This window comes from Chryseobacterium lathyri, assembly GCF_030812195.1.
GTDB lineage: Bacteria > Bacteroidota > Bacteroidia > Flavobacteriales > Weeksellaceae > Chryseobacterium > Chryseobacterium lathyri_A.
Genome location: NZ_JAUSSF010000001.1, coordinates 1,095,758 through 1,326,443, shown reverse-complemented (window position 1 = coordinate 1,326,443; position 230,686 = coordinate 1,095,758). Strand labels below are relative to the sequence as shown.

Sequence of the window (230,686 nt, the reverse complement as noted above, 5' to 3'; positions counted from 1 at the left end):
ATCTTTATTGCATCGGCTATCGCTTATGATTTCCTTAAAAAAGGGAAAGAAGAAGAGGTACATGGTAAAACCACTTCCAGCAAAGAAGTGCTTGCTTCAAAGTAATATCAACTACAATAAATAAGTAAAGGCCGTTTCTTTCGAAATGGCCTTTTTTGTTCTGAACTTTAGGTTGTATAACCCGGTTTTCGGTTTCAAAATTTAATATTTAAAATTCAAGGTTTAAATTTAAATTTGTGTGGGCCATATCTGAAATCTGATGTCTGACATCAAAAATCTTGATTCTTGGTTCTTGGCTCTTCCTTAAATTCACAATTTAGAACCATTATATTTCAGATTTCATTAATTTTGCACCACTATGGAAAAATCAAGGAAAAAAGCAGCCATCGGCTTTATATTTATCACTCTGCTTATTGACATTACTGGATGGGGAATCATTATTCCCGTAGTTCCTAAATTAATTGAGGAACTGATCCATGCCGATATCAGTGAAGCAGCAAAATATGGTGGCTGGCTTGGTTTTGCTTATGCATTTACTCAGTTTATTTTTTCACCTGTTGTAGGAAACCTAAGTGATAAATATGGACGGAGGCCTATTATCCTGATTTCCCTCTTTGGATTTGCAGTAGATTATATTTTTCTTGCCCTCGCGCCAACAATATGGTGGCTCTTCGTCGGCAGGATTATTGCCGGAATTACGGGAGCCAGTGTAACAACGGCCAGTGCCTATATTGCTGATATTTCTACAGATGAAGACAGGGCTAAGAACTTTGGCCTTATCGGGGCTGCATTTGGTCTAGGATTTATCATTGGACCTGTATTGGGAGGAGTTTTGGGACATTATGGAGCCAGAGTGCCTTTCTATGCTGCAGCTGGTTTATGCCTTTTAAATTTCCTTTACGGTTATTTCGTTCTTCCTGAAAGTTTAGATAAAGATAAAAGAAGAGAATTCGACTGGAAACGTGCCAATCCTATCGGTTCATTTAAGTTTTTAGGGAAGCACCCGGAAATTTCGGGATTGATATTTGCCCTTATCCTAATTTATATTGCGGGACATGCGGTACAGAGTAACTGGAGCTTTTTTACCATGTATAAATTTAGCTGGACGGAAAGGATGGTCGGAATCTCATTAGGTGTGGTAGGGCTTTTAGTTGGCCTTGTTCAGGGGGTTCTGATACGCTGGACTACTCCGAGACTGGGTGAGCAGAAAAGTATTTATTACGGATTGGCTCTGTATGCATTAGGGATGCTGTTGTTTGCTTTTGCTACAGAAGGCTGGATGATGTTTGCATTTTTGGTTCCTTATTGTTTAGGGGGAATCTGTGGACCGGCATTGCAGTCAGTAATTACGAAAAGTGTTCCTTCCAATGAGCAGGGAGAGCTTCAGGGAGCATTGACCAGCTTAATGAGCGCTACTTCCATTATAGGGCCGCCATTGATGACCAATCTGTTTTACTTCTTTACCCATGATGAAGCGCCGTTTGAATTTTCAGGGGCACCATTCTTCCTGGCATTTATTTTAATGGCGATAAGTGTAGTGATGACTTACTATGCTTTTAAGAAGAACAATAAAAAGCTGATTGAAAAATTGTAATCAGAAGGAGCATTAAAATTGAAATTATTTTAATTAAATAGCTCTTATAGACCATATTCTCAATATAAACCAGATGATTTATAGATTGGACTGAAAAAAGTACAGTAAAAAAGAGCTGGATGATTTTTTATAGAACCGCTTCAGTACTTAAAATACCGGAACTTGTATTACTTTCAACTTGTGAAAAATAACTTGCAGCCCAGCAAAAAAATCAACAGTTAATCAAAACATCCTTACCCTCAAAGTATTGAATCCCATAGTTTTAATTTTACAAAATCTTAAAATTTGTTTAAAATTTTAGTTTCCTGTAAATAAATGTATAAACTTTCGTAATTTTACTGCATGGAATTAAGCATTGGAGAAATGGCATTGATCGCGGTGGCGATTGTTGTATTATTCGGTCCGGATAAACTTCCTCAGATAGCGCGTGACTTAGGCTCAGGCGTTAGAAAGATGCGTGGCGCAGTGGAAGACATTAAAACTGAGATCATGAAGGAAACCGATAATCCTGTTTCTGAAATCAAACGCGAAATTGAGAAGGTAAAAGATGCGGCAAAAGACTTCAATCCCATGAAGAATATTGAAAAAGATATTGTGACCGGACCCTCCGCTACTAATGACCCACCAAAACTTAAGCCTGCCGATGACGAAACCTACGAAGGGCCTGTAAGCAGATAATTCATGGAAGAGATCATTCAGGAAGATAAAAAGGTTTTTTTATACCTTAATAATTTGGGGGATACTTCCTTCGACCAGTTTTGGATGCTCATTTCCAGTACATGGATCTGGGTACCGCTTTACATCATATTTCTTTACTTTTTATACAAGAACTATAAGCTAAAATCCTTAGTTTTTATTCTTATATTCATTGCACTTGGAGCTACGGTTTCTGATCAGCTGGCAAGTGTCTTCAAATATGGAGTGGCCAGGCTTCGGCCCTGTCATGATCCCAGTTTAGAACATTATATGAGGATCGTGAAGTGTGGTGGACAGTACGGGTTTTATTCTGCCCACGCTTCCAATACCTTCTTTTTGGCAGCTTATTTAAGTATTTTATTGAAAAAGAAGCTCAATTGGTTTCCATATGCTATATTTGTATGGGCTGTGGTAGTTTCTTACAGCCGGATATATTTAGGAGTGCATTTCCCAATAGATATTTTGGTGGGGGCGTTTGTTGGATCTTTATTGGGAGTGATATTTGGAGTGCTCGCCAAAAAAGTCATCAACAAACAAAATATAGCTTCATGAAAAAATCTTTATTACTGATAGCATTCATATGCTCTTCATTCAGTCTTTACGCACAGGATAAAAATAAAGCCGAAGAATGCTTTAAAAAAGCCGATTATAAATGTGCAGAGGAACAATACAGTAAATTAGCAGAAAAAGAACAGATCCAGAAATTTCAGTCCGAATATTACAATAACCTCGGGACAGCCCAAAGACGGTTGGGGAAGCCTGCATTAGCTTTGAAATCTTATGAATCTGCTTTAAAGGCAAATCCTTTATCAGCTCCTGTATATGCCAATCTTGCATCACTGAATAGCCAGAAAGGAAATAAGACTAAAGCACTGGAATATATTTCCACCGGTCTCAAAATCGATGCTGAAAACCCTGAATTTTACCTTACCCGTTCCAAGATCTATGACAGTCAGGGGAAAAAAGACCTTGCCCTGAATGATCTTAAACAGATCCTGACTTTTGCACCGGATAACATTTTTGCCAAAACGGGACTAGCCAACCTGAAGAAAAATAACGGTGATCTGGATGGCGCCTTAAAAGACTATAATCAGTTGATCTCTGAAAAACCGGAATCATTATTGTATAACGGCAGGGCAGATGTTTATTTCAAAATGAAAAAATCTAAAGAAGCTCTTACAGACGTTAATAAAGCCATTTCCATAGATCCGAAATTTTCTCATTCCTATGTAACCAAAGCATTAGTCCTATTTGATACGGCAAAGCCTAAAGAAGCCTGTGAAAATCTGGATAAAGCAGTAAGTTTAGGCTATGAAAAAGCGATTTTGACAGATTATTATACTAAATGTGTAAAAAAATAAATCTTACATAAAGACAATCCTTCCGGGCGCGGCATGAAATGCCGCGCCCGGAAGGATTGTATCAGACAGAATAAGCCACGATGATAATGCATTTCCTCATTTTAATTTTTCAAATCAATAAACAATATAGATGTTAAACATTGTTCTTATAGAGCCCGAAATACCCAATAATACGGGTAACATCGGGCGGTTATGTGTGGGTACGGAAAGTAAACTGCACCTGGTTCATCCGTTTGGATTTGTAATTAATGATAAGAATCTGAAAAGATCCGGTTTAGATTACTGGGTGCATCTTGATGTTACTGAATATGCAAATTTTGAAGAGTGGATGAAGAATATTCCAGATCCATCCCGTGTTTTTTTAATGAGTTCACATGCTGAAAAATCATACTTGGAAAATAATTTTCAGGATGGTGACTGGTTGGTTTTCGGTAAGGAAAGTGTGGGGCTGAATAAAGAAGTCTTAGAGCATTTCGAAAATCATTTGACAATTCCTATGTCGAAACTGATCCGAAGTTTCAATATCGCCAATTCTGTTGCTTTTGTAATTGGTGAAGCTAAAAGGCAGATCAATTTGCAGGTTAAATAAGGCTGCATTATTTTTTTAAATACAGAATTTAATCATTATGATACGGTTTTCCCTGTAAGATCTGATCAGCACGGTAAAGCTGTTCTACAATGAACAAACGGATCATCTGGTGGGTAAAGGTCATTTTTGATAAAGAAATTTTTTCATTGGCCCGGCTATATATATCCTCTGAGAAACCATAGGCACCTCCGATAAGAATATGAACTTTTTTTACCGAAGAATTCATCCATGCATCAATTTTCTGCGCGAATTCACGGCTGGTGAACTGCTTGCCTTTCTCGTCAAGAAGTACAACAAGGTCATTTTTGTCAATGTAATTTAAGAAAAGCTTAGATTCTTCCTTCTTTAAAAGTTCTGGTGAGAGGTTTTTCGCATTTTTTACATCCGTAATTTCAATGATTTCAAAATTCCAGTGTTTAGGAAGACGCGTAAGATAATAACTGATCAGGGAAGTGATCTCCTTGTCATCTGTTTTACCGATACAAAGTAAGCTGATTCGCATGTATAGAGGGTTTCAAAGGACAAAGATACCATTTTTTAATGCTAAAAAAGAAAAGGCTAACCTTAGAGTATTTTAAGGTTCAGCCTTAATTATTAAATCTTTGAATTTTTTCAATCTTTCAATTAATTGTTTATTTCCTGTCCTTTAAATTTATTCCTTTACTCGACAGCGTTAATCCGGCAGCTTAATACCTAAAATCTGTACTGAAATCTTCATTAGACAGATTGACAACTTTCAGGACATCTATTACTTTTCAAATACTATTTTCTTTCTGGAGATGATGGGAGAATAGTTATTCTGTACAATTGATGCAAACCAATCAATTTAAGCTTTATAACAGGATAAAGAAAATGTTTATATTTGTATATAAGACTTATTTGAAACAGCAGTTGTTTCACTCCTAATGGGATAACCGAAGCTGTTATATTAAGAGAAATGCACCAAATAGATGAGTATAAAGGTTCCTAGATTTATCTTGAAAATTCAAGAGTTTTTTGACGGTATACATATTCCTGTTCTGGGAATATCGCTCTGGCAGATGTTCCAGATCTATATTTCCGGGATTTTCAAAGGCAATATCGGAAGAAAGGCGGCAGCCATTTCCTGGAGCTTCACCATCAGTTTATTTCCTTTCCTGCTCTTCCTGCTTTCCGTTTTGCCATATATGCCGCATTATGATAAGCTGCAGTTTTATATTTTTGAAGTTCTGATGCATAACGTTTTTCCTTCGAATATGGAAGGTGATGTAAGAGGATATATTGAAACCAATATTATTCCGAATATGAAAGGCATCAGTAATCTTACCATTGTTTTGGCATTGGTTTTTGCTACCAACGGAACCTTTTCGCTTATCAATGGATTCAACGAAAATTCAGATGAAAAGCTAACTGATGTAAAAGAGTTTATCCTTTCTTTTTTTATTACAATAGGCTTTATTACTATTGTCTTCCTGTCACTTTTCGGTGTATATTATGTAGAGGTTGTAATGAAACTCTTTACGCCTGCTTATGATATTTCCTGGCTTGTGAATAACCTTTCCAAAATCATCGGATTTGTATCTTTTCCGCTGTTTTATTTTATTCTTCTGACGCTTTTCTACTGGCTGGGAACGGTAAAGATTGCCAGATTCAGACAGGCGGTACCGGGAGCTATTTTAACAACGGTTCTGTTTGTCCTCACTACTTTTATCTTCGCGATCTATGTGAAAGATATTGCAAGATACAACGTCCTTTACGGATCCATCGGGAGTATGATCCTGCTGATGGTTTGGGTGAATGTGAATGTGTATCTTCTGTTGTTCGGAAATGAACTTAATATGGCCCTTAGAAAACTCAGGATCGAAAAGCTGTTGTCTGATGAGATCAAAAGAGAGGCAGCTCACTATCACGCACAGGTGACCGAGCCTAATCTGGAAAGCGATGAAGAGCACAAAAGAAAGCTGGAAGAGGAAAAAGATTAATTTTCCACAGCATTCATATCTTTTTTGGAACTCATACTTAGTATCACAAACCCTAAAATTGCTGCTAAGAAAGAAGCGATCAGGATAGCAAATTTAGCTTCATCCTGAATTGGAATATCATCCTTGAAGGAAAGAAGCGCAATAAAAATGGACATGGTGAAGCCTATTCCGGCCAGTAAACCAACACCGGCCATCTGTAGCCAGGTACTGTTTTGAGGCAGTTCGCTGAGCTTTAATTTAATGGCGATGAAAGAAAACACGTTGATCCCGATTAGTTTCCCCAAAATCAGCCCACATATAATTCCCAATCCTAATGTACTTGTCACTCCTGTTACCATTTCACTAGTAAAAGCAATGTTGGTATTCGTTAAAGCAAATATAGGCATGATCAGAAAACTTACCGGAAAGTGAAGCTGGTGCTCCAGCTTTTCAAGAGGGGAGATTTTTACGTCAGATACATTCGTAGGAATGGAAAAAGCAAGCAGAACCCCGGCTATCGTCGCATGAATCCCGGAATGATGCAGGAAATACCATAAAAATAATCCTGGAATAATATAAAAAATAATACGGGTAACTTTCAAAAAGTTTAAAAGAAACAGCAGTGCTGCCGTTCCAAAGGAGAGTAGGAGATAGGCCCAGTGGATTTGTTCAGTATAAAAAATAGCGATCACCAGAATCGCACCCAGATCATCCACAATAGCCAGTGCCGCAAGGAATATTTTAATAGAGTTGGGGATCTTTTTTCCCAGCATTGCAATGATAGCCAGTGAAAAAGCAATATCCGTGGCCATAGGAATTCCCCAGCCGTTGCCATATTCTGTTCCGGAATTAAAGAATGTGTAGATTGCTGCAGGAACCAGCATTCCTCCCACTGCTGCAAAAATAGGCAATGAGGCATTTTTAAAGGAAGAAAGCTCGCCTTCCACCATTTCCCGTTTGATCTCGAGCCCTACAAGTAAAAAGAAAACGGCCATCAGTCCGTCATTGATCCATATGCTCACCGGATAGGTAAGGTGAAAAAGGTGAGTGCCTACTTCTTGGTCCAGAAAATTCTGAAAACCTTCACCTGCAGACGAATTAGCGATTAATAATGAGACAACCACACAGAAAATAAGTATAATTCCTGATGACTGATTGCTGCTAAAAAATTTTTTAAAATATAAAGATAAATTCATGTCTATGATTGTAAACGTCTCACTCTTGAAACTCCGTCAATGCCTTTAAGTTTTCTAAACGTTTCTTCCAGCTGGCTTTTGTTTTTAACTTCAAGATTAATGCTGCCCGTAAAAACGCCGTTATTGGATTCTATGGACATACTTTTCATATCCATACCCATGCTTCCACTGATCACCGTTGTAATATCGTTGATCATTCCCATTCTGTCAAGACCTTCGATTTCGATCTTAACCCTGTTTTTAAAGCTTTCCGCATTCACCCATTTGGCAGGGATGACACGGTAATCGTACTGGGCTCTCAGGTTGATGGCATTCGGACAATTGTCGCTATGAACTTTGATACCGTCAGAAATGGTGATAAATCCAAAAATTTTATCGCCCGGAATTACAGTACAGCATTTTGCATAAGTATAATTCAGTTTTTCTTCGTCTTTCCCGAAAACGATCATATCAAGATTCTGTTCTTTAGGCTCTTCAAAATGAGTATTCTTTGCCGGAGATTTTCTGAATCTTGAAAGTAAATTATTGAATACGTTTTTACTTTCAATATATTTCCTCAAGCTGCTGACATCCAATTCATTGCTTTGGAATTTAAGGAAAAGTTCCTGGGAAGACTTCAGATTAAAAAACTTCTGAAGTTTGTTCACCTCTTCATCATTAAAGTTGATCTTAGCATGGCGAAGCTTTCTTTGAAGAATTTCTTTTCCATCTTCCACAAGCTGGTTTTTTTGGGAATTCAGGTAGCTTTTGATCTTGGATTTGGCTTTGGATGTCACTACGAATTCCAGCCAGTCCGACTTAGGCTTCTGGTTCTGCGAAGATAAAATATCTATCTGGTCACCATTCTGAAGAACATAAGAAATAGGAACCAGTTTCCCGTTGATCTTTGCTCCAAGACATTTCATTCCAAGATCGGAGTGAACGGCAAAAGCAAAATCTAAAGCTGTAGCATTTGTGGGAAGGATCTTGATTTCCCCTTTGGGAGTAAAGACAAATACTTCCTTAGAATATAAATTAAGCTTGATATTATCTAAAAGTTCAGAGGTGGAAAGGTTTTGCTGCTGTTCAAGAATATCACGGATTTCAGTAACCCATCGTTCAAAATTCCGGTCATCAGAACTCTGTTTGTAGCCTTCTTTGTATTTGTAATGTGCGGCAACGCCTTTTTCAGCGATTTCGTCCATTCTTTCCGAACGGATCTGTACTTCGATCCACTTTCTGTCCGGTCCCAGAACCGTTAAATGGAGACTTTCGTACCCTGTAGAACGCGGCTGCGTGATCCAGTCCCTCATTCTTGAAGGGTTGCTGTGGTAAACATCCGTTACGATAGAATAGATCTTCCAAGCCAGAAATTTTTCGTTTTTTGCATCCGACTTATAAATGATCCTGATCGCATAGTTATCAAATACCTCTTCAAAAGAAACTCCCTGTTTAAGCATTTTCCTGTAAATAGAAGAGATAGCTTTTGCACGGCCTTTGATCGTGAAATTTAAACCTTCTTCTTTTAATCTTTCCGAAGCTTCTTTCTTAAATTCCTCAATATATCTTTCACGGCTTTCTTTCGCCAGTTCCAGTTTTTCTGTGATCTCATTATAGACCTCAGGATTGTTATATTTCAAGGAAAGATCTTCCAGCTCCGATTTGATATTATACAGCCCGAGACGGTGAGCCATAGGTGCATAGATATAAACGGTTTCCGAAGCAATCTTTTTCTGCTTGTCCGGAGCCATGCTTTCCAGTGTCCGCATATTGTGAAGACGGTCAGCAATCTTGATGAGAATAACCCTGAAATCTTCAGACAGCGTCAATAACAGTTTTCTGTAATTTTCAGACTGTACGGAAATGTTCTGGTGATTCATTATGGAGATCTTTGTGAGTCCGTTCACAATATTGGCGATCTTCTCTCCAAAAATCTTTTTAAGATCCTCATAGGTATAATCTGAATCTTCTATAACGTCATGCAGCAGGGCGCAGGCAATGGAAGTGGCTCCCAAACCGATCTCTGTTGCTACAATTTTAGCAACAGCAATAGGATGATAGATGTATGGTTCGCCGGATTTTCTCCTTTGATCTTTATGGGCATCCAATGCAATATCAAATGCCTTCCGGATGAGCTTGTTATTTTCCTCGTCCAGAGTTCGGTATGTATTTGAAATCAGATCCTTATACCGGGCAAGGATCTCTTTATTTTCCTGTTCTAAATCGTAACTCATTTGTGCTAATGCCTATATTTAAACGAAAATACGAAATTTTTTAAACTTTTCCACCATAAAAAATCCGCAGAATACTCTACGGATTTCCGGTTATTAGATTTTATGTTTTCTGTCAGAATTTAACTTCTGAATCCATGCCGCTGCTTGATGCCTTTATTCTCACATCGGGGCTGTTATGGATCTCGGCTCTGTTTCTGGCATCAATAAATCGTTTAATGTGATCATAATGTGCCTCTCCAATACCCATATTCTCGAATAAATAGGTCTTCAGTACTGAATTTTGGCTGAAAATATTCCGGGCGCCATCAGTTTGGTTATTATCTTTTACCGCAACACTCGCGAGATACTGAGAGGTATCAGAGCCGTTATGAAGATATACAATGTAATCTGAATTTTCAAATCCTGAATTTTCCAGATCGGCTTCAAGCTTTTTGTAATCGCTGTGATGTGCAAATAATCCAGCTAATATATTTGACATAAGCAATAGTTTTTAAATTGTACTTAAAGATAATAAATATTTTTCAATATTTTTGTTATTAATTTATTAAAATTCTATATTTATTATTTTATCTATAATATAATGTTAAAATATTTGAAAATGTCTATTGAACAGGTGTTTGATTTTAATAGGATCTAAATAAAAAAATATTGTTGATAACCGTTCATGGGTAAGATAAAAAAAAACGGACCGAAGCCCGTTTCTATTGAATAATGTTTTAAATTCTTTCGTTTTTAATTTCTTCTACAATTTCAGGATTCAACAGAGTAGAAATATCTCCGAAATTACTGAAATCTCCTTCTGCAATTTTTCTCAAAATTCTACGCATAATTTTCCCGGAACGTGTTTTCGGTAGTCCTGAAACGAACTGGATCTTATCAAGTTTGGCAATTGGTCCTATCTGGTCCGAGATAAGCTGATTGATTTCCTTCTTAAGGTTTTCCTTATCACGGCCTTCCCCGGTTTCTTTTAAGATCACGAAGCCGTATAAAGCATTTCCTTTGATGTCATGAGGATAGCCAACAATCGCAGATTCTGCAACGGCAGGATGTTCATTGATGCTGTCTTCAATAGGAGCAGTTCCTAAATTATGTCCTGAAACAATGATCACATCATCTACACGGCCGGTAATTCTGTAATATCCGACTTCGTCTCTCAGTGCACCGTCACCTGTGAAATATTTTCCAGGAAAAGCGCTGAAATAGGTTTCTTTATATCTTTGGTGGTCGCCCCAGATTGTTCTTGCGATTCCAGGCCACGGAAAACGGATGCAGAGATTTCCTGTCACCTGGTTGCCTGTAATTTCATTACGCTTATCATCCATTAAGACAGGCTGAATTCCCGGTAATGGAAGTGTAGCATAAGTGGGTTTGGTTGGGGTAACGAATGGAAGCGGGGAAATCATAATGCCTCCTGTTTCCGTCTGCCACCAGGTATCAACCACCGGACACTTTTTCTTCCCGACATGATCATTGAACCAGTGCCATGCTTCTTCATTGATGGGCTCACCTACGGAACCTATTACCTTCAAGGTGCTCAGGTCATGCTTGTCTACCCATTCCGAGCTTTCTTTGGCTAACGAACGGATGGCGGTAGGAGCAGTGTAGAATTGGGTGACCTTATGCTTTTCAATCACTTCCCAGAAACGGTCCGGCTGAGGGTAAGTAGGTACACCTTCGAAAATTACTGTGGTTGCTCCGTTAAGAAGCGGCCCGTACAAAATGTAAGAATGTCCTGTGATCCACCCGATATCTGCTGTACACCAATAGATATCATTCTCTTTATAATTAAATACATTTTTAAACGTATAGGCGGTGTACACCATGTAGCCGGCGGAAGTATGAAGCATTCCTTTCGGTTTTCCGGTAGAACCTGAGGTATACAGGATAAAAAGGGGATCTTCAGCATCCATGATAACAGTCACAAAATCAGCGGAGGCTTTTTCATACAGATCAGCCATCCAGTGATCTCTGCCTTCTTTCATTTTGATCTCATTGTTTGTTCTTTTTACAACCAGAACGGATTCTACACTAGGTGTTTTTTCCAGCGCTTCGTCTACAATGCTTTTAAGGTCCAAAACTTTGTTTCCTCTGTAGCTGCCATCAGAAGTGATGATCATTTTAGCATTACAGTCGTTAACTCTTGAAGCTACGGCAGAGGCAGAAAATCCAGCAAAGATAACAGAATGCACGGCTCCCAATTTGGCACAGGCCAGCATGGTAACTGCTAATTCTGGGATCATTGGAAGATAGATACAGACTCTGTCGCCTTTTTCAATGCCCATTTCGCGCAGAACATTGGCTGTTTTATTCACGCGGTTGTACAGTTCATTGTAAGAAATATGCTGTGCTTCTTCTTTAGGGTCATTGGGTTCCCAGATGATCGCAGTTTTTTCTCCTCTTACAGCAAGATGTCTGTCTATACAGTTTTTGGTGATATTTAATTTGGCATTCTTGAACCATGTAATTTTAGCTTCGTTCATATCATACTTAACCACCTTGCTCCATCTTTGGTACCAGACAAAATTTTGATCAGCTATCTTGTCCCAGAATTTTTTAGGATTTTTAATAGACTTTTTGTACTCTTCAAAATAGTGTGGCAGATCTTCAATTAAGTAATTTCTCATATCCCTTCGTTTTTTGAAATTTGAATTTTATTAATATTAAATATATGTTTAATTTATGGCTTAAGCCCTATAGTCATTGATTTTTTCCTGAATTTCCTCAATGATTTTTTCATCATCTATCGTAGATGGAATCTGGAAATCTTTTCCATCCAATAATGTTCTGATCAGTTTTCTTAAGATCTTTCCGGAACGTGTTTTGGGTAAACGTTTGACAACCATTGCATTCTTTAAAAAAGCTACGGCACCAATCTTCTCGCGAACCATTCTGATAATGTCTTTTTCAATTTCTGCTTCTGTAATGGGCGTACCGTTTTTTAAAACAACCGTGGCGAAAGGAATCTGGCCTTTCAGCTCATCATCGATGCCTACGACAGCGCACTCGGCAACATCAGGATGTGACGAAACAATTTCTTCCATTTCTGATGTGGAAAGCCTGTGTCCGGCGACATTAATGACGTCATCCACTCTTCCTGTGATGAAGATATAACCGTCTTCATCCTGAATGGCTCCGTCTCCGGAGAAATAATATCCGTTGTATTGAGATAAATAGCTGCTTTGAAAACGCTCATTGTCATTCCATATTCCCAACAGGGCACCCGGTGGAAGCGGAAGTCTGATGATTAAGTAGCCTTCCTGATGAGCGTCAAGTTCATATCCATTTTCATCAAAGATCTTAATGTCATATCCAGGAATAGGTTTTCCGGCTGCGGCTCTTTTGATTTTATACTGATCATCAAAGGTCATTAAGCCCAGCATAGGCCAGCCGGATTCTGTCTGCCACCAATGATCAATAGCGGGAACTCCGATATGTTCTGCAAACCAGTCTAAGGTAGCTACATCACATCGTTCACCTGCTAAGAACTGTTTTTTGAAGTGAGTCAGATTGTATTTTTTAACCAGCTCTCCGTTCGGGTCTTCTTTTTTAATGGCTCTGATGGCTGTAGGGGCTGTAAACATCGTGGAAACTTTATATTCCGAAATGATTCTCCAGAATGTACCTGCATCGGGTGTCATGATAGGTTTCCCTTCAAAGATGATGGTTGTGTTCCGGTTGATAAGCGGCCCGTATACGCTAAAACTGTGGCCTACTGCCCATCCGAAATCAGATGCGGCCCAGTATGTTTCTCCCGGGTCAACACCATATACATATTTCATTGAAAATTTCAAGGCTGTTGCATACCCTCCGGTATCTCTTACAATTCCTTTTGGTTTTCCTGTAGTGCCTGATGTGTAAAGCAAGTAGAGAGGGTGGGTAGATTCCACTGAAATACAATCTACGGGCTCTGATTTTTGAACCAGTTCTTCGTAATCAATAAGTCCCTCGAACATTTCATGCTGGTTATCTACCAGTTTTCTGTTGTAAACAATGATGTTGTCTACTTTATCCTGTGCCAGTTCAATAGCCTTTTCCACGAGCGGCAAATAAGGAATTCTTCTGGCTATTTCTATACCGGCTGTGGCTGTTATTAAGGCTTTGGGTTTACAGTCATCTATTCTTACCACCAGCTCATGCGGGGCAAAACCTCCGAAAACTACATTGTGAATCACCCCGATTCTTGCACAGGCCAGCATGGCAAAAAGAGTCTGCGGGATCATCGGCATGTAAATAACGGCTGTATCGCCTTTTTTTAAGCCCAATGAAGCAAGCCCTCCTGCGAATTTTGAGATTTCTTCTTTAGCCTGATTGAATGTATAGGTTTTCTTCTGACCGGTAACGGGAGAGTCGTAAATAATAGCGGTTTGGTCTCCAAAGCCATCTTCAATATGCTTATCAATACACAAATAGCATATATTGAGTTTTCCGTCAGCATACCACTGCGGATAATTATTTTTATCCTGGGAAAGAATCTGTTCCGGAAATTCAAACCATTGTATTTCTTTGGCCTGCTCTTTCCAGAAGTTTTCCTTGTCTTCTATGCTTTGTTTAAACAGATTATCTGCGTCCATATTAATTTTTGTGTTTCATGTTTTTTGCTTTCATTGCAAAGTGTAAAGCGATGAAGCGATTCGCTTTGCTTGCAACACCGGGTGCCTTATATCTGAAATTTTGTGTCTTGACTCCTTTAATCTATCCAAACATTTCCTCAATCTGCTGCATCAGTTTTTTAATAGAATAAGGTTTCGTTACATAGGCATCAACTCCCATTTCCATCCCTTTTTCGATATCTTTCGGGTTGTTCTTGGCACTCAGAAATATAACTTTTGTGTCTTTCATTCTTTCATCTTCTTTAATGGCTTCCAGAGTGCTGTATCCATCCAGGTTGGGCATCATGATATCCAGAAGGATAACATCGGGAACCATTGTTTTCAGGAAATCTAAGACTTCCATTCCGTCTCTTGCAATATAAACGTCATAGCCGTTTTTCTTAAAGCTGTATTCCAGCGACATGAGTATTTTGTGTTCGTCATCGGCAATAATGATCTTTCTCATACATGGTTATTGGTTGGGTTCAACTTCATTTTTTGTTATGCTGTAAGGAATGCTTATCGTAAAAGTTACGCCCAGACCGCTGTTTTCTGCTTTTATTGTTCCGCTGTGCGCCTGTACAATTTTTTTTGAAATAGCCAGTCCGAGTCCGCTTCCTGTAGGTTTTAAAATATTCTGGTTCTTTGACTGATAAAATTTGTCGAAAACCATTTCCAGATCCTCTTCAGGAATATGCCTTCCTGTATTGAAAATGGTAATAATCACGTGATCTTCTTTTTCAGACAGTTTGGTTTGTATGGTTCCCTGGTCATCAGTAAATTTTAAAGCGTTTCCGAAGATATTCTGGAAAAGCTGAATCATCTTTGCTTCATCATGTTCAAATACGGTCTGATTCAGAAGATTGACTTCGCTTAAATGGATGTTTTTCTGCTGTATCAGATGAAGTAACGGGTTTAAAGCTTTTTTATATGTTTCAAGGATATTGTTTTCTTTAATGTTTAAAGCAATTTCACCGTGCTCCAGTTTGTCGAGGTAAAGAATATCGTTGATGATCTCGCTGAGCCTGTCGGATTCTGTGATAATATTATTCAGGAATTCCTGTTTGATATCGAACGGAATATCATCATCGTCCGCTAAAATTTCTCCCGCAGAACGAATGGCGGTGATAGGAGTTCTTAATTCATGGGCGACGGAATCCAGGAAGTCGTCTTTCTGACGGTCTTTAACGATTAGATTTTCATTGGCTGTTCTTAAATCATCAGAAAGCTTTTGTAGTTCTTCAGATTGCTCGGTAAGTTTTTTATTAAGGATAATGTTTTCTTTAGATTCTTCTAAGATGTTTAAAACTTCCTTTAAAGATATTTTATCTTCTTTCGTTACCCCTTCAATTAAAATTTTTGCCGATGCAGTTCCGATTCTTCCTGCCAGAAGGTTTTCTGAGAATTTAATAAACCTTGAGTCTGCCGTTTCTGTTTTGGAATCAATATTATATTTTAAATTGAAGATCCTTAAAGCCTGCTCCGTTTTATTTTTACCTAAAAACCTTTCCAGAATGTTTTTAATATCTGAAACATAGGCTGTTCCGCGCCAAACGAAAGCATTTTCATGATTTAAGATATGTTTGTCGATATCCACATATAATTCTGCAAAATTTCTTTCCCGGTAATTTCCTTTAACGCTTACGGAAATGATAGTAAAGAGGGCTGTATTCGTGAAAACAGACCAGAAAAATATCTGGGAGATTCTGCTTAAAAAAGGAATATTAAAAAATGTGAACGCATCATACATTTCACGGATGATCCCTTTGAGTTCCTGGTTGTACGAGAAATAATACTGCGGAATGATCAGTCCGAAGTAGCAGATCGCCAATCCTGCCAGAAGTCCTGCTACTGCACCTTTATAACTTCCTCTTCTCCAGAATATCGCTCCGAAAAAAGAAGGAGCCAATTGAGCAATTACAACAAAGGAAATCAGACCTACAGAATCGAGTGATGTTTTCAGAATAAAATACTTATAGAAAACAAAAGCCATAATGATCAGGGCAAAGATGCTGAACTTTCTGATATTGGTAATATTTCTTGTATTCTGAACCTCGTTGTCGGATTTGAATTTCCCCAACAAACCATAAGGAATGATGAGGTTGTTGGAAAGCATGATGGATAACGTAATGGCTGAAATGATGATCATGGAAATACATGAACTCAGGCCGCCGAGGAATACAAAAACCGTAATTAAAGTATTATCAAAATGTTGGGGAATCAGAATAGAGTAGAACTCAGGGTTTACATGCTGTCCATCGAAAATAAGTCTTCCTCCCCATGCGATAGGGAAAATAAATACGGTGAATATTAATAAGTAAAGAGGAAAAAACCAGATCGCTGTTTTGATGTGTTTTTCCTGTCTGTTCTCGATAATCGCGGTGTGAAACTGTCTTGGAAGAATGCAGATGGCTGTGGCGGAAATCATGCATAAGACCATCCAGTTTATGGCACCTTCAATACCGTTGAAAGTATTTTTTTCTTTAAAATCCTCAAATTGACTCGCTTTCTCATAGATATCTGAAAATCCGTCAAATACAAAGTAAATAACAAATATGCCCAGGATGATGATAAAGAAAAGCTTTAAAAAGCTTTCCAGGGCAATTGCGGAAATAATTCCGAGACGTTTTTCTGAGGCATCCACATATCGGGTTCCGTAATAGGAGGAAAACAAGGCTATTAATATAACCACAAACGTTGCGTTGTCAGTCAGTATATTGTTGGACATTGAAGTTTTGGTCACCAAATGGAAGGTTTCAGAAATAGCTTTGATCTGAAGTCCGATATAGGGAACGATGGCCAGCAGGCAGACGATCGTAATAATCGCACTGAAGCTTCTGCTGTTCCCATATCGTAAAGAAATAAAATCGGCAAGGCTGCTGATTTTGTTAACTCTGGAAATTCTTACAATCCTTGTATTGATGTAGATCCATGCAGGAATAATCATAATAGGGCCAATGTAAATGGGCAGATAATTCAGGCCGCTTGTTGCTGCTACACCAATGCTTCCGTAGTACGTCCAGGCCGTGCAGTATACTGCAAGGGACAATGCGTAAATATAAGGATTGTTGACCCATCTTTTGCTTCTCTTCTTCTCTGCCAGGTGGGCAACTAAGAACAAAAGGGCTAGGTAGACTAAAACAACAACAAATAACGCAAAACTACTCATCATACCTTTTTACAATTATAAAAGAAATAATGATGGAGATCATCCAGACAACGAACATATAAATCAGAATCATCGGATAGCCGAAGACATCTTTTTCACTGTTGAAAAGCAGTGAAATAGGAATGCTGAAAGCCATCATCAGTCCGATGCTCAGGATAATCAGTTTTTGTTCGTGTCTTTTTTTCATAAAATGATGATTGATAAAAGATAATTGATGAGTAACCTATCGCTCATCAATTATCATCTATCTTTTATAAAATTAAATCTTATCGTCCGAATATTCTCCTATCAGCGAATAGTATCCGAAAATAGCCATTCCGCCCGAAATGATCGGCATCAGCACAAATAAGATGATGATCCCGAATACCAGATCTTCCTGCTTTCCCGAAGTGATCTTTGGAATTCCTAAAACCGTAGTTCCGAAATATCCCACCACCAGAGCTACTGCAATCCAGAGTATGCCTAATATTTTCTTTAGTCCGTTCATTTTAGTAGTTTTAAAATTAGTAAAAAATTAAGTGATTAGGTACTTAATCGTGAATATTATTATTCTTATTTTTAAGATAAAACAATCCGATGACTAAACAGACTCCCGCGACCCCAATCGGGTACCAAAGTCCCTCCAGATACCAGGTGGCATGTCCCGCATCTTTCCCCTGAGTTACAAGGTAAGTTGCGACAGCCGGAAGAAGCCCTCCAAATACTCCGTTTCCAATATGATAGGGTAATGACATCGAGGTGTATCGGATTCTTACCGGGAACATTTCAACAAGGAAAGCAGCAATCGGGCCGTAAACCATAGTTACAAAAATTACCTGAATGAAAACCAGAAATACCAGATACCATCTTGTATCATTGTTCAGTGTAATCGACTTTGTGACTTTTGGCTCTTCCGCTTTTCCGTCTTTCATAACAGGACCGGCCGCAGACCAGTGTACAATGCTGTCTTTTTTAATGAAAGTTCCGTCTGTATATGTAGTTTCTTTGTGAAATGTAATTAAGCTGTCCGATGCAATATCTTTATGGATTGCAGCGCTTCTTGTCTCCTTGATCCCATCACTTGCAATGGTTTTAGCTTCAATATTTACACTTTTATACATGCTGTCGTAAATAGGTCTGTAGGCTAAAATGGCAACCAGCATACCTGCCATCATGATTGCTTTTCGTCCGATTTTATCTGAGAGCCAACCGAAAAAGACAAAGAAAGGTGTTCCCATTAATAAGGCAGTTGCCATTAAATAATCAACCTGCATTGAGTCTATATTCATTACTTTCTGAAGGAAGCTCATGGCGTAGAATTGCCCGGTATACCAGATTACTCCCTGTCCCATGGCAGCACCAAACAAAGCCAGTAAAACAAATTTGAAATTGAATTTATTCCCGAAACTTTCTTTTAATGGATTTTTGGATGTTTTTCCTTCACTTTTGGCCTTTGCAAAAAGCGGGGATTCTTTCATATTTTTTCTGATGAAATAAGATACTCCTACCATTAAAATTGAAATCCAGAACGGAACCCTCCATCCCCAGGAATCGAATTCTGCTGCAGATAACGAGTTTTTAGTGATTAAGATGACAATTAATGAAATAAAAAGTCCTGCGGTGGCTGTAGTTTGAATCCACGAGGTCCAGTAGCCCCTTCTGTGAGGCTGTGCGTATTCTGCAACATAGGTTGCCGCTCCTCCGTATTCTCCTCCTAATGCTAAACCTTGTAAAAGCCTTAAGATTAAAACTAAAACCGGTGCCATGAATCCGATGGTTTCGTATCCGGGAATACAGCCGATCAGGAAAGTAGAGAATCCCATAATCAGCAGCGTTACAAGAAAGGTGTATTTTCTTCCGATAATATCACCCAGTCTCCCGAAGAATAAAGCTCCGAAAGGTCTTACCACAAACCCGGCCGCAAAAGTAGCCAGTGTAGATAAAAATGCAGCGGTAGGATTGTCGGCAGGAAAAAATTTAGTCGCTAAAACGACTGCTAAACTTCCAAAAATATAAAAGTCATACCATTCTATCAGAGTACCGAGTGATGAGGCAGTGATCACGCTCCAGATGGTGCGGTTCTTCTGCCGGTCGGTCATATTCTCGTAGTTTTCGTGGTGATTTTCGCTCATGTTGATTGGTTTTGATGTTAATGGATTAAGATATTAAATTCATACGTGTTTAAAGATAAATTTGAAACTGTACAATGAATTCGCCTTTTGAGGAAGGGCTTTCCGTAGGATTGGTGTAAACCGGTCTTGTAGAGTATTGTGTAGTAATTTTTGCATGGTGTCCATCTATGAACCAGTTGGCACCTACGTCAAATTGAGACGAAGACTTGTCGAATGCTTCAAAGTTTTTATGTGTATACGCCGCGAAAGGCTGTATTCTGATTTTTGGTTTTTCTGACTGATTCGGAAGAAGTAAGCCTGCCTGAGCATATACCACATTCCCTGTTCCGATCATCGGCTGTAGATTTCCGGGACCTGCAATGGCTCTGTCTCCTGCAAAATTAGGATCATTGGCTGCAATGTTCATCGTTCCCAGATTTCTTATGTAGTTAGGTCCGAAATTGTAGTTATAATATCCTGCATAGGCAGAAACGGCCATTTTGTGTTTTGCATTTCCCAAAGGAATGTCTGCAAAGGCATCCACTGCCAAAAGTGTGATGTCGTGTTTTTCAATATTGGAATTGACCGATGTTCTTGTCCCGTCAGCCTGATGGTAAAAACCTGCGCCTACATTAAAGACTTTCTTTGTTCCCAGATAGGAGCCCACCTTGAAAGGAAGCGTGTTGGATTCTTCATCCAGGAATTGATATTCCACATATCCGGCTTTTGAAAAGCTTGGGTTTCCATTGTTATCTACGGCTGCAGCTCTTGAAGGATCTGTAACGTTCACCGGAACCAGGTCGGTTGCAAAAGGTTTGTTTAAGCTGAAACGGTACTCCAGTTTTCCGTATTTTCCTTTTGCGAACATTCCCAGCTGTCTTGCAAACTGATCTGAATTATCTATTAACGGCCATGAGAAAATAGGGGAGTCTATGGTAAGGAAATTCAGGGTCGAGGCCATGGTCATACGGGAAAGTCCCATGTAGTAATGGAGCCCTGCTCCTAAAGATAAACTGAATTTTCCTGCTTCTCCAGGTAAAATCACTGCATATTCATTCCATGCGTCATGAAAAAATAACTGTGGCTTCTTTCCATTTCCGTACCCCCCTGTTCCTGTAGTGCCTGTAGCTCCGCCATTAATGAATGTCTGGTTGTTGATCCCGAAATGGGCCAGGATCATATATCTTTTAGAAATCTGTGCATATACTAAAGCACGCAATCTTCTGTTTCCGAGACTCCAGGAGTTGTCGGCGGCTTCATTGGCTACCATGCTTCCTGGGTTCATTTGAGTATTTCTGAGCCAGAACTGGTCCCATAAAATAAATCTAATGTACTTATCTCCTTCCGGATTGAGGTTTAATTTTAACCCGCCTCCGTAATCAGGAGAACCCTGTGAATATAAAGAACTGCTTATTAAGGCTAATCCAATAAATGAAAGTAATTTCTTCATAAATTATCAATTTTTGGCGTTGTTTTTTGTGAAAGCCAAATTGTAATTAATAATTTATTTACAAAAATTTAATATATATTATTGGTAAGTATATAGTTTTAATGTAATACTCTGGTTTTTAGAATTAAGTTTCGGAAATCTTATGTCTTGAATCTTGGTTCTACTTCTTAAACCGCTCCCATTTAATCAGCATATACTTATCCGCAAACTGAGTGATAATGAGTCCGGAATTTTTGATATTTTCTTCCTTGGCAATATATTCAAGTAATTCATTTTGTTTTAGAATTTTATAGACCGGATGGAATTCAGAATGAGGTGGTCTTGTGACGTTGTATTTCTTAATCCAGGAGCTTATGGTGACATGGGAAACACCGATAATCCGTTCTATTTCACGAAAGCTTAACCCTTCGAGATAAAGCTGCAAAGCTTTGGTGACGTAATAGTCGTCAATCTGTTTCCCTATTTTTTTTACAGTGAAATAATACTTGCAGTTTTTGCAGAGAAAACGCTGTTTTTCATTAATGATCCCACTTTTTACAAGCATATTTCCACCGCATTTCGGACACTTATTTTCCATAGCTATAGGTTTTTAGCAAATATATAATAATTTAGCAAAGTTATAATTTTTTATAAAGATAAAATTACCTGTATATTTTATTTAAACAAAAAAAATATCTTTTTAATTTGGTTTTTAAAGTTATTATGCTTTAAATTTGCCAAAAAATTCAGATAAATAAATGGAAATAGAAATTTCCTCATGCGAACATCTAATGTATGTGAGTGAAATACAGCAGGAAATGTATGATTCTGCACAGCGTAGAGGAACGGGTATCGCAAAACGTTCCATCGAATACTTAACGAAAAAGATTTCAGAAGGCAATGCTGTGGTTGCTACTGAAAACGGCAAATGGGTGGGGTTCTGTTACATTGAGACCTGGTCACACGGTCAGTTTGTAGCAAACTCGGGACTTATTGTATCTCCAAACTACAGGAACAGAGGAGTGGCCACTTTGATCAAGAATAGAGTTTTCCAATTATCTAGAGAGAAATATCCGAATGCCAAAGTGTTTGGGTTGACCACAGGACTTGCCGTCATGAAAATCAACAGTGATCTGGGCTATAAACCGGTGATCTATTCTGAGCTTACTCAGGATGAAGAGTTTTGGAACGGTTGTAGGAACTGTGTGAACTATGAAATTTTAATGAAAAAGGAACGTAAGAACTGTCTGTGTACAGCGATGCTTTTCGTTCCTGAAAATAATAATAAAGTGAACGGGACTGAAATTCAGCAGTCCGAAATTGATTGTTACAATGGAGAAAAAGAAAGTCGTCTTAGCATTTAGCGGAGGTTTGGATACCTCTTACTGTGCCAAATATCTTAGTGAAACACTGGGGTATGAAGTATATGCAGTTACTGTAAATACCGGAGGTTTTTCTAAAGAAGAAGAAAAAGAACTGGAGAAAAAAGCCTTCAATCTGGGGGTGAAAGAATACAGGTGCGTTGATGCTCAGGAAGATTACTATAATTCCTGTGTAAAATATCTGATCTTTGGAAATGTGCTGAAAAATAATACCTATCCACTGTCTGTGAGTGCTGAACGAACCGTTCAGGCGCAGGAAATTGCAAAATATGCCATGGAAACCGGTGCAGATGCTATTGCCCACGGAAGTACGGGAGCCGGAAATGATCAGGTCCGTTTCGACTTGATTTTCCAGGTGATGTGTCCGGAAGTAGAGATTATCACACCGATCCGCGATATGAGCTTGTCCCGTGAAGAAGAAATTGAATTCCTGAAAAGCCATGGCTATGAGATGGAATTCAGTAAAGCTCAGTATTCTGTAAATAAAGGACTTTGGGGAACTTCGGTAGGAGGAAAGGAAACGCTGACATCAAGAAATTACCTTCCTGAAGAAGCTTTCCCATCACAAATTAAAGAAACTCAGCCTTCAGAACTGGAAATTGAGTTTAAAAATGGAGAGGTTGTAGCTGTAAATGGAGAAAATTTTGAACACTCCGTGTATGCTATTCAGAAAATTGAAGAACTGGCTTCTGCTTACGGAATTGGCCGTGACATCCACGTTGGAGATACAATCGTTGGGATCAAAGGAAGAGTAGGATTTGAAGCAGCTGCGGCATCCGTGATCATCAAAGCCCATCATTTATTGGAGAAACATACGCTTTCAAAATATCAGCAGATGATGAAATCCCAGCTTTCCGACTGGTATGGGAACTGGCTTCATGAAGCACTTTTCCTAGATCCTGTGATGAGAAATATCGAGTCTTTCTTAACGGATTCTCAGGAAACGGTCAGCGGGAAAGTATTTGTAACCCTTCATCCATACAGGTTTGTTTTAAACGGAATTGAATCCAAGCACGATCTGATGTCTGATAAATTCGGAAGTTACGGTGAGGCTAACAGAGCCTGGACAGGAGAAGATGTAAAAGGATATACAAAGATTGTAAGCAATTCTTTAAATATATATCACCAGATTAATTCAAAATAGAGTTCCGGCGGAGTAATTTAATCAGAGATAGGATCGAGTCCTGTCAATCAAAAAAATTAAAATGAAAAAAGTAGGAATTGTAGGCGCTAATGGCTACACAGGAAGCGAATTGGTCCGTGTGCTAGCTTTTCATCCCAATGTGACATTGAGTTTTTTACATAGCCGTTCCAATTCGGGGACAAAAATTTCAGATTTGTACCCGGATTTAACGGCGGTCTGTGAACAGGTTTTAACAGACCAACCGGAAGAGGTGGATATCTTATTTCTGTGCCTTCCCCACAAGGAAAGTCAGAATTGGCTGAATCAAAATCCTGTTAATGATGAGACTCTGGTAATTGATCTTGGAAATGATTTCCGTCTGGATGGAAATTTTGGAAACAGAAATTTTATCTACGGGCTTCCTGAAATTAATAAAAAAAATCTGTCAGGAGCAAAAAGTATTGCCAATCCGGGATGCTTTGCAACGGCCATTCAGCTGGCTCTTCTTCCATTGGCAGAAAAGGGTCTGTTAAATGAAGTGTATACGACCGGAATTACAGGTTCAACAGGTGCGGGGCAGTCTTTACAGGCAACAACACATTTTACCTGGAGGAACGATAATATTTCGGCATACAAAACCCTGACACATCAGCATGTAGATGAGGTTTTACAGCAGTTAGTTTCATTGAATCATAAAGATGTCAATTTGAATTTTGTTCCATGGAGAGGAGATTTTGCAAGAGGAATTTTTACAAGTTCAACAGTAAAAACTGATTTAATTTTTTCAAATATCTGTCAATTGTATCAGGATTTTTATGAAAATGAGCCTTTTGTAAAGGTAAGCGAGCATGCAATTGATTTAAAGCAGGTTGTCAATACCAATCGCTGTGTGATTCATATAGAAAAGAGTGGAAATGTGGCAGTTATTCATTCAGCGATTGACAATTTGTTAAAAGGGGCCTCCGGGCAGGCGGTACAGAACATGAATATCGCTATGGGATGGGAAGAAAATCTTGGACTGAATCTAAAGCCTATAGCATTTTAAAGTGAATGATTAATAAAGTGAATAGTCAATAAGTCAATTGTGAATTTAAGCCCGACAGCTCGAACCTCGCAACAATCATTCATCATTTATCAATTATTATTTATAACAAGACATGAATTTATTCAACGTATATCCATTATTCAACATAAATCCGGTAAAAGCTAAGGGCTCTTTTCTTTGGGATGACAAAGGAGAAAAATATCTTGACTTTTATGGTGGTCACGCCGTGATTTCCATCGGACACAATCATCCGCATTATCAAAATAAATTAAAGCAGCAGCTGGAGAAAATTTCATTCTATTCAAATTCTGTTCAGAACGAATTACAGACTGAACTGGCTGAAAAACTGGGAACGCTTTCAGGATATGAGAATTATAACCTTTTTCTGTGCAATTCAGGGGCTGAAGCCAATGAAAATGCATTGAAGCTGGCCTCTTTCCATAACGGAAAAAGCAAAGTGCTTTATTTCTCAGGATCATTCCACGGCAGAACTTCTGCGGCGGTTTCTGTGACAGATAATCCAAAGATTGTTGCCCCTGTCAATTTTTCTGAAAGATTCATCAAATCTGAATGGAATGATATCAAACAGCTTGAAGAGATTTTTGAAACACAGGGAAATGAAATTTCATCTGTTATTATTGAAGGAATTCAGGGGGTAGGCGGAATTATGATTCCAACAGTAGAATTTTTATCCAAAATTAAGGATCTGTGTGAAAAATATGATGCAGCACTGATTCTTGATGAAGTTCAGTCGGGATACGGAAGAAGCGGATATTTCTTTGCTCATCAGGAGTTTGGAATAGAGCCGGATATGATCACTACTGCAAAAGGGATGGGGAATGGCTTTCCAATTGGAGGTGTTTTGATTCATCCAAAATTTCAGGCAACCAATGGTTTGCTGGGAACAACTTTCGGCGGAAATCACTTAGCCTGTGCAGCGGCAATTGCTGTTCTGGATGTTATGAAGGATGAAGATCTCATGGCAAATGCTCAGAAAATGGGTAATTATATTGAAAACGAATTGAAAGGCTTTCCACATATCAAGTCCATCCGAAGGAAAGGATTGATGATTGGAGTAGAACTGGATCAGGACTGTTCAGAAGTGCGGAAAAGTTTATTGTACGATCATCACATTTTTACAGGAAATTCCAATGATAAAAGTGTATTGAGGATCCTTCCGGCACTTAATATCGGACAAGAAGAGACAGATCTTTTTGTCAGTGCCTTAAAAGTGGTTTTAGATAAGATTTAAATCACAAATAGGATTGAGATTATACAATTCAATTAACAAGAAAAAAATCATCAAATGAAAAAATTCACCTCTGTAAGCGATGTAGAAAACTTACAGGAAATCATAAAAAAAGCTTTACAAATTAAAGAAAATCCTCATTCCGAAACAGAAAAAGGAAAGGGGAAAACCATAGGACTTGTATTTTTAAATTCAAGTTTAAGAACCCGTTTAAGCAGCCAGATCGCAGCCCAGAATTTGGGATTGAATGTTCTGACTTTAAATGCAGCCCAGGAAGCCTGGAACCTTGAATTTGCAGACGGAGCCGTAATGAATGGCGATACTGTTGAACATATCAAAGATGCTATTGAAGTATTAAACCAATACTGTGACATAATTGCAGTACGTTGTTTTGCAGGAATGAAATCTAAAGAAGACGATGTTAATGAAAGTATCCTGAGCCAGTTTGAGCAGCATGCAAAAGTACCCGTGGTTTCTCTGGAATCAGCAACACGACATCCGCTGCAAAGTCTGGCAGACTGTATTACCATTACAGAAAACTGGAAGGAAGAACGTAAGCCGAAAGTAGTTCTGACCTGGGCACCACATATCAAACCTATTGCTCAGGCCGTTGGAAATTCTTTTGCAGAATGGATACAGGAAATGGATGTTGATTTCGTGATCGCTAATCCTAAAGGCTATGATTTGGATAAGAACTTTACAAAAGATGTGAAAGTTATCCATAATCAGGATGAAGCTTTACAAGATGCAGATTTTATCTATGTAAAAAACTGGTCCTCTTTTGATGAATACGCAGCCATGCCGGAAGTGAAAGACAACTGGATGCTGACTGGAGAAAAACTGGAAAATACCAATCAGGCAAAAGTAATGCACTGTCTTCCTGTCCGTCGTAATGTAGAACTGAGTGATGAAGTGATGGACGGAGATAACTCAATCATCTATCAGCAGGCCAAAAACCGGATTTTTTCTGCCCAGGCGGTTTTTTCAGAGATTCTGGATGAATTGAATTCTAAATAACGGAAATCAGCCCTCGTCAAGGATAAGAGGTAAGAATTTTCAAAAATGATTACAATGAAAGAAAAACTATACATCATAAAAATCGGCGGTAATTTAATTGATGATGAGGAATTATTGAACGAATTTTTGGAACAGTTTTCTGAAATTAAGGAAAAGAAAATTTTGGTTCACGGTGGCGGAAAACTGGCAACCACTCTGGCTGATAAATTAGGCGTTGAACAAAAAATGATCAACGGGCGGAGAATCACGGATAAAGATACGCTGGATATTGTGGCAATGGTGTATGCAGGAAGTATCAATAAAAATATAGTGGCAAAACTTCAGCAGAAAAAATGCAGGGCAATCGGTTTTTCCGGAGCTGATGCGAATTTGATTAAAGCCAAAAAAAGAGAACATGCAGAAATAGATTTCGGATTTGTAGGAGATATTGAGAAGAAAAGTGTAAACAGGAAACTGATCTCAAAATTGATTAAACTTAAACTTGTCCCTGTTTTTTCAGCGATTACCCATGATAAAAAAGGAAATCTTTTTAATACAAACGCAGATACGATTGCTTCGGTAATTGCTCAGGCTTTATCTTCAAAATATGATGTGGAATTATTGTATTGTTTTGATAAAGAGGGAGTTTTAGAAAATATTGAAGATCCCGGATCCGTTATAAAAAGTGTATCCGCAGAAGAATTTTCTGTATTAAAAGAAGCAGGGAAACTGCACAAAGGAATTTTGCCGAAACTTGAAAATGCTCTCGGAGCAGTAAAAAATAATGTAAACAAGGTATTCTTAATTAAAGAAAACCGATTAAAAAAACATATAGAAAGCCATCATGGAGGAACTGAAATCTGTTTATAGTAAAGAAGAGCTGCTGACTCAGGCAGTGGAATTGCTTAAAAAACTGATTGCAATTCCTTCGTTCAGCAAAGATGAATACAATACGTCTGTAGAAATTGAGAATTTTTTTAAGGAACATCATATTCCTGCAAAACGATTTAAAAACAATATCTGGGCAGTCAATAAAAATTTTGACACATTGAAGCCGTCCATTCTGCTGAATACGCATCACGACACCGTAAAGCCGAATAAAGCGTACACATTAGACCCTTTTCTCCCGGTTGAGCAGGACGGAAAACTATACGGATTGGGGAGTAATGATGCCGGAGCTTCTCTGGTTTCCATGGTCCAGGTTTTTTTACATTTTTATGAGAAAGAAGATTTAAAATATAATTTAGTTATTGCTTTGACGGCTGAGGAGGAGATTTCAGGATTTGATGGAATTGAGGCCTTATTTCCACAGCTTCCGAACATAGAGCTCGCCATTGTAGGAGAACCCACGCAGATGAATCTGGCGATCGCGGAAAAAGGACTTTTGGTCATAGACGGGGAAATGAAAGGAACTCCTTCTCACGCTGCTCATCCGAATGACGATAACTCCATTGTAAAATGTATGGAAGATCTCCGGAATATTCTGAATTTTAAATTTCCTAAGGTTTCAGATTATTTAGGTGAAGTTAAGGTTACATTGTCAGGTATTCATGCCGGTGTTCAGCATAATGTAGTTCCGGAAGCCTGCACATTCACCCTGGATGTAAGGGTTACCGATGAATATTCCAATAAGGAAGCTTTTGAAATCATTCAGTCACAGATGAAATCTTCATTAGCAGCCAGATCTTTCAGGTTAAATTCCTCAAAAATCGAAATGGATCATCCTTTTGTTCAGGCAGGTCTGGAAATTGGAAGGACAACTTATGGCTCGCCAACATCGTCTGACCAGGCAATTATTCCGTGCACATCCGTAAAAGTAGGTCCCGGTGACAGCAGGCGTTCCCACACGGCGGATGAATACATCTATATAAAAGAGATTGAAGAAGGAATTGAGGTCTATATCAGGATCTTGGAAAAAGTTTTATAAAGATATCAGATTCCAGACACCAGATTTTCAACAGTCTGATATCTGATGTCTGAAATCTATTAATCTAAAAATAATGTTTTAACCAGGCTCAGCAGGCAATAAAGCTTAGTTTTTAATAAAGATTTATGCAAAAAAGAAAATTAAAGACAAAGGCTTTTGAATGTGGAGATGTTTTTTTATAGTTTAATTAATAAGGATGCTCTGCTGGGCAGGTTGAAACGAATTGAATATTGTAAAAAATAGAATATGAAAAAAATATGGCAGAAGGACGACCTGGCCACCAATATACTTGTCAACAAATTTACAGTCGGGAAAGATCTTGACTTTGACGAACGTTTAGCAAAATATGATGTTAAAGGTTCCATGGCACATTGTCAGATGTTGGCAGAAACCGGAATTATCTCCGGTGAAGAATCAGAACAGATGCTTTCTGTTTTGGCAGATATTTTAAAAGATGTCGAGAACGGAACATTTGAGATTGATAAAGAAGCGGAAGATATCCATTCTCAGGTTGAAGCGATATTAATTGAAAAATTAGGCGATACCGGAAAGAAGATCCATACGGCAAGATCACGGAATGATCAGGTTTTACTGGATATCAAACTTTATCTGCTGGATGAGATTCGTGACATAACAGCTCTGACTGATAGATTTTTTCAAATTTTAATCAAATTAGCTGATCAGCATAAAAATATACTGCTTCCGGGCTATACCCACCTTCAGATTGCAATGCCGTCTTCATTTGGATTGTGGTTTGGAGCGTATGCTGAAGCATTATTAGATGATGTTGAACTGTTGTTTTCGGTGAAGAATATCATCAATAAGAATCCTTTAGGCTCAGCAGCAGGATACGGTTCCTCTTTTCCTATTGATCGTGAAAGTACAACCTACAACTTAGGTTTTCAGTCGATGAACTATAATTCTGTGTACGCACAGATGACCCGCGGGAAATCGGAAAAAATGCTGTCGATGGCAATGGCTACTTTAGCTGGAACACTTGGGAAGTTTGCTTATGATGTCTGTTTGTATTTAAACCAGAACTTTGATTTTATAAGCTTTCCAAAAGAATTTACCACCGGAAGCAGCATCATGCCTCACAAAAAGAATCCGGATATTTTCGAACTGGTTCGTGCGCGATGCAACAGAATTCAGTCTTTACCGAATGAGTTAATATTATTAACAAACAATCTGCCGTCAGGCTATCACAGAGATGTACAGCTGACTAAAGAAATCCTTTTCCCGGCTATTGATTCGCTGAAAGAATGTCTGGAAATTTTAAGTTATACCCTTCCGAATATTCAGGTGAAAGATGGAATTCTGGAAGATGAGAAGTATAAATACCTTTTCAGTGTGGAGAAGATCAATGAAGAAGTGAAAAAGGGAAGCTCATTCCGTGATGCTTATGTAAAAATAGGGCAGGAGATTGAAAATAATGAATTTGAGTTTAAGGCTAAAAATCTTGATCATAGTCATCAGGGAAGTATAGGGAATCTTTGTCTGGATAAAATAGAATATCAGTTCAACAAGCTGAAGAATAAATTATTGGGTTAGCGTATCAACCATTAATGATATATAAACTTTTAACTGCAGTTAAGAAAAATCAAAAGATAATGTAAGCCTGTAATCTTACTTTTACCTTGAGATCTCTATTTTATCTTAACCGGAAAGCTGTCTTAATGGTTTGCTTTACCCAATTGAGAAACAGTAAATGATATTGGAGATTACCTTAATAAATTTTATTCCAGATCAATTTTAAATTTAGTGGATTTTTTCACCTCGTGAAGCACGATAGAGCTGTGATACTGCCCGATATTGGGAATGTTTGAGATCACATTCACTGCGAAATCATTATACGAATTAATATCCTTTGCAATGATCTTAAGCATATAATCATATTCGCCGGAAAGACTGATGATCTCCTGGACTTCATCATATTTCATAATGTTTTTCTCAAAGGTTTCCAGTACTTTCTGGGATTGCTCCTTAAGACGGACATTACAGTAGACCACAATATTCAGGCCCAGCTTTTCACGGTTTAGAAGACCAACATATTTTTCAATGATGCCCTGTTTTTCCAGCTGTTTGATACGTTCATAAGTAGGAGTAAACGTAAGACCGATCTTTTCTGAAATTTCTTTAACAGATAAAGTAGAGTCTTCCTGAATAATGCTGAGGATCATTTTGTCTTTTAAATCCATAGAATAGTTTGAGTTTTAACAAAAATATCAATTATAAATGAAAGTAAGGGAAGATTAAAGAGGTTTTAATTTATTTGAAACTTTGGTTTTGTAGATTCGTGAAATTTTTGTATCTTTGCACCTAATGAATAAAAGAGTGTTTATATCATTAGATTTACCGGGCGAAAGCGCCCTTTACGATATTTATTATTATTAGCGAAGATCTTGTCTTCGCTTTTTTTATGCTCAAAAATTAAGAATTATGTTTACGATTACAGAACTAAGCACAGAGAGAATCAACAGTATACTGACCGAAGCATTGGCTTTTGCCAACGGGAAAACTGCAAAAATTGAAGGAGAAATTTTCTGCTCAAACCTTTTTTTCGAAGACAGCACAAGAACAAAGACAAGTTTTGATATTGCAGAAAGAAAACTTGGTCTACAGGTAATACCTTTTGATGCTTCCCACAGTTCTGTAAATAAAGGGGAGAGTCTTTATGATACCGTAAAAACCATTGAAAGCCTGGGTGTAAATCTGGTGGTGATCAGAGATAAAAAAGACAGGTATTTTGAAGAGCTAAAAAACATCAATATTCCGGTAATCAACGGAGGAGACGGAACAGGAAACCATCCTTCCCAATGCATGTTGGACCTGATGACGATTTTTCAGGAATTCGGAAAATTCGAAGGTCTGAAAATAGGAATCGTAGGAGATGTGAAACATAGCCGTGTAGCGAATTCCAATGCAGAAGCACTGAGAAGATTAGGAGCTAAAGTATATTTCTCCGGGCCTGAAGACTGGTTTGATGAAGGTGCTTTGATTAATGGAACTTATTTGCCGGTTGACCAGTTAATCGCTGAGGTAGATGTGCTAATGTTATTAAGAATCCAGCACGAAAGACATGATGCAAAAATGAGTTACTCCGCTTCCGAATACCACAGAAAATATGGTCTTACGAAAGAAAGAGAAAAAGCAATGAAAGAGGGCGCCATCATTATGCACCCCGCTCCCATTAACAGAGGTGTTGAAATTGATACAGACCTTGTAGAATGTGAACGTTCAAGAATTTTTAGACAGATGCAGAATGGTGTATTCGCAAGAATGGCGATTTTGAAAGAAACCCTGGAAAAAGAAGGATATACCTTTAAGGAATTGTAAAAGGTAAAATACTTTATACAACCGACATTATACAAATAAGTTATACAGAATAAAATAGAATAAAGAGATAAATAAAATGAAGAAAAAATTAATACTGGAGTCCGGTGAAGTGTTTCATGGAGAAGGTTTCGGAGCAGAATTGGAAACTGCCGGAGAAGTAGTTTTCAATACCGGAATGACAGGGTATCAGGAGTTGATCTCCGATCCGTCATACTGCGGTCAGATTGTTTGCATGACCTATCCGCTTATCGGAAATTATGGTATTAACCGTGATGATTATGAAAGTATCGAGCCGGCTATTAAAGGGCTTATCATAAAAGAGCTTTGCGATCTTCCTTCCAATTTCCGTACTCAGATCACTTTAGATGAGTTATTTAAAAAGAAAAATCTTTCAGGAATTTCAGGAATAGACACCAGAAGACTAACAAGGATTCTACGTAATTACGGAGTGGTAAAAGGAAAGATTGTAAATGTTGATGCTGACGAAAATGCGGTGGTAGCGGAGCTAAAATCTACAACTTTTCCTACCAACCAGGTAGAAATGGTTTCTACTAAAACTCCTTACGCTAACCCTGGTAGAGGATTTAAAGTAGTGCTGGTGGATTTTGGTTCCAAGTTAGGGATTATCAGAGAGCTGTCTCAAAGAAACTGTGATATCACTGTAGTTTCCCACGACACCACAGCAGAAGAAATTTTGTTAATGGATCCGGATGGAATTATGCTTTCAAACGGTCCTGGCGATCCTGAAGACAACCCTCAGGCATTAGAGATGATCCGTGGATTATTAGGGAAAGTTCCCATCTTCGGAATCTGCTTAGGACATCAGTTAATCGGTTTGGCTTGTGGTGCAAAAACCTTCAAACTGAAGTTCGGACACAGAGGAGGAAACCACCCTGTACTGGATCTTGAAAAAAACAAAGTATCCATCACTTCTCAGAACCACGGCTATGCGGTAGATCAGGAAAGTCTTAAAAGAACAGACTTAATTGAGACCCACATCGCCCTAAACGACAGAACCAATGAAGGTTTGAAACACAAGATCCACCCTTGCTTCTCCGTTCAGTACCACCCGGAAGCAAGCCCAGGCCCAGAAGATGCGAATTATTTGTTTGATGAGTTCATCCATTTAATGTACCAATTTAAAAATGTAACAGTTTAACAATAATTAAATGATCAATTTCGAAAACAATCCTTTAATTGAAAAAACAGTGAAATTCTCTTTAGATATTATTGAGTTTTGCGAATTATTGGAGCAACATAAGAAATTTGTCATTGCTAAACAGTTATTACGTTCAGGAACAAGTATCGGTGCAAATTCTTTTGAAGCGCAGAATCCTTATAGTAAAAAAGATTTTGTGAATAAAATAAAAATTGCAGCCAAAGAACTTGAAGAAACAAAATATTGGTTATATCTGTGTAAACACTCCAAAAATTATCCCTTTGACGATAAGTTGGAAACGCAGATTATAGAAATTGGAAAAATTATTTATAAAATTTTAAGCACAAGTTTATCAAAGGAAAACGGTTTGTAAACATTGTTACACTGTTAGATTGATAAATTGTTACATTTTAAACCTATGAAAAGAAACGATATAAAAACAATTTTAGTAATCGGTTCAGGACCCATCATCATCGGTCAGGCAGCTGAATTTGATTACGCAGGAACGCAGGCTTGCCTGTCTTTGAGAGAAGAAGGCTACAAGGTGATTTTGATTAATTCAAACCCTGCTACCATTATGACAGATGTAGAAATCGCGGATAAAGTATATATCGAGCCGATTTCTCTTCAGTTTGTAAGCCACATCATCAGAAAAGAACGTCCGGATGCCTTGTTACCGACATTGGGAGGTCAGACGGGTCTGAATATGGCGGTAGAACTGGAAAAATCAGGAATTCTTGAAGAATGTAAGGTAGAAGTATTAGGAACTACACTTTCTGCGATCAACAGAGCAGAAGACAGAGACCTTTTCCGTGAACTGATGAGAGAACTGAACGAGCCGGTTCCGGAATCAGACATTGTGACTACAGTAGAAGGAGCGATCCGTTTTGCTGATGAGATCGGTTATCCGGTGATTGTTCGTCCTGCCTTTACGATGGGAGGAACTGGAGGCGGTATCGCCTCTACGGAAGCTGAACTGAAAGAAATTGCAGAATTGGGACTGAAGTATAGTCCTGTTACACAGTGTCTTATCGAAAAATCAATTGCAGGTTTTAAAGAAATTGAATACGAAGTAATGCGTGATGCCAACGACAATGCAATTGTGGTTTGTAACATGGAAAATATAGATCCGGTAGGAGTTCACACGGGAGATTCTATCGTAGTGGCACCTTCCCAGACACTTTCTGACAGAGAGTATCAGTTACTGAGAAACGCTTCCCTAAAGATCATCAGAGCCTTGGGAATTGAAGGAGGATGTAATGTACAGCTGGCTTTAGACCCCCATTCATTCGACTACTATATCATCGAGGTGAATCCTAGGGTTTCCCGTTCATCAGCGCTGGCAAGTAAAGCGACAGGATATCCGATTGCGAAAATTGCAGCAAAAATTGCAGTAGGATTAACGCTTGACGAGATTATGAACCCGGTAACAGGAAAAACATACGCATGTTTTGAACCTGCTCTTGATTATGTAGTAACGAAATTCCCGAGATTCCCGTTCGATAAATTCGAAACAGCGGACAGAAGACTGTCTACACAGATGAAAGCAACCGGGGAAGTAATGGCCATCGGAAGAAATTTCGAAGAATCTTTACAGAAAGCCATCCGTTCCCTTGAAACCGGAATCAGACATTTAGGATTAAAAACAAAACAGGCTGAAGCATTAACGGCTGAAGAAATAGAAAGAAGAATCAGAGTGTGCGACGATGAAAGATTATTCATCATCGGGGATGCTTTAAGAAAAGGATACGACTGGGAACAGATTGTGGAATGGAGCAAAATCGATAAATTCTTCATCTGGAAATTAAAGAAGCTGGTTGATTTCGAAAAAGTGATCGCTGCCAATAAATTTGATAAGGAAACTTTAATTCAGGCTAAGAAATTAGGGTTTGCAGATATGAACATCGCCCACCTTTGGGAAGTGAAGCAGCGCGAAGTTTTCAATTTCAGAAAAGAAAACGGGGTAATGCCGGTTTACAAAATGGTAGATACCTGTGCCGCTGAGTTTGAAAGCGAAACACCATACTTCTACGGAACTTACGAAGAAGAAAACGAAAGTGTTGTTTCCAATAAAGAAAAGATCATCGTTTTAGGTTCAGGGCCTATCAGAATCGGGCAGGGAGTAGAATTTGATTATGCGACGGTTCACTCGGTTTGGGCAATCAAAGAAATGGGGTATGAAGCCATCATCATTAATAACAACCCTGAAACCGTTTCTACAGACTTCTCCATCTCAGATAAATTATACTTTGAGCCATTAACGGAAGAAGATGTAATGAACATCATCGAGCTTGAAAAACCAAAAGGAGTTGTCGTTCAGTTCGGAGGACAGACGGCGATCAACCTTGCAGATAAACTGGCTTCACACGGTGTACAGATCCTTGGAACTTCACTGGAAGATCTTGACAGAGCCGAAAACAGAGACAAATTTGAAAAGGCACTTCAGGAAATGGGAATTCCACAGCCTTTAGGCAAAACATCCACTTCAAAAGAAGAAGCAATAAAAATTGCCAACGAGATCGGCTATCCGGTTTTAGTACGTCCAAGCTACGTATTGGGAGGACGTGCGATGGAAATCGTTTATGCAGAAGCAGAATTGGCGTACTATATGGAGCATGCGGTAGATGCAAGCCCTAAGCACCCTGTTTTGGTCGACAAATACATGGTCGGAAAAGAAATAGAGATCGATGCCATCTGTGACGGCGAAACCGTAGTGATTCCGGGAATCATGGAGCATATCGAAAGAGCTGGAGTACACTCCGGAGACTCAATTGCAGTATATCCTACACAGAATGTTTCACAGCAGGAAATCGATACCCTGGTAGATTATACCCAAAGGTTGGCTAAAGGACTGAATGTGATTGGTTTAATGAATATCCAGTACGTTCTTTTTGAAGGAAATGTATATGTGATCGAAGTGAATCCACGTTCTTCAAGAACAGTTCCTTTCTTATCTAAAATCACAGAAGTTCCGATGGCTAATCTGGCTACAAAAGCAATATTAGGACAGAAACTGAAAGATTTAGGCTATAAAAACGGTCTTGTTCCTGTAAAAGAAGGAGTGTATGTAAAAGTCCCTGTATTTTCTTTCTCAAAGCTGACGAAAGTAGACATCTCTCTGGGACCTGAAATGAAGTCTACAGGAGAAGTAATGGGGAAAGATACCACTCTGGAAAAAGCCCTTTACAAAGGATTGATCGCAGCAGGAAGAAAAGTTCCGATGCATGGATCAATTTTATTCACAGTTGCTGATAAACACAAGCAGGAAGCTGCGGATTTAGCGTCAAGATTCCATGAAGTGGGTTTCAGAATCTGGGCAACGGAAGGAACTGCTAAATTCTTTGAAGAAAAAGGGATTCCTTGTAAAATAGGATACAAAATAGGAGAAGACGATGTGAATCTTATCGACCTGATCCAAAAAGGAAAAGTACAGTATGTAGTGAATACCATGACCAAAGGCAAGCAGGTAGAAAGAGACGGATTCCAGATCAGAAGAATGAGTGTGGAAAACGGCGTACCTTGTCTTACATCCATGGACACGGTAGAAGCTATCCTGAAAGTCATTGAAAGTATGAGTTTCAAAATGGAGACGATGTAATTTCGGAACCAAAAAATATATTCGAACCCCGTGAGTTTTCTTGCGGGGTTTTTGTTTGAAAAAATTAAATATCAGCTGATTATAGAAATTTGTATGAATTAGAAAGATGGTTATAGGTGAAATGTGTACATTGCATATATATGGAATGCTAGCAAAATTCTAAAGAATTGAAGCGTCTGAATATTAATAAATACCCTCCAAATGATAAACATCAAATCTAATTTCTTATGTACTATTTCATGTATTGGAATTCTTTTTTCCTGTGCTTCTGCAAAGCGTATTGCGGTAGAGCCTAATACTGGCGGTATGCTTGAAAAAACAGACTCGCTCTATAAAGAAATCCAAAGACTCGGTTTAGAGTATACCCAAAAAAGTAATGTTCCCGGAGTAGCTGTTGCAGTGATTGAAAATGGAAGAGTTGCATGGATACAATGCATAGGATATGCTGATGTAGCAAGCAAAAAACCAGTAACAAACCAGACGATTTTTAACGTTGGCTCTGTTTCAAAAGTAGTCGCTGCGTGGGGGTTCATGCAATTAACAGAAAAAAAGCTGGTTAAATTGGATGACCCTGTTAATCAATACTTAACCCGTTGGAAACTGCCACAATCCTCATTTGATATTTCAAAAGTTACCCTTAGACGGATTCTAAGCCATACCGCAGGGCTTTCCGTTCATGGATATGGAGGTTCTGAACAGGGAGCTAAACTTTTATCATTAGAAGAATCCCTGTCGGGAAAAACAAAAAGAAACAGGGAAAGTGTAAGCGTTATCATGGAACCCGGAACAAAATGGAAATATTCCGGAGGCGGATACACTCTTGCACAGCTTTTACTTGAAGAAAGAACCAAAGAAAATTTCGCCGAATATATGAAAAAACATGTTTTTAAGCCTTTGGGATTAAATCAGAGTAACTATGAATGGACAGAAGAAATGAAAGCAAATTCCGCCACAGCTTATGATACATTGGGAAAACCTATAAAAAACAGAATATTTACCGAACAGGCTGCTGCAGGATTGCAGACAACAATTTTAGATTTTGCCCGTTTTGCTGAATTATCCATCACAGCTGATCCAAAAGAATTAAATAAAGTTTTAAAACCTGAAACGATACGATTGATGGAACAACGTGTCCAACCAGGCTCCAGTGAAGGAGAAAGCGGTCTCGGATATCGGTTCTTCAATCTTGAAAATCTTCAGACTGTTGGTCACACAGGTGAAAACGACGGTTGGTGCGCTTCTATGTTTTTGCATATGCCCACCAAAAGCGGTCTGGTAATTCTCTGCAATGGCTCTAACTGGAAAGATGATATGAGAAATCCAATGTATGCTGCCTGGGCAAAATCAATTTTAAGAAAACTGGGGAAAGGATAATTTGATATGAGCAAAACTTTTAAGCCGTAATTTTCTTGCGGAGCTGTATCATATAAAAATACTTGTCCGTTTTTCGGTTGCATAAAATCAGGATCCATACTACTTTTGATAAAAAATTAAAATGACAGCAATTCAGAAATTCAGAGAGCTGCATCAGCAGAATGATCCGTTATTGATAGGAAATGTTTGGAATGTCCAGAGCGCCAAGGTTTATGAAAAATTGGGCTATAAAGCAATAGCAACTTCAAGTTCGGCTGTAGCATTCAGCTTGGGATATGAAGACGGCGAGAATATAAGCTTTGATGAATATTTTTATATCATTGAAAGAATTTTAAAATCCATATCAATTCCGTTATCCGTAGACCTGGAAGGTGGATATGGAAAAACTGCTGACGAGATTGTACTAAACATCTCCAGGCTGGCAGAAGCTGGTGTTGTCGGGATCAATATTGAGGATAGTGTCATTATTGACGGTAGAAGAAAATTATTAAGTCCAGACGATTTTTTTAATAAATTAAATGCAGTTATCCAAAAACTAAAAGACCAGAATATTGAAATTTTCATCAATGTCAGGATCGATCCGTTTCTGCTCGGTGTAGACAATGCAACAGAAGAAAGTTTGCAGCGGATGAAGATCATAGAAGAAGTGGGAGCGGACGGGATTTTTGTTCCTTGCATCACTGAAATACAGGATATTGAACGCCTTACCGGTACTGCAAGACTTCCGTTCAGTGTCATGGCTATGCCTGAACTTCCGGATTTTAACACCCTTAAAAGGCTGGGCGTTAAAAGAGTTTCATCCGGAAATTTCTTAAATGGTTATATTTATGGACAATTAGAAACTGCACTAAAAAACATTGGTGAGACCGGGAGTTTTTCCCCAATTTTTTAAACATGATAAAGCTTACAGAAGAGAGAATGTATCAGGCATCTTTAGAGAAAGATTCCTCATTTGAAGGCATTTACTGGATGGCTGTAAAAACTACGGGCATATTCTGCCGTCCAACCTGTACAGCCCGAAAACCTAAAAGAGAAAATGTAGAATTCTTCATTAATACAGAAAAAGCAATAGAAAACGGCTACAGACCGTGTAAAATATGCAGACCGCTTGAAAAGCTGAATGAAACACCCCGGTATATTCAGGAGTTGTTGGATGAACTTCAGCAGAACGAATCATTAAAAATCAAAGATGCAGACCTTCTGAAAAGAAACATTGAACCGGTAACTATCAGGCGCTGGTTCCTGAAAAACCATGGAATAACCTTTCAGGCCTTTCAGAGAGAATTCAGAATGAATAAAGCATTTAAGAAAATAAAAAATGGCGGAAGTATTATGGAGGCAGCACTGGAATCAGGGTATGAAAGTTTGAGTGGCTTTAATGAACGCTTTAAAGATGTAATTGGGACGACACCTAAAAATACAATCCGACAGAAAATTATTGACCTGAAAAGGCTGGAAACACCATTAGGTCCCATGTTCGCCTGTTCATGCGAAGAGGGAATATGCCTGCTTGAATTTACTGACCGGAAAAATATAGACCGACAGTTCAGCCAGCTGTCTAAAGCGATGAATGCAGAAATTGTTCAGGGTGAGAATAAGCACTTCAAGCAACTGGAAGATGAACTTCATGAATATTTCGAGGGAAAAAGGACGACATTTGATGTACCGCTTTTTACAACAGGAACAGACTTTCAGAAAAGAGTCTGGCAGCTTTTAACTGAAATACCCATAGGAGAAACCCGGACATACAAACAGCAATCCGAATTTTTGGGCAATCCTAAAGCCGTACGTGCCGTAGGAACAGCTAACGGAATCAATAAAATTGCGATCATTATTCCCTGTCACAGAGTGATAGGCTCAGATGGCGACCTGGTAGGGTATGCCGGAGGAATTTGGAGAAAACAAAAACTCCTGGAATTGGAAGGAGCTATTCTGTTTTAATAGCTCCGTTAGTTCATTTTATAGTAAGCGTCCGAAAAATACTTACTCGGTTTGATATATACTTTTTTTCTATCAACATCAAAGATCCAGTTGAACCTTTTCAGCATGTCTGCACCCAAATAACTAACCGTTTGTGTTTTATTTTTTCCTCCAAAAAAGCCTGCAGGTACATCCTTCAGAACAGAGTTATTCAGTTTGAAGAACGGGAGGATTCCCTGTTTGGTTACAATACTTTCTCCGGCAGAATTCCTCATGGTTTTTTCCGAAGTCACTTTTAAAAGCTTATCCAGCTCCTTTTCTTCTGCAAAAGCGCTGCTGTAAAGAATAGCTCCGGAATATCCGGACTGCAGCAGAAAATAAGCTTCCTGCTGTTGCTTGCCATCAATGACATTATCTGCGTTGATAAAAAACTGTCCATTCTCATGGAATAGCGTAACACCTTGATAGCCATTTAAATCCGGTTCTTTATCGTAAATTTCAAACCTGTTGTTGTCATAATCTATTTTAAAAGTTTTTCCAGAGAACATTCCCGTTCCAATCTTTCCATCTGCTTCATGGCCGGTCAGCTCATTATTGAAAAAACGGACATTATTTAAATTCATCTTCCCGATCTGTACTGTATTATCATTACTGATATCATCTTTATCAAAAATGATATGATCTGCTTTGTGGTGTCTTTCCGGAGAAATTGACGCATCCTCCATAGCGATCTGGAACATCAGATCCAGAGAGTCCTTTTTATTCACCAGTGTTTTTACAATAATATTATTATGTTTTGTAATTCTGAACGGGATCATCTGCTGTGCATTGATGGTAAAAAAACCTGCAGAAAGCAGTGAGATAATGCTTGATTTTCTGAACATTCTGATGTGATTAGAGGTTAAATTCCGGAATCTTAAAATTACCCATTATCTTTGGAACAGCAAAAACTAAAATCCGATGATTCAAAAATTGCTTAATAGTGGCCTTCATTGGGAGAAAAAAGAATTCAAACGAAATGACTTTCTGAAGGTTTCAGGAAGTACAGACACCGATATTTATTTTGTAGAAAACGGAAGCGTCCGGATCTTTATGATGGACGAAAGTGAGGAAAGAATCATCCGTTTCGGATATACAGGAAATATTATTGTTTCGCTGGATTCCTTTCTGTCAGGGAAACCATCAGATTTTTATATTCAGGCGATAAAAAAATCAACTGTAAAAATAGCCACAAAAAAAGATTTCTATAGTTTCATTCAGTCTGGTGAAGAGAACTTAAAATTTTGGACTGGTATTTTGGAGGATCTTGTCCTGCAGCAGATTGAAAGGGAAAAAGACCTGCTGACCCATTCGCCAAAGGAACGTTTTGAAAGAGTATTGAAAAGAAGCCCAAAACTGTTTCAGGAAGTCCCGAATAAATACATTGCCAACTATCTCAGGATGACTCCGGAAACTTTGTCCAGGCTTAAAAAATCTTGAGCTCAGTCAAGATTTAAGAAAAAAACGATCCCGAAATTTGCTTAAAAATCATCAATGAAAATTCCTGCCTCACAACTACTGGATGAACTGAAAACACTCACTAAGGAACACCTGCAATACACAGAGAACCTACTTCGGCAATCCGATGATAAGCTCAACTCAAGAATGTCAAATGAAAGCTGGAGCGTATTGGAATGCCTGGAGCATCTTAACCGTTACGGGAATTTTTATATTTCGGAAATCAGCCACAGAATTTCTTCCTCAAAAACTTCTCCCACACCTGTTTTTAAGCCAGGAATGCTTGGGAATTATTTTGCACAAAGCATGCTTCCCAAGGAAAAGCTTAACAAAATGAAAACCTTCAAAAATATGAATCCGGTACACAGCCAGCTGGATAAAGAAGTCATAAAAGAATTTATAAAGCAGCAATGTCAATTAATAGAACTGCTGGAAAAAGCAAAAGAGACTGATCTTAATACCGTTAAGATCAGCATCAGTATTTCAAAGCTCATCAGGCTTAAGCTTGGAGACACTTTCCGTTTTGTGGTTTATCATAACCTAAGACATATTCGTCAGGCAGAAAATATTCTTTCAGTGAGCTGAGGTTTTGTGGCAAAGATTCCAAATATTTATTAATTTTAGGTCTATGGAAATCATTTACCGTAAAACAATACAGACTCCGCTTGGAGAAATGGCAGCCTGCGCCGTTGAAGAAGGAATCTGCCTGCTTGAGTTTACCGACCGGAAGAATTTTGAAAAGCAGTTTATCTCCTTATCAAAAGCATTAAAAGCTAATATTGAAGAACGGGATCACAAACATTTCATACAGCTTGAACAAGAATTGGAAGAATACTTTGAAGGGAAAAGACAAGTCTTCAATGTTCCCATTTACATTACCGGAACCGAGTTTCAGGAAAAGGTCTGGCAGCTTCTGCGTGAAATTCCGATGGGAGAGACCAGAACCTACAAACAGCAGTCAGAGTTTTTAGGAAATCCTAAGGCAATACGTGCAGTGGGAACAGCAAACGGGATCAATAAAATTGCCATTCTGATACCCTGTCACCGTGTAATAGGTTCAAATGGTGAGCTGGTAGGCTATGCAGGAGGAATCTGGAGAAAGCAAAAATTATTGGAATTAGAAAAGGCTATTTTATTTTGATTTTTGTAAATTTAGGCAAAAATTTACACGTGAAAAAGTTACTATTTGCACTTTGCATATCAGCTTCGGCTTTAAGTTTTGCTCAGGATTACTCAGTACCGGCAGCAAGTCCGCGTCAGAAGGTTGAACAGCAGTTTTCTATGTCCAAAATCAGCATTGATTATGGAAGACCGGGAGTGAAAGGGCGTAAGATCTTCGGGGAACTGGTTCCTTACGGACAGGTTTGGAGAGCAGGCGCTAACTCATCTACAAAAATCACATTCGGACAGTCTGTTAATTTCGGTGGGAAAATAGTTCCGGCAGGAACATACGGGCTTTTTATCGTTCCTACAGAAAAAGAATGGAAAGTAATATTAAATAAAGATTTCCAGCAGTGGGGCGCTTATACTTATGATCCAAAGCAGGATGTAGTAGATGTAACCGTACCGGTAAACAAACTGGCTGACAAGCAGGAGTGGTTTGAAATCACCTTGAACCCAACTGATGAAAACTCAGGAAATCTTGTTATTAAATGGGATATGGCTCAGGCAGAAGTTGCTTTAAAACCTGCAAAACCAGATGCTGTTATCAAGATTGCAGATAAGCTGAAAGAAATTAAGAAAATAGAATCTGACGCAGCAAAAACAAAAAGCTAAGCAATGAAATTTTCAATTCAGCCCGTTTTAGAAAATCAGGAATACCAATTAATCCCCTTACAGCAAGGGGATTTTGAGTCTTTATATGAAGTTGCTTCCGATCCCAGAGTTTGGGAGCAGCACCCCAATAAAGAGCGATATCAGCGAGAGGTTTTTGAAAGCTTTTTCAGAGGTGCTATAGAAAGCGGAGGAGCTTTTAAAATCGTAGAAAAATCTTCCGGTGATGTTTTAGGCAGTACCCGCTTTTATGATTTTGATGAAAATGAGAACCGTATTTTTATCGGTTATACCTTCTATGGAACAAAGTCGTGGGGAAAAGGGATCAATCCTCAAGTGAAAAAAATGATGCTAGATTATATCTTCCAGTATGTGGATAAAGTACATTTCCATATTGGGAAAGAGAATTTTCGTTCCCAGACGGCTCTGGAAAGAATCGGTGGAAAGAAGATCGCGGAAGAGGAAGTGGCTTATTTTGCAGAGCCTACACGAACCAATTTTGTGTATGAAATGAAAAAAGAAGACCATTCATGAAAAAGTACAGGATCCAGAAATCACCGTTTGTAGTGCCTACCACAGACGGAAAACTGATTGAAGAGCACTGGGGAAATTCTACAGGAAATTCAGATATTTCCATTGCCCATATGGTAGCACCACCGGACTGGAGTGAGCCGCATCAGACTCCGGATTTTGATGAGTTTACCCTGATTATTTCAGGAAAAAAGCAGTTTGAGATAGAGGGAGAAGTGATCATTCTTGAAAAAGGACAGAGTATTTTAATAGAAAAAGGAGCAAGAGTGCGTTACAGCAACCCTTTCCCGGAACCTTGCGAATATATAGCCATCTGCCTTCCGGCGTTTTCTATGGATTTGGTGAACAGGGAAGAGGATTAAATAATGTAACAATTTAACAGTGTAATAATTTACCAATTTCTATTTCCCGGATTAGGTATTGCTACACTGTTAGATTGGTACATTGTTATATTAAAAAGTTATCTCAAAATTTCTTTCAGGAATAGCAGCGTATGGTTCCAGGCTCTCTTGGCCATTACCTCATTGTAATCCGGCGATTTCGGATCGGTAAATGTGTGTTTCGAATGAGCATAAGTGATGATCTGCCAATCTGCATTGCCCTCGTTCATTTCTTTAATTAAATTGTTATAATCTTCCGGGGTTACTCCCTGGTCATCAGCCGGATTTTCAACAAGGATTTTTGCGGAAATTGGTCCATTTTTTCTGGTCTGATCTTTTCCTATACTTCCATGAATGGAAACAACTCCCACAACCGGAAGACTTCCTCTTGCAGATTCCAAGGCTCCCGTTCCGCCGAAACAGTAGCCGATTACAGCAATTTTACCGGCATTTGCCCCGTTTTTCTTCAATTGGTCTAAAGCCAGAGAAATCCGTTTTTGGTAAGCATCATAATTTTGTTTGTAATATCCGGATGTTTTGCTGGCAGAAGCATTATCAGCGGGAATATTTCCTTCACCGTAAATGTCAGCAATAAAGGCGATATAACCCTGTTTCTCAAGCTCGGCAGCCGCTGTTTTGGCTTCATCATCGATACCTTTCCAGGCCGGAAGAATCAGAACACCCGGAAGCTTTTTCCCTGCATTCGAAGTGACCAGCCCGTTGAGTTTCTGAGAACCATCCTGATAGGAAACGGGTTTTAACTTTTGACTAAAAACAGTTCCTGCACTTATCATGCACGCTGTTAATAAGAGATTGCGTATCATATTCTGTAATTTAGTAGATTGTTAAACAATTTTCACTATGAATAGAAAATCTTCAACTAAATTACAGAAAATAACTTATATCGAGGATGTAAATATTATAAAACCAAAGGAGGTCAGAGTTGAATTCCCAGATCTGCCAGCTCTTTTTCCAGATCAGTATCCGGGTTGATTTTTATGGTCATAAATCCCAGTGAATTGGCCATTTCGATATTTTTTGGATTATCATCGATGAAAACAGATTCACTCGCCTTAAGATTATATCTTTCCAGCAGAATATGCCAGATTTTAGGATCCGGTTTGATCAGTTTTTCTGTTCCTGAAACTACGATCTTTCCGTTAAAAAGCTTAAAGAAGTCATAATTTTCAAGCGCATAAGGAAAAGTTTCCTCAGACCAGTTGGTCAGCCCGAACAATTGATAACTTGTATTTCCTAAACGTCTTAAAATCTCTACGTTCTGCGGAATATCACTTTTCAGCATCACGGTCCAGTTATCATAATAAGCTCTGAGCTCCTTTTCCCATTCAGGGAATTTTTTCACCTGTAGCTCGGTACCTTCTGCAAGGCTTCTTCCTCTGTCTTGTTCCTCATTCCATTCCGACTGGGCAATGTTTTCAAGAAAGTATTCCATTTTTTCATCGTCATTGAAATATTCTTTGAAAAAATATCTAGGATTCCAATCCATTAGTACACCTCCAAAATCGAATATTATATTCTTAATTTCCATATTCATTGTTTATTATTGCTGTTATAATATTTACTGTAGATTCCCTCAGATAGCACAGTTCTTTTACTAATTTTAAACCATTTAGGATTAGCTTAAAGCATAGCTCAACTTAATATTTTCAAAAAAGTCAAAATTCTTAACACTTCAAAATCTTCACTCAGGTTTATAAAATTGGTACTGCCCGTTTTCATAATATGCATTGATGTGCTGCAGGCCATTGGTAAGGATAATTTCTTTCGCTCCGATAATGGAGTTGTACCGAGCTGTCTGTTCAAATGTTTTTTCTGTCAGCTTAATTTGTGGCGCCTTGCATTCAATCAGGATAATGGGTTCTGTTTTCTCAGTAACCAGCAGGTCGATTCTTTTGGTAAGGCCGTTCAGAAGGATTTTTTTTTCAGTGATAATTGCTGACCGGGAATAGGCCTTTACGGTAAGATAATAGTGTACCCAGTGCTGCCTCACCCATTCTTCAGGGGTGAGGAGAAGATAAGTTTTACGGATTAAGTCATAAATAAAAAACTTATCTTTGTCTTTCTTGAATTTAAAATCAAAAGTTTCCTGAAAATTCAGTTTTGGAAGTTCCATTAATTAAGATGAAAGAATTAGATTTAATCCTCAAAAATATTAAAAATAAAGAAGTTTTACCTATTTATTTTTTCCACGGAGAAGAACCTTACTTTATTGATGCCGCTGTCAAAGTGCTTGAGCACGACTTTCTGGAGGAAGATGAAAAAGCTTTTAACCAGACCGTCGTATATGGAAAAGATACTTCCTATCAGGAAATCCTTTCCCTGGCAAGACAATTCCCGATGATGGGGGACAAGCAGGTGATCATTGTAAAAGAAGCTCAGGATCTGAAATTTAATGAAGAGGAAAACAGGGTTCTGGAAACCTATGTTGAAAATCCTGTACCGTCTACCGTGTTGGTTTTTGCTCATAAACATAAGAAACTGGACAGCAGAAAAAAAGCCACAAAAGCTTTGGACAAAGCAAAAGCTCTTTTCTTAAGTGAATCGGTGAGAGATACCAATCTTCCGAAATGGATTGCAGACGAATGTACACACCTTAAAATTAAAACAGCTCCGAATATTTCCCATTTGCTTGCAGAATACCTGGGAAACGACCTTTCAAGAATTGCCAACGAGCTGAATAAACTGAAGATCATCCTTAAAGAAGGTGAAATACTGGACGGGACGATCGTGGAAAACCATATCGGGATCAGTAAGGAATACAATGTTTTTGAGCTTCAGAAGGCTTTAGGAACCAAAAATGCTGATGCGGCCTTTAAGATTGCTCATTTTATGGGTAAAAACCCAAAAAACAATCCTTTTGTTATGATGCTTGCAAGTCTTTACAGCTACTTTTCCAATGTGATCATTTACCAGACGATGGCTGGCCAGCCACCACAGGTTATTGCTTCACAGATGGGCGTTAATCCTTATTTTATCAAAGATTATGCAGAAAGTGCAAGATTGTATCCTCTAAAGCATGCGACAAGAGTTATTTCTATTTTAAGAGAGTTTGATATGAAAGGGAAGGGGCTTGGCGCTGTGAATATGGGAGAGGCAGAGCTGATTAAAGAACTGGTGTATAAGATTATCAATGTGGATAAGATTAAAATGAAGGTGTAGTGAGGGCGGTTTTTGATTGGGAGTGTTGGAGTGAAGAATAAAATCTTATAATCAATTCCGAATCTTGCATTCTGAAATGCAAACAATTTATCGACAGTTTACATATTTGATATTGACAAGTATCATTAAAAATACTTTAATAAAACATTTAAAATTACGAAATTAGCAGACTGAATTAAAATCTTTTTGAACAAAGTAAATTTATGGAGCAAAACATTTTAGATTGTGTGATCGTTGGATCTGGACCTTCTGGTTTCACAGCAGCAATATATGCGGCAAGAGCAGACTTAAAACCTGAACTTTATACAGGTTTGGAGCCGGGCGGACAATTAACAACAACTACGGAAGTTGATAACTTTCCAGGATATCCGGCAGGGATTACAGGACCTGAAATGATGATGGATCTACAGAAGCAGGCGGAAAGATTCGACACTAAAGTTCATTATGAAATGATCACTAAAGCTGAATTCTCTAAGGAAAATGGCGGTGTTCACAAATTATATGCAGGAAATAAGGAGATCTTGGCTAAAACAGTGATTATCTCTACAGGAGCTACGGCAAAATACCTTGGTCTGGATGATGAGAAGAAATATGCAGGAGGAGGTGTTTCGGCATGTGCTACATGCGACGGTTTCTTCTACAGAGGAAAAGATGTGGTGGTGGTAGGAGCAGGAGATACGGCAGCTGAGGAAGCTACTTATCTTGCGAAACTTACCAGAAAAGTAACGATGCTTGTAAGAAAAGATGTTTTCAGAGCTTCTAAAGCGATGATCCACAGAGTGGAAAATACTCCGAATATTGAAGTAAAATTCAATCATGAGCTGATTGGTATTGAGGGTGAAAACAGCCTTGTAGAAAGAGCCCTGATCATCAACAACCAAACAAACGAAACCTCTACTGTTGACGTGGAAGGTATCTTTATTGCCATTGGACACAAACCGAATACGGATATCTTCGCAGGACAAATTGATCTTGACGAAAACGGATATATCCTTACTGAAAAAGGATCTACAAGAACGAATCTTCCGGGAGTTTTTGCTGCAGGAGATGTTCAGGATCATATCTACAGACAAGCGATCACCGCTGCAGGAAGCGGATGTATGGCTGCGATGGATGCAGAGAAATATCTTGCTGAATTACATTAATATTCAGTTTTTTACAATACAGAGCGTACCCGGTGGGTGCGCTTTTTTTTATTTCATTTTATCCATTTCTTACCACAAAGTTTTAATTGGTGGGATCACATTCCCCTCCTTTGGAGGGGTGGCGAAAATTCAACGAATTTTTGACGGGGTGGTTTAAAAAGATCTATATCAGCCACAAAAGCTACAAAAGTTTTTTAAACACTTTAGTTATTTTAAGTTAAATGTATTGCGTACAGGAAGTACATTTAAGTTTTTATGAAAATTTTTGATTTTCTGTTTTTGTGATCCAGTCTGGTAAAACTTTTCAAACTAAAGTATTTAAATAATTTAAAGCTTTGTGCCTTTATGATTAAATAATAGAACGAGGTAGCATTAGCTAATTGATTTTGTATTAAGTATTTAAAAAGTAGACTGAATAATATTTTTTAAAAAATAGGTTTATACTCGCCATCACTAGAAGAATGAGTAATTATTTTTGATTAAATTTTTAAATTAATATCATTATGGGAAAACGAAAAAGAAAAATTGGAGGAGAGGAAATATCCCAATTGTCAAAATTTGCAAAAATGCAAAGGTATTTAGATGTTAATAAAGCTCGTAGATGGCTTTCGAAATGGGCAATACTAGTAAATTCTATTTGGTTATTTTTAGTTATGTTGATACTTTATTTAAATAGTAATTACTTATGCTTGTCAGATACAGTACTTGTAACATTGCTTACAACAACTACATATTTTCAGAGAAAATACTTAAATTTAAATTCCAATCAAAAAAAATAATATGCACAACAAAATCATTAAAATAAAACACGTTACAGGAACCTATATCATTGAAATCAAAGATGGAAGGCTTAATGAAATGCAAAGCCAGCTGGACAAATGTCTGAACGATGAACAAGCGGCTATTGTAGTAAAAGGAGAAAATGGAGATCAGTTTGTGTATCCGTCCGATCTTATAAAAAACAGCTTCATTGCCATAGTAGAGAGAGAAGAAGTTAAAGCGCTTTAGAAAATAATTCGCCTGATTTTAAGTCTATTATTAAGCTTCGTTAAAATTTCTCTCGGAAAAGTTTTGCAGAACTGTAAAATCGTTTTATATTTGCACCACTGAAAACAACGGTATAGCCGTTATTCAGGAGAGATGGCAGAGTGGTCGATTGCGATAGTCTTGAAAACTATTGACTGTAACAGGTCCGGGGGTTCGAATCCCTCTCTCTCCGCAAGATGCAAAAACGAAAGTTTTCAAAAAGCATCAAAAAATAAAAAAATCCTGCAAAATCAATGATTTGCAGGATTTTTTTATTTATGGCAATTGCTGTAATTTTCAAAAATACTCGGAAAGTTTGTGGCAATTCTGTGGCGGTTTTTAAATTACTTAAAAATTGCCACAAAAAACAAATTTAAAAGCTGTGAAAATGTGTTTAATTGGTTTATAATGAACATGTTGAATGTATAAACATCTTGATTTGAGGAACTTTTAGTTTGACATTTATAACCTTTAAAATGTTGAATTATGTTAGTAGAACAAAGCTATGGGCTCACTTTCTTTTAAAGAGCTCAAAAAATGAAAAGATCGTTATATTTATGTACGGATAACGGTAGATGGCATTCCTCTCTACTGTGCTGCGATAATCTGGATGATAAGATGGAGTGTAGTTAATGTAGCCAAATTGCTGAAGTTGCTTAAAATACTTGTGATAGCTGGTAATTGTATTAATGCGTGAGTATCTCAGCAGCTTGCTTCTGCTCACTCTGATAAGCCGTTTTTAATAAAATCGATTAAGGTTTCTTTTCTATTACAAATGCCTTCAACTCTGCGATTTTTCCATCTTCGAATCGCCATATATCACAGTAAGGAATTAAAGTGTTCGTAATTTCCGTTCCTTTTCCTCTATTGGATTTAAATTTGCTACATAAGACCGAATTCTTCCGTCGTGTTTTTTTATTATGAACAGAGCTAAAATAAGAAATACTCCTAAAGTAAGAACAAGCGCATTATCAATATATTTAGCATTTAGAGCATAATCTTTTATTACCATTATACCTACTTTATTATTTTCCGGATCTTCCAGCACTGTATAGGCTAAAACATCCCAAAAAAAGTGCAAAGAGACTGCCACCCAGATAGATTTGAAATAAACATATACAATGGCAAAAATATACCCAAAAAACACAATACCAATATACCAGAAATAAGAAGTCTCCTCCATATCAAAACTGCTCCAGTGTACCACAGAAAACAATATTGATGAAATTAAGGCAGAGGTATGAAAGCCAAAATTATTCTTCATTAAAGTATTTAAGACCAATCCTCTGAAATAAAATTCTTCCCAAAAACCTACTACTACACAAGTTGCCATAATCCCAAACAGGGTTTTTCCAAAATTAGGTTTTAATGCCACCCATTCGGACTGGACACCAAATACAATTGAGGCAACCAAAATTCCAACTCCCATCATGACGAAAGCCAATGTTATTCCAATAGCTATATTTTTAAAAAATTTATGCAGATAAAACCCAATGGCCTTCCCGGATAAGTGATTGTATTTTCTATTGAAGATTAATACATAAAAGAATACAGAAATTGGCAATAGAGAAACAATGATATTCCCAACCCATTTACTTATATTATTTCGAGCATAGGTACTGCTACCTGCAATTAAAATAAAGAGTATAAGCATCCCTATTGTTGTAAGTAAAATAACGCCCAGCGTTTTTAATTTTAATTTTATTTTTTCATTTTTAAATTTCATAACTTCTTTTACATGATTGATTCAGGGACGGGAATTATGCTCTGGTCCGGTGAACAGTAAAGTCATTCACCCCAGCAAGAGCTTTTCCAATTTTCATAATATGATCCTGCGAAAACTCAATAAGAGCATCCGTGATTTTTTTAAGCAGTACAATATCACCCAAAGAGTCTTTTGACTTTTCAGAGATCTGTACATTCATAGAAACTGTTGCTATTAAAACAGAAAATAGTATTGTAAAAAAAAATTTCATCATTTGTGTATTTTTAGAGGACTAATTACCCTGATTAAGGTTCCTTATGATCAACTTTGGAATGAACAATATCATAATATACTGAAGGATTAGCTGCATTAGGAATAACCCTGTAGGTAAATATGTTACTATTTAATTCAAGAATTTCTGTAACACGGGTCCAGGCTATGGTACCGTCAGGATTTCTGGCTACCAGAGTTCTTGTTTTTCCGTCTGGGGAAATAGACCAGTCCCCCTGATTCCTTAATACATCATTTAATCCATAGATCGCATATTGTCCTCCTGCTCTGAAATAAGCATATCCTACGAAACCGTTTACTGCCGGATTGTTAAGGTCAACATGGGCTCCGGTGTTATCAAGAGCATCAGTTGTTTTCCAGGCAGTTGAAGCTAGTGTAAGTTGTCCGTTTGCGGGTTCAGCATGGTTTACTCTTTCATGAATAATATCATAAAATATGGAAGGATCGCTTGGATTTGTATGAATTCTATAAGTGAATACTTTTTTATTAAGTTCAAGAATTTCTACATCACGGGTGAAAATTGGTGTTCTGTCAGGGCGAAGTGAAGTAATTGTTCTTGTTTTTCCTTGAGGATCTACAGACCATGTACCTATGGATCTTAATACATCATTCAATCCGTAGATAGCAAAATTTCCATCGCTTTTAAAGTAGGCAAACCCTACAAATCCGGCTACAGCAGGATCGTTTAAGGCTATACTTTTCCCGTCTTTATCTTTCGCGCCTGTAGTAGCCCAAGGGGTAGAAGATAAAATTTGTGACGGAGTAAGTGCAGGATCTACGATAACAAATTCGTCATCATTGTCTGAACAAGCAACAAAACTAGCTGTTAATGCAAATGCAGCAAACAGGTAAAAAACTTTTTTTAATGTAATCATTGTAAATAAATTTATAGGTTAAACTAATTTTTCTTTTGAAAAAGAGCAGGGAAAATGAAAAATTTGGAACCCTGCTCTAAAAAAAACAAACACTAAATGAAATAATAAAATCGATTATTGAGCATCTCCTACACAAAATATCATGAGGGAACCAGCAGCTCCGGCGGGCTGAGATCCTATAATATCGATCTCATCAAACCATACTCCGCCAATATTATAAATAATTGAATATCCTCCATTCGTAGGAGCATTGTTTGCATTAATTGTACCGCCAGTTGATGTTGAAGTAATTGTAAAATAGGTAGTATTGCTTCCTAAAATTGTAGGAGATCCAACTATTACTCCGTTTCTTCTTAATATGTATTGATAGACTTCTCCTCTGTTGGTAGCAGACTGGCTTACTTTAAAGTTTGAAATTGCTCTGTTAAATTTAAACTTTAAGCGAGAGCTTGTCTCTGTTGGACCAACCATAAGTGCGTATGTAGGTCCTCCTGGATTTCCTCCTGCATTGAAAAGATTACTCACAGTCGCAGTAACGGGTAATCCGTTTACCGTCCCACTTACAGAAGTATTATTTTGATATAATCCCCCTATAGTCCAGCCTGTACATGTTTCAGAAACACTCCCTGGAAGAGGAGGACCTACTACAACGTTTCTTGTTAACGTACAAGTTCTTCCTCCAATATTAATGGCAAAGCTGGCAGTCCCTGAAGTAGCAGGAGTTCCTGTTACCGTGTAGGTAAGTGTACCGTTTCCGTTGGCAAAAGTACCTGCAGTTAAGGTTGCTGTAAGTCCTGTAACTCCTGTAGAAGCTACGACCTGACCTCCATGAGTACCTGCGTTACCTCCTGTGTAAGGAATTACAGATGTTACACCAGAAGCGGCTATTCCTCTTGTCAAAGTTCCATTATTAATAGCGCCTGCACAGTTTAATGTTGCCACACTTCCCACAGGAGCAGTGACAGCTCTTGTTAAAGTACAGGTACGGCCGCCGATATTAATGGCAAAATTTGCATTTCCCACTGCGCTTGGTGTTCCTGTAATGGTATAGATAAGGGCTCCGTTCCCTGTGACAAAACTTCCTGCCGCCAATGTTGCAGTAAGCCCTGTTACGCCTGTAGAGGTTACAATCTGTCCGCCGTGCGAACCTCCGTTTCCTCCTGTATATGGAATTGATGAAGTAACAGAATTATTTATTCCTGTGGTTAAAGTACCATTATTGGTGGCACTTGCACAGGTAACTGCTGTAATAGTTCCTGCAGGAGGGGAGGTGACAGCACAGGTAGATACCCATGCAGAGGAGTTCCAAAAATCCATACAGTTGGTCGTGGTATTATAGATCATTAGTCCCGCCGGTTTAGTAGCTGCCGGAATGGCATTTCTTTGGGCAGTTGTGAGTCTCGGAGGTAGAAATCCTTTACTGGTAGCATTTAATTCTAATACTGCATTGGCGTTTGGAGCAGCGGTCCCGATACCCATATTTCCGTTTGGTAGCATTGCAGCAACGGTAGTAAGGGTTTGTCCATCACCATAAGTACCGGTAGCATTTGCCCCCACGTTAAACAGTATACCTCTTTCTGCTCCGGATGCATTAATAGAAGGTGAATATGAATCTATATTAAACCAAAGGTTATCCCAGCTTCCGCTTCCCGATGCAGCTTTTATACCCATTCGGTTACCTACAATATCTAATTTTGCAACGGGTGTATTGGTGCCAATTCCAACACTGTTGTTGGCAGCGTCTACTGAGAATGTATTTCCATCTACTGAGAATGAGTTTACTCTCGTTCCTGTAAAAGCGATGGTCTTGTCTCCCTGATTTACGGTACGGTCACTTTCAAGGGTACCGTTGGTGTTATAAATATTTACCATTGGATTGACAAGAGACGGAGTATTCAGCTTTACCCAAAAACTTCCGTCAAAATAATAATATCCTATATTATCGATATTAATGGCTGTGCCCATTTGTAAACCCTTACTGATGTCATTTACATATATTAATGTAGACACAGGTGTCCCCATCATCGATTGGGCTCGTTGCCTGTCTACTCTGGGAATAAGAAGACCATCCACATTTCTGGAAGTTCCTGTTGCTTCTTTTGCTGTAATATCAAATGTTGCTTTTGGGTTAGTGGTATTAATACCAACTTGGGAAAAAGCAAAAACAGAATTGAGCAGAGAAAATAAAATAATTGCATTTTTTTTCATTTCTTAATTGTTTTTGGAGCTTAGAATTTTATCCTTATGTTTTTAGAATCGTATCTCAATACTTAAAATTGACTAGTATTATTAAAAGTATTTCGATGTCATATTGTGTTTGCAAATTTATCACCAGCAGATTAAATAAAAGCACTACAATAACACAACACGTTTTTAGTCGATTGTAAATCAGTGATTTGCTAACTACGTGAAGTAGAATTGCAGTATTGTAATAATTGAAATACTATCATGAATTTTCGTTAATTATTTTAATTCACGATTTATTTTTTTGATTTTCGTAAATTCGGACAACAAAATATATTGTATGTCTCTTCATCATGTTGTCATAAAATCCTTAATCTTTCTTTTTCTGCTGCAAACCGCCCGGTATAAATCTCAGGATTATTCTTTTTTTCCCGAGACCATACAAAAGACAGCTGAGTACTATAATAAAGGAGAGCATGTAAAAGCAATGGAGTTTAATCTCAATGCCCTGAAGAAATATGAAAAGGCCGGTGATAAAGATGGCATGGTAACTGTCTACACCAATATAGGATTTTTGCTTTTTTCTTATAATAAACTTCAGGAGAGTATTGATTATTTAGATAAAGCCAAAGAGGCAATGGGAGGTAATGATACCCCTCTGTTTTGGGCTAGAATTTACAGTGAATATGCTAAAAATTATACGCGGTTGGGAATGCTTGATAAGTCGAACACTTTTTTTGATAAGGCTATTCAGTATACAGAGGATATCCCCATAGAAAAGCAAAAAAAATATCTTTTATTCTATATTTATACTTGGAAACGGCTCAACTTTCTGAATAAACCGGATTCACTAAAAAGTATTGAGCGAAAGACCCTTATCAATTTACCTAGCGGTATTACCTATACTAAAATAGCTGATAGGTTTATGGAAAATAATATCTGTCTTGATTCAGCAGAATATTATCTCAATAAAGCGACTACTGCTCCGGATAGAAATTTCATATTAATTAAAGGAATTACGTTGTTCAGTTATGGAAATTTGTATGCCATAAAAGGAGATCATGAAAAGACACTTCAGTATTATCTGCAATCCCTGGATGCTTTCAGAAAAGGGGAGTCGAAAACTCTTATCAGGAAAGCTTATGATTCACTTTCAAGTGTTTATAATGCTATGAATAATGAGAAAATGTCTAAGGAATATCTGGAAAAATACAAAGTTTTAAATGATAGTATCAAAAATGAAGAAAAGACTGCCATTAATATTGTTGTAAGTAAACTTTCGGAAGATGAGGTGAAAGAAAAAAGATATGAGAAAAATAAAATGTACCTGATAATTTCTTGTATTATTATTTTATTTGTGATTTCCATTTATTTCATTCGAAGGATTAATCTTTCGAACCAGTTAAAAAAAGACCGTCTTCTTGAAGAACAAACTCTAAAAGTTCTTAAATTAAAAAAGCAAATTGATAGCACTTCTTTTGATAAAGTCATGAAAATGGCGCAGGAAGATAGTCCGTTTTTTCTTTCCTACTTTAAAGAAATATATCCTGAATTTTGTGAAAAATTAATCACTCATAATCCAAATCTAAAAGACAATGATATCAGGTTCTGTGCATATATGAAACTTAATATCAGTAATAAAGAGATTGCTGTTTTTAGAAATTTGACATTTAGAAGTGTTGAAACCACAAAATATCGGCTTAAAAAGAAATTAGGCTTGGAAGTTTCTACAGACCTGAATAAATGGATCAATGAATTATAAAATAAAAAAACAAGGGTGAAATACCCGTCATCAAAACACTTAAGATCAAACTTTCAATAATACTTGATGTAACGTACTGCTATGATCAAGATATACACTTATGATTGTTGCTGTTTTTTTAATTTTCATACTGTGCCTTAGCTTCCATATCCGTTGGCTCTTTTGTCAAATAGATTTTCAAAGACTTGATGGCCTTTTCGGTCTGGTGGGATAATCTATAAGCTTCACTCAAGTAGGATGCCTTGAACCGCTTCGAGCTTGGGACTATAAAGCTTGGAGATAAGATAATTTCTAAAATATTTGCTTGTTTATCCCTGTTTTTCATTTTCCTCAATTTCAGGCAGGTAATCAGGATATGGGTTGAAATTCTCCAGATGGTCTTTATTTGGTGATAAAAAGAAATGAAAAAATAGCAAGTGGCTTGAAGTATATTGTGAGTTCATTTCTCGGCGCTTCGTACATAACCTGAACGGGCCTGGAAATGTTATTGAAAAGAAATGAGTCAGTCCTTTTAATATTTGATTTCCTTATTGTGATTTTGTTTTTTCGGGAATTAATTCTATGTCCTGACAAATCGTTGCAAGGCAAAAATTACTGGAAAGTGTCCAGTATTGATTTGATTTTAGTATAACATCCTCAGAAATAAAAGCCCTCAATATACTGGCTTAGTAGATGTGATTTTGGCTTATAAAAAGTAATACTCATACCCACTTTGAAAATAATTGGTTTAATAATGAAATCGAAGTGTTGTCTTTTCGCATACTACATTTTCGTCGATTGTATCTAATGTGCTTAATTGATTTAATATGAGCGGAGCACAACAAAGCTTCATGAATTTTGATATCATATAGAGCACCCGAGATTTTTTAAAGCAGTACAATACCATCCAAAGAGTCTTTATACTTTTCGGAGGTCTGCACATTCATAGAAACTGTTACAATTAAAACAGAAAATACTTTTGAAAAAAAAATTTCATCATTTGTGTTTTAAATATCCTTTGTTTTAAACAATCTTAAGGAAAAATGTACTGGCTCCAATAATCAGCCAGAAATTAAAACTGCCTGGTAACAATTATTGAATAACCTCTTGGGACATTTCCATTGTTGGTAACATTTATTGTACCTGCTGCCGGCATCGTTAAAGTATAATTATGGCCTGTGCCATCTCCTCCGTCCTGGCAAGGCAACATTGCACTCCATACAGCTTGGGCTGTCGTTCGGTTAGGTTGGGTGAAAGTGACTGTCCCTGCCCCTGCAAGCCCGTCGATTCCCTTGATTGAATAGAGGTTACTAAAACTATTGTTAATGATATAAAATTCTGCAATAGAGACATTATTACATCCGTTATTTAATCTAACTGTAGCTTTATAAACTCCTCCATCAGTTAATCCAGTAACCAATGCAGCGGTAGCATTAGGTTGTACAGCAGCAGTAGCATTATTAATAATTGTTCCATATGTAGCAGTTACTGCTTTATTTAAAACACCATTATTATCTGCATAAACAGGAGTGATAACAGTGGGGCCAGCAGCAACAGGCAGAGATCTTACTCTGGCCGTTCCGTTTACATCAAGCCTGTCTGTAGGTGCGTTTATTCCTACCCCCACATTACCTCCGGTAGTAATAGTCAGCTGTTCTGTTCCGACAGTTCCAAATACCATACGGCCACCGGATTGATTATCCAGATATGCCTTAGCTCCGGATCCAAAGATTCCTGAACCTCTATCGGTACCCAGGTAAATATTTGAGGCCGCCGCCCCAATATGAATATCATTACGGGTGTTGGTTCCTGTATTTGTATTTCTTAAAGAGGTACGCACAAGGCCATCGTTGTTTCCAACAATGGAGACAGCACCTGTAGTGCCTGTAAAAGAAAGGGTATTGGTACCTATTCCTACAGTACGGTTTCCTGTAAGATCACCATTAGCATTATAAATGTTGGTATTTTCCATACTAGACCATACCGGTGTGGCATCTGTTCCTGTATTAACCTGAATTCTTGAATCTGTGGTATTGAAAATTGTAGTTCCAGGAGGTCTGCTGCCTGCAGCTATAGCATCCCTTTGTGCAGTAGTAAGCCTTGGTGGGATAAATCCGGAGGTGGTGCTTACAACATCAAGCTTGCCCTGAGGTGCTTCAGTTCCCATTCCTACATTCCCAAATTCATCAATTGTCATTCTGGGTGCTCCGGAAGTATTGAAATTCAGGTTTGTAAGTGAAGTTACACCACTTCCTTTATAGGTTGCATAGATAGAAGAAGTATACCCACTAAATCCTCCATCATGTCGGGGAATAAAATGTAAGATTCCGATGTTATCACCAGTTACCAATCCTGTGGGTGCTGCTGCTGTACCATTCGCTGCACGGATCTGTAACGAGGATCCTTTGGAATTACCATACCCTGTCATGACAAGGCTGTTAGCTGCTCCGCCTCCCTGATTGTCTACAGTGATATCAACTTTACTCGCCGGGACGGAGGTTCCTACTCCAACAAACCCGTTGTTTCGAACAGCAAAATCATTGACCTGCTGGGCTGCAGTAGGCGCACCGGTTGCAGGATTATCTTTTGCTCCGTCTACGTGGAAACTTTGTTGCGGGTTAGAAGTATTGATCCCTACCTGGGAGAAAACGAGGGATGCACATAACATGGCCGATAAAATAATGACATTTTTTTCCATTTCTTAAATTGTTGATTTGGTTGTTTGATTATATTTAGAATTATATTCCTTCTACTTATAATATTGAAAGCATTACGATACAGCCTGTTTTTATATTGTCAAATATAATAATTTACAACTAAATAAACTTCAATACTTTACATCTTTTTAACATAAGAAATTGGTATTTTTCCCAGCATAAAGCATTATAATCATTATTTTCTTTGGTTTTAATATATTTGAATGTACAAAAAGAGGTGAATTAATTTCAAGCTCTATTTCAGAACTGCTATACAATAAATTAAAGATTATCATCCAAAATTGATCTTTGTAATTTAGTTGATACACTTAAGTATATTACTGCCCATATTTTATGTATACAATGCTGAGCCTGTGGATCATCAGCTCCATATGTCTGCTGACAGGCTTTGTATTGATTAGAAAATTTAAACAATAAATATTGAAAAAATGAAGAAGAATTACAATAGGATCAACTGCTTTAGCTAGAGCTGTGAAAAACCTTTGATTAAGCAATTGCTATTTTAGAAAGTATTTATAAAATTTCAATACTTTTTTTATTCTACGCTTGGTTTTTTGTCTGTTTGTAGCCTTGACGATTTGTTCCAGACAGTGTTCCGGGGAAATTCCTGATAACAATGAATATTCATGACTTATGATTTTAAGGATATCAAGACTATTGGTTAACCGCGAAAAATTTTTAAATCTATCAGGAATCTCAAATCTTTCGTGAAAATTCATTCTATTTAAGTCTACTAGAAAAAAGCGATATTCATTGTTGCTTTTCTTTATTAAAAAATTTCCGGGAGAATTATCAATGAATTCAATTCCCTGTTCATGTAATTGATAGATTAATAAAGTATATCCTTTAACAATTTCCGTCCAGTCTTCAAAGGAATTTTTATTAAGAAATACATCTTCCAATGTAAATGCGTTTTCCAGCTGCTCGCTTATATAATAACTACTTGTTAACCCAATGCAGTCATGAAATTCTACATAAGCAATAGGTTTTGGAGTAAAGAAATTTTTAGCAATCAACAAATGGGCATATTCGAAAGAACGCTTTGCTTTGGATTTCCGGTAATATTTGTAAACATGCCTGTTAATTAAATTATGCTGTTTAAATGATTTAAAATTAAGTGTCATCTTGTTGATGATAATCCACTTCACAATATTTCGGGTTCCAGGTCCTATTAAGTTCCCTTCATTTTGAAAGTTCTTTATAATACGGAGTATATCATCTGCATAATGGGTATAATCTGATGCAACAATAAGATTCATAGTAACATGGGGGGCAGTATTAATATATTCAAATTTAATTCAGTTCACGTGGGCTCAAGATTGGCCTGCAAGTCATTATTGAAGTAATTTTTTTATCAGACCCGGTATTTCATCTGCATTGATCTGGTTGGTATCTACAGAAAAGCTTTTATCATTGTAAGGTTTGTACATATTTTCATTAGTAACCGAAAATAAACCTAATGTTGGCGTTCCCGATGCGCTTGCTAAATGCATTACTCCATTATCAGCAGCGATAAAAATACAGGCGTTGGCAATGAATGAACCCATTTCCCGGATATCGGTGCTATAGAAAGTTGGGATTTTAAAATTTAATTTAGAAATATTTTCCACCGGCAGGAGTTCTACAAAGTTATAATCAGTAAACTCAGATTGCAGATGTATGTAAAAAGAATTCCACCAGTTTTCGGAATAGCATTTATCTCCCGTAGCATTTGTAAACAGACAAATTGTTTTGTTATTGTTATTGAAAATTTGGCTTAGTTTTCTTTTACCGGTTTCAATTTCATCTTTATCTAATTTTATATTTAAATAAGGAATTTCGCTTATGTTTTCTTCAAATCCCAATTGGGTCAGGAATTTTCTCAGATTGTATATTACATTTTTGGCTGAGTGTTGATAATCGGAGTGTTTCAGATGAATTTCCTCATCCCATTCACTGTAAAATTTGTATTTAGCATTGGCCAGCCGAGTGGATAATTTTCCTGATGACGAACCGTGGGTTGAATTGATTACCAAATCGTATTTTTTCCAACGCATCATAAACCAGCCATTTACATATTTAAACAAATTTTTGAAAGGCTTTTTGGGAAGTTGGATAATCCGATCAATATTTTCATAATTTTTAAAAATAGTGGGAGAGATGTTGCCTTTTACAAATAAATCAATCCTGGCATTGGGAAAGGTATTGGTAACCTCCTGTACAATGGGTGTAAGCAATAATATGTTGCCTAATCTATGATTTGGGCGTGATATTAATATTTTTTTTATGTCTGTATTTTGAACATGTATTGTAGAGGAACTTGACTTGCCTATGTTTTTTGTAATGCTATGCATGAATTTTCTTCTGGCAGCGTTGAGTTGTTTAGGTACTTTCATAAATAAAGAAGATATTTTGTTTTAATTTTCGTGTTAAGTTTATACTACAATCTTCACTCTATGTCAATCAAAACAGGGAGGCATACCAATACAGAAGTTGTTAAGTATATTTTAACCTATGTATATTAAATTATAAATTTTTACAAAAATTTATAAACAAAATATAAAAAATTAATATTAATTTGATTGATATAAACTATGCTCTACTTTTGTAAAGTCAATGAGTTTTTATTTTAATAATATTCAGTCATTTATGATATTTTTTTCAGCCAGTTTCTTAATTTTAATTTTCATAAGCAGAAGCATTATAGAACTAGATTATTTGTTTTAGAAGTCAAAGAAAGAAGCCTTTAAAAGATCAATTATGGAAGAAAATCAAAATTTTAATACAGCAGGGCCCGACCCTATAGAGTTAATGAAAAAACTCAAGATCGAAACGGAATCTCTGTACAAGGAATTTCAAAGTCTAAGTTCTGGAATTTCTATTATGAACGAAAAGCTAAAACGAACAGAAAACTTAATTGAGCAAAACTTGAAAGAGCTAAAGGAAAAAGTAGGGAATATCAAGGTAGAAATTTCTCCAGAAGATCTGAAACAGCTTGAAACATACAAAGATTACTTCAATCACTATAAACCTCTTTTATACGTCTCCTTTTTTATTATTATATCGGGGTGGGGGCTAGGAATCTTTAGTGCTCTTTCTGGAGTGAAATGGTATAAGGAGAGTGTTCGCACAAAGCAGGAAATAAGAACTGAAGTTCTGCAGGAAATAAAAGCACAGGGAAATGTGATAATAGAGGGGCAAAAATTACTTGATTATGAAAAGCAGAGTGAGGCATTAGAGGCATGGGAGAAATCAAATCCGAAGGAAAGTAAATCGCTGACCAATTATTTTAAACAATATCAAAAATTGAAGAAAGAGAAGAAATAAAAATGCTCTTTTCAATAATAGATAAGTTTCACTTGTAAAAACTCTCAGTAGTAAAAATGGGTAGTATTCAGAGGAAAATAAATTCATAAAGGAAATGAGGTTCAGCGACTTGCTACCTCTATAAAAATTGAATAGTCATCATAGCTCTGATTATTATCTGGAACATCTGAAGATGTCTCAGACAAAATGGTAGTTTATCACTAAGAAATGTTTTTTATCATTTGCATTTAATTTATATTATGTAAAAAATATTGCTGTAAAGCGACAGATTCTGTCATTATAATGTATCTTTTTGGCCTGAACCGGAAATCTACTCCTAAATCTACCGAACCCTACTATGACAGGTAGTGCCACTTCCGGAAAACTGGTCAGTTAAGCCCATGATACTTTTATATTTTATCCGTAAGCATTTTTCATAGAAAATATTTATAGCAAATAAAATAAATCTTTCAGTACTACGAACAAGTAGTGATTTTATATAAAATGCATTATTCAACTTTACCCCAATAAAAGTTGATCAACTGTTCACAACATTTTAACATCAAAAATCACAGTTATGAATATCGAAAGAACAGATTTCACCAGCCTCTCAGCCGAACAATGGGAAGAAAAAAACAGGCTGACTAATATAGGGTAACGAAGGAATCTCCGGAACCAACTGAATTTTCGGTTCCAACACCTACCCAGTCAGATAACGGACAATAAAAATGAAATTTTATCATGGAAAATATCAAAGGTTGGTGAAAAATAGTTCAATATTTTTCGATTATTTTTGAATTTTTTTCTCGAATAAATATAAAATGATTCAAGTGAATTCAGATAATTCATCTTTTTTCGGATAAATAATCAAAAAATTTTTTTTTCATTTTCTGTTTTATTTTAAATTACTGTAAATCAGTATATTGCTTAAATTGTAAATAGTAATGTACAAAATGACAGCTATGGTTTTTACCTTTTTTTCTTTATGCTTCCTAATGAAGCTTTAGTTTTGCTTCATCAAAATTCGGAATACTGCTGATCATTAAAATTTAGAACAGGATAAAAATTTTTATAAACCTTTATCTGTTCTGAAAATGAAGATTAAATAATACATCCCTTTATTATTTTTTTGTACAGACGGGAAAACTCTAAGGCATACAATAAAAACACGGTTGATGAAAAAACAAACACAAATGATGAGTATGCTGGCAGTTTTCCGATGGGGAGGTTTCCTCCTCATCAGGTCTGTTCAGATAAAAGAGGTGTCCGGTAATGCAGATGATCAATATAAAAATAACCAATGTAGGTATTATAACGCATAAACAGCACATTATGGAAGATTTAAAAAACATTCACATAGGAGATTTTATCAGAAGGAGAGTGATTGAATCCAATCTGGATATGGACAGGATTGTTGGATTTATGAGAGCTACAGAAGAAGAGATCAGGGAAATGTTTACCTGTTCTTCGCTTAGTTCGGACATATTGCTTCGTTGGAGCAAGCTGCTGCGGTATGACTTTTTCAGGTTGTACTCCCAGCATATTATGCTGTATGCCCCTGCCAGCAGAGATATGACAAGTGAAAAAACGCCGAAAGATACTCTTACTTCATTACCTGTTTTCAGAAAGAATATTTATACCCCTGAGATCATTCAGTTTATACTGGAGCTGATAGGGACCGGGAAAAAAACAAAACAGGATGTCATGGCAGACTATAAAATTCCCAAGACGACCTTATATAAATGGCTAACCAAATACAATGGGCAGGTAAGAGCAGGAAAACAATAAACATGGATTGTTAAAAAACTATTCCTGGTAGGAAGGATACTGTTATTCAATATGATACATTCTTAACTTAAGTGTTTTTATGATGCAGGCCCGACAGACTGTTGATGGTATTTTAAAAAATACGGATAACGTAAAAATGATGAAAAAATACCCTACAATACCATTACAGTCTGTCGGTGGGGAGGGTTTCTCCCCATCAGGTCTGCTTATTAAGATGCTGAATACCAGGTGCAATAAGATTATTAACATCATTTTTAATCTTAGTCTTCTGAAAATCAATATTTTATTTTCTTGTAGCTAATAAAAAAACAATGTATTTAAAAATAAAGAACAAGATTGTCAATTATAATTTCCTGGGAAAAACCAGGAAGGAAATCTATAAGGCCATGGGAAGGCTGCCGGATCAAAAAGAAAACAGCTTATGGTGCTATACAGTGGATATTTCCTGGCGGATCAGGAAAACATTGTTACGTATCGAGTTTGAAAATGATGTTGCCAGCCACCTGTCATCAACATGCATATATGAACTCCCTTTAAAAAACAAAAAAGAGACCTGAAAGTATGCCTGACACTTATGTATTGATGGGCGAGATGGCTTTCAGGCAATAACTGAAACAAAACTGAACTAAATAATAGTTGGGCTTACCAACAAATAATAATAACATAATAAAAAACACAGCATTATGAAAAAAAGATTAATGACAGCGGTCATCTCTTTTATTGTACTAAGTGCATATGGGCAGGTTGGGATTAACAATGCCCATCCGGAAGCAACGCTTGATATTCATGCAAAAAATCATTTGGGAGCCGTTACGGGAAATGACGGGATCCTTGTCCCGAGGGTAAACGACCTTACGGCTAACGGTACCAAAGAAGGCCAGCTGGTCTATCTGATCAATACCGGATTTCATTACTGGAACGGTACCGCATGGACACTTATCGGAGGAGATCCTACCAAAGATGCCTGGGTAGATGATGCAGCCGGTACAGCCGTAAAGCTAGGGGCTAATTCTGATGGAAGTGCCAGGGCAACCGGAACTGACTTTACTGTAAAAGACGATGGAAGGGTAGGAATAGGCACGGATACCCCACACGCTTCTGCCGCCCTGGAAATTGTTTCTTCCAACAAAGGCGTTATACTCCCGAAAGTACACCTTCAACATCATATGGATAATGTAACGGTTGCTAATCCCAAGGAAGGAACCCTCGTATATAACACGAATAAAGTAGAGGTAGGAGGACAGCTATTCCTAGATATCGGGTACTGTTTCTGGGATGGTACGAGCTGGAGGTCTTTGCTTACTTCTGGAAGCAACGGAGGAAGCGGTGGGGCAGCTGGAACCTATGTTCTGTATTTGAACAAGGCAATAGATAATTATCCTAACACAGGAAATGGAGCAATGCAAGTGCAAACTCCGATACGAAATTTTACTGACAACGGGATAAAACCTCATACAGGCTATACCTATGATCCTTATACAGGAAGGATAACAGTTCCGGAGAGTGGAGATTATGAAATTAATTTTAATTTTTGTGAAAGCAATCTTGTAACTGGGGGTACTTATGGAATGAGATTATTAGGAGTAACAGATCTTAACGGACAATGGATGGGCAGAATAGTAGACAGGCAGTTTCCGACTTCTGAGACATCAAATCATTATTATACGAGTAGTACCAAAGCAATTGTCCGGAATTTGATTGCAGGGCAATCTTATATGCTAAAAGTTGCTTATCTTACCAGATTTGATCTTCGTAAGGTAGATTATAATACAAATGTTAATACATCAAGCCCTATTTATGGTAATCCTAATGCTACTTACATAGAGATCAGGAAAATACGATAATAAGGAGTTCCGAATATCATGAAATTATGCAGGTCAAAGAGAAATACGATTCTTACAACAAATGATGAACGTAGTTTTTATGCTGCAAAAAAAAATCCTTTGACCTGCTAAATTAAAATTTGTCGGGTAAACTATTACCAATTCAATTACTGACCCTACATGACAGGATAAGCTCTTAGGGACTCAGGATAAGGCTCCCGGATAAATGATTAAAAAAATGAGATATGAGAAATACAAGATCCAACAAGGATTCCATCATCAGTCTTTTAGAAATGACTAAGGAGGAAACGAAGAATATCCTGGGTTGCGGATTCAATTTTTTCCCGTCCCGGTACTGGTCCTATCCGCTGAAGGCAGCAAGATGGGAAAGCTCAAGGGTCCTGTACCTGTATTTTAAAGAGGGCCGGATTTATGAGACATTTATTTACAGATATTACCTGGGTAAGCTGATCAGAAAAAGAACGGATAACATTAAAAGTATCAGCATCGCTTCTATAGAAGATTCAATATAAAGAAAAACGATGAAAAAAAGTAAAAAAGAAACCATCTACGGAATTCCTGATTATAAGCGCATTTATGCTGATATCCTGGAGATGAAGCATCCTGAAAAAAAACAATATTGCCATGAGATTCTTGAAAAAAGACAGATTTCGGCTCTTGATGTGATTCAGATCAACAGGATTATATTTGGCAGGAACAGGGTCAAAAGAACCCACAGGTCCTATGACGAAAATTCCATTGCAAAGATATTGAGATACCAGTATGAAAATGATCTGACGAATGCTGAATTGTCAAGAGAACTGGGAATCAGCCGCAATACCATAGCCAAATGGAAGAAAATTTTTTAAAAGGTTACCGGTTTATGGCTTATACTCCATCATCAGGATAGAAGCTGTTTTCTGATAATACATAGCTCTAAAGCAATTAGCGGAAGTACCTGAAACCTCTGCTGATTCTCCTATCCATCCCCCCTTTTAGATAAACAGAACCGTTTTTACTACATGGCATTACGCTTTGTAGTATATACAGTTATATACTTACCTGAGATAGTACAGAAATGGATGGTGAAAAATTACTCACCTGAAGGGCGGGATAGCATGACCTGGAACGGAATGATAACGTGTTGATCTGTGATGATGTTCAACCTGGAAATCCCGAGTGCCCGGTGATGCTTATTTCCGGGAATCCTGTTTTATAAAGGTATTAGAATCCGGTTAGAAAAAATTATTTTATTAAAACATAGACCTGAATGTTATATTTTTGTACAATCTAATAACTATTTAAACATATATCTGCATGGTAGAGCTATTCAATAATATATATATTTCTCTTCCTATGATATCCTCGCTTACCTGCGGTATGCTCTTTAGCATCGCTTACGGACAGGAGCTGACCAGGGCTGAGCATAAGGCTAAGAAGATACTGATCATTTACTTTGCTTTTATGATTCTCAGTTGGTTTTATGCACAGCTCTATCCCGTATATGAAGATCAGTTGAAATACTTTATCCCAATGGGATGTTTCCTGTTGCAGGCAAGCCAGGTTTTTTTATACCATTTCATATGTATACTGACGCCAGTAAAAGGTGCAAATCTGCATCATATAAAATTTCAATATATTATCCCTCTGCTGCTACTGCTGGTATCAGGAATCTTTATGGGATCTTTTGTCGGAATTCAGCAGCTGTCAGATGATGTTATTTCAACATTTTTTATGCCCTATGTATATGCTTCTGCCTTTTTTTCTGTTTTGATTTATACAATAGCAGGGAGTATACGGATTTACCGGTATAAGAAGAAACTGATCAGAAATTATGGAGTAGAAAAAGGCAGGGTAACGCGCTGGATGGAACTCTGGATGTCATTGCGCGGACTATTTACCATTCTGTCTGTTTTTAACGGAGCCTGGAATATCAATATATTATGGGTCATGATACTTCTTATTCCGGTGCAGCATATAATCATTGTCTATAATATGCTGGCCAGAAACTATATGATACTGTCCTTTAACGAAAACCATACGGTCATGATCTCCGGAGGAGATATTATTTCAATGGCTTCCAGCAATGAAAGATATCAGGCCCATTTAGAGATAAGTACTTCGCCGATTCTCAGTAAGGAAGAACTGGAACAATATTATGAAAAAAGCAAACCTTATCTGAATGCAGCCTTTAAAATGAATGACCTGGTAGAACATTTCGAAACCAACAGAACCTATCTTTCGGGATTTATCAATAAAACATTTGGTGTAAATTTCTCACAATATAATAACCTCTGGCGTCTGAAAGAAGTAGAATACCTCCGGCAAAAGACAGAGAATGAAGATAAAAACCAGGAAGAACTTGCTCTGATGGCAGGATTCAGCAATCCCAGATCCTACTGGCGGGCTAAGAAATCTGCGGAAGAAAATTATAAAAAAGAAGACTATGGAAACTAAGGATTTATTTTTAACGATGTCTTTCTCTTTTGCTGTATTTTCTGCTTTTTTCTGCAGTGTGCTACTCCTGATGAGACTGACTCAAAGCAAGGATACATTTGTAAAAAGGGTTATTATACTTCTTATAGGAGGTTATGGGGTAGAGGTTGTCTATCTGATTACCGTTTTCTTTTTTATCTATAATAAAGAAGCCTTTGTTCAGACCAAGGCCGTTAATTTTTTAACGATGCTGTTACTTCCGGTCATGTTTTATCATCTGGTATTCAAACTGACCAGGCTCCGTACGTCCGAGAAATTCTCATTCTGGCATTATGGGATTCCCTTTATTCTGGCAGCAGTATATGGGATATGGTTTATGATGATCCCAGATCATATCCGGCAGAATACTGATGATAAAACTTTACATTGGTCGACGGGATATGAGGCATTTATTATTTTTGATTACGGACGTTTTTATATCAGGATGGTAATCAGCATTATTTATTTGTATCTGGCGATAAGGAGAATGTACCGGTACAAAAAGGAAATTGTACAGTATTCTTCCAATATTGAGGAAACGTCCCTGAGATGGCTTTACCAGATTTTTGGTGCGCTTTTTCTCATTATTCCGCTTCCTGTGCTGATCTATTTTATCAACATGAAAACTTATTTCAGCTTAGCAGGATTGCTGATCCCGGGGCTACTGATCCTCTTACTGAATGTAACGCTATGTTATCATATCTTCAGGCAGAACTTTATGCTGCTCACGGAAGATATTATAGCAGATAAACTTTCTGAGCAGGAAAAAAAGGTGCGGGAGCCCCTGAGCCATGAGGCTGTTAACCATTATATGACTGAAAATAAACCTTTCCTGAATCCGCATCTTAAAATTACGGAGCTGACAACGGTTTTCGGGACCAACCGTACTTATCTGTCTGCTTTTATCAATACGACCTACGGGCTCAATTTCAGCATGTATATCAACCGGTTCAGGCTGGAAGAGTTTGAACGGTTAAAAAATCTGCCCGAATATGAAAATGCCGAGGAGGAAGAATTGGTATACCTCTCCGGTTTCCGAAGCTATCAGAGTCTTAAAAGGAGTGAGAAAATATTAAGATCACTTAAAAAGACAGCATAATCAGGAGACTATAAACAAAATTGTATAGACTGTTTCAAAATGGAAAAGTCTATTTTTTCTTTATAAATCATCTGATTTTTTATCATCTTTAAATCCATTAAGTAATGGCTTGTTTTTTTTTAATAATCTGTTAATCAGTATTTTGTAAAATGATAAATAAAGATTGCTGATTTGTCAGTAGAGATTTTTACCTTTTTTTCAGCATAAGGAAGCTTACCTTTTTACTTTTGTCATCCCAAACAAGGGTACCGATCCGGATGAATATTATGAATTCTGAAAAGTCATTCGCCACTAACAAATACTTATAATTTTTTTCTTCTTTATCTCAGGTTGGAATTTGTACAAAACTTTGAAAGATAATAGTCCCATGAATTGTTATTCTGAATAACTGTTGAATTAGGATAAGTTTTCACGATCGGTAGTAAAAATAATATATAATTAAAGCAAAAAATAAGATGAAACAAATGATGATAACATGCATACTGTATGTTTTGATACCAATAAATATGTTTAGCCAGATAGGAATAAATACGACCCAGGCCCATGCATCGGCAGCGTTAGAAGTTGCAGGAAACGATAAGGGATTTTTACCCCCGAGAATAGCGCTGAAGGGTACTAATGACAGTGTTACCATTGCCGGCCCGGCCGCCGGTCTTTTAATCTATAATAAATCCATAGCAGGCAACAGTACAAATGCTGTGGTACCCGGATATTACTATTGGAACGGAAGCAGCTGGACCCTGATCGGAGATACCCGGAATACCTGGGGAACTTCCGGAAACAACGGGACCGACCCTAATGTAAACTTTATTGGGACAACAGATAATCAGGATCTGATATTCAAAAGAGAAGGGATCATAGCCGGGAGATTAAGTGGGTTCAGGTATTACAATACCTCTTTCGGAGTAGGTTCATACAAAGGAAATACAGGTCTTCAGGGACGATGGAATACAGCGATAGGATATGAAAGCCTCAAAGGAGAGAATGGAAATATGATTGCCCATGACAATACGGCTGTCGGAAGCCATTCCTTAACTTCAAATTATGATGGGGAAGCTAATACCGCCATTGGATATGAAGCCATGAAATATAATAAAAGTGGGAAATGGAATATAGGAATAGGGTACAGAGGTCTGATAGGAAATAAAACAGGCAGCCATAATATTGCTATTGGTAAAGATGCTTTAGGCAATAACTCAGACGGAATGGAAAATACAGCTGTAGGGTTCCTTTCTCTGACCAATCACGGTATAGGAAAGCAGAATGTTGCATTGGGTGCCTACTCGGGAGGACAACTGTCATTTGGAAATGATAATATCATCATTGGAACTTATTCTGCCAGGAATCAGACTTCTGGATCCAATAACATTGTGATCGGTTCCAATACCGAATTAAAAAGCACCACCGGAGATAATCAGCTCAATATAGGAAACAGTATTTATGGGAATAATGTAAATGCCGGAGCAGGAACCTTTGCCAGTATAGGAATCAATACCAACACACCTGGCAATAGTCTGGAAGTGAAAAGTGAGCAACCCAATACTTCAGGTTTGCGGCTTACCAATTTTAAAGGGATCAGCAGACTGGGAACCAATAACGAAGGGGACCTTGTAGAAATACAGTCTTCTGTAAGAAAAGTGAATACCGGTTATACCATTACCGGATCCGATGAAATTATTTTAGCAGATGCCGCATCTTCGGGTTTAAATCTTACGCTGCCTGCTGCTTCTCAAAAAGGGAGAAAAATTACGGTAAAGAAAACGGAAGCTTCCGGTAACCCGGTTTTGATCCAGTCTTCCAGTCCGATTGACGGGCAGTCTGATATTTCAATTAGCCAGCCTTATTCCGGTATTGTATTGCTGGATGATGGAAATGCTTACTGGGTGGTCGGAAAATTTTAAGGAAAAATAAAAAACACAAACATTATATCTAGTAACCGGTGCATTTCTACAACAGGATAACCCGTTGATTACCTTAAAACCTCCAAAACTTACTTTGGAGGTTTTTTTATACAATAATAATTGCTTCACGGAATACTGTAAAAAACTATCTCTTTTATTCTACAAAATTTATGATAGTATAAATCAACTTTTAATTTGAGTCGTTATATTCATAGGTTCTTTAGAAGGATCTTCTCTGTTTACTATGATGAAGATATTTCTACAAATAATGCCAAACATTACTGGCTTTCGACATGCAATTGAAAATACAATATTGGATTTCTTGAATTTTTATTTGTGCACATAGAGCAATTGATTGTTCCCGATAGCCTTGTCAACAACTATTTGCGAATGAATTTTCGTGGTGTTAAATGAAGGAACTTTTAAATCTTCTTCATTAATGATTAAAGGGATTTCTGTACATCCCAAAATAATTCCTTCCACATCCTCTTCTTCTATCAGTTGATTAATTATTTTTATATATTCTTCTTTTGTTTCTTGCTTGAAAATACCTTTTCCGAGTTCATGGCCTAAGGTATAGTCTATATAATCTCTGATTTTTTTTGATTTGGGAACAACTACATCTATTCCCATATCCTGAAGCCTTTTTTTGTAGAAATCCAGCTCCATTGTGTATTTAGTTCCTAAAAGCCCAACTTTTCTTAGGTTTTGACTTATTATTTTTTCTCCTGTTGCATCAGCAATATGTATCAATTCAACCTGTGGAAAATTCTCTGTTAACTTGTCTACAATAATGTGTGCTGTATTGGCTCCCAGCATAATGATTTCAGCTCCGGCATTAATTAGATTTTGAACAATTTTTGAAAAATATTTTTCGAGTTCTTCCCAATCATATGCTATCAGTAGATTTTCAAAAACATCAAAATCTATGGAGTAAATTATAATTTCTGCAGAATGTAATCCGCCAAGTTTTTGATTTGTATACTCGTTGATGAGTTTATAATAATCAAGAGTAGAAGTCCAACTTATTCCCCCAACCAATCCTATTTTTTTCATTATTATTATTTATTTAATGTTATTCAAATCAAGTGCTCCTTAAGAGACTTGTGAAGCTTTTTCTTTCACTATTTGTTAGATGTCTTTTTTGTTAGTATTTACATTTATTTTACTTAATATTGCCTTGATCATTTTTAAGTACTGTCAACCCAAAACCGGAATAAGTACCTGTGTCAATATTCTACGAATTAAATATTCTTTCTCCAACAATAAAATAATCTATTTAATTTTTCCTTTTCACTTTTTAGTATAAAAGTCATGAAGTAGCACCTGCTACCTTCAAATATATAATCACAAAAATACATGGTCAAGATTGGGGATTTTATTCTGTTGCCTTTTTAATTCCAAATAGTAAAGATAGTTTTTTTTATTCAGGCCACATCTGTGCTAATAACAGATGTAGTATCTAAATCTGATAGCAACAACTCAATTAAAAAGAATTTAGATGTGGTATTTTTATACTTCAATATGCTGCTTTCTAGAATGGGATTTTATACAGTGATTGAGTTGATAAATGTTCATATTTACTTAAAAATAAATAACATTTTGTTTCTATCTTGTTTTTATAATGTAATACTTTCGATTACAAAAAAACTAATGCGGAGACTCTTCATGAATGTATGTGTAATATACGCAGGGTTTTAGTATATCAGCTCAGTAAGGAGTGTGGCAGAAAAACATCAAATATTCCACTCAGGATTTCCTGGGTCAGATTACCACAACAATTGATCAGTAGTACTGAAGTTCTATACAGTCCAAAAGCCAGCCGCTGGCAGACAGAAGCAAAACAACAGTTACGATTTTCACCTAATCAAACTGAATCAGCGGGGAAGAAGTCTGGGAAAAGTATTTCTCAGGACAAAACCATGATTATCTATTTCCAACCGTTACTACAGAGGATGGTGGAAGTTTAGTAGAAGATACTTCGTATTCAGGATAAGGTCAATCAGCAAAGGATTACTGTTGAATAATCTTATTCCAAATTTTAAAAACCAGAGTGGCATAAGGAATTTCAATTTTTGACTTATTGTTTTCTTTTTGCATAATTTGCTCTTGCGTTATTGAGTCCATCACTATGTTTTGCAATCCAAAACCACAAAGAGTAACCAGAACCAATAGACCACAGCCTGTTATCTCAAGGAGACGTAATGCCTGATAACTTGATCTCATATGGCATTAAATTATGGAAAAAGAAAACAATAAGTCAGACACAGTTGAAAAGACTGGATGATGAATTTCTTGGCAATTGGCTGAGCTTAACAAGGATTTTTTTTAAAATCTCATAAATCGATAATTAAAATTTGACTTATTTTGCAGGAAAAATATTATATATTGGACAAAACATTTCTGAAAGAAGAATTGATAAATCCAGAATGTAAAATAATACCCTTTAATTTTCACAATGAATATTTTAGTTATAGAAGATGATCGAAGAGTGGCAGAGCTCATTCAGAGAGGATTGGAAGAACATGATTTTTCTACTGAATTGGCTGTTGATGGACTTTCAGGAAAGACATTAGTTATAAATAAATCTTATGATCTAATTATCACAGATATTCTAATGCCGAAATTAAATGGTATTGATTTCTGCAAACAAATCAGACGGATAAAACCACACATCCCTATTATTATGCTTACAGCTTTAGGGACAACCGATGATAAAGTGGAAGGCTTTGATGCCGGTGCCGATGATTATCTGGTAAAACCCTTTGAAATGAGGGAATTAATTGTTCGTATCCGCGCATTATTAAAACGGGTTCCAAAAAATTCTGAAAAAGATTTTTTCTTGAAATATGCTGATCTTGAAATGGATCTTCAAACCAAAACAGTAAAGAGAGACACTAAAGAGATCAACCTTACTCCCAAAGAGTTTGATCTTTTGACTTATATGGTTCAAAATTCTGAAAAAGTATTGACAAGGACAGAGATTGCTGAAAAAGTATGGAATACTTATTTTGATACGGGAACCAATTTTATCGATGTGTACATTAATTATTTAAGAAAAAAAATTGACAAAGATTTTGAGCCTAAATTAATTCATACCAAGCCCGGAATGGGCTTTATACTGATTGAAAAATGAAAATAAGAACGCAGATTACCTTATTGTTCACACTTATTACAGTTTCAATTTTGTTGCTGTTTGCAGCTATTATTTATTTTTCAGCCAAAGAAAACAGAGAACAGGAGTTCTATACAGTCTTAAAAAAAGAAGCAGAAACGAAAGCCAATCTATTTTTCAAAGCTCAGGTAGATTCCAGGACCTTACAAAATATTTATAAAAATAATCGAATCACTATTAACGAGGTAGAAGTAGCGATTTATAATACATCTTTTCAATTATTATATCACGACGCTGTAAGCATTGATTTTGTAAAAGAAACAAAAGAAATGATTAATACAATTGAAAAAAAAGGAGAAACTCAGTTTTATCAGAAAGATTGGCAGGTAGTGGGACTTAGATATTCCTTTGAAGGGAAAAACTATATTGTAACTGCAGCCGCTTATGATGAATACGGATACAGCAAATTAAACAATCTCCTGAAAAACAGTTTACTGGTACTGTTTCTTTCTATATTATTTATATTCATGGCAGGCTGGATCTTCTCAAAAAAAGTATTCAAGCCTGTAAAAGAAATGACCGATAAAGTCAATAATATTTCAGCTACCAATCTTTACTCACGCTTAAATACGAAAAATAATAAAGACGAAATTTCAGAATTGGGAAACACATTTAATGGAATGCTAGACAGGCTTGAAAATTCTTTCGATGCACAAAAGAATTTTGTTTCCAATATTTCACATGAATTACGAACACCACTTTCTGCAATTATTTCAGAACTCGAACTAGCAATTGATAAAGAGCAGGATAATGAAGCCTATAAAAAAGCCATAAAAAGCTCATTAAATGATGCAAAAAAAATAGTCCGTTTATCCAACAGCCTGTTGGACCTTGCAAAAGCCAGCTATGATCCTTCTGAAATTGCTTTTAAAGTAATCCGTATTGATGAAGTTTTGTTGGACGCAAAACATCAGGTACAACAGGCAAATACAGATTACAAAATTGATTTACACTTTGAACATGATATTGATAATGAAAATCAAATTTCAATAAATGGAAATGAATATTTATTAAAAGTAGCCTTTGCCAATTTGTTTGAAAACGGGTGTAAATTTTCCAGAGATAAAGAATGTATAGCCTATATTTCATTTGATAATAATGAAGTGTTATTACAATTTAAAGATAAAGGAATTGGCATTTCTGCTAATGACCTGCACAACATTTTCACCCCTTTTTACCGTGGTGAAAACAAACAGTTTACTGATGGAAATGGTATCGGATTGTCACTTACAAAAAAAATAGTCCTGTTGCATAAAGGTAAAATTACAGTTGTTTCAAAACCGAATACAGGCACAACATTCAGTGTCGAACTCCCCAATCTGCTATAAATTCTAATGGAATTCTAATAAAATCCAGAAACATCTTTTTCTACTTTTGCCGCAGTAATTCATTAAAACGGAGCGATGCGAAAAAAGTATATTTATTTCCTCCTGTTAAACTTTTTATTTTCGGGTAGTATTTTTTCACAAACCCAAGTTACTTTACAAAAAGCATTACAGGCAGCCAGGGAAAATAACCCTGTTCTAAGAACCGAAAAATTCAATATCGGAATTGCGAAAAGCGATATCACGACTGCAAAACTAAGACCTAATCCTGTCTTGGGAGTAAATTATATCAGTACTATTAGAAAACAGGATTATGCTGAGAATACTGGTTTATTTAATTCAGCAAATACACAAACCAATCTGCAAATAGGAAAGACATTCCAAATAGCGGGCCAGCGCAAGAATGCAATTGACTTTGCCGAAAAAACGGCCGCTGCATCCGAAAAAAATTATAATGAAACTGAAAGAAACCTATATCTTGAAGTTGCCCATAAATGGATAGAAATATGGTCTGCACAAAAAAGGCTGGCTCTAATTCAAACTGCCAAAAGCAATATAGACAGCCTGGTAAACATCAATCAGTATCGTTATGCAAAACAGGTAATCACCCAAATTGATCTATACCGTACCGAATTATTAGGCAAACAGTATACACTTCAAACAAAAACAGCCCAACAGGAAATTATCAATAAACAAAAAGAACTGAAGTTTCTGCTGGGAACAGAAGAAGATGTAAATGCGGACATTTCTGATGATTTTTTATATCAAATACCATCGGATATAGATAGCTTGTTGCAGCAATCATTAAACAACAGAAGTGATATTTTATCGTCCAAATTAGCTATTGAAGCCGCTTCATCCAATATCAGACTGCAAAAATCTTTATCCATCCCAAGTCCCGAACTAGGCGTTGTTTATAATCCACAGAATACAATACCATATGTGGGAGCTTATGCTACTTTTGAACTTCCTTTTTTCTCGCGAAATCAGGGAGAAAGGCAAAAAGCAGTTCTTTTAAAACAACAAGCCGAGCAGCAACTAAATACAATTCATGGCCAGATAGAAACAGAAGTTGCCAATGCTTATGCAAATTATCAACTGCAAAAACAAACTCTCGAAAATTTCAAAAATATAAACATACAGGCACAAACTATTTTAAATAATGTGAAGTATGCTTACCTGCGGGGCGGAACTACGATGATAGATTTTCTGGAAGCACAAAGAAGCTGGCTCGAAACACAGCAACAATATTTTGAGGCTTTAGAACAATATAAACAAAGTAACATTCAATTGCTGTACGCAACAGGATTAATTAATCAATTGGCAAAATAATGAAAAAAAGCATTTATATAATTTCAGCAATGCTATTTCTAACTGCTTGTGGTAGTAAAGAAACTCAACAACCAGAAAAAAGCATAACACCCACTGTAAGTAACGGTGGACAAACGATTACTTTTCCGGATGCCAAAACCTTTACCTTCTTCAAAACAGAAAAAATAGCTTCGGGTAATATTAATGCAGATGTTGCAGCACCTGCACAAATTGTAGCCACAGTTGTTGAGAACAGGATCATCTTATTCAACGATCCTGAACTGAGTGCAAATTATACCGATTTAATGAACCGGAAAGCAAATATTGCGCAGAAGAAAGCCATTATTGCCCAAAAACAAGCTATTGTAGGACAAAAACAAGCGATCATCAGACAAAAACAGGTGGAAATAGAACGATTTCAGGATTTGTTTGCGCATGGTGCAAGTACAGGTAAAGAAGTTGCCGATGCAAGAGTGGATAAAATGGCCGCTGAAAGTGATAAGAATGCTGCCATTGCTGAAAAAGCAGCTGCTGAAACAGATCTGATAACCGAACAGAGCCTTATTCTGGAACAGCAGTCAAAATTAAAAATGGCAGGTTTTGACCCAGATGCCCTGCTTCGTGCAAGCAGAGGGAAAGCCTGGATTATTGCCGATATTCCTGAAAGCCAGGCAGGAAAGATTAAAGAAGGGGGCACTTGTAAAATAGTATTCAATGCCTTTCCGAATGAAAAGTTCACAGGACATATTGAAGATATGGCCGATGTTATAGACAATACGACCCGGATGATAAAACTGAGGATAAGTATAGATAATACAAATAATAAGCTGAAATCTGGGATGTTTGCTAACATTTCATTTGGGGTTAACGAAGGCGATTTTATCAGTATACCCAAAGGCTCTTTGGTCACGGTACAATCCAAAAATTATGTTTTTGTGAAAAAAGGTAATAATGTTTTTGAACGCAGAGAAGTACATGTTGGCAGTCAGGTGGGTGACAAAACTATTGTATATAGTGGTTTAAATAATGGAGATGAAGTAGCTGTGGAAGGTATAATGCAATTAAAGGGACTATCCTTTGGATATTAAAAAAAGAAATCATGTCAATTAAAGAAAAAATTTTAAATGGGGATTTTTCTGATCTTTTATATAGCCGAAATGAGAAAAATTATGTCCATCCATCAAATATTGCAAAAATATTTACTGAAATTCCCTTTGATTATGCTCTACAGGCATTTCAGGCTTTGTCTGCTTCAGACCAGGCTATTGTTTTCACTTATTTGGATAATTTCTTACAGAAAAATATTCTTAAAAGTATATCTCCTAAAGGGCAGGGACGTATTTTAAATGAGCTAAGTTCAGATGACAGGATCATATTCTTTTCATCTTTAAAAAGTTTAGAGCAGACCCATTTCATTAACCTGCTGAATGAAAAAAATAAAGATGACCTGCAAACAGCATTGGGGTATTCCACAAACAGTGTTGCCAGGATCATGAATACTGATGTGGCGACTATCCATCAAGAAATTACTATTGCAGATGCCATTGAACACCTGAAAAATAACCATAAGGATGATGAGACTGCCAATGTAATTTATGTGGTAGCCACTAATAATACATTAATAGATGACATTCCTGTCAGAAGATTAGTCCTGAATAATACAGATAAAAAAATAACCGATATTTTAGATGGCTTCTGTCCCAGTCTGACCATTACAGAAACTAAAGAAGATGCCGTTGAAAAATTCAAGCAATATGACAGAGTTGTTCTGCCTGTGGTAAATGCCGAAAATATATTACTGGGCGTGGTGACAATTGATGATATATTGGATGTTGAAGAGCAAGCCAATACAAGGGAAATTCAAAAGATAGGAGGTGTTGAAGAACTAGATTACCCTTATGTGGAAACTCCCTTTTTTGAGTTATTAAAGAAGCGGGCCAGCTGGCTGGTAATCCTATTCCTGGGAGAAATGCTTACGGCTACGGCAATGGGGTATTTTGATGGAGAAATTGAAAAGGCAGTTGTATTGGCCTTGTTTGTTCCACTCATCATATCAAGCGGTGGAAATAGCGGATCACAGGCTGCTACTCTTATTATTCGCGCTATGGCACTAAAAGAAATTGGACTGAAAGACTGGTGGTATGTGATGAGGAGGGAAATTTTATCCGGACTATCACTAGGTGTTATGCTGGGAACAATAGGATTGATCCGAATAGCAGTATGGCAAAACCTGCATTGGTACGATTACGGACAGCATTGGTTTTTATTGGCTGTAACCATTTTCTTTTCGCTGATTGGAATTGTCATGTGGGGAACTTTTAGCGGTTCTATGATACCCATTGTTTTAAAAAAATGCAAAATAGATCCGGCTACGTCATCCGCTCCATTTGTAGCTACTTTGGTTGATGTGACAGGCTTAGTGATCTATTTTACAATCGCCTCAATTATTCTGAAAGGAACAATACTTTAAACCTCAAAAATTATGATACAAGTACAAATATTTATAGACGCTGACGATTTAAAAGGAACACAATTAGTGTACGAGTTCATTTTGCAATTTTTAATTGTACAAAATATTAAAGGAGCAACCGTATTTCGAGGCAGATTAGGCTATGGTGAAAATCAGCGTCTTAACCGTCCGAACGATTTGTTTAGTTTTGACGAAACACCGATGATGATCACCTTTATTGATGAAGAAAAAAAGGTGAAAGCTGTATTAAGTGAACTTAGAAATCAGTATAAAGGAGGGTTTATTGTTACCCATCAGGTAGAAAAATGGTAAAAAAATGATCAAGAATTTACTCATATTCAGTTTAAGAAACCGTTGGGCGGTAATTGCTGCTAGCATTGTTACAATGGCTATCGGATTTTGGTGTTTTACACAGCTTAAAATAGAAGCCTATCCGGATATTGCAGACACCAATGTCATTGTCATTGCCCAATATGAAGGACGTGCAGCGGAAGAAGTAGAACAGCAGGTTACTATTCCTATCGAAAGAGCTCTGCAAAATACACCTAATGTCTTAGACCGCAGAAGCAGAACTATATTTGGACTGGCAGTTGTACAGCTTACTTTTAAAGATGGGACGGATGATTATTTTGCCCGCCAACAGGTTACTGAACGCCTTGCTGGCGCAGAACTACCTGAAGGCGTTGCACCGGAATTAGCCCCCCTTTCAACAGCAGTAGGCGAAATTTTCCGATACGTAGTGGAAGCCCCACCTACTTATAGCCAGGCACAATTGCGGGATCTACAGGATTGGGTTATAAAGCCTGCGCTATTACAGGTAGATGGAATTGCTGATGTAGCCACATTCGGCGGTCCTTTAAAACAATTTCACATCATTACTTCACCTGAAAAATTAAGAAAATATAGCCTTACTCTGCAAAATGTGATGGATGCTGTTAATGTAAATAACCAAAATACAGGCGGAAATATTATTGAAAGAGGCGGACAAGGTTTTGCTATTCGTGGTTTAGGTGCCATTAAAACTGAGCAGGATATCCAGAATATTGTATTAAAATCAGAAAGTGGTATTCCCGTCTTTGTACGTGATGTCGCTACTGTTGAAGTTACACCGCCACCGCCAAGCGGAGTTTTGGGCTATACGGTAACCAAAGAAAAAAAGGATGTAAACAGCGGTGTAGAAGGTATTGTACTGTTAAGAAGATATGAAAATCCAAGCGAAGTATTAAAGGCATTGAAAGAAAGGATGGCGTTACTTCAGGAAAACGATTTGCCTCAAGGTGTAACTTTACGCCCAATGTACGACAGGAGTTTCCTGATAGACCATTCCCTGGAAACTGTAGCTCATACTTTGTTTGAAGGAATTTCCATTGTTATTATCCTGCTGATTTTCTTTTTGGGAAGCATAAGAAGTGCATTGGTTGTTGCTTTAACTATTCCTTTCTCTTTACTTTTTGCATTTATATTGATGCGGCTTACAGGTATTCCAGCCAATTTACTTTCATTAGGTGCCATAGATTTTGGAATTATTGTAGACGGCGCCTGTGTGATGGCAGAACATCTGATTAGAAAATACCGAACCGCCACACCGGAAGAAAAACGGGAGGGTATTGTAAAAATTACCTTGCAGGCTGCACAGGAAGTCGGAAGGGAGATTTTCTTTTCGGTAACGATTATTATTTTAGCATATATGCCTATTCTCTTGATGACCAGAGTGGAAGGGAAATTGTTTTCGCCAATGGCTTTAACATTAGCTTTTGCAGTGATTGGTTCTATGCTGGCAGCACTTACGTTTATTCCTGTTCTCATTTCTTTCGCCTACCGAAAAAGCCTAGCAGATATAAATAAGCCAATTAAGGAGCATAAAAATTTCGTTTTGGATTTTCTTACAAAAATGTATGGGAAAACACTCGACTTATTCTTAAAATCATATAAGAAAACAACTCTTATTGGGTTTTCCGTTGTGCTTATATTAATTCTTTGTGGTATAAAATTAGGAACAGAGTTTTTACCTACTTTAGATGAAGGTTCTATTTTTTTACGGGGTAATTTCCCGGCAGGTATATCCATCCAGGAAAATGCAAAGTATGCCCCCAAAATAAGAAGTATTGTATCAAAATATCCTCAAATCTCTTATGTAATCACTCAGACAGGACGGAATGACGATGGTACAGATCCATTTCCAGCCAATAGAAATGAAATTCTTGTAGGTCTTAAAGATTATAAACTATGGAGTGATACTATATCCAAAAAGGATTTGGTTGAAAAAATAAAGACCGATTTACAACATCAATTGCCTTCTGTACAATTTTCATCAGGACAGCCTATTATAGATCAGGTAATGGAGATTGTAAATGGCAGTGCCGCTGATCTGGCAATCTCAGTAGTTGGGGATGATTTAAAATTGATGCGACAAAAAGCGGATAGTATTGCTGCGATTGCCAAAAAGATCCAAGGAGCAAAGGGGGTAAATATTGAACAGGAAGGTGCACAGGAACAATTAGCGATCAATGTAAACAGAGAAGCGGCAGCACGTTATGGGATCAATGTTGCCAATATTCAAAATATGATAGAAGCAGCTATTGGCGGAAAATCAATTTCAACACTTTACGATGGAGCCAAAAGATATAATATTGTGGTTCGCTTTTTACCTGAAAGCAGAAACTCTATTGATGCCATCAAAAACCTGTTAGTTTCTGCATCAAACGGAGCTTTAATTCCGATGGACCAGCTGGCGGATATTCACTTTGTAGAGGGACAAACTAATATTTACCGATACGGTAGCAAACGAATGATAACCGTTCGTACTAATATACAAGGACGTGACCAGGGAAGTTTTGTAAAAGAACTTCAATCCAAAGTTGAAAAAAGTGTTCAGGTACCCAAAGGGTATGATATAATTTATGGCGGTCAGTATGAAAATTTAGAACGTGCCGGAAAACAATTATTATTTACAATTCCACTTACACTATTGATGGTTTTCTTATTTCTATTTATGCTATACAGAAATTTGAGATATACTTTAATTACAATGAGTTGTATTTTATTTGCTTTGGGAGGCGGGATTGTAGCCTTGCTTTTAAGAGGGTATTATTTTAATGTCTCAGCTGGAGTTGGTTTTGTGAGCATTTTCGGAATATCCGTAATGGCGGGTGTATTGCTAGTCTCAGCTTTAAATAGAGGCACGCAGAATGCTGTAAACAGCCGGACAGTTGCTCAGGTTTCTAAAGAACAATTGCGGGCACTGCTTTCAATATTGGTAGTAGCTATCATAGGGCTTGTTCCTGCCGCTATTTCATCAGGTATTGGTTCTGATGTGCAGCGTCCACTGTCCACAGTAATCATTGGTGGTTTGACAAGTACTTTGGTTTTTGCACCGATTTTAATTCCACCACTGTATTTATGGTTGGGAAAGAGGGAATGATATGGAAATGTTGTGTCTATATCGTATTTTTTTTACCTCAGGGTATGTTTGTGATAATTTTATAATTTTTATTTTTTACAGGGTTTTTTGAACAGTCAGTTAATTTTGCAATTTAAATAATAGTTGGAGGTTTTTTCTTTTTAAATAATTAATGAAAGATGGATATTTAGCTAAAACTCCTCTGGTGATTCAGCCATAAGTATTCCTTCAGATATATTGTCATTTGATATGCTTCAGCAATTGAATTAGTTGCAGATAACGAAATGGAATTTTCTTTTCGCTGTATCTCTGAGTAAAATATAATTTCTTATCTTGTTTGTCAAATCAGATCTTCATAAATCTTGATCCTCTGTAGGTTAATAATAAATGCGGAGCTGTGGCAAACTCATGGCAACCATCGGATTAAAAGTAATAAATAGCTTATTTTCAGTTATTTCTATTATTAGGTTCGAATCCCTCTCTCCGCAATTTGGGAAACCAAATAAGCTAAAACGCTGTAAACATCAATGTTTACAGCGTTTTTTGTTTTGCGATATATCAGAATCAAATATATACGTAATAAAAGAGCAGATTAATGCAAATATTATCACTAAAAATTGCCTGTCTGCAACAACTTTATTAATATTGTGTTAATATGTCAAAAATTAAATTTTTGGAAGTTTTGGTTTTTCCTAAGGTATACAGAACGTTACTTCTTTTACTCCTTGTTTTTTTTTCTTGTAAAGAATCGCAGAAAACTTCAGACAAAATTAGTATCGGATTTTCACAGGGCTTGGGGAATCATCCTTGGAGGTTGGCAATGAACCATTCTATGGAGATACAGGCATCACTTCATTCCGAAGTAGAGCTTAATATACAGAAAGCAGAAAATTCTGTTAATAAACAGATTCAGGATATACAAAAAATGATTGATCGTAATGTGGATGTGATTATCATCTCACCAATTGATCCCGAATCCTTGGTTTCGTTAGTGGAAAAAGCAGCTGCCAAAAATATTCCGGTTATTTTGCTCGACAGGAAGATCAATTCAGAAAAGTATACGACCTATATCGGTGCTGACAACATGGAAATTGGTAAAGAAGCGGCAAATTATATTCTTTCAGATTCCAAGAATTATAAAAAAGTAATCGAAATTAAGGGGGATGATCATTCTTCTCCCACCATAGAAAGAAGTCTTGGCTTTCAGGAAATCGTCAAAAACAATCCCAACACAGATCTGATAAAAACATTCAGAGGCCTTCCAACAGGCGCTTTCAGAAAAACACTGGATTCCCTGGGAAACCAAAGCCTATATGTTTTTGCCTTTAACGATGAGCTTGCCACTAATGCGTGGCAGGTTGCACGGAATGCCGGTTTGGAAAATCAAATCAAATTTATCGGCGTTGACGGACTGAATACAAAAGACGGAGGAATACAGATGGTTCTGGACGGAAAACTGAACGCCACCTTACTTTATCCGACAGGCGGAGCAGAAGCGATCGAGACAGCAATTAAAATTCATAACGGTATTGCTGTACCGAAACGCATTAAACTCAGTACAACGATTATTGATCGGATGAATGCAGAAATTATGCGCAATCAGTTTGATAAAATTATTGAGCAGCAGGGAGTTATAGAAAATCAGGTACAGGCGATTAAAAAACAGATCGAGCTTTATTCTTCACAAAAAGAATTGTTCCGATGGTCTATAATATTGTTGATATTGATGTTTTGCCTGGTTGCCTATGCTATTTATCTAATTTATGCCATCAAGACAAAAAATAAGCAGCTTACGCTTACCAACGAGAGAATTACCATTCAGAGAAACCAGATTGAAACCATTGCCGATGAGCTGAAAGAGAGCAATGAAGCGAGGGTTAATTTTTTTACAGGATTATCTCACGAATTTAAAACACCTATTACACTTATCCTCAGTTCATTGGAGTCTTTGATGGATTCCGGCAAAACTAAAGGAACTAAACCATCCTATGAATTGGAGCTGATTAATAAAAATTCCAACAGATTGTTGCGGTTGGTCGATAACCTGCTGGATTTTAGAAAAATAGAAAACCAAACTTTTAACCTAAGAGTTTCCAGGACCAATATTTACGATTTTACGTATGCAATTTTCCGCGATTTTGAAAATGAAGCGAAGAAAAGAAATATCAAATTTGAAATTCATTCACAGAATAAAAATCTTGAGCTCTACATTGACAGAAATCTGATGGATAAAGTCTATTTCAACCTTTTGTCCAACGCTTTCAAATTTACACCGGATAATGGAAAGATTGAAATCACGATTCAGGAAAAAGGAAATCAGGCGGTCATCAGTTTCAAAGATAATGGAATAGGAATCCCTGAAAAAGAAATCAGCAACGTTTTTGAAGCTTATTTCAAAGGTTCCAACAACAGAAAAAACAGTTCAGGAATCGGGCTTCATCTTAGCAGACAGTTCATTGAGCTTCATCTTGGAAAGATAGAAGTGAGCTCTTTTCAGGGAACGGAGTTTACCATAAGCCTTTACAAGGGGAACAAGCATTTCAACGAAGACCAAATGGTAAAAGAGCATAGTCTTTCAGATGCTGAAAGTCTTGCAAAAGATGCTGTTTTTACGGGATTGGAAGATGAGACGATTACCCAAAATCAGGGATCTCAGGGCGAACGGTATTCGCTTCTTTTGGTGGAGGATAATTCGGATTTGTCCTTCTTTTTAAGCAAAAAGCTTCAGAATGAGTTTGAAGTTATGGTTTCTGACGGTACAGATGCAATTGATAAAGCTTTGAGTGAAATTCCGGATATTATCGTTTGTGACGTCAATCTTCCTGAAAAAAATGGCTTCGAAATCTGTGAAATTCTAAAAAACGACCTTCGTACATCGCATATTCCAGTCATTCTTCTTACTGCTTTGGATAATAAAGAATCTTACCTGCAAGGCTTGAAATCGGGCGTTGATCTTTATCTCACAAAACCTTTCAGTTACCCGATTCTGATACAGTCGCTGCGTGCGCTGCTTTACAACCGCGAAAAGCTACGCTATTACTATACTAATAATATCGGCAGAATTGTGGACAGCAAGTCGTTCGGAAGCATAGAGCAAACCTTTGTGAACAATCTGAACCAGCTCATCAAAACCAATATCGACAATCCCGATTTTTCCGTGGAAAATCTTGCAGACCTGCTCAATATTTCAAGAATTCAGCTTTACAGAAAAATAAAAGCGATGTTTGATGTGAATGTGAGCGATTATATTAACAATTTCCGTCTGGAACAGGCCAAATCAATGCTTCAAAATCCTGAACTGACGATTTCTGAGATTGCATACAAAACCGGTTTTTCTTCACCGAACTATTTCTCTACTGTTTTTAAAAATAAGTTTGGCGTATCGCCGAATGCTTTTAGAAAGTCTGCAAAGGAGTGATAAAGCATGTACGAAATCAAATGGTCACCTATTTGAATGTAACATTATAATAACAAACTCTGAAGCTATAATCTATATTTGATATCAATTTTTACATCTGATATTTTTACCATATTCAGCAGCAGCAAATCAAACTGCTGCTTTTTTATTACACGTTCTCAACAACGCGCCTTCATTCGGACAATAAACAGCTTTCCGCACGAATTATAATTCCTAAAGTTACTGGCCCCAAAAACCATACACCTTGACCTGTTTTTCGGTTAAAACTTTCATATCATAAATTGTTCTTAGATCTTAAAAACACAAAATACACGTAACATTTTTATAAAACAATGTTACATTTTTATAACCCGATGAAACTTTAATAAAATTATATTTTAATAAATTATTGATTTACAGTTAATTGAAATTAATTAATAAATAATTAACCTTGCCGAAATATTTAGTTACATAATTAGACCTTCGGATTGCCGTCCCAGGATATATTAGCCACAAACAAATAAATATTTTAACAGATGAATAAAATTCTTATGTGGTCTGTCACGGCAGCTTTGGCAGGATTTCTCTTCGGGTTTGATGTGGTTGTGATTTCCGGCGCAGACAAAAAACTGCAGACACTCTGGGGCAGCTCAGATGCATTTCACGGAGCAGTTGTGATGGGAATGGCATTATGGGGTACAGTGATAGGTGCTATTTTCGGCGGAATCCCGACCAATACATTCGGGCGGAAAAAAACACTCTTGATCATTGGTGTCTTATATGCGTTTTCTGCGATAGGAACGGCACTTTCCAATGATCCTTATCTGTTTGCATTTTTCAGGTTTATGGGTGGTTTGGGCGTTGGTGCTTCTACAATTGCTGCACCGGCTTATATTTCAGAGATTGCGCCTGCAAAAGACCGCGGCAGGATGGTGTCCCTGTATCAGTTCAATATTGTTCTGGGGATTTTAATTGCATTTTTATCAAATTATTTACTAAGCGGTATCGGCGACAACGATTGGAGATGGATGCTTGGCGTGCAGGCAATCCCCGCAGCGATCTATACATTATGTGTGCTTACCATTCCAGAAAGCCCGAGATGGCTGGTTTCCCAATCCAGAATAGAAGAAGCAAAAAAAGTGATGAAAATCCTGAGCCCGGACCAGGATTCTGAAACTTTGATCACGCAGATGGAAGATGACCAAGCAGAATCGCCAAAGGAAAATATCTTTATGAAAAAATACCGTTTTCCTTTGATGCTGGCTTTTCTTGTAGCCTTTTTCAATCAGATGTCAGGAATCAACGCATTCCTGTATTATGCACCAAGAATTTTTGGCGAAGCAGGTTTGGGTGAGAAAACGGCACTTCTCAGCAGTATCGGGATCGGTGTTGTGAATATGGTTTTCACTCTGGTTGGGGTAAACCTCATTGATAAAGTCGGGAGAAGAACACTGATGTATTTGGGTTCTGTAGGTTATATCATTTCTTTAGGGCTGGTTTCTATAGCGTTTTATTTCCATTGGTCGGGATTGGCGATTCCAATTTTCCTGTTCCTCTTCATTGCTTCCCACGCTATTGGTCAGGGGACGGTGATTTGGGTATTCATTTCTGAGATTTTCCCGAATCATCTCCGGGCATCGGGACAGGCTTTCGGAAGTTCCACACACTGGCTTCTGGCAGCGATCATTCCATCATTGATTCCTACATTATTTTCCACCATCGGAGCCGGGACCGTGTTTTTGGTCTTTACTGTTGCAATGGTATTCCAGTTATTTTTTGTGATGTTTATGATGCCGGAAACCAAAGGTATATCACTGGAAAAATTAAGCAAAACACTGACGAAATAGATTTAAAGAATCAATATAATCATCGGGAAGAACATCTCTATAAATTGAATAAAGTGTTTTTAAATAATTCAAAATCTCTTATTAAATAATCATAATGAAGAAAATCATATCAACTTTAATCCTCGCTTCTACGTTTTATTCCGTGCTCAATGCACAGTCGGATTCGAAAACGTCTGAAGAGCAACTCTACAGGCCCAACTATCACTTCACCCTTCAAAAAGGCTGGATGAATGATCCGAACGGACTGTTTTATCTCAATGGAACTTATCACTTGTTTTTCCAGTATACGCCGTTTCAAAGTGTGCCGGATTTTGGTAAGATGCATTGGGGACACGCCATCAGTAAAGATCTTATCAAATGGGAAGAACTGGCTCCTGCAATTGCCTATGATGAAAAGGGTGCAATATTCTCAGGAAGTGCTGTTGTGGATAAAGATAATACATCGGGATTTGGCGATGGAAAAAATGTTCCTGTGGTAGCAATTTTTACGTACCATGATATGAAGAAAGAGAAAGCCGGAGAAATTGATACGCAGTCTCAGGCAATCGCTTATTCTTTAGATAACGGAAAAACCTGGACCAAATACAGTAACAATCCTGTATTGAAAAATCCCGGGATAAAAGATTTTAGGGATCCCAAGGTTTTCTGGGATGCCAAAAGAAAACAATGGGTAATGGGATTGGCGGTACAGGACAGACAGCATTTTTATGCCTCAAAAAACCTGAAAGACTGGACTTTTCTTTCAGAATTTGGTAAAGATTTCGGCGGACACGGCGGCGTTTGGGAATGTCCGGATCTTTTCCCGATAAAAGTAGAAGGAACCAATGAAGAAAAATGGGTGCTTATCGTCAATATCAATCCGGGTGGTCCGAACGGAGGTTCTGCTGCACAGTATTTTGTAGGAGATTTTGACGGAAAAACTTTCAAAATGGACGATGTTTTTACAAAGCAGCTTGAAAAAGAAAAAGTGGTCTGGCTGGATTGGGGACGCGATAATTATGCGAGTGTCTCTTTTGATAATGTTCCGGATAACAAAAGAGTAATTATAGGCTGGATGTCAAACTGGGATTATTCACCGGATGTACCAACGGAAAAATGGAGGGGAAGTTCTACTATTCCCCGTGAAGTGGTTTTGAAAAGGTCAAAAGATGGTTACATTTTGAAAAATATTCCTGTTTCCCAGCTCAAAAATTACGATGGGAAGACCGTCAGAAAAGAAATCAGTCTTGTTTCTGATAAAAAACTTATCAGCAAAGGAGAAATAGATCTTTCCAAAGCAGTTATCGATGCTGATCTCAAAAAAATGACCAAAGGAGTTTACACTTTTACTTTGAAAAATTCACTGGGAGAACAGGTAATTTTCGGAATTGATAATAACAGGCAGGAACTTTTTATTGACCGCACCAAATCCGGTAAAACTGATTTTAAGGATAATTTTGCAAACCGGGTTTCAAAGGCGCCATTATCAAAAAGCTACCAAAACGCAACGTTCAAAATTGTACTGGATAAAACTTCCATCGAAATTTTCTTCAATAACGGCGAAAAAGTAATGACCGAAATCTTCTTCCCTAATGAAAACTTTTCGGAGCTGAGCTTATCCACAGATACCAAAGGAAGTACTCTGAACATCAATGCTCATCAGATTAATATCAAATAAAAAACTATATTATGAAGAAATATAAAACAGCCATCGCCTTTTGCCTTCTTCCTTTTTCGTATGTATTTGCGCAGGAAGTAATTAAAGGTAAGGTAGTTTCCTCAAATCAGAAACCGTTGAGCGGGGTTATCGTAACCGTTTCGGAAACAGGAGCCAATACCACAACAGACAGTAGCGGTGCATTCCAGATTAATGACCTGCAAAAAGGAAATACTTTAATTTTCACTTATCCGGATTATTCCACCCGTGAAGTGGTCGTGGATGAAAAGACAATTCTTAACATCGTTTTAGCTGCAGAGAAAATAAAAAGTATAGATGAGGTCATCGTAACCGGATATACTAAGCAAAAAAAAGCGGACATTACCGGTGCGGTTTCCGTAGTGGATATGAAAGACCTGAACAAGCAAACCGAACCGAATCCGATCAAATCTTTGCAGGGAAGAGTAGCAGGTGTTAATATCACAGCCGACGGATCGCCTTCCGGCAGTAACACAAAAGTGCTGATTCGTGGTGTAGGAACGTTAAATAATACAGATCCGCTTTATGTGATCGATGGCGTTCCCACAAAAGCTGGAATGAACGAACTTAATCCAGGTGACATCGAATCGATGCAGGTTCTGAAAGATGCATCTTCTGCAAGTATCTACGGTTCCAGGGCTGCCAATGGTGTTATCATTATCACTACCAAAAAAGGAAAAAAAGGGAAGATGAGAATCGACCTTAATTACTATACGGCGTATTCACAATATACCAAAAAAACAGAGGTTCTGAACGCAAAACAATTCGGACAGGTACTTTGGCAGGCGAACATCAATGACGGACTTAATCCGAATAGCAATAATCTTAGCTACAGTTTTGACTGGGGTGTTCAAAATGGCATTCCAACCTTATACAACAGCAACGTTCCGGAATATCTGGATGCTGCAAAAACCATAAAGTCAGCCGATACCAACTGGTATGATGAAGTTTCGCAGGCGGGTATTGCCAATTCTTTGGATGTTTCTGCTTCGAGCGCTTCGGACAAAGGTTCTTACTTTTTCTCTCTAGGGTATTATAACAATGATGGAATCGTGAAACTCACCAATTTTAAAAGATTGTCAGCCCGTATCAATACCTCCTATAACTTTTTCGACGGAAAGCTGAAAATCGGGGAAAATTTCACGTTCAATAAAACCAATGAGCTGATGGATCCGGGCGTTTTGGACCCTGCATTACGTGCTTTGCCTATCATTCCGGTTCATACTGTAGACGGAATCGGGTGGGGCGGACCAGTTGGCGGAATGAATGACAGACAGAACCCTGTCCGGCTTTTGGAATACAATAAGGACAATGGCTATCAGTACCAAAGATTCTTCGGAAATGTCTATGCCGAATTGCAGCCTGTGAAAAATCTGACCTTAAAGTCCAGCTTCGGAATCGATCTTTCCAATTATTACAAAAGAATGCTGCAAAGAAGCTATGTTTCGGGCTACCTGCAAAATAAAACCAATGCAGTGAACATCGACCAGTCAGACACAGAAAAATGGACTTGGTCTAACACGGCACAATATACCGCAAAAGCAGGAAAACACCATTTTGATGTTTTGGGCGGAATGGAAATGTATCGGGATACGTATAAAAATACCTGGCTGAGAAAAGAAGGATTCCTGATAGAAACACCAGATTATATGTATCCCGATGCGGGAACAGGAGATGCTTTCAACGGCGGAAGCTCCACCCACTACAGCCTGTTGTCCTACTTCGGAAAATTCTCTTATGATTATGACAACCGATACCTTTTCTCTGCAACAATGCGCTATGACGGCTCTTCAAGATTCGGTAAAAATAACCGTTTTGGAACCTTCCCTGCATTCTCGGCAGGATGGAGGATCAATAAAGAACATTTTGCAGAAAATCTGATCCCGTTTTTTTCAGATTTGCGATTAAGGGCAGGTTGGGGGCAGACCGGAAACCAGGAGATCAGCAATTCGGCGGTTTATTCGCTGTATATAGCAAACTATGCAGGAGGAAATCCAACTTGGGCAACATCTTACGGAACGGCTTACGATATTTCCGGTGTCGGTAGCGGATTGCTGCCATCAGGTTTTATTGCAACTCAGACAAAAAATGACGACCTGAGATGGGAAACCACCACACAGACCAATCTTGGTCTGGATTTCGGATTCTTTAATCAGAAACTGACGGGTAGTGTTGATGTTTATAAAAAAGCAACAAAAGATATCCTGGTATTACCACCTTATCTGGGTGTGATCGGAGAAGGAGGAGATCGATGGATCAATGGTGCATCTATGGAGAATAAAGGGATTGAAGTTGTATTGTCCTATCAGAATGAAACCGCAGGAGGCTTCCGCTACGAAGTTTCAGGGAACATCTCGATGAACCGTAACAAAATTACCGAACTTCCGCAATCCGTTATTAACAATTACGGTGGAAACGGAACAACAGATAATATCCTGGGACGCCCCATTAACTCAATGTACGGTTATGTTGCCGATGGACTTTTCAGGACTCAGGCAGAGGTGGATAATTCTGCAATTCAATCCGGTAAAGGCTTGGGAAGGATTCGATATGCGGATCTAAATGGTGACGGAATGATTGATGACAAAGACAGAACGTGGATTGGTAATCCGAATCCGGGATTTATGTATGGCATCAACCTCAACTTTTCATATAAAAACTTTGATCTTTCAACATTCTGGCAAGGCATAGGCGACGTGGATGTCATTAATTCAAAAAAATACCAGACTGACTTCTGGAGTGTGGATGATGTAGGTTCCAATAAAGGAACAAGGCTCCTGAATGCGTGGTCACCACAGAATCCCAATTCGGATATTCCTGCACTTACGACGGTTGACAGCAACGCAGAATCCCGATTCTCATCGTATTATGTGGAAAGTGGAAATTATCTGAAGTTGAGGGTTTTACAGTTGGGCTATACTTTCCCGAAATCTTTAATGGAGCATTATAACATTGTCAATTTCAGGATATATGCAAGTGTTCAGAATCTTTGGACGATAAAATCCAAGAGCTTTACAGGTATAGATCCTGAAACACCGGCATTCGGTTACCCGTTACCGCTGACGTTCAATTTTGGAGTTAATTTTTCCCTTTAATTTTTAAATAATAAAAAAATGAAAAAGAATATACTTTTAACAATAGCTTTTGCCTTTTTGCTTGGAACCACTTCCTGCAACGATTTTTTGGATAATGAGCCGAGAGGTGTCCTGTCGGAAGCTGATGTAGTAACGCCTCAGAATGTGGATGGTTTTGTGGTTGCAGCCTATGCATCCCTTGGAAATGATCATTATGATACCCCTTTCAGCCTTTGGCCTTATGGAAACGTCCGTTCTGATGATGCGTACAAAGGGGGGAGCGGAACCAATGATATCCAGACCTTTCACTTTTTTGAAATTTCAAATAACATCCGTTCGGATTTTGGTGAATTAGACAGATTATGGTATCTCAATTATGTAGGGATCTCCAGATGTAACAAAGCGATTGCCGCACTTAAGCAGCTTTCAGATTCAGAATATCCGAACAAGCAAAAGCGGATTGCCGAGATGAATTTCGTAAGAGGACATTATTACTTTTTACTGAAAACATTGTTTAAATATGTGCCTTATGTGGATGAAAATACACCGATTGAAGATTATCCGAAAATCTCGAACAGGGCAAAGACCGACCAGCAGTTATGGGAAGCTATTGCTTCTAATTTTGAATTCGCAGCTGCTAATCTGCCTACGACACAGTCGGAAGTGGGAAGGCCAAAGAAAAGCGCGGCCTATGCTTATCTTGCTAAAGTCAGGCTATATCAGGCGTATGAGCAGGATGATAACTATACGGTAACGCAGGTAAATCCGGTAACGCTTCAGAAATCTCTTGACGCGGCCAATCAGGTAATCGGAAATTACACACTGGAGTCGGATTTTGGGTATAATTTCCTTCCTGGAACACACGAGAACGGCCCGGAGGCAGTCTTTTCCATTCAATATTCAGATAATGACGGAACACTTTTCGGAAGACTTAATTTCGGAGATATGCTTTCTGTGCCACAAGGTTTGGGATGCTGCGATTTTCATAAGCCAAGCCAGAATTTGGTGAACGCATTCAAAACAACATCACAGGGACTACCGATGTTTGATACTTTTAACGATGCAGATCTGAATTACAACCAGCTGAACAGTTACAAAGTAGATCCTAGATTATATCACACCGTTGCCCTGCCGGGACTGCCTTGGAAATACGAAGAAAACAAAATCTTTCAGGAAAGCTGGAGCAGAAGTCCGGGAACTTATGGGTTTTATTCTTCATTAAAGGAAAATGTGCCTGTAGGATGTGGCTGTACCGTGAATGTAGACCCTTTTTACGGCAATTCAAAAAATAGAATCATCATACGATATTCCGATGTTTTGCTGATGAAAGCCGAAGCGCTGATAGAAATGGGACAATATAACGATGCTTTACCACTCATCAATCAGGTGAGACAGCGTGCTGCCAATAGTACGGTTCTTACAGGAAGTTATACCTCCAACAATCTTATCAGTAAATATGAGCCAGGAGTGAACTGCACTTGGAATCAGGATTTTGCAAGGAAAGCGTTGCGATGGGAAAGAAGAATGGAATTTGCCATGGAAGGAAGCCGTTTCTTTGACCTCGTGAGATGGGGTATTACAGAAGGAACGATGAACAGCTATTATTCTGTTGAGAAAACTAAAAGAACTTTCTATTCCCAGGCTGGATTTGACCACGGAATTGAGGAATACTGTCCGATTCCTTTGGCACAGATCAATTTCAGTCAGGGACTTTATAAGCAAAATAATGGATATTAAAACAATGCACAAATGGGAACTATATTTATAAAAATAAAGTTCACCAACAGAATTTAATAGTATTAATAGAAATTGAAGTATTTTTATTTCTTCAGAGACTATTCTATAATATCAATATCAAAAATCCCAATTAATGTTTATCAATAAGAAAATTAATGTAATAAGTTTTGGAGAAGTACTTTTCGACGTTTTCGGAGAAGAGAAAAAAATCGGGGGTGCTCCTCTCAATCTGGCTCTCAGAACAGCTTCGTATGGCTTTCCGGTAACTATGATCAGTGCCGTAGGAAATGATGAAGATGGCAAAGTAATTCTCAATTATACTCAAAAAAATGCTCTTGAAAATACCGCAATCATTGTTTCTTCGGAATATGAGACAGGAATTGTTCAGGTCTCCTTAAATGAACGTGGTTCAGCAACGTACGAGATTAAATTTCCTTCTGCGTGGGATTTTATTACTGTTGACGAAAAAATAATGGATACCGTAAAGAAGGCCGATGTTTTTTTCTATGGAAGCCTTGCCTGCAGAAATGATGTTTCCCAAAAAACACTTTTCTCCCTATTAGATTCCAATGATAAAATGTTTAAAGTTTTCGATGTGAATCTCAGAAAGCCCTTTTACAATATTCAACTTATCGAAAAGCTTATGAGCAGGGCAGACTTTATCAAATTTAATGATGAGGAAATACTGGAAATTGCTGCCGGAATGAAATTTGAATCCGAGGACCTGGAGTCAAACATCAAATTTATATCAGAAAAAACAAGCACACCAGCAATCTGTGTAACTTTAGGAAAACACGGATCTATACTGCTATGGAATAATCAATTATATAGACACGAAGGCTATCCCGTGAAAGTAGCAGATACAGTAGGTGCAGGAGATTCTTTCTTGGCCAGCCTGATTGCAAAATTGCTTTCAGATCAAAATCCTGATGAAGCTTTAAATTTTGCCAGCGCTGTCGGTGCTTTGGTCGCAAGTTATTCCGGTGCAAACCCTAAGATTGAAAATTCTGAAATAGAGATATTTCTGAAGCAGAACGCTTTTTGATTTATAATTAATCTCCAGTATTCCGATAGCCAAAGAAACTCCCTAAAAAAGGGAGCTTTCTTTTATAATATAGTCTGTTGAATCTAGGATAAATTTATTTGAACATTAAAAAATAAAATGGTGCTAATTGACTTCAATTGGAGCTCTTTAGCTGTTTGTGACTTTTTTTAGACTAAAATTGGTGGACGTGTACGTTTAAAAGTGCACAATGATTCTACTATTTATTATCAACAAAATTAAAAGTGGTTTTTCTCACGAGAATAATTAAAGTTAATATTTCGGATTTGTAATGACCTTTAAAACAAAATAAGTAGGACCTTTGAACAAAATTGATTTTACTGTATGCCTGTATCTTTGTAAAAATAAAATTCAGAGAAAATGGAATTGACAAATTACAAAGGAGCATTACAGAATACCATAGGCTCCGGCTTCAACGCAAAATCAACGACCAAAGATGTCATTAAAGGAATTAATCTTACAGGTAAAATTGCCATCGTAACCGGTGGAGATGGCGGACTTGGACTGGAGATCACCAAAACACTGGCCTTTGCAGGTGCTCAGGTGATTGTACCGGCAAGAGATACTGAGAAGGCAAAGGCTAACCTTGAGGGAATTTCCAATGTCGAAGTGGAACACATGAACCTGACGGAGCCGGCAACGATCATCGCTTTTGCCAAAAAGTTCAATGCTTCCGGAAGCCCACTCCATATGTTGATCAATAACGCAGGGGTGATGTGGACACCGTTTCAGCGCGATGAGCGTGGTTATGAGGGGCAGTTTGCGACCAATCACTTAGGCCACTTTCAACTGACTGCTAATTTGTGGGAAGCTCTGAAAAAAGCAGATGGAGCAAGAGTAGTGAATGTCTCCTCTTCGGCCCACCATACTTCGCCCATTCATTTTGACGATGTCAATTACAATGAAAGAGAATATGACAAGTTTAAAGCATACGGACAATCCAAGACAGCCAACGTACTCTTCACTGTAGAGCTTGACAAAAGAGCGCAGCCATTCGGGGTCCGTTCTTACGCAATTCATCCGGGTCTGATAATGGCGACAAACCTCTCCAGATTTTTGACCTTTGAGGATTTCGTAACAATTGGTGCAGTACATCCGGACGGAACTCCGAACGTTGAGGCCCAAGAGGCGATGAAAAAGATCGAAAAGACAATAGAGGAAGGTGCGGCAACCACGGTTTGGGCAGCAACAAATCCTAAACTTCAGAATATCGGCGGGGTTTATCTTCAGGATGTTGAAGTGGCAGATTATACCGCCAGTAATAAGGATGTAGAAAGTCCGGCGGGAGCGGGAGGTGTGGCCTCATTTGCGGTCGATCCGGAAGCTGCCCGGAAACTTTGGACCCTGAGTGAAGAACTGATAGGAACGAAGTTTGATGTTAAATAATTAATTGGCCAAGGCTCCCGATCGGAGCTTTGGTATTTTTTTAAAATTTGTAATAATGATAACAAAACAGACCAACGAGAACGCCAGCATCGTCTTTACGTGCAGTGGAACCTCGAAGCATAGTACGGAACTGACAGCTGAAGAGCATTCAGTGGTACGCGTCCTGTCAGGAGAGCTAAAGGTGATTCAGTCAGACAAAACCTATGTTTTCGGGGCAGGAGATACGTACCTTCTTCCCCGAAACCGTTTGGCACTCCTAGTAAAATCTGATAAAGACGGTGAGCCTTACAAGGCCATCGTTGTGAAACTTAGCCACAATATTCTAAGGTCATTTTACGAAGCTAATCCAAGTCTAGTCAATTCTGTATCCAAAACGGACCATATCGTAAGGCTGGGGAAAAGTCCTCTTTTTGACAGTTTCTTCGACTCAATGATTCCTTACTTCAACCTTGAATACCAGCTTCCACCGGAACTTTCACAATTAAAGATCAGGGAGGCTGTCACGATCCTGCGAACTGTTAATGGTGATGTAGATTCCATATTATCTGATTTTTCCGAGCCCCATAAGATCAATCTCGTGGAGTTTATGCAGAAGAACTTTATGTTCAACATGCCACTGGAAAAGTTCAGCTACCTTACGGGAAGAAGCCTGACAACCTTCAAACGGGATTTTAAAAAAGCTTTTAATACTACCCCGCAGAAATGGCTCACTCAAAAGCGGCTAGAGCTTGCCAGATTTCAGCTGACCGAGCAAAAAAGGAAACCGATTGACATTTACTTTGAAGTGGGTTTTGAAAATCTGTCTCATTTTTCCTACGCCTTTAAAAAGGAATTTGGCATCACTCCAAGAGAGTTGGCTTCCCACTGATGATATGTTGTTTTTAGCATCAGTTTCATATATCATCATATTTAAAACAGGATTTCATATTGCTGCACCTATTTATAAGAGGCAGTGCATTAATGTTGTTCCTGCAAAAAGGTTAGAAATAGATTTTATTTTAATGACCGTATAAATTACATCAAATTCTCCACAACAATTGCAGAAGCACCACCGCCACCATTGCAAATACTGGCTACTCCATACTTTCCTTTTTCCTGATTCAGAACATTGAGCAGTGTGACAATAATTCTTGCTCCGGACGCCCCGATCGGATGTCCCAATGCAACAGCACCTCCGTATACATTTACTTTGTCTAAATCATAACCTAAAATCATCTGATTGGACAAAATCACGGATGCATACGCTTCGTTAATTTCAAAATAGTCTATTTCGGATAGAGATAGAGAAGCCTTCTTCAAAGCTTTTTCAATGGCAAGTGATGGTGATGTGGTAAACCATTCCGGCGCCTGTGCAGCATCTGCGAAGGATATTATTTTTGCCATTGGCTGAAGATCATATTTTTTCACCGCTTCCTCAGAAGCCAGAATCAAAGCTGCTGCACCGTCGTTAAGATTGCTCGAATTGGCTGCCGTCAAAAAAACATCCTCTTCAAAAACCGGCTTAAGCTGTGAAACTTTTTCAGGAATCAGTTTATAGATATCTTCATCCAGTGTGAATTCAGAAAGTTCTTTTTTACTGCGTATCGGAACACTGATCATCTCATTTTTAAATTTACCTTCAGTGGTTGCCTGCTGAGCTTTTCTGTAAGAGTTTAATGCATATTCGTCAAGCTGCTGTCTTGTATGTCCGTATTTTTTCACGCCCAGCTCCGCCGCGCTTCCCATATGAAAATCATTATAGACATCCCACAGACCGTCTTTAGTCATTCCATCTGTCATTGGTATATCACCCAGTTTTGTTCCTTTTCTGATATAAGAATAGTGAGGTACATTGCTCATACTTTCCATTCCGCCGGTAACAACAATATGATCAGTTTCGGTCAGGATCTGTTGTGCACCTATGATTGTCGCTTTTAGGCCGGATGCACAAACCTTATTAATAGTAGTGGCATCGCTGGTTTCAGGAATATGAGCAAATATGGCTGTCTGTCTTGCAGGAGACTGTCCGACTCCGGCACTGAGAACATTACCCATGTAAACGCTGTCGATAATTTCAGGTGCTAAATTTATACTTAGATATGCATTTTTAATTGTAATGGCACCCAATTCCGTTGCACTGTATCCCGACAGGCTGCCCATTAAACTGCCGATAGGTGTTCTTTTTGCGGCTATGATATAAATGTCTTTCATTGATTATATATTAAATGTTAGATGAGGTAAATATATAAAAAAATATACCAATCGGTATATTTTTTTTAAAAAAGTGAACGCTGTTCAAAAAAAGTTTATATATTTGCATTATAAATTCTTGTATGAGTATCAAAGAAAGAAAACTGAAAGAGAAGGAAGCATTGAGATTGTTGATTCTAAATGGTGCTAAGAAGCTGTTTGTGGAAAAAGGTATCGAATACACTACGATAAGAAATATTGCGGACGAAATTAATTATAGCGTGGGTACTGTTTATGTGTATTTCAAGGATAAAAATGCTATTTTCCACGACTTGCATTCTATTGGTTTTCAAGAACTGGGAAAAGTTTTTAAAGACCTTTTCAAATTAGATGATCCTATGCAAAGGCTTAGAAGAATGGGGTCTGTCTACATGAAATTTGCCATGGAAAATTCTGAAATGTACGATTTAATGTTCAACTTGAAAGCTCCAATGGAATATCTCGAAGAACAGAAAAATAACCTTTGGCCAGAAGGAACTGAAACATTCGGCTACTTAAAAAACACGGTCGAGGAATGCATGAAGCAGGGATATTTTCACGGTCATAATTCTGAAGCATTGTCTTTTATGATCTGGAGTTTGGTACACGGTATGTGCTGTCTGGAAATTCGTCACAGAACGAAAGGAGTTAAATTCAGCAGTCCCGATACCATCCTGGCGGAAGGTTATAATGAGTACTTAAAAATATTAGAAAAACTGTAATTTTTTTTTTGTTGAAAATGAACAATATTCAAAATAAAAACAATGTGTTGGCTACAAGAAATTATTAGTTCTTGTGAGAAAATTTTCAACATACACATTTAAATATATAATAATTATGGACAGAAGATTTTTTATTAAAAACGGATCCATCGCATTTTTGGCGATTTCCGCGCCTTCTGTCTTTTTTAAAAGCATTGATATGGGACTCAATAATGAAAAATTGTACGACGTAATTATCGTAGGTGGCAGCTACGCAGGACTCTCTTCTGCCATGACACTCGGACGTTCTTTGAGAAATGTCTTAATTATTGACAGTGGAAATCCTTGTAATAAACAAACCCCTCATTCGCAAAATTTCTTAACGAGAGACGGCATGCCTCCGGGAGAAATTGCGAAAATAGCTAAAGAAGAGGTTTCTAAATATCCTACCATTGAATTTTACAGTGGATTCGCAGTTAATGGAAACAAAATATCGGAAGGCTTTTTAATCAAGACTTCAGATGGCAAATCATTTAAAAGTAAAAAACTGATTTTTGCTTCGGGAATTTTAGATACCATGCATGATATCAAAGGTTTCGAAGAATGCTGGGGTATATCCGTTATACACTGTCCTTACTGTCACGGATATGAGTTCAGAAACAAAAAAACAGCAATTTTAGCGGATGGTGATCGTTTAATACATTTTACATCATTAATTAAGAACCTGACCGATGATGTTACTTTAATCACGTCAGGTAAAACTGCCGGTGATATAAATGGTATTGCTACGCTTGAGAAAAATGACATAAAAATAATTGAGAAAAAAATTTCGGAAATAGAACACCATAATGGATATGTCAATAAAATCATTTTTTCTGATGGTACAGCAGAGAGTTTTGAAGCAATGTATGCACCGGTTCCATTCCGACAACATTGTAGCATTCCACAGGAACTAGGATGCGAGATGACAGATACCGGTCTGATTAAAATCGATGATTCTCAAAAGACCACTGTGGATAATATTTATGCTGTAGGTGACAACTGTAACCCGTTAAGAGCAGTTTCATTAGCCGTTTCTTCTGGAACGCTTGCGGGAGTTAAAGTTAATTCTGAGTTATCAGCTGAAATGTTTTTATAGATCAACCGATTAACTTTCATTAAACAATTTGATATGATAAATGTCTTTCGGGCTCTCTTCATTCTATTCTCTAATCAATTTCTTTCCTGACTTATTTCCTCCGGAAAGATTTAATTGCCGTCTTTAGATGGAAATCATAAAGTATAATCAAATCTTGCTTTGTTATAGGATCAAAATAATTTCTCCTGCAGATTTCATCGTGGATTTGTGGAGGTTGATGATTTTGATATTGTGGTTGTGTAGTAACTGTATGAATTGTGAGAAAACGTTTTAGATGATTTGAAATTATGAGAGAAGAAAATATAAAAAATCGGGATGCTCTTGAAGCCTAGATTCTAACAAAAATAAAGGAAAGCTAAAAGCTATTTTTTTTACTAAATATATGAACAATGTTCAAAATATAAACAATGTATTTACCAATGAAAAATTTATCATTAATGGTTCTGTTATGCCTCGGGTTTCTTGGGTCTGGTCAAAGCCATCTCGACCGATACATAGAAATCGGTCTCGAAAATAACGAAGTTATCAAACAGAAAAACTTTGACATCAATAAAAGCCTTTATGCCCTGAAGGAAGCACAGTCACTGTTTTCTCCGAATGTCGCTTTTGTCACCAATTACACCGTTGCAGACGGTGGGAGAACTATTGATATTCCGATCGGGGATATGCTGAATCCTGTGTACAGCACGTTAAATCAGATCACGAATTCCAACGCCTTTCCGCAATTGCAGAATCAGTCGGTGCTGATCAATCCAAATAATTTCTATGATGTCAAGCTTCACACGACGATGCCTCTTTTGAATTATGAAATCATCTACAATAAAAAGATCAAGGCTCAACAAATGACTTTACAAAAGATCGAATTGGAAATTTATCAGCGCGAATTGGTCAAAGAAATAAAAATTGCCTATTACAAATATCTGCAGTCGGTGGAAGGTATCAGAATTTATGAAAACGCATTGGCCATTGTCAAAGAAAATCAGAGAGTGAACAAATCGCTTTTTAATAATGACAAAATCAACAGAACGGCGGTTCTCAGAAGTGATAATGAAGTAACGAGAATCGAGGCGAATCTTGAAACGGCAAAAAACACAAGCAAAAACGCAGGATCCTATTTCAATTTTCTTTTAAATCAAAAGCTTGATTCAGAAATCGAAATCGATGAAAATATGGAATTGCCAACTGAATTGATTGCAGAAAATACCAGCAACAGAGAAGAATTGAAACAACTAGGACAGGCGAAAGAGATCAATGAAAATGTTTATCAATTGACAAAGTCCAACTGGTTTCCAAAATTAAGCGGATTTGCAGATCTGGGGTTGCAGGATTTTGATTTTAAAGTTGATAAATCGTCCCGCTACTATTTCGCCGGTCTGAGTCTGGAATGGAACATCTTTTCAGGCAACAAAAACAAATATAAGCTGAAACAGGTTGATGAGGACAGCAAAAAGATCAATTCCCAGATCGACAATGTAAAACAGCAGTTGCTGTTGCAGTTCGAGGTTTCCCAAAACAATTTGAAATCAGCATTGGAACAGTATGAATCGGACAAGAAGCAAAAGGAAACAGCCAAAAAATACAATGGTGATGTTACCAAACTGTACAAAGAAGGAATGGCGATCTACATCGAATTGCTGGATGCCCAAAATCAGGTGGTCAATACTCAGCTGAATGCCAATATTTCCCTCTATAATTCCTGGATTGCTTTTGCAGAGCTGGAGAGAGCTAATGCCACTTTCAATTTTAATAAATAAAATACTAACTATTATGAATAAAACGATCACAATATCATTGCTTTCCCTTTTCCTCATCATGTCCTGCAAAGAAGAGAGAAAAGAAGTCAAACCATTTGAAAATACCGAGGTTATTCCCGTGAAAACCGCATCGGTTGGTTCTTTGGCTCTTGCCGGAAACATCAGCGCATCAGGTTTGGTGACAACAGAAAATGAAACGACCTATTCCTTCAAGATCGGTGGAGTAGTGAGCGGAGTTTTTGTAGAGGAAGGTCAGTTTTTCAGAAAAGGTCAGCTCCTGGCGACCCTAGATGAAACTGAGATCCGCGCTGGACTGAATCAATCTGATCTGAATGTTCAAAAAAATGAACGGGATTACAGACGAGCCACCAATTTATACAAAGACAGTGTGTACACTTTGGAGCAGGTTCAGAACACCAAAACGGGTCTTGACATTGCCCGAAAACAGAAAGACGCGGTTGCTTTCAATGTAAAATATTCAAAAATTTACGCCACTGCCGACGGTTTTGTTGCGCAAAAGGTAGCGAACAAGGGCGAGATTGTTGGTCCTGGCTCTCCGGTTTTATTGATCAATGAAACTTCCCACAACAACAATTATTTATTGAAAGTTGGTTTGACAGATACCGAATGGGCGTCAACAAAGATCGGACAAAAAGCGGTTGTCACGCTGGATGGTTATCCTGATAAACAATTCGATGCCTTCGTGTTCAGGAAATCACAGTCGGCTGATATGGCTCTCGGATCTTTTCAGGTGGAGCTTAAGCTGACGATGAATGACAGCAAACCCGCCGTGGGAATGTTCGGAAAGGCGGAGATCAAAACCGATCATTCAGAAGATTTTATCGTGATCCCATACAATTCTCTTTTAGAAGCAGACGGAAACAAAGCCTTTGTCTATGTTGTTGAAAATAATAAGGTGAAGAAAAGACCGATCACGATTGCCAAATTTGAAAATAGCAAAGTTTTCATTCAGGATGGACTTCAGAAAAGCGATAAAATCGTGATTTCTAACAGTGCGTATCTGAACGAGCAGTCGACCATAAAAATCATTAAATAAGAACTGATGAAAATTACAAATTTTGCCGTAAAAAACTATCAGTTCACGCTGATCATATTCCTTTTGGTGGCTGTTGTCGGAATGTTGACGCTATTTACAATGCCAAGATCCGAAGATCCGTCTACGCATCCGCCACAATACTTGATAACGGTCATCTATCCAGGTACGAGCCCAAAAGATATGGAAGAACAGGTTGTAAAACCGATTGAAAATAAAATCTATGGATTAGAGAATATCGATAAAATTCTGACCACTGTTGAAGATGGTGTCGCTGCGTTTGAAGTTAAATTCAAATATGGCGTTGATGTGGACAACAAATATCAGGAAATCTCGACAGAGGTCAATGCGCTTAAAAACAGTGAATTGCCGAAAGATATTTATCAGATCAAAACAGAAAAAATATCATCCTCCGACGTAAAAATTCTACAGGTGGCATTGGTCTCTGAAAATGCATCTGAGAAAAAAATTCACGACGAAGCCGATAAGTTGAAGTCTAAATTGGAGAAAATTACCAATCTAAAGAATGTTATCTATTCTGGGATTCCGGAGCAGGAGATCAGAGTAGATTTAAAACTGGATAAACTTGCACAGTTAAGAATTCCTCTGAATGTTGTGATGGGAAGTTTACAGAGCGAGGCGGCTGATATTCCGGGGGGAAGCATTGATATGGACACTAAAGTTTTCAATGTAAAAACGAGTGGAAAGTTTAAAAATGAGGAAGATGTTGCCAACACTGTCATCTACAATGCCAATGGAAAAATTGTGTATATGAAAGATGTTGCAGAGGTGGGTTACAAATCTCAAACGGTCGATCATATCACGAGGATCAACGGTCACCGCTGCGTTTTGGTAAGTGCCGGGATGAAGGATAATGTGAATATTACCGATGTTCAGAAAGAATTTGAGCCGATTCTTGAACAATTTACAAAAGATCTTCCTGAAAATATCAAATTGGTTAAAAATTTCGATCAGGCGAATATGGTTTCGCAACGTCTGGGACACTTGGGCTTTGATTTTGGATTGGCTATCATATTAGTTATTATTACGTTATTGCCTTTGGGGACACGCGCTTCAGTAATTGTGATGATCTCGATTCCGTTGTCACTGGCGTTGGGTTTGATCGCCATGAACGCATTAGGATTTTCATTAAACCAGTTAAGTATCGTTGGGTTGGTGGTCGCTTTGGGATTGCTGGTCGATGACAGTATCGTGGTCGTTGAAAATATTGAAAGATGGCTTCGGGAAGGGCATTCCAAAAAAGATGCGGTTCTGAAAGGTACCAAACAGATTGGTTTAGCGGTTGTAGGCTGTACCGCGACATTAATCATTGCGTTTTTACCTTTGGCATTCCTTCCGGATGTTGCAGGAGAATTTATGAGAAGTCTTCCGATGGCGGTGATCACGAGTGTTTTGGCTTCGATGTTGGTGGCGCTTACCCTCGTTCCTTTCCTGGGGAGTAAATTCCTGAAAACCCACGACCATGAAGGCGGAAATATTTTTCTTCAATACCTTCAGAAATTTCTGACCAATAGCTACAAAGGCATTATGCCTAAAGCTCTGAAATATCCTAAAATTACGATCGGAATTTCATTGGCATTGAGTGTTTTGGCATTTGTGTTATTCAGTTTTACAGGATTTAAACTGTTCCCGACCTCTGAAAAGCCGATGTTTCTGATCAATATTAAAATGCCTCTTCAATCCAACATTTCCGAAAGTGACCGTGTGGCGAAGATCGTTGAGTCTGAACTGAAAAAGCACAAGGAAATTACCTATTATACTTCGAATGTAGGCAAGGGAAATCCGCAGATCTATTACAATGTGCATCCGCAGGACAGAAAACCGGATTTTGCCCAGATCTTTGTTCAATTGGATGACGAAGCAAAACCAGCTACAAAAACCGAACTGATCGAAACCCTTAGAGAGAAATTCAAGACAATGCCTTACGCCAAAATAGAGGTTAAAGATTTTGAGCAAGGCTCGCCAATAGAGGCAAATATAGTAGTCCGTCTTTTTGGGGAAGATCCTGCGGTGTTGAGAAAACTCTCTTCACAGGTGGAAAATATTTTAAGGAAACAGGAAGGCACGGTTTACATTAACAATGAGCTGAATACCTACAAAACGGATGTCAAAGTGAAAATCAACAAAGAAAAAGCAAGAACTTTGGGTGTGATGACGAGCGAAGTGGACAAAGTGATCCGTCTTGCCGTTGCCGGACTTCCTGTTGGAGATTATATCGATGACCGTGGAGATGCAAGAACTGTGACTTTAACCTTGCCACGGGGAAAATTCTCCAATCTGGATGCCATGAAGAATTTGTATGTCAACAACGTTCAGGGTGCGCCGATCGCATTAAATCAGATCGCGACAGTTACCTTTGAGACTTCGCCTACGGCAATCAATCATTTCAACAAATCCCGTTTTGCAAAAGTAACTGCAATGTCTGCAAAGGGGTATTATGCCAATGATCTGCTGGTAGACATCATTCCGCAGCTGGACAAGCTAAAGATGCCGGAAGGCTATTCCTACAAACTGGCAGGCGAAAAGGAGTCTGAAGGCGATGCGCTGGGCGGAAATTTTATCTCGGTCATTATTTTGAGCACATTTCTTTTCATTGCGGTCTTGTTGCTACAGTTCAAAACGTTTAAAGGAATCATTATCGTATTGTCAATTATTCCGTTGGGAATTTTAGGTGGTGTTATTTTACTGTTGATTAACGGAAGCCCGATGTCAATGGTTGCTATTATCGGTTTCATTGGACTTTCGGGAATTCAGGTTAAAAATTCTCTGTTATTGGTAGATTTCACGAATCAGCTCAGACTGGAAGGGAAATCGATTGATGAAGCCATTGCCATTGCCGGCGAGACACGTTTTCTTCCGGTAGTTTTAACTTCCATCACAGCGATCTGCGGATTGATCCCGTTAGCGTTGAATTCAAATCCGTTGATTGCACCATTGGCGATTGTACTTATCGGAGGCTTGATAAGCTCAACGATTCTGTCAAGAATTGTGACACCTGTGATGTATAAACTGATTCCTCCAAGTCTGGATATTGAAAAAGAAGAAGAACATTAAAAATTAACGAAATGAAAGAATATATATTGATCACCGGAGCGTCGTCCGGAATAGGCTACCATATGGCCATCCAGCTTGCCGAGAAAGATCAGAACCTGATTTTGGTTGCTAGAAATGAGGAAAAGCTGAAGAAGGTACAGACAGAATTAATGACCCTGTATAATGTTACTGTTCATTACATCGTCAAGGATTTGTCCGTTGCTGATAATGCCCTTGAACTTTACAATGAAATTCAGCAGAAAAATTTATTAGTTTCCGGATTGGTCAACAATGCCGGTGTCGGAACTTATGGAGAATTTATAGAAACTTCTTTGGAGGAGGAACTGAAAATGATCGATTTGAATATTTCCAGTCTTGTGGTGCTTAACAAACTTTTTGCGAAAGATATGGTAGCAAGAAAATCCGGCAGGATCATGAATATTGCTTCGCTGATGGCATTTTTACCGTTTCCATACTATTCTGTCTATTCTGCTACAAAAAGTTTTGTCTTGGCCTTCACAGAAACGCTTGCTGCCGAACTGGAAGGAACAGGTGTCGTGGTTACTGCACTTTGTCCCGGACCGATCGACACAGGATTTTATAACGAAGAAATGCTCAAAGCCAATATGATGAAAACCAATAAGCCGGTTCATCCCGAAGTGGTTGCAGAAGCAGGTGTGAAACTTCTATTATATGGAAAAGGCAAGAAGATCGTTGGTTCTATGAACTGGTTTTTGTCCAATATTCCCAGAGTTATGCCGGATTTTTTGATGATGAAAATTAAAAAAAATCTTGCTAAGCAGGCTTGATCAAAAATTTGCTTAAGGCACTTGCAGGGTATATCTTCAGCAGCGATCAGAAGAATATCGATCGTCTGATCCATTCTCTTTCATTTGGGGGAGGTCGTGCATCAGGAATCGAAAACTATTATGGTGAAAATATGGCTACCAGTCTCTGACTCATGCCAAATTGATTCTTTATTCTCCATCTATCACCACACTGTAGAAAAGATACAGGCTTTGGGGCAGTGGGGAATCTATTAAGATAAAGAGATTATACAATTAAAACAAAAGATATGAAAAACTTACTGATCACAGGAGCTAGACTAAGAGTTTTGTGGCCAATTTTTCTGAGTCTCTCTGATATGAATTCAAGTCTAAGGACATCTTTGTCTTAGGATTTAATCCTGGCGCCGCAAATTTCTTTTCACTGATAGAAATACGGAAAGGCTGAACAATAATATTTCGGATAAACACATTGAACGGTTTATCTTCTATATTTGAGTGACTTCACTTCGTGTAAAGCATTCATCAAGTCAAAATGGTTGACTTGATAGAATCGTCCTATTTGTTCCGCTTTGATGTTGTCTGCCTGCATAATTTTGGATTTCTGCAAGCGAAAATGTGTAATTGAAATAATTATTTATGCAATTTTACTCAATTGCGTAAAGTTTAATACCTGGTAAGAATGTTTTTACATAATTTTCCTTAGAACCTGTTTAAATTTGTATTAAAATATTATTCCTCGCTGATTTTGCAAACCTCGCTGATTTGATTTACGAATAATTATCCACTGAATCTGTAAAATCAGAAGAAAATAAAAAATACAGCATTAAGTTAATTATGCAAAATTATTAGCAATTAAATTTTAATATGACATTAGTAATCTTAATTTATATTATGGTTTTTTTGTATATTCGCAAGTCTTTAGATAGGAAATGATTCTAAATACACAAATTAATAGTCAAGTTTAACATCTCAAATTAAAAAGTAATGAAAAAAAAAATTATTACCTTATCTTCAGTCCTATGTTTTGGTTTGGTTTTTTCACAGATAGGTATTAATACTCCAAATCCTCAACAAATATTTCACGTAGACGGGGCAAAAGATAATCCATCAGGAGGGATACCCTCTTTAGCACAAACTGAAAATGATATGGTTATTGATGCTGCTGGAAATATAGGATTAGGAACTCTATCTCCTACATCGAAATTAGAAATAAACTCAGGAAATGCAGATGTATCAGGACTTAAATTCACAAATCTTACTTCTACATCTCCTGTATCAAGTGGGGCTACCTTAGGGGTAGATGATTCTGGGAATATAGTTACTGTTCAAGGCTCCTCATTTACACCCGCTTTTGGAAGAGAGTTATTGGTTGGTGCAAATATAAACATTACAGCTGGCACAACTAATTACAATGTATTCAGCTTTACTTTACCAACAAGTGGTACATACCTTATAACTTATAGTTTACGAGCACAGGTGATTAATACATCAGGGGAAACAGGTCAAGGGTTTGCAACAGGATTTCTCAGTACTGCTCCTTCTGCAGGAAATGCAGTACCTAATACCGAAATTTTACTTTATGCTGTTAGCGCCGCTCAGGACGGGGGAACGGGAACAGGAACTTTAGTAATAACGATTGCAAACCCTACTACATATTATGTGGGAGTTCGCAGTTCTCTTAGAGATACTCAAATAATTAATAATATAAATGGGAGGTCTTCTGTTAGTTATGTTAAAATAACTCCATAGTATTTTAAATTTTATTCAATTATTTTTCATTCATGGATGGTTTTAGTTTCTAAGACTAAGAGTTCGTTTAGGCACATTCGTAAAATATAGAGAAGTGAGGATTTCCTAAGCATAAAAAGATAAGGAGCCGAGCAATTTTAAAACAAAATTGCTCGGTTTATATTTTCTGGGTATTGATTTTTCAAAGTTGAGATATTTCTTCCTGGAGTGAGAGCGTAGTTTTCCCGATACTTGCTTTATCTGTATCATGATGAGTTTTACGTTGTAAATAATTCTATGCAGCCTGTCCCAGTGCTTTCTGCATCCTTCTTCCGACTTCCAGGAAATGCAGTAAACATTTAAAATACTAAGCTTCTCGCCGCACTTCAAAAGCACGTCATTTTTTATATTATGCTGATAATTAATTCACTGTGTTTATATATAGGCTTTACTCTAACATCAATAGCTTTATCAGGAAATATTTTTTCATTCCATATCTTTATGCCTGTACATATGGATTTTGGTACGTACCGTTGCATTATATACCTTAGGTGGTCTAAATTTTGTATTTATTCTGATACCTTTTTTTGCTAAGATCTTGAACAACTTATCACTAAAACAGAAAGTTATGAAGATTGATGAAAATTTGTTGCTCAGTCATGGAGCAGTTTATGAGGATTATCAGGCAAAAAATCACATTTTTTTTGCAGGTGATACTCCTAAATACTATATGCAAATTACCAAAGGAAGCGTAGAACTTTATGATTATCTTGATTATGGTAAAGAGGTAACTGTCGGTATACTATCAGCAGGAAACAGTCTCGTGGCGTCCTTGCTTTTTACCGATTATCCGTATCCAATGAATGCCATTGCAAAAACGGATTGTACTTTATTGAAATTGGATAAAATGAGTTTACTAACTTTAGTGAAGAGTGATTATAATATTGGATTACGTATGTTTGAAAGGCTGTCTTCCGATCTTTTCTACTATTATAGTATGCAAAGGATTATTGCAGAAAAACAACCCGTTTCAAAAATAAAAGGCCTGCTTGACTACTATAAAGAGTTGAACGGAATTAAGCTGGGCAACGTTTTTCAGGTCCCATTGACCAGACAGGAAATTGCAAATATGATAGGATTGAGGGTAGAAACTGTTGTACGAATAGTGAAGAAAATGGAGCAGAAGCACATGCTGGAGATCAAAGAGCGTAAAATATTTTACTAGGATTCTTATTTATAGTACAAAATTTTTCAGCCCTGAGTCAAAAGCGATGCTGGAACTCTTCACATTGTGTAGTTTTTATACTTTAAAACCTGATTATTAATGTCTTCGGGCGTTAATGAAGATAAATAGGTTAAAAGTGTTGGTAAATAGTTTTCAAAAGTTGGATAAAGCGTCCGGTTTTGTTCGTATTCGGTTATTTTGGCTTCCAATAATGGGATTAAAACGCATTTATATTCTCCGATGTGCAGACGCCTCAGACGGTCTGCTTCATTCGGATTTTTCATGGCAAGAGCAACGCGAATCTCACCGAGTCTTACCAAATGTTCAATTAAGCATACATACCAGCCTCTGATATTATTTTCTTCTACAAGAGCTGCAAGCTCTGGCGTATATAGAGCCGAGTTTGCCTGAAGTCGGTCTTTGTAGATATTTAATAATGGGTTGACAAAAGTGTGCCCGATTTCATGCCCGGTAATAAAAGAGGTAATTGCCGGGTTGTCAAACCCATAATGGCCATAAGCAGCTAAGTTCTGTTCCAAGGGAAGCATCCTGCTGGAGCTGATAACCATAGCTGGAATTTTACCTTTAGGTGACAGAATATTAGGGCCAAAACCTCTGTAATTACCTTCTCCCGGAGTAATGGGCATGCCCGGCGAAATATAAAGCATATAATTTGGAAATACCTGTCCGTACCATCTCTCCATATATTGATAGCCATCTGGCTTTATATCTTTTGCGGCTTCCTGAGTTGCTTTTTTATAAAAGATTCTATTAGCTTTCATAAAACCTGCAACGTCTGCATAGGAGTAAAAGCTCCTTAAGCTATCCGTCAGTTCTTTAAGCATAGGCTTTACTTCAGGATGTTCTTCCACCTGCGGATCAGTTTTAGCTTCTATATCTTTATATAGAGGTCCTTCCTCAGGAAAATCCTTTTGGTTGAGTAAGTGATCTAAAATTGGGCCGTTGTCATGAAGAAGATCCCTGATCTGTCTTAGTAATTCTGCAATACGGAGTATTACAGGTTCGTTTTTGTATTTCTTAAAATGCTGAAATCCAAAATAGACAACCGGCTGGTGAGAGTAATCTGTTGTGTTATTATCAAAAACATAATTTCCAATATGTTCTACAGCCAATTTTTCAGCAAAGAAATAGGTTTCAATATTTGTATTTACCCCAACCTGTACTTTTGGAGATAACCGCTGGGTGTATTGAGCTTTCCCAATTGTGGTAAGACATACTAAAAGAATTAAGGCTATTAAAAATTTTCCCATAAAAATCATTTACACAAAACTACTTTCCTTTCACTGAAATATCCTGTATAATATTGCTGTTTTTTATCATCCTCAATGTAATCCCAAAGAAACGTTTGAATGCAGTATTTAAATGGGCAGCATCGTAAAAGCCCATTAAATAGCAGACGGTTTGTATATCCTCTCCCTGAAGTAGCATCCTTTTTGAATTGTTAAGTCTTTTAATCATAATATAAGACATGGGAGAAATGCCTTTGGCCTTTTTAAACTCACGGGCAAAATGAAATTTGCTCATGAAAAACTTTTTAGAAAGGTCCTCAAGATTTATGGGGACATATGGGATAGTACCTGCAAGTTCATCAATGAAAGAAAAAGAAGGTATTGCCTGTTTTTCTTCCTCTTTTTCACTATAGGCGGTAAGTCTTTTTAAAGCCTTTTGAAAATCCTGCAATCTGTTTTCCCCGCCTAAGGACAAATAATTAAATCCGGTGTATAAAGCCCTGTCGTCTATAACCCGCTGGAGACGCTGTATATTTTTACCATTATTATAATACTTTAATACATCCGGATTTACATAGAAGGTTTTATAACTGTAGGGTGACGTATCGACTGAACTGTTTTTATGAACTTCATCTGCCTGGGTAATACTGACCAGGCCAGACGTAGCGTAATGATCTCCGTCAGGTGTTTGTAGGAGTTCTGTCCCTTTGCATATCAGGGATATGCAGAAATAATCATGAACATGAAACGGGAAGTATTCTGTCTCATCTTCAGAAGAAAACAATTCAATGTTATCTAGAAATTCAAACTTTAAATTTTGAAAAGATTTGCTCATAATTATTTTTGGCAGTGAATAAAGATAAGAGAATCCCGGTAATCCTGACGGCATTGTTTCTTAAATAAATTGATAGTAAGAATCTGGGATCTATAATTTTCACAAATTTATTGATAACTCAACCGCTTTACGGGTTTGAAATTATATCAAAAAAGTTCTTCATAGCGGAAGAGTAATTACTAATCTACGTGCAACGCTCAACAGTTTACTATTCAATTTTCCAGTTCAAAGCTTGATATAGTGTGAAAGGCATCTATTTCTTTATTTTTTTCTCCTTGAAATGTATCATAATTAACTACTAATAATTTCCCTTTATAGATAATAGTTTCACAAGGGTTATCCAGTTTTCCGTCAGAGCCGTCTGCATTGTCATTTTCCCAAAGCAGCGAAATTGTATTGGTATCTAAATTGAGTTGGTGTACGCTGTTATTCTCATAATTGGCAACAAAAATATTAAAATTATCTTTGAGGAAATTATGTATATTGAAAGCCTGAAGGATTACATAACCATCCATTTGGAAAATGGAAAATCACACCATATAAAAAAAAATATCTCGGTTTTTGAAAAATTATTGAGTTCTGAATTTATTCGAATTCATCGTTCCTTTATTATTCAGACAAAAAAACTGACTGCTTATACTAAAAACGAAATTGAAATAAATTCCATAGAAATTCCCATTGGAACCAGCTACAGGGAAAACTGGCTGAATCACTTAGAAACCATTATTCTAAAATAGTAGAACACTGAATCTCATTATTATTTAAAATTCGGTTCTTGCTATTTATATCATTTTCACGTGGCTAAAATCTGGTACGGCAGCTTGCTGTTGTATGTAATTATTAAAAGTTTTTAAGAAGAGATTCAATTAAAATACTAATTTAGCTTATAAACTTTTTCCATGACCCACAATGAACTGATCATCAATTACCTTAACGAAACCAGAAGACGCAGTGTTTTCTTATGGAAAGGACTGCCCGAGGACTTGTATGGCTGGAAACCGGATTCTGAAGCCATGACTGCTATTCAGATGATAAGACATGTTCTGCAGGCTGACTATGGCTGGAATATGATCATCAATAAAGAAGATATGAGCAATTATCAAACACCTTGGGAGGACCGGTCCTACAGCAATGTTGAGGATGAAATTGAATTTGCAGAACCTTATCGCCAAAATTTTTTACAAAGTGTCAGAAAATTCTCGGAAAAAGAGCTTTCCAATACCATCATTATCCACCCTGGAAACGGAGCTGAAAAACTTCTTGGCAATTATCTTCTGAGAATTGCATACCATGAATCTGTACATGCGGGACAGTTTTTATCTTATCTAAGAACAATGGGAGTGGAAAGGCCTTTTATCTGGGATTGAAGGCTTAATAGCTAGAATCCATAATGAACGTTTATTTAGTTTGATACAGGACAGTATAGTGCAGGATTGCCTATGGACCAAGTTTTAATAAAGATGGTGAAACTTAACTTTTCATGTCGTTAACAATATCGTAATCAACAGTAATTTTATTTAAGAAAAAAAAAGTTTACATTTCGGTAAAATTTTATATCTATCTATGGAAATTTCAGGTGTTTTTTTAGCTCTGATACTGGAAGCCATTCTCTCTTACTTTTTATTTAAAAAAGAAAATTCAAAGAAAAATATTTTCTTAATCCTTTATATTGTAACGGTTACTTTAGATATTCTCTGGGAATATTTTATTTTTAATTTGGGGAATAAAAGTACTTTTCTGATAGACCAATATCCTTCTAGTTTCAGACTTCTGAAAGGGCCGTTATTATTTTTAACGGGTAAATATTTACTGCAGCGTACCAACACTTGGAAGCAATACCTCCATTTCCTCCCGTTCTTTATTGTTTTCATTTTTAATATTATTGTTATTTTTATAAGTACAGAATCTCAGAGTTTTCATCAGTTTTATTTATGGATCTTTAAAATTTACCCGGTATATTGGTGTTGTTATTTAATAGCTGCTTTGGCTGAACAGATTAAAAACAGGAATCCGGAAAATAAATTTCAGAAATTGTTTATCAGATTTCTATTCTTTGTTCTTACTTTGGTGATCATATATGTCATATGTGCTTATGGGAAATTGGTGGAAAGGGAATTATTAAGAATTATATATGCATTTTCTTTTTTTATTCAGTTTGCTTTTTTAATACGGTTAAATCAAATAGACAGGCAGTCTTCAATAACTGCCAAAAAGAGTGATGAGCCTTTTGTAATTGAAACTCAGAATATTAAAATAAACTCTAAAAAAGATATAAAATATAAAACGTCTGTTTTGAGCAGGGACTATATTTCAAACACAAATAATCAATTGATTGAGCTCCTGAAAAATAAAAAAATATATATCAAGGAAGATCTGAGCATGGACGATATTTCAAATATGATTCACGTTTCAAAAAATCATTTATCACAATGCATTTCCGAAGGCCTTCAAACTAATTTTTATGATCTGATTAATAAATATAGAATCGAAGAATTTATTGAACAAATCAATCTGAATCCTAACCTGCAGATCAGTGAGCTTTACTATCAATGTGGATTTAGATCCAAGGCCACCTTTTACAAATATTTTAAACAGCAAACCGGTATAACTCCAAACGATTACAGAAAAAAAATTCTTGAAGAAAAAGAAGTATTACAACAAGCTTAATCCCAAACACAAATCTGTTAATAAATAATTAAGATACGGTAATGTACTGGTATTTAATTTGTTAAAGGTTCAATTGTCGGAAATAAGTTCATCTCAATACAGATGAACTTTTAAAAAAGAAAGTAGAAATAGTTTTGCAGCAAATCAACTGTACTGTAAAATGAAAAAACTAACCTCTACTTTAGCTGTTGCTCTTTTCTGTGCTTCCATTCATTCTTTTGCCCAGATTCAGGTAAGTGGGAAAGTGGAAGATTCACAAGGAAGGCTTCCACAGGCAAAAATTTTAACCAACGACAACAAGACCTTTGTTCTTACGGATAATCAGGGAAACTTTACAATTATAATTCCTGAAGGTTCTACATCTATTATTGTGACTTATGAAGGCTATTCTGATAAAAAGATTGACATAGATCTTTCAGCCAACCCAAAAACTGCAGATTTAGGAGTTATTGTATTGGAAAACAGAGAAAAAGTAAAAAGTATTGAAGGCGTAATCATCGCTTCAGCATACAAGCCTTCCCAAGCAAGGGCACTGAATATTAAAAAGAATTCAGAAACTATTTCAGATGTTTTAGCCTCCGATGCTATCGGGAAATTACCTGACAGAAATGCTGCAGAAGCGATTCAAAGATTACCCGCAGTAACGATTGAAAGGGATATGGGAGAAGGAAGATTTGCTGCTGTGAGAGGAACACCTATACAGTGGAGCTCTTCTACACTTAATGGGAATAGAATGCCGAGCGCAAGTGGTGATTATGCTAACAGGGGATTACAGATGGATATTTTCCCTTCAGAGCTTATTCAATATGTAAAATTATCCAAAACGCTTACTCCTGATATGGATGGAGATGCCATTGGTGGAACTATAGATTTCATTACGAAAACAGCCGTGAATAAAGAAACTTTTTCTGTAAATCTGGCGGGCGGATATGTGAATCAGTCGCAATCATCAAGTTACAATGCTTCAGTAGTCTATGGGAATAAGATTACAGATAAGCTGAAATTTATCACATCTGCCGTGATCTGGAACAGAGATACCGGAATTGATAATTTCCAGATGGTTTATGATTTCAACAATAAGAATAAAGGAAAATCTTTTGCGATCAATCAATTGCAGTTACGTGATTATATTGCACAGAGACGAACCTTAGGCTTCAATGGGGCTTTGGATTATCAAATCAATAAAAACAATAAGCTTTACTTTAAGGGTTTATATAGTCAGTATATTGACCGCCAGAATGTTAGAGAATCTTACTTTAATTTTAATACAAAAAATGTTCAGCTGCAGGCCAGACATGCGGATTATATCACTGATCTATATTCTTTTGACCTTGGAGGTGAGCACAAATTATCAGATAAATTAAAGATGGATTGGTCATTGGTAAACTCAAGATCCAGCTTTGAATTCAATTCCCCTAAAAATCTAAGTAAAGATGAAAGAGGTTATCCAATCGTACTGTTCAGACAGGATATGACGTATGGAAATCTTTCCGGTGATGGACTTAAATATTTAGCCATGGATTCACCGGATGGTATCGGAGATGCTTCGGATATTGTATTGCCGCATAATTTAAGTGCATTGGATCCTTCCCGGCTTTATTTGTATCAAACCATTATCAGCAGAAATAAAAACAGTGAAAGAGACTATAGGGCTCAGCTTAATTTTAATTATAAGCTCAATGACAAGATTAATCTAAAGGCAGGAGGAAAATTGATTAATAAAGATAAAAATTTTGCATCAAGCGTTTATGTATGGATGCCCTCAAAACTTTTAGGAATACCCGGATCTGCACCTCTTGTGTATCTTAATCAGCTGCAAACGGAAGATTTTCCCTATAATGGTGGGTTTCTTAATCCTTTGAATAATCCTTTCAACAGTGTTTTAATCAATCAGATTACAAATGGGCAGATTGATCAGGTCTATACCCCGGAATTTATGGCTGCCAATACAATATTAAATATACAGGGAGCCAGTACAGGGAGCAATCTTGCGTCTTCTTACTCTGGAAAAGAGAATGTATATTCGGCTTATGTAATGGGAAATTTCAGATTGACTGATAAATTTACAGTTATTGGAGGAATAAGAAACGAATATAATGTCACGAATTTTAAAGGGAATAGAGTAGTCCAGCAGGGAAATACAGCAAATGCAGAACCTGTTGAAAGAGAAAATAAGTACAATGCTTTTTTACCGATGGTCAATATGAAGTATAACCTGGATGAAAATACGATTTTAAGAGCTTCCTACACCCGGTCATTTGCAAGACCTGATTTCAGCGATCTGAATCCCGGTTTACAGATCAACGATGCCCTCCAAACCATCACAGAAGGGAATGCAGGATTGCAACCAACATATGCCAACAGTTTTGATGTGATGTTCGAAAAATACTTTTCAAATCTTGGGATCATCTCTGTAGGAAGTTTTTATAAAAGACTTAGCAATATTATTTATCAGGATCAGACAACAGAACAGAGAAATGGGCTTACCTATCTTAAAACTTCACCGAATAATCTGGAGCAGGGATGGCTGTTTGGGCTGGAAGCCAATTTCAGTAAACGTTTTACAGAACTTCCTGGCATACTGCAACATTTCGGGCTTGAAGGAAACTATACTTTTGTAGATTCAAAAACTGAAATCCCAGTATATCAGAATGGAAACGCTATAGATAAAATTGAGACTGCGCTGCCAAAACAGGCAAAACATATCTTCAATATAAGTGTTTTTTACGAAACAGATAAATTTATGATAAGGCTCGCCGGAAATTATAAAGGAAAATATCTTAATGCAATCCGTTCTATGGCCGGGCCGGAACACTACCAGTGGTTCGACAAAAATTTCACGCTTGATACTACGGCTTCTTATGCCCTTTCAAAAAGAATAAGACTCTTTATTGAGCTTAATAACCTTTTAAACGAACCCAACAGATTCTATCACGGAGAAGCGGCAAGGACAGAAAGCGTTTCTTATACAGGCTTCCGTGGACAAATGGGTGTTTCATTAAACTTTTAATCTAAATTTTTCAATATGAATAAAACAATACTATCCATGTTCGGATTGTTATCCGTTATGACTATGGCACAGAATAAAAAAGAATTCAGCGGCTATCCGGAAGGTTTAAAAATCAATCAGATTCAGGTGCTGGGAACACATAATAGCTATGCTAGACCTGTAGATCCCAAAGTTATTAAACTGGTCACAGGAATTATGGGTAAATTAAAAAATTCTTTTTTTGATAAGATGACTGCCGAAGAGAAAGCTAAATTTCAGGAATATCACCCCAACGGATTGGATTTTGCCGAAGCTTTAAATTATGATCATCCTGATTTTAATGAGCAGCTTAATGCCGGTTTAAGAAACCTGGAAATAGATGTCTATTACGATCCTACAGGGAACAGGTTCAATAAACCTGCGGCGTATGAAATTCTGAAAAACCAAGGAATAACAGATCTGGCACCTTATTCTGCCGAAGATCTGGATAAACCCGGTTTCAAAGTGATGCATATTGCAGATATTGACTTCAGAACGCACTATACAACTTTTAAAAAAGCGCTTCAGGCATTAAAAGATTGGTCTGATAAAAATCCTAATCATATTCCGGTCTTTATTCAGATTGAAGCTAAGGATTCCGGGATTCCTATTTTCCCCAATGCATCTGAAGTGCTGAAATTTGATGAAAAAGCATTCGATGATCTTGATAAGGAGGTACTTTCTGTCTTGGGAAGAAAAAAGATCATTACTCCTGATGATGTTAAAGGAAAGTATAAAACCTTAAACGAAGCGGTTCTTCATAATAACTGGCCAACAGTAAACAATTCGAAAGGAAAATTTGTATTTGTCCTCTTACCCTCCAGTGCAGGAATCAGTAATAATGAATCACCCTATCTGGCAGGCCATCCAAGTCTGAAAGGCAGGATGATGTTTATAGAATCTGCTCCCGGAAAAGATTATTCTGCTTTTGTACTGTATGATAATGCAATCGTAAGACAAAATGAAATCCAGAAACTGGTAAAAGAAGGATATCTTGTAAGAACCCGCTCGGATATAGAAACATATGAAGCAAAGGTAAATGACAGGACCAGGGAAAAAGCAGCTTTTAGCAGTGGTGCGCAAATAGTTTCCACTGACTTCTTCAAAAAGGGAAACACATATGGAACAGATTATTATGTAACTTTACCCGGTGGAGAAACAGCAAGATGTAATCCCATAAATTCTTCTAAAAATAATAAATAATCTATTAAAATACTAATCTATTAAGAAAGGGGAATGCCTAATTGTATTGATAATTAAAGATTCAGCTAAATTATGATATTACCTGTATATTGGCTTATTAATTGATATTGAATTTTATCCAATTTTTAGTTATTGATGAACAGATCGATCGTAATTTTTATTTTCTTTTTAAATTGTTTTTTCTTTTTAAATGCACAGGAAAGAAAAGATTCGCTTTATTATAAAATAGAAAATTTTTCGGATAAAAGAAAAGTTACCAAATTTATTCATCGTTTTATATTTCGGAGAGAAGCAGATTCAGCATCTGTTAAAACACGAACTGAGAAACTTTTACAAGAGACTCATAAGGGAAAATATATCAGAAATATTCGGATAGAAACAATTGACCCGTTTGGATACGGTTCGAAAGAGAAAAAAGAAAAGACCAAGTGGTATGATTGGTTCACAAATCATCTTCATGCCAATACGAGAAATTCTACCGTTAATAATTATTTACTTTTTCAGAAAGGGGAAGAATATAATGCCCAGAAACTCTATGAATCTGAACGTTTGTTAAGAACAATGCCTTTTATAAACAGGGTGAATATTAGTGTGTCCGACAGTGCTTCCGGCAAAGATTCTATTGATGTTGTGGTAAAAGTTCTCGATTCCTGGAGTCTAAAGCCCAGAATCAGTTATTCAGGAAGCAGAATTGGCTTGGGGGTTACTGAAGAAAATATACTGGGATTAGGACACGAATTGAACCTACTTTACAGAAATGATTCCAAAGAAAAGCAGGATTATCTTTTAGGAAGCTACACTGCATATAACCTTTTAGGTTCTTATATCAACGCTCAGGTTTTGGGGGAACGGGATTTTTTGAAAAATGAAAGGATTAATTTCAATGTCAGAAGAGATTTTTTTTCACCTCTGACGAAATGGGCGGGCGGTTTTACTTTCGAGTATTTCATGCGAAATGTTTCACTTCCGACAGAAACGGGCACCACCTTTCCGGAAGTTCAAATCAAAGTGTACAGCCAGGATTTATGGGGTGGTTATCAAATTCCCGTTTCACCTGATTCAAATGAAAAAATCAACAGTAATATTGCTGTGATAGGAAGATTTCAAAATTATCAATACAAAGACAGTCCCGGAATCAATCAGTATCAATATTTTAGTTCTTACAGCAGTTTTCTGATGTCTGTAGGGTTTATTCACAGAAATTTTTCAGTTCAGAAGAATATCTTTCAATATGATTTGCCGGAAGATATTGCTTATGGTAATTCAATGAATTTTACAGCTGGAGTTTTATCAAGAAGCAATGACGTGAAGCCTTATGTGGGAATTTCTGCATCGTATGGGAATTTTATAAAGATAGGTTATTTCAATTTGAAAGCTCAGTTTGGAAGATTTTTTAATGAAGACAGCCAGAACCGCGAATCTTTTCGTTTGGATGGAACTTATTTTACTAACCTTATGGATTGGAAATTTGCCAAAGCAAGACATTTTTTTTCTCCGACTTTAGCATTAGGAAATCCGCAGCACAATTATTCTTATAAAGACCGGATAAATCTTTCTTCTGCAGATGAATTTCCTGTTTACAATTCAGATTATATAGGAACTAAAAAATTGGTTTTGAGATATCAGCTTCAGCTTTTCATTAATAAAACCTGGAAGAATTTTCATTTCAGCCCTTATCTAACCGCAGCAGCTGGCTGGTTAGGAATGCCCGATGATAAACTACTGAAAACAAAAAGTAACACTAAGATAGGGATTGGTGTTTTGATAAATAACCCATATCTGGTCTTCAATAGAATTCAAATTTCTTTTACTTATTACCCCCGCGTTCCTTTCGATAATAATTCAGTTTTTGATTTTAACAGTAATCGGAATAATATTTTGCCGATGAGCGACCTTGCGACAGAGATTCCTCATTTTGTGAATTTTGGAAATTGATAACCCTAAGTTTTTAGTCCGCAATCAATTGTCGGAAGGAAAAAATCAGGCTCACACATTTCCACCTGCTCCTGTATAATATGAAGGCTCCGGATTATGCTCCCTATCATTCATTGGTATTGGAGCATGCGGATCTCAAGATTCATTACCCGGAATTCATAATTGATGTCCAGCCAGGGACATTTCCGTTAGCAGATGTCAGAGACGTATTACAGGAATGGTTGGCCTTTTTACAATCCTAGATTATTTTTAGGATCAGTTCCCTATATATTCACTGTTATTTAATGAACAGATTGAGTGTTTTTCTGGGTATAATAAGTTTTTGCAATATTTTTTTTAAAAATTGATTTATAAGCATATATGTGTGGTATGTAGGCATAAAATGATTAAAAAAATAAATGTTTTTCGAAATTTTGTAAGTATTTTTGGCAGTATTTAAATGTAAAATAAACCCTAAGTACTCATTCATCTTATGATCTTAATTGTTGATGATAACCAAAGCAATCTCTATTCATTAAAAAAACTGCTGGAATCTAAAGACTTTCAGGTAGATACAGCCAATTCAGGAGAAGAGGCATTGGGCAAAGCAATAAAAAATAATTATGCACTCATTATTCTGGATGTGCAGATGCCTGATATGGATGGATTTGAAGTGGCGGAAACATTAGCAGATTACAGTAAGACAAAGGAAGTTCCCATTATATTTTTATCCGCAGTTAATACCGAAAAGAAATTTATAACCCGCGGATATGCTTCGGGTGGAAAAGATTATGTTACAAAACCTGTAGATCCGGAAATTCTGTTGCTTAAAGTGAAAACCTTCTACAATCTCCAGGAGCAAAATCTTGCCATGAAAAAGACCCAGCAGAGTCTGGAACTGGAAGTTAAAGGAAGACGTGAATCACAGGTGACCATGAAGTCCCAGATTGATCATTTCCAGCTAATGCTCGAATCCCTTCCGCAGATTGCATTTACACTTAATGAAGACGGAAATATAGAATTTGTCAACTGCAAATGGTACCAATATTCAGATACGGATGTAGATTTTCCCGAAGTTCATCCCGATGATCTTAACATCAGAGAAGAATTTGAACGCTGCAGAAAAAAGAATAAAGCGCTTGAGCTGGAGGTCAGAATAAAAAAAGTGGATTCCGGAGACTACAGATACCATCTCTTGCGGATAACCCCTGTGAATGACGGAAAAGTAATTAAAAACTGGGTAGGGACCTTTACAGATATTGATGATCAGAAAAAAGTTGAAAAAGAAAAGGATGAATTCCTGAGTATCGCCAGCCATGAGCTGAAAACACCTTTAACCAGTATAAAAGCTTATGTTCAGCTTTTGGACCGTAAATTAAAACTAGATAAACAAAGCGCTGAAGCAGGCTTCATGAACAAGGTTCAGGATCAGATAGAAAAACTGAACACGCTGATCGCCGACCTTCTTGATATTTCGAAAATAGAAAATGGAAAGCTTAAAATCAACAAAAAACCAACCAGCCTTGAAAATATTATAAGCAATGCGGTTGAAACCATTATTCAGACCCATGACGAAAATAAAGTCAAGATAAAACGGGATGGTATAAGTCCAGATATCCTGATTCCTTTAGATGAAATACGCATAGAGCAGGTTCTCATTAACTTCCTTACCAACGCCATTAAATACTCTCCTCATAATAACCAGATTATAGTCACTACATTTGTAGACGAAGAAAAAAAGGAAGTAAAAGTAAGCGTCACCGATTTCGGAATAGGAATTCCGGACTTTAAGCAAGATGCCGTATTCCACAAATTTTACCGTGTAGAAGAATCTTCACTGCAGTTCCAGGGAATGGGCATCGGGTTGTTTATCTGTTCGGAAATTATCAAACAGCATCACGGTACCATAGGAGTATCCAGTAAAGTAGAAGAAGGTTCTACTTTCTATTTTACTTTACCTTTAAACTAATTCTCATGCCGAAAAAAATAATCAGAAATCTTCAGTTTGGGGTCGGATTATCTTTGCTGATCCTGATTGCAAGTTCAGTTGCATCTTATCTGAGTATTCAAAGACAGATGGACCATCGCGAAAGTCTTTCTCAGAGCAGAAGATCCATAACGGCCGTAAAAGACGTTCTTGTTGCCCTGCTGGATGCCGAAACAGGAAACAGAGGTTACCAGCTTACAGGGAAAGAAAGCTTTCTGGAGCCTTATAACCGAAGTTTAAGCGAATTTTCTAAGGCGATAGAGCGGGCAAAATCTTTAGATATTTCAGATCAGAAACAGCTGCAGCGCTTAAATGATCTGGAAAAAAATGTTAACAGCAATATTGATAATTTAAAGCATTTCGTTCAGAACAGGCGGAACGGTATTATAATGACCCAGCAGCAGATCCTGCTGAGCAAAAGTTACATGGACAAATGCCGCCAGATCGTCCGCGATTTTGTACAGTACGAAGAAAACCAGCTTGAAATTAAAAATAAAGATCTCAACCGGTCATCCAGTACAACCGTCATGTTTATTGTTGTTTCGGCGGTAGCAGCGGTAGTCGTTACTATATTCTTTTATGTAAAGCTAAGGGCAGATTTGATCCGAAGAGACAAATTAGAAAAAGAATTAAGAGCAAAAGATCTTGAAATAAGCAGACGTGTAAGCGCTGTTCAGCAGATTGCAAACAGAGTGGCCAATGGAGATTACAGTCAAAAAGTAGTAGATAATTCACAGGATGATCTTGGAGATCTGGTAGATTCCCTGAATCATATGACCGATTCCCTGAAGAAATCTTTTGATAAGATCAATAAAAGTGACTGGCGCCAGAAAGGCCTTGCTTTACTCAATGAATCTTTGGTAGGCAATAAATCCGTGAAGGAAGTCTCTGATATATCCTTAAACCAGCTTGTAGAATACGGTAAATGCATCAATGGTGCTTTATATCTCTTTGATGAAAGAATGCTTAGAATGAGTGCAGCTTTCGGTCTGGAAAGCACAATGAAAAAAACTTTCGAACCGGGAGAAGGAATGGTGGGTCAGGCTTTTGTCAGTGAACATATGCAGGTGTACAATAACCTTCATGAAGAAGATTTTGTTGTAAGTTTTGCCAGCAGCAGAATAAAAATCAATGGAATCCTGTTACTTCCCATTCATGCAGATGGCCACTGTATCGGTGTGCTTGAATTAGGCTCAACAACAGATTTTGATGAAGAAAGGATAAATTATTTTGCTGAATCTGGCCGCAATATCGGAATTGCTTTAAATGCAGCCAAAGGTCGTGAAAAAGAACAGCAGCTCCTGGAAGAAACCCAGGCTCAGTCAGAAGAATTACAGGTACAACATGCCGAACTGGAAAATCTGAATACCGAATTGGAAGCCCAGACCCAGAAGCTTCAGGCGTCTGAAGAAGAGCTGAAAGTACAGCAGGAAGAGCTGATGCAGGCTAATGCGGAACTGGAAGAGCGCTCAAGAATGCTCGAAGAAAAGAACCACCTGATCGCAGAAAGAAACAGTGAAATCCAGAAAAAAGTAGAAGAACTAGCCTTAAGTACCAAGTACAAATCCGAATTTTTAGCCAACATGTCCCACGAACTGAGGACTCCGCTAAATTCAATTCTTCTTCTCTCAAGGCTAATGGCTGAAAACCCTGATGAAAATCTGAATGAAGATCAGATAGAATCGGCAAAAGTTATTCAGAGTTCAGGAAGCAGCCTTCTGACTCTTATCGATGAGATTTTAGATTTGGCCAAAATAGAATCGGGTAAAATGTCGTTGGAATATCAGGATGTAGCCATAGCTGATGTGGTGAGAGATCTCAAAAACCTCTTTAATCCGGTTGTTCAGGAAAAGAAACTCAAATTTGATATTCAGATAGAGAGTGATGTTGAAAAAACAATTGAAACCGACAGGCTTAGAGTAGATCAGGTGCTACGGAACCTTTTATCGAATGCTTTAAAATTTACATCAGAAGGAAGCATTGATCTGAATATAGCAAAAGACCCTAAAAATAAAGACTTTATTCTTTTCACTGTAAAAGATACCGGAATAGGAATTCCGGAAGAAAAGCAGTCCATTATTTTTGAAGCATTCCAGCAGGCAGACGGTTCTACACGCCGTAGATTTGGAGGGACCGGATTGGGGCTGTCCATAAGCCGTGAAATTGCAAGACTGCTTGGAGGAGAACTAACCCTGAAGAGTAAAGTGAATGAAGGCAGTGAGTTCAGCCTTATAATTCCTGTAAAAGCCACATCTGAAGCGGTTCTGCCAGAAACAGACCTGCATTTGGTAGATATTATCCGCGAAGACGTTGAAGAAATTCAGAATATTTTGGAAGACACAGAGTTGCAGCAGACCTTACCTGTTGAAATATTGCCGATTCCGGAAGCTATAGACGATGATCGGGACGTAATAACTGCACAGGATAAGGTGATTTTAATTGTGGAAGATGATATCCATTTCGCAAAAGCGCTCCTCAAATACGCTCGGATGAACCAATATAAAGGAGTAGTGGTTGTAAGAGGTGATCATGCATTATCTGCAGCTGTTCAGTACCATCCACAGGCGATTTTACTCGATGTTCAGTTACCGGTGAAAGACGGCTGGCAGGTGATGGATGAGCTTAAGTCAAATGTGTCAACCAAACACATTCCCGTCCATATGATGTCCGTGCTGCAGCTTGAGAAAGAAAGTCTAATGAAGGGTGCTATTGATTTCATTAATAAGCCGATGGCTCTTGATAAAATGACTGATGTTTTCAGAAAAATTGAAGAAGCCCTTTTGAAATCTCCGCAAAAGGTTTTAATTGTAGAAAACAATGCTAAACATGCCAGTGCCCTTGCTTACTTCCTGAGTAATTTCAATATTTCCTTATCTGTAGAAAATAATGTTGAAGACAGTGTGAAAGCTTTGACGGCATCCCATGTGGACTGTGTTATTTTAGAAACTTCCAAAGGTAATGAATACCAGATTATTGAATCTATTAAAAGTCATGAAGGACTGGAGAACCTGCCCATCATCATTTTTACAGAACACAGTTTATCCAAATCCGAAGAACTTAAGATCAAGCAGTATGCAGATTCCATTGTTGTAAAAACTGCCCATTCTTATGAAAGGATTTTAGATGAAGTAGGTTTATTCCTGCATTTGGTGGAAGAAAAAAATAACTCTGTGGAAACGGCAAGAAACAAAGTTTTAGGATCGTTAACCGAAGTTTTGAGTGGTAAAAAAATATTGATTACCGATGACGATGTCCGAAATATATTCTCTCTGACAAAAGCCCTGGAAAAATATAAAGTTGAGGTCGTTGTTGCTATGGATGGAAAGCATGCCCTGCAGCAGATTAAAGAGCATAAAGATATAGACGTTATTTTAATGGATATGATGATGCCAGAAATGGATGGCTATGAAACTATAAAAGAGATCAGAAAAATGCCGACCTTTATCAGGCTTCCCATTATCGCCATTACAGCAAAATCTATGATTGGAGATCGTGAAAAATGTATCGAGGCCGGAGCATCAGATTATATCTCGAAACCTGTGGATATTGATCAGTTATTGTCCTTACTGCGTGTCTGGTTATATGAAAGTTAAATGATGAAAAAGAAAATTTTAATTGTGGACGATGATCCACGCAATATATTTGCACTCAAGCTGACCCTGAAATCCCGTGGATATCAGATTGAAAGTTGCATAAGCGCTCAGGTAGCCATTCAGATTTTAAAAGAAAATGAAACAGATATTGTCCTTATGGATATGATGATGCCTGAAATGGACGGTTATGAAGCTATAAAAATGATCAGAAATACACCGGTTATCAGCCGTATTCCTGTAATCGCCGTGACAGCACAGGCAATGCCCGAGGACCGTCAGAAATGTCTCGATGCAGGAGCTCAGGATTATGTATCCAAACCGATTGATGTAGATCAGTTGATTACCGCTATAGAAAAACTTTCATAATGTTAGAGCCCAGCATTGTAAAAGATGAAGAAGTGGAATACCTTATAAAAGATGTTTATGAGATGTATGGCTATGATTTTTCAGAATATAGCAGAGCATCCTTCAAACGCCGGGTAAACCGCATCTGCCTGATTGACAGGTTTACAAGCTTTGCAGAACTGCGTTATACTATTCTCAATGATCCGGAATACCTCAAGCGTTTTGTAGAAGAAATTACGGTGAACGTTACAGAAATGTTCCGTGATCCGCAATTCTTTAAAGCGCTTAGGGAAAAGATATTGCCGCAGCTCGGCACCTATCCGCTGATCAGAATCTGGGTGGCAGGCTGCTCTACCGGTGAAGAAGCTTATTCCATGGCTATATTGCTTAAAGAGGCCAATCTGTACCACAAATCACTGATCTATGGCACGGATCTCAACCCATCCGTTTTGGAAACTGCACGTTCAGGAGTTTTTCCTTTACAGCAGATGAAAACCTATTCGGAAAACTACATCTTATCCGGCGGTAAAAAAGACTTTTCAGATTATTATACTGCGAACTATGACAGTGCAAGATTTGATAAAAGTTTACAGGAAAAGCTCATTTTATCTACTCATAACCTGGTTTCAGACAGTTCTTTTAACAGCTTTCAGCTGATCATCTGCAGAAATGTGCTGATCTATTTTGACAGAGGATTACAGGAGCGTGTTTTTAAACTTTTTGATAACAGCCTTGAAAATTTGGGCTATCTCGCTCTGGGAGCAAAAGAAACCCTTAGATTTTCCAAACTGGACAGGAATTACCATCAGATAGATGACCAGCGCATCTGGAAGAAAGCAGAGCATATATAATACACTGATTATGGAAACAGAAAACGCAAAAACAGAATTAGTGGTGATAGGAGGTTCTGCAGGAAGTTTGCAGGTCATTCTTGAAATGCTTAAAAATTTAAAAGAAGGGCTCAGTTTCCCTATTGTCCTGATATTGCACCGAAAGGCTTATTCAACCAATATCCTGCAGACGCTGCTACAGCAGTTTATTTCCATTGAAGTGGTGGAAATTGATGATAAAACAGAAATTCAGAACAATAAAGTGTATGTAGTTCCTGCAGATTACCATCTTCTTTTTGAGAACAGACATATGATGTCCCTGGATTTTTCAGAGAAAATGAACTATTCGCGGCCATCCATTGATGTGACTTTCAAATCTGCTGCAGAAGTATATGGTAAGAACCTGGTGGGGGTTCTGCTGTCAGGTGCTAATGCCGATGGAGTGGAAGGCCTGGGATTTATCAAAAAACATAAAGGGAAAGTATGGATCCAGGAACCGGAAACAGCTGAGGTAGATTTTATGCCCAGACATGCCTTGCAGGAGGTTGTTTGCGATTTAATCATTAAGCCGAATAATCTGCCAGACCATATCAATCAGCTTTAAATAATAAATAAAACAACCTTAAAAGATTTAAATAGAACAAATATGAGTACAAAGAAAATTTTGATTTTTGATGATGATACGACTATTTTAGAGATCATTACCATCATTTTCGAAGAGAATGGGTATCAGGTCGAAATTTCAGAAACATCTCATGATATTTTGGAAAAAGTTTCCCAGTTTCAGCCGGATGTTATTCTCATGGATAACTGGATTCCAAAAATTGGAGGAGTTCAGGCAACCCAGCTTCTGAAAAGTCACGAAGAATTCAGGTCCATTCCGGTTATTTATGTAACGGCTAACAATGATATCGTAAGACTGGCAGAAGAAGCCCGGGCCGATGATTATGTGGCAAAGCCATTCAATCTGGATGATCTCGAAGAAAAAGTAGCTAAATATTTGCAAAAGTAGGGCAAACTCCTATGATGCCGAAGCCTTTTATATGATAAAAAATCCTTACATTATTTGTAGGGATTTTTCACCTATATAATCTTTCTGAAAGGGCGGCGCCTGATTTTCTCAAAATATCTCATCCTTTCACGGATAAGATCAACACTGCATTTTCCGTTATTGATTTCAGTAATCAGTGCGGATAAAAATAATTTCAATTCAGGATAAGAAAATATTTTATTGGTAAATGTGGTCGCAATGATGGTCTTTTTAGATACAATATTCTGGGTAAAAGTATATTCGCCCTTCAAATCAACGTTTAAGCGAAACTGGTTTGCTATACTCATAGACAAATACCGGTGTATCAGGTCTATATTTTGTAACATGTTTTCCATCCTGGTGTATTTATATAGTATACAATAATATTTATGCCATAGTGTTGTTTTTTTCTTTTTTTAATTGATAAATCAGCAACAATGAAGATGAACATTGGATATTTTAAAATAAATAGTATCTTGTATTCAGAGAAATTGTAGAAGATCCTGAACTGATAAATTATCTGCTTTTAACATGTTAAAAGATATCATTGCCAAAAACCTTACTGTTATTTTTTGTGGAATTAATCCCGGGCTGAAATCTGCTGAAAATGGCCATCATTTTTCCGGAAAGAGCAACCGCTTTTGGAAAGTAATGCATAAAGCCGGATTTACCCCATACCAGATCGAAGCTGAGAACGACAGGGATATTTTAGATTTCGGATATGGGCTCACGACTGCTGTAGAAAGAGCAACCTCCCGCGCTGATGAGCTTTCAAAAGATGAATTCGACAGTTCGCTGGAGCTTTTTAAAGCAAAAATGACAGCATTTCAGCCCAGATATATCGTATTTCTCGGTAAAGCAGCATATCAGGCTTTCTCCAAAAAGAAACAGATCCCCTGGGGTCCGCAATCCGAAGATTTTTGTGGTGCCAGGGTTTGGGTTTTACCGAATACAAGCGGTTTGAACCGTGGATTTACCTTAGATGATCTGGTTGAATCCTATAGCGGTTTTTATAGGGAGATTCAAAATGATCAAATAGAACCGGATCTTCCGCACTAATTTTAAAAATGTATTGACCAGATTTCCTATTTTTGTCAAAATCCTACCATCCATGAAGAATGTCCTGAGCTGGATATTAATTGCATTTCTTACGGTGTCTCTTTTGAATAACTGCTTCAGCAATAGCATTCAGAAGGAGATCAGGGAAAAAGCTTCATTCCTTGCTGAACTGAGGAAATTATATTCTTCCGGAGACCCTTCAAAATGGCCGAAACCGATCCTTGATCCCGAAGCTGTACCTCACTTTTCTGAAATAGGACATCTGCCGGAAATTCAGCTTCCTGCGGATAATCCCTATTCCGAAGATAAAGCACTGTTGGGAAAAACACTTTTCTATGATCCGCGACTTTCCCAATCCAACCAGATTGCATGCGCTTCCTGCCATGATCCTGAACTGGGATGGTGTGATAACCGGACCTTCTCTTTCGGGCACGACAGGCAGCTGGGTACCAGGAATGCAATGAGCATTCTGAATGTAGCTTATGCTAGGTCATTATTCTGGGACGGCCGCGCTGCATCCCTTGAAGAACAATCCGAAATGCCGATTCGTGATGAAAGAGAAATGAATGGACATATTGATCTTGCAGCCGGGAAAATTGCAAAGATCAAGGGCTATGAAATATTATTTGAAAAAGCTTTTGGAGATAAAATGGTTTCAAAGGACAGAATTTCCAAGGCAATAGCCACTTTTGAAAGAACAATAAAGAGCGGAACTTCTAAATTTGATCAGTTTATTGATGGTAAAGCAGATGTTTATTCTGATGATGAACTCATGGGCTTACATCTTTTCCGGACCAAAGCTCAATGTATGAATTGCCACAGCTCCGGCTATTTTTCCAATAACCATTTCGAAAATATAGGAACCTCTTTATTAGGATCAAAAGAAGAAGATCTGGGTAGGTATTTAGTCACTAAAAATCCGGAAGATGCCGGGAAATTCCGAGTGCCGGGATTGCGTGAAGTTTCAAGGACAGGGCCATGGATGCATAACGGCTCTATGACAACCCTCACGGAAGTGATAATGTTTTACAGCAAAGGAAATCCTGAGCATTCTCAAAAACGGTCGACGGTTCATCAGGGAATAACACTGGCTTCTGAAAAATCTGGTTTTGTAAGACTACTGGATCTTACGGATGAGGAAACGCCCCAGCTGGAAGCATTTCTAAGGACCTTATCTACAAAGCCGGAAAGAGTGCTGCCTCCTGCATTACCCAGGTAAAAACTCCTCGCATAATCAGTAATTAATGCTTTAGTGGCTCAGGATGTCAAGCTTTTTTGCTACATTTATATACCCATAATCCTCAATAATGAACCACTTATGAATATTGAACTTTTTTCAAAAAATGCTTTGGTAGGTGCAGCTACCCAGGGAATAGGCGCAGGAATAGCATTGGAGCTGGCCAGATGTGGTGCTAATGTAACTGTGATGGCCCGCAATGAAGCAAAGCTTAAAAAGATGGTGTCTTCATTACCTGTAATCAATTCCGGTCAGAAGCATCAGTATCTGGTGGCCGATTTTTCCAATTTTGAAGAGTACAGAACCATTATTTCCGAATATTTCAGGAACCATTCTATAGATATTCTCGTTAACAATACCAATGGTCCGGAACCGGGAATGGCACTGGATAAGAATGTTGATGATTACCAGAAAGCATTTGACCTGCTTTTTAAAACGGTTTGTGAAACAACCTTACTGGCTTTGCCGCATATGATAAAACAGAAAAACGGACGGATCATCAATGTTTCTTCACTGTCTGTAAAAGAGCCGATCAATAATTTATCCCTTTCTAATTCTATCCGTTCAGCGGTGATTGCCTGGGCAAAGACATTATCCAATGAAGTGGCACAGCATCAGATTACAGTCAACAATATTCTGACAGGATATTTTGATACGGAACGTATTCAGAACCTGATCAGCCACGAGTCACAGCAGACGGGCAAATCCCAAGAGGAAATAAAAAAAGCCAGAGAAAATAAAATCCCGATGAAAAGGCTGGGCAAAACCGAAGAATATGGTCATCTGGCTGCTTTTCTGGCATCAGAATATTCATCTTATCTTACCGGAGCCAGTATTCCTTTGGATGGAGGGCTGAACAATACCTATTAATTCTAAGGAAGATATTCAGATGAATAATTTACTAAAACTCACTGAAAACGTTTATCATTAGGGCATCCTGCTTTTAAATTTCATGGGTTTTTTGTAGTTTCACTTCTTTTAACAAAAATACCACCACAATTTCTTATGAAAAGGAACTTTATCAACCAAAAAGAGTTATCCGACAAATTTTGGAATATCGACTATTCCGGAAAAATACAGAAAATATCTTTTGGAAAAACCGGAACCAAGGGCCGGGAAACGGTTAAAGAATATGCAGACGGAAAAGAGTGCACCCAGGAGTCTGAAAAGCTGATTGCTCAGAAAATCAAAAAAGGCTATACGGAAATTCAGGAAAATGATGAAATTCCACAAAAAGCAGAACTTTCGGATAATGAAAAAGCTGATATTTATTTTTGGGAAGCCATTGAAAAATCCAATAAATATAAAAAAGCCCACTGGAGTGAATATGACATTGATGAGCATATTGAAAGTCTGACCGATTATTTATCCAAATTTGGAAAGGACAGAATGATACTTTTCGAAAAAACGCTTCAGGAAAAACTGAGTGAGCTTTATACCGCTGAAATTGCTGAGCTTTCCATTATCCTTGAATGTGATTTTAAGAATGAAAATGGAACATATGTATTTGATGGTTATCTTTCCGATGACGGATTTATCTATTTCAGATGTTGGCTGCTGTTGAAGGGGAAAGAATTTTTTGAAGAGATAAAGGCGGACATTCAGTCGTTCGTAAGTGGAAAATACAGTTTTAATATCGGAGACTGCTGGGCGGAAGGTCTGCTGTATGTAGCTGATGAAGCATATGCCCAAAATCACGACGATGAAGAATCCATCATAAAAGATACCGTATACGAATTATATCCTGAAAACGATTACGACAGCATGGAACGCAGTATGAACCGGGAACCGAAGGGAGGAGCGGATTTACAGCAAATGTATCCAAAGCTGGTAAAAGAAATCGGCGAGCTAAGAAGCAATTAACTTTAAAGCCTGATAAAGCAATTAATTAATAGCCCAATGAAAAACAAGGTTAAGATTTTGAGAGAAGGGAAGAATATGACCCAGACCGAACTTGCCGAAAAATCCGGCCTTTCATTACGGACGGTTCAGCGTATTGAAGCAGGAACTGTTCCTAAAGGATTTACCCTGAAAGCTATTGCCGGAATTCTGGAAACAGACCCCGAAAACCTGCTCTCTGAAGATGAAGAAGAAAAATCCTCGGTTGACAGAGCGAAATTCATTAATCTTTCTGCCTTGCTGGGGTTTGTCATTCCGTTTGGAGGAGTTATATTCCCTCTGATCTTAACTTATAAAACCAAAGATCCGGTCAATAAAGAACTCGGGAAAAATATAGTAAGCGTTCAGATCATTCTGGTGGCGGTTGTCTCTGTTTTAATGATCATAAGTCCGTTCATCCAAAGATTGTTGTCAGTAAAAATTCCGCTTTTTCTGGTCTTTTTAATTGCTTTTCTCTGTGTCAAACTGTTTGTAATTATCAAAAATGGGATCTGTTTAAATACAAAAAACGATTTATGTATTAAATTGAAAACCAGTTTTTTATAAATGCTGTCGTAAAAATGTCGTAAACTTGTCATATTGTTTTTGCAGGAAAATCAAATGATAATGCTGAATCTTGCAAGAAAAATTGAAGCATGAAAATCTTTAAGAAAATAGCATTATCTATTGCTGTATGTATTGTCCTGTTATTATTCGCAGGTTATTTATATTTTGATAAAAAATTTACCCCGCCGGAAAATAATCTTGCCGTTTCGGGTATTGTACAAAACATAGATATGCGATGGGATTCCGCTGAAGGAAATGCTCATGCGGCAGTTCTTATTCCTGTACAACTCAAAGGTATTGACAGAACATTTTATATGCAGCTGGATTCCGGATCTCCAACGACGCTGTTTTACAAAAAATCGATAGAATCTCTCCGGAAAAAATTTCAGAACCAGCTTCCATCCCATAAACAGGAAAACCAGATTTCAATGCAGTTCAGCATAGGAGCTATGAGTGTAGCGTCTGACAGCTTTGAACTGTTAAATTATGGGAACGCAATAGATTCCGATAATGCCGAGGCAGTTCATATCATTGGAACCATAGGAACAGACCTTTTGGAAAAACGCATTATGATTCTGGATTTTAAAAACACAGTATGCTCGTTCATTGGAAATACAGATGAAAAAGGATTTGAAACCTTTGAATTCAAAAAACGCAAAATATTGTTTCCTTCAGAAGTGGGTAATCAAAAGCTGAAGCTGCTTTATGATTCAGGGACCAGCGGTTACGAGCTCATTACCAACAGGGAAGAATGGGAGAAATACAGAACTGCAAATGGAACGGTCAAAAAAGAAAAAGGAAATTCCTGGGGACACATTTTAACTGTTATTTCTGCACCTGCAGAACAAATAATCAAAATTGGAAACCGCAGCCTTAAGCTTTCGGAGGTCACCTATATAGAAGGAACCTCAAAGATGCAGAACCTTTTAATGAAAACTTCCGGCATGCAGGGAATGATAGGAAATAAGCTTTTCCTGAACCATAAACTGACACTAGACTGTAAAAACAGAAAATTCAGAGTAGAATAATCTTTTGGGTCACTATCTTAATGTTTTCTCTGATTCGAATTCATATTTTTTCCTGATCATGTAATAATTCCCTATCGCGGATTGTCTTACTATGTATTGGAATTACATCATATATGAAAAACTGGTCTTTTAAAAAATGGAACACCGTTTTAGGATGGGTAATTTTCGTCATCGCACTGATTACCTATTTCTCCACCATGGAACATTATCTCAGTTTCTGGGATTGTGGCGAGTACATTTCTTCAGCTGTAAAACTTGAAGTAACGCATGCTCCCGGAGCTGCTTTATTCCAGATTGTGGGTGCTGTGGCAGCCATTTTTGCTTTAGGAAAAGGTGAAAACTATTCTATCGTAATCAATGCAATGTCTGCATTGTTCAGTGCATTGACGATTTTATTTTTATTCTGGACGATTACCCATTTTGTAAGAAGGCTTTTGAACAAAGATTTTGAAGAAATTACAAAACACCAGGAAATTTCCATTCTTTTTGCTGGAGCTGTAGGGGCTTTATGCTTTACTTTTTCAGATACCTTCTGGTTTTCTGCCGTAGAAGGAGAGGTTTATTCCATGGCTTCCATGTTTATAGCCCTTCTTGTGTGGCTGATAACCAAATGGGAAAACGAATATCTGGCAAAAGACAGTGAAAGATGGATCATCCTTATTTTCTTTGTATTGGGACTTTCTGTAGGAGTACACATGATGGGAATGCTTGCAGTACCGGCCGTTTGCCTGGTATATTATGCCAGAAACTACAAATTCACCTGGAAGAATTTTATCTGGGCCAATGTGATCACACTGGGGATCCTGATCATTGTTTTCAAAATTATCTTCCCTTTGATCATGACGATGTTCGGAAGGCTGGAAATATTCTTTGTGAACGGACTTGGGCTTCCTTTCCACTCAGGAACGATAGTAGCCTTTATTCTAATGACAGCAGCTTGTTATTTTATCATTAAATATGCAAGAAGAGCAAAGAAAAATATATATCAGACTGCCGCATTGTCGGTCGTTTTTATGATCATTGGTTTCTCGTGCTGGATGGTTATTCCTATCAGAGCGAATGCCAATCCACCAATGAACCTTAACGATCCTGATACCGCAATCGGTATGCTGGATTATTACAATAGGGAGCAATACGGTGACTGGCCGACTATTTACGGTCAAAACTATACCGCCTTTCTTGATGCAAACGGAATAGAGAAGAATGAAGACGGAAGCTTCAAAACCAAAAAAACCGGCGAGATCTACGAAAAGGATGAAAAAACCGGAACCTACAGAAAAACCGGCGACCGGTTCAATTATACATTCAGTCAGTCTCAGATCAGCTTAATGCCGAGAATGTTTAATGAAGATAAAGATGTGATGGCGAACTACATATCCATGTACGGAGCTCCGGATTTTACCTTCAACTATGCCAATGAAGAGGTGGCAGACAATCCACAGGCCAAGCAGATCTTTGATGAGCTGAGAGTAAAATATGAAGACAAATCCATTACAGCATCAGATTATCTGAAAGTGAAGCCATACAATCTGATCAATGTTCAGAAGCCTTCCCTGGCTCAGAATATGGACTATTTCATTACCTTCCAGAATGGATATTACTTTGTAAGGTATCTGATGTGGAATTTCGTGGGAAGGCAGAACGATCTTGAAGGGAATATGGAAAATACAAAAGGGAACTGGATCTCCGGAATCCCTTTCATCGATAATGCTTTGCTTGGAAACCAGGATAAAATGCCGGCTAAATTCAAGAATGAAAGTACGGTTAAATTCTTCTTTTTACCTTTAATTTTAGGATTGATCGGTTTCTTTTTTCAATTGAACAGAGACTTCGGAAGATTCTATGCACTGCTTTCATTGTTTATTTTAACAAGTGTCGGAATTATTTTCTATACCGGTGTAAAACCTTTTGAACCTAGAGAAAGAGATTATGCGATGGTGGGTTCCTTCTATGCATTTGCGATCTGGATCGGGCTTGGAGCAGGAGCTATTTTATGGTTTATCCAGTCTAAGATAAAATCGAACGGAGCGAATATCGCTTTGGGAGTGGTCTTATTAGGGGTACCTTTTATGATGGGCTTCCAGAACTATAATGTACATGACAGAAGCAAAAAATCAGCGGCGCGCGACTATGCCTATTCATTCCTGAAATCACTGTCTAAAGATGATATTATTTTTATTTACGGAGATAACGACACCTTTCCGGTATGGGCTATCCAGGAAACAGAGCGGTTCCGTGACGATGTAAAAACTGTAAATTTCACCCTGTTGGCGACTCCATGGTATATTGATCAGGTAAAGAGGAAAACATACAATGCAACGAGAATTCCAAGCGAACTGACTCATGAGGACTATAGAGACGGTGTAAACGACCAGATCTATATGATGAAGAAAGAAGACTGGGAAGGAGTTTTCTCTATGCTGAAAGAGCAGGGTGTTCCTGATACAGAGTTTCAGGCATTCAGAAAATACCTTACACAGGATTCGCTGACATTGAAAGAGGCTGTTGATTTTATTAAATTCAAATCTCCTGAAAAGGATGAGCTTCTGAAAATGTATTTCGGAGAAGAAAAATTTGAGAAATATAATATTCTTCCGGTGAACAAATTCATTCTTCCGGTGAACAAAGAAAATGCTTTAAAAGCAGGAATCATCACCCAGGCAGATCTTCCGGATGTTGTGAACCAGATTATGATCACTTATAAAGGAAACACACTTTATAAAAACAACCTGATCATGCTGGATATGCTTGCCAATTTCGACTGGAAACGTCCAATCAACTTCTCATCAGGAGGGATCTACGACAGTGAAAATATCTTTTATCTTGATGAATATCTTCAGTTTGAAGGTTTCAGTTACAAATTAGTTCCTATTCATACAGCTCCTAATGCAGACGGTGATATGGGGAGGGTGGATGTCAATTCCCTTTACAATGTCGTGAAAAACTTCAAATGGGGGAATTTTAAAGACCTGGGTATTCATTATGATGAAGCAGCAACCTCAAACATTATGGGCTACAGAATGACTGCCGGAAGAGCAGCTTCAGCATTGGCATTAAAAGGAGAGAAAGCTAAAGCTCTGGAATTATTGGATCTTGTTTCAAAAGAAATTCCTGCTGAGAAGTTTAATGATCCCAGATCATTGAGCTTTATGGTCACCGGATATATTATTGCAGGACAGGAGAAGAAAGGCCTGCAGCTGGCAGAGCTTCTGAAAAAAGAGATTTTTGAGGAATACGATTACTATCTGAGTCTTTCCCCCAGATTCCAGAGACAGTCAGCCAAGCAGATGAGAGTGAAGCCAATGGAATATTCCCTTGTGGTAGCTGCTGTTACAGATGCTTATAAGAAATTGGGACAGAACGAAAAGGCTTATGCTTATCTGGTGAAATCTATAGAGCCGATCGATAAGAAATTCAATGTTTTCATCAGAGAACTTCAACAGATGGGCAAAGAAAAGGCGATGAAAGAATCTGAAAATGTACAGAAGATCACTCCTTTCTACCAGTATTTATTTGATGTAATGGAACCTTTTGATTCTACCTACTCAAAAGAGAAAGAGGATCAGATTACGAGGGCTATGATCGAAGTAACCCGATAAATGCTTTTGAACAATAGAAAAGTCCGGAACAGCACCGGACTTTTTATTCTCTATATGATTGTTTTTTCTTAATCAATGGGTTCCCATAATTGAATCTTGTTTCCTTCAAGGTCCAGAATATGAAGGAATTTCCCGTAATCATAGGTCTCAATAGTGTCCAGAATCGTAACGTTTTCCTTTTTTAGTTCCTCTGCCAGTGCTTCCAGATTTTCCACTCTGTAATTGATCATGAAATCTTTTTCAGAAGGTTCAAAATATTTTGTGGTTTCCGAAAAAGGAGCCCACTGGGTAAGCCCTTTTTTGGCAGTATCTTCACTGTCGCGCCATTCAAAACTGGTTCCGTAAGGGGTTGTTTCAAGGCCGAGATGAGTTTTATACCAATCGTTCATAGCATTCGGATCTTTCGATTTGAAAAGGATACCTCCAATTCCTGTTACTTTTTTCATGTCTAATTTTTTAGTTGTTAAAATGTTGAGCCTGGCCGGAAAGCTGATTGGTGCTTTTCCATGATTTCAAATATATGTAAAAACTTTTCACCGGAAGATTCTTCTGATTTTAAATTAATTAAGAGGTAACTCATTGATTGAGATATCTAAAAACAATATCTTAGAACGAGAAACAAAATAATAGAGAGAATTTCTTACATTTGAGTTTTAACACATCATTCCTATGAGAAATATAAACGGTGTACTGAATTTTAAATGGTTATTTTTCCTTCCGCTTCTTATGGTGGCCGGATGCTCAAAAGAGGAAAAGAAGCCTGAACCCACTGAAAAGAGTTCTGCCAGCGCTGCGGCAGTCTCAGGATCTGAAAAGGCTGAACCGGGAATTAAAACTAAAAAAGACCCTTCTGACTTTATCCCGGAAGGCTATAAAGTTTTTGAAAAATCCTTCGGAGATTTAAATAAAGATGGAGCAGAGGACTGCATTCTGATCATCAAAAAAGTAGATCCAAGTAACATCATTACGGATGAATCCCGTGGAAAACTTGACCGGAACCGTCGTGGCCTGATCATTCTCTTTAAGAAAAATGATGGCTATGAACTGGCTGCCAAAAATGAAACATGTTTCTCCTCAGAAAACGAAAACGGCGGTGTTTATTATGCACCGGAACTGAGTGTTTATGCTGAAAAGGAAAAATTATATATTCATTATGCTCACGGAAGATATGGTTACTGGACCTACACCTTCAGATACGGACTATCAGATTTTGAACTGATTGGCTATGATGAAAGTTCCAATACCGGCCCGAGGGTAAACAGCACAACCAGTATTAATTTTCTAACCGGAAAGCAACTTGACAAAACAAACGTCAATGAAGGGGCGGAAAGTGACGGCGAAGTATTTGAAGATACCTGGAGAAAAGTAAAAACAACAAAACTGATGACCCTTTCTGAGATCAGAGACTTTGATAAGCTGGAAGTCTCTGATCTTTAGAAAAGCAGAATGGTGTACCAGTTTAATATGTATAGAGAGAAAGGCCGGACAGATACCTATAAAAGTATTATATTGGCCCATTAATAATCAATAATCTCATGAGCTATAATATCCAGCTATTCAGTATTAAAACCAAAGAAAAAGAACAGGCAGCTGATAATGACAGCTTTTTCGATCGTGAAGAAAATCTTGTTCCGTTAACGGAGGAGCAGATCACGAAACTAAAAGAACGCCTTTTAAGATATAAGTATGAACTTGTAAGAGAGGATGATACCGGAATTCATTTCGATCATCCCGACGAAGATTTTGGGATGGCCTTGCTTACTAAAAAAGGACTGTATTTCAATGCAAGCCTGAGCGAAAGTTCTATTTTTGAGGTAGGAATGACTGCTTCTGAATTTACCGATACAGGTGAATTCGCTAAGTACGATCCACAGAACGACGGCTGGGAAGAATTTTAGCTATAGATATATCAGTTGTCAGTATTTAAATTTTATCTTTTGTATAAGCTCTTTATTCAAGACAATTCTCACTGATTTTTTCTAATTTTGGAAGTTGCTGAAAACGCATTGAATCATGATGGACAAATCTTCAATTAATACCTATTTTCATTCCTTATTCGATATTAAAAAAGAGATTGTTGAAAATATTACAGAGACCTTTAACTCCTTCGAGTTAAAAGCAAATGAAGTTTTATTGAATAGAGGTGAAATCAGTACAAAAACATTTTTCCTTGAAAAAGGATATGTCCGTTCTTTTATTCTTAATGAGGATAACGAAGAAATTACAACGAATATTTACGCAGCGCCATGCTTTGTCAATGATTTTCTGTCGTTTTTCAGACAGCAGCCTGCGAAAGAAACCTACCAGACTATTACTGCCTGTTCATTCTGGGAAACAGGTCTGGAAAATGTACAGCATAACTTTCATAATATCCCGGAATTCAGGGAATTCAGCAGGCTTCTTTTTGTTCTTAATTATTACAGCATTCACGACAGGCTGATAGAAATGGCCAGCCAAAAGGCTTCCACACGGTATTTTAATCTGATGAAAAAGCACCCCGATATTTTCAAGTTTGTTCCTCTGAAGATCATTGCGTCCTACCTTGGAATTAAAGACAGCTCATTAAGCCGTATCAGGAGACAACCCAATAAAATATAATTTCTTTTCATTTGTCAAGTGATAGTTCAAAATTTGGGAACCATCTTTGTTAAAAATAAATTTATGAGCAAGAAACATATTGCAGTGCTTGGACTTGGTGGAGTAGGCGGCTATTTCGGATTTAAAATAAACCAGGAAAATGAAGCCTCCAAAAATTATAAAATTAGTTTTGTGGCAAGAGGGGAAACTTACCGGAAAGTAAAAGAAAACGGATTGGTTCTTCTCTCACCCGAACATTCTGTAAACCATACTTTTCCTGATGCTCTTGAGCAGCATATCAGCGATGTAAAAGATCCGGATCTTGTCCTGATCTGTGTAAAAGAATATGATCTTGAAAATATTTGCCGGCAGCTGAAAGAAATTATCAGCAAAGACACGGTATTGCTTCCTATGATGAACGGAGCAGATATATATGAAAGAATAAGAAAAATAATCCCCGGTAATATTATTCTTCCGACCTGTCTGTATGTTGCTTCCCACATCAAAGAAAAAGGGATTGTTGAGCATAAAGGAAAAGCAGGGAAAATGATTGTAGGAAGAGATCCGGAACATTTCTCTGCTGATGTGGATTGGATCGTGGATGTATTGAAAACAAGTAAAATTGACTTTGATTTTAAAGATAATTCAGTAACGGATATATGGACGAAATACATTTTCATTGCCAGTTTTGGCCTGGTAACAGCTAAACATAACTCTTCCATTGGAACGGTATGCAGGGATGAAGGGCAGAGAACTGAAGCTTCAGAAATTATGAAAGAAATAAAAATGATCGCTGACAAAAAAAGAATTGCCCTGGATGAAGATATTATCCAGAAAACATTTGAAAAAGCTGCTACATTTCCTTTCGAAACTCCAACATCTTTACAGCTCGACATCAATTCCGGAAAAGAAAATAATGAACTTGAATTATTGGGAGGCGCCGTTTTGAATTTTGGAAAAGAATTGAGCATACAGACGCCTTTCACACAGAAAATTTATAATGAATTAAAGCCTTGTAAATTGCCGTCAGAGCTTAGCTAAAGGCAATGAGAGAATAAAAGCGGGTTTATTCCCGCTTTTATATTTGTTTCTAATTATCAATTCATTCATCTTAAGAATGGAGGAATTTCTGCCGGCTGAATAAAATATCATCGGTTTCACGGTGTTCAGGATCATCTATACAGCAATCTACCGGGCAGACTGTTTTACATTGTGGTTCCTCATGAAATCCTTTACATTCCGTACATTTTCCGGGAACAATATAATAAACATCATCCGAATAAGCCTGTTGATAAGCCTCCGCATCTGCTTCCGTTCCATCCGGTAAGGTAACTTTACCGGAAAGTTTTGTTTTATCCTGCCATCTCCAGTCAATGGCGCCTTCATAGATTGCTGAATTAGGACATTCAGGTTCGCAGGCACCACAATTGATGCAGTCATCAGTTATTATAATAGCCATATATTATATTTTACAAGATCATTTTAAAAAGGGATTTCTTTCGACTAAAAGCCTGGGAAATCCCTCCGTCTAAACATAACTTAAATGAAAAAAACAATAGGCTGTAAGCATTGACCAGATCAATACTTAGACAGTTTTTTTATGAATTAATTAGGTGCAATTTCTAAAGAAAGTCCATCCATTGCCGCAGTAATCTGTATCTGACAGGCCAGCCTGCTGGACGCAGAAGTCGTAAAAAGTTCAGATAAAAGGGCCTCTTCAATATCTCCTTTTTCAGGAAGTGCTGATGCCTTACTGAGGATGTAGCAGTGGCAGGTGGCACACATTGCCATTCCGCCACACATCGCCTCCATCGGCAGTTCATAAGCTTTACAGATATCTTTAAGGCTGAGTCCCATTTCTAGGGGGCAGATCAGTTGATGGATATTTCCGTCCAGATCCTTCACAGTGATTGTAATTTCTTCCTTCATTATCATTAATCCGTCGTTGATTTACGTGTTATTATATTCTTTTTATCTTTTTTGTTGTTGCAATGCTGATCAGCTTATCAAATTTATCAGAATACAGAGCGGATACCTTAGTTGGATTCTCATGGTCAAATAATGCTGACCTTATAATCGGTACACTGAAAGGAATTGGCCATGCACGCAGGGATTTGGCAACTGTGTCCATCGTATTGATACCTTGCATAGCTTGCAGACCATCTGCCCAGCAAACCAATCCAACCGTTTTATCCGTAAGATAAGGATGATAATGGCTGGCTGTAATTTCAAGCCAGTCCAGGCAGTTTTTCATGACCCCAGGAATACTTCCGTGATAAAGTGGAGCCATCCAGAAATGAACATCTGCCTCTAAAAACAGCTGGGTCATACGTTCCACGGCCAAAGGAATCTTAGTAAGGGTAGTATCAAAAAGTGGAATGCCTGAATCTGCCAATGTAAAGATCTCCGTCTGGAAACCTGATTGTTCCAGCCTTTCCGCAAAATATTGGGAAATACGTCCGGAAGTAGACTCAGATCTTTTTTCTAAAGAACCATTAAATATAAGTGCTTTCATTGTTTTCTAGCTTTTAAAAATTACTTTCGGTAAGCCTATCTCACCATACATCAGACTCTTAACCAAAGGTTTCAGAAGCCCGGCTGCTAATAAATACAGCGATGGATCGTGATCTGCCTTTGCCCTGACAACAACTTTCTGATTTTTATAGGATCTCAGGTCTGCATACATGAGCCGGCGTTTCCAAAGATCCAGCAAAATGGTTTCAGCATCATTTAAATCTGCATAAACGGCATACGGAGATAATTTCTCCATCAGCATCATAAATGCCCATGGCGGGATAATAGCATCCGTAGAGCAGATGATTCCTACAGCTTTCTCGTTGTATACAGAAAAATCTACTGCTGCAATGGATTCTTTAAACTCCTTCTCCTTCACGATCAGCCCCATGAAAAGATGGTCTTTGATGTCCAGTTCCACGATTTCTGTAGTTGGCTTGAAGTCTGAGAGATCAAGAGCTATGATTCCGGAGGCCTCTGCCTTATTGATGAAAATTTTCTGATCCATAATTGATCTTGTAATCAATATTAAAATTAGTTATTTAATTTTTGAAAGAGCTTCTTCATATTTTTTCTCTACAGCTGACCAATTTAAAACAGACCAGAATGAATCAAGATAATCCGCTCTTTTATTCTGGTAAGCTAAATAATAGGCATGTTCCCATACGTCAATCCCAAGAATCGGAAGTCCTCTGTTGGCTGGTTGGATATCCATCATTGGGTTATCCTGATTGGGCGTAGAAGATAGAGCCAGCGAACCATTGAATTTTACGAACAGCCATACCCAGCCTGATCCGAACTGTCCAAGACCTAATTTTTTCATTTCAGCCTTAAGATCTTCAAGGCTGCCAAAAGTAGATTTAATAGCCTCTGCCAGCTTTCCTTCAGGGCTCAATTGAGGCTGTGGAGAGAGGATTTCCCAAAACAATGAGTGGTTAAAATGCCCGCCGCCGTTATTTCTTACTGCAGGGCTGTATTCACTGATCCTTTGTAATATGGAATCCAGGTCGTCAGAGGTTTCTTCCGATGCCTTCAATGCTGCATTCAAGTTATCTACATAAGCCTGATGGTGACGCTGATGATGAATGGTCATTGTTTCTTTATCTATAAATGGTTCCAGTGCATCGTAAGCATAAGGAAGCTGAGGTAGTGTAAATGTGCTCATCGCTTTATTTTTTTAATTAATGTGTTTCAAAGGTAATCATATATTTCAATAAAACAACAATAAGGTTGTTTTATTGAATGTCCGTACTTTACTTTAAACACTTGAATAACATTGATTTAATATCTATAATTAAAGATTATAGAAAATGCCTATATTTGTTGTGAGAAATAAAACAACTTAAATATTGTCAAATGAAAAAACCGGCAGCAGACCGAATCTTGATGTTTTTAAAGATGAGAGGAGAGGCGACATCGCTTTTGATCTCTAAAGAGCTGTCCATAACCAAGGAGGGTGCAAGAAAGCATTTACTGAATCTTGCTGCGGAAGGGCTCATCCGTTCTGTTGCAAAAAGTGAAGGAGTCGGAAGGCCCTCAACCTACTATATTCTTACTGAAAAAGGATTGTCGCAGTTTCCGGATTCCCATGCCGATGTAACTGTACAGATCCTTAGGTCTGTAAAAAATCTTTTGGGAGAAAATGCATTGGATCTGCTGATCAATGACAGAGAAAAGAATACGTACGAACGCTATGAAAAAGCTTTGATAGAGGCAGAATCCTTAGAACATCGGTTGGAAATACTGGTGCAGGTCCGAAGCGAAGAAGGGTATATGGCAGAATGGACAAAAGAAGGCAATGAGTATTTCCTCATAGAAAATCACTGCCCGATATGTGCCGCTGCTACCGAATGTCAAGGATTTTGCCGTGCCGAGCTTTCCAATTTCCGGAACCTGATCGGTAAAGAGTATCAAGTGGAAAGAGTAAACCATATTCTTTCTGGCGGACAGCGGTGTGTGTATAAGATTAGTGAGTGATTTTTAGATAAAAGATAAAAGATTTTGTAGCTAAATTCAATAGGAGCGGGCTTTAGCCCGCTCAAAACAAATATCTCAATCATTTGGCTTTAGCCAAAATCTAAATTAAGAATCCTGTCATAAATAATCAGATCCAATTCTCAATAAGATGAAGCCATAATACTTTTTCCTCCCGGATGATAAAGACCGCTGATGATTTTCTGCGTGTTACTTTAGCTCCGGTTGTCTGGATCTCAATGTACGAAGCCAGTCCATGCCTTTCTGTAGTTTGAACCTCAATATTTTCAATAATGATGCTTCGTTCCGGAAATTTGCCATATGCTTCCGGAAGCCATTCTGAAAATGCAGCTAAAGAGATAGTATCACCGTTGCCGGTGACCATGTTAAAATCTACATCAAATCCGGACATAAGTTTTTTGTAAAGCCCGCTCTGATCTTTTTCTCCACGAAACCATGCTTCAATATCTCTATGAAACTCCTTGATTTCTGTAATGATTTTTTCTGTGTTATTCATAAGCTTAAATGTATAATTGTTGTTGTTAAAACGAATAAAATCTATTCAATATAATTTGCTGTGCTTCAATAGCTTTTTATTAATGAAAACTCCCACGATCTGAACGATTGCAACCATTAAAACAGCCAGAGCAAAAGCTTTCGGGAACCCCAGAAATTCAATTGTACTGAAAAATACAGTTCCGATAATGGTACCACCTGTTACATTCCCGATCTGTATGCTGATACTAATCAATCCTGAAGCCTGCCCTGCCTTTTCTCTGCTTATTAATCCAATAGCTTCACGCATCATCACAGGCATGATAATACCATGGCCCAGTCCGGCCAAAAACAAGCTGATATCCATTCCTATTGAAGGCTTTTCCTGAAGATAAATAAATACTGAAGCCATTGAGAATCCTGAAATCAGGAGTCCCAAGCCCATGTAGATCATCATATGTGAAGAACGTTTTATTCTGGAAATAAGCAATGGCCCAATAAAGAAAGCCAGTCCATAAGGAATAATAGCAAGGCCTGTATCTACAGGGTTCCGGTTCAGAAACTGCTGCAGATAATATGGATAACAGATAAACAGTCCTGATGTGAAATTATAAAAAAAGATAATAAGCAGGCATAAAACAAACGGTTGATTCTGCAAAAGGGTAGGATCTATAAGTACCGGTTTATTTTTACGCATTGACTGGATCTCAAAATTATAAAATAAGATCAGCAGTAAGATTCCTGTTAACAGAATTGCAAAAGTCCACCACGCCCAATGGTATTTCCGTCCGAAAATAATAGGGCATATAAATATTAATAATGAGATGATTAGTAATAATGCACCGGTAACATCAGTTTTCTGTCTCTTTTCTTCCCGGTTATTGTCCATGGTAAAGTGAATACCTATGATACAAAGCAGCGTAACGGGAACATTGACTAAAAATACCGTTTCCCATGAAAATGAAGCCCAGTGAAGGTTAAGAAGAAAACCACCTAACAATTGCCCTGCAACAGAGGCCAGTCCAAAAACAGAGCTGAATATGCTGACTGCTTTAGGCTGCTCGCCGCTGTTGAATAAAACCCTTATAGATGCCAAAACCTGCGGAGCCAGAAAAGAAGCTCCAACTCCCTGAAACATCCGGGAAATAATAAGAAATGTAATGTTAGGAGAAAAAGCACAGGCAAGAGAGGAAAATAAGAAAAGATACAATCCCAGGGTAAATATTTTCTTCCGGCCGTACAGGTCTCCCAAACGTCCTCCAAAAACCACAAGTGCAGCGTAAGTAAGCCCATAAATAGCAACAACCATCTGGAGCTGATAATCGCTGGCATTGAAAGCTTCCTGGATGGACGGCAATGCCATATTGACGATGAAATAGTCCAGAGGCGAAAGAAAAGCTCCTGCAGTAAGATAAGCCAGTGCCTGCCATCGTTTGGGATAGATATTCATAATTTTTTTTGACAAAATTAACCGCTTATTGTACATTTAAAATTGTACTTTTGAAGGAAAAATAAGTACTAAAGCATGAAAATCTTACAGGTTGAACGTATTAATGTAAAGGAAATCAAGCTTTGCGACGGAGGAATAGCTCTCAAAACAAAAGCTTTTCTTTCGCTGATCTATGTTCTGAAGGGTTACGGAACACTCACTTATGACGAACGTACGATTACATTCGGGGAATCGAAGCTTTTTATCATTCCACAACACCAGCTGTACCATTTTGAAAGTACTGATGCCCAATTGATCGTTATAGAATGCCCCATTGAATTCATTGATAAAATAAGACTGGAAGCTGACCGTATAGAAAGCTGCGAGAATCTTTACAAACTGCAATATATCAGTAATAATTACCATGCGAGGGCAGGGTGTGTATTCCGTAATAAGGATGACGAACGTTTTGCTGAAATCCTTATTGTACAAATTGCGCAAGAATATAAGCGTAAAACTGATGACTATCTGATTATCCGTAACTGTATTTCCATCCTGCTGAATCTTATCGCACGGAATATCATTGACAGTGAAACCTCAAATCTGCAGCAAAACAGAACAGCTTTCTCCATCATGAAGATCATCACCTATATTCAGGAGCATGTAAAGGATAAAGAAAAGACCAGGATTCATTCCATAGCAGATCATTTCGGGATTTCAAAGAATTATTTCGGAGAATACTTCAAACAGCATACTGGCATTTCTTACCAGGATTATCTGCTGGATTACCGGTTGAAATTGGTTGAGACCTATTTAAAATACAGCAGTGTCCGGTTAAGCGAAATTGCGTACGAACTTCAGTTCAGTGATGAAAGCCATCTTTCAAAACTTTTCAAGAAGCACAGGAATATGACGCCTAAAGAATACAGAAAGAGTATTTTAAATAAGCCTGATCATTAAAAGTCAGATTATCTTGAAAATTGGTCAGGATCTCTTTTTTAACTTCAAAATTTCTCTTTCCATTTTTTTAATTACCATTCATTTGAAATAATATAAAGTTGACTATATAGTTGACTTTATAATTTATATATTTGCATTCAAACCATCAAGAAATGAATCAGGATTTTATTAAAGAATTAGGATATAAAGCACTGGACAGCAGATTAAAAAGAATAAGCGACCGGATGTCCCATGATGTCAGGAAATTCTATAAAGAGCAGAAAATAGATGTAGAACCTAACTGGTATCTTGTTTTTATGCTGCTTCAAAAAAATAAAGAAATGTCCATTATAGATATTGCAGAGCCTTTAGGATACTCTCATCCTTCAGTAGTCGCTATTGTAAAAAAAATGGCAGATAAAGGCTATCTGGTTATTAAAAAAGACCTTACAGACAAACGGAAACAGATGGTCTCGTTTACAGAAAAAGCAGTTAAAATGCTTCCACAGTTAGAGAAGGTCTGGGACAGCTGTGAGAAAGCTATCTTACAGATTCTTTCCGATGATCTGGCAATTTTTACTTATCTGGACGGTATAGATTCCCGTCTTAAAAACGAATCTTTTCACGAAAGGTTTAAAAACGAATACTTAAAAACAAATATCATATGAAAGCACTTATTTTTATTGCAGCACTTCTTTTCTCCAGCCTGACTGTTTCTGCAGCAGAGACCAAAATTATGATCAGGGCAAAAGCAAGAGATGCCAAATTTATAGGAAGTTCTCTGGGAGGTGCCCATATTATTGTACGGAACAAAGTAAACCGGCAGATCCTGGCAGAAGGGAATACAACAGGAAGCACGGGAAATACAGATCTGATTATGAAAGTAGCTAAAGCAAGGGGAGCTTCCATCACCGACTCCCAGACCGCTGGTTTTCTTGCATCCATAGATATTCATGAACCTACTTTCATCACCATTGAAATGATCTCTCCGCTGAACAATAAACAGGCACAAGCTGCTATCAGTACGGAGCTATGGCTGATTCCCGGAAAACATATTCTGGGTGACGGAATTATTCTAGAAGTTCCCGGATTTATTATTGACATACTGAAACCCAGGACCCACCAGTACATTCCTTTAAATACCATTAAAGGAAAACCTTTTCAGTTTCAGGCCAATATTGTCATGATGTGCGGATGTGTCATTGAAAAAGGTGGTGTCTGGAATTCCGACGAAATTGAAGTAAAAGGAATTCTTAAAAAAGACGGTAAATATATCAAAGAGGTTACCTTATCACTCATATCTACCAACCTGTTTGAAGGAAGTGATATGCTGAATATCCCCGGAAATTACGAACTTACCTTATATGCCTACCACGAGAAATCTGGGAATACAGGAGTAGATAAAGTAAATTATGTAGTTTATGAATAACTGTAGCCTTTAGTACTTCGTCAGTATTTCCATCAGCATTAGGATAGATACCAGTTTTTTAGAAGACTGGTATTCTGGATTCAGCTGTTCCCTTATTTCTCCCAAGGCTTTGCTTAATTTATTACTTACGGTCTTATTGCTGATGCCAAGAGCTTCAGCAGTTTCATCAACAGACATATTTCTTCTGATTCTCATATCATACACGCTTTGCTCCGTCGTGGGAAGCTGAGAAACTACCTCATCAATCATAGATAATAAAGCGGAAATCTCGTTTTCTTCAAGAATTTCGAAATATTCTGTGTCGGATATATTCATTTCTCCGGTAGGATCAAATTCATCAATACTAATCGTAGATGGTATCTTTTTCGAGCTGTTATAATGATCAATAATCCGGTAATGAAGATAACGCAGGAGGTAGCCTTTTGCACTTTCTGTGTCGTCGGTCTGTATAGAGGCCGTATCTTCCAGGATCTTTATCCAGAGATTCTGCAGCAGTTCTTCAGACATCTCTTTGTCTCTCGTCCTCATGAAAACAAAACGGTAAAGACTGTCCCAATACCGCTCATAGAACAGCATGAAAGCAGGACGGTCACCTGATTTTATCTTCTTTAATATCGTATAGTCTGTAAGCATCATATCGTTGTGACAAAATTACCTAAAGGAAAATTAACTTTTTATGAACTTTGGGGATTCTAAGATTAATTATTTCTGAAAGATATCCCCGGAATGTGAATCAAATGTTGAGAAAACAGCAAAATAAGTTAAAATTGTTAACAAGCTGGTCTTAATATGAATACAATATTAAGAACTGCTTGGGGAAGTTTTTCATTTTCACAGTCTTATAGATAGAAGTATCTGTGAATACATGAAATATTTTATGAAAAGCCAAAAAAATAAGAATACTGCAGCTTTTGTTTTTAAGCTCTGGCAAAGAGAAGTTTCTGAAGGGGAAATTTCCGAAAAAGAAAATGAAATTTTAAAACTGTGGAAAATCCGGACAGAAAAAGACCTGGACATAACCCATATGAATGAATCCAAAGAAAGGGTTTTATCTGCACTCGAACTGTATTTTATCAAACCTGCCAAAGAAGCTCCTCATCATTCACTGAAAAAATATGTATACACAGTGGCAGCGGCAATTATACTTCTGCTGTCTTTAGGCGGAATCCTTTATACTGCTTTTTTTAAACCGGATATCTATACTTCAGGCCCGGAAAACCGTAAAGTTTACCTGGCAGACGGTTCCATGGTAACATTGTTGAACGGTGCAGAACTCATAGTAGATAAGTCATTTCCCGCTTCCACAAGAATAGTGAACCTGAAAGGAGATGCCATATTTTCTGTGGCAAAATCAAAAAACCACCCATTTATTGTACATGCGGATGGTTTCAGTACCAAAGTTTTGGGAACTGTTTTTAAAATTTCACAGTCTGGAAAAGATAAATCCGTACAGCTTTATGAAGGAAAAGTTGCTGTTTCCTATGCCGGCGTTCCTGTTTCTTACCTGAAGCCTAACCAGAAGTGGACAAATTTCGGGATAGCCCATACCGCCGCCGTAATTTCACTTGTTACAGAAAAAAAACCAGGAAAACTGAAAACAGAACTGTTGTCATTAAGCTTCAACGATGTGTCCTTTAAAGAAGTGGCAGATGTGATGCAGAATAGTTACAAGATCAGGATCATGTATCCCAAAGAAACTGCAGAAAAAAGGATCACAGCAGATTTCACAGGAGGCTCAGCCGATGAAAATATGGAAGCGCTGGCCTTTATATTGGGACTGGAGGTACATAAAGAAGATCATATATACACCCTGAAATAACCTACCTACATAGAATTAACACTAAAAAAATAAAACTTTTAAAAGAGAAATTGAACATATGAAAAGATTGAAATGCGGTCTTACCGTTGCGGCAGTATTCTTTACAGTAGCAGCTGAAGCTCAGGAACTGGTTCAGAAAGTATCATTTTCAGTGCCGGCAAGCAGACCTCTTATTGAGGTTCTGGAAGATTTTGCCGGAAAAACGGGAATGAGACTGGCCTATTCTAAGGTGGATATTAAAGAGCTGAAGGTAAAAGGCGTAAAATGTGAGAATACTTCTGTTAATAACTGTCTTAAAGATATTACAAACGGGCTTCCGGTGGCATTTCGCCTTCATGGGGATCTTATTTCAATAAAATATGAAGGAACAAGCATTTCTGTAACGGGAGACGGACGGATCAGCGGAAAGATCGTGAATGAAGTAGGGAATCCTGTGGCCGGAGCTGAGGTGACGGTTGCTAAAAAGACTGTACTTACAGATAATAACGGGGATTTCGTGGTAGATCTTCCTTCCGGAATATATACTTTAACCGTAAAAGCTTCAAAATACAGTCCGCTGCGGGTAGAAAAACTTTCAGTCAATACTAATGAAACCAATACGGTCTCATTTGCGATGAAACAGGCTCCGGACAAAATAACGGACATCCGGGAAGTAGTCATTACCGGAACCAGAAAAGCAGATACCCAGGCAGGACTTCTTGCCCAACAGAAAAAAGCAGCCCAGATGAGTGACGGGATCTCAGCTGAGCAAATCTCCAAAACTCCTGACAGTGATGTGGGAGGAACCCTTAAAAGAGTAACAGGAATAACGACCATAGACAACAAATATGTAGTGGTCCGGTCTATGGGAGAACGCTGGAATACAGCAGCTATGGACGGAATCAACCTTCCCAGTACAGAGGCTTACAACCAGAATTTTTCATTTGATATTATTCCTACCGCCATGGTGGAAAGCATTGTAGTCAGCAAAACGGCAACACCGGATATGAATGCCAGCTTTGCAGGAGGCTATGTTGAGGTAAGAACCAAAGATATTCCCAATGAAAATTTTACGACGGTAAGCATGGGAACTTCCTATAATGACCAGTCGGCGTTTAAAGAATTTCTGACCCGCAAACGTGGAAAGTATGATTATTTCGGATATGATGACGGAACAAGAGATTTTCCCAAAGGTCTTGAAGCTACAGACTGGAATAATCCTTTGTTTTTTGAGCAGTCCAAAAGATTTACAAATGATAATTTTTCCACCTTCAGTACGACAGGGGATATGGGATCCAATATACAGGTAGCATTGGGAAGGTCATTTGCACTCAAAAATAATAACAAATGGGGTTTTGCCGGAGCATTTACGGTAAGAAATGAGCAGAATAAGTTAGATATCGATCATACAGGAAGGGGAAACTGGCTGGACACCACAGCACCGTATGACCCTAACTGGCAGGAGAATGGAACAAGCCCGATTGTATTTTACAATTTCAAAAATAAAGGAGCTTCATACAATTATAACTCAACAGTAGCAGGAATGCTTAATTTCGGATTACAGCTCGGGAAAAACAGAATTTCCTTCCGTAATTCCTACACTCATATTTATGATAATACCCTGACAAGAATAACCGGATGGAATGAATACACAGGAGGAAGCGGAATGGCCGCCAATGCTGAAGCATCCTATAATTATTTCTATAACGGAATTATTCCTAATAATAACCCTGCACAGATCAAGGATCTGGACAGACCTTATACCGATAATACCAATTATCCTATTTATCAGACACTTTTGCAGAACAAGCTCGAAGGAAACCACAAAGTTGGAAATGCGGAAATTAACTGGTTTGCAGCAAGGACAGGAGTAAAATCTGATACCAAAGACTATACGCAGTACCTGAGCCAATATGACTTCATTGGAAGTGAGATTCTTGAATATCATAATATATACAATTCGGCATCTAATTTTTACAGGGGATATATCGCCAATAAAGAAACAGACTATAACTATGGAGCTTCCATTAAATGGAATATAGATAAGGGAAATTTTAAAAATGATATTAAAGCCGGTTATGCCGGTGTCATAAAAAATAATACCAATCAACAGGAGAAGTTTTTTTTAAGAGTGGATGAAAACAGGGATGTTCCGAATAATGTAAAAGGCCTTTTAACGATGTATGGTTCTTTGTCCCAGTGGTTTGATGGCTCCAAATATGTTCCGGGAGGAATAGGCTGGCAAACCAGGCCACTGTACAAGGATAACAAATATGAAGGGAAAGTAACCCAAAATGCCTTTTATGTTATGTTTGACAACCGCTGGAAGAATACATTCAGATTAGTTTGGGGTCTTCGTGCAGAATATTTTAAATATGATCTTATCTCTCAACAATTAGACCTTTCGGATAATCAAACGGTTAAAAAAGAGCCCATAGATGATAAACCGTGGCAGTGGATGCCTTCCGTAAATTTCACATACAGCCCTACCAACAAGATCAACATAAGACTTGCCTACAATAAAACGGTAATCCGCCCTCAATTCAATGAGAGAACAGGGCTGCCTTACTTTGATCCGGTAGCAAACGGTTTGATTTATAACACGGAAATGACCTCATCGGTAGTCAAAAACTATGATTTCAAATTTGAGTGGTTTCCCGGATTGGGAGAAATATTTTCCGCCGGACTTTATTACAAGGATATTGACAGACCTATTGAGCGTGAAGGACGTCTTTCGAACGAAGGAAATCTTTTCCTGTATAATGGAAACTCTAAAAATGCAAAGCTGAAAGGGGTAGAAGTGGAAGTCCGGAAAAACCTGGGATTTATTGCTGAAGAATCTTTTTTGGAAAAGCTTTTTGTAAGTGGAAATTTCACCTATAACACGACAAAGATAATTGCCTTCAAAGATCAGTACAAAACAGGAGAGAATGGAGAAACCTATGAAGTGGAAAGACCGCTGTACGGGCAGACTCCTTATGCCTACAATTTAGGAATGACCTATGATGGAGGACGTTTAGGTGCCAGCTTTTTATACAATGCCAAGGGCGATCAGTACATCACGGTAGGGTATGACTATAACGGGGAAGAAATACAGCGCCCATATGCCGTTGCAGATGCTCAGATTTCCTATAAATTCCTGAGAAATAGGAATCTGGAAGTGAAGTTTAATGTCAAAAACCTTTTCAACAGAGTGAAAGAGTTTTATAATAATTTCAATTCCTATTCAGTGCCGAATGGATCCGGAGGAAGCAACATATCTACAGACAGGGAGGCATGGAAGCTTCTGCCGGGAGCCACAGACAAATATGACAAAGATATCGACAAGATTACATTCCGGGCTTATAGCGGAAGGATATTCGGGTTAAGTGTGAATTATACATTCTAAAGACATTATAAAAAACAGAATAAAAGAGCTCATTGATGCAATGTACAGGTTTCGGAATCCTGAATACGACCCGGATCAATACTGATGATGCGCACAGCAGTACCGGATCAGATAAAAACCGGACGTTGCTGTTTTTTTCCGGACAGCAGCGGATAAGCAGGAAACCCCGGCAGGACAGCTCCTCCTGAAATGCAGGGTGAAAATAAAACCAAATCGAAGGAATATAGAGGCGGATATTCCTAAATATTAAAATTTCCGGTTATAAAAATAACATTACTGGATCTACTAAAAATTATAACAATGAAAAAACTAACTTTAATTGCTGTTGCAGCATTATCCCTTACTGCTTGCCAAAATGATCATTTAGCGGATTCTTCTACACCATTCGAAATGCAGTCTGCTTCTGCTGAATATATTACGGCTTCTTCACTTCCGGTAACAACCGTAAGTGGTGACATCACTACAAACACTACATGGAGCGGTGTGGTAGAACTTAACGGTATCGTTACAGTAAAGAATGGTGCTAAATTAACAATCCAGCCAGGAACTTTCATTAAAGCAAAACCAAACACTACGAATACACCTACAGGAGTTCTTGTGATTTCTAAAACCGGTAAAATAGATGCTACCGGTACAGCAACACAGCCTATTATTTTTACAAGTTATAAACTGTTAGACGGAGACGAAAATACAACGGCTGCTCCTGGTGATTTTGGTGGTGTTATTATGTTAGGGGATGCCCCGGCAAACACAGCTGATACTAAGACTATCGAAGGATTAAGTGGTTCTGATTTTTATTACGGAGGTACTAATTCTGCTCACAACGGAGGTATATTGAAATATGTTCGTATTGAATTTGCAGGATTTGATCTTTTAGCTCCAAATTCAGGAAATGAGATCAATGGTCTTACTTTAGGAGCTGTAGGAAACGGAACTACATTAGATCACATCCAGGTATCTTACGGAAAAGATGACTCTTTTGAGTTCTTCGGAGGTACTGTGAATGCATCTAATCTTGTTTCTTTTGCTCCGGATGATGATAACTTTGACTTTGACAACGGATACACGGGAACAATTACTTGTGCACTTGCTTTAGCAGACAACAATTCTACGCACAGTCTTAGTGGTGGTGTTTCTGATACCAACGGTATCGAATTGGATAACAATTCAACGGGTACGGCTACGCCACTTATTACAAATCCTGTGATCAACAATCTTACGATCGTAGGATCACGTACTAATGTGTTGTATACCAACCCTACGCCGCCGCCTTCAGGATCATTATATGAAAATGGTATCCACATCAGAAGAACTGGAAAGCTAACGTTGAATAACACTGTTGTAACAGGATATCCTGTAGGAATCAAAGTAGAAGGTACAGGTTCTGAACTGTCTTCAGCTTCTACTTTAAGCACAATCAAGGTACATGGATTTACAACTTCTGTTACAGGTACAGGAACTGCGGGAATCCCTGCTGCCAACCTACTGGTAGGAAGTACAGCTTCAGCTTGGGGAATGACTCAGCCATTCTTCAATGTAGGACCATGGAACGTGGCACCTAGAAACTGTGGAGACTTCCAGGGAACTTGGACGAAATATAACTTCTCTATTGTAGAATAATTTTAAATGCAGGGAAAGCTTCCATGTCTTTCCCTGCTTTTATTTTTTAAATCTCTAATAATCTGTATTATGAAAAAACTATTTTTATTATCTGTTGCATTGCTTTCACAGGCGGCTGCTGCGCAGTCTCTGGTATGGAGCAATTCTTTTGATACCCCTGCTGATCTTCAGGGATGGACTACCCATGATCTGAACAATAATGGAAACGGATGGGTTCAGGGACAGAATATTTATTTTAACGGGACCAATGCCCTTACTTATGGAACTGCAGGAGTTCTTAGGTATTCAGTAAGTCTGGTTCCAACTGGGAATGTTGCCGGTTTTGCTACTGAAAACGACTGGATTATTTCGCCGCCGATTGATCTGCAGGGAGCAGCAGGAACAATCAGTCTGGCCGCTTATATCGGAAGACAGAGAACAACCCATTTTAATGTTGGGCGTGATCTGTTTATTTATGTGAGCACCCCTCAGAAACCGGTTCCGGAATTGGCTGATTTCCAGGCTATGACCGTGGATGCAGGCGGGAATGATATTCCAAGTCCTTACAGCATCATTGCAGGAACTGTGGCTAACCCTTTTCCTAATGATCTGACTCAGTTTAACGAAAGTATTGTTGATATTTCAGCCTTTGCGGGTAAAAAGATCTATATCGGAATTTGGTCGAACAGAAAACCAAGCGGTAATAATCTGCAGAATATCAATATCGATGAAATGGCGATTTATGCTTCCACGTTCCTGGACACAAAAGAAATAAAGAAGAAAGAAAATTTAACGAAAATCGAAGAAAATCCGGTAAAGGAATTTCTTCAGCTACAATTAAACCCAAGTTTTAAAGAACCTATGACTGTGGTTTCTATTTATAATATGGCCGGGCAGAAAGTACTTTCAGCGCAATACACCAGATCTTTCAATGTAGCATTATTGAAGGCCGGAATGTACATTGCTGAAGTTTCTGACGGAAAAACAACGGAGAAACTGAAATTTATTAAAAAATAATCACACCGTATATCCACTTAGCCCTCAGAGTATTCTGCAGGAATTAACCATGAAAACTTAATCGATCAAAACAGGTTTAAAGCTTTTCCGCAAAACCGTTTGATTATAAACATATCCAACTTAGTTTTTTATAATTATCCTGTTGTCCTGTACTTTCACCGGACAGGACAACATTTCTGAGTTAGATTTTTTAATTTAAAATAATATAAATGAATAAGTTCATTGCACTCGTATTTTTTACATTACTTATTTCCTGTTCAGACAGCAGCATTATGCAGCCGTTTGATAAGTCACAGAAGCCTGCTGAGGTTAACATAAAAGGATATTCCAAACCGGATATTATCCAGCTGAGACTTAACGGAAGCCCTATATCTATCGATGGAAACACTTCTTATACCAATAAAATAGAGACCAGACTTGATTTTGTTCTGGATGAAGGAGAAACAAACAGACTTGGGATCTACAATAATGAAACGGGTACTGAAATTGCCCATTACAATATCACTTACGACAATGTCAGTGATTATAAAACCCTGAATTTTTTCAATCTTCCGGGGATTTTTCTTCAGGCATCTGCTGTTAAACCGCAGATCAATCTGGGAAAAGTAGGTTTTGAATTCATTTTCCCCAATTTAGGAGAATACTCAGGGAGTTCACTGACTAATGTGAAAGGGATTCTGAAAAGAGAAAATGGAGCAGTGCTTGCAGAATTTGCCGATATCGGAAAGAAAAATTTTACTGAGGTAAAGATCTATAATTTTTTCAGCAATACAGCTCCTGTATACCTTGAACTGTATAAGCCGGATAGCAATACCCCGTATACCGGATCTGAAATCATTAAAGTAAAATTAAAGCAGGATATAGGAGCCAATCTTATCATTCTACAGGAAAAAATGGAAAATGGTATTCTCACTGTTAAAGGAGAGGTTGATGTGGCAGATTATCTTTAATGTAAGCCGGTTTTATGAGAAAATATTTTAATTTTCTATTGCTGTTTGCTGCAGCATCTGTCTTGATCTTATCATGCAATCGGAATGATGATGAGGGTGTTCCGCGTTTTCCGGAAGGAAGCAGGGAGTCTGTAAACCAATGGGTGCAGGACAGCATGAAAAGATACTATTACTGGGCAGACCAAATGCCCGCCAAACCGGATTACCATTTACCGGTGAAGGATTTTTTTAAAAGCCTTTTATCCTCACAGGACAGGTTTTCATTTGCTGTAGATAGCAAGGATCCTTCTTCTTATCCGCGTTCTGTCCGGAATATGTATGGCTTTGATTATACAGTCATACAGCTCGCTGATGGCAGTGTTGTAACCACCGTAAAGCTTGTTATGAAAAACTCTCCGGCATTCAATTCCGGTCTGGAAAGAGGGATGATGATCACGAAGATCAACGGTAAAGCAATTACTGCAGCTAATGCAGAAGAATTGACATCATCAATTAAAGATCAGACAGTCATAGAATTAACAGTTGGGAACTGGGAAAATGATACTGTTGTAAATGAAAAGAACATCACAGTCTATTACGGGTATTCCTTTGAACAGCCTCTGGAATCTAAAATATTTGAAAAAAACGGAAAAAAGACAGGATATCTTTACATTTATGATTTTCCGGACGGAATGACCCCTGCCCTGAATCAGAAATTTGCCGCATTCAAAGCAGCCGGAATACAGGAACTTATTATCGATATCCGGTACAATTATGGAGGATCCGTGGCTTCAGCAGCGGCACTTTGCTCATTGATCCCTTCCGGAATTTCTTCATCCTCACCATTTATTATCTACAAGGGAAATAAAAACGGAGGTGAAGTCAAACGGACATTTGCCCAGCAGATCAACTATGATTCTAATGCCCTTGATTTTAATACTCTGCATGTGAATGCTTTGGGATTAAGTAAAGCTTATATTCTTACCTCAACCAGTACGGCATCAGCCTCGGAGATCGTGATCAATAACCTTAAACCCTATATGCAGGTCATTCAGGTGGGAGGTGTGACATTGGGGAAAGATATGGCCGGATTTATGGTGGAAGACAAAAGGAATCCTAAAAAAATATCGTGGCAGCTTCATCCGGTTATTTATAAAGTGTTCAATGCGAATGGGGAAGGAGCTTACGGCAATGGAATTTCTCCACAGATTGCAGCCAGTGAATATGCTTCGCTGCCACTGCTTCCCCTGGGAGATCCGGAAGAAACCTTGATCTCATCCGCGCTGAACAATATTTACTCAAAATCAGCAGGCAAGAATGCTTTGGATAAAAGTGTTAAGATTTTATTTCAGAGTGATACGCCTTCTGCAGCCATCGGAAAGTGACCATTTTTTAATTTTTTAATACATACCAACAGCTATGCAGGGAATAGAACCAAAATTTCACAGCAGCATTACAGACCGTATGGAATATTACCGTGGTCTGTTGAAAAAAGCAGCCGGAGATCCGGATATTCAGCCTTCCGATATGATTTCAAAGGTCTCGGAATTAAGTGAATTGTATGAAGATTATCTGGCTCAAAAAAAACAACTGGAAAGAAGCATAAAAAATTACAGACAGTATCACAATGATCTGCGAAAACAACTGACCTTGCGGGTCCGGGAATTGAAAAGAAAGGTAAAACAGAGGTGATTTTTAACAAAATACTCATTAAAATTGGCACATGTCAACAGTGAATAATAAAACCATTGGCAGAACAATGGTTTTATTTTTGATATTTAAGAATTACTCTATTTATAGAAACAGTATCACTTTCCAGTATTCTGAGCCTTTTTAATCCTTTCCTCAATCACCTTCCAATCATAAAAATGGAAAACCCTGCCATTGCTCATGGCGACAAATACCCCCTTCGGAAAATTGGGTCCTAGATTCACATTCGTTACTTCGGAACCGTCACTTTCACTGGTGGAAACCGGAATTTCAGCAATTCTTCCTTTGGCGGGATCTTCTCTCAGATACACGTTGAAGGTATCCTTCTGCTGGTTGGAAACCAGAATATATCCTGTTTTTTCTGAAGTAGGATAAATAGAGATTCCTTCCACATCAGATTTAAAATCATTTTTTCCAAAGACGAGAAGCTCCTCATTTCCTTTGGCCGGATCTGCATCATACTGATGCACCCCGAACTGCTCATCAGAATAATAAATATAGCCCATTTCATCATCTACAGCGATACTTTCAATCTCTTTCAGTCCGCTGTATTTTCCGAACTTCCGGATGACCTTGCCTGTTATTTTTCCTTCTTTTTCAGAAAGCTTGTACTGCCACAGATACCCATCCGCCGGGCCGGATTTTCTTCCCACAACAGCATGGATTTCTCCTGATGCTGGATTTCGGTACATGGAAATTCCCATCGGATCGCGTTCCGTTTCACCGTCAAATACTGTAAATTTACCTACTTCCTTCAGGTCAGGAAGACTGTAAAGCTTTACTGTATTGGTTTCTCTTTCTGTAACCGCAGCAATATCCGTTTTTTTTTCGTTCAGCATAAAGCCGTATTCAATATCTACATTGTTCGGACGTTTTAATCCTAAGACTTTATTGACGATTTTTCCATTCAGGTCAAAAGCGTACAGTCCGCCGTCAGTATCTTTATCTGTCCCGATAATAATGCTTTTGGAAGCATCCGCAGGATTGATCCAGATGGCAGGATCATCAGTATCGTGAACTACCGTTTCTGTAATAACAGAAGGTTTTATATTTTTTCCTAAATTTTGCGTGCTGCAGCTCACCACAAGAGGTAAAACTGATATCGTTATAATAAATGGTAACTTTTTCATACGTTTAAAAATCAAATTTCAATCCTAAAGTGAATCTCGGCTTGTAATATTCCACCTGTGCAGTTCTGCTTTGGATTCCCTGATAATACCGTAACGGTTGGTTCGTCAGATTATTGGCTTCGGCAAAAACCCTGAGCTGGCTTGTAATTTTATAAGATGCATTTGCATCAAGGAAAACCTGCTTGTCATAATAACGGTCTTCAAATGATTTTCCACCCAGTTCATCAATATAATCGGACGCGTAATTCATAGAAACCCTTGCCGAGAAACGTTTATTTTCCCAAGAAAGAGATCCGTTGAACATATGCGGTGCAGCGCCCGGAAGTCCTACATCTGTTCTTTCCACGCCATCTTCATTTGTGATTCCTTTCGCTTTTGATTTGGTGTACGTATAATTGACATATACTCCAAGACCTTTCCAGAATGCTCCCGGAATAAAGTCGAGCTGACGTTGAAGGGCCACTTCAAAACCGTAAATATCTACATGGTCACCATTGCGCTGCTGTGTAAAGCTCCAGTTATTTTCTCCGGCAGGAATAGGATTGGATTGGCCTGCAAAATCATTCGAAAAATCACCCGATGTATAATTTCTTCTCGAATAGGTATAAATAAAATCCTTAAGGTTCTTAAAAAAAATACCTCCTGAAAGAATACCCACAGATTTAAAGTATTTCTCTGCCATAAAATCAAAATTATAGGCATACGTTGCCTTTAAATCCGGATTTCCCGCCGCAATGGTTTCATCCCCGGAAATAACGTTAAGATAGGGAACCAGTGAATAATAATTCGGGCGTGCCAAAGCTGTTGTAAATGCTGCCCGCAATATAAAATCCTGAACAGGGACATATTTGAAGGATAAATTCGGAAGCACATTAGTGTAGGTATTCGTACGATTGATCTTTCCTGCCAGATCTTCCTCGTCCAGCACATAATTTCCGGTATAGTCAATTTTTGTGGTTTCAATACGGGCTCCTGCAATCATTGAGAAGGTATCACTAAAGTCCTGGTCCCATCTGATGTATCCGGCATAGATATTTTCTTTGGCTGTATAATTACTCGAAAGGAATTCTTCCGGCTTCAGCTCACCTTTAAATAAATTGGAATTAAACAGATCTAGACCACCAATGTATGAAGGATCTACGAAAGTTCCCGGAACATAATTTCCCGGCTGAAAGTTTTGACCGTCAAAATGAACAGTAGGAATAGATAACAGGCTTCCCATGTCATTCAAAGGCTCAAAAGCATAATAATCATTGTTCCGTTCTTTTTCCTTTAAACGAAGACGTAAACCTGTGCGAAGTCTGCCTTTCTGGTTTTCGATCACGGAAAACGGAAAACGGACATTGACCTTCGCCCCAAATTCTTTTTCCTGTGTAAAACTGTTGGAATCTGAAAGGTCACTTAGCTCATAAACTCCTAAATTATCAGCAGAAAGGGGAGTGATCATCGGTCTTTCCGGATCGCTGAGGTCTGAAGAGAAATTCATCTTTCCATTCTCAAACTCTATATAACGCTCATGTGGCTTCTTTTCGCTGGCCGTTGCATAGTTCATGGACCAGTCAAGATCAATCTTCGAACCCAGAAGATGTTCCCCTCTTAAAGCATAGTTCTGTACTTTCTGTCTTTCCAGACGTGTGTTGTCATTATCCGCATCTCCGCCTTTATTCTGTCTTGTGATGCTGCCTTTCCAGCCTGTAATTTCCGTTTCATCATCATTATAGACCGGCTTTATTTTATAGCCTAATGCAAACCTGTTCTCTTTGTCCGTTCTAAAATTGTACATTGCTGAAGCATAGATCTTATTTTTAGAATTGAATTCATAATCCATATTCAGATCAAAACTGTGTCTTATGCGGTGCTCATTATAATAGCGGACTCCCATTTTGCTGATGTAAACAGTCTGTGCGGCATCATCTGCAATGCTCCATGTCGGTTCAATATTATCCGAGCCAAAATTGTTATTGTTATAGGAAAAACTGAAAACAGCCCCCAGCTTTTTATTCAAAAAACGGTTTCCATACACAAAGCCTGCTGTATAATTGCCTTTTTCACGGATGGGATTGTAACCCCCGGCCAGAGTTGCAGAAATTCTCTGCCCGTTAGGTGAAGCCCTCGTGATAAGGTTGACAGAACCACCGATAGCATCAGCATCCATATCCGGGGTCAGGGTTTTATTAACTTCGATCGTGGAGATCATATCTGAAGGAATCAGATCCATCTGAACATTCCTGTTATCACCTTCTGCAGACGGAATTCTGTCTCCATTCAGTGTTACAGAATTTAGATTAGGGGCAAGACCTCTGATGATAAGATTCCTGGCTTCTCCCTGGTCATTCTGTATTGTAATACCGGGAACGCGTTTCAAAGCATCACCGATATTGGCATCAGGAAAACGTCCGATCTGGTCGGATGAGATCACATTGGTGATATTGGCATTGTTTTTCTGCTTATTTAATGCTCTTGCCTGGTTTTTTAGTGTGGCTCCGCTTACAACTACTTCTGCAATTGCTGTTTCTTTTCTTGCAAAAATGATATTCTGTCTTGTATTTTTTTCAGATTCAACTGTTACATTGTATTCGCTGGTTCCATAGCCCAGGTAATCTACTGTCATGGTATAACTTCCTGCAGGAACATTCAGGAAAACAAAATTACCATGATCGTCCGAAGTTGTATAGATATTTCCCGGAGCTAGAGAGATCTTGGCGCCCGGAAGGGATAGTTTGGAATCATCATTGATATTTCCGGAAAGAGTACCGGTTTGTGCATAAAAAAAGATGGATGCACAAAATAAAACAGAGGTAAATATTTTCTTCACTTTATACAGTATATTAGATTTGAACAAAATTAAACGTCTGTTTGGAAATTAACCGGAAATGTAGATTACGATTGTTTTAAGGATTTATGAACAGATACATGAGGACTGCTTTCCCGTAAAGTGATAAAACATCACTGGCAGAATCTTTATATTAAAAAAAGCTGCATCAAAAGTATCAATCCTTTGACACAGCCTTTTTGCTGTTATTTCTTATTTCTGTTCTATTAAAGGAACGTTAGTGATTACTTTCCATTCCCCGTTCTCCCGGACACAGGTTATAAGCGATGAAAATCTGAGAGCCGAACTTTCCAGGGAAACCTGAGCGTACGCAATATTATTTTTCTGTTTCAAAGAATGGTAAAGAATTGTTCTCGGTTTCCCACCAAAAATTTTATCGTGAACCAGTTGAATATACTCTTCTTTAGAAATGATGAAAATTCCAGGTTGGTCAAAAAATCCGTCCTGTATGTTTTGGTAATTTTGATGAAGAGCCTGCTCTAAAAGGCTGATATCACCAGTATCACCACCTTTGATAAAGGTTTCTATAGCTTGCCTGATCTCTTCCATGATTAATTTAAATATTTAAAAATTGAGGTTTCTATTAATTCTGTTTTCTTTGAAATCTGATCAGAGGTAGCAGTGCCTTCCAAAGGAAAATAGCTGATGTCAGTAATTCCCAGATGATTTAAGATGCTGGTTAAATGAATTTCAAGAGGATTCATTCCGCCGGGTAAAGAGTGAACACCGCCCATGACAGAAATGATATGCGCTTTCTTCTCTGAAAGCAGTCCTTTGATGCCATGGTCATAGGTAAACGTTTTCTTAGTCCTGATTACAAGGTCAAAATAAGCTTTCAGCGAAGAGGGAATCCCGTAATTATACATAGGGCAGGTGATCAGTATTTCACTGCTTTTGTAAAGCTCATCAATTAATTTGTCAGATAGTAGCAGATCTTCGGTATAAAGATTTTCATTTGAAAATGCATCGAAAGTCTGCTGGGTAAGGTGAGGTGTCATTTTTCTGGCGGTATCTCTTTCAATAACCGATCCTTCCGGATGTTTCAGGATCCACTGTTTTACAAAATAATCGCCCATACGGCGTGAATAGGAATCTTTAATCCTAAGGCTGCTGTCGATTCGGAGGAGTGTGTTCATACTTTTTTCTTTAAAGACACACCTGACTTTTAAAACGTGACAGAGATGGGTGGAAAGTTGAGAATTGAACCTTAAACTAATTAATTCTTTTCAATTTTTCAGGATCTACAATAGAATAGATTTCCCTGATCAGACCATGCTCATTGATATCCAGAATATGGCAGTTATAAATACGGTCTCCCTGCCAGAAGCACAAAGCAGGCTGATGATTGAAAACATTAAAAGTAAAAGATTTCCCTGAAAGAAACTGCTGTTGCACGTAAGCGAGAAGAGATGCCGTTGCTGGTTTGCCGGTTTCCACAGCTTTGATGACACGGATACGTTTTCCACCATCTGCAGAAAGCCTGATATCATCTATCAGAAGTTCTTCGATCATGGAAATATTTCCTTCACTCAATGCCTTCTGATATCTGTGGAGTATATCGGTATCCGTAGAATTTGCAGTATCGGGAGCGTATTTTATATGTTGCAGCTGCTTTCCTGCACGGCTCAGCAGCTGGCGTGAATTATCAATGGAAATATCCAGGGTTTCAGCAATTTCTTGATGAGAATAATCGAAAGCTTCTTTTAAAATATATACAGCTCTTTCTTTAGCATTCAGTTTTTCTAAAAGTACAAGGAGTGTGTAACGAGCCGTCTGCTCCTTGATCAGTTTATTTTCTGCATTGTCAAAGGATAGGGGTTCCGGAAGCCATTCTCCGTAAATCATTTTTTTACTGTGCCTGTTCTTAAAATTGATTGCATGATTAACTGTACTTTTAATCAGAAAGTTAACCTCGTTTTTGATCCCTGATTTGTCTAAAGAAATATATTTTTCTATCACATCCTGAACAAGATCCTGTGAGTCTTCATAAGACCCTGTGATATTGTAAGCATAGGTAAGCAGCCTGCTGTAATTTTCCTGCATGATATTTCTTTTGAAGACAAACTTAATGAATAAAATGTGACAGCTCTTTTCAAAAATGTTAGATTTTTTAATTAAATGAACTCTCAAAGACGAAATATTTGGAATTTTTTTGGCAATTTGCAGTCCTGAACACCATTGATCATAGAATAGAAGAGTATCTATCTGTCAACTAAACAAATTCCGGATCAAATGACAAGAGCCCTTAAATAGATTCATTAAAAATATGAATGAAGTATTTTCTAAAAAATTAATTGAGCTTGCTGAAAAAGATCTGTCAGTTAGAGAGAAACTGGCTTCTGAGGGTAAGCTTTCCAACGGTTATCATCCGGAGATGGAACAGATTCACAGGCAAAATGCTGAAAGGCTTCAGGAAATCATCGGGAAGATAGGCTTTCCTACGATTTCAAAAGTGGGGGAGAAGGCTAGTGACGCAGCATGGCTTGTTATTCAGCATTCTATTGGTGAGCCTGAATTTATGAAAGAATGCTATAAAATGATGATTGAAAATAAAAACGATATCAATCCTTTAAACATTGCTTATCTACATGACAGGATCCAGGTTTTTCAGAGCAGACCTCAAAAATACGGCACACAGTTGACTGAAGAAAGAGTACCTTATCCGGTGGAAAGTAAAAGACATCTGAATGAAGAACGCCTGAAAGTCAATTTGAAACCTTTTTCCCAAGAAGAGATAGACAGGATTCCCGAAATAGAAAATATTCCTGAACTAGATACAAAAGATGCTGGTTATACGGCTTGGAGAATAAAAGTAGGATGGATATTTGCCCCTTAATGGATTCCTATTTAAAAAAAGTGTTTATTGGATTCAAATATTTTTACAAAGAGCTGAAAAAATATTTTGTCAGTTTTAAAAAACTTTATATATTTGCACCACTGAAAACAACGGTATAACCGTTATTCAGGAGAGATGGCAGAGTGGTCGATTGCGATAGTCTTGAAAACTATTGACTGTAACAGGTCCGGGGGTTCGAATCCCTCTCTCTCCGCAAGTTGGAGAAACAAATAAAATCAAAAGCCTTTAAATCTTAGTGTTTAAGGGCTTTTTTGTTGTTTGGAGTTATCAAAACAGATCAAAGAATTACAAAATGAAAGTGAGTCATTCGGTGAGTCGTTTTCGGATAATATTTTGACTCACCGAATTCTCATTAAACAGCCTGTTCATCGATTGAACATCTTGTAGGTATAAAGGTTCAAAAATAAATTACTAACCTTTAAAATTTAAAGTTATGCAAACCTACAGCTTACTGTTCTATCCAAAAAAAGCAAAGAACAATTCTGAAATGTCCACCATTTATTTGCGAATTACCATTTTCGGTAAAAGAACAGAAATTTCAACCGGACAACAGGTAAAAACTTCACAATGGAGCATAAAATCGGGAAGGGTCACAGGGAATACCCATAAAGCTCAACAATTAAACTCCTTACTGGAAAGTTCACGAGCCAAATTATTTGAATGCTATAATACTCTGCTTAATGAGGGCAGGGAGATAACCTGCGAAAATCTTCGTAATAAATATCTGGGAATTGAAGAAAGAAAAGTTACCCTTATCGAAGTCTTTAAAGATCATAATTTAAAGATGAAAGAATTGATAGGAAAAGAATTTTCCAGAGGAACCTGGGAAAGGTACGAAACTTCTTTACGGCATACCCAAGCATTTATGAAATGGAAATTTAAGATTTCGGATATTGATGTTCGTCATATTAATCCAGGATTTGTTGCAGATTATGAGTTTTATCTGCGAACCGTAAGAGACTGTTCTAATAATTCTGCTGTAAAATACATCAAGAATTTTCAGAAAATAATCAATATCTGCCTTGATAACGAGTGGATGAGTAAAAATCCCTTCACCAATTATAAATCTAAAATAATCAAAGTTGATGTAAGATTTTTAACAGATTTAGAGTTAGAAAGACTCCGAAATAAGAAATTCATTTCTGAACGATTACGAATTGTAAGAGATATCTTCGTATTCTGCTGCTATACGGGTCTAGCTTATATAGATATTAAAAATCTTACCAACTATAAAATAATAAGGGGTATTGATGGAGGACTATGGATAAAAATTAAAAGGACAAAAACAAAAGTCGAAGCCAGTATTCCTATATTAGCTGAAGCTCAAGCAATTTTAGAAAGGTACGAAGGTTATCCAAAATGTATAAATGAAAATACTGTTTTGCCCGTGTTGAGTAATCAAAAAATGAATGAATATTTAAAAGAAATAGGAGATTTATGTGAAATTGATTTTGATATTACTTTTCACACTGCGAGACATACGTTTGCTACTACAATCACCCTTAATAATGGTGTACCATTGGAAACAGTCAGCAAGATGCTTGGGCATACTAATATTAGAATGACACAGCATTATGCTAAAATTCAGGATAAAAAAATTGGTACGGATATGTCCTTGTTGAAAAATATCTTGTGCAAAAATAAAAAAGCAAGATGAAATTTCAAGGATATTACATATTAAACAGATAAGTGAATCTCCTTTTTTATCATTTTTATAAACATTTTTTTTGATTTTTTTTGTTTCATTTCAATAGATCTATCATGTTTTTAAAGGAATAAAATATTCTGCCCAATTTTATAAATAAAGATAATGTTTCATTTTTTAAGTAAGAAAGTATTCATTTAGTTCTGATTTGTCATCTATGATCTAACTTATAATGTTGGATATATTTTTTCATATCTACTTTCAATAAGTAAACTTGTTTTCTGATTTTGATCAAATACTGAAACCGAACATATCCAAGAATTATAATTCTAGTTTCTTAAAAGTTTTATTTACAAAATATAAGTAGAACACAAATAGTAGTGTCTATAAAGGAGAAATTTAGAAATAAATGAATTATTTGAATTTACTTCTGAAAGATATCAGTAAGTATTGACGTTGCAGTTCAGTTAACTGAAAATGTTAAATATTGAGGGGGTTAGCAGTGATTTTCACTTTGCAGCACCAGAAAATTAATTGAATTTTTTATATGACAAGCAAGCTAAATGATAAAGTATCAGGAACTTTCCTTATCTACGGTAGTTTTCAAGCATTGACCTATACTTTACTAATGACTTGTTTTTTTGCTATTATGATTGTTCGGATAAGCAAGGATATTTAAATTGAGTTGAAAGAGAGATATTGATGAAAAGAATTACCTCCAACATTGCTATCAAAGAATAATATTTAAATGTGATGATAATTTAATTTTCTTTCAATTTTTTTTTATTTAAATAATAAATCATATATTTTTTATTTAAAAGTCAAATAAAAGTGAATTATGATGATTATTTATTAATTGATTGTTTTTATATTAGCCTTTATAAAACTAACCCAAATCCATGAAATTATGAAAAATGAAAATTTAATACTCATGAACTGCTACACAAGTAGTGTATGTATCCTTTTCCGATATTAAAAATTACAATACCGATCTAATTATAGGAGAGATTATAGAAATCAGTGAATTGATAGGGAATATCTCTGTCTGTATGGACTGTTTCGTTACCATGGAACAGAGCTTCCCGAGGTTTAAAAAACAAAGGAGAAGCTGAGCTATGCATAAAAACATTAAAATAATCCAATTTTTATTTTAAACAATTAATCTTTTTAAAAAATTATATTATGAACATTCGTGAAATTCTTGAAACAAGGCTTGTCTATCCTACTCCTGATTTGATAAGTCCGTATGCCGAAGCTATACAGAAACACACTGACAAGGAATGGATTGATGGTGAACTTAGAAGTTTGCTTCCCGATGCCGCCCGCGAAAATTATAAACGGGTACGTACTGGTTATATGTCTGCAAGATGGTGGCCTCTTATTCCAACTTATGAAAGATTGATACCATTGGCGCGCCTTATGCTATGGTCTATGTATAATGATGATATCTATGAACAGTGTACGCCCGATGAGGTGCGTAATGCACAAGAATGTACTGTTGCCATTCTAAAAGGAACCCTAAGTGCCAGCGATGCCAATATCCCACTCGGGGCGTTTCTCGAGCAAATGCGGCATGGATTTCTGGAATTTATACCCCATTCGTCTGTCGTTCGCATTGCAGATAAAATAAATATTTATTTCGATGGTGTGGAAATAGAAACTATGTTCAAAAGAGACAAACGATTCCCTACACCAGAAAATCAACGAACGATCCGGGAAAAGACGTTGATGCTTCGCGCCTTTAATGAATCTATGGAAGTGGAAACTGGTGTTACGCTTCCTGATAAAATACATAGGCATCCTGTTATCAGGGAGTTATCTAGGGTTTCCGGTCGTATACCAGGATATTTTAATGATATCCAATCTCTACTTAAAGAGGAGGCTACGGGCGATTTTTATGTTAACCTAGTAAAAGTGTTGGAAAATTTCAAAGGTATAACAAGAGCAGAAGCAATAGATGAAGTGATACGTATTAATAATGAAGACGTAAATGAGTTTTTATACCTGCAAAAAAATCTTCCTGATTTTGGAGTATGGCAGCAGGATGTTGAATATTATGTGCATTGCCTGAGCATGCCTTTCAATGGATGGAAATCTGCAACATTAATAGAATCGGACAGGTATTGGAAAGATGGATATAATGCCCCTGAGGTGTTTGAAGCAGCAGCTAATATTGTTCCAGATGTGCCATGAAGACAACATAGGTGCCATGAACTTCATCGGATTATATGTGATATTTCAAAGTAATACATATATCATTTTTTGAGTCTCCTTTATGAGGAGACTTTTTTACTAACTATGAAAGATACTCACTTTGAAAATGTAGGTTTTTGATTCGTTTTGCAAGTCAAATATAACAACTTCTTTTGTATATTAAGGAATAAATATTAAAGTTTTTTTGAAACTAAATTGGGTTTTATTCAAAATTGTAAGACTTTCTGCTTACAATAAGCTCAATGAAACAAGGTTCGAGAAATTCTTTGACAGTGTATCGCGTATAAAAAAGTAGGTATTCCGATTGTAAGGGATTTTTTTGACTCTAATATTCTACGTTTTAATTTTCCTTTTATTAAATGCATCTGCCATTAAGCGTAAGGATAGCTTTGATAGATCTATATCCCATAGAGCCTCATTTTCATTAACTATCCATAGTGTTCTGTCATTCAGATCAAATTCTTCAACAAAACAATAGTAAAGCATTCTTGGAAGTCTTTTTTCAAATCGTCTTTCATTCGTACACAGATTAAAATAAAGATAAGGAGAATCCGATTTTTTGAACTTCAGAGATAGAATCTGTTCCTCTCCATAAAATTCAGCACCAGATCTCCATCCAATCAAACGCTTTATCCTGCCTTTATTAGATATAACATATTTATCTTTAAAGCCGGGTAATGGCTTCCAGTGTTCATCCGGTAAGTCTCTTAAAGATAAATCGAAAATGGGAGGAGGACTCTTCTTACTAATCCGGGGTTTACCTAGTTTTTCCCAAAGAGAAGTGTTGAATACTTCTTTGGAATTAAGTACCTTCCTTACCTTAGTAGCATACTGTTTATTTCTTTCAGTAAGGATGTTAGTAACAGACTGTAAGTTTAATTTCGAAATATCTAAATCCCATTGTGGATCATTTTTGTTTACGATGACCAGATTTCTGTCTTTAAGATCAAATTTTTCTATAAAACAAAAATAAAGCATTCGGATAATGGCTATATTATAGCTTTTTCCATTACAACTTAACTTAGTATAAAGAAAATATTTTTCACTATCAGACTTTTGTACAAAGAGCGAGATAATATGCTCTTTCCAAAAAGTTTGGCTTACATTCTGTGTCCAGGTGTTTAACCGTTTTACTCTTCCTTTATTGGAAATGGCAAAATATGGCTCAAGATCAGGAAACGGTTTCCAATTTTCTCCGGGAAGATCCTTTAGCGATAAATTCATACAGGCCGGAGGATTGCTTTCATCAATTAGTGGCTGCCCGAGTCTTTTCCACAGACTTGTATTGAGTATCTTTTCCGGTTTGTTTTTTCTCTCCGGTATAAGATCTTTTTTACTAGGTTTATATTCTTTTTTAAACCATAGAAATTTTCCTGCGGTAATATTTTTTTTATTGAGTACTGATAGAATATGAGGAGGGTAAATTCCCAAAGTTTCGCTTGCTGCATAAATATTTTCATAGCTGGCAATAAAATCACCATGAACTGTGTATTGGCTCACGGCCTGCTGATAATTCCCTTTCTTTCCTCTACCGGTACTCAGCGACTTGCTGTGCAGTTTGCTCACTGTTAATTTCTCCAAATTGCTAAAATGTACATTAAACCTATTATTATCCTTAAAAGACATAAGAAATGAATGATCATCCATATTAAATTTTTCAACAAAATGATAATACACCAAGCGCGCTACTGATTTTCCGTATGACCTCCCTTCAATACAAAGGTTACATCTCACACTATAAAAATGAGTTTGTAGATATTTATTAAAATATCTACAAACTTGTAGTTTCATAATTCTATCGAGGAGGTTATGTTCTCCTCCATATGAATTTACAAAACTTCGTTCTAGACTTTTTACCCGTCCATAATTAGAAATAGCATAATTTTCAAAGCCCTCTATTAGCCTCCACTCTTCACTCTGAAGATCTTTCAGAGAAAGATTGGAAAGAACTGTGTTTACATATTTATCTCCTAATTCAGTAGATAATTTCATTCGTCGGAAATTTTATTATAAGTTATTTTGATATAATCCAATAACTAATTTAACACGAAATTTTATAACATCAAAAATATCTCTAGTCGGCACATAGTAGAATGTGATAACATACAGGTGTTGGAGTGTGGAAATATTAGACTTGCGATACAAGAAAGATAAGTTAGACTGAAATGTTTTATGAGGTAATAATATTAAAATCTTTTGTATATCAAACTTTATTAAAAGATTTTATAATTTTGATAAAATACTTTCTATTAAATTCCTTTTGGAAAACACATTTAAAAATGAGAAACTTTTTATTTTTACTCTTTACTGTTTTAAGTCCTACTTATATATCTAGTCAAAATAATTTGTTCGCGAAAGAGAATAGTAATACTAAGAAGAAACTTGAACGCTTTTTAAAACAAAATGATATTCCAGGAATGTCTGTTTCTATTTCTTATGAGGGGAATATCATTTTATCAGAAGGTTTTGGCTATTCGGATATTGATAATAAAATTAAGGTTGATCCTTCTCTCACAAAATTTCGAATAGCCAGCATCTCCAAAATAATTACAGCTCTCACATTAATGAAATTAAATGAACTGGATTCAATAAATATTGATAACAAGCCCTCATTTTATTTAGATAGTATTTCTCGTGAAAAATATAACTTTACAATAAGACAATTATCAGGTCACTTATCCGGGCTAAAAAGAAATCCTTCTGGCGAAAGATGGGACCAATATAATGATTATACTGAACAAAAATTTTATAATAGTTTAAAAAAGGATGATTTAGACTTTGAGCCGGGTACTCAATTTCAGTATAGCAATTATGGTTATAAATTATTAGGATTATTAATTGAAAAAAGATGCGGAAAGACAATTATTCAATGCCAAGAAGAGTATATTATCAACAAAATTGGGATGACAAATACAATTCCAGATTATAATTTGAATAAACCAGAAATTGCCAATTTTTATGTAAATAAAGGAGGAACCATTCAAAAATCCCCTTATATGGATTGTAAATTTAAATATGCTCAAGGTTGTCATCTTTCTACCTCGGAAGATTTAATTAAGCTAGGAAATGTTTTTTTTAAGCCTGATCTAATTTTTAATTCTTATAGACCAGTTCAGATTATGGCAAAACAACAAGTATTGAGCTCAGGTAGTAAAACAGGTTACGGTATTGGAATTATGTCCAATGTAGATTTTTATAATAATAGTTTTTTAGGACACAATGGATTAGAAAATGGAGCTAGAGCAATTCTCAGAATATATCCCAAATATAATTTAATTATTTCCATACTAATTAATAGCCAAGAGCCAAATCTTGAGGACTTAACTACTGAAGTAATATATTCATACATTGAAAGATTAAAAAAAATGCATAATTAATTTATCAAATGAGATTTCATGAATTTCCAAAAATGTGAAAAATAATATAGGATAGCTTGATAAAAATGCAAAGAAAAAATCCCTTAACTTCATGAAAATAGCAAGAAATAGATGGAAAAGTAATCCCATCAATAGATAAATAAAATTAGATATTGGACTTATAATATAGAAAATAAAGGTAAGTTGGAAAAAAATTATAAACCAAGACAAAATCAAATATGTTTTTTTATTTTCACCCGAAAGAGAAATTAGTAGTTTATTACCATATATATTGGTTTTCAATATTTTTTTAAACCTTCGCCGTTTCGCCATTTTTTCGAGGAAATTTTTTGTATTCCATTGGTACTATAGGAAATAACTATATATAGAGAGATAAAATGTAGAATTAAATAATCTTTAACTATAAAGTAACAAAAAAAACAGAACAAATTGAATGGGATTATATGCTCAGATGTGTTTCATCTACTTGATTATCTGTAAAGTATCAATAGATCCGCTACAAAAATGACTTAAATTTATGGTGTAAAGTTTAGAACTCTTATCCATGAATAAACAGCAACAGCAAGTCAAGGCTCGCAAAGATTGGCTTAAAATCTATTTAGAATCGGGGTCTGTAACGAAAACGGCTTTACGCTGTGGAATTGCAAGATCAACACTTCACCGTTGGATAAAAAGGTATAAAAAAGAAGGAGAACAAGGACTGTCAGATAAGTCAAGACGTCCTAAAACCCTCACCAATACTAAGGTTACAAAAGAAACTGAATCTATTATCCTTGATCTAAGAGAGAAAAAAAGATGGGGAACTGCAAGAATCTCAATTCATCTGCTTCGAAAACGAATCATGCTTTCTGCAATGACTGTTTGGAGGGTGCTCTTTAAACACAAAGTTAATCCTATAATCAAAAGGCGTAAAAAATCTGATTACAAAAGATACAGCAAAGAAGTTCCAGGGGATAGAGTTCAGCTGGATGTTACTAAAATCAGAAATAAGGCTTATCAATTTACAGCTATTGATGACTGTACAAGAATGAAAGTTATTAGGATCTACTCTAATAAAAAAGCAGAAAGTACGATACATTTTTTAGGTGAAATTTTGGATACATTCTATTTTCCTATACAGCATATTCAAACCGATTGGGGTACGGAATTTTTTAATTATTCCTTTCAATACGAATTGCATTGAGCATTTTATCAAATACAGACCCATCAAGCCCAGATCCCCTCATTTAAATGGTAAAGTAGAAAGAACCCAACAGACTGACAAATCCGAATTCTGGTCTTACTGCAACATTTTGGGACTCGAATGAAGTAATATTGCCAAGAAATTATACTTACTTAAATTATATAAAACAAAAAAATATTAATTTAGTTTCAAAGCCAAAGAGGGAGTAGGCTCTGCTGGGGAGCAACCTACCAGCAATAGGCTTTTAGATATACGGAAAGGGAGACCCAGACCCAAAAGGTCTCCTATTGTTATAGCACAAAAGATACAAGTCCCTCTCTCTCCGCAAAAGTCCCTGTAGATAATTGTCTACAGGGACTTTTAATTTTAAGGTGCTAATTTAGGTGCTAAATATTTATATATTGTCTATTAAATCATATTACAATTTCCGCCTTTTACTGTCCTTAGATTTTCTATTTAAGAAAAAATTTTACAGACTTCAAAAATTGCTTTTAATTTTGACTTAAAATTATCTTTCAAGCCATTTCTGATGACTAAGTTTTTCTAAAATATCATCTCTGTACAATTCATTGAAAACTTCATTATAAACATCTTTCAGTTTTGATCCTTTGTCATAATGTTTCAGTGCTTCTTTGTAATGAAAGATTGCAGAATCTTTCCTTCCTAATTTTTCAAATATTTCTCCCTTATGAAAGTAAGCCTCTGAAAATTTAAAATGCCCCTTTAGTGATCTGTTATACTGTTTTAAAGCTTCTTGATTAAGGTTTAGTTTTTCCAACAATGTGCCATAATTTACATAAACTATAGACTTTAAATTTATAGTCGCACTATCTGTAGTTTCAAAGAACTTTTCATAATAATGTTTAGATTTATCATAATTACCTAATCCCTGATATGATATTGCAAGAAGATAGCTAATATTCTCTCCTTGTACATCATTTATAATATTAGGAGTTAAGGTATTCAGTCTTTCTAAATCAGTAATCGCTCCTTTATAGTCTTTGAGCTTTTCTAATTTCATCCACCCTCTATAGCCCAAATGTCTTTTGGGATTTAGCATAACAGCATTATCAAGTAATTTAAATCCTTCGTGATATAATCCTCTTTTATTATAGGCGACAGATTGCTCATGATAAGCATCAGAATATTCAGGATTTTGTTTTGTCAAAATTTTAAACATAAACTGCGAAAGCTGAGTTCCCTGTAAATCTTCTGCTAGTGCAAATCTTCTATCCTTATTAAGAAAAAATATGATGAAAATCAACAAAATAATAGTTCCTGTGAATAAAATCAAAAAGAAAGATTTTATTATAATCTTTATCTTAAAATATATCAATGACTTTTCCATTTTCAACTTTGAATGTTATCTGATAATACGAATCAACTTTTTCTCCGTTAACTTTTCCAATTTCCCAATTGTGTAATGGTCGAATGAGTTTTAAGAAGTTTTCTTCTTCCTGATTACTCAATTTAGCATCTCCATATTTTTCATCAATGCAAAAAAATCTGAATCTATCCGTCAAGCCTTGATAGTTAACAATAAATCTTATGACAATCCATCCTTTTTTTATAGTTGTTAATTTGGGCACTTTATTTATAAGAGCCTTTCTAATAGTTTTTCTCTCGCCTTTATATTTTGTACTTGCTTGATAATACTGATACGTGATTATTCCTTTTGTATGAAAATTAGGATTATCTGTCCTACTATTCATTGCAATATTCCCAACGTCATTTGTAAGACTGATGTATAAAAGTATTATAACAGCTATACAAATTAGAAAAGAAATGAGCAGGGCTCTATTTAGCATTTTCATAAATCATTACTTGTTTTTTCAATAAAGACAAACCTAATAAAAAAAGATCATACCACATATAAGCTCATCATTAAAAGAAATTGAGATAAAAGTATCTATGGAAATGATATTTCCTGATCTGCATTTGAAAAAAAAATTAATCTTCAAATCAGCAATCACTTCTTTTCATTACTAAGGTTTTGAGAAAAGTATTTATCAATCTGAAGATAGTAAGATAAACACTTTCAACAAGAAACCATAATTAAATGGTTGGAGTTACTCAATTTAACAAGATAGCAATTCAGAAATTTGAGTATCTTTTATTGTTAATATTTCATCAGAGATTTCTTTTAGATCTTCCAAATAATGGCTAATTATTAAGATTATTTTTTCTGTTTTTAATTTTTGTATTAAATCATAAATGAATTTTCTGTTTGCCTTATCTAACGAAGAAGTTGGCTCATCTAAAATTAAAAATTGCGGATCATGATATAAAGCACGCATCCAGCCAAGTAATTGTTTCTGTCCGCCAGACAAATTTATACCTTCTTCACCTACTAAAGTTAAAAGAGCCTGAGGTAAAGAGTTAATAAAATGATCAAAACCAAGAGAAATTAATTTCCTTAGCTTATGCTCGTCAACTTGTTCTTCAAGAATAATGTTTTCCAAAATATTCCCATTGAAAATTTGTATGTTTTGTGGGACAATGCCGGTCAAACTCCGCCAATTAGTTATAGAAATATCTTTTAAACAGATGTTTTTATTGATAATAATCTCTCCATTTTCAGGGAGATAATTTTTTTGTAATATTTCTGTCAGTGTGGTTTTTCCGCTTCCACTTTCTCCGAGAAGACACGTTATATTTCCCTTTTGAAGAGAAAAAGAGATTTGATTTAAGAGCCTGCTTCTTCCATTAAACCTGAAGTCCATATGGTCAATGTCAATCGATTTAATCTCTGTAATTTCCAGGCCCTCCATTTTTTCTTTTTCTAATGAAGAATATTCAAACATTCTGTCAAAGGCCACTTTGGCTTCCTGTATTGGAATGGTTATCAATGCCAGATTAGTGATTGAAGAGAGCAGTGAACTGGAAATTCCTATAACCGCCATTAATTCTCCGGTTTTAATTTCCCCGTTCAAAACATTATAGGAAGAAAAACCAAGAATGATAATAAGAAAGGAAACCAAAACCATTCCTGAATATAATGCTATGGTTAAGTTAAGTTTTCCAAGCTCAAAAATCTTTGCCTGGAAAAAACCAAATAGAGTTTCATTTCTTTTGATGAACATATGCTGCTTGGAGAAGCCTTTGATAACTTCTATTCCTCTTATACTGTCAATATAATTTGCCTCGTTTATACTATAGGATTGCATAACGTTCCTTTGGGCATCAATAATTTTTTTATTAAAGCTGAAGATGATATAGAAGATTACAGGTGAAATAATGATGCATACCATAGCCAGTTTCCAGGAATAGAAGAAAAGAAAGCCTGTAGATATTAAAATGCCCAGAACATCGACGACAGTATTGGTAATAAGCTGTTTTATGACAGTTTGTATTCTTTGTGTATCATTAAGCCTTGCGACAAAATCACCCACCTTCCTGCTGTCGAAAAACATTTTTGGAAGATAAAGAAGAGAAGAGTAGAAGTTTTTATTAATCCTTTCATTAAATGATTTACTTTGCTTAATAATATAAAGTTCCCTCAACGCCTGAATAATTACCTTCGCAAAAAGGAGAAATCCGAGAAATGAAATACTTAACAATAAAACGGATATTTTTTTCTTTGGTAGGATATCGTCAATTAATTTCTGTGAAAAAATAGACATTGACATACCTAATAGTGAGAAAATAAGGCCTAGAAAAATAATGGTATAAATGGCCTCTTGGTCTTCTTTGATAAGATTTTTGAGCCATTTTTTTTTCTCTGTATCGGTTTGTTCTTTTTTTTGAAACTGTGTATTAGGCTTTAGAGTAAGGCAGGTTTTAGACTGCCATACTTCTTCCAGATATTCCCTTGTCCAGTATTCTAAACCTTTTGCAGGATCTCCGATAAGAAATTGATGATTTTCAGAAAGATTGTAGTAATAGCATATAACATAATGTTCAAATTTTTGATCTATAATAGTATGTAAAATAACAGGTTCTCCATGTTCAATAAGAGCATCTACATCGGCTTCACATCCTTCTGCCTCAAAACCTATAGAATTAGCACATTGATGCAATCCTAAAAGTGTAGTTCCTGTTTTGCCTGTTCCGCTTTTTTCACGGAGAGTTTCTAATGAAATATGGCCCCCATAATACTGGACCAGGGATTGTAAACATCCAACTCCGCAATCGGTTAAATCCTTTTGGAGAGAGAATGTTTTTTTTATGTGTCTATTTTCTTTCATCAGGATTGGTTATGATTTTTTCTAGTTTTATGGCTCCCGAATTTCTTCTTATAAGATGGTTGTTTTTGTCGTATACTAAAAAATAAGGGACACTGTTCATCGCTAGTTTTTGGTAAAGTGTAGCCATTTCATCGTGACACCAAAATATATTATTATAGTTATTCAGGTTATATTTTTCTGCAAATTCTTTGATCTCATTTAATGGTTCACTGGCAACCCAAATCCACTGTATGTTTTTATAAATGTGATAATTTTTAGACAGCTCATCTGCTTCTGCCTGACAAAAATGACAGCCGGGATTGAAATATATTATGACTTTAGTCTGTCCGCTGGCCAAATTGTATTGGTTGAAAGAATTCCCATCAATAGTTGTAAGACTAAATGCCGGAACATTCTTCAATGCATCTATTTTTTCTTTCTTTTTCTGAAAGTTTAAAAATAAATATGCCATTATCCCAATCAGCAGAATTGGAAAAATAACAGCTGATATTTTTAAAAGTTTATTGTTTTTCATACATTAATACTGAGCGTTTAGGATAAAAAATGAAACCACACCCATCCAGAAGAGCAGGCCAATCCCATAAGTGACTGTTGTTAAACCTAAAGATTTTGGAAAACTGATTTTTTGATCTGAAAGCTCCCAAATTCCCCAGGCGAGAATTCCCCAATAGAATAACTCAAATAGATTAACTAATTGTAAAGGATAAGCCAACCATTTCTCAGTTGAAATGTATTCTTTTATATTTAATAAAGAGATGGGGTAATAAGTTTGCAGATTCTCAAGCGTATAATCTGTATCGATCCAATAAAAATTAACAAACTTATAAAAGCCTGCTATGATAAAAACAGACTCTGCTATTAAAACAAGGGTTATTATATCTGAAAATTTTACTTTGTCTAATCCCGGTAAATCAAAAAGTTTAATAAAATTAAGACAGAACGCAACCAACAGAACCTTGATCCCAATAAATAATGGTGTTGCCGCATAACTTATCCACCACCATTTTTTTTGGCTGTCCATATAGTTTTTGACTACTTCATTAGGATAGTCTTTAGCAAGGAAATCAAATATTTTTGAACTGGTTGTAATGTAAGTTTTGTCTAAGTAAGCAAGTGAAAAGTAGCACAAGACAATACTTACGAAAAGTATTAAATTTTTCATAATATGAGAAAAAATTAAATATTAGTTAAGTAAGGAAATTGTGTGTAAAAGTTAAAATAATAGTAGTATTAAAAGAAATTAATATTTCCTTCCATTTAGGAATAAAGATAGTCCTAATAAAATAATGGGCAAATAATCTTGAAATAAACTGAACGTGGTTAATAAATGAAATGTGAGGATTATTAAACAACAAATCATTACCAAACTCATTATGAATATGCCCATGATAATGCTTAATCTGTTTTATATTGAGTGTTAAATAAAGAGAGGTTTTTTAGGCCTCTCTTTTTAAACTCAAAAAGTAAGTGATTTATTTTTTTTTGTAATTATTAACAGCTGTTATAATTGAGACAAAAACTGTAATAATCATAAATAATTTTCTTGTAGAGTCATTTAATATTTTAAAGAAAATATCTAAAAACAATACGATTAAAGCAATTACGATATAAACGATTATTATAATTTTTTTGTTCATAATTACAATTTAAAATTAAGAATTCCAACATCCAATTGCGTAGTGTGCAGCTGCAATAGAGTATGGCCATGTAAGAGGGTTTAATACAGTGGCGGCTTGCAATCCTGCAAGGAAACAACCTGTACCGTTCACTCCTCCTTTGAATTCAGACATTTGATTGATAGTAAGCTTTTTCATAATTTTTTTATTTTAATTAAAACAGCCATTTGAATTAGCAGCATATAAACCTCCAATAGCACCTAAAAGACCCGCTCCACATGCTATAGCTACTGTAGTAAGAATACCATCTATTAGACATTGTCTATTTGTCCCACCTTGCAAATTTTCCATTTGCGAAACATTTAATTTTTTCATTCTGTTTAATATTTTAAATTTAATAAAATTTGTTTTGCCATACAATCCCTGACATGGGAGTTTTGCTGATCAGCGTTTTATATTTACATTTGTACTGTACACATACAAAAAGTAAACATTTGTGTTTTACTTTAAGCAAACTTATGATGGTCGCAGAAAACTTCAAAATATTTTACCCTTAAATTAATCCTTAAGCTGCTAAGGGTTTTTAAATTATTGTTTATATGTGTTTTGTAAATCACATGCTTATTCAGCTTGATAGTGGTATTGCTTTAAGATTCATTCGTGTTATATAAAGAGAGGTTTTAACATCTCTTTTTCGATTATTGAAAATTTAATTGTCTTTTGATTTTACAAAAACAACATAATTACTTTATGAAATAGCAGGGGTTTACTATAAATCTATTCTCACACACGTGAAAAAAATTGCTAGTGCTGCAATTATTATTCTATAAAATTCTACCCTTGCTCATACTGCGGTTCCGATTAGTCAAGCGCTTCCAATAGCCAGCCTCACGGGAACTTCTAATATAACAAAGAAAGTTCAGAGTAATTCCTCCAACTGAAACCATAGCTTATGACGATACAATCTGATCTCATTAACGGGCATTTTCTTAAATGCTTTTCACTGGTAGTTCTGAAATCTACCTAATAGCGGAACTGTTGTAAAAGAGTTCTTCAATAATAATATTCTCTTTCTGAGCAAATTCTTTTATATCCTCATAAATATTGGTCATATCCATATTTTGTTTTTTAAATAATAGAAATAAAAAACCTCTCTTCCAAAAGCGTGACAAAACATATCGGTCATTTAATTTGTTAAGTCTGAAATAATAAAAAGAGTTTTTTATGGTGAGTTGGTCACTAGTTTTACAAAACTCTAATTTTAAAGGTTCATATTTTTTCTCCAAATATTTTTTCTCTAAATAATTAAATAGAATATCCATAATTTGTTGTTTAGTAATACTACCTCTGATCACTCAAAGGTAGTATCTTTAAAATATATTAGTTGTTGCAATTTTCTGAAAATCCAGCTACAACAATTGCTCCTAGTAAAGCACCTGCTGGACTAAACATGCCACCTATCATAGCACCCATAACTACTGCTTGTCCACAAGTTGCCATTGGACCCGTTCCTCCTAACAAATTTTCCATTTGCGAAACATTTAATGTTTTCATTTTTTTGAATTTTTAAATTACTAAATAATTATTTGCCATACAATCCCTGACATGGGTTTTTTGCTGATCAGCATCTTTATTTACATTTTGTACTGTACACATACAAAAAATAAATATTTGTGTTTTTACCTGAAGCAAAGATGCGGGAATAATATAAAAGTATGCAAGTAATTACTTTATAAATTCAATGAAACTATTACTATAAAATCAATGATTTTTTATATTTAAAATGCTTATAATGAGTGTTTTAATATTTATTTCTGCATGTTTTTTTCAATTTCTTTCAAATAGGTGGAAAGTGTAATACCTGTCCTTTTTTTAAAGGCTAGCGTGAATGCCTGTTCATTATTATACCCTAATTCTTCTGCAATGAATGGTATTTTATATGAACGGAATTTTTTGTCTGTTGTTAATCTGTTTATAGCATAATCTATGCGTAGATCATTAATGTAAGCTGCAAAAATTTTTCCTTTGTGAACATTTATAACTTCAGACAGGTATTTAGAATTTGTTTTTATTTTTTTTGCCACATTACTTAAAGTAATTCCTTTATTTAAGAAAAGTTCCCTAGCCTCAAAGGTTTCCAATTCTTTCAGAATAGTTTGTACCAAATCTTCAGAAACAATATTAATTGTTTTATCTTTTATATTTTCCTGCTGTATAATTTTATCTGAGAAATCTTCTTTAGACTTACTATTAACTTTTATTTTACTATTTTCTTGAACCGATTGCATTAATTCCTGTGCAATTTTTCGGTGTTTTTTTTCAATTTTTTTGGATTTATAATATAGTAATGTAAATATGAGAAGAGCTATTGACAAACCTGCGACAGAAACAATTAAAATTATTTTATTTTTCTTTAATTCATTTGTTATGGTCTCTTTTTCTAACAACAATTTTGGTTTGTCATATCTTCTGGGAAGCTCTCTTGAAACATCACGAAATTGAGAATCCAATAGCTGATCAATTTTTAAAAACCTTTCAATATAATATAATTGTTTTTCCTTATCTTTTTTTTCTTTGTAGTAATCAACTAAAAAAGTATATACTTCCCGGAGTTCAGGGAAAATGTAATTACTTTTTTGGATAAGAGAATCTATTTGTACAAAGTTTTGTACAGCTTTTATATTTTCATGATTTTCCTTATAAGACTCTCCTAAGTATAATAATGTATAATTTTTATTTCTTTCGTCATCAGATGTAAAAAAATATTTTTTTGCTCTCGATAAATCATTAATGGCACTATTGTACCTTTTAAGTTTCAAATTGTAACATCCTGATAAAGCTATGTACTGATTATATTTATAAGGGTCTTTATTTTTGAAAGCAATTAATCCGTTGTTTATCAACGTGTTGGCTGAGTCTAATTTATTAATTTCTATATATGCATCAATGAGATTAACTCTTATCTTTTCTATTTCATTTTCGTTAAGATAATCTGCATTATCCATATAATATCTCAATATTTTTGCTGCCTCATAATGTTTTCCAATATAGCTGTTCAAATAAGCAATATTGGTTTCAGCTAGGGCAATTTGCCTTTTATTATTATTTTGTTTTGCGTATTTTAATCCTAATATGTAATTATTTAAAGCTTCTTTTTGATTATTGAATTTAAAATATACATTGGCTTTCAATAGATAAATGCGGGTGGGATAAATGTTTTCGTTTAATTTTTTGGCTACTGTAGCCATGCTGTCTATATATTTTAATGCATTCTCTTTATCCTCATTAATATACATGAATGCATAACCTTCAGCCATTTGTGAGTTATTATTCTCTTTTTTTGCTTTGGATAAATAATATTGTGCAATCAGCTTTGATCTTTCAGGTTTTCCATCATAATTATAATTATAGAATTTTTCCTGTAATTCTTTATACGTATACTTTTTTAAAGAATCTATGCTATTATTTATTTTAGCATACAGTAAATTACATCCGATAGATAGAAATAATAAAAGGAATGTGATTTTCATCATATTTTGAGTTCATTTGATTTACAAAATTATTATTTATTTTTCTTAATAATGAAATTATCAATTTAAATATAAGTTGAGAGTGTATTTATTTGTTTATGAGTTATTTACATTGATGTCAATTTATAAATTCACGGAATTTATAATCTATTTTTCCTTTATTTAAAAAATAATTATTTCCTTTGTATTCTAAAAATTAAATTTTTAAAATGATGAAAAAAGAAATCAAAAAAGAAAAAAAATTATCTTTAAAAAAGCTTCAAATTGCTAAAATTACAAATCCTGGCAAAATATTTGGAGGGTCACAAAATATTAATGATTGTGGTGATCCAAATGGAGCAAGTAATCACCAATCAGGTTTTGATACGGGAAGATAATCTATAACCATGAAACATTTAATATTTATTGTTGTTATTTTTTTCTACTTTGGTGTACAAGCTCAGTTTTCTAATTTAGCTCCATCAAAGCCAACTACTGATGTATACTTTGGTAATACAGTTATCGATGATTATAGAAATCTAGAAAACCTACAAGATTCTAAAGTATTAGAATGGATGCAATCACAAACCAGCTATACTAATTCCCTACTTAATAAAATTCCTAATAGAAATTATTATGTAGAGAAAAGATTAGAATTAGATAAAAAGCAGGGTTATTCTATATCAGATTTGAAAATTACTAACAACAATAAATATTTTTATCTTAAAAAAAATGCGGAAGAAAAAACGGCAAAGGTATATTATAAAAATGCTTTCCATGGACAGGAAATATTATTGTATGACCCTTTTAGCGCCGGAGACAATGATATAGTTACCCTAATAAGTCCTAGCTGGGATGGAAATAAACTCGCTATTTCTTTATCTAAAAAAGGTAAAGAAATTTCTAGAATCATAATAATGGATGTCGAAAGCAAGCACGTTTATCCACAAGTTATAAACCAAACGAATGCAGGTTCTGTTGGAGGTATAAAATGGTTAGGAGACAATTCGGGTTTTTTTTATATTTATTATCCTATTGTTGACATAACCTCTAATTTATTTGGGAAGAATACTCAATCCATTCTGTATAAGATTGGAGATGACCCAAATAAACGAAATGATATTTTTTCTAGCACAAATAATCCAGATTTAAGAATTAGTAATGATGTTGCTCCTGCTATATTAACATTTAATTCTAATGATCAATATTATATCGGAATGCTAGTTGATGCAGAGGATTTTCGAGAAACCTTTATTATTGAAAAAAAGAATTTATTAAATAATAAAAAGAATTGGAAAAAATTATATAAAAAAAATGATAAAGTATTTTATATAAGATTATTTGGTGACGATCTATATTTTTTATCTGGATATAATTCTCCCAATTTTAAATTGTGTAAAACAAATATTAAAAATCCTGACTTTAAAAATCCTGAAATTTTAGTTTCAGAAAAAAAAGATGAAGTTATTGGAGGTTATGTAATCAACAAGGATGGGATTTATTTTACTACGATAAAAAATGGTGTCGAGGCAAAACTGTATCTAAAAAAAGATAAAAAAGAGATACCAATTAAATTACCATACGTTTCAGGAAGTGTTAATTTACAATCTAAAGGTAAAGATTTTTCAGATATCTGGATAACTTGTTCTGGATGGATTAATGAAGAACAGCGTTTCAGATATAATCTTAATGATAGCACTTTTACCCCTGAAAATTTATCCCCAATTATTGAATATCCTGAATTCAAAGATATTGCTGTAGAAGAACTAAGCATAAAATCTAGAGATGGAAAAGAAATTCCTTTATCACTGATTTACAATAAGAATTTTATAAAAGATGGATTAAATCCAACATTAATTGATGCTTATGGTGCATATGGAATATCAAGAAGTCCTTTTTTTGCTAAAAGTTATCTATTATGGGCAAGTCAAGGGGGTATTGTAGCAATTGCTCACGTAAGAGGTGGGGGAGAAAAAGGTGAAACATGGCATTTAGATGGCTATAAAGAAACAAAATTTAATTCTTGGCATGATCTCATTGATTGCACTGAGTATTTAATTAAAGAAGGTTATACATCAAAAGATAAAACAGCTATTTGGGGTACAAGTGCAGGAGGAATTACAGTTGGCAGAGCTATGACCGAAAGACCTGATTTATTCAAAGCAGCCATTGTTGAAGTTGGAATGATAAATATGCTTAGATTTGAAAATACTCCAAATGGTGAAGGCAACATAAAAGAATTTGGTACCGTTAAAAAATTAAATGAATTTAAAAATTTACTTGAAATGGATGCTTATCATCACATTAAAAAAGGAATTAAATATCCAGCTACACTTATAACAGGAGGCATTAATGATAATAGAGTTATTGTTTGGCAGCCTACAAAATTTGCCGCAAAATTAATGGCCTGTAATGTTTCTAAGAATCCTATACTATTAAAAATTGATTATGAGGGAGGGCATGGTAATAATATTCCTATTTCGCAAAGATATTCTGGGTTAAGTGATATTTTCACTTTTACTTTCTGGCAATTAGGACATCCCGATTACCAACCTAAATAAACATGAAAAATAATGTCTCGCTTCCCATATCAATTTTTTGACAAATATGTAATTCGTACTCCTTTATTTTCGCTTAAAGAATTCTTGAAAAAAACAAATAGCGATAAAATTACTAACGAGGAACTAAGAATAATTTGTAATAGTCCTGTTTTTCAAGAAGGTATTTATTTGGCTTCACCTTATCTCTATAATAAATTGGCAATATGGGTAAATTATAAAGAAGAATTTCCAGCAAATGAATTTCAGAAATTAAAAACTACTGTTTTAAAATATTTTAGCAGAACCAGTACCAGATGTACTCCTTTTGGGTTGTTTTCAAAAGTTGGTTTGGGTATCTTCAGCAATGAGCTAAAATTAAACTGTAATTATGATCATAAAAAAATAAGAGACACCAAACTAGATATGCACTATCTTGTTGGTTTAGCACAATATTTTATTCAAACTCCGAAAATTAGAAATCAATTATTTTTTTTCCCTAATAACAGTATTTACAAGGTTGGAAGCAATATTAGATATATAGAATACGAGTATACTAAAGAAAAAAGAGAATACATCATTTCTTCAGCTTATCTATCTAAGGAATTGCAGCAGATATTGGATTTCTCCGCACAAGGTAAAACGATTGATCAAATTGCAGAAATTCTTATTAATGAGGAAATAACAGAAGATGAAGCCAGGGAGTTTGTTGAAGAATTAATTGATAATCAAGTTTTGATAAGTGAATTAGAGCCACTTGTATCTGGAAAAGATTTTTTAGAAAAAATAATTTCAATTCTTGAAAGAATAAAATCAAAAAAGGAGGTAAGTATATTAAAATCTATAAAAAAGAAATTAAATGATTTGGATCAAAACATTGGAAACTCCATTTTGGACTATACTGAAATCGAAAATTTAATTCAATCTTTTAATGTTGAATTTAAACCAAATCATCTTTTTCAAACTGATTTATACAGTAACAGTTCAGTAATACTTTCCACTTTTTGGAAAAAAGAATTAAAACAAGGAATTAGTTTTCTTAATAGAATTAGTTCCTCTAAGAAAGAAACTCATTTAGAGAAATTCAAAAAAGCATTTAACGAAAGATTTGAAACACAGGAAGTTTCCTTAACTTACGCTTTAGATACAGAAGTAGGAGTAGGATATAGACAAGATGTTATCACAAAAGGGCTGCATCCATATCTTGAAGATCTGCAACTTCCCACATTCCAAAAAGAAAATCTAGCAATAGAACTTGATCCGATCCGGCAAGTTTTAAGCAGAAAAATTAAGGATGCTCTATTGCATCGTCAATATAAGATTGAGCTATCAGATGAAGACTTCCAGGATTTTAAAGAAAACTGGGATGATTTACCGGATACCATTTCTTTTATGGCTGAAATTATTTCTGAGAGTAATCATGAAAAATTATTTTTAGATGGCGGAGGCGGATGCAGTGCTGCCAATCTGCTCGGTAGATTTTGCTCTGAAAAATCAGAAGTACAAAACCTTTCAAAAGTAATAGCTCAAAAAGAAGAAGAGCTAAGCACTGACTACATTTTGGCCGAAATTATTCATTTACCTGATGCAAGAATAGGCAATGTAATTAGAAGACCAACATTGCGACAATATGAAATTCCATATCTCGCGCAATCTGTTTTACCTAGGGAAAATCAAATACAGGTAGATGATCTCTATCTCTCTTTAAAAAACAACAGAATAGTGCTTCGTTCCAAAAGATTTAACAAGGAAGTTAAGCCTTATCTGACCAATGCCCATAAATATTCTGCAAATCCGTTGCCTGTTTACCATTTTTTATGTGATCTTTATTCACAAAATATTCGATCGAGCCTTTATTTTAATTGGGGTGATTTAAAACATATTTATAATTTCTTACCAAGAGTTGAATATAAAAATATTATTCTGTCAAAAGCATCTTGGAAAATCACAGATAAAGAAATAAAGAATTTTTTATTATTGATAAACAATAAAGACCAACTTTTTTCAGAATTGGAAAGCTGGAGAAAATTAAAGCAAATCCCACAATGGATACAATGGGTAAAATCTGATAATAAACTTACGGTCAATTTAAAAAACTATGATTTGGTAAAAATGTTTGTAGATTCAGTGAAAAATGAAGAGTTCATATTTATTGAAGAGTTTTTGTATAATGAGAACGACGATTTTAAACGTGAGTTTGTTTTTCCTATGTACAAAGAGAACAGGCACGGAATCAAGAGTTAATATTAAAGAAAGAATATGAATGACGATGGAAAAAAGAAAATTTATTCCCGGAAGTAAATGGCTGTATCTTAAAATCTATACAGGAGTAAAAACTGCTGATATTATTTTGGAAAAAGCTTTACAACCTTTAGTTGAAAATTTTCAGGAAAATAATTATATTTCACAATGGTTTTTCATCCGCTATAATGATCCGAAACCACATGTAAGAGTAAGATTTAAATTAAGCAATACCGATGATTACAGCAGAATCTTTGACAAAACCAATGAGGCTTTGCAAGAATATATTGAAAGTGGTGAAATTTCAAATATTGTAATTGATACTTACAACAGGGAAATCGAACGTTATGGGGAAAACACCATTGAAGAAGCTGAAACTCTATTCCATAAAAACAGTGAATTTACCTTGCAATGCTTGCATTACGACGATGAAGAGAAAATTATTATTACTCTCTTCTACATTGATGAAATTCTAAACAAACTCAACCTTTCAGCTCAGGAAAAGCTGGATTGGATCAAAGATTTTAATACTGCTTTTAAACACGAATTTAATGCAGATAAAAAACTTAACTCACAATTAGATAAAAAATATCGGGATTTTAAACCAAAATTCGTAGACTTTCTTCAATCAGAAGAATTTTTGGAAGAGAGAAAGGCTGTTATTTCCAATATTGAAGAAAGTATTTCGTTATTACAGAATATAATTTGTCACGATGAAAACGAATCTTTAGAAATATCTTTACAAAGATTCTTTCAAAGCATTTTTCATATGAATATTAACAGGCTTTTTGTCTCCAATCAGCGCTTGTTTGAGATGGTGATTTATGATTATTTACTGAGATATTATAAAATGAGAGTTTTTAATAACTAGTTTTATAATTTCACTATTGCAGTTGTATTCTCAATTATTGTATATCATGCACTCAAATCGTGAGAAGAAATTTCTGTTAATTCTCAAATATTAAAACATATATTTCCAATTATTATGACTCGCTATTAAAGAAAAAATCCTAAATGTCATTAAGATTTTTTCTTATTTTGATTTTTTAATTTTGCTTCTAATTCTAATATTTCAAGTTTAATTGTCGCGAGTTGACTTTCGTTTTCTTTAGTGACCACTTGATTTATATCTAATTCCAGAAAATTGCAAATGTTAACAATAATCTCAATTGTTGGATTGGTTTCACCTCTTTCAATCCGTCCAATATAATCTTTAGAGAGACTTACCTCAATTGCTACTTGAAATTGTGATAGCCCTTTCCTTAGCCGATTTAGCTTAAAAATAATTCCAATTTGAATTTTTAATTCTTCAACATTCCATTTATACATTTTGTAAAATTTAGGAATTAAAATATTTTTCATGAAGATTTATATATCGTTTTGAAAAATATTTATTATATTTGCTAAATGAGTTACATAAAAATGTAATTTTGCGATACTTCAATGAATAATAGAAGCTATTGCTTAGAGTCTCGGTTCGAAAACTGGTAATTTTTAAATCCCTGAGATGATAAGTAAGCGGCTCACGACCTAGGCGTGGGTCTCTCTTATCTTGGGATGGGTATACCAGTACCTCGAATCAGATAATGTAGAGTTCCCATGCCGTTTTTATTTCTAATGCTGTTCGCTCGCTCTACAATTAATCCTAAGCCGCTTCCACAAAATACAGTATCAAGACACGATACAATGGACATGTACAATCCATTGCGGCTTTACAGCTTTCACGGGACACAAATTTCATTCATATTTCAATTGATGGGCTTAGGGCAGGAGGTTATGCTGTGTGCTTGAGCTTCCTCCCGGGCCTTCATCAATCAGAGATTAAGAACTAATTAAAATAATAGATTTTTAAGAAACAGAAAGTGTAGAGTACAGGTAACCATAGAAAAAAAGAAAAGCCCTTTCCGCAAAGTTGACCGCTGAGGCAGGAAAGAGCTAAGTGCTTAATTAAATTAAACTTTTCAAAAGTATGAAAAAAAACTTTTGCAGCCTAGGCTATCTTCAATTGGCTTTTGGCTTCACATTGCTCGTCTCCAGCGTAGCAATAGGACAAGTGCGCGAGATTTCAGGCACAGTCACAGAGAATAATCTGCCTGTTAAAGGAGTTTCCGTATTTCAACAGGGGAGTAATGCAGTAGCGCTGACCAATGCTTCAGGTAAATATCAACTTCAGGTTTCAGGAAATGATCCTGTTTTAATTTTCCGTCATCCGGACTATGGGGAGCGTAGGATTTCCGTTAAAGAAAAATCAATTCTTAATGTTTCCTTGTCTTTAGCTGGTAAAACTACCAGTGTAGGCGAAGTAGTTTTGAATGCCGGTTATTACAAAGTCAAAGAGCGGGAAAGTACTGAAAGTATTGCCAGGGTAACCGCAAAAGATATCAAAAACCAGCCTGTAAATAACGTACTGGCAGCTATTGCCGGCAGAATGGCAGGAGTTGATATTGTTCAGAATACCGGGACCCCCGGCGGCGGATTTGATGTCAGGATCAGGGGTCGGAACAGTTTACGGACCTACCAGACTACAGGACTTGATGGAAACAGCCCATTATATGTAATCGATGGCGTTCCCGTTCCCTCCCTGAATGAATACAAATCAGGGCTTTCCGATGGCGTTCTTCCCTATGGAGATACCAATCCCCTTAATTTCATGAATCCCGATGATATTGCCTCTATTGAAGTCCTGAAAGATGCAGATGCAACCTCCATTTATGGATCCAGAGGTGCCAATGGGGTAATTCTGGTCACCACCAAGAAAGGAAGTAAGGGCAAAACCACCGCTAAGCTGACCAGTTCCTGGGGAATCGGGCAGTTTGCCCATCTTCCCAAAATGATGTCCACCGAGGAGTATATCAGGATGAGAAAGCTTGCCTTTAGTAACGACGGGATCTCAGACTATCCCTCTTACGAATATGATATCAATGGGACCTGGAGTCCCGATAGATCCACCAACTGGCAGAAGTACTTTGTAGGAAACAGGACAGAGTATTCCAATGTTCAGCTCGGCCTATCCGGAGGCGGAGAGCATACCAGCTTTTCCCTGGCAGGTTCCCATAACGAAGAAACTACCGTTTTTCCCGGAGACTACCGCTATAAGAAAAACGGCTTCAATGCTAGTATGGAGCATACCAGTACTGACCGTAAATTTAAACTGACCTTCACGGCTTATTATGCCACGCAAAATAACGTATTGCCACCACGCGACTTCAATCAGGTCTATGCCTCACTGAGTCCCAATGCTCCCGACCTGTACAACAACAACAACAACAACAACAACAACGTTCTGAATTGGGAAAACAACACCTTCCAGAATCCGATGGCTGCTGCCACCAGAACCTATACCTCAAAAAATGAAAACCTCAGTGCCAATGTCGTTTTAAATTATAAGCTGGGATCAGGGCTCAGCATTAACCTTAATACAGGCTATGTTAATAACGAAACCTGGGAGCAGCAGATCTATCCCAAGACCTACTATGACCCAGCCTATCATATCGGCAGTGAGCGTTCAGCCCTTCGAAAAGCCTCCATGCTCAATAAGAGCGGGATCGTAGAGCCCCAGCTTAACTATGATAAAAAGACAGGAGTCCACCACTGGACCGCTCTGGTTGGCGCTTCAGTCCAGGATCAGCGATCTGAAAACCTGACCCTCATGGGAAGGAATTTTCCCTCCGATGAACTCATCTATAACCTCTCTTCCGCAGGGAGCGTTACCGCTGAAAATGCCTATCAGTTTACCTACAGGTACCAGGCCGTCTATGCCCGGCTGAATTACGGGCTCAAAGACCGTTATTTTATCAACCTTTCCGGAAGAAGGGACGGCTCCAGCCGCTTTGGACCCGACAGGCGCTTTGCCAACTTTGGCGCTGTGGGTATGGCCTGGCTTTTTTCCAAAGAAAACTTCCTGAAGGATAAAAGCTGGCTGACGCTGGGGAAATTAAGAGCAAGTTATGGAGTGACCGGAAACGATCAGATCGGGGATTACCAGTTCTTTGACACCTATTCTTCCACCAGTGGTACGTATAACGGTTATACCGGAATGCTCCCCAACAGGCTTTACAATAAAGACTTCGGATGGGAAGTGATCCGAAAGCTCGAAGCCGCTATGGAATGGTCTTTATTTAAAGACCGCCTTTTTTTAAGTGCTGCATGGTACAGAAACACCGGAAGCAACCAATTACTGGACATTACACTTCCTGCCACCACAGGCTTTGCTTCCGTGCTTGGGAATATGGATGCCACGGTTCTTAATACCGGAACAGAAGTAGTCATGCAGGCAGGCATCCTTAACACCAAGAACTGGAAATGGTCTGCAGGTTTCAATATCACCTTTCCCAAGGACCGCCTGCTCAGCTTTCCTAATCTTGAAAACTCCTCCTATAAGAACTACTTTGAAATCGGCAAATCAACATCCCTGTGTAAGCTCTACCGCTATAATGGGATCGATCCCGTGACAGGTTTATATACCTTTGAGGATTTCAACAAAGACGGAATCATTAATTCCGAGGATAAGCAGATCACTAAAGAGCTTAAACAGTATTGGTATGGTGGCATCCAAAATACCCTGCAGTATAAAAACTGGGCTTTTAATATGCTGATCCAGCTCTCTCATCAGAACATTTCCAATATATATGCCAGTGAAGGCTATGTAGGACTCATGGGCAATAAATCCCGTGCTTATCTCGATTACTGGACCCCTGAAAATCCCGGGGCACAGCTTCAAAAACCTTCCGCCGGATATGATAATGAGTCCCTGACTGCCAATTCCCTTTTTATGGAAAGTGATGCCACCGTATCCGATACCTTTACCCTTCGCCTTAAGAATATATCCCTGAGCTATACCGTACCTAATGACTCCAATAAAAGATTGAATACAACAATCTTCTTACAGGGACAGAACATGCTCACCCTATCCAATTACAAAGGCATCAATCCCGAATTTAACCTGGCAGGTTATGTCAGCCCTTTGCGGGTGATCTCCTTTGGAATCAGTATGACATATTAACTTTTTTAAGAATAAAGAATAAAGAATAAAGAAATGAAACATACACATATAGGAATAATGCTTGGAATGGCCGTTCTGCTTTCCGCATGTTCCCGGTTTACTGAGGTTGATTTGCCACAGGATCAGATCACAAGAGATATGGTATTTAAAGATGAAGCACTGGCCCAGGCGGCCATGGCCGGAATTTACCGCTCACTGGAAGAATCCGGTTTTCTCTCCGGATCATCCGGTGGAGCACAAAGCTATGTAAGCTGCTATACCGATGAGCTGTCGTCGTATGCCCCGGCAGGAAGTGACACTTCCCAGTTATTCCTTCTTTCAGAATCATTTAAGAATTCAAAAAGACAACTCCACCAAATAAAGACCTCCTATGGAATAGGAGGTATAAAAACTTATTAAAATATATTTTTTTAGCAAAAATATAATACGACATATTTTGTCGCTTTGCCGATATATCTTTGTCTTATTCAAGAATGTTAATAAATTTCCTTTGAGCGAAACTTTTAAAATCTTAATTTTGCAGGCATTAAAAACATAACCATGAACAATAATTATACTATACAGTTTATGTATTTCTAATATACACGATTATAAATCACTATTCATTAACGTTAATTACAATTTAAGCATGAAAAAACTCTACATGGGTGCATTATTCTTATGTACTATGGGGATATTTGCTCAGGAGGTACTCTGGCAGAAAGATATAAAGTCCAGTTCGCAGGATTTTTTAAGCCAGGTTACTACTACCATTGATGGGCAATACCTTATTACAGGAAGCAGTATCCAAACGGATAAACTCCAACAAAACAGCAAGCAAAACAATGGTTATGACTTTCACCTGATAAAATTGAATCAGCAGGGAGAACAGGTTTTCGAGAAATATTTATCAGGAAATAATCACGACTATTTATCTTCAACTGTCACTACCCAGGACGGTGGTTTTCTGATTTCTGGGACGTCATATTCACAAAAAGGACTTAATAAAAAAGAAAATTCTAAGGGAGGCTCAGACATTTGGCTCATTCGGATCAATGAGTTTGGTGATGAATTGTGGCAGAAAACATTAGGTACCTCTTCGAATGAAGAAGCTAAAGCAGTTATCCAGACTATAGATCAGGGATTCTTTGTTGCGGGGAATGTACAAAATTCCTCTAAAGGTTATGGTTCTAAGGACGTCTGGATTGTAAGACTCGACAAAGATGGGAAAATATTATCTGAACAAACATTGGGAGGACGCGGACTTGATGAAGTTGAAAAGATGATCCCAACGAAAGACGGCGGTGCATTGCTGGGAATTTACTCCAGAAGTGGAGTTGTAAGTGGAGATAAGACGGGTAAACAGACGGAAAACTTTGGTGAGGGCGACTACTGGATTGTGAAACTAGACAAGAACGGAAAAGTAGAATGGGAGAAAAACTTTGGAGGAAAAGACGATGATCATATCAGAACGTTGGCCTTGACATCAAATGGCTTTATCATTAGTGGTGAATCCAGATCAGAAAGATCAGGCAATAAAACTGTCGGATTAGAGGAGGGTACAGACTTATGGTTGATTTCTTTAAATGAAAAAGGTGATGAGCAGTGGCAGAAATCTTACAATTTCAAAAATAGAGACATTCTGATGAGTATGAGTGTTCTTCATTCAGCAGATGATAAATCTTCTAAGGGAATCTTACTAGGAGGCTATACTCAGGCTGAGGGAAGAATAGAAACTGATGATGAAACCTTCTGGATGCTGTATCTTGATCAGAATGGAAATGAGCAGTGGAGAAAACACGTGGGTGGAGAATCAAGAAAGAAAGAGGAAAGGCTTTCAGATCTGAAGCTCAACAGAGATGGTTCTATTATTCTGGCAGGAACCAGTGCAGAAGAGCTGGGTAAAGAAAACTGGAAGATTGTAAAATTAGGAGACAAGCAAGTAAGTGAGCTTCTTCCTCAATATGATATCAAGATTTATCCAAACCCTGTATCTGATTATGCTTATGTAGAAATCGGTTTCGATTTTAAGGATGCAGATATTTTGTTGTATGATATGAGTGGAAGACAGCTTCAAAATATAAAAACTAAGAACAGAGTGACAAAAATCAATACCCAGGCTTTGGTTCAGGGAGCATATTTGGTGACTATAAAAACTGATACGAATAAAACGGCGAATGCGAAGTTAATTAAGAAATAAGAATGAAAAAGATATTTTTACTAATGGCATTGCCATTGATATCCAATGTTTCGATATGGGCACAAACATTACAACTACCCAAAAATATACAATCTCCGAATGCTGCTTCTCTAGGAAAGTATGGTGATATCCCAATGGATCTCTCCTCCGGGAGAGCTAATGTGAACATACCTTTATATTCCCTAAATGAAAATGGTATTCCATTAGATATAAGTGTAAGCTATGATACAGGTGGGGTGAGAGTAGGGGATACTCCGGGATGGGTTGGACAAAACTGGACATTCAATGCAGGCGGTGTGATTGCGAGAGTGGTTAAAGGAACTTCATTTGACGAAAAATACACCAATGATGTTCCCATGGGTTCCAGCCAGTGGGGAATAGCAAGCGGTTATTATTACTATACTCCCGCACTTAATGGGAGCCAGTGGAATAGTGTTAGTAATATGACAACGGTCATAAAAAATGGAGGGGCAACTAATGCTGATTTTCCAGCAGCAGATCTGGAACCTGATATTTTTATTTTCAATTTCATGGGACATGTGGGTAAGTTCTTTTTAGGCTCTGATGGAGTTTGGAAAGTATCATCAAAAGATAATATGAAGGTGGAGATCAATATGAATGATAAGATTACCCCAATGAACTTTCCTGCTACCAATAATTTCAATCAAAGGCCATTTTTAAAGGTTCTTGGTAAAATTACAATGATTGATGATCAGGGCAATAAATATATATTCGGAGGTATACAGGATAATGTAGAATATACCATTCCCGATTTTTATAATCAACTGGTTAATCCGGTTATTGCAAATGCCTGGTATCTGTCAGAAGTGTATGATAAAGAAGGAACAAAGATTTATTCCTTTGAATATGAAAGAGGTGACTATATGGCATCCTTTTATAATACGAATTCGTTTAGCGGATATAGTAAACAGTTTGATGGTAATATATTCGTCCCGGGGGTGGGGTGTAGCGGTGGAAGCAGCATAAGCAATCAGGTCGTTGCTGCTGGACAACTTATCATTCCTACCTATTTGAAATCCATTACGACAAAATCTTCAACAACGATCAATTTTGCATCATCAGTTACCAATTCATTGAAATACAGATATAATAATGGAGATCCTACTCTGGATAATGCTTTCTCTAATATCTTAAGCTATCTGGCTGGTATTGCTTTACCGGGAGATCATGAAAATGCGATGTTCTATTATATAAAAAGATTACAGAATGGAGTTACCCCAAATCCCAACGTAACATCAGGACACTTTGACTCGTATATCAATGCATTGAAATGGAGGAAATTAGATGGTTTTGTAGCAAGAGACAGCCAAAGTAATGTCTTAAAACAGGTTTCTTTCAGTTATAATAATATTCCCACTGAGAGATTGAAGCTGGAAAAACTGATTGTTGACAATCAATTTAATCATAGCTTTGAATACAATAACTTTAATCAGCTTCCAGGTCTGCTTTCGACTAATGTAGACCATTTCGGATATTACAAGTCTACTCCCTTTTCTCTGGATTATAATTCGCCAACTATTCACGAACCTTCAAGGGAAACAGATCCTACAAAAGTATATTTTGGAACATTATCAAAAATTACGTATCCTTTGAAAGGCTATACCATGTTTGAATATGAGCCTCATACGTATTCCAAGTATCTTGATTCAAACAGCAGTCTGGTTTCTGGAAGTGGAATTATCGGAGGGGTAAGGATAAAGAAAATGTCTGATTTTAGTGATTCACAAAATAAGATTGTAAAAGAGTGCAGTTACACCGTTGATGCGAATTCCTCAGTATCTTCTGGAATACTTCTTCAAAAAAATGTATATTACGTAAAGAATTTTCTTATCCCTACTGAGAATGGTATTCCTTACTATCAAACCCAGTTCAGTATAGGATCTGTAGTACAGCTTTCCAACTTGATGGGACCGCAGATTGAGTATTCAACAGTGGTTGAAAAAACAGAGAATAATGGATATACAGTTAATAATTTTACTAATTATTCAGACTTTCCAAATTTACCCAATAGTGGAAAACTAGGCCAGAATAATTCCATTTTTGATCCCCATACGGAGTTTGGCTATAAAAGAGGTCTTCCGAAAGAGAAGAAGTATTATAACTCAGCTAATAGTCTGTTAAAAGAAGAAATTTTCACTTATAGTGAAACCTCTCCTCAAGCAGCAAGAGGCCTAAGTGGTAAATTTTTTCTTGCTTGTCCCGGATCTAATGGGCAGACTCTGGAATATGTTATTGCCGGAACCGCTTATGAATTATATTATTCTGACTTTAACCTGACTTCAAAAAAGACCAGAACTTATGGAAATGGAGGACAGTTTTTTGAAAAATCCGAAAGCAATAATTTTATAGATTATGGAAACTTTGGGGATAATTTCCTGAAGAGTAAATCCTACATAGATACTAATGGAAAATCAATATCGGATAATTACCTATATTCTTTTGATAAAAATGGTACTGATCCATATACTGCCATGGTCAGTCGACGAGAATACCCTGTTGTGGAAGCCAGCAAACTTGCCAATCAGGAGCTGTTAAACAAAACGAAGACAGACTATGCACTTGTATCTACTGTGGCAGCAAATGGAACTGCCGTGGCTTCCCGAATATTCCCGCAAAAAGTATCGGAGGCTAAGGGCAATAATGCACTTGACGAAAAGTTGATCGTTGATAAATATGATACTGACGGGCATATTTTGAAGGCACACCTACCAACTGGAAACTATACCTACTATTATTATGGTTACGATAATAAATATCCGATATTGAAGATAGAAGGTGTTGAAATTACAGATGAAAGTACTGTTTTAGGATATTTGGCGACACTAAAGCCATTGCTTAATGTAATTTCACCTGATTATACCCAAATACTTCAGCAACAAGCGAATATCATCAACGCTCTGCCTAATCATCTTTGTACATTGTACACTTACAAAAATGAGTTTGGGGTTAGCAGTATTATGAATTCATCAGGTGTGATTGAATATTATAACTATGATAATATTGGACGATTGATGAATGTGAAGGATCAGAGTGGAAAACTTGTAAAGAGTTATACTTATGAAATTAAAAACTGATAATCTGATGAAATCGACATATAAAATTGTATTATTGATACTTGTCTTTAGTACCTCAATAATCAAAGCTCAATTTTCGAATTATTCTAAATCTTACAATTGGAATCTGCTTACCACCTACTCCAATGGTGGTGGTGGTGGGGTAACATTGAGTATCACCAATAATGTGCTCAGTCTTAGTTTCAGTGCTGGCTTTACGGAAACCACTTTAAAACAAGGTAAAATAGCACCAACTGATTATGCGGGAACGCTACCCAATACAGAAATTCCTATTCCGGCAGGAAATTTTTTTGCTGGTAAAGGGTACCGGTTTTTCATTGTGGATAATCAACTGGCCATTTATCATACCAGTCCTGTTTCTTTAACAGGGTTTTCAGGAACTATATCTGTGAATTTAACAACTCCGGTTTCCATCCCTACAGATATTTCAACATATCTTTCTAACTGGACTTCACAGAATAAGGTAATGTCGGTAAGTTATCTTACAGACCTGGGAGATTCCGGAAAGAAAAGGACATCCATCGTGTACTATGATGGTTTGGGAAGGGAGTTGCAGAGCGTTGCCAAGGAAGCAACACCTTTAGGGAAGGATTTGGTGACTCTTTTTGAATATGATAACTTTGGAAGGAAATCGAAAGATTTTTTACCTGTTCCAACTGCACAAAATAATGGTCTTTTGGTTGATGCTGCGGTGGTGTCAGGTTTAGCTTCATCTTTTTATAATGGTGAGCCTGCATTCTCAGAAAAAGTCTTTGAAGCCTCTCCGTTAAACAGAGTTTTGATGCAGTCAGCACCTGGAACAGCTTGGAAGAAAAACAGTGGACATGAAATAAAATTTACTGATGATGTAAATTCAACATCTGACGAAGTAAAAAAATATAATATTGAACTGACATTTACTCAGGATATTTATAATCCTAAATTATTATTCAGTTCCAATTATAACGCAGGAAACTTAATAAAAAAAGTGACCAAGGATGAAGATTGGACCCCCACAAGCGGAAACAACAACACATCAGAAGAATTCATTAATAATGAGGGAAAAATTATCTTACAAAGAAAATATGTAGATGGAAAGAAAGCTGACACCTATTATGTTTATGATATTTATGGAAACCTTACTTATGTTATTCCTCCTCTAGCTTCAGATGAAGTTAAAAGCCTGACCACCGGTTTCTTTCCTGATGTAACTCTTGACAATTTGTGTTATCAATACAAATATGATAAGAAGAACAGATTGGTAGAAAAAAGGGTTCCAGGAAAAGGATGGGAATATATGATCTATAATAAGGCCGATCAATTGGTGATGAGCCAGGATGCGAATCTTAAAGCTCAGGGCAAATGGCTTGTAACCAAATATGATCAGTTTGGAAGAGTGGCATTTACAGCTATTACCAATAATACGGGTACAAGACAATCTCTACAGACCACTATTACAGGGGCTGCTTATACATTTGAGATAAGAAGCGCCAACTCCTTTACGGTAAGTGCAATGCCAATTTATTATACGAACAGGGCGCTTCCGGGAAGTCTGGCACAGGTGTTAAGCATTAATTATTATGATTCCTATCCTGCAGGATATACTTTTAATCCTGCTTTTCCAACAGATATTTTAGGAGAACCTACACTAAATGCTATTCCTAGCGCAGAAGGTTTAAGTACAAAAAGTCTACCTGTCCTTAGTTTAGTAAAGAATATTGAAGACGATAGCTGGTCGAAAGATTACACCTATTATGATAAGAAAGGACGAGTGATTGGAAATCATTCTATCAATCATTTGGGAGGTTATACCCATATTGAATCCAAACTGGATTTTGCAGGGGTTACGAAGCAGACTGTAACAAAGCATAAACGATTAGATACTGATACTGAAAGAGTCATCACAGAAATGTTTGAATATGATAACCAAAACAGGTTATTGGTACAAAAACATCAGGTAGATAGCAACCCAACAGAGATTTTAGCCCAAAATACCTATAACGAAATTTCTCAGATTACCAATAAAAAAGTAGGTGGAACGGATCTTGCGAATCCATTACAATCTGTAGATTTCCAATACAATGTTAGAGGCTGGCTGACCAAGATCAATGATCCATCGGCTTTGAATGGGAAACTATTTGGGTATGAGGTCAGATATAACAATCCTGTGTATACAAACTTGTCTTCGGGAAGATATAATGGAAATATTACAGAAGTAGATTGGAGAAACGCTTCAGAGGGTGCTCTGAAAAGGTACTCTTATACTTATGATCCTCTTAACAGGCTGAAAGATGCCATCTATACAGAACCAGGAGCTACCAACCCTTATAATAATAATTTCAATGAAAATCTGACTTATGATTTAAATGGAAATATTATGACCTTGAAAAGGAATGCTTATCCTGTATCAGGAACTACAGCAACACAGGTAGATGATCTTGAGTATAAATACACAGGAAATCGTCTGAATCAGGTGGTAGAAAACTCACCCAACCCATCAGGATATGAAGGCGGAAACAATATTATTGGCTATGACCTCAATGGAAATATGACCGATATGAAGGATAAAGGAATCCAATCCATTATTTATAATCATATGAATCTGGCTGCTTCAATTAGTATGCAGTTTACTAATCCTGTTGGAAATATAAGCACAACCAATATAAGTCATTTGTATCGTGCTGATGGAATGAAACTTCGTAAAACATATGGTCAGCAAGCTCATATGGGGCTACCAACAATTCGTATGACGGATTATTTGGATGGGTTTCAATATTCATATGAAGATGATGGTGGGATCTGCATCACATGTAAAACAGAAACAGCCTATGAAGAGCAGGCTTATTCAACATTTAAACCTGTATTTCCTCCTAGTGCAGCTTGGAAGTTAGATTTTGTAGATACTTCGGAAGGATTTTATAGTTTTGCAGAAAACCGTTATATTTACAGTTATAAGGATCACTTAGGGAATGTAAGAGCAAGTTTTGGAAAGAATAATGCCGGGGTAGTTCAGACAATGGATGTCAATAATTATTATCCATTTGGATTAAACCATATTGGAGGATCAAATTATTCAAACTTTGGAAGCTATTATAACTATAAGTTTGGAGGAAAGGAAATGCAGGAAACAGGCTGGCATGATTTCGGGGCGAGAATGTATATGTCTGACCTTGGTAGATGGGGTGTAGTTGATCCACTTGCTGAAGTTTCGAGAAAATGGACACCATATCATTACGCCTATAATAATCCTATACACTTTATTGATCCAGATGGGATGTTATCTGTTAGTTCTTTGCAAGAAATGTGGGATAATACTTCAGGTTCCAGTACTTGGACAAACAATGGGAATGGTACTTTTGAAGGAGGTGAGGACGACCCTAAGAAGAAAAATGCAAGAAAGGCAGGATCTATACCCGCGGGTATGACTGAGGAGGATGCACTTAAGGAAATTATCACTATTGATGGAAAGAAGTATCATAAAAATACTACTAATATTGGAAGTGTAGCCTTAAATTGGTTGAATGGTTTAGCAGGTGGTGATGATGATTATTTTATAGAGCATAAAGAATATAATCCAGTACTAGATAATGAACTTAAAACCGGAGCAGAAGTAGGATCATACTTTATTGGCGGAGTAGGTGGAAAAGCAGGAACAAGAATTTTGACTGAAAAATTATTCGTACATAATTTAAAAAAAATAGGATTTAAAGAATTACAAGTTGTAGTAAAAGGTTATTCTACTGAAATGAACGTTTTTTTCAAATCTGGAGGGAAAGAAATGGTTAGTAAAAAAGCTTTACAAGCCTACAAAGAATTAGCCACGAGGATAATTAATGGGACTGGAGGAGCTCCTGCTGGTAAAGCTACTGAAACAGCTCTTAAAGTTCAAGTTCAAAGACTAGAAATGATTAATAAAGCCTTAAAATAATATGGACGATAAAGAACAAAACCGATTGATTTTATTTAGAGATCATTTTGAACATGAAGGGGTAAATAATTTTACAGTCGCCAATAATTTTCAAATACAAGAATTTGAAAATAATAACAAGGTATTAGTACCTTCAGATCTCAAGCAGTATTTTTTATTAATAAACGGTAGCGGGGGCAGTCCATTAGAGAATCTATATGAATTTTATAGTATTGACAGGATCAATACTGTATTTAATGAATTTAAAGATTGGGACGGAATACCAGAGTATCATAGATTGGATTTTCAAAAACTTAAGAATGTCTTTATTTTTGGAAATTATGAATTCAATCTTTACTCTTTTGGAATAGAATTATTTGATACTTTACCTTCGACAAATCGCATTTTTACTTTTTGTGGAGAAGAATATAAAGTAGTTGCTAATAATTTTGAAGATTTTACAGATATATATCTTAACAATCAAGAAGAGATTTTCATATAAATATTATTCTGCATTTTGTTGTGCAGATTATTAAAAATAAAACCCTTGGAAGCGAGGGTTTTATTTTTTTATAACTACTTATTTGTTTAAAATTTTGAAATATTGTCAACATTGAGTTACTGCCTTTTTTGGACACGATTCTTATACCCTTTTGCCTTTAATAGTATGAAAAAGATCAGAAAAATTACAGTTTAGAGTTTAAGATGTTACATCTTAAAAAAGGTGGTAGGTATGACGGATAAGATATGAATTTACCAAAGAAAGGTTTTCCATAGTCTCTTACATCTTACGATTGCAGCTTTCTTAAAGCTTTGATCAACCTCTCTTTCTCACCACTTCCCGTTGTAGAAAATCTTACTAAAGGAACCTTATACTTTTCCAAAATCTCATTCTTCATACGATCTCTTTCAGCTTGTCGGCTTTCCGTTTTATGATACTCATACCCATCAACTTCTATAGCTAACACAGGATTTTTGCCTAGCTTGTTATAAATCAGAAAATCAAGATGTGTGGCATGATGTCTAGCATATTTTTCTTCTTCAGTATTTAATCTGGAAAAATCTAAAAGTAAATTTCTCAATGGATGATGCAGAATAACACCATATTTCGAAAATTGATCGTCGGACAAAACTTCCTTGATCAACGCATACATTAGATTCTCACTGTCGAAAACAGATTTCTTTTTTTGATCCGATAAAAGCGCTCTTCTTTTTTCTTCATACCCTTTGTACAGGTAATCAAAAATTGAATGTATCTCACTGTTAATGGTCTTGAAATTGTTGTAATCAATATAACGGATCAGATCTGAGATGTTATTGTCATTATCATTTTCATTTCCGTTTACCAATAGAATAAGCTGGTCTTTGGCCCTGGAAATGGCTACATTCAGGCGGTTTGGATTGTCTGTGAATTCTGAGATTTCATTATCTACTGTAGAGAGAATGATTACATCATTTTCTCTTCCCTGAAATTTATCTACCGTATCGGCTTTGATATCTGTTCCTTGAAATGTTCTTTGCAGTGCTAAGGTTTGATTACGGTAAGGTGTTACAATTCCCAGATTCACACCCTCCAGCTTTTGTTGTGGAATGATTTCCTGAATAATCACATCAATCTGCCGCTGATTTTCTCTCTGGCGAGCATGGTTACCTTCAGTTGTTTTATAGACTAATAAAGGCTCTCTTTCCGTCTGTCCCTCCGAAAGTATGATTAACTGATCATTATAAAACTTACTGTTACAAAAATCAATGATTTTAGGATGACAGCGGTAATGTTCTTTTAACAGTGTTTTAGGTACCTTCGGAAATACTTCTATGATAGAAGAAAGCAGGCTATGACTGGAATAACGATAAGGTTCCGGTATATCGTAGTTTTTAAAGATCTGATCTGTATTTTCTGCTGTCTCGGAATCTACTACATTTGGAAGCTGTTTTAAATCTCCTACAATGACGGCCTGTTTTGCGCAGGATAATGCGAGTACACCTGTTGCAAGGTCCACCTGTGAAGATTCGTCTACAATTACATAATCGTAAACTACATTTTCAGCAAGGCTTCTTCTTAGAGAGTACGTCGTACTCATAATGACAGGATAATCTTTAATAAATTCTTCTGATTTAAAACGAAGATCCCATTCGGTATATTCTGAACGTTTTTCTCCTTTATATTTTTGGTAGAGTTTGTTTTTAAACAGCTGCATCGATCCTTCCGTATATTCTTTCATTTTATCATGGAAGTAAAAATGCTGTAATGTATTTTGCAGCTCCTGCTTTCTGAGACTAAGCTCTGAAATTTTTACACCATAGTATTTTGCCTGGACAATTCTGATCATCTCTTCATATGATAAGGTGTAAAAAATCTTATCTCTGACCCCATACAGAAAAGAAAATATGAGTTTTCGCCACCAGTAAAATCTCTTACCTGTTTTCTCATAGTCTTCCAACGTAATCCATAAAGAAAGCAGCTGATCTGAACTGACATTCTTTTTAAAACGGATTTCCGTTATCAACGCGACATCATCTGTAAAATGATGATGCTCTGTTTTGATCTTATCGATTTCCAGTTTGAGTAAAGCCAATTCATTCTTTAATTCCAACTTTTCAGCAAGTTCAGTAAAAAGAAGGGTGGTAGATTGCATAAGAGATTGTTCCTGTTCCTCCTCTAATCTAAAATCTGATAAATCTGGGATTTCGGTCTGAGTATTGATGAATTCTTTTTTATTCTGACTGCTTCCCAATAATGCAGCTATAAAAGAAACCCCATTGCTCTCCAGTTTATGTTATTAAGATGATTAATATTGAGATTCAATTTTTACTAAAACTTGGAATTGTCATAACCTCTATTTGAGGTTTTTAATTTGATTTATTTCATTCGACTTTAATACCAATGTATTTATTTTAAGTTTTTCAAATGTTTTTTCAGCTTTATATTTACATCTATCATCATTGGTCACGAAAACGTCACAATGTGAAGCATAGAATGTATGTAGACCATCATCAAACATATTATTAAAATTTGCATCACTTTTATATCCTTGTAAATCGAATGTATAAAATGTTTCAATTACTTTATAATAAGATTCGTTGTCATTCTCTTTAATCTCAAATTTTGGCTTGTAGGTATCAGCAATTGCAAAGAAATCATTTTTTAAATGTTTAGGAATTTGATCATTATTCCTCATATAATTGACAACATCTTTATTGCCTTTTAAAGATGAAATATTTTTGGATAATTGAGCCTTAAATAATTTATAAAAACTGTAGTCTGACTTGAGTTTGATTTGAAAACTATATAGGTCAGCAAACAAGCTATATAATGACTTCTCAAGAATTGTTGTAGGGAACATTAATTGAGCAAATTTATCTTTAGTGATCTTTGATACCCATTCGTTAGGGAGGGGCAATTTTTTCGTCAAGTGGATAGGGCTTTTATCACCCAAGCCAAAATCAAAAAGTTCATCTAGAGTTTCATCAAAAATATCTAATTCATCTTTTTTAGAATTAAAAAATTCAAAAATATCTCTTTTATGCCACCAAATATCTTTTTCTCCCCAGTATTGGCAAATGCACAAGTCTTTAGTGAGTTTTTGTATGTTTTTTAAATGACCGTCAATATAAGAAGGATTTTTTTTCCAACCTCTCAATAAATCATTTAGATGTGCATTTGAGTAAGGAACTTCTACATTATCGTTAGAAATTAAAGTTAACAAATTGGTGTACTCAATCTTTTCTTCTTCTTCAAGCAGATTAATTTTTTCTAATCGGTCAAAGATGTTTAAATCAAGGTAGATTATCATTATTATACTTTATTTGAAATACAGATCTTTTTAATTTATTGCACTTTTCTAAAAGTCGAGATATCAGAATTGCTGTTGAAGATTTAATAATAATATAAAATCATTATTCCTCGGTTTATTTATTGTAAAAATCATCGAGCTCAGAAGGACTAACAAATGGAGCAAGGCGTTTTTTAATTACAACAAAATTGCTTAGGACTAACGTTACAAATGCTAATGAAAAATACTTATTTTCATTAAAAATGTTTCTATTTTTATTTTTATCTGATGCGTGTGAAAAGTCATTTCTATATGCAATAAGAATTGTCAGTAAACCTTCCTCATCATACTTCTTTCTTTTTAGTTCTAGCTCGTCGTATAACCATCTTAGATGGTCGGGATACAATTTGATTTGGTTTAGTGTTTTATCAAGACTGCTACGCAAGCAAAGATCTTGCTTGTACGCATTATTGTTGATTGCCCAACCTCGTTTTTTATCGTGAAAAAAATATTCTAGCATCAAATAAAATGTGCAGAATGATGTTTGGTAATTTGCGAAATAGAACATTCTTTTTGCATCTTTGAAAAAAGAAAATGGAATAAATAGTTCACCTAAATGTCTTTTATGCAAAACAGTTTGAACTAACCAGTTTTGCGATAGAGCTTCAAGCTCTTGTTCAGTTTCTAAAGTTTTCTTACAACTTGTAATAGGAGAAAAATGGTCTTCATCATTTTCAGGTATCCATTTTAGCTCCAGATTTCCTTTGTCAATGTATTCAATTTTATTATCTGTTGCAGCAAAAGATTCAATGTGATTTATATATTCAAGCATTTCACTATAAGAAGCCTCTCTAGGTAAAATAACTTCTTTGATTCTATTGTTAAAATGTAATTTAGGAAGACAGTCTGAATTTTCATCAATTCTTTTCGAAATAGAAATGTAAAATTGAAAATTGTCTTTGAAAAGTTTAATTGTATAAGGATTACGCTTTATTTCAATGTAATCATTTATGATCTTCAAATTTCCATAAACTTTAAATTGTAGTTCAAATCTCATAGCTATTTATAATTGAGGATGGAATTTGAAGTTAATAAAGCAATTGTAAATATTATAATATACAAATCGTGGTAATAAGAAATAAAATTCAATCATAATAATTCAATGGTTTAGTTATTCAGCAAACCTGGCAATATAGAATATTAGCCTATGTTTTTTTTTACAAAATTTTTAAATTCCTCTTTAAAACCTTTCGCAAAAATATTTACATTAAAAGTTTTGCGTTCATTTCCATTTTGTCCTGAAAAAAGCATTGTTTTAAAAAATTCAGAATCTAAACCTTCAAACTTACTTTTATATAAATTATTAGAGCATACCCAAGTTTCACAATTAAAAGTAATCAAGCTCGAAAGTCTTCTTCTTAATCTTTTTTCATTTTCCTTGAAAAATAAATTAACAAAAGATTTAACTTTTAATAGATCTTCTTTATGGTAACCCATTAACAAAACTGATTTTCCTTTATAGGGAAATAATGAAATGAAAATTTCTGAAGTTCTGTCCATATCTTTTCCATACCTAATTATGTGATCCTGTATTTCTTGAGATGTATCATAAGTATAAATTGAATTTAGGCATAATTCAAATAATTCAATCTCTCTATGTTCAAAAACAAATGTTTCAGTATTTTTTTGTAGATCATTCCACATGGAATCAATTAAAAAAGATAAATCACAAAGGCCAATTTTACTTTGTTTAATTGAAATTTCTAACATTCCATTTGAAATTGTATCAGGATGATTTAAAGTACATTCTTGCTGTTTAATAACTATTTCTTTAATACGATATTCATTGCAAGCTGTTCTTAATGCAAATAGCAAGCATGACTCATAATCATTAAAATCAATTTTATCTTTTGATTCTATTTTTTGAAAAACAGAAGTATCATGTCTATTGCAAAAACCTAAAAATGTATATATTTTATTAATGCCCTTTCTTTTAAATCCAATATATTCTGCGTTGAAATGGTCTACAGCAGATTCCCATAAATGTTGATCATCTGCTAATGATGATAGAATTCCATTTTTTTGCATAATATGAGAGTTTATTGCTTTCTCATTACATCCAGGGTACATACATAGATTTACCTGTTCTTTTGCTTTTTTTGCACAATCGGTAAAAATCTTTGCTAATTCTGGGTTTTCAGTTCTCATAAAATTTTGTTATTTACCAAATATACAAAACCTTTGTGCACATATATTTATGGTTTCCCATAAAGCAAAAAATCCGAATAATGTATTAATTTTCAAGTTTGTATAATATGTAATACTTTAAGTTCTAGTTTTTATTCATCTCCTCAATAACATTTTTATATCGAGGTTTATCTAAAAATGGATAGACCTTCCTTCCATCAATTATTTCCCCTTTAAAAATTTGATAAAGAGAATTTATTTCATCTGATGTTTCTTTTTTCTTAGTCTTTTTTATATCAAATAAATTGCATAGTGAGCTCACAAATAGTTTCAAGTTACCTACTTCAAAATTCTCAATCCACTTATTGTCCTTCAATTTTAAAAATAATTCGCAAAGCTGTTGCTGTGAACCGTTCCATATTATTTTATTTTGAAACTCTGGGAAAATACTGTTTTTATTTTCGAATATTATATCAGTTATTTTTACATTTAAAATTGCTACTCGCTGTTCTAAGTATTCAATAAGTAATAGTACTAACTGATCATTTATTTTCTTAGGCAATTGTATTGCCCAAAAAAAATCGATCTGAATACTTTCGTTTGAAAGTGTGGATTTATAATGTTTTATCAAATTCAATAATATAATATGTTCATCATCTATACCAAGAAAAAAAGGAAATTTCTTTGAACTTTCTATAAACTTATCAAAATGAAATACTAGCCTATTAAAAAATTCATCCATAAAAAAGTCAACAGTTTCTGCATATTCTTTTGGATCAAAAGATTTCCTTCTTTCTAAAAATTCTTGAATTTGGAAATCATATAGTATATTTTTATCCTTATGTTGATCAAACGAATAGCCACCATCTAATACTTCTAGTGCATTTATAGATATACCAATAAAGTCATTTTTAGGAATTATTCTATATGGAAATTCATAAAAAATAGAGCAGTATACGGGATAAATTTCTTCTCGGGTAAATTTTGAGAATAAAAATTTTTCGGCGATTATTGCATCATTAATCTCATTTTCTATTTGCTGAAGAATTAGATAAGTTTTTTGTGTAAAGTAAATATTATCTGTAATCATAATTTTTTCTTGCAATTTTGAGAATTTATTTCTTTTAAGTCAATTACATTTTAATTACAGTAAGGTTTTATAATTACTTTAGTTTATTGTTTCTTGCAGAAATTCTGAAATTTATTTCAAAATTCATTTTGATTTTTCGAAACATTTTGAAAATTAAGTAACAAGCTACTATGATTTGTATTTCGGAAGTATCTCTAAAAATACTGCTACTTTGGTGTTCTTGATGGGAATTTGTTAAGATTTCTTCATTAAATTTTGTCTGATTTTTTTCAGTAAATGTAATTATACTCATTTGCAATATTTGTTAATTGATAATGCAAAGATTAATTATTGTTGAGTATAAATGTTATCCAAACGAGTATCCAGTTTATCCAGGAAATATAATAATTATTTGTAAATTAGGATGTTACTTCTTTAATCCGTATTGATAATTTTAATGTGAGGAATTTTAAATTGATTTTGTTTATCAGATGAAAGTTTATTTTCTGTAAAAAGAGTTTTGCGTATATCTTCGGGTTTTGGTTGTTCTTCCTTATCTATAAATTCAAAATGGTCTAAAATCATTCTAGAAATTGCGCTTGTATTATCCTTACCGTTTCTTTTAGGAGCTTCAATGAACCCTTTTTCGATTAATTCAGAAAACAGAAACCCAATTGATTGTAAACTACCTTTAATTTTTATTTTCTGCGGAGCTGAAATATTCATAGGTTTTGAAGATAGAGACTCTATTTTTGTGGTAAGTTTCTTTTCTAAGCCATCACCTTTATGGCCAGTAGTATTGTGTCGTAAGAGATTTTCCCTGTCTCTATTAAATATTTTGTTCATATGCTTAAAGTGCATGTCAATATTATCTGAATCAAAATATTTTGATTCAAAAAAATAGAAAGTTTTATCATAATAGTATACTAAATGATTTTTATATGTACCACATTCATCAAATTTATCTTTAGGTCTAAAAGAATAGAAATCTTCGTACAGATTGTTTCCTAGGATATGATAATCAATTTCTGTTAGTCGACTGGCGAAAAAATTGAAATTTTCATCTTTTTTAAAGTAATCAGATATAGTTGCATAAATATATTTTTCCTTAAAATTTTTAAAACTATTTTGGAGATAATTAATTACATCATCTTCGGTGAAATAAGAAACTATTATATATTTGATTAAATTATTGTTGTCAAATTTATTTTCTAAAGAGTTTATATAATTCAAAAAATAGTTGTAATCGTGATTTCCATTTTTTGTAATATTAATTTCGAAATCTGATAATGCGGTAGCTTTAAAAACTTCTACTTCATTTATAAAGTCTGAAAATTTATTTTGAGATATAAGATTGTTTCCATTTAATTGTCGTTCTAGAGTTGCGAGATGATTTTTTTCTAATTCACTGAACAATAAGTAAATATCTTCTTTCAAAAATTTATATAAATTATTAAAATAATCTTTTTTATTGTACTGATAGAAATCTCTTCCACTTATTATGAAAACATAATCGATAACTTTTTCTTGTACTTTATCATAAGTATAAATTAAATCACCTGATATAACTTCAAAATGTTTTGGGAAATGAGATATTTCTTCATCCCGAGTAAGTTGTCCGTTATGCTCTTCTTGACCATTCTTTGAAAAAAGAATGGTCTCTAAAATTTTAATGTCACCAAAATAATTCTTTTCAATATATTTCTCCGATGTTAAAAATTTGTTTTTTTCTTTTTCTATTAGGTAATAATTAAACTCCAAGTTTTTGAAAATTTTTAAAAAATCTATGTAAGTATGAATGTAAATATTGACTTTTACATTTTGATAATCAATTAACTCAATTTCTTTGAAATGTTTTTGCCAATTTGGATTTGTTTTTAAAATATCCTTTTGAATTTTAATTTTTCCATAATTTTGTTCAGAATTAATAACATTAAAAAGCTTCATACATTGAACATTTGATAATTAATTAACACAAATTTATAAATAAAATGATTCGGGAAATGATTTGGCTTGGAATTGAGGAAAGCTTTCCGATTTTGAGTTAATAAAAAAAAAATTTTTCTAAAATGGCTTCAAATTCAGAAAACTTCGGAGAGTTAAGTTTCTTTTTACATTTCTGAAAATCTTGGATTTACAAAGTATCCTAATTCTTTTTGTACTTTTTTTACATGATCTTCAAAGTCTTTTGTTATTTCTGGAATATCAATATAGCAAATGTCAAATATGGGAGCTTCTGTATTATTGATTAATATTTTTCCAACAGCAACTCCTATAACTTTTTGAATTTGTGGATTTAAGTATCTTGCAACATCACATCGTAAAAGTAATTCTTCTTTTTTGAAGTCCCAATTTTTATTAGATAGTGGCATAAAGACATATATGTAATCTTTATCTAAACGTGGTTGAATCATACGAGCTTGAACTTTTTCCTTAGCTGCATTTTCTAAACTAAATTATACAGACAGCCTTCCGGTTCCGGCAGCGGCCTTGCTTTATGACTTTATTGAAAATACTCCCTTACCCGGGATGATCTACATATCCCAAAATAAAAAGGCGTGGGGTTTTGACCTACGCCTTGATTTATTTCGACATCATAAAAAGTATATTATTTGCTCCTTCCCGGATAGCTATTTCCTTTTCATCTGCCATTTATTTTAAAAATTCAAACTTTTCTTTTGTCGTCAACCCGGGGGAAACTTCATTAAAATCGCTGAATAGATTACCATTGTGAACTGCGGTGTGGATGAGTCCAGCTTTTATTATTTCGAGTACCTGTTTTTCTAGCTCTTCTCTGTAGGCAATGATACTATTCTTCTAATATAAGCTAAATCAATTTAGAACTCTTCATTTTTTGGCTTAAAGTTTCTACCAGCCCCTTGCCTTAAGAATGTAATTTTCCCTTGTGTTTGCTTTGCTTTTTCAAGAACTTCCATAGCTCTTGTTCGTTCGTTAACTTTACTTGCATGTGTTATACCTTGATTTTCAATTTTTTTCATATATCAATATAGTGAAATTTATTGACAAAAGCAAATATTTAACATTGCATGTATTCTTATCTGACATTATAATCCCTCCCAACAGAATACCCCAGTATAGCAAAGAGGCTGTTTCAAAAGATAAGCTGACGTTCTGAAAATCTCCTAAACAACAAAAGTTGTCAGACAGGATTCCAAGAAAGGGGGGACTTTTGAGACAGCCTCTTATTTTTATCTCCACAGGATGCAATCGTGCGGGAGTGGGGGGCCAAGTCTAACTTTTTAATTTCACAATTCTTCCATCCATTAACCTTACAAAGTTATGTGTATTCTTACGCACTCCATAAAGGGAACAATTTTTCCTTGTCAATTCTTGAAACTACGTAACCTCCATTATCAGCTGTGAGAGTATAAAAATATCTCAATCAGCTACTTTTTTTATAAAGTATTTATACCCTCTATTTAACAGATTTATTTGGATTTTGTGATAGAATATGGGCAGTAGGTTACTATATTCTATATCTTTCATTACAAAATTCAACAAATTCACTTGAATTTATAGGAGGAAGTTCTTCAACTGTAGCACAAGCATTTTTAGAATTTAAATAATTTTTAATGTCCTTAATAGTTTTAATTTCTTGAATTAACGATGGATCATTTCCAATAATAGACACCCCAAAAATTATTTTTCCATCATCAGTATATTGTAATGTTATTTGTTTAATTGTTGCTGATCTATCCTTATTATCAAAATAGATTGTATACTCATAATCTATATTATCTTCCAAATGCACCAATAGCTCTCTTACTGAGTGATAAATTTTTTCTGGCAAATCAGAAAATTCAGGAAATGGATAATCTATAGCTAATTCCTTTACTCCTAATGGAAAATACTTTGAAAAAAAATCATAAACAATTTCTAATTTTCTAGTATCAACAAGATAATATGAATCTATATATTGTGGCATAATTAAAATTTTAATATTTAAGGTATTTTTCCAGCACTAATAAACTTACCTTGAAGGGTTTCGTAGTAAAAATATTTTTGACCATGAATTATAGGCTCAGTTCTATTAACTGTGGTTTTAACTCCATTCACTAATTCTTTTGAATTAAAAAAACTCTTTGCACCAGCACTTCGAACATTTGTTACAGTATTATTAAATAATTCTTGTAAGATATCAGCTTGAGATTGTGACCAGTTGGGAAGATCAAACTCCGAAGCATGTCTTGTGTAACTATGCTGAAAAGCGCGGCGCTCAGCCTTTGCCATTTCTGCCCATGGTGTGGTATGACCTACTCTTACAATCTCACTCTCAGTTTGCATTAATCCTCTCATGAATTTTCCTGTTTCAGCAGTCAAAAGATCTAATGCTGCCCCCTGAATCAAAGGGTTTTCAGCAACCATCATCTGAATATCAGTTTTCCCTCGGGGTTCTGGGACTGAGCCAATGGTAGCTCCCCACGGATCAATAGATGATGGTGGAGCACCTATCCCTCCACCTTCAGCACTTCCAACATAAAATGAACTAACATATCCTTTTGAATTAAAAGTATCAGTAATGCTTAAATTAGTAGTGTGAGAACTTACATTCCATATGCCTTTATTACCTTTATTAACAGCTATACCATAAGAACCTGAACCTAATTTATCTGCCCACTTTCTGCATAAATTCTAGCATCTGACTTTGTGAGATTATTCCAAAATCCAGCACCTCTAACCCATCTTCCATCAGGATCTGTAAAATTAATGGGATTATTTACTGTATAATTATAAGGTGACCATCTCCTCATCTTCTCTGTCAGTGGATCCAAAACGCCCCACCTTCCAATATCCGGCATATACATCCTTGCACCATAATCATACATTCCAGTCTCCTGAATTTCCTTTCCGTTGTACTTGTAATTTTGATACTTTCCAGCCCCGAAAATAGCATTTCCAGTCTTTAAATGATTCATCCCAAAAGGATAATAGTCATTGGCATCCGTTATTTCAAGCGATCCTGTGGTATTATTTCTTGTATAGCTTACCCGTACATTCCCTAAATGATCTTTATATTGGTAAATATACATTTTTCTCTGATAATCATAAAACCCTTCTGCTGTTGGAAAAAACTGCAGCTCAGGATTATGAGGGTTTGTAATAATCGGATCTATAGGGATAGGATCAACTTCAATAGGAATCAGGCTAAAGGCCTGCATTTCCAATGCACGATTTGTTTCCATTGGAACCGTAGATAACATTTCAATAGCTCCACCATCCGAAGAGGTTTTATTCAGATACTGAAACCCATCAAGGTAATCTGTCGTTTCCTTTGTCCAGGTTGCTCCAGCAACTCCTATCATGGTTTTTGTGCTTTCTTTTCTTAGTTTGATGCCATCAGCCCTGTATTTTGTTTTTATCTGAGTAGTAATCGGATCAAGGCCAATATCCACAGTATTGGGGAGATTCAGGTAATTGTAATTGATTCCTGTAATCTGCTTATCCATCATACTCTTCATATTCCCATTCAAATCATAATTAATAGCAGAGCCCATGGTACCTTCATATCCGGTTTTGTTATTGCTGTTGTCTTTAATCTTTACAGCCTGATTCCCCAAATAGGTATATCCCAGATTATCAATCACAGTGGCAGTAGTATTACCGTTTTCCATCACAGATGTTCTGTAAAGATTGGTAATATTCCCATTCAAATCATAATCCAATGATTCTGTGTTTTCTTTGCTCCCTGCATTATTGGGGTTCTGGTAATATCCTGCTGTTAATCTGTTTAGGTTATCATAGGCATATCCATATCTTTTGGGTTCTATGGGAGGGTTGGCCCCCAGAGATTCAACAGCTCTCCAATCTACTTCTGCAATATTTCCGTTATATTTTGATTTTACGTCTTTTCCTGCAAATAAAACGGGATCAGGGTTGGTGATACCATTTTTCTGATTGTACTTGATTTTATACGAAAATAATTTTCCTCCTAAATTGGGAACAGCCATCTGCTCTTTGTTAATATCAGTCATCCAACCCCTGATATTATAAGCATAATCAATGCTTTGCAATGGGGATCCGCCATTTGTTGAACCCACTTTTTTACTGGATAATTGAGATAATTCGTTATAGGTATTATCTGCCAATAATTGTTCTGGCCAGGAATCAACTTGATGATAGTGTTTTAAAAGCCTGTTTTGGGCATCATAATCAAAACGTTCTTTTACCATTACCTCTGGTTCATTTGCTCTTCTCAGATGCTTGGTTATAGTATTCTGAACAGCACCTGCAAAATCCAGTTTGGAGTCGGTTTGCGTATAGCCTCCCAGATGATTAATGGAATAGCTTCCAACAGGTCTGCCTTTGGTATCATAATAGATGTAATTTTTTGTCCAGCTGTCATCTTCGATATTTTTAACCAAACTCATTACAGGTAATCCTTTGGTGCTTCTCCCATCGGCTGATGGAGTTTGAGTTAATACAGGTTCTCCTTGAATTGTGGAAGGAAAAGCTGGATTGAAGCTGTAAAGAGGGTAGGTATCGTAATAGTTGACACTTAACAGTCTAGTAACAGAACTTGGATAGCTGGCAGAACCATTATCATAATATACATCCAATCCACTGTTGGTAAAGCCTGCTGTAGAGGCTCTGGTTACATTGTTACTGCCTTTGGCATCTGCTAAGGCCTGTTCTGCAGCTCTTCCTGCCACACCATAAGCCTGGGAGCTGGTATATATTCCTGTATAGGCTACTCTTCCAAACTGGTCATATTTAGTAAAGAGCCACTGTTTTGAAGCTCCCATTACAGCATCTTGCGTCATGATCAGCCTGTCCTGTTTATCATAGACCATATATTCCCAGCCTTTTCCCGGAAGTTTTTTAAGTACAAGCCTGTTTCTTCCGTCATACCGGTACATATAGCATAAGCTCCCGAGCACCGTGGTGAGATCTGCAGTGGCAGATGCTTTAGGCGGAATAACAAAAGCCAGTTGGTTGTATTCATTGTATACATAATAAGTGTCCGCATTTTCTGTACTGCTTATCACTTTCCTGATTAATAATACCTGGCCTTGTCCGTTCTTAAATTCTATGGTTTTATTGCCGTCTTCATCAGTTATGGTATTTTTATACAGCTGGTTGGCTCCGTAGGTTCCTGATAATGTTATCCCGGAAGAAGTGGCACCTGAAGAAGTAGCAATATACTTCTTTACTTCACCAGCTATATTGGTATCGTAATCAAATTTTACGGGCTTTGAAGTCCAGTCATTTCCTACCTGAACCTGTTGTTGGATCCTGTCCAGCGGTGAATTTTCCAATACTTTTTCTGAAAAAACTCTTTCATTCGTATAAAGGTTTTGTGGATCCCCTACAGGAAACGGAACCAGCCCTGGGTTTTGAGTATAGATAAGCCCATCCTGTGTTCCTGACTGAGGTACAGGAAGATATTCTCTTGTTTGTCTTCCAAAGCCATCATAGATGACTGGGATCACAACATCTCTACCTTGTGGGGTTATTTTTACGTTTACAATTTGTTTTAATTTTCCTACTCCATCATAATATTCAATTTTACGCATCTGCTTTGCGCTGGACTGGGAGGTAGTTACAGGTTCGAGATAAGTACGGGTCTGCACGCAGACAGCTCTGAATAATATGTCTGCAAATATTCTCAACAACAAGAAACGAAGTACTGCTCCGTTTGTACAGAATAGCCTCAATATTTACTACACCAAAGAAGCATTCCCTACCGTAAATATAACTGTATTGAGTGCCAATTATTATGATGACTATCCTGAAGGTTCTCCAACTCTTCCTTCGCAGATACTGACTCAACCAGTTTTGGGAGCTTCTCCCTTAACCATTGTCTCCAACGGACATTCTTCCATTAGGAGTTTAAAAACAATGCCTACGGTAAGCTATGTGCGGAATATTGAGAATGATAAATGGTCTTCGGATGTCGCTTGGTATGATCAATTAGCCCAACCAATTGGAAGTGAGAGTAAGAACCCACTAGGAGGTTTTACAAGAACAGAATCTCTATTAGATTTTTCAGGAAGACCATTAGAAACTTTTACTTATCATTCGAAAAAAACAACATCAACAGAAATCACAGTTAAAGACAGGTTTGTTTATAGCCCACAGAGTTTTTTATCGAAACACTACCAGCAGATTAATTCCAAACCTGAAGAATTGCTAACGGATTATACCTATAATGATTTGGGGCAGGTCATCAATAAAAAAATAGGTGGAGGCCTTCAGAGCATTGATTACTCGTATAATATAAGAGGATGGCTAACCGGAATTAATGCTGCGGATTTAAGCATTACAGCTAACAGGCTTTTTGTATACAAAATCAAATATAATACAGTAGAAGGTCCTGAAGTCCCGAACAATTCGCACAGCAGTTTGAAAGTAAAACCTAAGTACAACGGCAGTATTGCTGAAGTTGACTGGAAGACAGCTTACGGCTCCAATGAACCGATAAGGAGATATGGGTATGTTTATGATGGAGCGCAAAGACTGCGTGCTGGGTTTTTCCAGAATGGCAGTAATCCATACTCTAAAGAGTACAGTGAGGTCATCAATTATGATCTGAATGGTAATATTACAACACTTAACAGGACTGGTGGGGGTATCAACGGGATAGCGGAGGTGATGGATGACCTTAAGTATAATTACCTTAACGGTGGCAATCAGCTTCAATATCTTGAAGAAACAGGAAGTGGAAACGGAACCAGTGGATACCCTCTGGCAGCAGGTGTAGGGCAAATCATAAAATATGATACTAACGGAAATATGTTAGAACATCTTGATAAAGGGCACACAAAAATCACCTATAATTTCCTCAATCTTCCTTCTTCAATTGCTTCATCTAATAAGGGAGGATCATTAAATTATATCTATGGTTCTGATGGGACAAAACTACAGATGCGACATGGTACAGAAGTTACAGATTACCTTGGAAATTTCCAGTACACCTCTAACAGCCTTACCGGAACAGATACTTCGTTTATTCTTGCCAATGAGGAAGGATATTATGATTTTGCCAACAGCAGGTATGTATATCAATATAGAGATCATCTAGGAAACGTAAGAATTTCATATACGAAAGGACAAAACGGAGGAGCAACTATATTGGAAGAAAATAACTACTATCCGTTTGGGTCAAAACATGCAGGGTATAATACAGGTGATACAACCAACAATAAATTTAAATATCTTTACAACGGAAAAGAGCTTCAAAGTACCGGAAACCTTGATTACGGCTGGCGACAGTATATGCCGGAGTTGGGAAGATGGAATGGAATGGACCAGCTTTCTGAGAGCTATCATTCTGCTTCTCCTTATGCTTACGTGATGAATAACCCGGTTAATATGTATGACCCGGATGGAAGAGTAAGTGAAGATTGGGTGATGAACTTTTACAAAAATTCTCAGAGTGGCTATAACACAATCTGGACCAATACAGGAAATGGCTTTGTAAGCAACTGGGGAGGTAATATGAGCTATGAAGGAGCTCCTACTAATTTCTCTTTTGGTGGAGCATCTACAGGAATAGGTGGCGGACCGGATGGAATGTATTTTAATATTCCACCTGTTAATATCAATGCAAGAGGAACGGTTAATACATGGAATAATACTGAGAATTACGGCTACAATAGTTATCTTATGATGAGTAAGCTCACAGGAGCTTTAATGGAGTGGAACTACGATCAGAACAGTAGTAATATGGGACAGTATATTTTGAATTCTAAAGCATCAAGAGAAGTTGCAGAATTTGAAAGATTCTTGTTTTTAGAATTACCTGCACAATTTGCTGGTGGTGCTTTCTTTTCAGCTGGTTGGAGAGCTGTTGGTGCTGGAAGATATATAGGTAATGCTTTAAGTAAAATTACTACAGCTGATGGGTTTTTGGGAGGCTCTATTGGAGTTAAACTACCATTTAATCTTAGAGTAGGATTATATGCGTCTGAAAATACATTAAAATATGAAACCTTTAAATGGAGTACAATTGCACCTAAAGCGTTAACAAAATATGAATGGTTTGGAAGAAATATGTTACAAATTACTCCTGAATTCCAACCTACTTTAGGAAAATGGTCAAGCCAAGTGATTCCAAAAGGTACAAATATTAGAGTTGGATTAGTTGGCCTACAGCCAAACAATGGGTTAGGCACATGGCTTCAATTTTATAGTCCTGAAAGAATACCTTTTATTCCTTAAATTTTTTTAATATGAATAATGATATAATTTTTAAAAATCCCGATCAAATAATAAATATGGGAGGACCTTGGGTAGGTGAATTAGCTATTAATGACACTAAAATTAGTAAAAATATAATTGTTGACAATTATTTAGAAGATAATGAGTTCTATTATTTTATTAAGTATTTTAAAATATCTAAAAAGCAAAAAGAAAATTATTTTTTAGTGCTACGAATCAATAAGAATAATATGGATTATCAAATTTCAAAAGAAAAGTTTGAAAAAATATATCTTACAAAAATAGAAAATGACACGCTTTATTATTGCGAAGGATTTCATGAACAATTGCCTGTAAATAATATCCATGTAGAATTTGAATCACTTGACAAATAAATTTTAACATAAATAAATTAATGGGAAAATATAAATTATTATTTATAATAAGTTTCTTTTTATCATCTCTAATTTACGCTCAAAATACTAATGAGTATAAATTTTTGTTTGAAGGACAGCATAATAGCAAGATATATTCAAAGTTTGAAAGTAAAGAAGGTAATAAAATAAAACTTTGGTATAAGATAGAAGAAACCAAAGAAAATAATCCGGGAGTTGCATTTACGGAATACTATTTACAGGTTAATTGTGAGGAAAAAACTTATATGCTAAACACATCAACTACTTATTGGAGAGATGGTACAATTCAAAAAATAGATCCGCCAGGTGGTATCCCTAAAATAGTTGCAATAACAGAATCAGGCTCAATAGCTGGAATTACTTATCAAAATTATTGTAGAAAATAATAGATAATGTACCAAATATGGGTAACGTTTCACAAATGTTGTTTTTTTTATTAATGGATGTTAGTGAAGAATAATCAACAATAATTTTATAGAATAGGGTGATCGTTTGGTCACTCTATTTGTTTTTTAATAGAAAATTGGAATCCTTATGCATGTAAAAGTTTACTCAAGTGTCAAATGTGTTGGTGATGATTTTATAAAATATGGCAAAAACTAATTATGGAAAGCAACGCTATCTGATCTGAACGGAAATATGACTTCGTTGCAGAGAAACGGGAAAAGTAGTTCAGGAACAGCGCAGCTTATTGACAATCTTACCTATACTTATACGGGAAATAGGCTCAATACCGTTACTGATGCTTCAGGAAATTACAGTGGCTAGGTAGACTTACCTGTTTTTCAGACAAATTAAAAATATTAAATTAGTTTGTTATATATTATGAAAAAGAGCAAGTTTTCATAACATCAAATCGTCAATATTCTCAAGGAATATGAGTCAGGAAAGGCCACAAAGGATATCTGCAGAGAGCATGGGCTCTCAGCTGCTACGTTCTATCAATGGAAGCAAAAATACGGAGGTAATATGCTTAATAACTTTGGAGCTTCCTATTATGATGGTGGGAAAAAGCCTTTATGAAAGACATTGGTATGAATAGTGCAAAAGCATTAACTGGTATTTTTGGAATGGGAGTGGGAAATTATAATGGCTTGACAAATGGTTACTTAAGTGGTTACTTTGGAACCACTTTATTACCTGGGGTTTATTTTAATACAACTGATATTGTTATAGAAAATAAAATAAAAAAATGAAAAAGATAATTAATAAAAATTTCCATTTGATTTTGATTTTCATACTCGCTATTATAATTGGCTATTGGTATTTAAACTCCTTAAGTAGTCTTAAAAATTTAGCGAAAAGACAAAAATATACGACAGCGTTGGTAATAAGTGATTGGCATCATAAAGATACTAATGGAGTAGGTGTAGATTATGAATATTTTGTAAATAATAGGAAATACTCTAATACTATAAATTTAGATTTAAGAAAGGGACAAAAATATCTTTTAGTTTTTGATTCGATAGTACCTGAAAATAGTGTTCTTTTAGATATTTATCCTATAAATAATTTTTCCTCAGTTCCTATAAATGGATGGAAAATCAATGAATTACCTATAAAGGTTGATAGTACAGAAATTAATGGTTTAATTTTAGACAAGTAATTTAAATAGTTTTTTATGAGTGAAAATATTAGTTATATGATAGGCAAGCATAAGTTATTTGTAATAAGCTTTTTTACATTTATATCCATGTATGCTCAAAAAGAAAATGAGTATAGATTTCTAGCTAAAGGACAATATGATAGTAAAATATATGAAAAGTCGGATAGTAAGGATGGAAATGAAGTATATTTATGGCATAAAATACAAGAAACTATAGAAAATAATCCTGGAATAGCATTTACTGAATTTTATGTACAGATTAATTGCAATACAAAAATGAGTATCTTAAAAAGTTCTATTACTCATTGGAGGGATGGTACTGTTCAAAAGCTCGATGATCCCTCAAATAAGGGAGTTCCAATAATAGATCTTAAATCTTTTCTTGGACTTTCCTATATGAATCATTGTGTAAAATAATATTTTAGTAATATTCCAAAGTTAGGGAGTTGGCAGAATCTTACCATCCGGCTAGTCCCTATGCTTATGTGATTAACAATCCTGTATCATTTATTGATCCAGATGGTAGAGATGTAAACCCAGTTGCTGGAGGATGGGAATTTACTGGAAAAGATATACAGGGCCTATTTAGCTATCTGAAATCTGGTGGTAATGTAAGCAGGTTGGCAGGGGCTTTAACTGCCTGGGGAAATAAAGAAAGTGGTGGCGATTTTTGGTCCTATTTTGGCTCTTGGGGCGCTTGGGGTGGTTCTACTTCCAATTCAGCTGGTGGAACTGTTTATGCGACTACGATAGGTGATGGTGCTAAAGGAAACAGCCCTACCGATATTCAGGAGATTGTTTTTACCAGGACAAAAATAACGCACGTCGATAGCCAGGGCTTCAAGATGAAGGAATTGGATAAGGCGTGGAGACAGCCTGGCAAGGCGATGATGCTTGACAGTATGTTTGATGTGTTGGGTATCTTAATTGTTAACAATATTGAACCTGAGACCCAGACCCAGGCATTAGGTGTTGCAGCTTTAGCAATAATTCTGATAAGAGGGCGAGCTGCTCCGGGGATTATAAAAGCTGGAACACAAATAGAAAGAGCAGAAATGACAACTCTTTACAGATCTGTCTCTCCTGTAGAATTAGCAGATATAACTAAAAATGGAATAAGGGCAAATCCTAATGGAGGATATTTTTTTGAAAAGCTTTTTACAACAAATCCGAAGGATGCTTCTTACTTTTCAAAAACATTTTATCCATGGGATAAAACAGCAAATACTATAATTAAAGCAGAAATTCCAAATAGTATTATGAAACAGGCAACTAGATTTGAAATGGATAGAATTCAAACAATTGCAATACCTACTAATATATTACAAGATATTAAGATAATTACTCCGTTAAATTATAGTCCAATTCCTTAAAATTTATATTATGATAACAATAAAAGCAAAATTACACTTGTATGAAAATGTAAGAACTGTACCCTTTAAAAGTGGTTACAGACCAGCCTTTGATCTAGGAAGGGGTCTTACATCTGGAAGGATTGTACTTCCTAATGGAAAAGATTCTTTTTTTCCAGGAGAAATTGATGAAGTAGAAATTAATTTTTTATTGAAAGAACTTTTAGGAGAAAAGTTTAAAGTTGGAGAAAGGTTAATCTTTACAGAAGGAGTAACACCTATTGGCGAAATAGAAATATTAAAAATAGTATCGATCGAGTAATATATAAAATATGTTAAATATCGCTGAGGAAATTTTGATTAATAAATACGGACAAGGGATCATTACAATAGACCTTTTGGTAAACTTATTTAATAACTTAGATATAGAAAATAAGAAGAATTATCTAGAAGAAATACTTCATCTTATTTTACAATCAAAACCTAATAATGATGATATAGAGCAAGCTATTGAAGAAAGTAAATTAAGACCCACTTACACACCGTGCATTTTATTAAAAAAAGGAGGTGTCGCAACTCAGAACTTAAAAAAACTTGTTAGTTTACCTAATAATGAACAACAAAAAGTTCTAATATTGCTTATGAGTTTGTTTAGAATAGCTTATCTAAGAAGATTTAATAAAGAAAGGAATAATCCGGGTAAATGGTGGTATTGGGATTTGTCTCAAACTGAAAATGAAAACAAAATTTTGAAACATTATGGATAAAAACATACATGAACTATTTGTGAAAAAATTTTGGAAAGAAGAAAGTATATGGTTTTATGTACATTTTCAAAACGGAGAAGCAATCAGGCAAATTGAGATTAGCTCTAAAGGAAAAGTGTTTTTAACGCCAGAAATTCCACAGCAGGGAGAATCTATGCTATACGATCAATCTCTTGAAGAACTTGATTTGCAGGATTCTGACTTTATTACAAAGGAAGATTTTGAAGGTGCTTGGAATGATCAATAATAGAAATAAGGTCCCATTTGGGGCCTTATTTAATCTTATAGTTTTCAACAATCAATAAATCTATTTGGGGATATTTTTCAGATAATTTTTCAATTATTCTTTTTATATCATTCCAATCTAATCCACCTAATCCGGCACCAATTTTAGGCAATGATATTTTATTAATATTATTCGAACTTGAATACAATAACATTTTTTCAAAGGCGGCCTTTATAAATAAAAATATCTCCTAATAAAAACAAACCTTCTTGGCATAATGTTTTATTCTTTATACATTTTAGGGTATTTCATTTTGAATTGCAATGCTATCCCTTTTCCAATAGCACTGCACAATTACAGCCATGTGCAAAATTAGAAACACCCTCTAGTCTAAAAACATCACCTTCATTAATATATGTTATCATTTTTTAATCTAAATTTAGATCAAAGATATTATTTTACTTGGACAAGATACAAGGATCAAAAAGGTATTAATAGTATATTACTGGGATTATTTCAAATAAAAAAACAATGTATCCTAATGCTTTTATAAAATAAAAAGTTAAAAAAATAATATGAAACCAGAAGAATTAGTAAAAGTTCTCAATAGAGATGTAATTAACGGGAATTTGGAATTGTATCAAAATTTATTAGATACAACAAATGAAGCCACAGATCCTGTTTGGAAGGGTATCTTACCCCTTTATATAAATTTTTCCAAGGAAGAAAAGGAAATCTTTTTAAAATTTTTGAAAATTGTAGAAATTAACACACTATCACATGTATTAGGAATAATTGATGGAACTACCTATGCCGAAGGGATAGAAAATGAGTTTAGTCTAACAACTGAAAATGATAACAATAAAATTAATGGAGATTTACAAGATTTATTTTTAGAATTGGTTGAAGAAGAATAATTTGCATGACTTTCCAATATACTGAGAAAACGGATATCTTGAATTATTTCCTAAATCCCAGCATCCTAGTATTCCAGGAGAACTTTCTGAAAAAAAGTAAACGTTTTAAAAATTATAATTAATTGAATAATAAAAATGAATTGCTTGACTATTATATAACGTATTTGAATAATTTGCAAGACTTTAAAATATACTGTGAAAACAGATATCTCGAATTAGTTCCTATAGATCAATTAGAACAAATTAATAAAATAGGAATACTATGAATAGTAAAGAAATTGAAAATGTCTTAAAATTAGAACCTTTCAAAAGGTATGAATACTTCATTAAGAAAGTTGCAGATTTTGAACAGCTTTGGACAATTGTTGACGAGGATGGCGATTATGCCGTCTCGGAAGTTGATAAGTTTAGCCTAATATCATTTTGGCCTGCCGAAGAATTTGTTTCTTTAGATCTGCAGGAAGGTTGGGAGGATTGTACCCCCCCCCCTTAAATTGACTTTAGATGATTTGAGAGATAATATATTTGATGTTATTAATTCCGAAAATTATCTAATAAATGTATTTCCAGTCAATGGGAAATCTGGATTTGTAGTGAACCTTGAAGAATTTAGCAGAGACCTCAATGAGGAATTAGATAAGATTGAATAAATTGAGAAGAGGTCACAAAAAATGTGACCTTTTAATTAAATTTTAAATATGAGCAATTTAGCAGTTATAACAACAAAGTTTGTATTAGAAAATAATTCCCCAATTGTTTCTGTTTTTAAGGATATTGAAGGAGACTGGTAGTTCTTCGGACCAGAGAAAAATATTTCTGAAGATGAAGCCAGAGTAGTAAGTTTAGAAGAGATCCTATAAATAGATTCCAGTATCAATGAAATATTGACTATGGAAAATGAAAATCATGCTTGGAGAACTAGTAAAGATGATAATTGGAAAATAGAAGGATATAAAGAGTAATAAGCAACAATAAAAAACATGAAAAATAGAATCAAAGTGTTTTTTGTGCAAGAAACTGCCGAAAAAGAGTACCAGACCGAATCATTATGGTGTAAAGCAGATGTGGATAACTTCATTGTTGACAATATTCCTTTTATTGCAGAAAGAATTTCGCTTGGAGATACCATTGAAGCAACAATAGACGAAGATGATGGACTTTATTATTTTGAAGATTTTGTTGCAAACTCAGGAAATACAACGGTAAGAATCTTCATTTACAATGATTATGAAAATAAGATAGAAGAAGTGAGAAGTTGGCTAAAGGAAAGAGGATGCAATAGTGAAGTTCTTTTGGAAAGAAATATAATTGCTGTCAATATTCCCGAAGATGTCACATATGCACCAATAAAAAAGTATTTAGATGAAGGCGAAGGAAATATCTGGACATATGAAGAATCTTGTTTAGAACATGAATATTATAGTCTTATGAATAGTAAAGTCATTGTAACTTATTATGATGTAGACGAAAAAATAGCTGAAGAAAGGCTGTGGATTGAGCAAAAAAGTGATTCAGAATATCAAATAAAAAATATACCCTTTTTTGCACCTAATCTTGCATTTAACGACATCATTTCAGTAGAAGATGATGATGGGGATTTTTATTTTGAAGATATAATTAAAGCATCAGAACACAGTACAATACAAATTGTAATGTTTGATGACACAAAGATAGAGGATGTTTTAAAGAGTTTAGAAGAATTTGGTTGTTCATGGGAAGGCATGGATGGTCAAACCATCATAGCTGTTGATGTTCCCCCATCCGTAAATTACTCTGACATTCAGGAATATTTGCAAAAAATGCTGAGTGATAATGTTTTTGACTATAAAGAAGCATGTTTTTCTGAAACACATCAAGCTAATCTTTAAATAATTAATTAAAGCCGTCTCTTCTTTATTTTGAGGCGGCTTTTTAGTCAGAAATGAAAACAGTTGAACACTTGAAAGTATATTGGTGAAATATCTAATGCAATAAATATTACCGATAAAAAATATGATGTTACAATATCATTGTATGAACAAATTCCATTTGATGAAGTTAGGACATATTTAACATTAGGACTTAATCGGTACTTTGTTGGTTATTATTTGAATTTATTTTTGTGTGTGGAAATAACTTTAGTAATTAAAATATGGAAAATATAATTGATAAAACTTATAATGAAGCTGTAAAAGGACTAGATGAAGAAATATTAGAGGATTGTGATGCCTGGTATAATTATATTGTAAATTTACCCATAAATCAGCAAGTTACCTACACTATCAAATTGCTTAATTGGCAAGTTGAAAATGGTGGCTTTCATCAGTATTTTTTCAATTCTTATGGTCAATTTGCTTATTTAACTATTAAAAATTTAAAGCTAATAGGAGATATTCAAAGAGTAGACTTACTAGATACAGCGGTACATCTTGTTAATGAAGAATATTTGATAGAGGATACTTTTAGACATTTAATTTTTAATAGGGAACTGTCTAAAATTGTAGACTTCGACGAAATTCTATTTAATAAATTAAATGAATTAGATGATAAGTATTATGACCTGGAAAATGAACATGGTATTGATTTATTAGAAGTTTATTTAAATAAAAATTCGAAAGATTAATATGGAAATAGATTAAATCAGATTATGCATGTATAAAGTTATAGAACCTGAAGTAGCCGGAGGTTTAGGAGACAATACTGAAATGGACACTTCTTTTTTTCCTCCACTAATAAAAAATCTTCATTATGAATTTGATGGATGGTTGGGAGATGATATTCTTGAATCTTTTCCTTGTTATGTAATGACTGAGACATTGCGAAAAGCAATAGAATTTGAAAATCTTACAGGAATTTATTTTAATGAAGTGCTAATTTCTAAATCAGAAACTTTTTTGGAACTTTATCCCAATAAAGAACTTCCAAATTTCTTTTGGGCAAAAATAAATGGAGAGCCCTATAAGGATGATTTTTTCATTACCGAAAAAATCATCCTAGCTATTTCCGATCGGGCTTATTCTTTATTAAAAAAATATAATATAACGCAGGCAGAAATAGGAGATTTATAATTTGACTATAATAATTGATAATAAGTAGAGCGTCGAATTTTGGCGTTCTACTTTCCTAAAGCTTTGGAACTTTATCCCAATATAGAACTTCCAAAGTTCATTTCGGCAAATATTAATAGAGAGTCTTGCTGCCGGAGCCGCAATAGTAACTGCAGCAATTATTCTTTTGAGGACATTTACAGCCGTTCCATAATTTTTATAAATTAAACAATGAAAAACTTAATCCTTTTATTAATCTGCAGCATATTTTTTTCATGCTCTAATAATAAGAAAACAACTATGAAGACTCAACTTTTTAAGTTTTATACACAGTATAACCAATTTTATGTTGCAGATAAAACTGCAACTGGTAATACAGGCTCGCTCAATTTCTGGGATGAAAAAGCTTTTAATGCAAGATTAGCTTTGGAACACGACATAATAGGAATAAGCACGCAAAGTTATGGCAATATTAAGGGAGAAATAGAAGTTTTGGAAAAACCAAGCGTCAATGTTGATTTACAAAAGTATGATCATGTTGTTGAAGGAGGAATCCAAATACCATCTGGGGAGTTACAAATATTGAATTCACCGGATAATAATGTGGAATTGACTGTTAATGTTAATCCTGGGAATTACAGAGTAAGAGTTTATTCTTCGAATTTGGATAGCGTCGAAGAAGATGACGAACCGCATGATACAGATGCTGATTATTATCGAATTGAGCTATGGAAAAGTGATAATAATGAACGAAAGGTGCTAAAACAATACAATAGAAACTAAATTAAAAGCTACCTTAAGGTAGCTTTTATCAAATACACAAATTTAAAGAAAATATGGAAGAATTTCTGGAAGCCCTGCGAGAACGGGCTGGCTTCTTTTTGCTACAAAGAGGGACATTTCGACCATTTAGGGTCCTTCTCCAAGAAGGTAAAGTAGTAGACAC

Annotated in this window: 204 protein-coding genes, 2 tRNA genes and 1 pseudogene (2 of these 207 cut by a window edge); 137 read left to right on the top strand and 70 right to left on the bottom strand. The window is 36.3% G+C overall.

The window, feature by feature from the left end; genetic code table 11:
- From secD to J2T03_RS05945, 6 genes are all read left to right on the top strand, one after another.
- A protein-coding gene (gene secD, locus J2T03_RS05970) for a protein translocase subunit SecD (protein ID WP_306845799.1) crosses the window boundary here: on the top strand, nt 1–105 show its end. 2,805 nt of this gene lie to the left of the window's left edge; only the last 105 of its 2,910 coding nucleotides appear in the window; the start codon falls outside the window, past its left edge; it ends in the stop codon at nt 103–105.
- Nucleotides 106–358: 253 nt separating this feature from the next.
- A complete protein-coding gene (locus J2T03_RS05965) occupies nt 359–1,594 on the top strand; it encodes a TCR/Tet family MFS transporter (RefSeq protein WP_306845802.1) in 1,236 nt (411 codons plus the stop codon).
- 342 nt (nt 1,595–1,936) lie between these two features.
- Nucleotides 1,937–2,272 (top strand): Sec-independent protein translocase subunit TatA/TatB, encoded by a 336-nt coding sequence (locus tag J2T03_RS05960; protein WP_306845803.1) that lies wholly within the window; start codon nt 1,937–1,939, stop codon nt 2,270–2,272.
- Between the two features lie 3 nt (nt 2,273–2,275).
- On the top strand, nt 2,276–2,842 hold the full coding sequence (locus J2T03_RS05955; RefSeq protein ID WP_307210044.1) for a phosphatase PAP2 family protein: 567 nt from the start codon (nt 2,276–2,278) through the stop codon (nt 2,840–2,842).
- On the top strand, nt 2,839–3,651 hold the full coding sequence (locus J2T03_RS05950; RefSeq protein WP_306845806.1) for a tetratricopeptide repeat protein: 813 nt from the start codon (nt 2,839–2,841) through the stop codon (nt 3,649–3,651). Before J2T03_RS05955 ends, J2T03_RS05950 begins: the two co-directional genes overlap by 4 nt.
- Before the next feature lie 130 nt (nt 3,652–3,781).
- On the top strand, nt 3,782–4,240 hold the full coding sequence (locus J2T03_RS05945) for a tRNA (cytidine(34)-2'-O)-methyltransferase (RefSeq protein WP_307210041.1): 459 nt from the start codon (nt 3,782–3,784) through the stop codon (nt 4,238–4,240).
- A 28-nt stretch (nt 4,241–4,268) separates the two neighbouring features.
- Here J2T03_RS05945 and J2T03_RS05940 read toward each other — a convergent pair whose 3' ends face one another.
- On the bottom strand, nt 4,269–4,742 hold the full coding sequence (locus J2T03_RS05940) for a 23S rRNA (pseudouridine(1915)-N(3))-methyltransferase RlmH (RefSeq protein ID WP_306845809.1): 474 nt from the start codon (nt 4,740–4,742) through the stop codon (nt 4,269–4,271).
- A gap of 448 nt (nt 4,743–5,190) precedes the next feature.
- Here J2T03_RS05940 and J2T03_RS05935 point away from each other — a divergent pair, with 448 nt between their 5' ends.
- Complete coding sequence (locus J2T03_RS05935) at nt 5,191–6,201, top strand: YihY/virulence factor BrkB family protein (RefSeq protein ID WP_306845810.1); 1,011 nt, start codon at nt 5,191–5,193, stop codon at nt 6,199–6,201.
- On the opposite strand, the gene nhaA is transcribed toward J2T03_RS05935, so the two are convergent.
- From nhaA to J2T03_RS05875, 12 genes and pseudogenes are all read right to left on the bottom strand, one after another.
- Nucleotides 6,198–7,376, bottom strand: coding sequence for a Na+/H+ antiporter NhaA (gene nhaA, locus J2T03_RS05930; protein WP_306845811.1), 1,179 nt, complete (start codon nt 7,374–7,376; stop codon nt 6,198–6,200). The genes J2T03_RS05935 and nhaA overlap by 4 nt on opposite strands.
- Nucleotides 7,377–7,378: 2 nt before the next feature.
- Nucleotides 7,379–9,589, bottom strand: coding sequence for a RelA/SpoT family protein (locus J2T03_RS05925; protein WP_306845812.1), 2,211 nt, complete (start codon nt 9,587–9,589; stop codon nt 7,379–7,381).
- Nucleotides 9,590–9,701: 112 nt separating this feature from the next.
- Nucleotides 9,702–10,067, bottom strand: coding sequence for a hypothetical protein (locus tag J2T03_RS05920; protein WP_306845813.1), 366 nt, complete (start codon nt 10,065–10,067; stop codon nt 9,702–9,704).
- A gap of 238 nt (nt 10,068–10,305) precedes the next feature.
- Nucleotides 10,306–12,216: pseudogene (gene acs / locus J2T03_RS05915) on the bottom strand (acetate--CoA ligase); the annotation flags it as partial.
- 57 nt (nt 12,217–12,273) lie between these two features.
- Nucleotides 12,274–14,160 carry an AMP-binding protein gene (locus tag J2T03_RS05910; RefSeq protein WP_307210040.1) on the bottom strand — a complete coding sequence of 629 codons (1,887 nt, stop codon included), beginning with the start codon at nt 14,158–14,160 and terminating at the stop codon, nt 12,274–12,276.
- A 121-nt stretch (nt 14,161–14,281) separates the two neighbouring features.
- Complete coding sequence (locus tag J2T03_RS05905; RefSeq protein ID WP_306845815.1) at nt 14,282–14,644, bottom strand: response regulator transcription factor; 363 nt, start codon at nt 14,642–14,644, stop codon at nt 14,282–14,284.
- Nucleotides 14,645–14,650: 6 nt separating this feature from the next.
- A complete protein-coding gene (locus J2T03_RS05900; RefSeq protein WP_307211078.1) occupies nt 14,651–17,347 on the bottom strand; it encodes an ATP-binding protein in 2,697 nt (898 codons plus the stop codon).
- Entirely contained in the window at nt 17,340–17,534 is a 195-nt protein-coding gene (locus J2T03_RS05895) for a hypothetical protein (RefSeq protein WP_306845816.1), read from the bottom strand. Before J2T03_RS05895 ends, J2T03_RS05900 begins: the two co-directional genes overlap by 8 nt.
- 72 nt (nt 17,535–17,606) lie before the next feature.
- Entirely contained in the window at nt 17,607–17,834 is a 228-nt protein-coding gene (locus J2T03_RS05890; RefSeq protein ID WP_034743685.1) for a DUF6814 family protein, read from the bottom strand.
- 43 nt (nt 17,835–17,877) lie between these two features.
- On the bottom strand, nt 17,878–19,458 hold the full coding sequence (locus J2T03_RS05885) for an MFS transporter (protein ID WP_307210039.1): 1,581 nt from the start codon (nt 19,456–19,458) through the stop codon (nt 17,878–17,880).
- Nucleotides 19,459–19,507: 49 nt separating this feature from the next.
- The gene (locus tag J2T03_RS05880; protein ID WP_306845820.1) at nt 19,508–20,887 is read right to left on the bottom strand and encodes a porin; all 1,380 of its coding nucleotides are present in this window, start codon (nt 20,885–20,887) and stop codon (nt 19,508–19,510) included.
- A 160-nt stretch (nt 20,888–21,047) separates the two neighbouring features.
- Nucleotides 21,048–21,464: an IS1/IS1595 family N-terminal zinc-binding domain-containing protein gene (locus J2T03_RS05875; RefSeq protein WP_306845821.1), complete on the bottom strand. Its 417-nt coding sequence runs from the start codon at nt 21,462–21,464 to the stop codon at nt 21,048–21,050.
- A 160-nt stretch (nt 21,465–21,624) separates the two neighbouring features.
- On the opposite strand from J2T03_RS05875, the gene J2T03_RS05870 reads away from it, so the two are divergent.
- The 8 genes from J2T03_RS05870 (at nt 21,625) to argH (ending at nt 30,139) form a co-directional block, all read left to right on the top strand.
- Nucleotides 21,625–22,230, top strand: coding sequence for a GNAT family N-acetyltransferase (locus J2T03_RS05870; protein ID WP_306845822.1), 606 nt, complete (start codon nt 21,625–21,627; stop codon nt 22,228–22,230).
- The gene (gene argG, locus J2T03_RS05865) at nt 22,199–23,392 is read left to right on the top strand and encodes an argininosuccinate synthase (protein ID WP_306845823.1); all 1,194 of its coding nucleotides are present in this window, start codon (nt 22,199–22,201) and stop codon (nt 23,390–23,392) included. The genes J2T03_RS05870 and argG overlap by 32 nt, the downstream gene beginning before the upstream one ends.
- Nucleotides 23,393–23,453: 61 nt before the next feature.
- Nucleotides 23,454–24,416: an N-acetyl-gamma-glutamyl-phosphate reductase gene (gene argC, locus J2T03_RS05860; protein WP_307210037.1), complete on the top strand. Its 963-nt coding sequence runs from the start codon at nt 23,454–23,456 to the stop codon at nt 24,414–24,416.
- A 112-nt stretch (nt 24,417–24,528) separates the two neighbouring features.
- The gene (locus tag J2T03_RS05855) at nt 24,529–25,668 is read left to right on the top strand and encodes an aspartate aminotransferase family protein (protein WP_307210035.1); all 1,140 of its coding nucleotides are present in this window, start codon (nt 24,529–24,531) and stop codon (nt 25,666–25,668) included.
- Nucleotides 25,669–25,722: 54 nt separating this feature from the next.
- Nucleotides 25,723–26,682, top strand: coding sequence for an N-acetylornithine carbamoyltransferase (locus tag J2T03_RS05850; protein WP_307210033.1), 960 nt, complete (start codon nt 25,723–25,725; stop codon nt 26,680–26,682).
- A gap of 54 nt (nt 26,683–26,736) precedes the next feature.
- Nucleotides 26,737–27,531, top strand: coding sequence for an acetylglutamate kinase (gene argB / locus J2T03_RS05845; RefSeq protein ID WP_307210031.1), 795 nt, complete (start codon nt 26,737–26,739; stop codon nt 27,529–27,531).
- A complete protein-coding gene (locus J2T03_RS05840) occupies nt 27,506–28,588 on the top strand; it encodes a M20 family metallo-hydrolase (RefSeq protein WP_307210029.1) in 1,083 nt (360 codons plus the stop codon). The genes argB and J2T03_RS05840 overlap by 26 nt, the downstream gene beginning before the upstream one ends.
- A gap of 246 nt (nt 28,589–28,834) precedes the next feature.
- The gene (gene argH / locus J2T03_RS05835) at nt 28,835–30,139 is read left to right on the top strand and encodes an argininosuccinate lyase (protein ID WP_307210027.1); all 1,305 of its coding nucleotides are present in this window, start codon (nt 28,835–28,837) and stop codon (nt 30,137–30,139) included.
- A gap of 185 nt (nt 30,140–30,324) precedes the next feature.
- Here the strand turns inward: argH and J2T03_RS05830 are convergent, their stop codons facing one another.
- Nucleotides 30,325–30,786, bottom strand: a complete 462-nt coding sequence (locus J2T03_RS05830; RefSeq protein WP_040996232.1) for an Lrp/AsnC family transcriptional regulator — start codon at nt 30,784–30,786, stop codon at nt 30,325–30,327.
- A gap of 241 nt (nt 30,787–31,027) precedes the next feature.
- On the opposite strand from J2T03_RS05830, the gene J2T03_RS05825 reads away from it, so the two are divergent.
- The 7 genes from J2T03_RS05825 (at nt 31,028) to J2T03_RS05795 (ending at nt 39,996) form a co-directional block, all read left to right on the top strand.
- Nucleotides 31,028–31,924, top strand: coding sequence for an aspartate carbamoyltransferase catalytic subunit (locus J2T03_RS05825; RefSeq protein ID WP_307210025.1), 897 nt, complete (start codon nt 31,028–31,030; stop codon nt 31,922–31,924).
- 76 nt (nt 31,925–32,000) lie between these two features.
- On the top strand, nt 32,001–33,083 hold the full coding sequence (locus J2T03_RS05820; protein WP_307210023.1) for a carbamoyl phosphate synthase small subunit: 1,083 nt from the start codon (nt 32,001–32,003) through the stop codon (nt 33,081–33,083).
- Nucleotides 33,084–33,093: 10 nt separating this feature from the next.
- Entirely contained in the window at nt 33,094–33,456 is a 363-nt protein-coding gene (locus J2T03_RS05815; RefSeq protein ID WP_306845838.1) for a four helix bundle protein, read from the top strand.
- Nucleotides 33,457–33,501: 45 nt separating this feature from the next.
- A complete protein-coding gene (carB, locus tag J2T03_RS05810) occupies nt 33,502–36,681 on the top strand; it encodes a carbamoyl-phosphate synthase large subunit (protein WP_306845840.1) in 3,180 nt (1,059 codons plus the stop codon).
- 201 nt (nt 36,682–36,882) lie between these two features.
- On the top strand, nt 36,883–38,055 hold the full coding sequence (locus J2T03_RS05805; RefSeq protein ID WP_307210021.1) for a serine hydrolase domain-containing protein: 1,173 nt from the start codon (nt 36,883–36,885) through the stop codon (nt 38,053–38,055).
- 121 nt (nt 38,056–38,176) lie between these two features.
- Nucleotides 38,177–38,947: an isocitrate lyase/PEP mutase family protein gene (locus tag J2T03_RS05800; protein ID WP_307210020.1), complete on the top strand. Its 771-nt coding sequence runs from the start codon at nt 38,177–38,179 to the stop codon at nt 38,945–38,947.
- 2 nt (nt 38,948–38,949) lie between these two features.
- A complete protein-coding gene (locus J2T03_RS05795; RefSeq protein ID WP_307210018.1) occupies nt 38,950–39,996 on the top strand; it encodes a bifunctional transcriptional activator/DNA repair enzyme AdaA in 1,047 nt (348 codons plus the stop codon).
- 8 nt (nt 39,997–40,004) lie between these two features.
- On the opposite strand, the gene J2T03_RS05790 is transcribed toward J2T03_RS05795, so the two are convergent.
- Nucleotides 40,005–40,859: a hypothetical protein gene (locus tag J2T03_RS05790; protein WP_307210016.1), complete on the bottom strand. Its 855-nt coding sequence runs from the start codon at nt 40,857–40,859 to the stop codon at nt 40,005–40,007.
- Nucleotides 40,860–40,935: 76 nt separating this feature from the next.
- Between J2T03_RS05790 and J2T03_RS05785 the strand changes: the two genes are divergently transcribed.
- The 6 genes from J2T03_RS05785 to J2T03_RS05760 are packed head-to-tail and all read left to right on the top strand — an operon-like array spanning nt 40,936 to nt 44,138.
- A complete protein-coding gene (locus J2T03_RS05785) occupies nt 40,936–41,454 on the top strand; it encodes a Crp/Fnr family transcriptional regulator (protein ID WP_307210015.1) in 519 nt (172 codons plus the stop codon).
- Between the two features lie 54 nt (nt 41,455–41,508).
- Nucleotides 41,509–42,057: a DinB family protein gene (locus tag J2T03_RS05780; protein ID WP_307210014.1), complete on the top strand. Its 549-nt coding sequence runs from the start codon at nt 41,509–41,511 to the stop codon at nt 42,055–42,057.
- Between the two features lie 43 nt (nt 42,058–42,100).
- The gene (locus J2T03_RS05775) at nt 42,101–42,613 is read left to right on the top strand and encodes a methylated-DNA--[protein]-cysteine S-methyltransferase (protein ID WP_307210012.1); all 513 of its coding nucleotides are present in this window, start codon (nt 42,101–42,103) and stop codon (nt 42,611–42,613) included.
- Between the two features lie 29 nt (nt 42,614–42,642).
- Nucleotides 42,643–43,248 carry a DUF2911 domain-containing protein gene (locus tag J2T03_RS05770; RefSeq protein WP_306845852.1) on the top strand — a complete coding sequence of 202 codons (606 nt, stop codon included), beginning with the start codon at nt 42,643–42,645 and terminating at the stop codon, nt 43,246–43,248.
- Nucleotides 43,249–43,251: 3 nt separating this feature from the next.
- On the top strand, nt 43,252–43,779 hold the full coding sequence (locus tag J2T03_RS05765; RefSeq protein WP_306845854.1) for a GNAT family N-acetyltransferase: 528 nt from the start codon (nt 43,252–43,254) through the stop codon (nt 43,777–43,779).
- Nucleotides 43,776–44,138 carry a cupin domain-containing protein gene (locus J2T03_RS05760; RefSeq protein ID WP_307210010.1) on the top strand — a complete coding sequence of 121 codons (363 nt, stop codon included), beginning with the start codon at nt 43,776–43,778 and terminating at the stop codon, nt 44,136–44,138. Before J2T03_RS05765 ends, J2T03_RS05760 begins: the two co-directional genes overlap by 4 nt.
- A 98-nt stretch (nt 44,139–44,236) precedes the next feature.
- On the opposite strand, the gene J2T03_RS05755 is transcribed toward J2T03_RS05760, so the two are convergent.
- The 3 genes from J2T03_RS05755 to J2T03_RS05745 form a co-directional block, all read right to left on the bottom strand.
- The gene (locus tag J2T03_RS05755) at nt 44,237–44,980 is read right to left on the bottom strand and encodes a dienelactone hydrolase family protein (protein ID WP_307210008.1); all 744 of its coding nucleotides are present in this window, start codon (nt 44,978–44,980) and stop codon (nt 44,237–44,239) included.
- 113 nt (nt 44,981–45,093) lie between these two features.
- Complete coding sequence (locus J2T03_RS05750) at nt 45,094–45,705, bottom strand: HAD family hydrolase (protein ID WP_307210006.1); 612 nt, start codon at nt 45,703–45,705, stop codon at nt 45,094–45,096.
- A 153-nt stretch (nt 45,706–45,858) separates the two neighbouring features.
- Nucleotides 45,859–46,290: a type I restriction enzyme HsdR N-terminal domain-containing protein gene (locus J2T03_RS05745; RefSeq protein ID WP_306845863.1), complete on the bottom strand. Its 432-nt coding sequence runs from the start codon at nt 46,288–46,290 to the stop codon at nt 45,859–45,861.
- A gap of 8 nt (nt 46,291–46,298) precedes the next feature.
- On the opposite strand from J2T03_RS05745, the gene holA reads away from it, so the two are divergent.
- From holA to J2T03_RS05725, 4 genes are all read left to right on the top strand, one after another.
- Nucleotides 46,299–47,336, top strand: coding sequence for a DNA polymerase III subunit delta (holA, locus tag J2T03_RS05740; RefSeq protein ID WP_306845864.1), 1,038 nt, complete (start codon nt 46,299–46,301; stop codon nt 47,334–47,336).
- A gap of 203 nt (nt 47,337–47,539) precedes the next feature.
- On the top strand, nt 47,540–48,481 hold the full coding sequence (gene trxB, locus J2T03_RS05735; RefSeq protein ID WP_306845866.1) for a thioredoxin-disulfide reductase: 942 nt from the start codon (nt 47,540–47,542) through the stop codon (nt 48,479–48,481).
- 780 nt (nt 48,482–49,261) lie between these two features.
- Nucleotides 49,262–49,489: a glyceraldehyde-3-phosphate dehydrogenase gene (locus J2T03_RS05730; RefSeq protein ID WP_307210004.1), complete on the top strand. Its 228-nt coding sequence runs from the start codon at nt 49,262–49,264 to the stop codon at nt 49,487–49,489.
- Between the two features lie 126 nt (nt 49,490–49,615).
- Nucleotides 49,616–49,700, top strand: a tRNA-Ser gene (locus J2T03_RS05725).
- Nucleotides 49,701–50,339: 639 nt separating this feature from the next.
- Here J2T03_RS05725 and J2T03_RS05720 read toward each other — a convergent pair.
- The 4 genes from J2T03_RS05720 to J2T03_RS05705 all read right to left on the bottom strand — a co-directional run bounded on the left by J2T03_RS05720 (nt 50,340) and on the right by J2T03_RS05705 (nt 54,586).
- Complete coding sequence (locus J2T03_RS05720) at nt 50,340–51,233, bottom strand: CPBP family intramembrane glutamic endopeptidase (protein ID WP_307210002.1); 894 nt, start codon at nt 51,231–51,233, stop codon at nt 50,340–50,342.
- Nucleotides 51,234–51,267: 34 nt separating this feature from the next.
- The gene (locus J2T03_RS05715) at nt 51,268–51,486 is read right to left on the bottom strand and encodes a hypothetical protein (protein WP_307210001.1); all 219 of its coding nucleotides are present in this window, start codon (nt 51,484–51,486) and stop codon (nt 51,268–51,270) included.
- A gap of 31 nt (nt 51,487–51,517) precedes the next feature.
- Complete coding sequence (locus tag J2T03_RS05710) at nt 51,518–52,378, bottom strand: DUF4822 domain-containing protein (RefSeq protein WP_307209999.1); 861 nt, start codon at nt 52,376–52,378, stop codon at nt 51,518–51,520.
- A 114-nt stretch (nt 52,379–52,492) separates the two neighbouring features.
- The gene (locus J2T03_RS05705; RefSeq protein WP_307209996.1) at nt 52,493–54,586 is read right to left on the bottom strand and encodes a hypothetical protein; all 2,094 of its coding nucleotides are present in this window, start codon (nt 54,584–54,586) and stop codon (nt 52,493–52,495) included.
- A 316-nt stretch (nt 54,587–54,902) separates the two neighbouring features.
- Here J2T03_RS05705 and J2T03_RS05700 point away from each other — a divergent pair, with 316 nt between their 5' ends.
- Complete coding sequence (locus J2T03_RS05700) at nt 54,903–56,324, top strand: tetratricopeptide repeat protein (RefSeq protein WP_307209994.1); 1,422 nt, start codon at nt 54,903–54,905, stop codon at nt 56,322–56,324.
- 118 nt (nt 56,325–56,442) lie between these two features.
- On the opposite strand, the gene J2T03_RS05695 is transcribed toward J2T03_RS05700, so the two are convergent.
- From J2T03_RS05695 to J2T03_RS05680, 4 genes are all read right to left on the bottom strand, one after another.
- Nucleotides 56,443–56,649, bottom strand: a complete 207-nt coding sequence (locus J2T03_RS05695; RefSeq protein ID WP_307209992.1) for a hypothetical protein — start codon at nt 56,647–56,649, stop codon at nt 56,443–56,445.
- A gap of 726 nt (nt 56,650–57,375) precedes the next feature.
- Nucleotides 57,376–59,001, bottom strand: coding sequence for a hypothetical protein (locus J2T03_RS05690; protein ID WP_307209990.1), 1,626 nt, complete (start codon nt 58,999–59,001; stop codon nt 57,376–57,378).
- Between the two features lie 516 nt (nt 59,002–59,517).
- Entirely contained in the window at nt 59,518–60,279 is a 762-nt protein-coding gene (locus tag J2T03_RS05685) for a lipopolysaccharide kinase InaA family protein (protein WP_307209988.1), read from the bottom strand.
- 75 nt (nt 60,280–60,354) lie between these two features.
- A complete protein-coding gene (locus tag J2T03_RS05680) occupies nt 60,355–61,236 on the bottom strand; it encodes a glycosyltransferase family 9 protein (RefSeq protein WP_307209987.1) in 882 nt (293 codons plus the stop codon).
- Nucleotides 61,237–61,759: 523 nt separating this feature from the next.
- Here J2T03_RS05680 and J2T03_RS05675 point away from each other — a divergent pair.
- The 10 genes from J2T03_RS05675 (at nt 61,760) to J2T03_RS05630 (ending at nt 71,391) form a co-directional block, all read left to right on the top strand.
- Nucleotides 61,760–62,326 (top strand): hypothetical protein, encoded by a 567-nt coding sequence (locus J2T03_RS05675; RefSeq protein ID WP_306841794.1) that lies wholly within the window; start codon nt 61,760–61,762, stop codon nt 62,324–62,326.
- A gap of 1,154 nt (nt 62,327–63,480) precedes the next feature.
- Nucleotides 63,481–63,627: a hypothetical protein gene (locus J2T03_RS05670; RefSeq protein WP_307209985.1), complete on the top strand. Its 147-nt coding sequence runs from the start codon at nt 63,481–63,483 to the stop codon at nt 63,625–63,627.
- Between the two features lie 10 nt (nt 63,628–63,637).
- The gene (locus tag J2T03_RS05665; RefSeq protein ID WP_307209983.1) at nt 63,638–64,093 is read left to right on the top strand and encodes a transposase; all 456 of its coding nucleotides are present in this window, start codon (nt 63,638–63,640) and stop codon (nt 64,091–64,093) included.
- A 311-nt stretch (nt 64,094–64,404) separates the two neighbouring features.
- Nucleotides 64,405–64,650 (top strand): hypothetical protein, encoded by a 246-nt coding sequence (locus J2T03_RS05660; RefSeq protein ID WP_307209979.1) that lies wholly within the window; start codon nt 64,405–64,407, stop codon nt 64,648–64,650.
- 126 nt (nt 64,651–64,776) lie between these two features.
- Nucleotides 64,777–65,937: a hypothetical protein gene (locus J2T03_RS05655; RefSeq protein WP_307209977.1), complete on the top strand. Its 1,161-nt coding sequence runs from the start codon at nt 64,777–64,779 to the stop codon at nt 65,935–65,937.
- A 224-nt stretch (nt 65,938–66,161) separates the two neighbouring features.
- A complete protein-coding gene (locus J2T03_RS05650; protein ID WP_307209975.1) occupies nt 66,162–66,449 on the top strand; it encodes a hypothetical protein in 288 nt (95 codons plus the stop codon).
- A gap of 9 nt (nt 66,450–66,458) precedes the next feature.
- Nucleotides 66,459–66,785, top strand: coding sequence for a transposase (locus tag J2T03_RS05645; RefSeq protein ID WP_307209973.1), 327 nt, complete (start codon nt 66,459–66,461; stop codon nt 66,783–66,785).
- A 448-nt stretch (nt 66,786–67,233) separates the two neighbouring features.
- Entirely contained in the window at nt 67,234–68,373 is a 1,140-nt protein-coding gene (locus J2T03_RS05640; RefSeq protein ID WP_307209971.1) for a hypothetical protein, read from the top strand.
- Complete coding sequence (locus J2T03_RS05635) at nt 68,363–69,490, top strand: hypothetical protein (RefSeq protein WP_307209969.1); 1,128 nt, start codon at nt 68,363–68,365, stop codon at nt 69,488–69,490. The genes J2T03_RS05640 and J2T03_RS05635 overlap by 11 nt, the downstream gene beginning before the upstream one ends.
- Before the next feature lie 506 nt (nt 69,491–69,996).
- Nucleotides 69,997–71,391: a hypothetical protein gene (locus tag J2T03_RS05630; RefSeq protein ID WP_307209967.1), complete on the top strand. Its 1,395-nt coding sequence runs from the start codon at nt 69,997–69,999 to the stop codon at nt 71,389–71,391.
- Between the two features lie 330 nt (nt 71,392–71,721).
- Here J2T03_RS05630 and J2T03_RS05625 read toward each other — a convergent pair whose 3' ends face one another.
- Together J2T03_RS05625 and J2T03_RS05620 are read right to left on the bottom strand one after the other, a co-directional pair.
- Nucleotides 71,722–72,447: an aspartate/glutamate racemase family protein gene (locus J2T03_RS05625; protein WP_307209966.1), complete on the bottom strand. Its 726-nt coding sequence runs from the start codon at nt 72,445–72,447 to the stop codon at nt 71,722–71,724.
- Nucleotides 72,448–73,404: 957 nt separating this feature from the next.
- Nucleotides 73,405–73,617 carry a hypothetical protein gene (locus J2T03_RS05620; protein ID WP_307209964.1) on the bottom strand — a complete coding sequence of 71 codons (213 nt, stop codon included), beginning with the start codon at nt 73,615–73,617 and terminating at the stop codon, nt 73,405–73,407.
- A 232-nt stretch (nt 73,618–73,849) separates the two neighbouring features.
- Here J2T03_RS05620 and J2T03_RS05615 point away from each other — a divergent pair, with 232 nt between their 5' ends.
- From J2T03_RS05615 to J2T03_RS05545, 15 genes are all read left to right on the top strand, one after another.
- Nucleotides 73,850–74,527 carry a response regulator transcription factor gene (locus tag J2T03_RS05615; RefSeq protein WP_306841811.1) on the top strand — a complete coding sequence of 226 codons (678 nt, stop codon included), beginning with the start codon at nt 73,850–73,852 and terminating at the stop codon, nt 74,525–74,527.
- On the top strand, nt 74,524–75,894 hold the full coding sequence (locus J2T03_RS05610; protein WP_307209962.1) for a HAMP domain-containing sensor histidine kinase: 1,371 nt from the start codon (nt 74,524–74,526) through the stop codon (nt 75,892–75,894). The genes J2T03_RS05615 and J2T03_RS05610 overlap by 4 nt, the downstream gene beginning before the upstream one ends.
- Before the next feature lie 75 nt (nt 75,895–75,969).
- Nucleotides 75,970–77,223: a TolC family protein gene (locus tag J2T03_RS05605; protein WP_307209960.1), complete on the top strand. Its 1,254-nt coding sequence runs from the start codon at nt 75,970–75,972 to the stop codon at nt 77,221–77,223.
- Entirely contained in the window at nt 77,223–78,290 is a 1,068-nt protein-coding gene (locus J2T03_RS05600) for an efflux RND transporter periplasmic adaptor subunit (protein ID WP_307209959.1), read from the top strand. The genes J2T03_RS05605 and J2T03_RS05600 overlap by 1 nt, the downstream gene beginning before the upstream one ends.
- 11 nt (nt 78,291–78,301) lie before the next feature.
- Nucleotides 78,302–79,672: a magnesium transporter gene (gene mgtE / locus J2T03_RS05595; RefSeq protein ID WP_307209957.1), complete on the top strand. Its 1,371-nt coding sequence runs from the start codon at nt 78,302–78,304 to the stop codon at nt 79,670–79,672.
- 12 nt (nt 79,673–79,684) lie between these two features.
- Nucleotides 79,685–79,984 (top strand): DUF190 domain-containing protein, encoded by a 300-nt coding sequence (locus tag J2T03_RS05590; protein WP_306841816.1) that lies wholly within the window; start codon nt 79,685–79,687, stop codon nt 79,982–79,984.
- A 4-nt stretch (nt 79,985–79,988) separates the two neighbouring features.
- Nucleotides 79,989–83,093 carry an efflux RND transporter permease subunit gene (locus J2T03_RS05585; protein ID WP_307209955.1) on the top strand — a complete coding sequence of 1,035 codons (3,105 nt, stop codon included), beginning with the start codon at nt 79,989–79,991 and terminating at the stop codon, nt 83,091–83,093.
- A 634-nt stretch (nt 83,094–83,727) separates the two neighbouring features.
- Nucleotides 83,728–86,490, top strand: a complete 2,763-nt coding sequence (locus J2T03_RS05580; RefSeq protein ID WP_307209954.1) for a substrate-binding domain-containing protein — start codon at nt 83,728–83,730, stop codon at nt 86,488–86,490.
- Nucleotides 86,491–87,005: 515 nt separating this feature from the next.
- Nucleotides 87,006–88,316 (top strand): sugar porter family MFS transporter, encoded by a 1,311-nt coding sequence (locus tag J2T03_RS05575; RefSeq protein WP_307209952.1) that lies wholly within the window; start codon nt 87,006–87,008, stop codon nt 88,314–88,316.
- A gap of 94 nt (nt 88,317–88,410) precedes the next feature.
- Nucleotides 88,411–89,973 carry a glycoside hydrolase family 32 protein gene (locus tag J2T03_RS05570; RefSeq protein ID WP_307209951.1) on the top strand — a complete coding sequence of 521 codons (1,563 nt, stop codon included), beginning with the start codon at nt 88,411–88,413 and terminating at the stop codon, nt 89,971–89,973.
- A gap of 11 nt (nt 89,974–89,984) precedes the next feature.
- Nucleotides 89,985–93,086 carry a SusC/RagA family TonB-linked outer membrane protein gene (locus J2T03_RS05565; RefSeq protein ID WP_307209950.1) on the top strand — a complete coding sequence of 1,034 codons (3,102 nt, stop codon included), beginning with the start codon at nt 89,985–89,987 and terminating at the stop codon, nt 93,084–93,086.
- Nucleotides 93,087–93,104: 18 nt separating this feature from the next.
- Nucleotides 93,105–94,802, top strand: coding sequence for a RagB/SusD family nutrient uptake outer membrane protein (locus tag J2T03_RS05560; protein ID WP_307209949.1), 1,698 nt, complete (start codon nt 93,105–93,107; stop codon nt 94,800–94,802).
- A gap of 133 nt (nt 94,803–94,935) precedes the next feature.
- Nucleotides 94,936–95,847, top strand: coding sequence for a carbohydrate kinase family protein (locus J2T03_RS05555; RefSeq protein ID WP_307209947.1), 912 nt, complete (start codon nt 94,936–94,938; stop codon nt 95,845–95,847).
- 378 nt (nt 95,848–96,225) lie between these two features.
- Nucleotides 96,226–97,251, top strand: a complete 1,026-nt coding sequence (locus tag J2T03_RS05550; RefSeq protein ID WP_307209946.1) for an SDR family NAD(P)-dependent oxidoreductase — start codon at nt 96,226–96,228, stop codon at nt 97,249–97,251.
- 55 nt (nt 97,252–97,306) lie between these two features.
- A complete protein-coding gene (locus J2T03_RS05545; protein ID WP_307209945.1) occupies nt 97,307–98,119 on the top strand; it encodes an AraC family transcriptional regulator in 813 nt (270 codons plus the stop codon).
- Nucleotides 98,120–98,265: 146 nt separating this feature from the next.
- Here J2T03_RS05545 and J2T03_RS05540 read toward each other — a convergent pair whose 3' ends face one another.
- On the bottom strand, nt 98,266–99,441 hold the full coding sequence (locus J2T03_RS05540) for an acetyl-CoA C-acyltransferase (protein ID WP_307209944.1): 1,176 nt from the start codon (nt 99,439–99,441) through the stop codon (nt 98,266–98,268).
- Between the two features lie 122 nt (nt 99,442–99,563).
- Between J2T03_RS05540 and J2T03_RS05535 the strand changes: the two genes are divergently transcribed.
- From J2T03_RS05535 to J2T03_RS05495, 9 genes are all read left to right on the top strand, one after another.
- Complete coding sequence (locus tag J2T03_RS05535) at nt 99,564–100,181, top strand: TetR/AcrR family transcriptional regulator (RefSeq protein WP_306841834.1); 618 nt, start codon at nt 99,564–99,566, stop codon at nt 100,179–100,181.
- Between the two features lie 115 nt (nt 100,182–100,296).
- On the top strand, nt 100,297–101,298 hold the full coding sequence (locus J2T03_RS05530) for an NAD(P)/FAD-dependent oxidoreductase (protein WP_307209943.1): 1,002 nt from the start codon (nt 100,297–100,299) through the stop codon (nt 101,296–101,298).
- A gap of 419 nt (nt 101,299–101,717) precedes the next feature.
- A complete protein-coding gene (locus J2T03_RS05525) occupies nt 101,718–103,052 on the top strand; it encodes a TolC family protein (protein WP_307209942.1) in 1,335 nt (444 codons plus the stop codon).
- Nucleotides 103,053–103,065: 13 nt separating this feature from the next.
- Complete coding sequence (locus J2T03_RS05520) at nt 103,066–104,109, top strand: efflux RND transporter periplasmic adaptor subunit (protein ID WP_307209941.1); 1,044 nt, start codon at nt 103,066–103,068, stop codon at nt 104,107–104,109.
- A gap of 6 nt (nt 104,110–104,115) precedes the next feature.
- Nucleotides 104,116–107,181: an efflux RND transporter permease subunit gene (locus J2T03_RS05515; protein WP_307209939.1), complete on the top strand. Its 3,066-nt coding sequence runs from the start codon at nt 104,116–104,118 to the stop codon at nt 107,179–107,181.
- 11 nt (nt 107,182–107,192) lie between these two features.
- The gene (locus tag J2T03_RS05510) at nt 107,193–107,969 is read left to right on the top strand and encodes an SDR family NAD(P)-dependent oxidoreductase (RefSeq protein ID WP_306841842.1); all 777 of its coding nucleotides are present in this window, start codon (nt 107,193–107,195) and stop codon (nt 107,967–107,969) included.
- An 8-nt stretch (nt 107,970–107,977) separates the two neighbouring features.
- The gene (locus J2T03_RS05505) at nt 107,978–108,118 is read left to right on the top strand and encodes a hypothetical protein (RefSeq protein WP_307209938.1); all 141 of its coding nucleotides are present in this window, start codon (nt 107,978–107,980) and stop codon (nt 108,116–108,118) included.
- Nucleotides 108,119–108,932: 814 nt separating this feature from the next.
- Nucleotides 108,933–109,697, top strand: a complete 765-nt coding sequence (locus tag J2T03_RS05500; protein WP_307209937.1) for a hypothetical protein — start codon at nt 108,933–108,935, stop codon at nt 109,695–109,697.
- A gap of 607 nt (nt 109,698–110,304) precedes the next feature.
- A complete protein-coding gene (locus J2T03_RS05495) occupies nt 110,305–110,901 on the top strand; it encodes a Crp/Fnr family transcriptional regulator (RefSeq protein WP_307209936.1) in 597 nt (198 codons plus the stop codon).
- Between the two features lie 59 nt (nt 110,902–110,960).
- On the opposite strand, the gene J2T03_RS05490 is transcribed toward J2T03_RS05495, so the two are convergent.
- From J2T03_RS05490 to J2T03_RS05480, 3 genes are all read right to left on the bottom strand, one after another.
- Nucleotides 110,961–112,172, bottom strand: a complete 1,212-nt coding sequence (locus J2T03_RS05490; protein ID WP_307209935.1) for a DUF4932 domain-containing protein — start codon at nt 112,170–112,172, stop codon at nt 110,961–110,963.
- 19 nt (nt 112,173–112,191) lie between these two features.
- The gene (locus tag J2T03_RS05485; RefSeq protein ID WP_307209934.1) at nt 112,192–112,986 is read right to left on the bottom strand and encodes an AraC family transcriptional regulator; all 795 of its coding nucleotides are present in this window, start codon (nt 112,984–112,986) and stop codon (nt 112,192–112,194) included.
- Between the two features lie 212 nt (nt 112,987–113,198).
- A complete protein-coding gene (locus J2T03_RS05480; protein ID WP_307209930.1) occupies nt 113,199–113,501 on the bottom strand; it encodes a hypothetical protein in 303 nt (100 codons plus the stop codon).
- On the opposite strand from J2T03_RS05480, the gene J2T03_RS05475 reads away from it, so the two are divergent.
- The 12 genes from J2T03_RS05475 to J2T03_RS05420 all read left to right on the top strand — a co-directional run bounded on the left by J2T03_RS05475 (nt 113,463) and on the right by J2T03_RS05420 (nt 129,565).
- Nucleotides 113,463–113,723 (top strand): LytTR family DNA-binding domain-containing protein, encoded by a 261-nt coding sequence (locus J2T03_RS05475; protein ID WP_307209929.1) that lies wholly within the window; start codon nt 113,463–113,465, stop codon nt 113,721–113,723. The two genes, J2T03_RS05480 and J2T03_RS05475, sit on opposite strands and share 39 nt — an antisense overlap.
- Nucleotides 113,724–113,885: 162 nt before the next feature.
- Complete coding sequence (locus tag J2T03_RS05470; RefSeq protein ID WP_306841856.1) at nt 113,886–114,353, top strand: DinB family protein; 468 nt, start codon at nt 113,886–113,888, stop codon at nt 114,351–114,353.
- 736 nt (nt 114,354–115,089) lie between these two features.
- Nucleotides 115,090–115,653, top strand: a complete 564-nt coding sequence (locus J2T03_RS05465; RefSeq protein ID WP_307209927.1) for a helix-turn-helix domain-containing protein — start codon at nt 115,090–115,092, stop codon at nt 115,651–115,653.
- 160 nt (nt 115,654–115,813) lie between these two features.
- A complete protein-coding gene (locus J2T03_RS05460) occupies nt 115,814–118,663 on the top strand; it encodes a TonB-dependent receptor (RefSeq protein WP_307209925.1) in 2,850 nt (949 codons plus the stop codon).
- 15 nt (nt 118,664–118,678) lie between these two features.
- The gene (locus J2T03_RS05455; protein ID WP_307209924.1) at nt 118,679–119,884 is read left to right on the top strand and encodes a Ca2+-dependent phosphoinositide-specific phospholipase C; all 1,206 of its coding nucleotides are present in this window, start codon (nt 118,679–118,681) and stop codon (nt 119,882–119,884) included.
- Nucleotides 119,885–120,019: 135 nt separating this feature from the next.
- Complete coding sequence (locus J2T03_RS05450; RefSeq protein WP_307209922.1) at nt 120,020–121,819, top strand: hypothetical protein; 1,800 nt, start codon at nt 120,020–120,022, stop codon at nt 121,817–121,819.
- A gap of 472 nt (nt 121,820–122,291) precedes the next feature.
- Nucleotides 122,292–123,767: a hybrid sensor histidine kinase/response regulator gene (locus J2T03_RS05445; RefSeq protein ID WP_307209920.1), complete on the top strand. Its 1,476-nt coding sequence runs from the start codon at nt 122,292–122,294 to the stop codon at nt 123,765–123,767.
- 5 nt (nt 123,768–123,772) lie between these two features.
- Nucleotides 123,773–127,378: a response regulator gene (locus J2T03_RS05440; protein ID WP_307209919.1), complete on the top strand. Its 3,606-nt coding sequence runs from the start codon at nt 123,773–123,775 to the stop codon at nt 127,376–127,378.
- Nucleotides 127,379–127,744: a response regulator gene (locus J2T03_RS05435; protein ID WP_306841867.1), complete on the top strand. Its 366-nt coding sequence runs from the start codon at nt 127,379–127,381 to the stop codon at nt 127,742–127,744.
- On the top strand, nt 127,744–128,574 hold the full coding sequence (locus J2T03_RS05430) for a CheR family methyltransferase (protein WP_306841869.1): 831 nt from the start codon (nt 127,744–127,746) through the stop codon (nt 128,572–128,574). The genes J2T03_RS05435 and J2T03_RS05430 overlap by 1 nt, the downstream gene beginning before the upstream one ends.
- Nucleotides 128,575–128,584: 10 nt before the next feature.
- The gene (locus tag J2T03_RS05425) at nt 128,585–129,157 is read left to right on the top strand and encodes a chemotaxis protein CheB (RefSeq protein ID WP_306841870.1); all 573 of its coding nucleotides are present in this window, start codon (nt 128,585–128,587) and stop codon (nt 129,155–129,157) included.
- Nucleotides 129,158–129,199: 42 nt separating this feature from the next.
- A complete protein-coding gene (locus tag J2T03_RS05420) occupies nt 129,200–129,565 on the top strand; it encodes a response regulator (RefSeq protein WP_306841871.1) in 366 nt (121 codons plus the stop codon).
- Nucleotides 129,566–129,636: 71 nt separating this feature from the next.
- Here the strand turns inward: J2T03_RS05420 and J2T03_RS05415 are convergent, their stop codons facing one another.
- Nucleotides 129,637–129,939: a hypothetical protein gene (locus J2T03_RS05415; RefSeq protein ID WP_306841873.1), complete on the bottom strand. Its 303-nt coding sequence runs from the start codon at nt 129,937–129,939 to the stop codon at nt 129,637–129,639.
- 175 nt (nt 129,940–130,114) lie between these two features.
- Here J2T03_RS05415 and mug point away from each other — a divergent pair, with 175 nt between their 5' ends.
- The 7 genes from mug to J2T03_RS05380 all read left to right on the top strand — a co-directional run bounded on the left by mug (nt 130,115) and on the right by J2T03_RS05380 (nt 138,951).
- Complete coding sequence (mug, locus tag J2T03_RS05410) at nt 130,115–130,642, top strand: G/U mismatch-specific DNA glycosylase (protein ID WP_307209917.1); 528 nt, start codon at nt 130,115–130,117, stop codon at nt 130,640–130,642.
- Between the two features lie 52 nt (nt 130,643–130,694).
- On the top strand, nt 130,695–131,861 hold the full coding sequence (locus tag J2T03_RS05405; protein WP_307209914.1) for a cytochrome-c peroxidase: 1,167 nt from the start codon (nt 130,695–130,697) through the stop codon (nt 131,859–131,861).
- A 99-nt stretch (nt 131,862–131,960) separates the two neighbouring features.
- A complete protein-coding gene (locus J2T03_RS05400; protein WP_307209912.1) occupies nt 131,961–132,749 on the top strand; it encodes an SDR family oxidoreductase in 789 nt (262 codons plus the stop codon).
- 135 nt (nt 132,750–132,884) lie between these two features.
- Nucleotides 132,885–133,742 (top strand): DUF4240 domain-containing protein, encoded by an 858-nt coding sequence (locus J2T03_RS05395; RefSeq protein ID WP_307209910.1) that lies wholly within the window; start codon nt 132,885–132,887, stop codon nt 133,740–133,742.
- A 36-nt stretch (nt 133,743–133,778) separates the two neighbouring features.
- Nucleotides 133,779–134,324 carry a helix-turn-helix domain-containing protein gene (locus J2T03_RS05390; protein WP_307209908.1) on the top strand — a complete coding sequence of 182 codons (546 nt, stop codon included), beginning with the start codon at nt 133,779–133,781 and terminating at the stop codon, nt 134,322–134,324.
- Between the two features lie 89 nt (nt 134,325–134,413).
- Nucleotides 134,414–135,352 (top strand): hypothetical protein, encoded by a 939-nt coding sequence (locus J2T03_RS05385; RefSeq protein ID WP_307209906.1) that lies wholly within the window; start codon nt 134,414–134,416, stop codon nt 135,350–135,352.
- Between the two features lie 113 nt (nt 135,353–135,465).
- A complete protein-coding gene (locus J2T03_RS05380; protein WP_307209904.1) occupies nt 135,466–138,951 on the top strand; it encodes a glycosyltransferase family 117 protein in 3,486 nt (1,161 codons plus the stop codon).
- Nucleotides 138,952–139,019: 68 nt separating this feature from the next.
- Here the strand turns inward: J2T03_RS05380 and J2T03_RS05375 are convergent, their stop codons facing one another.
- Nucleotides 139,020–139,397, bottom strand: a complete 378-nt coding sequence (locus tag J2T03_RS05375; protein WP_306841890.1) for a VOC family protein — start codon at nt 139,395–139,397, stop codon at nt 139,020–139,022.
- A gap of 223 nt (nt 139,398–139,620) precedes the next feature.
- Here J2T03_RS05375 and J2T03_RS05370 point away from each other — a divergent pair, with 223 nt between their 5' ends.
- The 4 genes from J2T03_RS05370 (at nt 139,621) to J2T03_RS05355 (ending at nt 142,569) form a co-directional block, all read left to right on the top strand.
- Entirely contained in the window at nt 139,621–140,388 is a 768-nt protein-coding gene (locus tag J2T03_RS05370; protein ID WP_307209903.1) for a hypothetical protein, read from the top strand.
- A gap of 98 nt (nt 140,389–140,486) precedes the next feature.
- On the top strand, nt 140,487–140,849 hold the full coding sequence (locus tag J2T03_RS05365) for a hypothetical protein (protein ID WP_306841894.1): 363 nt from the start codon (nt 140,487–140,489) through the stop codon (nt 140,847–140,849).
- A 115-nt stretch (nt 140,850–140,964) separates the two neighbouring features.
- Nucleotides 140,965–141,549: a Crp/Fnr family transcriptional regulator gene (locus tag J2T03_RS05360; protein ID WP_307209901.1), complete on the top strand. Its 585-nt coding sequence runs from the start codon at nt 140,965–140,967 to the stop codon at nt 141,547–141,549.
- Nucleotides 141,550–141,612: 63 nt separating this feature from the next.
- The gene (locus J2T03_RS05355) at nt 141,613–142,569 is read left to right on the top strand and encodes a ketopantoate reductase family protein (RefSeq protein WP_307209900.1); all 957 of its coding nucleotides are present in this window, start codon (nt 141,613–141,615) and stop codon (nt 142,567–142,569) included.
- Nucleotides 142,570–142,639: 70 nt separating this feature from the next.
- Here the strand turns inward: J2T03_RS05355 and J2T03_RS05350 are convergent, their stop codons facing one another.
- From J2T03_RS05350 to J2T03_RS05330, 5 genes are all read right to left on the bottom strand, one after another.
- Nucleotides 142,640–142,987 (bottom strand): 4Fe-4S dicluster domain-containing protein, encoded by a 348-nt coding sequence (locus J2T03_RS05350; RefSeq protein ID WP_306841900.1) that lies wholly within the window; start codon nt 142,985–142,987, stop codon nt 142,640–142,642.
- Between the two features lie 146 nt (nt 142,988–143,133).
- The gene (locus J2T03_RS05345) at nt 143,134–143,457 is read right to left on the bottom strand and encodes a 2Fe-2S iron-sulfur cluster-binding protein (protein ID WP_307209898.1); all 324 of its coding nucleotides are present in this window, start codon (nt 143,455–143,457) and stop codon (nt 143,134–143,136) included.
- Nucleotides 143,458–143,488: 31 nt separating this feature from the next.
- The gene (locus J2T03_RS05340; RefSeq protein WP_307209896.1) at nt 143,489–144,043 is read right to left on the bottom strand and encodes an NADPH-dependent FMN reductase; all 555 of its coding nucleotides are present in this window, start codon (nt 144,041–144,043) and stop codon (nt 143,489–143,491) included.
- 6 nt (nt 144,044–144,049) lie between these two features.
- The gene (locus J2T03_RS05335) at nt 144,050–144,550 is read right to left on the bottom strand and encodes a DUF2480 family protein (protein ID WP_307209894.1); all 501 of its coding nucleotides are present in this window, start codon (nt 144,548–144,550) and stop codon (nt 144,050–144,052) included.
- A 30-nt stretch (nt 144,551–144,580) separates the two neighbouring features.
- Nucleotides 144,581–145,207: a superoxide dismutase gene (locus tag J2T03_RS05330; RefSeq protein WP_306841905.1), complete on the bottom strand. Its 627-nt coding sequence runs from the start codon at nt 145,205–145,207 to the stop codon at nt 144,581–144,583.
- 191 nt (nt 145,208–145,398) lie between these two features.
- Between J2T03_RS05330 and J2T03_RS05325 the strand changes: the two genes are divergently transcribed.
- Entirely contained in the window at nt 145,399–146,019 is a 621-nt protein-coding gene (locus tag J2T03_RS05325) for a helix-turn-helix transcriptional regulator (RefSeq protein WP_307209892.1), read from the top strand.
- Nucleotides 146,020–146,146: 127 nt separating this feature from the next.
- Here J2T03_RS05325 and J2T03_RS05320 read toward each other — a convergent pair whose 3' ends face one another.
- Both J2T03_RS05320 and J2T03_RS05315 read right to left on the bottom strand, forming a co-directional pair.
- Nucleotides 146,147–146,533, bottom strand: coding sequence for a hypothetical protein (locus J2T03_RS05320; RefSeq protein WP_307209890.1), 387 nt, complete (start codon nt 146,531–146,533; stop codon nt 146,147–146,149).
- Between the two features lie 45 nt (nt 146,534–146,578).
- Nucleotides 146,579–147,961, bottom strand: coding sequence for an MFS transporter (locus J2T03_RS05315; protein ID WP_307209889.1), 1,383 nt, complete (start codon nt 147,959–147,961; stop codon nt 146,579–146,581).
- A gap of 75 nt (nt 147,962–148,036) precedes the next feature.
- On the opposite strand from J2T03_RS05315, the gene J2T03_RS05310 reads away from it, so the two are divergent.
- From J2T03_RS05310 to J2T03_RS05300, 3 genes are all read left to right on the top strand, one after another.
- Nucleotides 148,037–148,900 carry an AraC family transcriptional regulator gene (locus J2T03_RS05310; protein ID WP_307209887.1) on the top strand — a complete coding sequence of 288 codons (864 nt, stop codon included), beginning with the start codon at nt 148,037–148,039 and terminating at the stop codon, nt 148,898–148,900.
- Nucleotides 148,901–149,052: 152 nt separating this feature from the next.
- Nucleotides 149,053–149,547 (top strand): MarR family winged helix-turn-helix transcriptional regulator, encoded by a 495-nt coding sequence (locus J2T03_RS05305; RefSeq protein WP_307209885.1) that lies wholly within the window; start codon nt 149,053–149,055, stop codon nt 149,545–149,547.
- Nucleotides 149,544–150,308, top strand: coding sequence for a hypothetical protein (locus J2T03_RS05300; protein WP_307209883.1), 765 nt, complete (start codon nt 149,544–149,546; stop codon nt 150,306–150,308). Before J2T03_RS05305 ends, J2T03_RS05300 begins: the two co-directional genes overlap by 4 nt.
- Before the next feature lie 9 nt (nt 150,309–150,317).
- Here the strand turns inward: J2T03_RS05300 and J2T03_RS05295 are convergent, their stop codons facing one another.
- Nucleotides 150,318–150,944 carry an RNA polymerase sigma factor gene (locus J2T03_RS05295; protein WP_306841920.1) on the bottom strand — a complete coding sequence of 209 codons (627 nt, stop codon included), beginning with the start codon at nt 150,942–150,944 and terminating at the stop codon, nt 150,318–150,320.
- A 241-nt stretch (nt 150,945–151,185) separates the two neighbouring features.
- On the opposite strand from J2T03_RS05295, the gene J2T03_RS05290 reads away from it, so the two are divergent.
- From J2T03_RS05290 to J2T03_RS05255, 8 genes are all read left to right on the top strand, one after another.
- Complete coding sequence (locus J2T03_RS05290) at nt 151,186–152,127, top strand: FecR family protein (RefSeq protein ID WP_306841921.1); 942 nt, start codon at nt 151,186–151,188, stop codon at nt 152,125–152,127.
- A gap of 58 nt (nt 152,128–152,185) precedes the next feature.
- Complete coding sequence (locus J2T03_RS05285) at nt 152,186–155,494, top strand: TonB-dependent receptor (protein WP_307209881.1); 3,309 nt, start codon at nt 152,186–152,188, stop codon at nt 155,492–155,494.
- Nucleotides 155,495–155,529: 35 nt separating this feature from the next.
- The gene (locus J2T03_RS05280) at nt 155,530–155,682 is read left to right on the top strand and encodes a hypothetical protein (RefSeq protein ID WP_307209880.1); all 153 of its coding nucleotides are present in this window, start codon (nt 155,530–155,532) and stop codon (nt 155,680–155,682) included.
- A 112-nt stretch (nt 155,683–155,794) separates the two neighbouring features.
- Nucleotides 155,795–157,114, top strand: a complete 1,320-nt coding sequence (locus tag J2T03_RS05275; RefSeq protein ID WP_307209877.1) for a hypothetical protein — start codon at nt 155,795–155,797, stop codon at nt 157,112–157,114.
- 69 nt (nt 157,115–157,183) lie between these two features.
- Nucleotides 157,184–158,110 carry a T9SS-dependent choice-of-anchor J family protein gene (locus J2T03_RS05270; RefSeq protein ID WP_307209875.1) on the top strand — a complete coding sequence of 309 codons (927 nt, stop codon included), beginning with the start codon at nt 157,184–157,186 and terminating at the stop codon, nt 158,108–158,110.
- Nucleotides 158,111–158,319: 209 nt separating this feature from the next.
- Nucleotides 158,320–159,060, top strand: coding sequence for a hypothetical protein (locus tag J2T03_RS05265; RefSeq protein WP_307209873.1), 741 nt, complete (start codon nt 158,320–158,322; stop codon nt 159,058–159,060).
- 14 nt (nt 159,061–159,074) lie between these two features.
- Entirely contained in the window at nt 159,075–160,424 is a 1,350-nt protein-coding gene (locus tag J2T03_RS05260; protein ID WP_307209871.1) for a S41 family peptidase, read from the top strand.
- A gap of 34 nt (nt 160,425–160,458) precedes the next feature.
- Nucleotides 160,459–160,731, top strand: coding sequence for a hypothetical protein (locus J2T03_RS05255; RefSeq protein WP_306841934.1), 273 nt, complete (start codon nt 160,459–160,461; stop codon nt 160,729–160,731).
- Nucleotides 160,732–160,847: 116 nt separating this feature from the next.
- Here J2T03_RS05255 and J2T03_RS05250 read toward each other — a convergent pair whose 3' ends face one another.
- From J2T03_RS05250 to J2T03_RS05230, 5 genes are all read right to left on the bottom strand, one after another.
- A complete protein-coding gene (locus J2T03_RS05250) occupies nt 160,848–161,879 on the bottom strand; it encodes a phytase (RefSeq protein ID WP_307209870.1) in 1,032 nt (343 codons plus the stop codon).
- Between the two features lie 4 nt (nt 161,880–161,883).
- Nucleotides 161,884–164,694 carry a TonB-dependent receptor gene (locus J2T03_RS05245; RefSeq protein ID WP_307209867.1) on the bottom strand — a complete coding sequence of 937 codons (2,811 nt, stop codon included), beginning with the start codon at nt 164,692–164,694 and terminating at the stop codon, nt 161,884–161,886.
- A gap of 210 nt (nt 164,695–164,904) precedes the next feature.
- Nucleotides 164,905–165,261 (bottom strand): nuclear transport factor 2 family protein, encoded by a 357-nt coding sequence (locus J2T03_RS05240; protein WP_307209865.1) that lies wholly within the window; start codon nt 165,259–165,261, stop codon nt 164,905–164,907.
- Nucleotides 165,262–165,263: 2 nt separating this feature from the next.
- Nucleotides 165,264–165,848 carry an FMN-dependent NADH-azoreductase gene (locus J2T03_RS05235; RefSeq protein ID WP_307209863.1) on the bottom strand — a complete coding sequence of 195 codons (585 nt, stop codon included), beginning with the start codon at nt 165,846–165,848 and terminating at the stop codon, nt 165,264–165,266.
- Between the two features lie 76 nt (nt 165,849–165,924).
- Nucleotides 165,925–166,755 (bottom strand): sigma-70 family RNA polymerase sigma factor, encoded by an 831-nt coding sequence (locus tag J2T03_RS05230; protein ID WP_307209862.1) that lies wholly within the window; start codon nt 166,753–166,755, stop codon nt 165,925–165,927.
- Nucleotides 166,756–166,978: 223 nt separating this feature from the next.
- Here J2T03_RS05230 and J2T03_RS05225 point away from each other — a divergent pair, with 223 nt between their 5' ends.
- From J2T03_RS05225 to J2T03_RS05210, 4 genes are all read left to right on the top strand, one after another.
- Nucleotides 166,979–167,548, top strand: a complete 570-nt coding sequence (locus J2T03_RS05225) for a DUF6624 domain-containing protein (protein WP_307209860.1) — start codon at nt 166,979–166,981, stop codon at nt 167,546–167,548.
- Nucleotides 167,549–167,677: 129 nt separating this feature from the next.
- Nucleotides 167,678–167,762, top strand: a tRNA-Ser gene (locus J2T03_RS05220).
- A gap of 240 nt (nt 167,763–168,002) precedes the next feature.
- Nucleotides 168,003–169,226 carry a site-specific integrase gene (locus J2T03_RS05215; RefSeq protein ID WP_307209858.1) on the top strand — a complete coding sequence of 408 codons (1,224 nt, stop codon included), beginning with the start codon at nt 168,003–168,005 and terminating at the stop codon, nt 169,224–169,226.
- Between the two features lie 1,170 nt (nt 169,227–170,396).
- Nucleotides 170,397–171,407: a terpene synthase family protein gene (locus J2T03_RS05210; RefSeq protein WP_307209856.1), complete on the top strand. Its 1,011-nt coding sequence runs from the start codon at nt 170,397–170,399 to the stop codon at nt 171,405–171,407.
- Nucleotides 171,408–171,761: 354 nt separating this feature from the next.
- On the opposite strand, the gene J2T03_RS05205 is transcribed toward J2T03_RS05210, so the two are convergent.
- Nucleotides 171,762–173,420 carry an NUMOD4 domain-containing protein gene (locus J2T03_RS05205; protein ID WP_307209854.1) on the bottom strand — a complete coding sequence of 553 codons (1,659 nt, stop codon included), beginning with the start codon at nt 173,418–173,420 and terminating at the stop codon, nt 171,762–171,764.
- A 287-nt stretch (nt 173,421–173,707) separates the two neighbouring features.
- On the opposite strand from J2T03_RS05205, the gene J2T03_RS05200 reads away from it, so the two are divergent.
- Both J2T03_RS05200 and J2T03_RS05195 read left to right on the top strand, forming a co-directional pair.
- A complete protein-coding gene (locus tag J2T03_RS05200; RefSeq protein ID WP_307209852.1) occupies nt 173,708–174,805 on the top strand; it encodes a serine hydrolase domain-containing protein in 1,098 nt (365 codons plus the stop codon).
- A 544-nt stretch (nt 174,806–175,349) separates the two neighbouring features.
- Nucleotides 175,350–175,988 carry a helix-turn-helix domain-containing protein gene (locus J2T03_RS05195; protein ID WP_307209850.1) on the top strand — a complete coding sequence of 213 codons (639 nt, stop codon included), beginning with the start codon at nt 175,350–175,352 and terminating at the stop codon, nt 175,986–175,988.
- A gap of 508 nt (nt 175,989–176,496) precedes the next feature.
- Here the strand turns inward: J2T03_RS05195 and J2T03_RS05190 are convergent.
- The 9 genes from J2T03_RS05190 to J2T03_RS05150 form a co-directional block, all read right to left on the bottom strand.
- Complete coding sequence (locus J2T03_RS05190) at nt 176,497–177,336, bottom strand: tetratricopeptide repeat protein (RefSeq protein ID WP_307209848.1); 840 nt, start codon at nt 177,334–177,336, stop codon at nt 176,497–176,499.
- On the bottom strand, nt 177,311–177,802 hold the full coding sequence (locus J2T03_RS05185) for a hypothetical protein (RefSeq protein ID WP_307209846.1): 492 nt from the start codon (nt 177,800–177,802) through the stop codon (nt 177,311–177,313). The genes J2T03_RS05190 and J2T03_RS05185 overlap by 26 nt, the downstream gene beginning before the upstream one ends.
- A gap of 264 nt (nt 177,803–178,066) precedes the next feature.
- Nucleotides 178,067–180,175: a peptidase domain-containing ABC transporter gene (locus J2T03_RS05180; RefSeq protein ID WP_307209845.1), complete on the bottom strand. Its 2,109-nt coding sequence runs from the start codon at nt 180,173–180,175 to the stop codon at nt 178,067–178,069.
- Nucleotides 180,162–180,689 carry a TlpA family protein disulfide reductase gene (locus J2T03_RS05175; RefSeq protein ID WP_307209843.1) on the bottom strand — a complete coding sequence of 176 codons (528 nt, stop codon included), beginning with the start codon at nt 180,687–180,689 and terminating at the stop codon, nt 180,162–180,164. Before J2T03_RS05175 ends, J2T03_RS05180 begins: the two co-directional genes overlap by 14 nt.
- 3 nt (nt 180,690–180,692) lie before the next feature.
- The gene (locus J2T03_RS05170; RefSeq protein WP_307209841.1) at nt 180,693–181,337 is read right to left on the bottom strand and encodes a hypothetical protein; all 645 of its coding nucleotides are present in this window, start codon (nt 181,335–181,337) and stop codon (nt 180,693–180,695) included.
- Nucleotides 181,338–182,001: 664 nt separating this feature from the next.
- Complete coding sequence (locus tag J2T03_RS05165; RefSeq protein ID WP_307209840.1) at nt 182,002–182,166, bottom strand: hypothetical protein; 165 nt, start codon at nt 182,164–182,166, stop codon at nt 182,002–182,004.
- A 644-nt stretch (nt 182,167–182,810) separates the two neighbouring features.
- Nucleotides 182,811–183,113, bottom strand: coding sequence for a hypothetical protein (locus tag J2T03_RS05160; RefSeq protein WP_307209838.1), 303 nt, complete (start codon nt 183,111–183,113; stop codon nt 182,811–182,813).
- Between the two features lie 58 nt (nt 183,114–183,171).
- Nucleotides 183,172–183,345 (bottom strand): hypothetical protein, encoded by a 174-nt coding sequence (locus J2T03_RS05155; RefSeq protein ID WP_307209837.1) that lies wholly within the window; start codon nt 183,343–183,345, stop codon nt 183,172–183,174.
- 254 nt (nt 183,346–183,599) lie between these two features.
- A complete protein-coding gene (locus J2T03_RS05150) occupies nt 183,600–185,324 on the bottom strand; it encodes a helix-turn-helix domain-containing protein (protein ID WP_307209835.1) in 1,725 nt (574 codons plus the stop codon).
- A 206-nt stretch (nt 185,325–185,530) separates the two neighbouring features.
- Here J2T03_RS05150 and J2T03_RS05145 point away from each other — a divergent pair, with 206 nt between their 5' ends.
- From J2T03_RS05145 to J2T03_RS05130, 4 genes are read left to right on the top strand one after another with little or no spacing between them, the layout of a single operon-like run.
- On the top strand, nt 185,531–185,698 hold the full coding sequence (locus J2T03_RS05145) for a hypothetical protein (protein WP_307209833.1): 168 nt from the start codon (nt 185,531–185,533) through the stop codon (nt 185,696–185,698).
- A 9-nt stretch (nt 185,699–185,707) separates the two neighbouring features.
- Nucleotides 185,708–187,861 carry a prolyl oligopeptidase family serine peptidase gene (locus tag J2T03_RS05140; protein WP_307209832.1) on the top strand — a complete coding sequence of 718 codons (2,154 nt, stop codon included), beginning with the start codon at nt 185,708–185,710 and terminating at the stop codon, nt 187,859–187,861.
- Nucleotides 187,862–187,873: 12 nt separating this feature from the next.
- Nucleotides 187,874–190,081: a lantibiotic dehydratase family protein gene (locus J2T03_RS05135; protein WP_307209829.1), complete on the top strand. Its 2,208-nt coding sequence runs from the start codon at nt 187,874–187,876 to the stop codon at nt 190,079–190,081.
- A gap of 25 nt (nt 190,082–190,106) precedes the next feature.
- Entirely contained in the window at nt 190,107–190,949 is an 843-nt protein-coding gene (locus J2T03_RS05130) for a thiopeptide-type bacteriocin biosynthesis protein (protein ID WP_307209828.1), read from the top strand.
- Nucleotides 190,950–191,098: 149 nt separating this feature from the next.
- On the opposite strand, the gene J2T03_RS05125 is transcribed toward J2T03_RS05130, so the two are convergent.
- Complete coding sequence (locus J2T03_RS05125; RefSeq protein WP_307209827.1) at nt 191,099–191,440, bottom strand: helix-turn-helix domain-containing protein; 342 nt, start codon at nt 191,438–191,440, stop codon at nt 191,099–191,101.
- A 607-nt stretch (nt 191,441–192,047) separates the two neighbouring features.
- On the opposite strand from J2T03_RS05125, the gene J2T03_RS05120 reads away from it, so the two are divergent.
- The 6 genes from J2T03_RS05120 to J2T03_RS05095 all read left to right on the top strand — a co-directional run bounded on the left by J2T03_RS05120 (nt 192,048) and on the right by J2T03_RS05095 (nt 204,742).
- Nucleotides 192,048–195,080, top strand: coding sequence for a SusC/RagA family TonB-linked outer membrane protein (locus tag J2T03_RS05120; RefSeq protein WP_307209825.1), 3,033 nt, complete (start codon nt 192,048–192,050; stop codon nt 195,078–195,080).
- A 33-nt stretch (nt 195,081–195,113) separates the two neighbouring features.
- Complete coding sequence (locus J2T03_RS05115; protein WP_307209823.1) at nt 195,114–195,479, top strand: hypothetical protein; 366 nt, start codon at nt 195,114–195,116, stop codon at nt 195,477–195,479.
- 229 nt (nt 195,480–195,708) lie between these two features.
- The gene (locus J2T03_RS05110) at nt 195,709–197,259 is read left to right on the top strand and encodes a T9SS type A sorting domain-containing protein (protein WP_307209821.1); all 1,551 of its coding nucleotides are present in this window, start codon (nt 195,709–195,711) and stop codon (nt 197,257–197,259) included.
- A 2-nt stretch (nt 197,260–197,261) separates the two neighbouring features.
- Entirely contained in the window at nt 197,262–200,354 is a 3,093-nt protein-coding gene (locus tag J2T03_RS05105) for a hypothetical protein (RefSeq protein WP_307209819.1), read from the top strand.
- Nucleotides 200,355–200,361: 7 nt separating this feature from the next.
- Nucleotides 200,362–204,261 carry a DUF6443 domain-containing protein gene (locus J2T03_RS05100; protein ID WP_307209817.1) on the top strand — a complete coding sequence of 1,300 codons (3,900 nt, stop codon included), beginning with the start codon at nt 200,362–200,364 and terminating at the stop codon, nt 204,259–204,261.
- Between the two features lies 1 nt (nt 204,262).
- Nucleotides 204,263–204,742, top strand: coding sequence for an SMI1/KNR4 family protein (locus J2T03_RS05095; RefSeq protein ID WP_307209816.1), 480 nt, complete (start codon nt 204,263–204,265; stop codon nt 204,740–204,742).
- A 286-nt stretch (nt 204,743–205,028) separates the two neighbouring features.
- Here the strand turns inward: J2T03_RS05095 and J2T03_RS05090 are convergent, their stop codons facing one another.
- From J2T03_RS05090 to J2T03_RS05040, 11 genes are all read right to left on the bottom strand, one after another.
- Nucleotides 205,029–206,975, bottom strand: coding sequence for an AAA domain-containing protein (locus tag J2T03_RS05090; RefSeq protein WP_307209814.1), 1,947 nt, complete (start codon nt 206,973–206,975; stop codon nt 205,029–205,031).
- Between the two features lie 102 nt (nt 206,976–207,077).
- The gene (locus J2T03_RS05085; protein ID WP_307209812.1) at nt 207,078–208,034 is read right to left on the bottom strand and encodes a hypothetical protein; all 957 of its coding nucleotides are present in this window, start codon (nt 208,032–208,034) and stop codon (nt 207,078–207,080) included.
- A gap of 115 nt (nt 208,035–208,149) precedes the next feature.
- Nucleotides 208,150–209,070 (bottom strand): hypothetical protein, encoded by a 921-nt coding sequence (locus tag J2T03_RS05080; RefSeq protein WP_307209811.1) that lies wholly within the window; start codon nt 209,068–209,070, stop codon nt 208,150–208,152.
- A gap of 143 nt (nt 209,071–209,213) precedes the next feature.
- Nucleotides 209,214–210,221, bottom strand: a complete 1,008-nt coding sequence (locus J2T03_RS05075; protein WP_307209809.1) for a hypothetical protein — start codon at nt 210,219–210,221, stop codon at nt 209,214–209,216.
- 124 nt (nt 210,222–210,345) lie between these two features.
- Nucleotides 210,346–211,290, bottom strand: coding sequence for a hypothetical protein (locus J2T03_RS05070; protein ID WP_307209808.1), 945 nt, complete (start codon nt 211,288–211,290; stop codon nt 210,346–210,348).
- Between the two features lie 414 nt (nt 211,291–211,704).
- Complete coding sequence (locus tag J2T03_RS05065; protein WP_307209806.1) at nt 211,705–213,216, bottom strand: hypothetical protein; 1,512 nt, start codon at nt 213,214–213,216, stop codon at nt 211,705–211,707.
- Between the two features lie 164 nt (nt 213,217–213,380).
- On the bottom strand, nt 213,381–213,683 hold the full coding sequence (locus J2T03_RS05060; RefSeq protein WP_307209804.1) for a hypothetical protein: 303 nt from the start codon (nt 213,681–213,683) through the stop codon (nt 213,381–213,383).
- 423 nt (nt 213,684–214,106) lie between these two features.
- Entirely contained in the window at nt 214,107–214,268 is a 162-nt protein-coding gene (locus J2T03_RS05055; protein WP_307209802.1) for a hypothetical protein, read from the bottom strand.
- A 488-nt stretch (nt 214,269–214,756) separates the two neighbouring features.
- Nucleotides 214,757–215,215: a hypothetical protein gene (locus J2T03_RS05050; protein ID WP_307209800.1), complete on the bottom strand. Its 459-nt coding sequence runs from the start codon at nt 215,213–215,215 to the stop codon at nt 214,757–214,759.
- Nucleotides 215,216–215,232: 17 nt separating this feature from the next.
- Entirely contained in the window at nt 215,233–215,658 is a 426-nt protein-coding gene (locus tag J2T03_RS05045) for a hypothetical protein (protein ID WP_307209799.1), read from the bottom strand.
- A gap of 233 nt (nt 215,659–215,891) precedes the next feature.
- A complete protein-coding gene (locus tag J2T03_RS05040) occupies nt 215,892–218,903 on the bottom strand; it encodes a DUF6443 domain-containing protein (RefSeq protein ID WP_373426876.1) in 3,012 nt (1,003 codons plus the stop codon).
- Here J2T03_RS05040 and J2T03_RS05035 point away from each other — a divergent pair.
- The 12 genes from J2T03_RS05035 (at nt 218,881) to J2T03_RS04980 (ending at nt 225,818) form a co-directional block, all read left to right on the top strand.
- Nucleotides 218,881–221,451 (top strand): RHS repeat domain-containing protein, encoded by a 2,571-nt coding sequence (locus J2T03_RS05035; RefSeq protein ID WP_307209798.1) that lies wholly within the window; start codon nt 218,881–218,883, stop codon nt 221,449–221,451. The two genes, J2T03_RS05040 and J2T03_RS05035, sit on opposite strands and share 23 nt — an antisense overlap.
- 11 nt (nt 221,452–221,462) lie before the next feature.
- Nucleotides 221,463–221,825, top strand: a complete 363-nt coding sequence (locus tag J2T03_RS05030) for a hypothetical protein (protein ID WP_307209796.1) — start codon at nt 221,463–221,465, stop codon at nt 221,823–221,825.
- A gap of 20 nt (nt 221,826–221,845) precedes the next feature.
- Entirely contained in the window at nt 221,846–222,232 is a 387-nt protein-coding gene (locus J2T03_RS05025) for a hypothetical protein (RefSeq protein ID WP_307209795.1), read from the top strand.
- Between the two features lie 253 nt (nt 222,233–222,485).
- Nucleotides 222,486–222,614 (top strand): hypothetical protein, encoded by a 129-nt coding sequence (locus tag J2T03_RS05020; RefSeq protein WP_307209794.1) that lies wholly within the window; start codon nt 222,486–222,488, stop codon nt 222,612–222,614.
- Nucleotides 222,615–222,701: 87 nt separating this feature from the next.
- Nucleotides 222,702–222,869: a transposase gene (locus J2T03_RS05015; protein ID WP_373426899.1), complete on the top strand. Its 168-nt coding sequence runs from the start codon at nt 222,702–222,704 to the stop codon at nt 222,867–222,869.
- Nucleotides 222,866–223,042 carry a hypothetical protein gene (locus J2T03_RS05010; RefSeq protein WP_307209793.1) on the top strand — a complete coding sequence of 59 codons (177 nt, stop codon included), beginning with the start codon at nt 222,866–222,868 and terminating at the stop codon, nt 223,040–223,042. Before J2T03_RS05015 ends, J2T03_RS05010 begins: the two co-directional genes overlap by 4 nt.
- Nucleotides 223,039–223,452: a hypothetical protein gene (locus J2T03_RS05005; protein ID WP_307209792.1), complete on the top strand. Its 414-nt coding sequence runs from the start codon at nt 223,039–223,041 to the stop codon at nt 223,450–223,452. The genes J2T03_RS05010 and J2T03_RS05005 overlap by 4 nt, the downstream gene beginning before the upstream one ends.
- A 15-nt stretch (nt 223,453–223,467) precedes the next feature.
- Nucleotides 223,468–223,869 carry a hypothetical protein gene (locus J2T03_RS05000; RefSeq protein ID WP_307209791.1) on the top strand — a complete coding sequence of 134 codons (402 nt, stop codon included), beginning with the start codon at nt 223,468–223,470 and terminating at the stop codon, nt 223,867–223,869.
- A gap of 29 nt (nt 223,870–223,898) precedes the next feature.
- Nucleotides 223,899–224,825, top strand: a complete 927-nt coding sequence (locus tag J2T03_RS04995; RefSeq protein ID WP_307209790.1) for a hypothetical protein — start codon at nt 223,899–223,901, stop codon at nt 224,823–224,825.
- Between the two features lie 10 nt (nt 224,826–224,835).
- The gene (locus J2T03_RS04990; RefSeq protein ID WP_307209789.1) at nt 224,836–225,126 is read left to right on the top strand and encodes a hypothetical protein; all 291 of its coding nucleotides are present in this window, start codon (nt 224,836–224,838) and stop codon (nt 225,124–225,126) included.
- A 10-nt stretch (nt 225,127–225,136) separates the two neighbouring features.
- Entirely contained in the window at nt 225,137–225,571 is a 435-nt protein-coding gene (locus tag J2T03_RS04985; RefSeq protein WP_307209788.1) for a DUF5958 family protein, read from the top strand.
- A complete protein-coding gene (locus J2T03_RS04980) occupies nt 225,564–225,818 on the top strand; it encodes a hypothetical protein (protein ID WP_307209787.1) in 255 nt (84 codons plus the stop codon). Before J2T03_RS04985 ends, J2T03_RS04980 begins: the two co-directional genes overlap by 8 nt.
- A 25-nt stretch (nt 225,819–225,843) precedes the next feature.
- Here J2T03_RS04980 and J2T03_RS04975 read toward each other — a convergent pair whose 3' ends face one another.
- A complete protein-coding gene (locus J2T03_RS04975) occupies nt 225,844–226,011 on the bottom strand; it encodes a hypothetical protein (protein ID WP_373426875.1) in 168 nt (55 codons plus the stop codon).
- A 361-nt stretch (nt 226,012–226,372) separates the two neighbouring features.
- Here J2T03_RS04975 and J2T03_RS04970 point away from each other — a divergent pair, with 361 nt between their 5' ends.
- From J2T03_RS04970 to J2T03_RS04940, 7 genes are all read left to right on the top strand, one after another.
- A complete protein-coding gene (locus tag J2T03_RS04970) occupies nt 226,373–226,714 on the top strand; it encodes a hypothetical protein (RefSeq protein ID WP_307209786.1) in 342 nt (113 codons plus the stop codon).
- Nucleotides 226,715–226,976: 262 nt separating this feature from the next.
- Nucleotides 226,977–227,207, top strand: coding sequence for a DUF2750 domain-containing protein (locus tag J2T03_RS04965; RefSeq protein WP_307209785.1), 231 nt, complete (start codon nt 226,977–226,979; stop codon nt 227,205–227,207).
- Nucleotides 227,208–227,694: 487 nt separating this feature from the next.
- A complete protein-coding gene (locus J2T03_RS04960) occupies nt 227,695–228,582 on the top strand; it encodes a DUF4265 domain-containing protein (RefSeq protein WP_307209784.1) in 888 nt (295 codons plus the stop codon).
- Nucleotides 228,583–228,845: 263 nt separating this feature from the next.
- On the top strand, nt 228,846–229,316 hold the full coding sequence (locus tag J2T03_RS04955; RefSeq protein WP_307209783.1) for a DMP19 family protein: 471 nt from the start codon (nt 228,846–228,848) through the stop codon (nt 229,314–229,316).
- Between the two features lie 28 nt (nt 229,317–229,344).
- Nucleotides 229,345–229,761, top strand: coding sequence for a hypothetical protein (locus tag J2T03_RS04950; RefSeq protein ID WP_307209782.1), 417 nt, complete (start codon nt 229,345–229,347; stop codon nt 229,759–229,761).
- 279 nt (nt 229,762–230,040) lie between these two features.
- Entirely contained in the window at nt 230,041–230,523 is a 483-nt protein-coding gene (locus tag J2T03_RS04945; RefSeq protein WP_307209781.1) for a hypothetical protein, read from the top strand.
- A gap of 53 nt (nt 230,524–230,576) precedes the next feature.
- Nucleotides 230,577–230,686: the start of a hypothetical protein gene (locus J2T03_RS04940; protein WP_307209780.1), read on the top strand. Its footprint extends 268 nt past the window's final position; 110 of the gene's 378 nt are visible here — the first part of the coding sequence; its start codon is at nt 230,577–230,579; its stop codon lies beyond the right edge, outside the window.

Coding starts and splice junctions, on each gene's coding strand:
- J2T03_RS05965 (WP_306845802.1), top strand. CDS start 359: ATGGAAAAATCAAGGAAAAAAGCAGCCATCGGCTTTATATTTATCACT.
- J2T03_RS05960 (WP_306845803.1), top strand. CDS start 1,937: ATGGAATTAAGCATTGGAGAAATGGCATTGATCGCGGTGGCGATTGTT.
- J2T03_RS05955 (WP_307210044.1), top strand. CDS start 2,276: ATGGAAGAGATCATTCAGGAAGATAAAAAGGTTTTTTTATACCTTAAT.
- J2T03_RS05950 (WP_306845806.1), top strand. CDS start 2,839: ATGAAAAAATCTTTATTACTGATAGCATTCATATGCTCTTCATTCAGT.
- J2T03_RS05945 (WP_307210041.1), top strand. CDS start 3,782: ATGTTAAACATTGTTCTTATAGAGCCCGAAATACCCAATAATACGGGT.
- J2T03_RS05940 (WP_306845809.1), bottom strand. CDS start 4,742: ATGCGAATCAGCTTACTTTGTATCGGTAAAACAGATGACAAGGAGATC.
- J2T03_RS05935 (WP_306845810.1), top strand. CDS start 5,191: ATGAGTATAAAGGTTCCTAGATTTATCTTGAAAATTCAAGAGTTTTTT.
- nhaA (WP_306845811.1), bottom strand. CDS start 7,376: ATGAATTTATCTTTATATTTTAAAAAATTTTTTAGCAGCAATCAGTCA.
- J2T03_RS05925 (WP_306845812.1), bottom strand. CDS start 9,589: ATGAGTTACGATTTAGAACAGGAAAATAAAGAGATCCTTGCCCGGTAT.
- J2T03_RS05920 (WP_306845813.1), bottom strand. CDS start 10,067: ATGTCAAATATATTAGCTGGATTATTTGCACATCACAGCGATTACAAA.
- J2T03_RS05910 (WP_307210040.1), bottom strand. CDS start 14,160: ATGGACGCAGATAATCTGTTTAAACAAAGCATAGAAGACAAGGAAAAC.
- J2T03_RS05905 (WP_306845815.1), bottom strand. CDS start 14,644: ATGAGAAAGATCATTATTGCCGATGACGAACACAAAATACTCATGTCG.
- J2T03_RS05900 (WP_307211078.1), bottom strand. CDS start 17,347: ATGAGTAGTTTTGCGTTATTTGTTGTTGTTTTAGTCTACCTAGCCCTT.
- J2T03_RS05895 (WP_306845816.1), bottom strand. CDS start 17,534: ATGAAAAAAAGACACGAACAAAAACTGATTATCCTGAGCATCGGACTG.
- J2T03_RS05890 (WP_034743685.1), bottom strand. CDS start 17,834: ATGAACGGACTAAAGAAAATATTAGGCATACTCTGGATTGCAGTAGCT.
- J2T03_RS05885 (WP_307210039.1), bottom strand. CDS start 19,458: ATGAGCGAAAATCACCACGAAAACTACGAGAATATGACCGACCGGCAG.
- J2T03_RS05880 (WP_306845820.1), bottom strand. CDS start 20,887: ATGAAGAAATTACTTTCATTTATTGGATTAGCCTTAATAAGCAGTTCT.
- J2T03_RS05875 (WP_306845821.1), bottom strand. CDS start 21,464: ATGGAAAATAAGTGTCCGAAATGCGGTGGAAATATGCTTGTAAAAAGT.
- J2T03_RS05870 (WP_306845822.1), top strand. CDS start 21,625: ATGGAAATAGAAATTTCCTCATGCGAACATCTAATGTATGTGAGTGAA.
- argG (WP_306845823.1), top strand. CDS start 22,199: ATGGAGAAAAAGAAAGTCGTCTTAGCATTTAGCGGAGGTTTGGATACC.
- argC (WP_307210037.1), top strand. CDS start 23,454: ATGAAAAAAGTAGGAATTGTAGGCGCTAATGGCTACACAGGAAGCGAA.
- J2T03_RS05855 (WP_307210035.1), top strand. CDS start 24,529: ATGAATTTATTCAACGTATATCCATTATTCAACATAAATCCGGTAAAA.
- J2T03_RS05850 (WP_307210033.1), top strand. CDS start 25,723: ATGAAAAAATTCACCTCTGTAAGCGATGTAGAAAACTTACAGGAAATC.
- argB (WP_307210031.1), top strand. CDS start 26,737: ATGAAAGAAAAACTATACATCATAAAAATCGGCGGTAATTTAATTGAT.
- J2T03_RS05840 (WP_307210029.1), top strand. CDS start 27,506: ATGGAGGAACTGAAATCTGTTTATAGTAAAGAAGAGCTGCTGACTCAG.
- argH (WP_307210027.1), top strand. CDS start 28,835: ATGAAAAAAATATGGCAGAAGGACGACCTGGCCACCAATATACTTGTC.
- J2T03_RS05830 (WP_040996232.1), bottom strand. CDS start 30,786: ATGGATTTAAAAGACAAAATGATCCTCAGCATTATTCAGGAAGACTCT.
- J2T03_RS05825 (WP_307210025.1), top strand. CDS start 31,028: ATGTTTACGATTACAGAACTAAGCACAGAGAGAATCAACAGTATACTG.
- J2T03_RS05820 (WP_307210023.1), top strand. CDS start 32,001: ATGAAGAAAAAATTAATACTGGAGTCCGGTGAAGTGTTTCATGGAGAA.
- J2T03_RS05815 (WP_306845838.1), top strand. CDS start 33,094: ATGATCAATTTCGAAAACAATCCTTTAATTGAAAAAACAGTGAAATTC.
- carB (WP_306845840.1), top strand. CDS start 33,502: ATGAAAAGAAACGATATAAAAACAATTTTAGTAATCGGTTCAGGACCC.
- J2T03_RS05805 (WP_307210021.1), top strand. CDS start 36,883: ATGATAAACATCAAATCTAATTTCTTATGTACTATTTCATGTATTGGA.
- J2T03_RS05800 (WP_307210020.1), top strand. CDS start 38,177: ATGACAGCAATTCAGAAATTCAGAGAGCTGCATCAGCAGAATGATCCG.
- J2T03_RS05795 (WP_307210018.1), top strand. CDS start 38,950: ATGATAAAGCTTACAGAAGAGAGAATGTATCAGGCATCTTTAGAGAAA.
- J2T03_RS05790 (WP_307210016.1), bottom strand. CDS start 40,859: ATGTTCAGAAAATCAAGCATTATCTCACTGCTTTCTGCAGGTTTTTTT.
- J2T03_RS05785 (WP_307210015.1), top strand. CDS start 40,936: ATGATTCAAAAATTGCTTAATAGTGGCCTTCATTGGGAGAAAAAAGAA.
- J2T03_RS05780 (WP_307210014.1), top strand. CDS start 41,509: ATGAAAATTCCTGCCTCACAACTACTGGATGAACTGAAAACACTCACT.
- J2T03_RS05775 (WP_307210012.1), top strand. CDS start 42,101: ATGGAAATCATTTACCGTAAAACAATACAGACTCCGCTTGGAGAAATG.
- J2T03_RS05765 (WP_306845854.1), top strand. CDS start 43,252: ATGAAATTTTCAATTCAGCCCGTTTTAGAAAATCAGGAATACCAATTA.
- J2T03_RS05760 (WP_307210010.1), top strand. CDS start 43,776: ATGAAAAAGTACAGGATCCAGAAATCACCGTTTGTAGTGCCTACCACA.
- J2T03_RS05755 (WP_307210008.1), bottom strand. CDS start 44,980: ATGATACGCAATCTCTTATTAACAGCGTGCATGATAAGTGCAGGAACT.
- J2T03_RS05750 (WP_307210006.1), bottom strand. CDS start 45,705: ATGGAAATTAAGAATATAATATTCGATTTTGGAGGTGTACTAATGGAT.
- J2T03_RS05745 (WP_306845863.1), bottom strand. CDS start 46,290: ATGGAACTTCCAAAACTGAATTTTCAGGAAACTTTTGATTTTAAATTC.
- holA (WP_306845864.1), top strand. CDS start 46,299: ATGAAAGAATTAGATTTAATCCTCAAAAATATTAAAAATAAAGAAGTT.
- trxB (WP_306845866.1), top strand. CDS start 47,540: ATGGAGCAAAACATTTTAGATTGTGTGATCGTTGGATCTGGACCTTCT.
- J2T03_RS05730 (WP_307210004.1), top strand. CDS start 49,262: ATGCACAACAAAATCATTAAAATAAAACACGTTACAGGAACCTATATC.
- J2T03_RS05720 (WP_307210002.1), bottom strand. CDS start 51,233: ATGAAATTTAAAAATGAAAAAATAAAATTAAAATTAAAAACGCTGGGC.
- J2T03_RS05715 (WP_307210001.1), bottom strand. CDS start 51,486: ATGATGAAATTTTTTTTTACAATACTATTTTCTGTTTTAATAGCAACA.
- J2T03_RS05710 (WP_307209999.1), bottom strand. CDS start 52,378: ATGATTACATTAAAAAAAGTTTTTTACCTGTTTGCTGCATTTGCATTA.
- J2T03_RS05705 (WP_307209996.1), bottom strand. CDS start 54,586: ATGAAAAAAAATGCAATTATTTTATTTTCTCTGCTCAATTCTGTTTTT.
- J2T03_RS05700 (WP_307209994.1), top strand. CDS start 54,903: ATGTCTCTTCATCATGTTGTCATAAAATCCTTAATCTTTCTTTTTCTG.
- J2T03_RS05695 (WP_307209992.1), bottom strand. CDS start 56,649: ATGAAAAACAGGGATAAACAAGCAAATATTTTAGAAATTATCTTATCT.
- J2T03_RS05690 (WP_307209990.1), bottom strand. CDS start 59,001: ATGGAAAAAAATGTCATTATTTTATCGGCCATGTTATGTGCATCCCTC.
- J2T03_RS05685 (WP_307209988.1), bottom strand. CDS start 60,279: ATGAATCTTATTGTTGCATCAGATTATACCCATTATGCAGATGATATA.
- J2T03_RS05675 (WP_306841794.1), top strand. CDS start 61,760: ATGGAAGAAAATCAAAATTTTAATACAGCAGGGCCCGACCCTATAGAG.
- J2T03_RS05670 (WP_307209985.1), top strand. CDS start 63,481: ATGAAAAAACAAACACAAATGATGAGTATGCTGGCAGTTTTCCGATGG.
- J2T03_RS05665 (WP_307209983.1), top strand. CDS start 63,638: ATGGAAGATTTAAAAAACATTCACATAGGAGATTTTATCAGAAGGAGA.
- J2T03_RS05660 (WP_307209979.1), top strand. CDS start 64,405: ATGTATTTAAAAATAAAGAACAAGATTGTCAATTATAATTTCCTGGGA.
- J2T03_RS05655 (WP_307209977.1), top strand. CDS start 64,777: ATGAAAAAAAGATTAATGACAGCGGTCATCTCTTTTATTGTACTAAGT.
- J2T03_RS05650 (WP_307209975.1), top strand. CDS start 66,162: ATGAGAAATACAAGATCCAACAAGGATTCCATCATCAGTCTTTTAGAA.
- J2T03_RS05645 (WP_307209973.1), top strand. CDS start 66,459: ATGAAAAAAAGTAAAAAAGAAACCATCTACGGAATTCCTGATTATAAG.
- J2T03_RS05640 (WP_307209971.1), top strand. CDS start 67,234: ATGGTAGAGCTATTCAATAATATATATATTTCTCTTCCTATGATATCC.
- J2T03_RS05635 (WP_307209969.1), top strand. CDS start 68,363: ATGGAAACTAAGGATTTATTTTTAACGATGTCTTTCTCTTTTGCTGTA.
- J2T03_RS05630 (WP_307209967.1), top strand. CDS start 69,997: ATGTTTAGCCAGATAGGAATAAATACGACCCAGGCCCATGCATCGGCA.
- J2T03_RS05625 (WP_307209966.1), bottom strand. CDS start 72,447: ATGAAAAAAATAGGATTGGTTGGGGGAATAAGTTGGACTTCTACTCTT.
- J2T03_RS05620 (WP_307209964.1), bottom strand. CDS start 73,617: ATGAGATCAAGTTATCAGGCATTACGTCTCCTTGAGATAACAGGCTGT.
- J2T03_RS05615 (WP_306841811.1), top strand. CDS start 73,850: ATGAATATTTTAGTTATAGAAGATGATCGAAGAGTGGCAGAGCTCATT.
- J2T03_RS05610 (WP_307209962.1), top strand. CDS start 74,524: ATGAAAATAAGAACGCAGATTACCTTATTGTTCACACTTATTACAGTT.
- J2T03_RS05605 (WP_307209960.1), top strand. CDS start 75,970: ATGCGAAAAAAGTATATTTATTTCCTCCTGTTAAACTTTTTATTTTCG.
- J2T03_RS05600 (WP_307209959.1), top strand. CDS start 77,223: ATGAAAAAAAGCATTTATATAATTTCAGCAATGCTATTTCTAACTGCT.
- mgtE (WP_307209957.1), top strand. CDS start 78,302: ATGTCAATTAAAGAAAAAATTTTAAATGGGGATTTTTCTGATCTTTTA.
- J2T03_RS05590 (WP_306841816.1), top strand. CDS start 79,685: ATGATACAAGTACAAATATTTATAGACGCTGACGATTTAAAAGGAACA.
- J2T03_RS05585 (WP_307209955.1), top strand. CDS start 79,989: ATGATCAAGAATTTACTCATATTCAGTTTAAGAAACCGTTGGGCGGTA.
- J2T03_RS05580 (WP_307209954.1), top strand. CDS start 83,728: ATGTCAAAAATTAAATTTTTGGAAGTTTTGGTTTTTCCTAAGGTATAC.
- J2T03_RS05575 (WP_307209952.1), top strand. CDS start 87,006: ATGAATAAAATTCTTATGTGGTCTGTCACGGCAGCTTTGGCAGGATTT.
- J2T03_RS05570 (WP_307209951.1), top strand. CDS start 88,411: ATGAAGAAAATCATATCAACTTTAATCCTCGCTTCTACGTTTTATTCC.
- J2T03_RS05565 (WP_307209950.1), top strand. CDS start 89,985: ATGAAGAAATATAAAACAGCCATCGCCTTTTGCCTTCTTCCTTTTTCG.
- J2T03_RS05560 (WP_307209949.1), top strand. CDS start 93,105: ATGAAAAAGAATATACTTTTAACAATAGCTTTTGCCTTTTTGCTTGGA.
- J2T03_RS05555 (WP_307209947.1), top strand. CDS start 94,936: ATGTTTATCAATAAGAAAATTAATGTAATAAGTTTTGGAGAAGTACTT.
- J2T03_RS05550 (WP_307209946.1), top strand. CDS start 96,226: ATGGAATTGACAAATTACAAAGGAGCATTACAGAATACCATAGGCTCC.
- J2T03_RS05545 (WP_307209945.1), top strand. CDS start 97,307: ATGATAACAAAACAGACCAACGAGAACGCCAGCATCGTCTTTACGTGC.
- J2T03_RS05540 (WP_307209944.1), bottom strand. CDS start 99,441: ATGAAAGACATTTATATCATAGCCGCAAAAAGAACACCTATCGGCAGT.
- J2T03_RS05535 (WP_306841834.1), top strand. CDS start 99,564: ATGAGTATCAAAGAAAGAAAACTGAAAGAGAAGGAAGCATTGAGATTG.
- J2T03_RS05530 (WP_307209943.1), top strand. CDS start 100,297: ATGGACAGAAGATTTTTTATTAAAAACGGATCCATCGCATTTTTGGCG.
- J2T03_RS05525 (WP_307209942.1), top strand. CDS start 101,718: ATGAAAAATTTATCATTAATGGTTCTGTTATGCCTCGGGTTTCTTGGG.
- J2T03_RS05520 (WP_307209941.1), top strand. CDS start 103,066: ATGAATAAAACGATCACAATATCATTGCTTTCCCTTTTCCTCATCATG.
- J2T03_RS05515 (WP_307209939.1), top strand. CDS start 104,116: ATGAAAATTACAAATTTTGCCGTAAAAAACTATCAGTTCACGCTGATC.
- J2T03_RS05510 (WP_306841842.1), top strand. CDS start 107,193: ATGAAAGAATATATATTGATCACCGGAGCGTCGTCCGGAATAGGCTAC.
- J2T03_RS05500 (WP_307209937.1), top strand. CDS start 108,933: ATGAAAAAAAAAATTATTACCTTATCTTCAGTCCTATGTTTTGGTTTG.
- J2T03_RS05495 (WP_307209936.1), top strand. CDS start 110,305: ATGAAGATTGATGAAAATTTGTTGCTCAGTCATGGAGCAGTTTATGAG.
- J2T03_RS05490 (WP_307209935.1), bottom strand. CDS start 112,172: ATGGGAAAATTTTTAATAGCCTTAATTCTTTTAGTATGTCTTACCACA.
- J2T03_RS05485 (WP_307209934.1), bottom strand. CDS start 112,986: ATGAGCAAATCTTTTCAAAATTTAAAGTTTGAATTTCTAGATAACATT.
- J2T03_RS05475 (WP_307209929.1), top strand. CDS start 113,463: ATGTATATTGAAAGCCTGAAGGATTACATAACCATCCATTTGGAAAAT.
- J2T03_RS05480 (WP_307209930.1), bottom strand. CDS start 113,501: ATGGATGGTTATGTAATCCTTCAGGCTTTCAATATACATAATTTCCTC.
- J2T03_RS05470 (WP_306841856.1), top strand. CDS start 113,886: ATGACCCACAATGAACTGATCATCAATTACCTTAACGAAACCAGAAGA.
- J2T03_RS05460 (WP_307209925.1), top strand. CDS start 115,814: ATGAAAAAACTAACCTCTACTTTAGCTGTTGCTCTTTTCTGTGCTTCC.
- J2T03_RS05455 (WP_307209924.1), top strand. CDS start 118,679: ATGAATAAAACAATACTATCCATGTTCGGATTGTTATCCGTTATGACT.
- J2T03_RS05450 (WP_307209922.1), top strand. CDS start 120,020: ATGAACAGATCGATCGTAATTTTTATTTTCTTTTTAAATTGTTTTTTC.
- J2T03_RS05445 (WP_307209920.1), top strand. CDS start 122,292: ATGATCTTAATTGTTGATGATAACCAAAGCAATCTCTATTCATTAAAA.
- J2T03_RS05440 (WP_307209919.1), top strand. CDS start 123,773: ATGCCGAAAAAAATAATCAGAAATCTTCAGTTTGGGGTCGGATTATCT.
- J2T03_RS05435 (WP_306841867.1), top strand. CDS start 127,379: ATGATGAAAAAGAAAATTTTAATTGTGGACGATGATCCACGCAATATA.
- J2T03_RS05430 (WP_306841869.1), top strand. CDS start 127,744: ATGTTAGAGCCCAGCATTGTAAAAGATGAAGAAGTGGAATACCTTATA.
- J2T03_RS05425 (WP_306841870.1), top strand. CDS start 128,585: ATGGAAACAGAAAACGCAAAAACAGAATTAGTGGTGATAGGAGGTTCT.
- J2T03_RS05420 (WP_306841871.1), top strand. CDS start 129,200: ATGAGTACAAAGAAAATTTTGATTTTTGATGATGATACGACTATTTTA.
- J2T03_RS05415 (WP_306841873.1), bottom strand. CDS start 129,939: ATGGAAAACATGTTACAAAATATAGACCTGATACACCGGTATTTGTCT.
- mug (WP_307209917.1), top strand. CDS start 130,115: ATGTTAAAAGATATCATTGCCAAAAACCTTACTGTTATTTTTTGTGGA.
- J2T03_RS05405 (WP_307209914.1), top strand. CDS start 130,695: ATGAAGAATGTCCTGAGCTGGATATTAATTGCATTTCTTACGGTGTCT.
- J2T03_RS05400 (WP_307209912.1), top strand. CDS start 131,961: ATGAATATTGAACTTTTTTCAAAAAATGCTTTGGTAGGTGCAGCTACC.
- J2T03_RS05395 (WP_307209910.1), top strand. CDS start 132,885: ATGAAAAGGAACTTTATCAACCAAAAAGAGTTATCCGACAAATTTTGG.
- J2T03_RS05390 (WP_307209908.1), top strand. CDS start 133,779: ATGAAAAACAAGGTTAAGATTTTGAGAGAAGGGAAGAATATGACCCAG.
- J2T03_RS05385 (WP_307209906.1), top strand. CDS start 134,414: ATGAAAATCTTTAAGAAAATAGCATTATCTATTGCTGTATGTATTGTC.
- J2T03_RS05380 (WP_307209904.1), top strand. CDS start 135,466: ATGAAAAACTGGTCTTTTAAAAAATGGAACACCGTTTTAGGATGGGTA.
- J2T03_RS05375 (WP_306841890.1), bottom strand. CDS start 139,397: ATGAAAAAAGTAACAGGAATTGGAGGTATCCTTTTCAAATCGAAAGAT.
- J2T03_RS05370 (WP_307209903.1), top strand. CDS start 139,621: ATGAGAAATATAAACGGTGTACTGAATTTTAAATGGTTATTTTTCCTT.
- J2T03_RS05365 (WP_306841894.1), top strand. CDS start 140,487: ATGAGCTATAATATCCAGCTATTCAGTATTAAAACCAAAGAAAAAGAA.
- J2T03_RS05360 (WP_307209901.1), top strand. CDS start 140,965: ATGATGGACAAATCTTCAATTAATACCTATTTTCATTCCTTATTCGAT.
- J2T03_RS05355 (WP_307209900.1), top strand. CDS start 141,613: ATGAGCAAGAAACATATTGCAGTGCTTGGACTTGGTGGAGTAGGCGGC.
- J2T03_RS05350 (WP_306841900.1), bottom strand. CDS start 142,987: ATGGCTATTATAATAACTGATGACTGCATCAATTGTGGTGCCTGCGAA.
- J2T03_RS05345 (WP_307209898.1), bottom strand. CDS start 143,457: ATGAAGGAAGAAATTACAATCACTGTGAAGGATCTGGACGGAAATATC.
- J2T03_RS05340 (WP_307209896.1), bottom strand. CDS start 144,043: ATGAAAGCACTTATATTTAATGGTTCTTTAGAAAAAAGATCTGAGTCT.
- J2T03_RS05335 (WP_307209894.1), bottom strand. CDS start 144,550: ATGGATCAGAAAATTTTCATCAATAAGGCAGAGGCCTCCGGAATCATA.
- J2T03_RS05330 (WP_306841905.1), bottom strand. CDS start 145,207: ATGAGCACATTTACACTACCTCAGCTTCCTTATGCTTACGATGCACTG.
- J2T03_RS05325 (WP_307209892.1), top strand. CDS start 145,399: ATGAAAAAACCGGCAGCAGACCGAATCTTGATGTTTTTAAAGATGAGA.
- J2T03_RS05320 (WP_307209890.1), bottom strand. CDS start 146,533: ATGAATAACACAGAAAAAATCATTACAGAAATCAAGGAGTTTCATAGA.
- J2T03_RS05315 (WP_307209889.1), bottom strand. CDS start 147,961: ATGAATATCTATCCCAAACGATGGCAGGCACTGGCTTATCTTACTGCA.
- J2T03_RS05310 (WP_307209887.1), top strand. CDS start 148,037: ATGAAAATCTTACAGGTTGAACGTATTAATGTAAAGGAAATCAAGCTT.
- J2T03_RS05305 (WP_307209885.1), top strand. CDS start 149,053: ATGAATCAGGATTTTATTAAAGAATTAGGATATAAAGCACTGGACAGC.
- J2T03_RS05300 (WP_307209883.1), top strand. CDS start 149,544: ATGAAAGCACTTATTTTTATTGCAGCACTTCTTTTCTCCAGCCTGACT.
- J2T03_RS05295 (WP_306841920.1), bottom strand. CDS start 150,944: ATGATGCTTACAGACTATACGATATTAAAGAAGATAAAATCAGGTGAC.
- J2T03_RS05290 (WP_306841921.1), top strand. CDS start 151,186: ATGAAAAGCCAAAAAAATAAGAATACTGCAGCTTTTGTTTTTAAGCTC.
- J2T03_RS05285 (WP_307209881.1), top strand. CDS start 152,186: ATGAAAAGATTGAAATGCGGTCTTACCGTTGCGGCAGTATTCTTTACA.
- J2T03_RS05280 (WP_307209880.1), top strand. CDS start 155,530: ATGCAATGTACAGGTTTCGGAATCCTGAATACGACCCGGATCAATACT.
- J2T03_RS05275 (WP_307209877.1), top strand. CDS start 155,795: ATGAAAAAACTAACTTTAATTGCTGTTGCAGCATTATCCCTTACTGCT.
- J2T03_RS05270 (WP_307209875.1), top strand. CDS start 157,184: ATGAAAAAACTATTTTTATTATCTGTTGCATTGCTTTCACAGGCGGCT.
- J2T03_RS05265 (WP_307209873.1), top strand. CDS start 158,320: ATGAATAAGTTCATTGCACTCGTATTTTTTACATTACTTATTTCCTGT.
- J2T03_RS05260 (WP_307209871.1), top strand. CDS start 159,075: ATGAGAAAATATTTTAATTTTCTATTGCTGTTTGCTGCAGCATCTGTC.
- J2T03_RS05255 (WP_306841934.1), top strand. CDS start 160,459: ATGCAGGGAATAGAACCAAAATTTCACAGCAGCATTACAGACCGTATG.
- J2T03_RS05250 (WP_307209870.1), bottom strand. CDS start 161,879: ATGAAAAAGTTACCATTTATTATAACGATATCAGTTTTACCTCTTGTG.
- J2T03_RS05240 (WP_307209865.1), bottom strand. CDS start 165,261: ATGGAAGAGATCAGGCAAGCTATAGAAACCTTTATCAAAGGTGGTGAT.
- J2T03_RS05235 (WP_307209863.1), bottom strand. CDS start 165,848: ATGAACACACTCCTCCGAATCGACAGCAGCCTTAGGATTAAAGATTCC.
- J2T03_RS05230 (WP_307209862.1), bottom strand. CDS start 166,755: ATGCAGGAAAATTACAGCAGGCTGCTTACCTATGCTTACAATATCACA.
- J2T03_RS05225 (WP_307209860.1), top strand. CDS start 166,979: ATGAATGAAGTATTTTCTAAAAAATTAATTGAGCTTGCTGAAAAAGAT.
- J2T03_RS05215 (WP_307209858.1), top strand. CDS start 168,003: ATGCAAACCTACAGCTTACTGTTCTATCCAAAAAAAGCAAAGAACAAT.
- J2T03_RS05210 (WP_307209856.1), top strand. CDS start 170,397: ATGAACATTCGTGAAATTCTTGAAACAAGGCTTGTCTATCCTACTCCT.
- J2T03_RS05205 (WP_307209854.1), bottom strand. CDS start 173,420: ATGAAATTATCTACTGAATTAGGAGATAAATATGTAAACACAGTTCTT.
- J2T03_RS05200 (WP_307209852.1), top strand. CDS start 173,708: ATGAGAAACTTTTTATTTTTACTCTTTACTGTTTTAAGTCCTACTTAT.
- J2T03_RS05195 (WP_307209850.1), top strand. CDS start 175,350: ATGAATAAACAGCAACAGCAAGTCAAGGCTCGCAAAGATTGGCTTAAA.
- J2T03_RS05190 (WP_307209848.1), bottom strand. CDS start 177,336: ATGGAAAAGTCATTGATATATTTTAAGATAAAGATTATAATAAAATCT.
- J2T03_RS05185 (WP_307209846.1), bottom strand. CDS start 177,802: ATGAAAATGCTAAATAGAGCCCTGCTCATTTCTTTTCTAATTTGTATA.
- J2T03_RS05180 (WP_307209845.1), bottom strand. CDS start 180,175: ATGAAAGAAAATAGACACATAAAAAAAACATTCTCTCTCCAAAAGGAT.
- J2T03_RS05175 (WP_307209843.1), bottom strand. CDS start 180,689: ATGAAAAACAATAAACTTTTAAAAATATCAGCTGTTATTTTTCCAATT.
- J2T03_RS05170 (WP_307209841.1), bottom strand. CDS start 181,337: ATGAAAAATTTAATACTTTTCGTAAGTATTGTCTTGTGCTACTTTTCA.
- J2T03_RS05165 (WP_307209840.1), bottom strand. CDS start 182,166: ATGAAAAAATTAAATGTTTCGCAAATGGAAAATTTGCAAGGTGGGACA.
- J2T03_RS05160 (WP_307209838.1), bottom strand. CDS start 183,113: ATGGATATTCTATTTAATTATTTAGAGAAAAAATATTTGGAGAAAAAA.
- J2T03_RS05155 (WP_307209837.1), bottom strand. CDS start 183,345: ATGAAAACATTAAATGTTTCGCAAATGGAAAATTTGTTAGGAGGAACG.
- J2T03_RS05150 (WP_307209835.1), bottom strand. CDS start 185,324: ATGATGAAAATCACATTCCTTTTATTATTTCTATCTATCGGATGTAAT.
- J2T03_RS05145 (WP_307209833.1), top strand. CDS start 185,531: ATGATGAAAAAAGAAATCAAAAAAGAAAAAAAATTATCTTTAAAAAAG.
- J2T03_RS05140 (WP_307209832.1), top strand. CDS start 185,708: ATGAAACATTTAATATTTATTGTTGTTATTTTTTTCTACTTTGGTGTA.
- J2T03_RS05135 (WP_307209829.1), top strand. CDS start 187,874: ATGTCTCGCTTCCCATATCAATTTTTTGACAAATATGTAATTCGTACT.
- J2T03_RS05130 (WP_307209828.1), top strand. CDS start 190,107: ATGGAAAAAAGAAAATTTATTCCCGGAAGTAAATGGCTGTATCTTAAA.
- J2T03_RS05125 (WP_307209827.1), bottom strand. CDS start 191,440: ATGAAAAATATTTTAATTCCTAAATTTTACAAAATGTATAAATGGAAT.
- J2T03_RS05120 (WP_307209825.1), top strand. CDS start 192,048: ATGAAAAAAAACTTTTGCAGCCTAGGCTATCTTCAATTGGCTTTTGGC.
- J2T03_RS05115 (WP_307209823.1), top strand. CDS start 195,114: ATGAAACATACACATATAGGAATAATGCTTGGAATGGCCGTTCTGCTT.
- J2T03_RS05110 (WP_307209821.1), top strand. CDS start 195,709: ATGAAAAAACTCTACATGGGTGCATTATTCTTATGTACTATGGGGATA.
- J2T03_RS05105 (WP_307209819.1), top strand. CDS start 197,262: ATGAAAAAGATATTTTTACTAATGGCATTGCCATTGATATCCAATGTT.
- J2T03_RS05100 (WP_307209817.1), top strand. CDS start 200,362: ATGAAATCGACATATAAAATTGTATTATTGATACTTGTCTTTAGTACC.
- J2T03_RS05095 (WP_307209816.1), top strand. CDS start 204,263: ATGGACGATAAAGAACAAAACCGATTGATTTTATTTAGAGATCATTTT.
- J2T03_RS05085 (WP_307209812.1), bottom strand. CDS start 208,034: ATGATAATCTACCTTGATTTAAACATCTTTGACCGATTAGAAAAAATT.
- J2T03_RS05080 (WP_307209811.1), bottom strand. CDS start 209,070: ATGAGATTTGAACTACAATTTAAAGTTTATGGAAATTTGAAGATCATA.
- J2T03_RS05075 (WP_307209809.1), bottom strand. CDS start 210,221: ATGAGAACTGAAAACCCAGAATTAGCAAAGATTTTTACCGATTGTGCA.
- J2T03_RS05070 (WP_307209808.1), bottom strand. CDS start 211,290: ATGATTACAGATAATATTTACTTTACACAAAAAACTTATCTAATTCTT.
- J2T03_RS05065 (WP_307209806.1), bottom strand. CDS start 213,216: ATGAAGCTTTTTAATGTTATTAATTCTGAACAAAATTATGGAAAAATT.
- J2T03_RS05060 (WP_307209804.1), bottom strand. CDS start 213,683: ATGATTCAACCACGTTTAGATAAAGATTACATATATGTCTTTATGCCA.
- J2T03_RS05055 (WP_307209802.1), bottom strand. CDS start 214,268: ATGAAAAAAATTGAAAATCAAGGTATAACACATGCAAGTAAAGTTAAC.
- J2T03_RS05050 (WP_307209800.1), bottom strand. CDS start 215,215: ATGCCACAATATATAGATTCATATTATCTTGTTGATACTAGAAAATTA.
- J2T03_RS05045 (WP_307209799.1), bottom strand. CDS start 215,658: ATGATGGTTGCTGAAAACCCTTTGATTCAGGGGGCAGCATTAGATCTT.
- J2T03_RS05035 (WP_307209798.1), top strand. CDS start 218,881: ATGTCTGCAAATATTCTCAACAACAAGAAACGAAGTACTGCTCCGTTT.
- J2T03_RS05030 (WP_307209796.1), top strand. CDS start 221,463: ATGAATAATGATATAATTTTTAAAAATCCCGATCAAATAATAAATATG.
- J2T03_RS05025 (WP_307209795.1), top strand. CDS start 221,846: ATGGGAAAATATAAATTATTATTTATAATAAGTTTCTTTTTATCATCT.
- J2T03_RS05020 (WP_307209794.1), top strand. CDS start 222,486: ATGACTTCGTTGCAGAGAAACGGGAAAAGTAGTTCAGGAACAGCGCAG.
- J2T03_RS05010 (WP_307209793.1), top strand. CDS start 222,866: ATGAAAGACATTGGTATGAATAGTGCAAAAGCATTAACTGGTATTTTT.
- J2T03_RS05005 (WP_307209792.1), top strand. CDS start 223,039: ATGAAAAAGATAATTAATAAAAATTTCCATTTGATTTTGATTTTCATA.
- J2T03_RS05000 (WP_307209791.1), top strand. CDS start 223,468: ATGAGTGAAAATATTAGTTATATGATAGGCAAGCATAAGTTATTTGTA.
- J2T03_RS04990 (WP_307209789.1), top strand. CDS start 224,836: ATGATAACAATAAAAGCAAAATTACACTTGTATGAAAATGTAAGAACT.
- J2T03_RS04985 (WP_307209788.1), top strand. CDS start 225,137: ATGTTAAATATCGCTGAGGAAATTTTGATTAATAAATACGGACAAGGG.
- J2T03_RS04980 (WP_307209787.1), top strand. CDS start 225,564: ATGGATAAAAACATACATGAACTATTTGTGAAAAAATTTTGGAAAGAA.
- J2T03_RS04975 (WP_373426875.1), bottom strand. CDS start 226,011: ATGTTATTGTATTCAAGTTCGAATAATATTAATAAAATATCATTGCCT.
- J2T03_RS04970 (WP_307209786.1), top strand. CDS start 226,373: ATGAAACCAGAAGAATTAGTAAAAGTTCTCAATAGAGATGTAATTAAC.
- J2T03_RS04965 (WP_307209785.1), top strand. CDS start 226,977: ATGAATAGTAAAGAAATTGAAAATGTCTTAAAATTAGAACCTTTCAAA.
- J2T03_RS04960 (WP_307209784.1), top strand. CDS start 227,695: ATGAAAAATAGAATCAAAGTGTTTTTTGTGCAAGAAACTGCCGAAAAA.
- J2T03_RS04955 (WP_307209783.1), top strand. CDS start 228,846: ATGGAAAATATAATTGATAAAACTTATAATGAAGCTGTAAAAGGACTA.
- J2T03_RS04950 (WP_307209782.1), top strand. CDS start 229,345: ATGTATAAAGTTATAGAACCTGAAGTAGCCGGAGGTTTAGGAGACAAT.
- J2T03_RS04945 (WP_307209781.1), top strand. CDS start 230,041: ATGAAGACTCAACTTTTTAAGTTTTATACACAGTATAACCAATTTTAT.